This window comes from Mycoplasma sp. 6243, assembly GCF_051200785.1.
Classification (GTDB): domain Bacteria; phylum Bacillota_I; class Bacilli_A; order Mycoplasmatales; family Metamycoplasmataceae; genus Mycoplasmopsis.
Genome location: NZ_CP195154.1, coordinates 230687 through 461372 on the forward strand (window position 1 = coordinate 230687; position 230686 = coordinate 461372).

191 protein-coding genes, 4 tRNA genes, 1 rRNA gene, 2 pseudogenes and 1 riboswitch (2 of these 199 cut by a window edge) are annotated in these 230686 nt (G+C 28.4%); of the genes and pseudogenes, 110 read left to right on the plus strand and 88 right to left on the minus strand.

Going from position 1 to position 230686, the window contains the following annotated elements; translation table 4 throughout:
* Positions 1-124, plus strand: partial view of a hypothetical protein gene (locus tag ACR82Z_RS01015; RefSeq protein ID WP_435130005.1) — the 3' portion only. The gene continues 476 nt to the left of window position 1, outside the view; 124 of the gene's 600 nt are visible here — the last part of the coding sequence; its start codon lies beyond the left edge, outside the window; the stop codon is at positions 122-124.
* Between the two features lie 4 nt (positions 125-128).
* Here ACR82Z_RS01015 and ACR82Z_RS01020 read toward each other — a convergent pair whose 3' ends face one another.
* Together ACR82Z_RS01020 and ACR82Z_RS01025 are read right to left on the minus strand one after the other, a co-directional pair.
* Positions 129-857: a class I SAM-dependent methyltransferase gene (locus ACR82Z_RS01020; protein ID WP_435130008.1), complete on the minus strand. Its 729-nt coding sequence runs from the start codon at positions 855-857 to the stop codon at positions 129-131.
* Entirely contained in the window at positions 844-2577 is a 1734-nt protein-coding gene (locus tag ACR82Z_RS01025) for an LppA-related lipoprotein (protein ID WP_435130010.1), read from the minus strand. The genes ACR82Z_RS01020 and ACR82Z_RS01025 overlap by 14 nt, the downstream gene beginning before the upstream one ends.
* Positions 2578-2723: 146 nt before the next feature.
* Here ACR82Z_RS01025 and ACR82Z_RS01030 point away from each other — a divergent pair, with 146 nt between their 5' ends.
* Positions 2724-2939 carry an MAG6790 family protein gene (locus tag ACR82Z_RS01030; protein WP_435130013.1) on the plus strand — a complete coding sequence of 72 codons (216 nt, stop codon included), beginning with the start codon at positions 2724-2726 and terminating at the stop codon, positions 2937-2939.
* Positions 2940-2970: 31 nt separating this feature from the next.
* Here the strand turns inward: ACR82Z_RS01030 and ACR82Z_RS01035 are convergent, their stop codons facing one another.
* Both ACR82Z_RS01035 and ftsY read right to left on the minus strand, forming a co-directional pair.
* The gene (locus ACR82Z_RS01035) at positions 2971-3195 is read right to left on the minus strand and encodes a sigma factor-like helix-turn-helix DNA-binding protein (protein ID WP_435130016.1); all 225 of its coding nucleotides are present in this window, start codon (positions 3193-3195) and stop codon (positions 2971-2973) included.
* Positions 3188-4231: a signal recognition particle-docking protein FtsY gene (gene ftsY / locus ACR82Z_RS01040; RefSeq protein ID WP_435130018.1), complete on the minus strand. Its 1044-nt coding sequence runs from the start codon at positions 4229-4231 to the stop codon at positions 3188-3190. Before ftsY ends, ACR82Z_RS01035 begins: the two co-directional genes overlap by 8 nt.
* Before the next feature lie 127 nt (positions 4232-4358).
* Here ftsY and ACR82Z_RS01045 point away from each other — a divergent pair.
* A tRNA-Gly gene (locus ACR82Z_RS01045) sits at positions 4359-4432 on the plus strand.
* Positions 4433-4700: 268 nt separating this feature from the next.
* On the opposite strand, the gene ACR82Z_RS01050 is transcribed toward ACR82Z_RS01045, so the two are convergent.
* The 7 genes from ACR82Z_RS01050 to ACR82Z_RS01080 form a co-directional block, all read right to left on the minus strand.
* Complete coding sequence (locus tag ACR82Z_RS01050; RefSeq protein ID WP_435130021.1) at positions 4701-5798, minus strand: hypothetical protein; 1098 nt, start codon at positions 5796-5798, stop codon at positions 4701-4703.
* Positions 5799-5902: 104 nt separating this feature from the next.
* A complete protein-coding gene (locus tag ACR82Z_RS01055; protein WP_435130023.1) occupies positions 5903-6121 on the minus strand; it encodes an IS3 family transposase in 219 nt (72 codons plus the stop codon).
* A gap of 32 nt (positions 6122-6153) precedes the next feature.
* Positions 6154-6684, minus strand: a complete 531-nt coding sequence (locus ACR82Z_RS01060) for a transposase (protein WP_435130634.1) — start codon at positions 6682-6684, stop codon at positions 6154-6156.
* A complete protein-coding gene (locus ACR82Z_RS01065; protein WP_435130026.1) occupies positions 6638-6910 on the minus strand; it encodes a hypothetical protein in 273 nt (90 codons plus the stop codon). The genes ACR82Z_RS01060 and ACR82Z_RS01065 overlap by 47 nt, the downstream gene beginning before the upstream one ends.
* Before the next feature lie 266 nt (positions 6911-7176).
* The gene (locus ACR82Z_RS01070; protein ID WP_435130029.1) at positions 7177-7821 is read right to left on the minus strand and encodes a hypothetical protein; all 645 of its coding nucleotides are present in this window, start codon (positions 7819-7821) and stop codon (positions 7177-7179) included.
* A gap of 36 nt (positions 7822-7857) precedes the next feature.
* Positions 7858-8118, minus strand: a complete 261-nt coding sequence (locus tag ACR82Z_RS01075) for a hypothetical protein (protein WP_435130032.1) — start codon at positions 8116-8118, stop codon at positions 7858-7860.
* A 53-nt stretch (positions 8119-8171) separates the two neighbouring features.
* Positions 8172-8363 (minus strand): hypothetical protein, encoded by a 192-nt coding sequence (locus ACR82Z_RS01080; RefSeq protein ID WP_435130035.1) that lies wholly within the window; start codon positions 8361-8363, stop codon positions 8172-8174.
* A 343-nt stretch (positions 8364-8706) separates the two neighbouring features.
* Here ACR82Z_RS01080 and ACR82Z_RS01085 point away from each other — a divergent pair, with 343 nt between their 5' ends.
* The 3 genes from ACR82Z_RS01085 to ACR82Z_RS01095 all read left to right on the plus strand — a co-directional run bounded on the left by ACR82Z_RS01085 (position 8707) and on the right by ACR82Z_RS01095 (position 12519).
* Entirely contained in the window at positions 8707-10122 is a 1416-nt protein-coding gene (locus tag ACR82Z_RS01085; protein ID WP_435130038.1) for an MFS transporter, read from the plus strand.
* Between the two features lie 133 nt (positions 10123-10255).
* A complete protein-coding gene (locus tag ACR82Z_RS01090; protein WP_435130041.1) occupies positions 10256-11053 on the plus strand; it encodes an alpha/beta fold hydrolase in 798 nt (265 codons plus the stop codon).
* A 29-nt stretch (positions 11054-11082) separates the two neighbouring features.
* Positions 11083-12519 (plus strand): MFS transporter, encoded by a 1437-nt coding sequence (locus ACR82Z_RS01095; protein WP_435130044.1) that lies wholly within the window; start codon positions 11083-11085, stop codon positions 12517-12519.
* A gap of 27 nt (positions 12520-12546) precedes the next feature.
* Here ACR82Z_RS01095 and ACR82Z_RS01100 read toward each other — a convergent pair whose 3' ends face one another.
* Positions 12547-13194 (minus strand): hypothetical protein, encoded by a 648-nt coding sequence (locus ACR82Z_RS01100; RefSeq protein WP_435130047.1) that lies wholly within the window; start codon positions 13192-13194, stop codon positions 12547-12549.
* Positions 13195-13733: 539 nt separating this feature from the next.
* Here ACR82Z_RS01100 and ACR82Z_RS01105 point away from each other — a divergent pair.
* Genes ACR82Z_RS01105 through ACR82Z_RS01120 form a run of 4 tightly spaced genes read left to right on the plus strand, consistent with a single transcriptional unit; the run spans position 13734 to position 14911 of the window.
* Positions 13734-13997: a transposase gene (locus ACR82Z_RS01105; protein WP_435128564.1), complete on the plus strand. Its 264-nt coding sequence runs from the start codon at positions 13734-13736 to the stop codon at positions 13995-13997.
* Positions 13930-14295 (plus strand): transposase, encoded by a 366-nt coding sequence (locus ACR82Z_RS01110; protein ID WP_435129228.1) that lies wholly within the window; start codon positions 13930-13932, stop codon positions 14293-14295. The genes ACR82Z_RS01105 and ACR82Z_RS01110 overlap by 68 nt, the downstream gene beginning before the upstream one ends.
* On the plus strand, positions 14277-14702 hold the full coding sequence (locus ACR82Z_RS01115) for a transposase (RefSeq protein WP_435130050.1): 426 nt from the start codon (positions 14277-14279) through the stop codon (positions 14700-14702). The genes ACR82Z_RS01110 and ACR82Z_RS01115 overlap by 19 nt, the downstream gene beginning before the upstream one ends.
* Positions 14687-14911, plus strand: coding sequence for a transposase (locus tag ACR82Z_RS01120; RefSeq protein WP_435130053.1), 225 nt, complete (start codon positions 14687-14689; stop codon positions 14909-14911). Before ACR82Z_RS01115 ends, ACR82Z_RS01120 begins: the two co-directional genes overlap by 16 nt.
* Before the next feature lie 183 nt (positions 14912-15094).
* On the opposite strand, the gene ACR82Z_RS01125 is transcribed toward ACR82Z_RS01120, so the two are convergent.
* On the minus strand, positions 15095-15559 hold the full coding sequence (locus tag ACR82Z_RS01125; RefSeq protein WP_435130056.1) for a hypothetical protein: 465 nt from the start codon (positions 15557-15559) through the stop codon (positions 15095-15097).
* A gap of 116 nt (positions 15560-15675) precedes the next feature.
* Here ACR82Z_RS01125 and ACR82Z_RS01130 point away from each other — a divergent pair, with 116 nt between their 5' ends.
* On the plus strand, positions 15676-16551 hold the full coding sequence (locus ACR82Z_RS01130; RefSeq protein WP_435130059.1) for a MurR/RpiR family transcriptional regulator: 876 nt from the start codon (positions 15676-15678) through the stop codon (positions 16549-16551).
* A gap of 15 nt (positions 16552-16566) precedes the next feature.
* Here ACR82Z_RS01130 and ACR82Z_RS01135 read toward each other — a convergent pair whose 3' ends face one another.
* From ACR82Z_RS01135 to tapR, 4 genes are all read right to left on the minus strand, one after another.
* Positions 16567-17655 (minus strand): hypothetical protein, encoded by a 1089-nt coding sequence (locus tag ACR82Z_RS01135; protein WP_435130061.1) that lies wholly within the window; start codon positions 17653-17655, stop codon positions 16567-16569.
* Between the two features lie 9 nt (positions 17656-17664).
* Positions 17665-18321, minus strand: a complete 657-nt coding sequence (locus ACR82Z_RS01140; protein WP_435130064.1) for a LemA family protein — start codon at positions 18319-18321, stop codon at positions 17665-17667.
* Positions 18322-18459: 138 nt separating this feature from the next.
* Complete coding sequence (gene tyrS, locus ACR82Z_RS01145; protein WP_435130067.1) at positions 18460-19695, minus strand: tyrosine--tRNA ligase; 1236 nt, start codon at positions 19693-19695, stop codon at positions 18460-18462.
* The gene (gene tapR / locus ACR82Z_RS01150; RefSeq protein WP_435130070.1) at positions 19695-20273 is read right to left on the minus strand and encodes a TyrS-associated PheT N-terminal domain-related protein TapR; all 579 of its coding nucleotides are present in this window, start codon (positions 20271-20273) and stop codon (positions 19695-19697) included. Before tapR ends, tyrS begins: the two co-directional genes overlap by 1 nt.
* Before the next feature lie 38 nt (positions 20274-20311).
* On the opposite strand from tapR, the gene ACR82Z_RS01155 reads away from it, so the two are divergent.
* The 9 genes from ACR82Z_RS01155 (at position 20312) to ACR82Z_RS01195 (ending at position 27887) form a co-directional block, all read left to right on the plus strand.
* Positions 20312-21169: a DegV family protein gene (locus tag ACR82Z_RS01155; protein ID WP_435130073.1), complete on the plus strand. Its 858-nt coding sequence runs from the start codon at positions 20312-20314 to the stop codon at positions 21167-21169.
* Positions 21138-21545: a tRNA (adenosine(37)-N6)-threonylcarbamoyltransferase complex ATPase subunit type 1 TsaE gene (gene tsaE / locus ACR82Z_RS01160; protein WP_435130076.1), complete on the plus strand. Its 408-nt coding sequence runs from the start codon at positions 21138-21140 to the stop codon at positions 21543-21545. Before ACR82Z_RS01155 ends, tsaE begins: the two co-directional genes overlap by 32 nt.
* Positions 21538-22089 carry a tRNA (adenosine(37)-N6)-threonylcarbamoyltransferase complex dimerization subunit type 1 TsaB gene (gene tsaB / locus ACR82Z_RS01165; RefSeq protein WP_435130079.1) on the plus strand — a complete coding sequence of 184 codons (552 nt, stop codon included), beginning with the start codon at positions 21538-21540 and terminating at the stop codon, positions 22087-22089. The genes tsaE and tsaB overlap by 8 nt, the downstream gene beginning before the upstream one ends.
* On the plus strand, positions 22089-23024 hold the full coding sequence (gene tsaD / locus ACR82Z_RS01170) for a tRNA (adenosine(37)-N6)-threonylcarbamoyltransferase complex transferase subunit TsaD (protein WP_435130082.1): 936 nt from the start codon (positions 22089-22091) through the stop codon (positions 23022-23024). The genes tsaB and tsaD overlap by 1 nt, the downstream gene beginning before the upstream one ends.
* A gap of 30 nt (positions 23025-23054) precedes the next feature.
* Positions 23055-25601, plus strand: a complete 2547-nt coding sequence (gene secA / locus ACR82Z_RS01175) for a preprotein translocase subunit SecA (RefSeq protein WP_435130085.1) — start codon at positions 23055-23057, stop codon at positions 25599-25601.
* Between the two features lie 137 nt (positions 25602-25738).
* Positions 25739-26242 carry a hypothetical protein gene (locus ACR82Z_RS01180; RefSeq protein WP_435130088.1) on the plus strand — a complete coding sequence of 168 codons (504 nt, stop codon included), beginning with the start codon at positions 25739-25741 and terminating at the stop codon, positions 26240-26242.
* A 38-nt stretch (positions 26243-26280) separates the two neighbouring features.
* Positions 26281-26868: a chromate transporter gene (locus ACR82Z_RS01185; RefSeq protein WP_435130091.1), complete on the plus strand. Its 588-nt coding sequence runs from the start codon at positions 26281-26283 to the stop codon at positions 26866-26868.
* Positions 26868-27524 (plus strand): chromate transporter, encoded by a 657-nt coding sequence (locus ACR82Z_RS01190; protein ID WP_435130094.1) that lies wholly within the window; start codon positions 26868-26870, stop codon positions 27522-27524. Before ACR82Z_RS01185 ends, ACR82Z_RS01190 begins: the two co-directional genes overlap by 1 nt.
* An 81-nt stretch (positions 27525-27605) precedes the next feature.
* A complete protein-coding gene (locus ACR82Z_RS01195) occupies positions 27606-27887 on the plus strand; it encodes an HU family DNA-binding protein (RefSeq protein WP_435130097.1) in 282 nt (93 codons plus the stop codon).
* Here the strand turns inward: ACR82Z_RS01195 and recU are convergent.
* On the minus strand, positions 27884-28372 hold the full coding sequence (gene recU / locus ACR82Z_RS01200; RefSeq protein ID WP_435130100.1) for a Holliday junction resolvase RecU: 489 nt from the start codon (positions 28370-28372) through the stop codon (positions 27884-27886). The genes ACR82Z_RS01195 and recU overlap by 4 nt on opposite strands.
* Positions 28373-28477: 105 nt before the next feature.
* Between recU and tpiA the strand changes: the two genes are divergently transcribed.
* From tpiA to ACR82Z_RS01325, 25 genes and pseudogenes are all read left to right on the plus strand, one after another.
* Positions 28478-29212 (plus strand): triose-phosphate isomerase, encoded by a 735-nt coding sequence (gene tpiA, locus ACR82Z_RS01205; RefSeq protein WP_435130103.1) that lies wholly within the window; start codon positions 28478-28480, stop codon positions 29210-29212.
* Positions 29213-29340: 128 nt separating this feature from the next.
* Complete coding sequence (locus ACR82Z_RS01210) at positions 29341-31005, plus strand: ribonuclease J (RefSeq protein ID WP_435130107.1); 1665 nt, start codon at positions 29341-29343, stop codon at positions 31003-31005.
* 1 nt (position 31006) lies between these two features.
* A complete protein-coding gene (locus ACR82Z_RS01215; protein ID WP_435130110.1) occupies positions 31007-31978 on the plus strand; it encodes a hypothetical protein in 972 nt (323 codons plus the stop codon).
* A gap of 10 nt (positions 31979-31988) precedes the next feature.
* Positions 31989-32327, plus strand: coding sequence for a thioredoxin family protein (locus ACR82Z_RS01220; RefSeq protein ID WP_435130113.1), 339 nt, complete (start codon positions 31989-31991; stop codon positions 32325-32327).
* A 189-nt stretch (positions 32328-32516) separates the two neighbouring features.
* Positions 32517-32825 carry a 30S ribosomal protein S10 gene (rpsJ, locus tag ACR82Z_RS01225; protein WP_435130116.1) on the plus strand — a complete coding sequence of 103 codons (309 nt, stop codon included), beginning with the start codon at positions 32517-32519 and terminating at the stop codon, positions 32823-32825.
* An 18-nt stretch (positions 32826-32843) separates the two neighbouring features.
* Positions 32844-33503: pseudogene (gene rplC, locus ACR82Z_RS01230) on the plus strand (50S ribosomal protein L3); the annotation flags it as partial.
* 137 nt (positions 33504-33640) lie between these two features.
* The gene (gene rplD / locus ACR82Z_RS01235) at positions 33641-34477 is read left to right on the plus strand and encodes a 50S ribosomal protein L4 (RefSeq protein WP_435130119.1); all 837 of its coding nucleotides are present in this window, start codon (positions 33641-33643) and stop codon (positions 34475-34477) included.
* Positions 34477-34944, plus strand: coding sequence for a 50S ribosomal protein L23 (gene rplW / locus ACR82Z_RS01240; protein ID WP_435130122.1), 468 nt, complete (start codon positions 34477-34479; stop codon positions 34942-34944). Before rplD ends, rplW begins: the two co-directional genes overlap by 1 nt.
* A 116-nt stretch (positions 34945-35060) precedes the next feature.
* A complete protein-coding gene (rplB, locus tag ACR82Z_RS01245) occupies positions 35061-35906 on the plus strand; it encodes a 50S ribosomal protein L2 (RefSeq protein ID WP_435130125.1) in 846 nt (281 codons plus the stop codon).
* A complete protein-coding gene (rpsS, locus tag ACR82Z_RS01250; RefSeq protein ID WP_435130128.1) occupies positions 35906-36184 on the plus strand; it encodes a 30S ribosomal protein S19 in 279 nt (92 codons plus the stop codon). Before rplB ends, rpsS begins: the two co-directional genes overlap by 1 nt.
* Positions 36184-36525 carry a 50S ribosomal protein L22 gene (rplV, locus tag ACR82Z_RS01255; protein WP_435130131.1) on the plus strand — a complete coding sequence of 114 codons (342 nt, stop codon included), beginning with the start codon at positions 36184-36186 and terminating at the stop codon, positions 36523-36525. Before rpsS ends, rplV begins: the two co-directional genes overlap by 1 nt.
* Positions 36525-37199: a 30S ribosomal protein S3 gene (gene rpsC, locus ACR82Z_RS01260; protein ID WP_435130134.1), complete on the plus strand. Its 675-nt coding sequence runs from the start codon at positions 36525-36527 to the stop codon at positions 37197-37199. The genes rplV and rpsC overlap by 1 nt, the downstream gene beginning before the upstream one ends.
* The gene (gene rplP, locus ACR82Z_RS01265; protein ID WP_435130137.1) at positions 37177-37596 is read left to right on the plus strand and encodes a 50S ribosomal protein L16; all 420 of its coding nucleotides are present in this window, start codon (positions 37177-37179) and stop codon (positions 37594-37596) included. The genes rpsC and rplP overlap by 23 nt, the downstream gene beginning before the upstream one ends.
* Complete coding sequence (gene rpmC, locus ACR82Z_RS01270) at positions 37596-37790, plus strand: 50S ribosomal protein L29 (RefSeq protein ID WP_435130140.1); 195 nt, start codon at positions 37596-37598, stop codon at positions 37788-37790. The genes rplP and rpmC overlap by 1 nt, the downstream gene beginning before the upstream one ends.
* 1 nt (position 37791) lies before the next feature.
* On the plus strand, positions 37792-38061 hold the full coding sequence (gene rpsQ, locus ACR82Z_RS01275) for a 30S ribosomal protein S17 (RefSeq protein WP_435130142.1): 270 nt from the start codon (positions 37792-37794) through the stop codon (positions 38059-38061).
* The gene (rplN, locus tag ACR82Z_RS01280) at positions 38061-38426 is read left to right on the plus strand and encodes a 50S ribosomal protein L14 (RefSeq protein ID WP_435130145.1); all 366 of its coding nucleotides are present in this window, start codon (positions 38061-38063) and stop codon (positions 38424-38426) included. Before rpsQ ends, rplN begins: the two co-directional genes overlap by 1 nt.
* 11 nt (positions 38427-38437) lie before the next feature.
* On the plus strand, positions 38438-38773 hold the full coding sequence (gene rplX, locus ACR82Z_RS01285) for a 50S ribosomal protein L24 (RefSeq protein ID WP_435130147.1): 336 nt from the start codon (positions 38438-38440) through the stop codon (positions 38771-38773).
* 2 nt (positions 38774-38775) lie between these two features.
* Positions 38776-39321 (plus strand): 50S ribosomal protein L5, encoded by a 546-nt coding sequence (gene rplE / locus ACR82Z_RS01290; RefSeq protein WP_435130149.1) that lies wholly within the window; start codon positions 38776-38778, stop codon positions 39319-39321.
* A complete protein-coding gene (locus tag ACR82Z_RS01295) occupies positions 39321-39506 on the plus strand; it encodes a type Z 30S ribosomal protein S14 (RefSeq protein WP_435130152.1) in 186 nt (61 codons plus the stop codon). The genes rplE and ACR82Z_RS01295 overlap by 1 nt, the downstream gene beginning before the upstream one ends.
* Positions 39507-39508: 2 nt before the next feature.
* Positions 39509-39904, plus strand: coding sequence for a 30S ribosomal protein S8 (gene rpsH, locus ACR82Z_RS01300; protein ID WP_435130154.1), 396 nt, complete (start codon positions 39509-39511; stop codon positions 39902-39904).
* Positions 39905-39914: 10 nt separating this feature from the next.
* Complete coding sequence (gene rplF, locus ACR82Z_RS01305; RefSeq protein WP_435130157.1) at positions 39915-40457, plus strand: 50S ribosomal protein L6; 543 nt, start codon at positions 39915-39917, stop codon at positions 40455-40457.
* A gap of 12 nt (positions 40458-40469) precedes the next feature.
* Positions 40470-40820, plus strand: a complete 351-nt coding sequence (rplR, locus tag ACR82Z_RS01310) for a 50S ribosomal protein L18 (protein ID WP_435130160.1) — start codon at positions 40470-40472, stop codon at positions 40818-40820.
* 2 nt (positions 40821-40822) lie between these two features.
* Entirely contained in the window at positions 40823-41533 is a 711-nt protein-coding gene (rpsE, locus tag ACR82Z_RS01315) for a 30S ribosomal protein S5 (RefSeq protein ID WP_435130163.1), read from the plus strand.
* Positions 41533-41973 (plus strand): 50S ribosomal protein L15, encoded by a 441-nt coding sequence (rplO, locus tag ACR82Z_RS01320; protein WP_435130166.1) that lies wholly within the window; start codon positions 41533-41535, stop codon positions 41971-41973. The genes rpsE and rplO overlap by 1 nt, the downstream gene beginning before the upstream one ends.
* A gap of 159 nt (positions 41974-42132) precedes the next feature.
* The gene (locus ACR82Z_RS01325) at positions 42133-43071 is read left to right on the plus strand and encodes an L-lactate dehydrogenase (protein ID WP_435130169.1); all 939 of its coding nucleotides are present in this window, start codon (positions 42133-42135) and stop codon (positions 43069-43071) included.
* A gap of 95 nt (positions 43072-43166) precedes the next feature.
* Here the strand turns inward: ACR82Z_RS01325 and tig are convergent, their stop codons facing one another.
* Positions 43167-44486 carry a trigger factor gene (tig, locus tag ACR82Z_RS01330; protein ID WP_435130172.1) on the minus strand — a complete coding sequence of 440 codons (1320 nt, stop codon included), beginning with the start codon at positions 44484-44486 and terminating at the stop codon, positions 43167-43169.
* A 135-nt stretch (positions 44487-44621) separates the two neighbouring features.
* Between tig and rrf the strand changes: the two genes are divergently transcribed.
* Positions 44622-44727, plus strand: a 5S ribosomal RNA gene (rrf, locus tag ACR82Z_RS01335).
* Here the strand turns inward: rrf and ACR82Z_RS01340 are convergent.
* Positions 44727-45257 (minus strand): hypothetical protein, encoded by a 531-nt coding sequence (locus ACR82Z_RS01340; RefSeq protein ID WP_435130175.1) that lies wholly within the window; start codon positions 45255-45257, stop codon positions 44727-44729. The two genes, rrf and ACR82Z_RS01340, sit on opposite strands and share 1 nt — an antisense overlap.
* 251 nt (positions 45258-45508) lie before the next feature.
* Between ACR82Z_RS01340 and ACR82Z_RS01345 the strand changes: the two genes are divergently transcribed.
* The 16 genes from ACR82Z_RS01345 to ACR82Z_RS01420 all read left to right on the plus strand — a co-directional run bounded on the left by ACR82Z_RS01345 (position 45509) and on the right by ACR82Z_RS01420 (position 67757).
* Entirely contained in the window at positions 45509-46726 is a 1218-nt protein-coding gene (locus ACR82Z_RS01345; protein WP_435130177.1) for a hypothetical protein, read from the plus strand.
* 218 nt (positions 46727-46944) lie between these two features.
* On the plus strand, positions 46945-49119 hold the full coding sequence (locus ACR82Z_RS01350; RefSeq protein WP_435130180.1) for a HinT-interacting membrane complex protein P80: 2175 nt from the start codon (positions 46945-46947) through the stop codon (positions 49117-49119).
* On the plus strand, positions 49119-50417 hold the full coding sequence (locus ACR82Z_RS01355; protein ID WP_435130183.1) for a HinT-interacting membrane complex lipoprotein P60: 1299 nt from the start codon (positions 49119-49121) through the stop codon (positions 50415-50417). The genes ACR82Z_RS01350 and ACR82Z_RS01355 overlap by 1 nt, the downstream gene beginning before the upstream one ends.
* The gene (gene hinT, locus ACR82Z_RS01360) at positions 50410-50727 is read left to right on the plus strand and encodes a histidine triad protein HinT (protein ID WP_435130186.1); all 318 of its coding nucleotides are present in this window, start codon (positions 50410-50412) and stop codon (positions 50725-50727) included. The genes ACR82Z_RS01355 and hinT overlap by 8 nt, the downstream gene beginning before the upstream one ends.
* Positions 50728-50914: 187 nt before the next feature.
* Positions 50915-51081, plus strand: a riboswitch (Lysine riboswitch).
* Between the two features lie 95 nt (positions 51082-51176).
* Positions 51177-53018 carry an oligoendopeptidase F gene (pepF, locus tag ACR82Z_RS01365; protein WP_435130189.1) on the plus strand — a complete coding sequence of 614 codons (1842 nt, stop codon included), beginning with the start codon at positions 51177-51179 and terminating at the stop codon, positions 53016-53018.
* Position 53019: 1 nt separating this feature from the next.
* Positions 53020-56019 carry an OppA family ABC transporter substrate-binding lipoprotein gene (locus tag ACR82Z_RS01370; RefSeq protein WP_435130192.1) on the plus strand — a complete coding sequence of 1000 codons (3000 nt, stop codon included), beginning with the start codon at positions 53020-53022 and terminating at the stop codon, positions 56017-56019.
* 55 nt (positions 56020-56074) lie between these two features.
* A complete protein-coding gene (locus ACR82Z_RS01375) occupies positions 56075-57235 on the plus strand; it encodes an ABC transporter permease (RefSeq protein ID WP_435130195.1) in 1161 nt (386 codons plus the stop codon).
* Positions 57236-58591, plus strand: coding sequence for an ABC transporter permease (locus tag ACR82Z_RS01380; protein ID WP_435130198.1), 1356 nt, complete (start codon positions 57236-57238; stop codon positions 58589-58591).
* Between the two features lie 8 nt (positions 58592-58599).
* Positions 58600-59649 carry an ABC transporter ATP-binding protein gene (locus tag ACR82Z_RS01385; protein ID WP_435130201.1) on the plus strand — a complete coding sequence of 350 codons (1050 nt, stop codon included), beginning with the start codon at positions 58600-58602 and terminating at the stop codon, positions 59647-59649.
* Positions 59642-62050, plus strand: coding sequence for an ATP-binding cassette domain-containing protein (locus ACR82Z_RS01390; protein WP_435130203.1), 2409 nt, complete (start codon positions 59642-59644; stop codon positions 62048-62050). Before ACR82Z_RS01385 ends, ACR82Z_RS01390 begins: the two co-directional genes overlap by 8 nt.
* Positions 62038-62493 (plus strand): hypothetical protein, encoded by a 456-nt coding sequence (locus ACR82Z_RS01395; protein ID WP_435130206.1) that lies wholly within the window; start codon positions 62038-62040, stop codon positions 62491-62493. The genes ACR82Z_RS01390 and ACR82Z_RS01395 overlap by 13 nt, the downstream gene beginning before the upstream one ends.
* Positions 62494-62616: 123 nt before the next feature.
* Positions 62617-63990: a dihydrolipoyl dehydrogenase gene (locus ACR82Z_RS01400; RefSeq protein ID WP_435130209.1), complete on the plus strand. Its 1374-nt coding sequence runs from the start codon at positions 62617-62619 to the stop codon at positions 63988-63990.
* A complete protein-coding gene (locus ACR82Z_RS01405) occupies positions 63983-65152 on the plus strand; it encodes a nicotinamide mononucleotide transporter (RefSeq protein WP_435130212.1) in 1170 nt (389 codons plus the stop codon). The genes ACR82Z_RS01400 and ACR82Z_RS01405 overlap by 8 nt, the downstream gene beginning before the upstream one ends.
* 124 nt (positions 65153-65276) lie before the next feature.
* Complete coding sequence (locus ACR82Z_RS01410) at positions 65277-65399, plus strand: hypothetical protein (protein WP_435128362.1); 123 nt, start codon at positions 65277-65279, stop codon at positions 65397-65399.
* Between the two features lie 364 nt (positions 65400-65763).
* The gene (locus tag ACR82Z_RS01415) at positions 65764-66639 is read left to right on the plus strand and encodes a hypothetical protein (protein ID WP_435130215.1); all 876 of its coding nucleotides are present in this window, start codon (positions 65764-65766) and stop codon (positions 66637-66639) included.
* A gap of 608 nt (positions 66640-67247) precedes the next feature.
* Positions 67248-67757 carry an adenine phosphoribosyltransferase gene (locus tag ACR82Z_RS01420; protein ID WP_435130218.1) on the plus strand — a complete coding sequence of 170 codons (510 nt, stop codon included), beginning with the start codon at positions 67248-67250 and terminating at the stop codon, positions 67755-67757.
* Between the two features lie 37 nt (positions 67758-67794).
* Here the strand turns inward: ACR82Z_RS01420 and ACR82Z_RS01425 are convergent, their stop codons facing one another.
* Positions 67795-70635, minus strand: coding sequence for a hypothetical protein (locus ACR82Z_RS01425; RefSeq protein WP_435130221.1), 2841 nt, complete (start codon positions 70633-70635; stop codon positions 67795-67797).
* 326 nt (positions 70636-70961) lie between these two features.
* Here ACR82Z_RS01425 and ACR82Z_RS01430 point away from each other — a divergent pair.
* From ACR82Z_RS01430 to ACR82Z_RS01440, 3 genes are all read left to right on the plus strand, one after another.
* A tRNA-Cys gene (locus ACR82Z_RS01430) sits at positions 70962-71036 on the plus strand.
* Between the two features lie 9 nt (positions 71037-71045).
* Positions 71046-71122: transfer RNA gene (locus ACR82Z_RS01435), tRNA-Arg, on the plus strand.
* A 226-nt stretch (positions 71123-71348) separates the two neighbouring features.
* Entirely contained in the window at positions 71349-72407 is a 1059-nt protein-coding gene (locus tag ACR82Z_RS01440; protein WP_435130224.1) for a zinc-dependent alcohol dehydrogenase family protein, read from the plus strand.
* A gap of 85 nt (positions 72408-72492) precedes the next feature.
* Here the strand turns inward: ACR82Z_RS01440 and lpdA are convergent, their stop codons facing one another.
* The 6 genes from lpdA to ACR82Z_RS01470 all read right to left on the minus strand — a co-directional run bounded on the left by lpdA (position 72493) and on the right by ACR82Z_RS01470 (position 79891).
* Positions 72493-74358, minus strand: a complete 1866-nt coding sequence (gene lpdA / locus ACR82Z_RS01445; protein WP_435130227.1) for a dihydrolipoyl dehydrogenase — start codon at positions 74356-74358, stop codon at positions 72493-72495.
* Position 74359: 1 nt separating this feature from the next.
* Positions 74360-75295 carry a 2-oxo acid dehydrogenase subunit E2 gene (locus ACR82Z_RS01450; RefSeq protein ID WP_435130229.1) on the minus strand — a complete coding sequence of 312 codons (936 nt, stop codon included), beginning with the start codon at positions 75293-75295 and terminating at the stop codon, positions 74360-74362.
* A gap of 29 nt (positions 75296-75324) precedes the next feature.
* On the minus strand, positions 75325-76317 hold the full coding sequence (locus ACR82Z_RS01455; RefSeq protein ID WP_435130232.1) for an alpha-ketoacid dehydrogenase subunit beta: 993 nt from the start codon (positions 76315-76317) through the stop codon (positions 75325-75327).
* A complete protein-coding gene (gene pdhA, locus ACR82Z_RS01460) occupies positions 76317-77429 on the minus strand; it encodes a pyruvate dehydrogenase (acetyl-transferring) E1 component subunit alpha (RefSeq protein WP_435130234.1) in 1113 nt (370 codons plus the stop codon). Before pdhA ends, ACR82Z_RS01455 begins: the two co-directional genes overlap by 1 nt.
* 43 nt (positions 77430-77472) lie before the next feature.
* Positions 77473-78852, minus strand: a complete 1380-nt coding sequence (locus tag ACR82Z_RS01465) for an FAD-dependent oxidoreductase (RefSeq protein ID WP_435130237.1) — start codon at positions 78850-78852, stop codon at positions 77473-77475.
* Between the two features lie 79 nt (positions 78853-78931).
* Positions 78932-79891, minus strand: a complete 960-nt coding sequence (locus tag ACR82Z_RS01470) for a phosphate acetyltransferase (RefSeq protein ID WP_435130239.1) — start codon at positions 79889-79891, stop codon at positions 78932-78934.
* Positions 79892-80100: 209 nt separating this feature from the next.
* Here ACR82Z_RS01470 and ACR82Z_RS01475 point away from each other — a divergent pair, with 209 nt between their 5' ends.
* From ACR82Z_RS01475 to ACR82Z_RS01495, 5 genes are read left to right on the plus strand one after another with little or no spacing between them, the layout of a single operon-like run.
* Positions 80101-80418, plus strand: coding sequence for a hypothetical protein (locus tag ACR82Z_RS01475; protein ID WP_435130242.1), 318 nt, complete (start codon positions 80101-80103; stop codon positions 80416-80418).
* Between the two features lie 3 nt (positions 80419-80421).
* Positions 80422-81405 (plus strand): lipoate--protein ligase, encoded by a 984-nt coding sequence (locus ACR82Z_RS01480; RefSeq protein ID WP_435130245.1) that lies wholly within the window; start codon positions 80422-80424, stop codon positions 81403-81405.
* A complete protein-coding gene (locus tag ACR82Z_RS01485; RefSeq protein WP_435130248.1) occupies positions 81405-82235 on the plus strand; it encodes an alpha/beta fold hydrolase in 831 nt (276 codons plus the stop codon). Before ACR82Z_RS01480 ends, ACR82Z_RS01485 begins: the two co-directional genes overlap by 1 nt.
* 30 nt (positions 82236-82265) lie before the next feature.
* The gene (locus tag ACR82Z_RS01490; protein WP_435130250.1) at positions 82266-83000 is read left to right on the plus strand and encodes a type III pantothenate kinase; all 735 of its coding nucleotides are present in this window, start codon (positions 82266-82268) and stop codon (positions 82998-83000) included.
* Between the two features lie 11 nt (positions 83001-83011).
* The gene (locus ACR82Z_RS01495; RefSeq protein WP_435130254.1) at positions 83012-84970 is read left to right on the plus strand and encodes an MIP family Ig-specific serine endopeptidase; all 1959 of its coding nucleotides are present in this window, start codon (positions 83012-83014) and stop codon (positions 84968-84970) included.
* Positions 84971-84998: 28 nt separating this feature from the next.
* Here ACR82Z_RS01495 and rsmI read toward each other — a convergent pair whose 3' ends face one another.
* From rsmI to ACR82Z_RS01540, 9 genes are all read right to left on the minus strand, one after another.
* Positions 84999-85721, minus strand: coding sequence for a 16S rRNA (cytidine(1402)-2'-O)-methyltransferase (gene rsmI, locus ACR82Z_RS01500; protein ID WP_435130256.1), 723 nt, complete (start codon positions 85719-85721; stop codon positions 84999-85001).
* On the minus strand, positions 85714-86565 hold the full coding sequence (locus ACR82Z_RS01505) for a hypothetical protein (protein WP_435130259.1): 852 nt from the start codon (positions 86563-86565) through the stop codon (positions 85714-85716). The genes rsmI and ACR82Z_RS01505 overlap by 8 nt, the downstream gene beginning before the upstream one ends.
* Complete coding sequence (gene tmk / locus ACR82Z_RS01510; RefSeq protein ID WP_435130262.1) at positions 86546-87211, minus strand: dTMP kinase; 666 nt, start codon at positions 87209-87211, stop codon at positions 86546-86548. The genes ACR82Z_RS01505 and tmk overlap by 20 nt, the downstream gene beginning before the upstream one ends.
* Positions 87212-87220: 9 nt before the next feature.
* Entirely contained in the window at positions 87221-87811 is a 591-nt protein-coding gene (locus ACR82Z_RS01515) for a toprim domain-containing protein (protein WP_435130265.1), read from the minus strand.
* A 5-nt stretch (positions 87812-87816) separates the two neighbouring features.
* Positions 87817-88107, minus strand: a complete 291-nt coding sequence (locus tag ACR82Z_RS01520) for a YbaB/EbfC family nucleoid-associated protein (RefSeq protein ID WP_435130268.1) — start codon at positions 88105-88107, stop codon at positions 87817-87819.
* Between the two features lie 11 nt (positions 88108-88118).
* Positions 88119-90098 (minus strand): DNA polymerase III subunit gamma/tau, encoded by a 1980-nt coding sequence (gene dnaX, locus ACR82Z_RS01525; protein WP_435130271.1) that lies wholly within the window; start codon positions 90096-90098, stop codon positions 88119-88121.
* A 385-nt stretch (positions 90099-90483) separates the two neighbouring features.
* On the minus strand, positions 90484-92184 hold the full coding sequence (gene aspS, locus ACR82Z_RS01530) for an aspartate--tRNA ligase (RefSeq protein ID WP_435130273.1): 1701 nt from the start codon (positions 92182-92184) through the stop codon (positions 90484-90486).
* 1 nt (position 92185) lies between these two features.
* A complete protein-coding gene (gene hisS / locus ACR82Z_RS01535; protein WP_435130276.1) occupies positions 92186-93532 on the minus strand; it encodes a histidine--tRNA ligase in 1347 nt (448 codons plus the stop codon).
* Positions 93533-93556: 24 nt separating this feature from the next.
* The gene (locus tag ACR82Z_RS01540) at positions 93557-95167 is read right to left on the minus strand and encodes an MAG5620 family putative phospho-sugar mutase (protein WP_435130279.1); all 1611 of its coding nucleotides are present in this window, start codon (positions 95165-95167) and stop codon (positions 93557-93559) included.
* A gap of 103 nt (positions 95168-95270) precedes the next feature.
* Between ACR82Z_RS01540 and ACR82Z_RS01545 the strand changes: the two genes are divergently transcribed.
* Complete coding sequence (locus tag ACR82Z_RS01545) at positions 95271-96128, plus strand: DegV family protein (protein ID WP_435130282.1); 858 nt, start codon at positions 95271-95273, stop codon at positions 96126-96128.
* On the plus strand, positions 96121-96345 hold the full coding sequence (locus ACR82Z_RS01550) for a hypothetical protein (RefSeq protein WP_435130285.1): 225 nt from the start codon (positions 96121-96123) through the stop codon (positions 96343-96345). The genes ACR82Z_RS01545 and ACR82Z_RS01550 overlap by 8 nt, the downstream gene beginning before the upstream one ends.
* Before the next feature lie 30 nt (positions 96346-96375).
* Here the strand turns inward: ACR82Z_RS01550 and ACR82Z_RS01555 are convergent, their stop codons facing one another.
* Positions 96376-96501, minus strand: a complete 126-nt coding sequence (locus tag ACR82Z_RS01555) for a hypothetical protein (RefSeq protein WP_435130287.1) — start codon at positions 96499-96501, stop codon at positions 96376-96378.
* Between the two features lie 267 nt (positions 96502-96768).
* Between ACR82Z_RS01555 and ACR82Z_RS01560 the strand changes: the two genes are divergently transcribed.
* A tRNA-Arg gene (locus ACR82Z_RS01560) sits at positions 96769-96845 on the plus strand.
* A 58-nt stretch (positions 96846-96903) separates the two neighbouring features.
* Here the strand turns inward: ACR82Z_RS01560 and ACR82Z_RS01565 are convergent.
* The 4 genes from ACR82Z_RS01565 to ACR82Z_RS01580 form a co-directional block, all read right to left on the minus strand.
* Positions 96904-98277 (minus strand): M17 family metallopeptidase, encoded by a 1374-nt coding sequence (locus tag ACR82Z_RS01565; protein ID WP_435130290.1) that lies wholly within the window; start codon positions 98275-98277, stop codon positions 96904-96906.
* Positions 98278-99150: 873 nt separating this feature from the next.
* Positions 99151-99804 carry a transposase gene (locus ACR82Z_RS01570; protein WP_435130293.1) on the minus strand — a complete coding sequence of 218 codons (654 nt, stop codon included), beginning with the start codon at positions 99802-99804 and terminating at the stop codon, positions 99151-99153.
* A 604-nt stretch (positions 99805-100408) separates the two neighbouring features.
* The gene (locus ACR82Z_RS01575) at positions 100409-101125 is read right to left on the minus strand and encodes a hypothetical protein (protein WP_435130296.1); all 717 of its coding nucleotides are present in this window, start codon (positions 101123-101125) and stop codon (positions 100409-100411) included.
* Positions 101126-101650: 525 nt separating this feature from the next.
* Positions 101651-101773: a hypothetical protein gene (locus ACR82Z_RS01580; protein ID WP_435128362.1), complete on the minus strand. Its 123-nt coding sequence runs from the start codon at positions 101771-101773 to the stop codon at positions 101651-101653.
* 225 nt (positions 101774-101998) lie between these two features.
* Between ACR82Z_RS01580 and ACR82Z_RS01585 the strand changes: the two genes are divergently transcribed.
* The 9 genes from ACR82Z_RS01585 to ACR82Z_RS01625 all read left to right on the plus strand — a co-directional run bounded on the left by ACR82Z_RS01585 (position 101999) and on the right by ACR82Z_RS01625 (position 109263).
* A complete protein-coding gene (locus ACR82Z_RS01585) occupies positions 101999-103054 on the plus strand; it encodes a phospho-furanose lactonase (RefSeq protein WP_435130299.1) in 1056 nt (351 codons plus the stop codon).
* A gap of 18 nt (positions 103055-103072) precedes the next feature.
* Positions 103073-104863 carry a PTS ascorbate transporter subunit IIC gene (locus ACR82Z_RS01590; protein WP_435130302.1) on the plus strand — a complete coding sequence of 597 codons (1791 nt, stop codon included), beginning with the start codon at positions 103073-103075 and terminating at the stop codon, positions 104861-104863.
* Positions 104864-104964: 101 nt separating this feature from the next.
* On the plus strand, positions 104965-105252 hold the full coding sequence (locus tag ACR82Z_RS01595) for a PTS sugar transporter subunit IIB (protein WP_435130305.1): 288 nt from the start codon (positions 104965-104967) through the stop codon (positions 105250-105252).
* A gap of 2 nt (positions 105253-105254) precedes the next feature.
* A complete protein-coding gene (locus ACR82Z_RS01600) occupies positions 105255-105725 on the plus strand; it encodes a PTS sugar transporter subunit IIA (RefSeq protein WP_435130308.1) in 471 nt (156 codons plus the stop codon).
* Between the two features lie 8 nt (positions 105726-105733).
* Positions 105734-106390, plus strand: a complete 657-nt coding sequence (locus tag ACR82Z_RS01605) for a 3-keto-L-gulonate-6-phosphate decarboxylase UlaD (RefSeq protein WP_435130311.1) — start codon at positions 105734-105736, stop codon at positions 106388-106390.
* Positions 106365-107240, plus strand: a complete 876-nt coding sequence (locus ACR82Z_RS01610; RefSeq protein WP_435130313.1) for an L-ribulose-5-phosphate 3-epimerase — start codon at positions 106365-106367, stop codon at positions 107238-107240. The genes ACR82Z_RS01605 and ACR82Z_RS01610 overlap by 26 nt, the downstream gene beginning before the upstream one ends.
* Positions 107230-107949 (plus strand): L-ribulose-5-phosphate 4-epimerase, encoded by a 720-nt coding sequence (locus tag ACR82Z_RS01615; RefSeq protein WP_435130316.1) that lies wholly within the window; start codon positions 107230-107232, stop codon positions 107947-107949. Before ACR82Z_RS01610 ends, ACR82Z_RS01615 begins: the two co-directional genes overlap by 11 nt.
* On the plus strand, positions 107930-108790 hold the full coding sequence (locus ACR82Z_RS01620; protein ID WP_435130318.1) for an HAD family hydrolase: 861 nt from the start codon (positions 107930-107932) through the stop codon (positions 108788-108790). The genes ACR82Z_RS01615 and ACR82Z_RS01620 overlap by 20 nt, the downstream gene beginning before the upstream one ends.
* 2 nt (positions 108791-108792) lie before the next feature.
* Positions 108793-109263 (plus strand): MPN499 family protein, encoded by a 471-nt coding sequence (locus ACR82Z_RS01625; protein ID WP_435130321.1) that lies wholly within the window; start codon positions 108793-108795, stop codon positions 109261-109263.
* Between the two features lie 147 nt (positions 109264-109410).
* On the opposite strand, the gene ACR82Z_RS01630 is transcribed toward ACR82Z_RS01625, so the two are convergent.
* The 11 genes from ACR82Z_RS01630 to ACR82Z_RS01680 form a co-directional block, all read right to left on the minus strand.
* Positions 109411-112833 carry a DEAD/DEAH box helicase family protein gene (locus ACR82Z_RS01630; protein WP_435130324.1) on the minus strand — a complete coding sequence of 1141 codons (3423 nt, stop codon included), beginning with the start codon at positions 112831-112833 and terminating at the stop codon, positions 109411-109413.
* Entirely contained in the window at positions 112833-113981 is a 1149-nt protein-coding gene (locus tag ACR82Z_RS01635) for a restriction endonuclease subunit S (RefSeq protein ID WP_435130327.1), read from the minus strand. The genes ACR82Z_RS01630 and ACR82Z_RS01635 overlap by 1 nt, the downstream gene beginning before the upstream one ends.
* Positions 113981-116614, minus strand: a complete 2634-nt coding sequence (locus ACR82Z_RS01640; protein ID WP_435130330.1) for a type I restriction-modification system subunit M — start codon at positions 116612-116614, stop codon at positions 113981-113983. Before ACR82Z_RS01640 ends, ACR82Z_RS01635 begins: the two co-directional genes overlap by 1 nt.
* Before the next feature lie 233 nt (positions 116615-116847).
* Complete coding sequence (locus ACR82Z_RS01645; protein WP_435130333.1) at positions 116848-117006, minus strand: hypothetical protein; 159 nt, start codon at positions 117004-117006, stop codon at positions 116848-116850.
* A 62-nt stretch (positions 117007-117068) separates the two neighbouring features.
* Positions 117069-117839: a hypothetical protein gene (locus ACR82Z_RS01650; RefSeq protein ID WP_435130336.1), complete on the minus strand. Its 771-nt coding sequence runs from the start codon at positions 117837-117839 to the stop codon at positions 117069-117071.
* A 90-nt stretch (positions 117840-117929) separates the two neighbouring features.
* On the minus strand, positions 117930-123221 hold the full coding sequence (locus ACR82Z_RS01655; protein WP_435130339.1) for an MGA_1079 family surface serine endopeptidase: 5292 nt from the start codon (positions 123219-123221) through the stop codon (positions 117930-117932).
* Between the two features lie 174 nt (positions 123222-123395).
* Positions 123396-124331: an MAG1430 family protein gene (locus ACR82Z_RS01660; RefSeq protein ID WP_435130342.1), complete on the minus strand. Its 936-nt coding sequence runs from the start codon at positions 124329-124331 to the stop codon at positions 123396-123398.
* Entirely contained in the window at positions 124331-124906 is a 576-nt protein-coding gene (gene yihA, locus ACR82Z_RS01665; RefSeq protein ID WP_435130344.1) for a ribosome biogenesis GTP-binding protein YihA/YsxC, read from the minus strand. Before yihA ends, ACR82Z_RS01660 begins: the two co-directional genes overlap by 1 nt.
* Complete coding sequence (coaD, locus tag ACR82Z_RS01670; RefSeq protein WP_435130346.1) at positions 124899-125330, minus strand: pantetheine-phosphate adenylyltransferase; 432 nt, start codon at positions 125328-125330, stop codon at positions 124899-124901. The genes yihA and coaD overlap by 8 nt, the downstream gene beginning before the upstream one ends.
* A complete protein-coding gene (locus ACR82Z_RS01675) occupies positions 125305-126492 on the minus strand; it encodes an acetate/propionate family kinase (RefSeq protein WP_435130348.1) in 1188 nt (395 codons plus the stop codon). Before ACR82Z_RS01675 ends, coaD begins: the two co-directional genes overlap by 26 nt.
* Positions 126493-126554: 62 nt before the next feature.
* Positions 126555-127073 (minus strand): dUTP diphosphatase, encoded by a 519-nt coding sequence (locus ACR82Z_RS01680; RefSeq protein WP_435130350.1) that lies wholly within the window; start codon positions 127071-127073, stop codon positions 126555-126557.
* Between the two features lie 158 nt (positions 127074-127231).
* Between ACR82Z_RS01680 and ACR82Z_RS01685 the strand changes: the two genes are divergently transcribed.
* Positions 127232-128062 (plus strand): hypothetical protein, encoded by an 831-nt coding sequence (locus ACR82Z_RS01685; RefSeq protein WP_435130352.1) that lies wholly within the window; start codon positions 127232-127234, stop codon positions 128060-128062.
* The gene (locus tag ACR82Z_RS01690; protein ID WP_435130354.1) at positions 128047-129165 is read left to right on the plus strand and encodes a hypothetical protein; all 1119 of its coding nucleotides are present in this window, start codon (positions 128047-128049) and stop codon (positions 129163-129165) included. The genes ACR82Z_RS01685 and ACR82Z_RS01690 overlap by 16 nt, the downstream gene beginning before the upstream one ends.
* Positions 129166-129216: 51 nt before the next feature.
* Here the strand turns inward: ACR82Z_RS01690 and rpoC are convergent, their stop codons facing one another.
* The 9 genes from rpoC to ACR82Z_RS01735 all read right to left on the minus strand — a co-directional run bounded on the left by rpoC (position 129217) and on the right by ACR82Z_RS01735 (position 148290).
* Complete coding sequence (gene rpoC / locus ACR82Z_RS01695) at positions 129217-133638, minus strand: DNA-directed RNA polymerase subunit beta' (protein WP_435130356.1); 4422 nt, start codon at positions 133636-133638, stop codon at positions 129217-129219.
* On the minus strand, positions 133628-137275 hold the full coding sequence (gene rpoB / locus ACR82Z_RS01700) for a DNA-directed RNA polymerase subunit beta (RefSeq protein ID WP_435130358.1): 3648 nt from the start codon (positions 137273-137275) through the stop codon (positions 133628-133630). The genes rpoC and rpoB overlap by 11 nt, the downstream gene beginning before the upstream one ends.
* Before the next feature lie 306 nt (positions 137276-137581).
* Positions 137582-139252 (minus strand): ABC transporter permease subunit, encoded by a 1671-nt coding sequence (locus ACR82Z_RS01705; protein ID WP_435130360.1) that lies wholly within the window; start codon positions 139250-139252, stop codon positions 137582-137584.
* On the minus strand, positions 139245-139958 hold the full coding sequence (locus ACR82Z_RS01710; RefSeq protein ID WP_435130362.1) for an ATP-binding cassette domain-containing protein: 714 nt from the start codon (positions 139956-139958) through the stop codon (positions 139245-139247). Before ACR82Z_RS01710 ends, ACR82Z_RS01705 begins: the two co-directional genes overlap by 8 nt.
* A gap of 1 nt (position 139959) precedes the next feature.
* Complete coding sequence (cypl, locus tag ACR82Z_RS01715) at positions 139960-141162, minus strand: ABC transporter thiamine pyrophosphate-binding lipoprotein p37/Cypl (RefSeq protein WP_435130364.1); 1203 nt, start codon at positions 141160-141162, stop codon at positions 139960-139962.
* 142 nt (positions 141163-141304) lie between these two features.
* Positions 141305-143710, minus strand: a complete 2406-nt coding sequence (locus tag ACR82Z_RS01720) for an MAG1360 family OppF-related protein (RefSeq protein WP_435130366.1) — start codon at positions 143708-143710, stop codon at positions 141305-141307.
* An 8-nt stretch (positions 143711-143718) separates the two neighbouring features.
* Positions 143719-144732: an ECF transporter S component gene (locus tag ACR82Z_RS01725; protein WP_435130368.1), complete on the minus strand. Its 1014-nt coding sequence runs from the start codon at positions 144730-144732 to the stop codon at positions 143719-143721.
* Between the two features lie 145 nt (positions 144733-144877).
* Entirely contained in the window at positions 144878-147370 is a 2493-nt protein-coding gene (locus ACR82Z_RS01730; RefSeq protein ID WP_435130370.1) for an MSC_0775 family lipoprotein, read from the minus strand.
* A gap of 17 nt (positions 147371-147387) precedes the next feature.
* Positions 147388-148290: an MAG4940 family membrane protein gene (locus ACR82Z_RS01735; protein WP_435130372.1), complete on the minus strand. Its 903-nt coding sequence runs from the start codon at positions 148288-148290 to the stop codon at positions 147388-147390.
* A gap of 312 nt (positions 148291-148602) precedes the next feature.
* Between ACR82Z_RS01735 and ACR82Z_RS01740 the strand changes: the two genes are divergently transcribed.
* Positions 148603-150234, plus strand: coding sequence for an IS1634 family transposase (locus ACR82Z_RS01740; protein WP_435130374.1), 1632 nt, complete (start codon positions 148603-148605; stop codon positions 150232-150234).
* 262 nt (positions 150235-150496) lie between these two features.
* Here the strand turns inward: ACR82Z_RS01740 and ACR82Z_RS01745 are convergent, their stop codons facing one another.
* The 4 genes from ACR82Z_RS01745 to ACR82Z_RS01760 all read right to left on the minus strand — a co-directional run bounded on the left by ACR82Z_RS01745 (position 150497) and on the right by ACR82Z_RS01760 (position 161648).
* Positions 150497-151429 (minus strand): hypothetical protein, encoded by a 933-nt coding sequence (locus ACR82Z_RS01745; RefSeq protein ID WP_435130375.1) that lies wholly within the window; start codon positions 151427-151429, stop codon positions 150497-150499.
* 9 nt (positions 151430-151438) lie between these two features.
* The gene (locus tag ACR82Z_RS01750) at positions 151439-156106 is read right to left on the minus strand and encodes a hypothetical protein (RefSeq protein WP_435130377.1); all 4668 of its coding nucleotides are present in this window, start codon (positions 156104-156106) and stop codon (positions 151439-151441) included.
* 111 nt (positions 156107-156217) lie between these two features.
* A complete protein-coding gene (locus ACR82Z_RS01755; RefSeq protein WP_435130379.1) occupies positions 156218-160639 on the minus strand; it encodes a PolC-type DNA polymerase III in 4422 nt (1473 codons plus the stop codon).
* A gap of 1 nt (position 160640) precedes the next feature.
* Positions 160641-161648 (minus strand): phosphatidate cytidylyltransferase, encoded by a 1008-nt coding sequence (locus tag ACR82Z_RS01760; protein ID WP_435130381.1) that lies wholly within the window; start codon positions 161646-161648, stop codon positions 160641-160643.
* A 70-nt stretch (positions 161649-161718) separates the two neighbouring features.
* On the opposite strand from ACR82Z_RS01760, the gene ACR82Z_RS01765 reads away from it, so the two are divergent.
* From ACR82Z_RS01765 to ACR82Z_RS01790, 6 genes are read left to right on the plus strand one after another with little or no spacing between them, the layout of a single operon-like run.
* Entirely contained in the window at positions 161719-162462 is a 744-nt protein-coding gene (locus tag ACR82Z_RS01765; protein WP_435130382.1) for a phosphotransferase, read from the plus strand.
* Between the two features lie 19 nt (positions 162463-162481).
* Positions 162482-162835 (plus strand): hypothetical protein, encoded by a 354-nt coding sequence (locus tag ACR82Z_RS01770; protein WP_435130384.1) that lies wholly within the window; start codon positions 162482-162484, stop codon positions 162833-162835.
* A gap of 60 nt (positions 162836-162895) precedes the next feature.
* Entirely contained in the window at positions 162896-163450 is a 555-nt protein-coding gene (locus ACR82Z_RS01775; RefSeq protein ID WP_435130386.1) for a hypothetical protein, read from the plus strand.
* A gap of 45 nt (positions 163451-163495) precedes the next feature.
* Entirely contained in the window at positions 163496-166192 is a 2697-nt protein-coding gene (locus ACR82Z_RS01780; protein ID WP_435130388.1) for a cation-translocating P-type ATPase, read from the plus strand.
* 43 nt (positions 166193-166235) lie between these two features.
* Positions 166236-167864, plus strand: coding sequence for a hypothetical protein (locus ACR82Z_RS01785; protein ID WP_435130390.1), 1629 nt, complete (start codon positions 166236-166238; stop codon positions 167862-167864).
* Positions 167865-167884: 20 nt separating this feature from the next.
* The gene (locus ACR82Z_RS01790; protein WP_435130392.1) at positions 167885-173215 is read left to right on the plus strand and encodes a hypothetical protein; all 5331 of its coding nucleotides are present in this window, start codon (positions 167885-167887) and stop codon (positions 173213-173215) included.
* 1 nt (position 173216) lies between these two features.
* Here ACR82Z_RS01790 and ACR82Z_RS01795 read toward each other — a convergent pair whose 3' ends face one another.
* From ACR82Z_RS01795 to ACR82Z_RS01870, 16 genes and pseudogenes are all read right to left on the minus strand, one after another.
* Positions 173217-173882, minus strand: a complete 666-nt coding sequence (locus tag ACR82Z_RS01795; RefSeq protein ID WP_435130394.1) for a hypothetical protein — start codon at positions 173880-173882, stop codon at positions 173217-173219.
* Positions 173872-174885 (minus strand): hypothetical protein, encoded by a 1014-nt coding sequence (locus ACR82Z_RS01800; RefSeq protein ID WP_435130396.1) that lies wholly within the window; start codon positions 174883-174885, stop codon positions 173872-173874. The genes ACR82Z_RS01795 and ACR82Z_RS01800 overlap by 11 nt, the downstream gene beginning before the upstream one ends.
* Before the next feature lie 5 nt (positions 174886-174890).
* Positions 174891-176171 carry a glucose-6-phosphate isomerase gene (locus tag ACR82Z_RS01805; protein ID WP_435130397.1) on the minus strand — a complete coding sequence of 427 codons (1281 nt, stop codon included), beginning with the start codon at positions 176169-176171 and terminating at the stop codon, positions 174891-174893.
* An 8-nt stretch (positions 176172-176179) separates the two neighbouring features.
* Positions 176180-178618, minus strand: coding sequence for a putative immunoglobulin-blocking virulence protein (locus ACR82Z_RS01810; RefSeq protein WP_435130400.1), 2439 nt, complete (start codon positions 178616-178618; stop codon positions 176180-176182).
* A 203-nt stretch (positions 178619-178821) separates the two neighbouring features.
* On the minus strand, positions 178822-179289 hold the full coding sequence (locus tag ACR82Z_RS01815) for a transposase (protein WP_435130402.1): 468 nt from the start codon (positions 179287-179289) through the stop codon (positions 178822-178824).
* A gap of 103 nt (positions 179290-179392) precedes the next feature.
* A pseudogene (locus ACR82Z_RS01820) lies at positions 179393-179530 on the minus strand (IS3 family transposase); the annotation flags it as partial.
* Between the two features lie 24 nt (positions 179531-179554).
* Positions 179555-180037, minus strand: coding sequence for a hypothetical protein (locus ACR82Z_RS01825; protein WP_435130404.1), 483 nt, complete (start codon positions 180035-180037; stop codon positions 179555-179557).
* Between the two features lie 54 nt (positions 180038-180091).
* Positions 180092-182692 carry a hypothetical protein gene (locus ACR82Z_RS01830; protein ID WP_435130405.1) on the minus strand — a complete coding sequence of 867 codons (2601 nt, stop codon included), beginning with the start codon at positions 182690-182692 and terminating at the stop codon, positions 180092-180094.
* Between the two features lie 22 nt (positions 182693-182714).
* The gene (gene tsf, locus ACR82Z_RS01835) at positions 182715-183596 is read right to left on the minus strand and encodes a translation elongation factor Ts (protein WP_435130406.1); all 882 of its coding nucleotides are present in this window, start codon (positions 183594-183596) and stop codon (positions 182715-182717) included.
* A gap of 9 nt (positions 183597-183605) precedes the next feature.
* Positions 183606-184463, minus strand: a complete 858-nt coding sequence (rpsB, locus tag ACR82Z_RS01840) for a 30S ribosomal protein S2 (protein ID WP_435130408.1) — start codon at positions 184461-184463, stop codon at positions 183606-183608.
* Between the two features lie 286 nt (positions 184464-184749).
* On the minus strand, positions 184750-185763 hold the full coding sequence (locus ACR82Z_RS01845) for a hypothetical protein (protein ID WP_435130409.1): 1014 nt from the start codon (positions 185761-185763) through the stop codon (positions 184750-184752).
* Positions 185748-187598 carry a S8 family serine peptidase gene (locus ACR82Z_RS01850; protein WP_435130411.1) on the minus strand — a complete coding sequence of 617 codons (1851 nt, stop codon included), beginning with the start codon at positions 187596-187598 and terminating at the stop codon, positions 185748-185750. Before ACR82Z_RS01850 ends, ACR82Z_RS01845 begins: the two co-directional genes overlap by 16 nt.
* 73 nt (positions 187599-187671) lie before the next feature.
* Positions 187672-189882, minus strand: coding sequence for a hypothetical protein (locus ACR82Z_RS01855; RefSeq protein ID WP_435130413.1), 2211 nt, complete (start codon positions 189880-189882; stop codon positions 187672-187674).
* On the minus strand, positions 189883-190674 hold the full coding sequence (locus ACR82Z_RS01860; RefSeq protein WP_435130414.1) for an ABC transporter permease: 792 nt from the start codon (positions 190672-190674) through the stop codon (positions 189883-189885).
* Positions 190667-191509 carry an ABC transporter permease gene (locus tag ACR82Z_RS01865; RefSeq protein ID WP_435130416.1) on the minus strand — a complete coding sequence of 281 codons (843 nt, stop codon included), beginning with the start codon at positions 191507-191509 and terminating at the stop codon, positions 190667-190669. The genes ACR82Z_RS01860 and ACR82Z_RS01865 overlap by 8 nt, the downstream gene beginning before the upstream one ends.
* Positions 191493-192929: an ABC transporter ATP-binding protein gene (locus ACR82Z_RS01870; protein WP_435130417.1), complete on the minus strand. Its 1437-nt coding sequence runs from the start codon at positions 192927-192929 to the stop codon at positions 191493-191495. Before ACR82Z_RS01870 ends, ACR82Z_RS01865 begins: the two co-directional genes overlap by 17 nt.
* A 394-nt stretch (positions 192930-193323) precedes the next feature.
* Between ACR82Z_RS01870 and efp the strand changes: the two genes are divergently transcribed.
* The 8 genes from efp (at position 193324) to ACR82Z_RS01910 (ending at position 202087) form a co-directional block, all read left to right on the plus strand.
* On the plus strand, positions 193324-193887 hold the full coding sequence (gene efp / locus ACR82Z_RS01875; protein ID WP_435130419.1) for an elongation factor P: 564 nt from the start codon (positions 193324-193326) through the stop codon (positions 193885-193887).
* A 2-nt stretch (positions 193888-193889) separates the two neighbouring features.
* Positions 193890-194201 (plus strand): MMB_0454 family protein, encoded by a 312-nt coding sequence (locus ACR82Z_RS01880; RefSeq protein WP_435130421.1) that lies wholly within the window; start codon positions 193890-193892, stop codon positions 194199-194201.
* Between the two features lie 62 nt (positions 194202-194263).
* On the plus strand, positions 194264-195271 hold the full coding sequence (locus ACR82Z_RS01885) for an MAGa3780 family membrane protein (protein ID WP_435130423.1): 1008 nt from the start codon (positions 194264-194266) through the stop codon (positions 195269-195271).
* On the plus strand, positions 195261-196313 hold the full coding sequence (locus tag ACR82Z_RS01890; RefSeq protein ID WP_435130425.1) for a nicotinate phosphoribosyltransferase: 1053 nt from the start codon (positions 195261-195263) through the stop codon (positions 196311-196313). Before ACR82Z_RS01885 ends, ACR82Z_RS01890 begins: the two co-directional genes overlap by 11 nt.
* Positions 196314-196364: 51 nt before the next feature.
* The gene (gene uvrA, locus ACR82Z_RS01895) at positions 196365-199208 is read left to right on the plus strand and encodes an excinuclease ABC subunit UvrA (RefSeq protein WP_435130427.1); all 2844 of its coding nucleotides are present in this window, start codon (positions 196365-196367) and stop codon (positions 199206-199208) included.
* A gap of 20 nt (positions 199209-199228) precedes the next feature.
* Positions 199229-200161: an HPr(Ser) kinase/phosphatase gene (gene hprK, locus ACR82Z_RS01900; protein WP_435130429.1), complete on the plus strand. Its 933-nt coding sequence runs from the start codon at positions 199229-199231 to the stop codon at positions 200159-200161.
* The gene (lgt, locus tag ACR82Z_RS01905) at positions 200154-201137 is read left to right on the plus strand and encodes a prolipoprotein diacylglyceryl transferase (protein ID WP_435130431.1); all 984 of its coding nucleotides are present in this window, start codon (positions 200154-200156) and stop codon (positions 201135-201137) included. Before hprK ends, lgt begins: the two co-directional genes overlap by 8 nt.
* Before the next feature lie 23 nt (positions 201138-201160).
* The gene (locus tag ACR82Z_RS01910; RefSeq protein ID WP_435130433.1) at positions 201161-202087 is read left to right on the plus strand and encodes an NAD(P)/FAD-dependent oxidoreductase; all 927 of its coding nucleotides are present in this window, start codon (positions 201161-201163) and stop codon (positions 202085-202087) included.
* 42 nt (positions 202088-202129) lie between these two features.
* On the opposite strand, the gene nusG is transcribed toward ACR82Z_RS01910, so the two are convergent.
* Both nusG and rpmG read right to left on the minus strand, forming a co-directional pair.
* Complete coding sequence (gene nusG / locus ACR82Z_RS01915; protein ID WP_435130435.1) at positions 202130-202729, minus strand: transcription termination/antitermination protein NusG; 600 nt, start codon at positions 202727-202729, stop codon at positions 202130-202132.
* A gap of 223 nt (positions 202730-202952) precedes the next feature.
* Positions 202953-203105, minus strand: a complete 153-nt coding sequence (gene rpmG, locus ACR82Z_RS01920; RefSeq protein WP_435130437.1) for a 50S ribosomal protein L33 — start codon at positions 203103-203105, stop codon at positions 202953-202955.
* 155 nt (positions 203106-203260) lie between these two features.
* Between rpmG and ACR82Z_RS01925 the strand changes: the two genes are divergently transcribed.
* The 4 genes from ACR82Z_RS01925 to trmB are packed head-to-tail and all read left to right on the plus strand — an operon-like array spanning position 203261 to position 206105.
* Complete coding sequence (locus ACR82Z_RS01925) at positions 203261-203701, plus strand: RpiB/LacA/LacB family sugar-phosphate isomerase (RefSeq protein ID WP_435130439.1); 441 nt, start codon at positions 203261-203263, stop codon at positions 203699-203701.
* Positions 203701-203940 carry a DUF2188 domain-containing protein gene (locus ACR82Z_RS01930; RefSeq protein WP_435130441.1) on the plus strand — a complete coding sequence of 80 codons (240 nt, stop codon included), beginning with the start codon at positions 203701-203703 and terminating at the stop codon, positions 203938-203940. The genes ACR82Z_RS01925 and ACR82Z_RS01930 overlap by 1 nt, the downstream gene beginning before the upstream one ends.
* Positions 203941-203983: 43 nt before the next feature.
* Complete coding sequence (locus tag ACR82Z_RS01935; RefSeq protein ID WP_435130443.1) at positions 203984-205489, plus strand: phospholipase D-like domain-containing protein; 1506 nt, start codon at positions 203984-203986, stop codon at positions 205487-205489.
* A 7-nt stretch (positions 205490-205496) separates the two neighbouring features.
* Positions 205497-206105, plus strand: a complete 609-nt coding sequence (gene trmB, locus ACR82Z_RS01940) for a tRNA (guanosine(46)-N7)-methyltransferase TrmB (protein WP_435130445.1) — start codon at positions 205497-205499, stop codon at positions 206103-206105.
* Between the two features lie 18 nt (positions 206106-206123).
* On the opposite strand, the gene ACR82Z_RS01945 is transcribed toward trmB, so the two are convergent.
* Positions 206124-206663 (minus strand): hypothetical protein, encoded by a 540-nt coding sequence (locus tag ACR82Z_RS01945; RefSeq protein ID WP_435130446.1) that lies wholly within the window; start codon positions 206661-206663, stop codon positions 206124-206126.
* 121 nt (positions 206664-206784) lie between these two features.
* Between ACR82Z_RS01945 and ACR82Z_RS01950 the strand changes: the two genes are divergently transcribed.
* The 7 genes from ACR82Z_RS01950 to ACR82Z_RS01980 all read left to right on the plus strand — a co-directional run bounded on the left by ACR82Z_RS01950 (position 206785) and on the right by ACR82Z_RS01980 (position 224710).
* Positions 206785-208806 carry an Mbov_0121 family peptidase domain-containing ABC transporter gene (locus ACR82Z_RS01950; protein ID WP_435130448.1) on the plus strand — a complete coding sequence of 674 codons (2022 nt, stop codon included), beginning with the start codon at positions 206785-206787 and terminating at the stop codon, positions 208804-208806.
* Complete coding sequence (locus ACR82Z_RS01955; protein ID WP_435130449.1) at positions 208787-209185, plus strand: MAG1140 family protein; 399 nt, start codon at positions 208787-208789, stop codon at positions 209183-209185. Before ACR82Z_RS01950 ends, ACR82Z_RS01955 begins: the two co-directional genes overlap by 20 nt.
* Before the next feature lie 17 nt (positions 209186-209202).
* A complete protein-coding gene (gene ybeY / locus ACR82Z_RS01960; protein WP_435130451.1) occupies positions 209203-209673 on the plus strand; it encodes an rRNA maturation RNase YbeY in 471 nt (156 codons plus the stop codon).
* 1 nt (position 209674) lies between these two features.
* On the plus strand, positions 209675-210073 hold the full coding sequence (cdd, locus tag ACR82Z_RS01965) for a cytidine deaminase (protein WP_435130453.1): 399 nt from the start codon (positions 209675-209677) through the stop codon (positions 210071-210073).
* On the plus strand, positions 210073-210951 hold the full coding sequence (era, locus tag ACR82Z_RS01970; RefSeq protein WP_435130455.1) for a GTPase Era: 879 nt from the start codon (positions 210073-210075) through the stop codon (positions 210949-210951). Before cdd ends, era begins: the two co-directional genes overlap by 1 nt.
* Positions 210952-211310: 359 nt before the next feature.
* Positions 211311-218441: a beta-N-acetylglucosaminidase domain-containing protein gene (locus ACR82Z_RS01975; protein WP_435130457.1), complete on the plus strand. Its 7131-nt coding sequence runs from the start codon at positions 211311-211313 to the stop codon at positions 218439-218441.
* A gap of 11 nt (positions 218442-218452) precedes the next feature.
* Positions 218453-224710: a glycoside hydrolase family 20 zincin-like fold domain-containing protein gene (locus tag ACR82Z_RS01980; protein WP_435130459.1), complete on the plus strand. Its 6258-nt coding sequence runs from the start codon at positions 218453-218455 to the stop codon at positions 224708-224710.
* 59 nt (positions 224711-224769) lie between these two features.
* Here the strand turns inward: ACR82Z_RS01980 and ACR82Z_RS01985 are convergent, their stop codons facing one another.
* The 4 genes in view from ACR82Z_RS01985 to ACR82Z_RS02000 are tightly spaced (each overlapping or abutting the next) and all read right to left on the minus strand, a layout consistent with a single transcriptional unit that may run on beyond the window.
* Positions 224770-226707, minus strand: coding sequence for an ABC transporter ATP-binding protein (locus ACR82Z_RS01985; RefSeq protein ID WP_435130461.1), 1938 nt, complete (start codon positions 226705-226707; stop codon positions 224770-224772).
* Complete coding sequence (locus tag ACR82Z_RS01990) at positions 226697-228445, minus strand: ABC transporter ATP-binding protein (protein ID WP_435130463.1); 1749 nt, start codon at positions 228443-228445, stop codon at positions 226697-226699. Before ACR82Z_RS01990 ends, ACR82Z_RS01985 begins: the two co-directional genes overlap by 11 nt.
* Positions 228445-228765, minus strand: a complete 321-nt coding sequence (locus tag ACR82Z_RS01995) for a hypothetical protein (protein WP_435130465.1) — start codon at positions 228763-228765, stop codon at positions 228445-228447. The genes ACR82Z_RS01990 and ACR82Z_RS01995 overlap by 1 nt, the downstream gene beginning before the upstream one ends.
* Positions 228765-230686, minus strand: the 3' portion of a protein-coding gene (locus tag ACR82Z_RS02000; RefSeq protein ID WP_435130467.1) for a DEAD/DEAH box helicase. It continues 1843 nt past the right edge of the window; 1922 of the gene's 3765 nt are visible here — the last part of the coding sequence; the start codon falls outside the window, past its right edge — the gene reads right to left on this strand; its stop codon occupies positions 228765-228767. Before ACR82Z_RS02000 ends, ACR82Z_RS01995 begins: the two co-directional genes overlap by 1 nt.

A 230686-nucleotide genomic window follows, 5' to 3' on the forward strand; every position in this document is an offset into this window, starting at 1 on the left:
AAGTAAAAGGGCAACAGGATCAGGTTATAAAGTAGATTTTAAATTAGAGGATTTAAAAATTACAAGAACTCTTAAGGATATCGAAAATATCTATGAGCAAGCGATAAAAGAAAAACCACACTAGTGGTTTAAACTTTTTTACATATTCAAAAGTAAGTATTATCAGCAAATTCTATAACTTCTTTTGTTTCGTTATAACTTTCATCTCTATTTATTGTAGAAATGACTTCAAAACCATTTTCAGTTAGCAAATTAACCAGTTCATCTTTATTATAAAGGTGAAAGAAATCATAAAAACCATCTTCGTTTTTAAAAATTAAGTCTCCTTTGCTTTCAATTTTAAATTCCTGAGTTTGTTGAATGTTTTCTAGTTTTAATCTTTGTCTATATTTTTCTTCATCTCTTAGGTGTGCTGTAAAGATAAAGATTCCGTTTGGTTTTAATGTACGATAAATTTCTTTTAATGCCAGAATACGAGATTTTTCAGATGGTATTCCGATAAAACCGTTAAAAGAAAAGAAAGCATATTCAAAAAAGTTGTTTGGGAAAATTAAATCACAAGCATCCATATATTTAAATCGAATTGTATTATTAGGGAGCGATTTTGCTATTTGCAATGCTGTATCAACCATTTCTTTTGAAATATCAATAGCATAGATATTTTGATATCCTAATTCTTGTAGATTAAATGATGTTCTACCTGCTCCACAACCTAAATCCAGTAAATTTTCTTGCTTATTTCTAAATCACTTATTAACTAAATCTAATTCAGATGTTCATAAACCTACATTAGTAATAGCTAACGAATATTTTAAAATACTAGTATTTTTTGAAAAGACAGATTTAGCGTTTTTCAAGTGCATCCAATCTTACTGAACCAATTACGTGATGAACAATATTTTTTTCTTCATCATAGCCGTTATCAGAAAGATCACTATATGAATTTCTTACTCCTATAGGTGTGATAACATCAAAATTAAAAGTTACATTGTATCCATTTGTAGTTGATTTTTTAATTATAACTTTCATATTTTGAATTGTTTTATCAGATGTGGGACTATTTATATTTTGATTAAGTCTACTAATGTATGGATATAACACAAATCCTTGATGTAAACCGATGTAATTTTTAGTGTTTAATGAAGCATACGTCACTTTATATGCATCTAATGGATCAGCTACATCAACTAATAATTTATCAAATATCTTTTTAGTGATAAGAGCAAGTTGCATATCACCTATTTCACTTGTGATATCTATATCTGCACTAGGATTTTTATGTTTGTCAATTGTTTGTTTTAACTTATTATTTTGTGTAATAATTGATGTTAGGTCTGCTGCTGTAATAAAGTAAGAAACTATATCGTTTTGCATATTAACATCTTTTTGTAGTTTTCTTAAACCGTTAAATTCAAATTCTTGATTAATAATTGCTTCATTTGAATGATTATCATGTTGATTTTCGATTAATACTTGAATTCCTAAGGTTCCTGCTTCATCGTTGAATTTAACACCTGTAATTTTATATTCATATAAGTTTTCTAATGATTTATTTTTTTCTAAAAACTGTGTTTTTAATGAATCATTTAAGGAAGCCACACCATTTGTAAATAAGCTAGTATTTTTATTAAATAGTTGTTCAAAATTAATAATTGTTTCACCTTCTTTTGCCTGCATTTGTAATTCATTATATTTATTTGGATCTTCTGTATACATTAACATATATGCAAGCAACGATGGAAAGAGTCTAGTTACCTTATCAGTAAGTGTTTTTTTGCTTAAAAAACTTTCTTTTTGGTTTGTTTTTGATGTAGAATTATTTACTTTAAAACCATTTATATTGAATCTTAAAGTTTTTTCTTCAATATTTGGATTTTTAGTAGTAAATGTTAACGCAATATTATTTATTGTTCCATTATTTTGGTTTGTATAAAAATCATTATTTGTATCAGTAAATGCTACATTATATTTATTCTGTAGTTCATTATTAATATTTAGTATGCTAAGTAAATTGCTTTTTTCAGCTTTTAATCTTAATCATGCAGCAGCAGAATCGTGTTCTTTATAGAATTTGTTTGCATTAGTTATAGTGATATTTTTTTGTAAGTTTATAACATCAGAAAAATCATTTTTCATTATTGATTGCTGTGGGTTAGTTTTAGATGTATCAGGGTGCTTTTGGATTTCTCTTATTTCTTGTTCGCTTTGCTTACTTGAATCGGTATTAGTTTTGTTTTCTGAGTTATCTGGTGTTTTAACATCTTTTGAAGTCTCATCGTTCTCTGGTTTATCAATTGGTTGTTGTTGCTGCTGTTGACTATCTGAAACTGGGTTTTTTGGTTTAGGAGTTGATGATTCATCATTTTTTGGTTCATGAGTTTCTGGATTACCTTGTATTTTTGATGGATTGCTGTGTTGCTGATTAGGTGGTGTATCGACAGGTTTTTTTATTTCAATCGGAGTTTCTTTAATTTCTTTTCTTGGTTTTTCTTGTGTTTTATTAGCACAAGCAACTGCTAAAATAGGAGCAGTTGCTAATGATGATAGTAATCAAAATATTCGTTTATTCTTTTTCATAGATAAATTCTATATTATATTTACACAAACAAAAATTTTATTTTCATATTATTTTCGTAATCTTAGTTAAATTATCTTAATTATTTGTTGTTATAAATCCAATCTTTGCTAAGATATAATATAATATACATAGAAACGGAGATAAAATGTATAAATACAAAGCAAAATTATTATCTAGCAATGAAGTCATTGCAAAAGCTAATTCATTAGAAGAATTAGAAGGTTTAATTAAAGGTTTCCGTCGTGGACAAAAACATGGCTTGCATACACAAGGAAATGAAAAAATTGAAATTATTCATGTTGAAAGAGATAACCTTAAAGGCGAACATTATTCAAAAGAAGTAGTTATTAAAACAGTTTAAATATCATAAAAGCAAGGGAACTTCCTTGCTTTTAATGCATTTTTTCTTCCAGTTTATCAAGTTTTTGTATGGTATGTTTAATTGTATCATAAACTGATGTTCTGGTTGTAGCAACAATTTCAGCAACTTCTGCATACGAGAGATCTTGATAAAAATATAACTGAAACAGTTGTTGTTGATTTTGTGTTAAAAAATTACGATATTTTTCAAATAATTTACTGTATTTTGTTAAATTTTCTAAACTCTTCTTAGACATCAATTAAATCCTTAGTCATCTGATAGATAAATAACTCTAAATCAAATTCTTGTAAGTCAGTTAGTTTTTCACCTAAACCAACATATTTAACTGATAAACCAAATTCATCTTTTATAGATAAAACAATTCCACCCTTAGAAGTTCCGTCCATTTTAGTTAAAATAATACCAGTTAAATCAGCAATTTCTTTAAAACTTTTTGCTTGTGATAATCCGTTTTGTCCTGTAGTTGCATCTAAAACAAGCAATGATTCATGTGGAGCTGATGGTTCAAATCTCTTGATGATGCCAACCATTTTCTCTAATTCTTTCATTAAATTTACCTTGCTTTGTAAGCGTCCAGCAGTATCAATGATTAATAAATCGTATGATTCATTTTTTGATTTCTCTAATGCTTTATAAACAACAGAAGCAGGGTCCTCACCATTCTTAGTTGGTTTGATAATATCAGCACCAATGCGTTCAGCTCAAATTCCTAATTGATTTACAGCACCCGCTCTAAATGTATCAGCAGCAGCGATTAATACTTTTTTACCATCATTTATATATTTATAAGCAATCTTAGCGATTGAAGTAGTTTTTCCAGAACCATTTACTCCGACAAAAATAAACACATTTAGCCTGTTGTCTTGATAATCTAATTGTGTATTAGTTACTGAATCATTTGTATAAATTAAAAACATTTGATCAGCAACTATTTCACCAATAAGCTTTGGATCATCGATATTATTGGTTTTAACCTCCTTTTTAATTCTTTCAAGCATAACATCAACTAATGAAGAATTGATATCAGACATTATTAAAAGTTCCATTAATTCGTCAAAAAAATCTTCATCAATTTTTAAATGTCGATTTTGAATCTCGAGAAGTTGCTTACCAAAATTTGAACTACTTGAAAGGCCACTTTCGTATTTTCTAAATTTTTCACTATTAATAATTTCTTTTTGTTTTTGGATCTCTATTTCTTGCTGTTTTTCTTCAATTGTTTTTTTATCTCGTTTAAAAACCTTATTGATTAAATTCTTAAAAAAGCCCATTATTCTCCTAAAATTATGTATAATAGATAATATATAAATATTTTAACAAAAAGCAAGTTAAAAAAATAAATAATTTTTTTCTTTGAAAAAAAACCCTTAGTGCTATAATTAAATAGCAAATAAAGATGCGAGTATAGTTTAATGGCAGAACTTCAGCCTTCCAAGCTGACTATGAGGGTTCGATTCCCTTTACTCGCTCCATTTCAAATAATTGACCAATAACAAGTTTGCTTGTTATTTTTTTAAAAACTTCACATATGTGCAGCCTATATAACTTTACCAATAATTTGATATCAATTTATTGTCCAAATTCACTAAAGTAGGACACCGTTGTGGTACCAACCCAGCGTCTTACTTTATATTAATCTTTTCTTCTTAGTTATATAATAAACAACATAATAAGTTGATAAATTTTATAAAATCTCATTTTTTACAAAAATCCATAGTTATAACTATGGATTAAATTCATCTAACTTATTTTGTCTATATCTTTTGGATTCTGATTTTCATTAATAATTTTAACTATTTTGGAATAAATAGGATTTATTTTTTGTAAGAATAAAAATGCCTCTTGGTGTTTTTGAACTAGATTAACTAAAATAGCATTTTCTTTCTTTTTATAATCCGCATCTTTTGAATCGGCCACTTTTGAAATATTATTTGAAATTTCTTTCATAAGCAATATTGCTTGTTTTAAAACAACATCATTTGCATCAAGTTGTTTAATAATTTTGATAAATGTAATAAAAATTTGATTTTTATAATTTTTAAGTAATTCTAGATGGTTATAAGTTCTAAAGATTAAATACTCATTTATAAATTCTTTGATGTTTTCTTCGTGTAATTTTTTTGTTATTTTATTTATCTGTTTATTATCTTTTGGGTTTTTTTGTTTAGTATCACTAATAGGATTAACTGGAACGACAGGAAAACTGTGTAATTTTTGTTGCTCTTTATATTTTAAAGAAATAATAACATTATATTTGCTTATAATATTCTCAAATACTTCAAATTCTTGTTTATACAGATTATTGTATTCTTGCTTTAATTTGGTGATTTCATCATTTAGATTTTGTGGTGTCTTAACTTCTGTGCTGTTGATAAAAGTAATTAATTTGTTTCAAATTTTAACTAAGTTATCCACATTTTTTGGTTCTAAGTTTACTAAGTTGCTGTGAATTTCACTTAAAAAATCTTTTGATGATTCATTATTAATATTTGCTTGGTATGAGACAAGCTGTTGTTGTAAAGTCCTACTTATTTGAGCAAGTAGATTTTCCTTTCTGGTTGTAAATTTAACTTCTAGTCTTTTATTAATAGGTTCTAAATCAGGAAGTTTATGGTTTTCGGTATTTTTAGGATTTTTGATAATATCAGCCTTTGAATCTTTCATTTTTGATTCATCGTCTTTTTTAACACCAGTTCCTTTATCATTAAAAATATTTGTCTTTGTTGTAATAAAATTATTTTCGTTATTTGAATTTATACTAAAAATAACTGCTGCTGATGTTGTTGCAGCAGAAATAACTGATGTAGTAATTCAAAATAACTTCTTTTTAGTTGACATTACAACCTCTGAATACTTATATATAATACTACTTTTTATAAATAAAAAACAGTTTTTTACCTGTATAAACATGGACACTTTTGTGGTACTAAAAATGTGTTTTGTTAAAAATTGAATTCTCTCCAACATTGTTGTGGAGTTTTCCAATTTAAAACTGATTGGAATCTAATTTTATTATAAAAATTTATATATTCATCAATTAATTGATAAATTTCGTTAAATGTTAATTTATTTAAGTTGTATAAATTTAAGCATTCTGATTTTATAACAGAAAAGAAATATTCTGATTCTCTGTTGTCTAGTGAATTTCCTATTCGTGACATTGAAATTTGAGCATTTAATTTTTGTGTTAACTTTATATATTCTTTTGAAGAATATTGATATCCGTGATCGGAATGAAGTATTCATTTATCTTTAAAATGAATTTTTGAAATGTAGCTCAATAACAAGTTTTGTGTCATTTGTTTCTGAAAGGTTTCAAGACACAACAGGCTTTTGTTTTGTGATGTATTGCAACTGATAAATATAAATGATTTGATTCTGAATCTTTTGGAGCAGTAATATATGAAACATCTATAGAAACAATGTTATTCTTTTCACCGTTATAATCTCTTTGCACAAGATCGATAAATTTTACATTTATATCCTTTTTTTCTTTTTTTCTTTTCTTTTGTCTAACGAGACATTTTAAAGAAAATTTGTTCATTATTCTCCCTATTTTCCTGTAATTTAGGTTTATTTTATATTTTTTGTAGATGTAAATCGATAATCTTACACGACCATATAAACCTTTATTTTCTTTGAAAGATTTAATAACAAGTTCTTCATCAGAAGTATTTTTAGGCTTCTGGTTTTGGTAAATTAATTTGTTTCTTTCATCTGAAATAACTAGTTCTTGAAATACCTAAAAGGTAAAGAATTTTGTTTAACGAAACATAAGAATTTAACTTCTTAATTTTTGAAATTGCTTCATCTAAATCGATTTCATTATTTGTGGATTCAGTAAAAATTTTCAAAATTTCTATCACAAACTCTTTGCTGTAATTATTCAGTTCATCGTATTTAATGTTTAACTTAATTTTCTTTCTTCCGACACCTTTATTTTTCTTCAAAGACTTTCCTGTCTTGCTGCATAAATTCATATTTAAATTATACATTTTTATCTTATTTTTGAAATTTTTAATTACTTCTTTTGTTAATTTTGTATTTCTAATTTTGCAAAATTCAATTCAAAAAATATTTACTTCAATTTTAGATTTACAACTTTGATATTTTTCGATTCAAAATTTTCATTGTTCGTGAGTTAGGTGTTTTGCACATATTTTTACCCTTTTTTATCAAAAAAATCGCCGGGGTGGTACCACCCCGGCGTCCTACTTTAGTAATCTAAACCATAAATATTTGAACCATATGAACCATAATTATTTATATTAGAGTAAGTATTAGGGATTGAGTTTGATTTACTTCTTGCTCATTGAGACACCCTTGAATTCATTTTAGAGATAATGTTTAAATATAGTTCTAATGTTTTTTTATCTTCGGGTGTGTTATGTTTTTTCTCTAAAGCGTTTGCTTCATTTTGAATTTTATTAAGGTCAATATTACCTGTTAAAGCAGAAGAAGTAATTTTATGAGATAAACTTTTGGTATCTTCAATAAAAGATTCCAATCTTTTTAATTCATTAATATCGTTAACTTGCTGTAACCCCTCAAGAGCAGCCTGTTTCATTTCATTAGTTAAGTCAGCAGGAAAAGAAATATGAATACCTAATGAATTATTAATACTAGAACTTTGTGATGTTATTAATGTAGTAAATTTTTGAGCAAGGTTCTGCTTTATAACATTAATATTTTCATTATTTTTAGCGATCTGTCTAATATCTTCTTCGTTTGTAGTTCCTTGATGTGACTTTTTACTTGCTTCTTGACTATTGTATATCGGAGCACAGGCAACTGTTAAAGCAACAGGTATTATAACAGAAGCAGCAGTAAAAGAAGAAATAAATTTTCGTTTTAATGTCATATTTTCCTTATTTAAATAGTAATATTTATAATTTACTTACCCTAAATTCAAACTACCAGAAATATTTTTGGTTAGTGATTTAGTGATAATTGGAGTAATTTTTAGATATATATTAGATATTGTTGTCATAAGTTGAACAGCATCGCTCCCGTATTTTTGTTGAAGTTTACTTACTCCACTTGCTGCATTTGTTGTATTTCCTGATATATAAGCTGATGTAGCTTCTTTTGTATCTTTTAGATATTCAATAAGTTTTTGCACAAAAGCATCATCTTTGCCAGCTAAATCTTTTATCACTTCTGTTCTTACTTCTTCTTTAGTTTCAGCATCGATACTAAAAGAAACTCCACTTACACTAATGAAGATAATGTATTATTGTTCTTATAAATATTTTCATAGTTATTTAATATTTGATCTGCTACTTCTCTTTTTGCTTCATCACCAGTTTTATGATTTCCTGAATTGCAAGATACAACTAAAGCAATTGGTACTAATGTGGAAACACTTGAAGAAATAAAGAATAATTTGTTTTTAATTGTCATATTTCTCCTTAGTTTCTTTATTATATCATATAAGGTAGATTTATATTCAAAAATTTCTGAAATATTATTCAAAACTTTACATAGTTACAAACGTATAAGGTAGATTTATATTCAAAAATTATGTGTTTGTTTTGGTTTTAAAATTCGTTTTAAAAACAAGGTATCAAAAGAAATGAAACACCTTAAAATTATGCAAAAAAATACCACAAAGCAATGTTTTTGCATAATTTTAATTATAATCAACTCAAAAAATCTTACATATTCGAAAATACTATATAATTTTATTTGCATATATAGAAACATTTACATAAAATTATGTTATTTTCTTACAAGAAAGGAAAATATGTTTGCGAGATTTAAATCATTCACCCCTAAGCAATGAATAGCATTAACGATTTTAGCTGCTGCTGATGTATTTGTTATTGCAATTCCGTATTATCTTAGAAATATTATCCCAAACTTTAACCAAACCTTAGGTATCCGTGAGGATCAACTTGCTAATTTGATAACAATTATAGGTATAGTTAAGTTATTGACTCAACTACCAGGCGGTTTTTTAGCAAACAAATATAGTTCGAGATGACTGTTATTTGGAGCCTGTGTCACTACTGCTTTGATTTCATTTTGATTCGGGGCTGCATTAATGACTACTGGAAATTATACTTATGATAATAATGAAGGATTATATATACAATATGCAATTATTTGAGGATTATGAGGTATAAGTTCTACACTAATCTTTTGAGCACCACTTTGAAAACTTGTTTCACAACAAGCAACTAAGGAAAATCAAGGAATTGCATATGGAGTAGTTAATTCATTTAATGGTATTATTGGATTTATTTTTGTATGAGTGTTATTGTTTTTATTTATTAAATTATGATACCCAGTAGTTAAAGAAAATCCAGCAAGCAATCAAGGTGTACCGTTTTCAGTTTTTGTGTTTATTTTAGCAGTATTTTTATTAGCAATTGCTGTGCTTACCTTATTTTTTGTTCCTGAAAAACCAAGAGAAAAATCAAATAAACCCAAAACACCATTTACATATGCAAAATTTAAATCATCATTATTTTCATTTTGAAAATCAATTCGTAATTGAAAATTATGAGCATTAGCTTTCTTTATAATGGGAATGTACATCTTCCAATCGGTGGTTCCATTTTATGCTCTGCAAATGATGACAAATGAGTATCATGCACCCCAAACATTGGTATTGATACTAACTGGTTTGATAGCATATGTGTTAAGAATCTTCATTTCCTGAATAGTTGGAATCTGAGCAGATAAAAGCCGTTCATATACATTATTTTTAATTATCGCTACTACATTGGCACTTATTTCGCTTGCAGGAACCATTTTAATAGGATATATAAAAAGTTCTTTTGTGGTAATTGGAATTAGTAGTTTATTATTTGTTGTAATTGGGACCTGTGTGTGAGCGATGGCTACATTACGTTATGCACAAGTTAATGAAGTTCATATTGAAAAAGGAACCTATGCTTCATCGGTTGGTATTATGTCATTTATTGGTTCATCATCAGATGCTTGATTTTCACCTATTTTAGCCGGTATTGGAAAACATTTTACAACCGAAGGGGCACCAAATCCGAGTTTACAAGGATATCGTATCATTATCTTAGTTGCTTTATCAGTAGCATTCTTAGGATTTTTATCAGGTGTAATAGTATTTTTAAGCAATACCTTGGAACTTAAAAGACTTGGTAAAACAGATTACAAATGAAGAAAACTTGAAAATTAGTATTTTAATAGCTAGGTTATTAACCTAGTTTTCTTTTAGTTATAAACAACCTAATTATTAAAAAAATGTATAATAATTATGTTTATTATAAAAACATTTCCATAAATGTGTTATTTAAATTATAAAGGAGATTATGAAAACATTAAAATATGATTATCCATTAGTTGTTAAGGATAATAATCAACCAAAAAATCCAATTATATTCATTCATGGATTTAACTCAAATCCAGAACTACACGATGTATTTATGAAGCACTGAACACTTAGTGATTACTATGCATTAGCATTTCCAGGTAACAATATGGTTGAACCTAAAAATGATGATGAAGTAAGTGTTGATTCATTTGCAGAGTTATTAATTAAATTCATTAAAGATAACGATTTAAAAGATGTAGTTTTAATCGGACATTCAATGGGTGGAGGTACCATTTCACTTGCATACAAAAAAGCACCCGAATTATTTGCTAAAATGATTTATGTCTCACCAATGAATAAAACTTTATTAGAACGCAAAGAAGAATTCTTTAAATTGTTTGCTCCACAAACCTTTGATGAATATAAGACACTGTTAGGTGCTTTATCACCTGTGTATTTACAAGCATTACAAGACCCTAGTGTTGAGGCACAACAAAGAGCATATTTTGAATCTGGCGCAGCAAGCAACCCACATGTAATGAAACTAGGTTTTTCACTTGCTGAAGAAAGTTTACACAATGCTGTTGAAGCAGGAATCGAAAGTATTAAAGTTCCTACATTATTGGTTTTAGGATCAAATGATATGATTATTAATTGTGAAAAAACAAAAACATACTTTTTAGCACACGCTAAAAATGTTACAGTTAAAGTTATTGAAAATACAGGACATGTTTCATTTTTAGAAGACTTTGTTAAATACTTTAGCATTCTATCTGAATTTTATTTAACTAAATAAAATTCATTATAAAATTAGAAAGGAGTAAAATGCTAAATAGGTTAAAAGAATTTACCTGAAAGCAAATTGTTGCATTAATTATTCTTGCCGCAGCTGATGTTTTTGTGATAGCAGTACCTTACTATCTTAAAAATATTATTCCTAACTTTAACTTATATTTAGGTATTCGTGAAGATCAAGTTGCAATATTAATCGCAATCATCGGGATAGTTACTTTAGTTACCCAACTTCCAGGCGGATTCTTAGCAAACAAATTTAGTTCCAGATGATTGTTGTTTATTGCTATTATTTCGACAGCAATTATCGCAGTGTGGTTTGCGATCTTGTTGCTTAATCAAAGAAGTTATCAGCAAACAGCAACATTGCGAGCTTCATTGTTTGCACAATATGCAGTTATATGGGGACTTTGAGGAGTAACATCGACATTGGTGTTCTGAAGTCCGTTATGAAAGCTTGTGTCACAACAAGCTAAAAAAGAAAATCAAGGATATGCATACGGATTAGAAAGTTCATTTAACGGAATCATCGGATTTATTTTAATTTGAGCATTAGGATTCTTAATTGCAACATTCTGAATTGGAAAATTAAGCAAAAACCAAGTTCCATCATCAGGTGTTCCATTTGCTGTTTATATCTTTATTGTAGTAGCATTCTTGATTTTAGTTTCAATTTTAGTAATGGTTTTGGTTCCAGAACGACCAATAGAAAAAGTCGTAGCAGATCCAAACAAACCAAAAGAAAAGTTTTCTTGAGTAAAATTTAAAGCATCTTTAAAAGAAGGATTTAAGAAACTTAAGAATTGAAAACTATGAGCATTATCAGTGTTTTTAATGGGAATGTACACTTTCCAAACTGTTTTTCCTTATTATGTTTTACAAATGCTGGTTAATGAATATGGGGCACCAGGGTGAATTTCATTTATTTTAACTGGAATTATCTCATATGGATTTAGAATCTTTATTTCTTGAGTAATTGGTGGTTGAGCAGATAAGACACGTTCATATATTATGTTCTTGGTAATTTCGACAGGATTAGCAATCGCTTCTATAGTTGTTATTATCTTGATTGGATACATTCAAAATGCTAATACCTTAATTATTGTATTAAGTATTCTATTATTTATGTTTATTGGTTCACTAACATGAGCTATGGCAACACTAAGATATGCTCAACTTAATGAAATCCATATTGAAAAAGGTAGTTATACTTCATCAGTAGGAGTTATGTCATTTATTGGTTTCTCATTAGATGCATGATTTTATCCAATGTCATCAGCTATCGGAAAAGCATACACACCATATAACGGATTCCATACTAGTTTACAAGGATATAGAATTATTATCAGTATTGCATTAGCAATCGCATTAGTTGGTTTATTAGCAGGTATTGCAGTATTTATTTCTAATATCAAAGAACTTAAAAAACTTGGTAAAACTAATTTTAAATGAAGAGAATTAGTAAATTAGCAAAAAACTTCCTTAAATAGGAAGTTTTTATAATTTTTCATCTTCTGATGGACGCTTTCATTTCAAATATTCTTCATATCTTTTTCTTATTTGTTCTTGTTCTTCATCGTGCTTTTGTTTTATAAAGAAATCTTTATATTTATTTTGAATTCATTTTTCAAAAGTGTCATTTATATTGAATGCGACATCATTAATTATAAAAATGAAATATATAACGATAACAGATGCGACAAGAATACCAAATGTAAGTAAAAATATTCAAAGCTTAAAAATTGTTGGGTACATTAAAATACCTAGAATATTATAATATGGGTCATAAATAACTATAAGTGATATAGAGCAATATAATAAAATAATAAGTCAAATGGTTTTAAAAATAATGTTTCTTTTATATATAAATTTTCTTCTTTTAATATATAAATCGAATTTTGCTTTAACATAATTTAATCCAGTCATATTTTCTAAAATCTTATTTTTTATATAAGTGTTATCCAACCCATCTCAAAATGATTTATAACCTTTATGTGAATAAATAAAACTCCGATATAAAAATTTAAAATGTCCACCAACTAAACTAAATATATATTTTATAATTAGTAGAGAGAAGAATGTATAAATTAATGATCTAATAATATATTGATATTTTCATTTTGGAAATTTTATTAAATAAAACAAAAGTCATATTGATAAATTTATTAGGCAAGCAAAAAATAAAAGTCACAAAATAATATTTACAATTTTTAAGGATATATGTATCTTCCTAATTCTTAAATAATTATAATATTTATCGATATTACAGAAGAAAAAATATTCATCCAAAATTTCATCTACTTTGAGGGAATTTGTTTTTCTTTTATTTGACATTTATAGGTTACAATTTAATATATATTAATGTTTATGAGTAACACATGTATTATGCGTATGCACAATACGAATATTTTGTATTGCATATATAATATTATCAAGTTTTTCGATAAAAACTTGATTAAATCTATCTATTTCCCTGCTGATTTTTTCGATTATTTCTCACAATTTTATATCCTCTAAGTTTTTTCTAACACTTCTTATTTCTTCAAATGTATATTTTGCAGGGACCTTAAAAAAAGTTGTGTATTCATAACTGAGTTATCTTCACAAAAAAAGATTTTTAAAAAATATTAAAAAAGAGTGAAACTCCTTTAAAATTGTATGTGAAATAAAACAAAGGAGAACACATGACAGATATTATATCAAAAAATTTGTTAATTTCAGAAAAGATTAATGAAATAAAAGAAAATGGGTTTAAATTCGTAGCAGAATTTTCAAGAGATATCATTACTAATATAATGAATGCAATCTTAAAAGAAGAGTTTGATGAGAACTTAAAATTTGAATTTGAAAATTCTAAATATGAAAAGAAAAATACACGAAATGGTTATTATACAAGAAGCACTAGATACACCTATTGGAAAAGCATTGCTAAATGTTCCAAGAGATAGAGCAGGAAGAATTAAAAGTAAATTATTTACCAGATATAGTCGAAGAAGTGATGATCTTACTCAGATGATAATGTCCTTTTGCAAACTAGGTGGTTCTTATAAAGAAATCACTGATTTCATTGAGAATTCTACAGACATAAAAATGTCAAGACAAACAATTTCTAATATCTTTACTACTACAAAGGAAAAGGTAGATGAATTCCAAAATAGAAAGTCTACCAAAGAAATTTCAAGCAATTTTTCTTGATTCTACTTACTTTTCCATCAAACGAGGAAGTTATGCAAAGGAAGTCTATAAATATCGTTATGGGAATTGACGAAAATGGTTATAAGCAAGTGCTAAACTTTGAAATTTGTCCAAATGAAAACAAAGGAATTTTTAGAGAATTATTACTAAAAATCAAGGAACAAGGTGTAGAAGAAGTTGAAATTTTTGTCTTTGACGGTTTACCTGGTTTAGAAAATGTTGTAAATGAAATTTTTCCAAAATCTAAGACTCAAAGATGTCTTATACACATTCAAAGAAATATTGTGTCTAAAGTAAGGGTTTCTGATCGTAAAGAAATTTCTAATGATTTTATGTTGATTGCAAAACGAAGTAATATAATTGAAGCACAAAAAGAACTAGAAAACTTTGTATCAAAATGAACTATAAAAGGTTACAAAAAGAAGTCTCATATCTTTTGCAAATGCAAAATTTATTAACATTTTTTGATTTTCCACCTGAAAAGCGTAAATCTATTTATACAACAAATCCAATCAGATCCTTAAACTCGAATATGAAATTGATTTTAAAAAGAAAAGTTTCATTTCCTAGTATGGAAAGTTTATCACTGCTTTTAGCACATATTTTTGATAACTGAAATATTGACAGAAGTTTTAGAGCAACAAACGGATTTAGAAATATTGGTTAAACTTCGATTTGGTATTGAAAAACCTGCAAAATATAAAGCAAAAGAACAAAAGATTACTTTTGTTCGCTTTATTTTGCGGGTTTTTCAAAAAAATTTTTAAATTTTTCTGATAAGATGCTATTATATATACTACTTACCTTTTATAGGATATAACTTAGATTTTATTAAAATACACAAGAATTTTTATAATGTCATTTGTTTCTTTCATCTGAAATAACTAGTTCTTGAAATACCTAAAAGGTAAAGAATTTTGTTTAACGAAACATAAGAATTTAACTTCTTAATTTTTGAAATTGCTTCATCTAAATCGATTTCATTATTTGTGGATTCAGTAAAAATTTTCAAAATTTCTATCACAAACTCTTTGCTGTAATTATTCAGTTCATCGTATTTAATGTTTAACTTAATTTTCTTTCTTCCGACACCTTTATTTTTCTTCAAAGACTTTCCTGTCTTGCTGCATAAATTCATATTTAAATTATATATTTTTATCTTATTTTTGAAATTTTTAATTACTTCTTTTGTTAATTTTGTATTTCTAATTTTGCAAAATTCAATTCAAAAAATATTTACTTCAATTTTAGATTTACAACTTTGATATTTTTCGATTCAAAACTTTCATTGTTCGTGAGTTAGGTGTTTTGCCATATTTTTACTCCTTTTTTATCAAAAAAATCGCCGGGGTGGTACCACCCCGGCGTCCTACTTTAAAACACAAAAATAATTTGCATTTTTATAAGCAAAATTTATAATTATTTTTACCTATGAAAAAAGAAATTTTTGATAATAATCTAAAGCAAATAATTACATCAAATCAACATATAAAATCATTGATAAAATTAACCGATTTTATTAGTTTATATCCTAATGGTTTTTTAGAATTATCAACTTTGCAATTATCTGATAAGCTTGATGTGTCACAAGCAACTATTTCTCGTATTTCAAAAATATTAGGTTTTAGAAATATTCAAGATATAAGAATCTATATTTCAGCAAGATTGCAATATTTAGATGATCGTATTGATTGAAATAATAATGAATCAAGCGAAAATTTATCAGATGTAATTTCTAATATTAAATCACATTATATGTTTTCAATTGAAAAAAGTGTAAATAAGTTTTTAGATAATAAATATATTTATAAGTATATTAACACATTATTAGAATACAAAATTAATCTATTTTTTGGCATTGGTGATTCTGGTATGATATCAGCTTATTTTGCTAATAATTTAAGAAAAATAGGATTTAATGTTTTATATTGTAGTGATGTACATACCTTTTTAAGCTTTAATTCATTGCTGCAACTTAAAAAAGTGCATGTAACAGTGATATCTAAATCAGGAACAACTTTAGAAATAAAATTTGTTATAAACTTCTTAGAAACAAATAATATTCCATATTCTGTATGAACAAAGAATCAGAGTTTACAAAGCAATCATTCGTTGAATTTATTGTATGTTGATTCGCTTGAGCAAAAGTATCGTATTGGAGTGCTAGGCTCAAAGATTTCTTATTTTATGCTTTGTGATATTATTTATTCATTTTTATCAGTAAAAATAGATAAAAATAAGAAAATCTTTTCGCAGATTAATGATTATATTAGTAGTTGAAATAATTTATTGGATAATAAAAAATAAGGTGCAAACCTTATTTTATTGTAAGTAAATTGGAATGTTAATGAATGAAAGCATATAGTATAAAGTATAAGTGTCGATTAATAGATCGTTATAAATTTTATTAATTACTATTTCTTTGTTTTTTAAACGAAGTGGGACATTAAGATACATAAACCCAAAATCAACATTATAGTTTAAGTAGATAAAATCTCCAGTAGAAAAAACATTAAATCTTTTAATTTTTGAACCTTGGGTATCTTTAAGACGCTTAAGCATTAATTCTTGTGATAATGGTGTAAACATCATTGTGGCTTTAAATCTATCGTTTATCATTGGTGCAACATACTTGTTGAATTCTTTGTTTTCCATTTGAATTTTTTGTAAACCACTACCACTAGCAAGTTTTCCAACCATTAATGTAAATACCATTGCTTTATCTTCAAGATATCTTGTATCTATTTTAAGCATACCGGTATAGTAATGTTTTTCTTCAGTTAGATTACCTTTACTATCTCTTCTTTCATAAACTCAGTGGACATTTATAAGAGAAAGTGGATAGTGTTTCATTAATAAACAATGTTTTGGTTCTTTAACTTCTGATATATATGCCCCACCAGGAATACCAACTGTAAATCTATGTAAATCCTTTTTGCTAACTTGACAATGTCTAAATGCTTCTTTAAAGTCAGTGCTTTCTTCTGTTGGTATATAATCCATTTCGTCATCAAGGATATTAAATGATTCAACATATAGTGCTTCTTGGTTTAAGTTTTGTTTTAATACATGAGCTAAATTAACCCTAAAACGATAAAATTTTCTTCAATAGACAGCACCTAAAATAACACCAATTAGAATAGAAATAATGAATAAGATTAAAAAAACAAAAAAAGGAATAAAACCATTACTTACTACACTGATAATAATGGCACCGATTATTAAGAATACAACACCAGGTATAATAGTACTTAAAAGAGATACTCAGAATTTTTTAAATGCTTTTTTATATTCATTCATTACTTCGGGAGTTAGAATGTTATTTACTACTGTTGTAACAATTGGTAGAAGTTTTTCGTCTGCTTTATTTTTATAATCAGCAAACTTTTGATAATCGCGAACAACTCTCACTATTTATTATTAAAATAAACCTTTCATTGAAACATCTTGTTTTTGTTGTTCAGATGCTGCATATAAAGGAAGAGTTTCAAGCTTTAACATTGCCGCAATAATTGAAGCAGGATATGAGAAAATTTCTTTATTAAAGATGTTAGCATCTTTATTATATAGTCTTCTTGCAGCTTGTAGCTCTCTTTCTAAATATGTTGATTGATTCATTAATTCTTTATAAGCATCCATTGCTTTTAGTTCTGGATATGCTTCAGAAACTGCCATCAATCTTCCGAAAACACTTGTGTTAAGCTTTTCGATTTCATTTGCATTAGCAACTCCACCTTGACTTACTAATGATCTCATTTTTGCAATTTGTGTAAGTGTTTCATTTTCATACTTGCTGTAACTTTTTGTAATTTCAACAAGTTTGTTTAATGTGTCATAACGTTGTGTTAAGAACACATCAATGGTTGAAGCCGATTCATTTGTTTGTAATTGCATTCTATTAAAACTATTTCTTTTTACAAAATAATAAATTACACCACTAAATAGAAGAAGAATTCCAAGGATTCAGAAAATTACCTTTGATGCTGTTGATGTTGTTGCAGCAGTAGGTCTTGAATCTACATTTGGTTGAAATCCATCTGGATGATGTGCTTCTCTGTTATTAACTAAATTTGCCATATTGTCCTTTCTTTATTTGTCATAATAACTTGTTATATTATACAAAATTTGCATAAAAATTTAAAAAGTCAAAGCAAATATTTGCAGAGACTTTTGTAAGGCAATTCTCTTTTACTAGAAGAAAAAAATGTGTAAATTCTAATGAATTTCTATCAAAAATACCTTTTTCTTACCGATATGTAATAAAGCAAACTTCCCATCAAAAAGCTTGGATTGAAAAGTTGTTTGTAAATTCACTTCAACATTATTTAATTTAATTGCTTTTTTTTCAATAAATTCACGAGCTTCACGTTTTGAGTGAACTAATTTTTTTTCAATCAACGATTCTATGATATTGTTATTTTTTTTAACAGTTAAAGTAGGAATTTGATTTTTTAAAGAAGTGATTATATCTATTGATAAAGTTGTGATATCAAAGTTTTTATTAAATAAAATTTCACTTGTTGCTTGCGATATTTTAGCATCATTTTCACTGTGGATGTCTTTTATAACTTCGTATGCTAAAACCTTTTGAGCATATTGATTTGCTGGATCTTTAATATGTTTTTGCATAACATTATCGATTTCATCAAGTGATAAAAATGTGAGTCATTTTAAAAGTTTTTCAATTTGACTATCTGGTTGCTTATATAAAAATTGATACATATCATAAGGTTTAGTCATATTTTTATCAAGTCATAAACTTCCACCACCAGTTGATTTACCAAATTTATTTCCTTTTTCATCTGTTAATAAGTTAGTTGTAAAAATAAATGCTTGATGATCGTTTCCTATTTTTTTTGAAATCATTTCTAATCCAGTTGAAAGATTTCCCCATTGGTCAGAACCACCTACTTGAATTTTTACATTATAATCTTGATATAAACGAATAAAGTCTCATCCTTGAATTAATTGATAAGAAAATTCAGTAAAACTTAATCCATTTTCAATTCTATTAGCAACTGAATCCTTTGATAACATATATGCTACATTAACTAATTTTCCTACATCCCTTAAGAAACTAATTAAATTCATATCTTTGTAAAATTCATAATTATCTACTACATATAATCCAAAATGTTCAAGCTGCATTTTGATTTTATTTTTATTTTCTATTAATTCTTTTTCATCAAGTAGTTTTCTTTCACTGGTTTTAAACGAAGGATCACCAATCATCCCGGTAGCACCACCTAGGATTGCAATAGTATTTCATCCTGCTTTTTGCATACGAAGTAAGGTTAAAATTTGCAGATAATTACCTAAATGCAAACTAGTTGCAGTAGGGTCAAATCCAGCATATACAGCATCATTTGTAGTTAAATTATTAAATTTATCAATATTACTATGTTGTTTTAAGATACCACGATTATTTAATTCTTTTAATATATTTTTCATTAAAATTCAAAGTCCTTTCCGATATCGTTTTTAGTTCCAAAAATTAAACCATCACCATTTAATCCTAGGCTTTTATAACCCGATAACATCCCAAAACTTTCGACATCTAAAAGTTTGCTTAATAAAACAGCGCTACCATCATTAATAACTGTTCCAGGAAGTGCTAAAACTACTATTTTACCAACCTGTGAATCAGCTGTATTTGTTACAATTTGAATTAATTTATCTTTATTTATATTTATTTTAAGAATGTATAATTTATCACTATTAGGATGATTATTTCTTTCTATAATTTCTCCATAAATAAATTTTTGTTCATCTTTTATAACAAGACCTTCTGTTTTAGCAATTTGCATCAATATACTTTTTTGCTCTGTGTTTAAAGTAAAATAACTTTGATTTTCCTTAATATCAAGCAACTTATTATCAAGCAGATTAATTGAATTTACATTGTTTTGCGAATCTATAAAAAATATTGCATTCTGTGTTCTAATTTGTTTATTTATAACTACTTTTGCATCCACGAATATAATAGATGTATTAGAAAAAAACTTATTTAAATTATTACATATAATCATATTTAACATTATAACATTTTTTATTATAATAGATAAGTATGAAAAAACTAGCAATTATTATTGATTCCTCTAGTGGGCTGACAAAAGAACAAGCACAAAGACTAGGATTTTATTATTTACCACTTATTATCCAAATAGATGGAAAATCATATCAAGATGGTATTGAAATAACTAAAGACAATTTGTTTACAGTATTTAATAAGAATACTAAAAATGTTTTAACATCTGCAACACCAATTGGTTATGCAAGTGATTTATTTGCCCAATTATCTAATGAATATGAAAATTTAGTTGTATTCCCTATTTCAATGCATTTATCGGGCCAATATCAGATTTTAAAAAATCTTGAGCAGGAATTTCCTAAACTTAAGGTGGTTGCTTCTTTAAATCTTTCTTTTACAGTCTTAGATCAAGTTTCAAGATTTAAAAAAGAGTTTGCTCTGAGCAACGATGTAGACTTATCGATTAAAAATGTATCCGACTGAAATAAAAGTTTAGATATTACATTGATACCTAAATATAATGATTATTTAGTTCGTGGAGGTCGTTTAACACCAGCATTAGCAACCTTAGCAAAACTTTTAAAAATAGTTCCATTAATTCGTTTTCGTGAGGGTAAATTAGTTAAACAAGGAAAAGGTAGAATCTTTTTAAAAAGTGTTTTTGATGAAATTAACCGCAAATTAGAGTTAAAAGAAAACCGAGATTTAGTTCTTTTAACAGCAAATGGTGATTTTGATCAAGAAATTATTGATTATTATAAAAATTCTTATGATGGTAACATTCTAGTTTTTCCAATCCCTACTGTTGTTGCTATTCATACTGGGCCAGAAGCGATAGTAATTGGGACAGGTGAAAATATTGTTGATTCGTTGAAAGAATATGAAAGAATATAGTTTTTTTGCTAACGATTTAGAACAACTAAAAGAGAATATTCAAACTTTTTTACCTATAATAAAGCTAAAAAAGTATCTTTTGTTATCTGGTGAATTAGGTGCAGGAAAAACAACTTTTGTACAAGTTTTAGGTAAGTTATTAGGAATAAAAGAAAATATTACATCACCTAGTTTTAATTATATGAAAGTTTATAACGGATTAGTTCATATTGATTTATATACATATAAAGGTGATATTGATGAATTTGAAGATTACTTTGATGACAATATTGTAGCTATTGAATGACCGGAAAAAAAGAATTTACTTTTTGATGCATATGTAAAAGTTGACATAAGTTTTGATAATACAAGAAAGTATAAAATTGAAATTGTATAATTTATTTTTGGATACCACTGGAAAAGATTTTTGTATCGCTTTATTTGACCTTAATTTTAATTTAATAAAATCAGTGATTTTAGAAAATTATAAAAAAAAGATAGATTTAATAGTTAAATATTTCAATGATTTTAATATAAAAATTAATGAAATTAATGGTTTATATATAAATTTAGGTCCTGGTTTTTTTACAGGAGTTCGAGTTGGTTTTGTTTTCTTTAGAACACTAGCATTGGCTAATAATATTGATTTTTATACAACTACGACATTTGAACTTTTGATGATGCAGAATGATAAAGATACTTTTTACACCGATGCACAAGGAAAAAAAGTTTATTTTTTTGATAAACAGATGTTCTTAAAAACAGAAGATATCTTTGAAAGCACTAAAGTTATTGATGCAACAGATAATATAACCCTTGATAACATTAATTACCAGAAAGTTATTTCCAAATTCCTTGCTTATCAACACATTTTTACAAAAAAACATCCATTAGAAGTTGAACCTACATATATTAAAAAACCACAAATAGGAAGTAAATAATGCGTATTTTAGGTATCGAAACATCACATGACGATACATCATTAGCAATATTAGAAGATGGTAAGATTTTACAGTTATCCACAATTTCACAAATTGATATTTTCAAAGAATATGGTGGAACAATCCCAGAGTTAGCTTCCAGAGAACATGTTAAGAACATTGCTGTTTTACAAAAAATAATTTTTAATAAATATCCTATTGAGACAATAGATTACGTTGCCTATACAAAGGAACCCGGATTAATAGGAACCTTACAAATTGGTTTTTTATTCGCCTATGCCATCGCACTTTCTATTAATAAATTGCCTATACCAATTAATCATTTGCACGGACATTTGTTTTCAGCAACAATTGATCAAGATGTTGAATTCCCTGCTTTATGTTTACTTGTTTCGGGAGGTCACACACAACTTATTCTTGCTCATGATGTTTTTGATTTTGATATTATTGGAGAAACATTGGATGATGCAGTTGGAGAATGTTTTGATAAAGTTGCCGTTAAATCTGGGTTAGGTTTTCCTGGTGGTGTTTTAATTGATAAGATTTCACAAACTTATCAAGGTGAATATATAAAATTTAGCAAACCACATACTAAAAATCCATATGACTTTTCCTTCAGTGGTTTAAAAACACAGGTTTTGAATTATATAAATAATCAAAAAATGAAAAATATTGATATTGATATAAACCAAGTTGTTGCAAGTTTTCAAAAAACAGCGATAGAATATTTGTGTGAAAAAACAACTGCTGTATTGAACCAATATAAAGTTAAAACATTAATTTTAGGTGGTGGAGTTTCGGCAAATTCAGAACTGCGTAAAGAATTTGTTAAATTACACCCAAATACCATCATACCAAAATTAAAATATGCAACTGATAATGCAGCTATGATAGCACAAGCAGCATATATAAGACTTACAAATAAAATATATTAAAAAATAACAAATTAAGTATAATTAAATAATATGAATTTATCAAAGATGTTAGATTTTAAAACAACTGAAATGCGAATTGCAGAAAGTGCTTTAAAACAGATAAATAAACTTGAAAAATATGTTTCACAACTTAGTGATGAAGAACTAAAAAAACAAACAGAAATTTTTAAGAAATTTCTTGAAGAAGGACATACATTAGAAGAAATTCGTAATGATGTTTTTGCGGTTTCGCGGGAGGCTACCAAAAGGGTTTTAGGTAAGCGTCCTTTTGATGTTCAGATTTTAGGTGGACTTTTATTAGATTTAGGTTCTGTTGCTGAGATGAAAACAGGTGAAGGAAAAACGATAACTTCAATTGCACCTGTATATTTAAATGCCTTATTGGGTAAAGGCGCTATTGTTTCAACAGTTAATGAATATTTAACAGTGCGTGATGCTGAAGAAATGGGACAAGTTTTTAACTTTTTAGGTTTAACCGTAGGAATAAATAAAGCACAATTAGATCCCGATCACAAACGAGCCGCTTATGCGTGCGATATAACTTATTCAGTGCATTCAGAATTAGGTTTTGATTATTTACGTGATAATATGGTGCAAAATGTTGCTGAAAAAGTTCAGCGAGGGCTTCAGTTTTGCTTAATTGATGAGGTTGATTCAATTTTAATCGATGAGGCAAAAACACCTTTAATTATTTCAGGGGGTGAACAAGAAGATGTAGCAACTTATTTTTCTGCAGACCAATTTGTTCGTACCCTAGGCCCTGATGATTATATCATAGACGACGAATCAAAGGCTGTTGCTTTAACTCACCAAGGAATTGCTAAAGCAAATCGTTTTTATAAAACTAAAAATATTTATAACATCGAAAATTCTGAACATATACATTTGATTCAGAATGCTTTGCGTGCCCATAAAATTATGCGTGTTGATGTTGAATATATAGTACGTGAAGGGAAAATCGAACTAGTTGATAGTTTTACTGGCCGGATAATGGATGGTCGTAGTTATTCCGAAGGATTGCAACAGGCAATACAGGCAAAAGAAATGGTTGAAATTGAAGCGGAAACCAAGACTCTAGCGACAATAACATACCAAAACTTCTTTAGAATGTTTAAAAAACTATGTGGAATGACAGGAACAGGAAAAACTGAAGAACAAGAATTTATTGATATTTATAATATGCGAGTGAATGTAGTTCCCACAAATAAACCTATCGCCAGAATTGATGAACCTGATTCAATTTATGGAAGTTATGAAGATAAATGAAATGCAGTTGTTGAAAAAATAGCAGAACTTTATCATAAAGGACAACCAGTATTGGTAGGAACTGCACAGATTGAAGAATCTGAATTATTGCACCGAATGCTACTTCATAAAGGGATTCCACATACAGTTTTGAATGCAAAACAAAATGCTCAAGAAGCTGAAATTATTTCAAAGGCAGGTAGTGTTAAGTCAGTTACAATTGCTACTAATATGGCTGGTCGTGGAACCGATATCAAACCATCACCTGAGGCATTAAAATTAGGTGGATTGTATGTTTTAGGAACCGAAAAAGCTGAATCGCGAAGAATTGATAATCAGTTGCGTGGTCGTTCTGGTAGACAAGGTGATATCGGAACAAGTAAATTCTTTATTTCTATGCATGATCAACTAATGCGTCGTTTTTCAACCTTTGATGTTTTTAAAGATGCTTTCAAAAGCGAAGATGGAAGCGAAATAACTGATAAAAATACTAAATACGCATTTAATCATGCCCAAAAGAAAATCGAAGGATTGAATTATGATTCACGTAAATCAGTGTTGCATTATGATGATGTTATTCGTCAGCAAAGAGATTTGATTTACTCACAGCGTGATTTAATTTTGGGTTCACCTAATATTGATTTTATTGTTCGTAGAATGATTGCTTCATCAGCTCGTGCAATAGTGAAAAGTGGTGAATATCAACTTCATAATAAAATTTATAATTATGAAGGTTTAGTAAGTTTTTTAAATGCTAATATCGGTCAGTTAGTTAAGTTTGAATTTAATTTACAAGAAATTAGTGCGATTCATGAAAGCGATTTACCAGATTATGTTTCTAATATTGTTTTAAGTGTATATCAAGAATGACTTAAGAATGCAGCCGAAAAAACATCACACGAAGAATTAGTTGATTTAAAACGTGCTACAATCCTAAGGGTTTTAGATAATAAATGACAAACTCATATCAACCGTATGGATAAATTGCGTTCAAATGTGCATTTGGTTCAATACTCGCAAAAAAATCCTTATCAAATTTACACCGATGAAGGAACTAAACTTTTTGAAGCATTACTAGATGATATAGCATACAATGTTATGTTAAGTATTTTCTCAAATCATATTGGCAAAAAATCCCTTATTACCAAAGAAATGCTTTCAGACCCAGTATTTTTACAAGTTAAAAATAATTTTAGTTTAGATCCTTATAAAACATTGGAAGAACAAGAACAAGAGTTAGTTGATTTATATTATTCTGTTGTCAGAAGAATTGAAGAAATAAAACAACAAGAAATACTTGAAAATCAAAATAGTGATTTACCAGAAAACTAAAAACCTGTTTTATTAATAAAATAACGGCATTTTTTCGCTTTTTAATTATTTTATTATCTAAATATAGTAAAATTATAGAGCATTAAATATTGCAAATTAAATCTCAATATAACGAACTTTAATAAAGGAGAATAATTATGGAAAAGTGTTCATGTGGAAGAATAGGATGCAAAGGAGAATGTAAGACAAATAAAACACATTCTCATAATAGTGTTACTTGCAAGGATGTCAAATGTCATTTAAATAAGCAAACTACTGAAAAATCTATTGCTTGTCCAAATTGTGGTAAGGTAGGTTGCAAAGGTGAATGCAAACTTCAAAAAGCACATGTTTGTCCATTATGTGGTAAATTAGGTTGTCGTGGTGAATGTAAAATGAAAAAAGAAGAAGTTTGTAAACACTGTGGAAAAAAAGAGTGTAAGGGAGAATGTAAATTACAAAAATCACAAACCTGTCCACATTGTGGTAAAACAGATTGCAAAGGATTATGCAAACTTAAAAGACCTGAATCAACATGTCCAAAATGTAAAAAACCAGAATGTAAAGGAAATTGCTCAACATTAAAACCAGGTGAAACTGCAACTTTTAAAGATTTAGCTTCTGAATTTGAAAAATTCTCAGATAATTTAAAGAAAAAGTAAATTGCATACAAATAGTATGCTTTTTTACTTAAATAATTATGAGAAAAGTTAATATTACACAATTAATCTTATTTATTTTGAAAGTTACTTTTGTAGGTTTTGGTGGAGGCAATGCCTTAATGCCTATTATTAAAAGAGAGGTAGTTGAAAAAAGAAACTGAATTACACTTGAAGAGTTTGAAAACATTGTCATTGTTACCAATTTATTGCCAGGCGCTTCTGTTATTCAAACACTTTCATATATATCAATTCATTTATTAGGTAAATGAAAAGGAACATTAATTACACTAATAGCAATTTTACCCCATGTTTTACTTGCTTTTGCTTTTTTAATTTTAGTTAATAAAATACCAATTCAGTATGTAAGAATCCTATCAGTAGGTGTTTTAATAGCAATTATTGCATTTTTGTTGGAATTTGCAATTAGATTTATTAAACAAGCAAATAAAGCAATTTTTATGCCTTTATGACTTACTATTTTTATCTTTGCATTTTCATATAGTTTTTTTGTTCCGGCACCATATAACATTCCGGTAGTAGCAATTTTTTTAGTTTTATTAATATATTCAATAATTTTTTTGATTTTATGAAAAAAGAAAAAACAAATTAAATTAGGAAGAAAATAATGATTTTGGCTTTTTTAGTTGCTCTACCTTTTTTGATTTTAATTTCCTTATCAGTATTTGGTGGAGGACAAGTTTTTATGCCAATCTTTCGTTGATTATGAATGTTTTTGGCACAAAACTTTGGTGCAAATATTAATGATGACCATATTAATACAATATTCACTGTTGCAAATTCTACCCCTGGCGTAGTTTCGACAAAATTCGCTTTTTTTACAGGTTATATAATAGCAAACGGACAATGATGGGGTTATTTAGCAATGTTTTTAACATACCTTATTTTTTGCTTACCTGCAATTATTATTATGGTGTTAGCAATGAAATATATTAATAAGTTCAAAACTAATACATTTGTAAAAAATATGTTAATTATTATGCGTCCAATTGTTGCTGGAATTATTTTATCTCTCGCATTACAGTTATTTTTAGCTATCTTTGTCCCTGAAGTGTCATTTAATAAATCGCTGGCTAAATATGCGATAGAAAAAAAAGAAGTGTTTTTTGTTGGATATCGAAATATATTATTAAAAATATATGTCCCGATAGGAATTTTGTTTTCATATTATCTTGCTAAGAAAAAGTTTTCATTATTTTTAATTATTGTTATAAATATAGCTATTTCATTTTTTTTGTTTGCTATTCCTTTTTCAGGCAGTTAAAAAACTTTTATCCCTAAAATATAGGCATTTTTTTGAAAAAGTATTATAATATACCTATATTTTATTTAACAAGGAGAATAAATGACAAAAAAAGATTTCTTATTGGAAGTTGCTGATAGATTAGAGACATCACCAAAAGATGTTGAAAAAGTACTTGATGCAATGGTTTTTGTCCTTAAAGAACAATTAATTGCAGAAGACACAGTTAGATTATCACACTTAGGTATTTTCTCTACAGTGGTTAAAAAACAACGTACAATAGTAAACAGATTTACAAAAGAAGAGCAGGTTGTTCCACAAAAACGTGTGATTAAATATAAACCTTCTAAATATTTGAGAGATTTAGTCGATTTAAAAGCTTAGTCATCCAGTATATTTAAAATACATGGAAATTCTAAAGAAAGTTCTTTGGAATTTTTTATTACATCATCTAATTTAATTGAATGTATACCTTCTTTAAATAATTTACTTAAATACCTTGTGTAAATTTTAAAAAAACGATTTACATGTGAAAAAAATATAACAACAAAAGCTATCCCTCCATTTGAATTGATATTATTTAAATAATCTATTTGATGTTCTTTAAGGTTTGCTAAATCAAAGCGATCTTCGTTACAACTTTTTGCTTCAAAACACACAAAAATACCTTTATAGCAGCCGATGTAATCAACAGTACTTTTTTTGTAAATATTTGAATCTCTTACTACTAATTTCTTACCTTCCTTAGTTATTGTTTTTAATGTAACATCCAATCCTTTCTTTTCAATATAAGCAATTTTATGTCTTCAATAATAATCTATCGTTTTATTCAAAACTGATTCCAAAAACATTCCACGATTTTTATTCATATTTTATTTATAATTAAAATACATTAATGAACTAGAACAGAACATAAAATAAACTTATTTATAAAAATAATTTAAAAATACTGTAAAATACTTTAAAGGAGTTAAATGAAGAGAAAACTTATTATTGGTAATTGAAAAATGAATAAAACTTATTCAGAATCCAAGGAATTTTTTGAGAAATTTGGTGATTGATATTTTTCTAACAATGAATTATTACCAAAAAACATTGAATTTGGTATCTCTGTACCTGCTGCTAATTTATGTTCATTTGTTGTTAATACAGTTGAAAAATTTCGCTTAGCAGCACAGGATTGTTCACCATATGAATCAGGTGCTTATACAGGTGATACATCTGCGAGTATGCTTATTGATTTAGATGTATCGTATGTTATTTTAGGACATTCAGAAAGACGTAAATATCATTTTGAAACAGACGAGTTAGTAAATGTAAAAGCAAAACAAGTTATTTCATACCATTTAAAACCAATTATATGTGTTGGTGAAACATTTGAGCAATATCAGGCAGGACAAACCAAAGAAGTTATTAAAAAGCAACTTGAAGTTTCTTTAAAAGATTTAGATTTGAAAAAAGTAGTTATCGCATATGAACCAATTTGAGCTATCGGTACCGGAAAGGTTGCAACACCTGAAATAGCACAAGATATTTGTAAATATATCCACGAAATCACATCAAAAGATGTGGTAGTGCAATATGGCGGAAGTGTTACACCAAGTAATATAGCAGAATTATCAAAACAACCTGATATCAATGGATTTTTAGTTGGTGGTGCTTCATTAGAACTTAAAAGTTTTATTGATTTATTGAAAAATACTAAATAAGATTGGCATAATAAGTTATGCCTTTTTTATTGTAATATCATTAAAAAAATAAAAATTAACTTTGTTTTGTTATAATAGATATACTATTTTAAAATTAAGAATTTATATTGAATAAGCATAGGAGACAAATGGAAAAAGTAAATATTTTTGCTTTAGGTGGGCAAGATGAAAACGGTAAAAATTGTTATGTTTTAGACTACAACGATGATTTATATGTTGTAAATGCAGGTGTAAAAATACCAATTAACTCTAATAATGGTGTTGATACACTAATTCCTGATTTTACTTTTTTAGAAAAACATCGCAAAAAAATTCAAGGTATTTTTATTACAGATATTCGTAATGAAAGTTTTTCAGCACTTCCATGACTTTTAATGAAAATACCAGGATTAAAAATTTATACATCTTTTATAAATAAACAAATTATCCAAGAACGCCTTAATAAATACAATATTAAAAATGATTCGTATAAATTAATTGCTCTATCAGACCGTAAGAAAATTGGAAACATACTTGTGCAACCTATCGGACTACCAGGAAGCGCTCCAGGTAACTTAGGTTTTGATTTTATTACACCAAATGGTGATTATGTGTTTATGTTTAATTATATTGAAGGTGATTTAGGAATTTTTGGTAGAACTTGATTTTTACATTTACCAAAACTTTTTAATAAACGTAAAATTAATGCATTGGTTACTGATGCAGGTAAAGATAAGGGTGGTGGTAGAGCAATTGAAAAATTATATCTACCTGATAGTGTAGAAAAAACATTTAGATTTGCAAAACCAAATACTAAAATAATAGTAGGTGGTTATAGTGAAGATATGGTATCGATGCAGCAGATTATAGAACTTGCTAATAAATATAATCGTCCAGTAATACCTTATGGAAAAGCATACGCAGATTTGTTATTTTTAATGAAGCAAATTCAAGCAAAAATAAGTCCAGATTTTAAGTTCCCCGAAATAATTGATTACAAACAAATTAGTAAGCATCCAAATGCTGTTGTGCTTGTAACTGGTGCTATTGAACGTTTATATACCCGTTTTATAAGAATTCTTAATAACGAAGATGTATATTTAAAAATAGATTCAAATGATAGTGTAATTATGATTGCTCCTCCAGTTAACGGTCTTGAATCGCTTGCAGCTGTAACATTAGATGAAATTGCAAAAAGGACATCAAATTTAGTTGATATTTCTGAAAAAGAATATTTTTATTGTCGTCCGAGTAAAGAAGATGTATTTAATTTGGTTAAGAATCTTAAGCCCACTGTTTTACTACCTGCTCAAGGGTTGTATCGTTATTTAGTAGATTTAGTTACATACATAAAAGAAGATAAAAATTTAGCAAAAGAAGTTAATCCGATTGTTTTATTAAACGGAAAAGTTGCACATTTTGCATATGGAAAATTAATTTCACATAATGGTAAAATTAAAGATGTTGGAGATACCATTATAGATGGTTTTGGTGTCGGGGATATTTCATCAGAAGTTTTAGCAGAACGTGAAGTTTTAGGTCGCGAAGGTGTAATTATTATTAATTCGCTTTATTCAGCAAAAACCAAGAAAATTATTGGACAATTACATATCAATTATGTAGGTGTTATCGATGTGCAAGAGCAACCAAGAATAAATGATTTGATTAAAGATACAATTATTGAAATTATTAATACCAAAACTTTTACTACAATGCGTGAATTCAATGAAAAAATCAGAAAAACAGTAAGAAAAAGAATCTTTAAAATAACCGATAAAGATCCAATGATCGCTTTTTCACTAACAACTATATAATATGAAAAAAAGTAAATTATTTAATTCGCTAGGTTTAAAATTCATTGAATTTTTACCTAGCAACCATATTACTTTAGAAAAAAAACTCAAAATTTGAAAGTTAATTTTAATTTTGAGTTTTTACCTTATAAGTCTGCTTTTTTGTGCTTTATATGTATCAAAAATTTTACCTAATTGACTGCAATGAACATATTTATATACATATGGGCTTTTATTTGGAAATAGCATCTTTTTTGCATTATTGTTTGGATTTTTAGCGATATTAGTATGAATTTTTACTTTATTTACTAAAAAGAAAGCTATCAGTTGAACATCTCGTGTGAATAAAATAGATTTTGTTGCATTTAAAAATTGAATGTTGAAAATTTTACTATTTCTCTTTTTGTTTTTTGTTATCTTAACTCATTTAATCCTGCATTATATATACAATCATGATGTAGAATTTAACACAAAGCTTCCTGCACATATTTTTAAAAACGGTTGATATGCAAAATTTATGACATCGAAACAAAAAGTAACTATTGAAGATATTTCAATTTATAATAATGTTGGGGTTGTTTTTGATACACTTATTAATTTGTTTTATTTACCTACATTATCAAGTTTATTAGTAATTTTATTATTAATAGGTATAGTCGTTTTTTTGTGTTTATATATCCTTGATATCAAGTTAATTATCAAGAAAAATAAGTGAAATATTCAGCAATATAAGAAATTTATAAATTCGCATAAAAGTTTTTATTTATCAACTACTCATTTTGAAAAATATCTTGATTTTTTATTTAAAGCAGCAAAATTTTATGATATAGATTACAAAAAAACATCTTTTAAATTACTAGAAAAGAGTATAATATCCAGAGTTGATGAGCAAATAGCGAATCAACTGCTTAAAAATGCTGTTGAAACTTCAATAATTCAACAACAACAAAATGATGATTTCTTAGATGAACTAGATAAATTAGATTTTAATTAAAGGAGTTATTATGTTTGACAAATTATTATGAGATGATGCTAAAAAACTTATTGAAAGCAAGCAAAAAGATGATTTAACATTCTTGATTTTCACAACAGGTTGATGTGGAGACTGTAAAATGATGAAACCTACCTTAGATCGCATCGCAAAAAAATATGAAAAAACTAAGGTACAATTTATTCATGTGGATGCTGAAGAAGCAAAATTATTTAGAAACCCAGATACCGAATGAAAAGTGCTAAAGGTTCCTACAATGATTTTACTAAACGGTACTGAAATAGTTGAAAAAGCATTTGAATATGTCCCCGAAGAAGTGCTTTCAGAGTGAATAGAAAACAGAATTTCATAGTTGATACACCAACATCCGTTGTTAGAAAAAATACAGGATTTTTGATTTCTGTATTTTTATTTTTGCTTTATAATTGAAAAGCAACTATAACATTGATCTATAAGGTTGCTTAATCGTCATTGTTGTTGAGGACGGTTGAGGTTTTTATAGGGAGTTATGTTCAAAAATCGAACAAGGAGACAACATTTAATGAGTAAATTAAACATCAAAGTTAAAGGGTTTGACCATGCATTAGTTGATTTAGCAGCAAAGAAATTATTTTTGTTAGCTAAAGAAGAAAAAACTGATGTTAGTGGTCCAATTCCGCTTCCAACTAAAAGAGATGAAGTTACTATTTTAAGATCTGTTCACATCAACAAAACTAGTCGTGAACAATTTGAAAGTAGAACACACCAAAGATTAGTTGTAATCAAGAACCCTTCAGCACAACTAACTGATAAAATTAATCGTTTAGATTTGCCTGCTGGTGTGCTTTTACAAGTAAAAGTTCAAAAATAATTTAATTAAGGAGATCAAATGAAAGGAATCTTAGGACGTAAAGTTGGTATGACTCAAATCTTTACTGAAACAGGTGCTAGTGTACCAGTTACAGTAGTGGAAGTTCAACCAAATGTTGTGTCTAAGGTGCTTACTGTAGAAAAAGACGGTTATGTAGCGACTCAATTAGCAGTTTTTGATAAAAAGTCAAGTCGTAGCAACAAACCACTTACAGGACACTTTAAAAATGCAAACACAACACCTAAGCGCTTCGTAAAAGAAGTTCGTAATATGTCAGGTTATGAACTTGGACAAACAATCACAGTTGACATTTTTAAATCAGGTGAATTAGTAGATGTAACCGGTATCTCAAAAGGTAAAGGTTTTGCAGGAACTATTAAACGTCACAACCAAGCTATTGGACCTAAATCTCATGGTGGTGGTGGTGGTTCACAACCAGTAAGACAAACAGGTTCACTTGGAGATATTTCAGGTAACAGAGTTTTTAAAGGCATGACAATGCCAGGTCATTTAGGACATGCAAAAACAACAGTGCAAAACTTAGAAGTTATTAAAGTTGATACTGATAATAATATTTTATTAGTAAAAGGTTCAATTCCGGGACCTAAAAAATCATTTGTTATGATTCGTAAAGCAGTAAAAGGATTACCAGATCATAAAGAAGTTAAATTAGTTAATGTAGCAGAAGTTCAATTAATGAATGAATTAATCGAACATGCTAAAAAATATAATATTGAGGTTTCTGTGGGTATGACATCTGTGCAACTTAAGGCATTGATTGATGAAGCAGAGGCTAAGGAAGGAGAAAAATAGTTATGGCTGAAACTAAAAGCAAAAAAACTGAAAACACAAAACCTGTAACTAAAAAAACTCCAGATGCAAAAGTAGCAAATAAGCCTGCTTCTAAATCAACTTCAAAGAAAACAAATTCAGATGCTAAAAAAACAAATATAAATAAAGAAGTTAAATCTACCAATGAAACATCAAAGCAAACAAAAACAACTTCTAAATCTGCTCCTAAGTCAGCAAAGGTTTCTGTTGTAAAAGAAACTGTTGTTAAAAAAGACTTTTCTGCACAATTACCAAAATCACTTTTTGGTTCTGAAAAAATTTACACCCAAGCAGTTTTTGATACTATTTTATCTGAAAGAGCATCAAGAAGACAGGGCACACACCAAGTTAAAAACCGTTCTCAAGTAAGCGGAAGTGGTAAAAAACCATGAAGACAAAAAGGGACAGGAAGAGCTCGTCATAGTTCAACCAGATCACCAATTTGAGTAGGTGGTGGTAGAGCATTTGGACCACAAGCAAACAAAAACTATTCACTTAAAGTTAATAAGAAAGTTAAATTTGCAGCATTTGTTTCTGCACTAACCTTATTAGCAAATGATAAAGCAGTTATTATTAACGATTTATCATTAGATGCAATCAAAACTAAAGCATTAGTTGCAAAATTAAAGGAATTAGAAGTAGATCACTTAAAACGTATATTAATCGTTACTGAAAGTCCTATTGTATATAAATCTGCTGCGAACTTGCAAAATGTTTCAACATCAAAAGCAAACTCTTTATCAGTTGAACAATTAATTGGAGCAGATGTATTAATTGTTTCAAACGAAAGTCTTAAATTGCTAGAAAGTAGAGTTAAATAATGGAATTAACTAAAGTTATTAAAGCACCTATTCTTTCAGAAAAAACAGATATTTTAAGAACAAAAAACAATATATATGTTTTTAAGGTTGATTATGCTGCAAATAAATACCAAATAAAAGAAGCAATTGAAACAATTTTTCAAGTAGAAGTTGAAAGTGTAAATACAATAAAAGTTAATAAAAAAGCAAAGAATGTAGGACGTTATCATGGTTTCACTAATCGTTATAAGAAAGCAATGGTTACCTTAAAAGATGGACAAACCATGAACTACTTACCTAACGAAAGTGAATTAAAAGCAGATGATAATTCACAACAAAAAGTAGAAGAAAAAGCAGCAAAGGCTAAAAAATCAGCCGATGTTGAAGCAAAAGTAGCACAAAAATTAGCTGCTAAAAAAACAGTAGCAACTAAAACTGCTTCAGTTGCTAAGAAAACTACCACAAAACGCAAAATCGGTGGTGAATAATCTTCTTATAATTATTGAATGAAAAATGATATTCATTAATTTATTAAGTTTACAGAGCGGAAATTACTGCTTAAAAGAAAGATCCGCAACTATTTTTAAGCAAGGAGACAAAATAAATGGCATTAAAACATTATAAGCCAACTACCAATGGTCGTAGAAATATGTCTTCATTAGATTTTAAAACAAATCTTTCAGGTCACGAACCAGAAAAATCATTGTTGGTAAATTTAAAAAACCATGCTGGCCGTAACAATCAAGGGAAGATCACTGTTAGACATCGTGGAGGACGTGTTAAAAGATTCTACAGAATCATTGATTTTAAACGTAACAAAGATAATATCCCTGCTATCGTTAAAACAATTGAATACGATCCAAACAGATCAGCTAATATTTGTTTGTTAGCATATGCAGACGGAGAAAAAAGATATATTTTAGCACCTAAAGGGATTGTTTTAGGTCAAAAAGTTCTCTCAGGAGAAAATGTTGATATTGTAGTAGGGAATGCACTACCATTAGCATTTATCCCAGAGGGTACATTCGTGCATAACATTGAAATGCAACCAGGTGGTGGAGGTATTATTGCTCGTAGTGCAGGTACTTCTGCACAAATTCTTGGTAAGGATGATGATGGAAAATATGTAGTGTTAAAACTTAAATCAGGTGAAACACGTCGTATTTTAGCTCGTTGTCGTGCTACCGTTGGTGTAGTAGGTAACGAAGAACACTTACTTGTCAATGTTGGTAAAGCTGGAATCAATAGACATAAAGGAATTAGACCTACCGTACGTGGTTCAGTAATGAACCCAGTAGACCACCCACATGGGGGAGGGGAAGGAAAACAACCAGTTGGTCGTAAAGCTCCACTTACTCCTTGAGGTAAAAAAGCACTTGGTGTGAAAACCAGAAAAACAAAGAAATCTTCAAATAAACTTATTTTAAGAAGAAGAAAGGATGCTAAATAATGTCACGTAGTTTGAAAAAAGGACCTTTTGCAGACGATCACTTACTTAAAAAAGTTGATGCAATCGTTGAAGGAAAAGCACCTAAAAAACCAATCAAGACATGATCAAGAAGATCAACAATTTTCCCTAGTTTCGTTGGATTAACATTTGCAGTTCATAACGGAAAATCATTTATCGAAGTATATGTAACCGATGATATGGTAGGACACAAACTTGGAGAATTCTCTCCAACTCGTACTTTTTCAGGTCACGGCGCAGATAAAGGTAAGAAGAAATAATGGCACAACAAGCTATAGCAAGTGTTAAACTTCAAAAAGTAAGTAGTTCAAAAGCAAAATTAGTGGCTAATTTATTTAGAGGAAAAGATGTTTCAATTGCTTTAGGGCTTTTAAGAAACACATCAAAAAAATCAGCACCAATTTTTATGAAGCTACTTAACTCAGCAATTGCGAATGCAACTAACAACCACGGAATGAATGCATCGAAATTATTTGTTAAAGAAGTTTATGTCAATGAAGGACCAACTCTTAAAAGATTTCAACCAAGAAGCCAAGGTCGTGCTTATTCAATTTTTAAACGCACATCAAACCTTAAAATTGTTTTAGAGGAGAGAAACTAATGGGACAAAAAGTTAATCCAAATGGGTTCCGTTATGGAATTACTAAGGCACACAATACAGTATGATTTGCTGAAAAAGCAAATTATGGTGATTATTTAGTTGAGGATGCTAAAATCTATAAGTTTTTCGATAAATTAGTGCGTCAATATCAAATTGGTAGAGTTCAAATTAAAAGAAATAAAGATAATAAAGTTACTGTATTCTTGCACACTGCAAAACCAGCAGCAGTTTTAGGTCAAGAAGGTAAAAACATCCAAGAACTTACATTAAAGGTTCAAAAATTCGTAAAAAACAAACACTTGAACCTTAGAATTCAAGTTGTTGAACTTAAAAAACCAGATTTAAATGCAAGATTATTAGCAGAAATGATTGCTACTAAGCTTGAAAATCGTGACAGTTTCCGTCAAGCACAAAAAATAGCAATGCGTGCTGCTTTAAAATCTGGAGCCAAAGGTGTTAAGACAATGGTATCAGGACGTTTAAATGGTGTTGATATGGCTCGTACAGAAGGTTATTCTGATGGAGAAATGCGTCTTCATACTTTAAGACAAAATGTTGACTATGCAACAGCAACTGCTCGCACTACTTATGGAGCAATTGGGGTTAAGGTTTGAATTTCACTCGGTGAAATTTTGGAAGGAGATGATAAACATGCTTCAACCAAAAAGAACTAAATATCGTAAACCATTTGTGGTTCAACATGACAAACGTAAAGCAACCAAAGGAAACACAGTTAATTTTGGAGAATATGGTTTACAAGCAGTTACATCTGCATGAGTAACTGCACGTCAAATTGAGTCAGCTCGTATTGCTGCTACTCGTAGAATGGGTCGTGAAGGACAAGTTATTATTCGTATTTTCCCTCACTTTTCAAAAACTTCTAAACCAATAGGGGTTCGTATGGGTTCAGGAAAAGGAGCTCCTGAACTATGATATACAGCAGTTAAAATTAATACAATGATGTTTGAAGTAAGTGGAGTTTCTGAAGAAGTGGCTCGCGATGCCCTTCGTTTAGCTGGACATAAATTACCAGTTAAATGAAAAATTGTTAAAAAAGAAGGAGTACAATAATGCTTTTTAAAGATTTACAAAAGAAGTCAAAGCAAGAATTACAAGAATTAGTGCTTAAATTAAAAGCAGAATTATTCACTCTTAGATACCGTAATGTTTCTGGTGATTTGAAAGAAACACACAAAATTAAAGTTTTAAGAACTGATATTGCAAAAGCACTCACAGCATTAAACCAAAAAAAGGATACAAAATAATATGGAACGAAATACTAGAAAAACATTAACAGGAACAGTTGTTTCGGCGGGGAAAGCTGCTAAAACCATTATTGTTGCTGTTGATACTTTTAAAAAGCACCCACTTTATGCAAAACGTTTTAAATCTACTAAAAGATTTGCAGTACATGATGAAAATCATCAAGCAGCATTAAATGATGTGGTAGTTATTATGGAAACTAGACCGCTTTCTAAAACTAAACACTTCAGATTGGTTTCAATTAAAGAGAAAGCCTTAGAAGGAAATAAATAATGCTAATTGAATTATCAAAAGCAAATGTTGCTGATAACTCAGGTGCAAAAGAAATCGGTGTAATTCGTATTTTAGGTGGGGCAAAGAAAAAAGTTGCTAATATCGGTGATATAATCGTGTGTTCTGTAAAAAAAGCTATTCCTACTGGAATGGTAAAGGAAGGCCAAGTTGTGAAAGCGGTTGTAGTTCGTTCAAGATACGGAATACACCGTAATAATGGTTCATATATTCGTTTTGATGATAATGCTGTAGTACTTTTAAAAGAAGATTTAACACCAAGAGGAACACGGGTATTTGGACCAGTTGCTCGTGAATTGCGTGACAAGTTTCCAAAAATAGTTTCATTAGCACCGGAAGTTTTATAAGGAGTTAATTTATGTCAAAAATTAAGTTCAAAAGAAATGATCCAGTTATAGTTATTGCTGGAAGCGAAAAAGGTAAAACTGGAACTATTGAAAAAGTATTACATTCACAAAACCGTGTTATCATCAAAGATGTTAATATTGTAACTAAACACAACAAACCTAGCCAAAAAAATCAAGACGGTTCAATTAAAGAGATGGCTGCTCCAATTCATGTATCAAATGTTGCTTATTTAGCAAAAAAAGCCACAAAATCACAACCAAACATTGCTTCAAAACTTGGATATAGAATTAATAAAGATGGTAAAAAAGTAAGATTTGTTAAAAAAACCAATAAGGATATTAATTAATTATGCTAAAAGATGTTTATGTTAAAAAAGCAGTTCCTGCTTTAAAAGAAAAATACCAATACTCATCAATAATGCAAGTTCCAAGAATAGAAAAAATCGTATTGAATATGACTGCAGGTAAAGAGGTTTCTAACTCAAAAGCAATCGATGAAGTTTTAAACGAATTAACCATTATTTCAGGACAAAAACCATTCCAAACCAAAGCTAAAAAGTCAAATGCTTCATGAAAGCTTCGTGAAGGGATACCTATGGGTGGCAAAGTTACTTTACGCAGAGGTCGTATGTGAGACTTTTTAGAAAAATTAATTCATGTTGCGATGCCACGGATTCGCGATTTCCGTGGGGCAAATCCTAGAGCATTTGATGGAAGGGGAAACTTTGCTTTAGGGATTAAAGAGGAAATTATTTTCCCAGAAATTGAATTTGATAAAATTCGTCGCATTAAAGGACTTGATGTCCTAATCGTAACTACAGCAAACACCGATGCAGAAGCACGTAGTTTATTAGAATTACTAGGTGTACCATTTGAGAAAAAAGGAGCTAAATAATGGCGAGAAAAGCATTAATTGTTAAAGCAAAACGTCATCCTAAATTCTCATCACGTGCTTATACACGTTGTGAATTATGTGGACGTCCACATGCGGTTTTAAGAAAATATAAAGTATGTCGTATCTGCTTTAGAACCTTAGCACATGAAGGTAAAATTCCAGGTATGAAGAAAGCGAGCTGATAATTATGTTTATAACAGATCCTATTTCAGATTTAGTGGTTCGTATTAAAAATGCCAACGCGCGTAGACATAAAACCGTTTCAATTCCTTTTTCTAAGAAAAAAGAAGCAATTGTAAAACTTTTTGAATCACAAGGATACATTGCTTCTTATGCAGTTGAAGGTGAAGGTATAGATAAGCAAATTGTAGTTACATTAAAATACAAAAAAGGGCAATCAGCGATTGTCGGGATTAAAAGGGTTTCGAAACCTGGTTTACGTGTGTATGTTAAATCAGATGAAATTCCTTCTATTATTTCAGGTTATGGTACTGTAATTATTTCTACATCTAAAGGTTTAATGACTGGAAAAGAAGCAAGAAAGGAAAATGTAGGTGGTGAAATTATTGCCTACATTTGATAAGGTTTAGGATATGTCTCGTGTTGGAAATCGTGTTTTAACTATTCCTGCAGGGGTAACCTTTAAAATGGATGCTGATGTTGTTACTATCAGTGGTCCATTAGGAACTTTATCAAGAAAATTCAGTCCACTTATTTCAATTCATGTTGATGGGAATAAAGTATCAACCGTTCGTGCAAACGAAGAAAAAATTACTAAACAACTACACGGAACCACCAATGCACATATTGCAAATATGTTATTAGGAGTTTCAAAAGGATTTCAAAAAGATCTTGAAATTAAGGGTGTTGGATACAAAGCAGTTTTAACAGGAAATAAGCTAGATGTATCAGCTGGATACAGTCATATTGTTTCATTAACAGTTCCAGCAGATGTTAAAGTTGTAGTTAGTCCTAAACAAACCGAAGTTTCAGTTTTAGGTATTGACAAGCAAAGTGTTGGGCATTTTGCATCAGTAATTCGTGCAGTAAGAACCCCAAGTGTATATTCAGGTAAGGGGATTTCATATAAAGGTGAAAAAATTAGACGTAAGGAAGGGAAAACTGCTTCTAAATAGTAAGCAGCAAATATGGCGAAATTATCAAGAAATCAAGCACGTAAACTTAAGCATAATCGTGCCCGTCATTACATTGTTGGTAGTGCAAGCAAACCACGTTTAAATGTTTTTAAATCACACCAAAACTTATATGCGCAACTAATCGATGATTCAAAAAGAGTTACATTAGCATCAGCATCCACTTTATCTTTACCAGGATATGGTGGAAATATTACTGCTGCAAGTAAATTAGGTGATTTAATGGGTGAAAAAATCCTAAAACTTAATCTTTCAGAAGTTGTTTTTGATCGTGGTGGATATTTATATCACGGAAGAGTCAAAGCATTCGCAGATGCAGTTAGAGCAAAAGGAGTTAAATTCTAGTTATGGAAAACCAAAAAGAAAATAAAGAACCTAAAAAAGATTATAAGGTTGTCAGACCAACAACCGGAACTAAGGAAGTTAGACCTCGCAGAAATACTAACTACAAACCAGCAAACTCATCAGAACAAAAAACAGTTCATGCAAATGCAATTGACAGACCAAACCGTGGGTCAAAAACAGAAAACCGTTTTAAAAAACCAGCAAACCGTGACAATCGTCGCAATAAAGAAGTTTCTGAATACAGCGAAAAAGTAATCGATATTGCTCGTGTTACCAAAGTTGTTAAAGGTGGAAGAAGATTTAGTTTCTCTGCTTTTGTGGTAATAGGAAATAAAAAAGGTAGTGTAGGTTATGGACACGGAAAAGCTAATGAAGTTCCAGATGCCATTAAAAAAGCAATTAAAGATGCGAAAAACAACCTTGTTTCAGTTCCTTTTGATCCAAAATCATCTACTATCCCACATGAAGTCTATGCTAAATTCTTAGCATCAAAGGTTATGCTAAAACCTGCCTCTAAAGGGAAAGGATTGATTGCTTCAGGTACAGTGCGTGCTGTTGCAGAATTAGCAGGTTATTCAGATATTGTTACTAAAACATATGGTTCTCGTTCAAAGACTAACACTGTTAAAGCAACCGTTAAAGCACTTAGACAACTTAGAACACCAGAACAAATAGCTGAAATCAGAAATAAAGATGTAAAGGACTTAAGATAATGTCAATTAAATTACATACTCTTAAAGCAACAGAAGGTTCAAGACTAAGCAAGCACCGTAAAGGTCGCGGACATGCTGCTGGTAAAGGAAAACAAGCTGGTAAAGGTCAATCAGGACAAAACAAGCGCAAAGGACATAGATTAGGATTTGAAGGGGGACAAACTCCGTGATTCCGTCGTTTAGGAAAACGCGGATTTACTAATGTAAACCATATTGAATACCAAATCATTAACCTTGATCAACTGCAAACACATTATGAAAATAACTCAGAAGTTACTATTGAATCATTATTTGAAAAAGAATTAGTAAAAAGAAATCTACCTATTAAACTCTTAGCGAAAGGAACATTAAGCAAAAACTTAACTGTAACTGTTAATAAAGCTTCGCAAGCAGCAAAAGCAGCTGTAGAAGCTAATGGTGGAAAAGTTGTTGAATTATAATAACATAAAACTAATACATTAATGTATTAGATGCTATATAATTTTTATACATTGTAACTATGTAAAGTTTTGAATAATATTTCAGAAAAATAAAAAAATAAGTTATTAATACCATAAAAATAGTATAATAGGATAGCATACATTTTAAAGGAGTTTTATATGAAAGCAACAAAAGTTATTTTAGTTGGTGCCGGAGCAGTTGGTGCTTCATTCTTATATTCAGCAATTAATCAAGGATTAGCTGCTAAATATGGTATTATAGACAAATTCGATGGACCAAGAGACGGAAATGTTTTAGATTTAGAAGATGTTATCGTTCCATCAGTTCGTAAATTTGAAGTTTTTGCAGCAAGTTATGCTGATGCAAAAGATGCAGATGTAGTAGTTATTACAGCAGGAAGACCACAAGTGCCAGGTGAAACTAGATTACAAATGGTTCAAGATAATGCTCTTATTATGAGAGATATCGCTAAACAAATTAAGGAAAGTGGATTCCAAGGAATTACTCTTATTGCATCAAATCCAGTTGATGTAATGACATATGTATATATGAAAGAAACAGGATTTGATCCTAAAAAAGTTATTGGATCAGGAACAATCCTTGATACTTCAAGACTGAAACAATTACTTTCAAAGAAAACAGGTGTTTCAACTAACAATATTGAAGCATTTGTGCTTGGAGAACACGGGGATTCATCACTTGTAAACTTCTCAACATTTAAAATTGCCGGATTACCTTTCTCAGAATTTGAAGCAAAAACAGGAATTAATGCTTCAAACTACATCGAAGAACTTGAAAAACCTGTTTATACCAAAGCGTATAAAATTATTGAAAGAAAAAGAGCAACTTATTATGGAATAGGTGCTTGTTTAGCACAAATTCTTAGATACATCCAAGAAGATGCAAATGCTGTATTACCACTAGGAGTATTATTAAATGGAGAATACGAAACTAGTGATGTTGTAATTGGGGTTCCAGCAGTTGTTGGAAGTCAAGGAATTAAGCAAATTGTGCAAATTAAATTAAACGATAAAGAAAAAGAAAAATTTGCTAGATCAGTAGGAATTATTAAAGCTGCAATTAAGTCAGTAATGTAATAACACATATATACAGGTGAGTAAATCACCTGTTTTTTTATAATCTTAGGAATAAAAGGAAGAAAAAACGAAGTAAAAAACTTCGTTATATTATTTTATTTAGCTAAGAAATTAATAAACTTAATAAACTCTTTTGCTAATTTTGTAGAATCTTTATGTTTGTTTTCTTTAATGATTAAATAAAGAATTAGTAGTGAAGCATATTTATCTCTTTGATCAATTGGATAATCAACTAATAAATCCTTAAATTCATTTAGTTGTTTTTCTAATTCATCTTTATCTTTTGGTAAGATTTCAGCCATATGTCTACTTGCATATGCTTTCTTTTCTTGTTCTAATGCAGTCTTTTCAAATTCCTTTTGAATATCTTCTTCGGTTGATTTTACAAGATGGAAGTATTCTTTCTTTTTAATTCCATATTGCTTTAAATTCTTATCAAAATCTTCTTGTAGTTTTTTAATAGCATCTTCTAATAAATTTGGGTGGACAACAGGATTAGCAATTTCTAACATTTCATTTATGATATCTTTTTCAAAATTATGAATCGATGTTATAAAATGTTCTTTTAATTTTTTGTTGAATACTAAATCTAGATATTGATCTTTTGTTTGAACATTTTCACCCAAATTGTATCCTTTAACAATTTCATCTGTTATTTCTTTTTGCACTAAGCGAGTAATAGAATTAATTTTAACTTCAAAAATTGCTTCTTTGTTTTGGTATTCTTTTACGAAGTATGAACCAGGAAATGTTACTTTTATATCACCTTTTCATCCTGTTGTTTTACCAACTAATTGGTCTTCAAATCCAGGTATAAAAGTATTTGATCCTAATACTAAATCAACACCTTCTGCTTCACCACCTTCGAAAGGTTCATCATCAATAAATCCTTTAAAATCAATATTTACTGTATCAGTAAGTTTTGACTTTACTTTTGGATCACTAACTACTTCTTTAATAGCTGTTTCTTTATAAAACTCTTCAATAATTTGTTTCTTATCTTTTTCACCTGATTTAGGAAGTTTAATTTTTGCTTTTAAATTCTTTAAATCTACTTTTGAAAAATCAGGTCACATAGGAAAATGATAAGAAATCTCTAAACTACCATCTTTTTGAGGGTTAACATCTAGTGAATATTTTGAAAGTGCTTTAATTTTTTTGTCATCTAAGTATTTTACAACATCGTTGAAACTTGAGTGAAGAAATGAATCAACAGTTTTTCGTGAAATAGCATTTGTGTCTAAATATGCTTCTAATTTCTCACGCGGTGCTTTTCCAGGACGGTAACCAGGAACCTTTACCTTTTTTAAAGCTTCATTAAAATAAAAGTCATTTTTCTTTTTAACTTCATCTGCCGGAATTAAAACCTTAATTGTATATTCAGCTAATTCTTTATGCTCTTGGTGTTTAATCATTTGTTCTCCTTACATAATATATTATTATATTTTACCTTATTTTCTGTGATTTTGAAACTATATCTTTATTAATTATGAATTCAAACAAAAAAATAAAAAAATATTTGGTATTTTAAAAAAAATCTGTATTATATTACCAGTAGTCATAGCAAGTGGAATCACCTGATACCATTCCGAACTCAGTAGTTAAGCCACTTTACGCCGACGATAGCCTAACGGTCAAAATAGGAAGCTGCTTTTTTATATCGATTTTTCAATATTTATATAAGGCAGTTCCAGATTATCAATTTTAATTGTTTTATAATAATTAATATTTATATTTGAAATAGTGTATAGTTTCGTTTTTTTATCTAAAAAATCATAATAAACAAAAACTCATGTATCAGGATTTTTATCATATATATAATCAAATAACTTTGGCAATATAAAAAAATTACCATCGTTTATTTTTTTTAATAATTTCATAGAATTTTTTGAATTAGCTTTTATATTATTGCTTTGTATCAGGATATTTAGATAAATATATTCATTATTTATTTTAATTTGTGGGATAAAAATATTTTTTTCATTTAAATTTAAATTTAATGGTAATCCAGATTCTTTCAGTTTTATTAGTGTGTTATAAGTAATAATTGTTTCTATATCATCAAAAGGTAGATTTCCATTTTTAGCTTGCTTTAAGCTCTCACCAAATAAAGAATAAACAAATCTAAATTGATAAGCTAGCTCATTAAAAGCGATTATAGTTTTTTTGTCATTAAAAATATTCATAAATTAATTATACTAAATCATAATAATATTTTCATGAGATATGTTTTCATAGTGATTTTCTAGAAAAAGAAGAAATATGGAAATTTTGTGAAAATTTCAAATAACAAGGAAAGTAAAATATGTAAAATTCTCACATTTCTTTGCAAAAAAAAAAAAAAAACATAAAATAACTATTTATGTTATATTTCATTACTAATTTCGATATAACATACAATTTCACATTGATTATGAAATTGAGAAAGAAGGATAATATGAAATTTAAAAAGAAACTTTTAGCATACTTATCGGCATCAGGGGTTACTTTAACAACTGTCGCTGCTGTTGCTGTTTCATGTGGTGCAGGTAAAACTCAAGCACCTGCAAAAGAACAAAAAATAACAGATCAATCAATTAATGTTACTGAATATGGTGTAGCACCTGCTAAAGCAGATATAAAAGTTATTTATTTAAAGCACCCTGCTGCTAGAAGTGAAAACTATATGTCAAAGGATGGTTCATTTGTCTTTGTTCTCCACGACCAACCACTTGTCGGAATTAAAGGTGATTGAGTTGCTATTGCAGCAGAAGTTAAATCACTTGATGATAATAGTCTTGTAAAAGACGGAGACATTAAGGCAGCATATGCTAGTGTTGATGTAAATCAAGATCCACTTAAAGAAGGACAATATCCACTTTTATTTAAATGAGATAAAGATAATGATAATGCATTAATACCAAATAAATTTTATTCATTTGCTTTTTATAAAAAAGACGGAAGTGAAAAAATTCTTTTCTCTGTTGAAAATATGAATAAAAACCTTAATACATTTTCAACTACTCCAATAGATAAACCACAAAGACAAATAGACTATAGCAAAATAGCAGTTCCAACTGATTTATCAACCATCTCATCTGGACAACTTGAATGAATAAAAATGCATAATTTTTCACAATTTCAAGCGATTATGCAAGTATTAAAACCTTTGCCTGATAATTGAATTTTTGGACAACCAGGAAATGAATCGGATATCAAAGAAACCGAAAGTACATTACCACCAATAAAAAATCAACCAAAACCTATACCTGAAAAAGATTATAGTAGTGTTGCGATTCCTGCAAATGTTTCTGATATAACAACTGAACATTTAAATTGATTACAAAAACACGATGTTCAAAAATATTTAGCAATTAGAGATGCATTAGGATTAGGGGGGGGATTAAATAGTTGAATTTTCGGTTACCCACCAAGAGACCCAAGTAAAAAGCTGCCTGAAAATCTATCAACATTATCTCCTGAACAACTTGAACATATTAAGAAAACAAATTATAATTTATGAGTAACAATTATGAGAGGTAATGGTAAAGCAGATGCTGTTATAACATATAAAGGTGGAAAAAAAGACGAAAAGAAAGAAACAAAAGCAACTACTACTACAACTACCTCTGCATCAACATCATCAAGCACTACAACAACCCAAAAAACAAAGTAAAAAATATAAAATTATGCAACTATATACAAAATAAAGTTGCATAATTTTATTTACTAACAAGCTTATAATTATATTATTAATATTATACAATTTTAAGAACATATGATATATAGGTGGATAAATACAAATATAGCATTACCAAATCGCTGCAAAAAATACATTTTTTTGGTATAATATATTAAAAACTTTTATATATAAGAAACAAAATTGAGGTAAAAATGGCAAAGAGAAAAAAGACATTTTTTGAACGCTTAACCGAACTTAATGATTCGTATGAAGATAAGCAAAAACTTATCAAAACTAATCGCCGCAAAAGAAATTGAATTAATTTTGGGATTTTAGGTTCGCTAGGAGTGATTATTATTGCTGCTATTGCTATACCGTTAGGTATAAGCGTTAACCGAATTGATTATGTGCAAGCACAAGCAAAAAATGCAGCAGCATTCAAATTCTTTAATACTAATGATAAATCAAAGATTACTACTGAAATGAATGTAGGTGATTTAGAAAATGTATTAGAAAGTAATAAAGAAGCAAATGATAAACAAATTGATGATATTTACCGTCAAGCAGTATTTTATTTTTATGATCAAGAGCAAAAAGCAGCTGATGAATATCGCCAAATTTATAATGCATCATTATTACCTGGTGAAAATCCTAAGGTAGCGAGTGATTTAAAATCATTAGCAATAATCCGTTCAGAAAAACGCAAAGCAATTAATGCAGAATTCGAAAGTACCCGTCAATCATTTCAACCCAATACTTATTTAGATGCTTGAAATAAAAAGTTGCAAACAGAGTATGGTAATTCTAAAAACATTGATGAAGCAGTCGAATATGCAACATTTAAGGAAGTTGAAACTGAGGCAAAACGTCGTTTTACAATTGAAACTAAAATTATTTCTGCAAATGCATTAAACCGTAAGGCACAAAGAGATATCCCACATTTTGATGCAAACGGAAATAAATTGCAGGATTTGCTTTATAAACAAGGTGATAATGTAGTCCCATACTTAAAAGAAAATGTTACATACTTTCGTCCCGATGCTAATTCAAGTTCTATTATTTTATTTACAACCAAATCATTTATTCAAGACAAAATTGATCCAAGTGCTTTAGTGGCAAAATATTTTGCAAAAAATGATATTCATATTACAACCTCAATTTTACTTCCAGGTGTAGCAAACAAAGATTTATTGCTCCCGTTTTCTTTTGATAAAGATGGTGCAAAGGATAAACTTATTAATATCTTAAGATATACCAGTGTAAAAACAGCAGATGGTAGTCCAATTCTTAAAGCAAATATAGATTACCTTAATAATTTTGTAGATATTCCTACTTTATATGGAATCAGTAAGTCAAATTCAGATGTTCCAAGTAAGCAGCAATTTCAATTTGCCTTAGATAACTTAACATTAACTAAATCAAACACATTAGCAACAAATGGTATAACATCGTTTTCTGATTTAGTTAACTTGGATGTAAATCAAGCACTAGCAACACAAACCCAAGGAATTTTTGAACAACAAGCTAATGCTAACAAAACATCTGTTGTATTACCTCAAATTGATTTATCAACTATTTACCAATTACCAAAAGGATTTAATCCACAACTTGAATCATTGATTCAATCTGATTTAGATAAAGCAAAAACAATTTCAGAATCAAAAGATAAAAGCAAAATTCAAGAATTTTCTGAGTTAGTAAATAATGTAAATACTAATATAAAACGACTAATAGATTCGCTAACAAGTGATCAATTTAGCATTTATATCAAAGATACTTTTAACAAAGCATTCGCAGTAAATATCGATGACAGTAATAAACGTTTAGCGTTTGCATATAGCATCAAAAACAAACCTAATTTTTATCTTATCCCTACTGATAAAGGATTAATGTTATTTTCAGATTATAAAATTTCAAAAGATAACTATAACAATTTTATTAAAAGTGACTTATTAAACTTATTAGCAGGCAATAACACAAATTTACATATTACAGATAAATTAAGTGCAAGTATTTCAAAAGAAGATTTTTTATTTAATGCACTTTCTGATCCAAAATTTGTTGCAACAGTATTAAAAACAAAGAATCCAAATTCATTAACTAACACTGATTATACACAAAGTGATATCACAAATGTAGAATCAAGGATAAAGGTGATAGATAATGGAATTCATTTATCAAAAGATTTAGACGATATCTCAAAAATTAATCAATGAATCAATGATACATATAATAAAAATAATTCATTAAATATTGTTTATCAAGATGGTCAACTAAAAGTCGGTTACTTTGATTTAAATACCAAAAAATATACCTACAGCGACAAATCTGCTTTTGATGTCATCGGAGCAGTTGTAGCAAATGAACTTAATAAAGGAGATAAATAATGTTAAAACGCTTTAATTATTTTGCTTTATCTTCTTTAATTAGCATCTTACCAATTGCCACTGTAGCATGTGGAACCAAAGTTAATACTCCTGAAAAAACTAAACAAGAATTATCTTTTGAAAAAAAAGATGCAATCAAAAAAGAAATCGAAAAAACTTGATTGTTAGGAGTAGTAAGCAAATACTATAATCTCGATTTAAATAATAAAAATCAAACCCAAATTAATGAAACACTTTTGCAATCGCAAAGTTTTGCAACTGATGCATATAATGCATATTTAGCATATTTAGCATTTGAATCACAAAAGGATAATGATTTTTATAATAAAGAACTTGCTAAATTACAAAAATTAGGATTGTTTAATCAAAATGATTTAAACTTATTACAACCACAAAATATTACCAATAATCATCCGAATATGGATCAATTTAAATTATTATTTAAAATCGATGAATCAGATGTTAGATTTAATGTTTTAAAAAATTTATTGGTTGCTACTTATTTTAAAATCAATAAAAAAGAAGAATTAGAAAAGATTAATAAAAGTGACTATGATGCAAATAAAGATAATTTTGACTTAAATAACTTTTTATTAATAGATTATTTAGTCAAAAACCAGTTTGTGCAACTTTGACAATACAAAAGTTCTAATGCAGATGATATTTTTACCCTACAAACTCGTCAAATTTCAAGTATCAATGATTATAATAATTTAGCAAAAACAAGTTATACAACTAACAAAAATGCTTCTGACGACTTATTATTTTTTGATGCTAGTCAACAAAAGCAACTTGCTTCATATGTAGGTATTTTAAAAAATGATAATAAATTTAGATTCTTAGTCGGAAAAGATGGAGCTACATCAAATATTGAGATTTTAAAAAACATCGCAAATTATAGCGATTTAAGTGGATTTTATGATCCTGTAAACTCTCGTCTAGTTTCAGTCGATGCTAATGGTAATTTATCGCAAGCAATTAATATTTCTTCTGATGATAAAAATATTCAAGTATCATTTTTCAACTGAGTTTTACCGATTGGTAAAACAATTGAAATAGACAATCCAGATAAAGACAAGCAAGGACAACCGGCAAAAATTACTAAAAAAATTATTAGTTTCGATGCTACTCCTTTTAAAGACAAAATTATTAAATTATCCGTTTTATTAAACCTTTCTGATTCTGCTTTATATGATCAAGTTGTCAAAGCATTCTTAGATTTAGGTTACCGTGTTTCTGTAGGTATAGATGATGCAAAATTAAAAGATTCAGCAAAGGATTCTAAGTTCCTTGGCTAGTATCTTTACCCAAATTATTAATCGTCAAATACCAGCAGAAATTCTTTATGAAGATGAAAAAGTAATTGCAATATATGATATTAAACCGTTTCAACCTGGACACTTTTTAGTTATTCCGAAAACCCCAGAAGCAAACATTTTAGAAAACAACGATGCAGACTTTATTTATGCAATGTTAAAAGCTCGTGAGTTGGCTGCTAAATATATCAAAGAACACAATAAAAGTGGTTTTAAATTATTAGTTAATACTGGTGCTTCAGCAGGTCAGATGGTATTTCATACTCATATTCATATCATTCCTTTTGATTAAACACAAGCAATTGTGTTTTTTTATTTTGCTTTATTGATTTTTTTGGTATACTACTTTCTATGAAAAAAGGAACACAACAAATTATTATGACATATATTAATAGACGTTGCAATATTATTAACGTTTAATTTTGTCATAATCTGTTGTTGTTAGTTTAACAGATTACGACATAGTAGTAATCTGTGAGCTAAACTATAGAGGAGCTTTTAACAAGAGTAATTAACCTTGCAGGCATGCTAAAAAGTTAATGAAAGGGTATAAAAGCCGAAACCTAACTTATGGCAGTAAGTTAAGTTGGTAGAAAAGCATAAAAGATTTCTACTCTTTGGTTGAACCATTGGTGCTATAGATTTACATTTCTTATTTTAGATAGTATGATATTAAATACTGATTAAAAAGTCTTGTAAATTTATAAGTTACAAGACTTTTTTCATAACAATAGGAGCAATATGAAAGCAAAGCAATTTAAAAATCATAAGGATATTCCGAGTGAATATACCTGAGATTTAGATGATATTCTTAGTGGTAGCAGCATAGAAGAACTAATTTCAGAGTATAAAAAGGTATATAAAAGCAGAATTTTAAATAAAGATAGCAAATATGATAGCATCGAATCTTATTTAACTGATGTGATGTTATCGGAGCAACAAACCAAATTAGCATTTAAAATTGATAATTATATTTCAAATAATTTAAATACCGATTTAGTTAATGCGAAATTTAAACAATTAGAATCAGAATTTCAATTTTTATCACACACACTCAATACCGAGTTTGGTTCTGAATCGAATCGTTTTTATGCTAATATGGAAAAAATGAAGGTATGAAAAGACGATCCTCGCTTAGCATCGTATCGTCGCAGTATTTGTGATCAAATCCAAGAATATGAGCATAAATTAGATGATAAAGTTGAAGAATACTTAGTTAATTCAGCATTCGGGCAACCAAATCCACATAATATCTTTAGTATTCTTTCAAATAGTGAGTTATATTATGGAACAGTTAAAACTAAAAAAGGTAAGAAAATTAAACTTAATCCCACTATTTATCAAAAACTTCTTAAATCCGATGATGCTAATGTGCGTAAGCAAGCATATTTAAATTATTGAAAAGCATTTACTAACCACAAAGATACATTTGCCGAATTATTATTCCAACATTTCAAAGCATTGACTACTGAAGCAAAATTACGTAAATATGATTCTACTGTAGCAATGCTAACAGCTTCAGATAAGGTATCAAATCAAATCTTGATGAAACTTTTTGAAAAAGTTGCTTCAAGTAAAACAATATTAAAAAAATATAAGCAATGAAGTGATAAGTTCTATTATCTTAAATTTCATAGCAAACGTCAAAAATGAGATTACTCTCGCGATTTAGTTAATGTGAAAACTTCTTATACAGTTTCCGAAATGAATGAACTTGCTAAAGCAGCATTAAAACCTTTTGGAGATGAGTATTATCAGCAAGTTTGCAAAGCAATCGATGAGCGATGAGTTGATTATATGAGCACCGATACCAAACGAGGTGGTGCTTATAGCATCGGTGGAACCTATGGAATTGACAAAAAATACATTTTAATGAACTTCGAAGGGACACTGCGTAGTGTTGAAACACTTGTACATGAGTTAGGACATTCAATGCATTCGTATTTTTCAGATACTCGGCAAAACTTACCTAATTCAATGTATCCCATCTTCTTAGCTGAAATAGCCTCAATATACAATGAATTTATGTTAGCAGATTATATGTTAACTAATTCAAAAAACGACAAATTAAAATTTCAAATTCTCGATTCAATGATCGCAGGATTTGTCGGTACTGTTTTAAAGCAAACCAATTGAGCTAACTACGAATATGATCTTTACCAAGCGATTTCACAAGGGAAAGTATCTGGTAGTTATGATTCAATTAGTAAGCTCTATTATGTAAATAATTTAAAATACACTCTAACTAAGCAACCATATTCAGTTGCTAATACCATCCAATCTATTTATGTCCCACATTATTACTATGGATTTTATGTATATAAATATGCTATAGGACATCTAGTTGCTACCTACTTTTTTAGACAATATAAAAAGTCAGGTAAAGTTGCTTTAGATAACTACATAAACAACTTTTTATCAGCAGGTGGTAGTGATTATCCAATTGAGATTTTAAAAAAAGTGGGTGTAGATTTAATGAATGATAACTTTTATGATGATGGATTGCAATTTCTTTCAGAAATAGTGGACCAATGAATTAATTTAGGTAAGAAAATTTTTAAAGTAGACAAAAAAGGAAAATAATATGAAAAAAAAGAAATTTTTATGATTAGGATTGTCAGCAAGTTCTCTGGTATTACCAGTTGCTGTTGCTTGTGGTGGTGGTTCGACCACATCAGTAGGTAATCAAGAAATAACCCCAGGCAATGAAACCGGTTTACCAAAACCACCTGCAGATGATAAATATAACACAGCTTTTGCATATCCTAGCAAGCAAATTGATACACAAAAATATCAATCGACTGATACTTTATTAGGAATTATTAATCCACCTGCAAAAACAATTAATCTTGATGGAATAACCTCTTTTTCACAACAAGCATCAAGCGGATTATATACAGTTAAATACGATTCTACCCATTCTGATTCAAGAAATTTTTACGACCTTTCATTTACCACAGGTGGATTATCGGAATCTACATATGATTCAGAAATTCCAAGATTAGTTGAATTAAACTTTTATGGTCGTCCAGAAGTCACAGAATCTAGTGTGCAAGATACAAACACATTAGAAACAATTAAGACTCGCACAATTCATAAACCATCGGTTTCTAGATATTCATTAGAATTAGCAGATGCAGTTATTTTGACAGTAAAACAAGATGATGGAACAACAAAAGATATGGTTTTTGATCAAGATGATGCTCCATTACTACCAAAGCCCGATAAACCAGATGGTAGTTATTCATTAAGTTTAGTTGAATTGCAAAGTGATAATCCTAGATCGATTAACTCCGATACATTTAGACATGCTTTAAAGAAAGCAACTAAGATGTCATTTAGAATCCGAAAAAATCAAAAATGAATTAATTCTAAAGGTGAAGCAACAAAATATCCAATTAAAGCAGAAGATTTTTGAATGGGAGTATTACGTACCTATGCTGGACAGGATTCACTATTTCGTTTAAATAATGGTGGAACCGAAGAATTAGAAAAATTAGCACGTGAAAAATATGTTGTAAATGGAGATTTATACTTTAGAGCTCAAGGAAACAGTTGAACTAATAAATACTTATATGAACTTTATAACATTGATGTAAATAAAATTTTAGATAAAACACAATCAGTACATGTTGAAGGAACAGGTGATGACCAACGTGAATTCTTTGTTTTACAAGAATTAGATCCAAAAAAAGAATCTAAATTTGATTTAGCATATGATAAGTTTTTCTTTAACAGTTATGATTTAATTCCTGCTCCATCACAATATATCGAAGAAACTGTGGCAAGTAAACAACTACCAAACTTCTATAAAAGTGGTGATATAAGTGATTCAGATAAAACAGATATCAAAAACAAAATCAACAATTTACAAGATGGTTTAGCTAAAGAATCTGGGATATACTGATATGGAATGTCAATGGATTCGGCTTTATATGCTGGTAAATATTACTATGCTGGTTATGATGGAACCTCTTTGACTGATACCTTTAAGTTAAATACAAACTATTGAAATCAAAAGTTTGTTAATAATCCAAGACGTGTAAAACTTTTTCAAAATACCTACACTACAACTCCGTTAGGAGATGGTTTTGCAAAATTTAATTATGAGCAATTCAAAGCAGGTTTAACAGCAAGTGCAAATTATAGTAATTTAAAGGCATACCACGAAGAAATTTCAGCAAACCCTGTGCAATGAGGTTTAAGAGATGTTCAATCTAGAAATACAAGTCATTCAAATAATGGATTTACACCTACATGAATTCCGCAAAATCAACAAGAATCAACAACTGCTTCATTTATGAATGATGCATATACAAAATTAGTTTATGGAGCTTCATTGACTGATATCAAAGCCGGAACTGCAACTAATACATTAAAAGCAGCTACCACAGGTTTAGGAGCAGAATTTATGAATATTCTAACTGCTTCAATCAACTGAGCATATGTTGCACAAGAGTTATTAACACCTAATCTTACAATTCCATGAATTTCAGGATTTGCACAAGATGTAACCATCCGTAATAACGACTCAGATACATCATTGCAATATAATACATTACGTCCATATTGAGACCAATTATCAACTGTGTTTGTAGTAGATTCAAAAACTGGACAAAAAGTTAATCTTGGTGAAAAAATCGGAACCGAATTATTACCATCTGAAAATTCAATAGTTGGTAAAACTGCTGATGATCAATTTAGTTCAAGTGCATTAGATATATTAAAAACAAAGATGAAAGAAGTATTGGATGAATTTTATAAACAACATCCCGATCTTGATAAAGTAGAGGATACAAAGAAAGTAAGATTCACAGTTCGTGCTCGATTTACAAATATTAATTCAGTTCATGAAAATGTTTATAAAGGAATGCAAAAAGTTCTTAATAGTTTATATCCTGATCGTTTTGAAGTTAAATTTGAAAAAAATAATAATAGAAAAGACTTTGATGAATTTTTTAATTTTGGATCAACTCCATACACAGTAACTGGTTGAGGATATGATTATAATTTAGTCGGATCAGGTTTTGATGGATATATGTTTCAAGGTAACTTAATTCAATTATTTACTTGAATTAACACTGATGCAGATTATAAAGCTAAACTTCAAGTAAATTATCCAAACCTTGTTAAAGCAGCTGAATACTGAAAGAAATTTATCGAAGATCCTAAAAATAATGTTAAATTCTCAATTCCACTTGAAAAATTAATTAAGTTGGGAAATAAATACACAAGTGATATTTCTACTTATTTAAATCAATATCAACTTAAAACAGTTGATGGAAAAGAACAATTAGTTCCATTAAGCAAAGAAGACGTGGCAAAATACTTACCCCCACTTACAATTTCAGCAAACTTCTGATTATGATTAAATACATCAGATGAAACAAAAGATGTATTTAATAAAAAAGCATTATTAAATATGGTTGCTGAATTCCGTAATTTAACAGGAATGAATATGACTATAACAACTGGAACATTAAAAGATTCGTTTGTAAAAGGATTGAGCAATCCAAACTTTATTATACCTGCAACACTTGATAATGCTACTAACTATGGTTCATACGAAGTTGCAACCAAATAATATCCAGACAATTAACGCAAGTTAATTGTCTTTGCATTATTAAATAAGGAGATAAATGACTAAGTACATTTTACAACGGATAGGATTTGCATTATTAACATTGATTATCATTATCTTTGTTGTATATACACTTACAGCACAGTTTGCTGATAATCCATTTGTACAAACTGCAAATTCAAAGAACGGTGCTGAAGGTCAAAGTCAGGTAGCATTACAGAATATATCTAGACAAAGTTTTGAAAAAAGTATTGATTATCATTTTCTACCAAGTGATTGACGTGGAAAGTATGACCAATATCAAAATGTTTGAAAAACCTATAAACTTAATCCAATAATTCGTTTTGGTTATTGGGTAAATGATTTATTTACTAATAAAGCGAATCCATTTGGTTTACCATTTGATGATAAATTATTTGCAAGTTTAGGGGTAAATAGCATCCCACAATTATTCTTTTCGCGCTTAAAATACTCAATTATTATCACTTTACCAGCATTTGTTATTAGTGCATTTTTAGGGATATTGTTTGGAATTTTTGCTGGTTATAAACGTGGTACATTAGTTGATGCAGTGGTAAATTTCTTTTCATTAATTTTTATTGCATTACCTTCATTTATAGTAGCACCAATTTTAATTACTATTTTAGCCTCATCTGGTGTTTCACCAACTGTTGCGATACCTGGAACGGCAGAAGCGGCAGCACAGACTCAAAGTCAAGTTGTTATTTCGTGATTACCACCAATTGTGATTATTGTTTTAGGTTCATTATCAGGTTATATCAGTTACACTCGAAATCAAGTTATTACTGTGCTAACATCAAATTATGTTTTAATAGCAAAATCAAAAGGACTAAGTAGAGTTGAAATATTCTTTAAATATGTATTACGTAATATTTCAATTCCACTTGCTGCAATTATCATTCCATCATATATTGGATTGTTAACAGGTGGAATAGTAATCGAAAGATATTGAAAAGTTCCTGGGACATCACAAATTATTGCTAACGCATTTCCGAATGGTGAAATTAATATTATTATGTTTAATACCTTCTTTTTCACATTACTCGGGGTATTTACATCCGTTTTAGTTGATGTTTCATATACCATTTTAGATCCACGCATTAAATATGGAACAAAAGGTTCTAACTTATGAAAACTGTTCTTAGTTACCAGAAAAAGAAACAAAGAATTTGCTAGAATGAAAGCGAAAGGAATATAGATGACTGCAAAAGAATTTAATAAAAAATATAAATTATCTTTTAATGGTATACAAACTCCTTTTGCACTAGCAAATAACCAAAAAACATTTTCTAATATAGCTGGAAAACCAAAAAAATTACTTTTAGAAATTCTCAAAAGATTCTTTAAAAGTTGACCATCCGTATTATTTTTAATTGTCTTTATAATCGTGCTTTTAATTTCGATTATTGTAACTATTAGTTCTAAATATTCAGCAAATGAATCGATTTCAGACACAATTAGTTTAAATTTAATTGCAGATCAACAAGGTAAAACTATTTTTGGGCCTCCTTCGATAAAATCTTTACCAGCTTCGTATCAACCTTATATAACACTAAAAAGCGCTGGTTTTGAACAAGATATTCCGAAATACAAAGCAGCTTTTCACGAAAATTATGGAGGCTTTTTTGATAAGTTTTTAGATATTTCAAAAGATGCCACTGCTGCTTCAGTTTTAAAAACAAGAGAATATACAGTGCAAGGCATTAATGGATCAACAAAGCAATCTGAAATATTAATTGATATGTATCGTTGATACCGAGTATACAGTGCATATTTGATTTTTGATAAATCAAATATTGCACAAAATTTAAATCAAAACGAATATCAAAGTTTATATGATCAAGCACTTGCTTTAAATCCACAAACAAAATTAGATACTTTTTTAGGAACAACCGCAAAGGGTATCGATATTTGAACTCGATCATGAGTTGGAACTTGAAAAGCACTACGTTTAGCATTTATCGTAGCATCAATTCAAACTATTATTGGTGTTATTATAGGAGCATATTTAGGATTCCATGTTGGTTCTAAAATAGATACTATTATGATGCGACTTATTGATATTTTTTCAGCACCACCAACCCTTATTTGATTGTTAATTGCAGTTACCTTATTCGGTACATCTGATTTAGCCTTAGGAATTGCATTGGTTGTAGTAGGGTGAGTTGGATCAGTAGGGGGAACTCGTTTATTTATAATCACTGTTAAAGATTCTGAGTTTATAACTGCATCCAAATCAGTAGGTGCTTCAAAAATTCGTTTGATTTATAAACATGCATTACCAGGAATAATTGGTAAAATTGCTACTAATTATGTAACTCAAATTCCATCAATTATCCTTTCTGTTTCATCCCTTGCTTTCTTAGGATTTTTTAGTAGTGACACTGATGTAAACTTAGGTGAAATAATCTTTTCAGCATCATCTGAAGCAGCACAAAACTTTTGATCATTATTACTACCTGCCTTAATTTTACTTTCAATTTCAGTATCATTATACTTTATCGCATTAGGTGTTCATGATGCTCTTGATCCAAAAGTAATCAAAACTAAATAGGAGATTTTATGCAAGAAAAATTATTAGTTGTCAAAGATCTTAAAGTTAGTTTTAAAACCGGTTATAACAAATTCATCAGCATAGTGCGAGGAGTTGATATTACTATCAACCGTGGAGAAATAGTTGGTTTAGTCGGTGAATCAGGATCTGGTAAGTCAGTTACATCAAAAGCATTTTTAAATATTAATGATAATTCAGTTGTTTCTGCTGAAATTATGCAAATTGATGGAATTAGCTTAATTGATTCAAAAAAAGAAAGTTACTGACAAAAGATTCGTGGACACAAAATTGGTTACATCCCACAGGACCCACTTACATCATTAAATCCAACCCGTAAGGTAGGAAAACAACTTTTAGATGCTTTAAATAAAAATCCAGAATGAAAAAGTAAGCCATATAGTGAAAAAAGAAAATACTTAGTAGGTTTACTTGATAAATTTGGAATCCGTAATTGTGAAAGTGTCTTTGATATGTATCCACATACTTTGTCGGGTGGGATGAAGCAAAGAGTTGTAATTACGATGGTTGTGGCATTAAAGCCAAGCTTAATAATCGCAGATGAACCAACAACAGCACTTGATCCAACAGTGCAAGCATCGGTGTTAGCTTTATTTGATGAAATCCGTACTTCAATGAATATTGCTATTATCTTAATTAGTCATAATATTTCAGTTGTAGCTAAATTTTGTGATTATATTTATGTTATGTACGCTGGAAAAATAGTTGAAAAAGGAAGCAAAAAAGATATTTTTACTGATCCAAAACATCCATATACATGAGCGTTGATTTCTGCGATCCCAGAAAACAAAGAAGATCGCTTATATTCAATTAAAGGAACACCACCTGATATGAATAATTTACCACTTGGCGATGCTTTTGCTCCGAGAAATGATTATGCATTAGAAATTGATTTTATTAAAGAACCTCCATTATTTGAAGTTTCTTCCACCCATGCAGCTGCAACATGATTGCTGCATCCTGATGCACCCAAAGTTTCATTAAGTCCCGAATTAACATCACGATTAAAAAGCTTTAAAGAGGTATTTAAAGATGAGTAAAATACTTGAAGTTACAAATTTAAAAAAGTTCTTTATTAATAAAAATCATATTAATAAAGCAGTCGACGATGTTAGTTTTGATGTTTCTGAAGGTGAAATCCTTGGTTTAATTGGTGAATCTGGTTCTGGTAAAACAACCGTAGGACGTTCGTTGCTTCGTTTATATGATGATTATAACGGTTTTGTTCGAATTAATGGTAAATTAGTATCAGGGAAGCAAATTTCACGCAAAACAAATCGCTTTATGCGTAAAAATATTCAAATGATTTTCCAAGACCCTATGGCTTCATTAAATGGACAAAATAATATCTTTAGCATTCTAAAAGAACCCTTAGTGGTAAATCGTGTTATAAAAAATAAAATTTCTGATATTAAAAAGGATTGAGAATCGGTCCAATACAACTTTCATTATTCTTTTTTAGAAGAAGCGCTGAAATTAAAATTGGAGAATTTAAAAATAGCAAACTCATTAAACCAACCATTTTATAATAAATGAAATGAATATTTTAATAATTTCAACTTAGATGCAGTTGAAGGAAGTTTTGAAGATAAATTTAATGCATATTTTGCATACTTAGAAGAAAAAAGTAAAAATAACTCACTGATTATTGATAGTTTATACAAGAACACTGAAAAATTAATTAGTTTATATGATCAGAAGAAACAGCAATTTCGAAATGAACAAATTGATTTAGATGAGGTTGAACTAAAACAAGCAAGGGCTGAATATAAAAAACAAAAACAACTGCTTTGACACACATATGAGTATTTTGAATCTAAACAAAATACTTTTAATGCTGCTAGCGAACTAAAAAAATCTTTATTTTCTTGAAGAGAAAAGTATTTGGATTCAAAAAACTCATTAAATAACTTTATTTCAGAGTTAAAAAATGAATCAAAATTACTTTTTAATGAAGCATATGGAAGTCCATATATTGATTATTTTGCTTATAAGGTAAAAATATATCATCTAAATAATCATATTAAAAAGATATTTATAAAGCATAAATCTAAACTTAGATACTTAGATTTTGACGAGTTGCAACAGTTAATTAATCATTTGCAAGACAAATCAAGTGAGTTTTTTAAACATCAACTTAATGCCAATCCATTTGATTTTAATAAACTTTCTGAATTTTCAAAAACTATTAAAAATATTGTGGTTTCAAATTTCAACTTTGATTTATCGGATTATTTAAAGCAATCTAAATATATCCAGGATCAATATCGAAGCGATGCTAAAAGTAAGTGAAAAACCTTTGTAAAAAGCTTAAAAACAACCATTAAAGGATTTTTTGTTAAACCAAAAATAAATAAAGATGCTTTTAACCAAGCAAAACAAAGATTGCAACAAACACAAGAAAACTTCGATAAAGAACTTCAAACTTATATGGATTCATATAAATTAAGAGTTTTAGAACTTAAAAAGCAAGTTCAAGAGCAAGAAGATATTAGTAAATCATTTATTGCTATTGATAAAGGATTGATAGGTAAATTCAACCAAATCCATAAACAATTTTTAGCATACTTTAAAGCAAATTATATTGATAAAACTAAGCAGCAACTTATTAATAAAAAAGATGATGTGCATTTACATAACAAACTTAAAGCAACATTAAAGCAATATAAAGTTGATTATAAAGTTTTTATTTCAAATGTATATGATAAGTTAAATGGAATTAAATCTTTTGAAATTGAAAGTAGGTATTTAAATAAAGACTTGAAAGCTATTTATTTATTTTTAGGTATATCCAATTATGATATTTTCCTGCAAAATAAATTTTATAAAAAACCAATTAATTTCATCACTAAATTTTGACGGATTCATAAGATATCAAGTCTTTTAACACGTAATACCATATACAAAAGTTTAGAAGATGTTGGTTTGTTAAAACAATTTGCCTATCGTTATCCACATGAATTTTCAGGTGGTCAACGTCAAAGAATTGTGATAGCTCGTGCTTTAATCACAGAACCAAAAATCATTGTTGCTGATGAACCAATTGCTTCTTTGGATATCTCGATTCAAGCACAAATTGTTAACTTGCTTAAGGATTTATGTAAACAAAAGAACATTGGAATGATTTTTATTGCACACGATTTATCAATGATTGAATATATTGCAGATCGGGTATTAATAATGCATTTAGGTAAAATTGTTGAATCAGGGCATACTAATGCAATTTATCAAAACCCAATTCATCCATATACAATTAATTTATTTAAAGCTATCCCTAAAATTTCAAATGCAAATGAGAAATTTAAGGATGTAAAATTTGAACTTTCATATATGGATGAGCAAAAATATCCAAATCTACCTAAAAATCAAGATATTAGCGAAAATGAGCAAACTCATTATGTTTATGCAACAGATGAGCAAATCCTAAAATGAAGCAAATAATGTGAGCAAAATTTACTAATTTAATTAAATCACAGTTTAAAAGCAAACGATTTTATTACATTTTATTAGCATACTTTTTTATCTTCTGGCTTATTTTTGCTATTTCTGCTGGGATAAACTATAAAAAAGATGTAAATTGAATTATTAATGCTTTTACTGCTTCTGCCTTAATAACATTAGCATTTGTATTACTTATTTTAGTGTTTAAATGAGGATTTATGGAACGAACATTTGAAAGATTTCGTGAAAATAAGTCTATTTCATCGCGATATAAAGAAGAAAAAAAGATGTTAAGAATGACTCATGCTGAAAAAGTTGTATATTTAGAACAAAAAAAACACAAACAGCAACCAAAAATCAAAAAATCTAATTTTCCATTTTATTTTAACTTAATAATTTATTTTATTGCAAGTTTAATAGTTGTAATTATCGCTTATGCATAAAACACATTCAGTTGTGTTTTGTTTTTAAAAAATGCAAAAACATATTAAAAAAATGATTTTTTTACACTTTTTATTATTATTTTGTTTATAATATATGTATATATTTAAAAATAAAGGAGAAATATGAAACACTATGATGTCGTAGTATTAGGTGCTGGACCTGGTGGGTACACTTTGGCTGGTATTCTATCAAGCAACGGGCTTAAAGTAGCCTTAGTTGAAAAAGAAGATTTAGGTGGAACCTGTGTTAACAAAGGCTGCATCTCTACTAAAACTTTAATTAAGTCAGCAAAAGTTTTAGACACAATTCAACATTCTGAAAAATATGGAGTTTTCAACAAATACCTTGGATATAGCTTCCAAGTAATGCAAAACCGTCGTAAAGCAAACAAAGAACTTTTGAACGGTGCTATTAGCAACTTTTTAGCAGGTGCTCATGTTGATGTATTCAAAGGAATGGGTACTGTTGTAGATGAACACAGTTTAACAGTTAATGAAGAAACATTACACTTTGATAAATTAGTTGTAGCAACTGGTTCATCAAATCGTGCATTAAGCATCGAAGGTGCCAAGGAAGCATATGAATCAGGATACTTAATCGATTCTGAACAAGCAATGAAATTAGATGCTGCACCAAAAACACTAGTAATTATTGGAGCAGGACCTATTGCATTAGAATTTGCTTATTTTTATAGCACATTAGGAACTAAAGTTACTATTTTATGTAACACTAAATTCTTAGCACATCTTGATCCACACGCTGCTAAGGCGGTTCGTGCTACCTTAGAAGCAAAAGGTGTTGTAATTGTTGATGAAATGAACTTAGAATCAGTTTCTAATGGATTTGTAAGTTATCAATGAAAAGAGCAAAAACACTCATTGGCTTCACAAAAAGCATTAGTAGCAATTGGTAGAGTAGCAAACCTATCTGGTCTAGATGCACTTAAATTAAAACTAAATGCTCGTGGATTTGTTGAAGTAAATGAATCAATGAAAACCAGTTTAGACCATGTTTATGCTTTAGGTGATGCAACTGGATTATTTATGCTTTCTACCGTTGCTTACAAAACAGCAGATGTGATTGCTAAAGATATTTTAGGATTACAACCTGAAAAATTAAACTTAAACAATGTTCCATGAGCAATTTATTTAAACCCTGAATTAGCCGGTGTTGGTAAAACAGCCACTCAATTAGAAAAAGAAGGGGTTGAATTTAATGAAGTAATGGTTCCTGGTATGGCATTACCAAGAATGCATGCTGATGGTTTAGCAAATGAATTGGCTTTCGTTAAATTCTTTGTTTCTAAATCAACCGGAGAAATTCTAGGAAGTTTTATGTTCTTAGAAGGTGGACATATTTTAATCAACCAAGTCGCATTTGCAATGCAACAAAAAGTTACCTTTAAACAACTACAAGAATCTATTTACACACACCCAACTATTGCTGAAGCACTTTATTATTCATCACGTACTGTGGCTTTAAAGAAAAATGCTTAAGTTCAAGCAACAAGTTCTTAAACATCGTGACGTAATAGAGAAATGTTATATTGTAATTAACATAGTAGTGTTGGTATATGTTTCACTTTATAATTTTGATTATAAAGTGTGAGCATGACAAAACCCGAACCGTTCGGTTGCAATTATCAATGTTTTAGTTTCATTTTCTGGTATCTTTGGTATTTTAGCTAATTATTTCTTTTCAAAGCATTATAAAATCGCTTATTTGCTAAGCTTGATAAATATTATCTTCTTTATCTGCTTTGCTTTCTATAACTATTTAATTATCGATGGGTTAATTAATTTATTCATATATATACCAATTTTAATTTTTAACTTCCATAAAACATATATTCGTAAAAAGATTGTCTTTGAATACTTTGTTTCGGGTGTTCATACATGAACTTTTTTTGGAATGATTTTTATTATTTTATCAATTGCTTTTTACTTCTTAAATCCACAAGTTACTTATTTATACAACATCACTTTTGGATTCGATCCTGTGCAAAATGCTTTTGGGACCTTTTATAAATATAAACTTGATGGAAACATACTATTATCAATGATTAATTCACTTTCAGTTGTAGCATTGATGATGCTTTCATTAGGTTTTCGAGAAAACTGATATGTATGAATTGTTAAAAACATCATTTCCTTTGTCTTCTTTGGTGGAGTTGGTTTCTTTAGCATTGTTGTAATTTTATTAAATGCAGTGTATATGAATATGTCATTATTCTACTTTTATGTAACTTCAAGAAAACAAGAAGTTAGAGTTAAACTACAAACAGAAGCAAATTCAGTTCTCTCAGCACATATGGCTGCTTCGTTAAAAGAAAACGGATATGTAATCTATGATAAAATTGAAGTTGCTAATAAGCTCTCATATGCAGATGCTAAAAAGTTATTAAAAGAATCAATTTATCAATTTAAACCTACCTATGGAAATATGAAGAATATTATTTTATGAGATATGAAGTCCTTACTTCATACCATCGAATCGCGCATTGTGTTGGATAGTAAAATATCTAAGTTAAAATGAGCATTTAGAAAGAAAATTTATCAACTTTCAATTCTCCTTAGACCAAAAATGGATTATACAACTAACATTGAAAAATTACCACATTTATTAACTTCTTTTGATCACAGTTATACATATAACTAGGATTTTATAAAACACATAAAAATTTTATGTGTTTTATTTTTTTGATAAATATAGCAAAAAATCGTGAATTATTAAACAAAATTTTACTAATTACTATAGTATATAATTTTGTAAGGATTTAATAATGAACAATAACTTTGAATTATCTAATTTCGAAAAAACAAGACTGATAAATTTACAAACAGTAATGCAATTTAGTGATTTAACAATACAGAGTTTAGCAAAAAAATCGGAAAATCTCTCGTAACTGTTATTAAATATAAGAAAATTAGTACAAAAGGGAGAAGAAGTTTATTAAAAAATTTGTTCTTCATAAGAATAGAGATAACATTCATGCCTGAAAATACTCAAATGAAGAGATAAAGAAATTAGCAGAAGATTATAATAATAAAAAACTCCTCACTAAGCGACGGGAAGAGTTCAACAGATTCATATTTGAGTTTGTTTTTATATAATGAAAAAATAAACTCGAATATATCTTACTCTCAATTTCATAAAAGACTAATAAAATTAGGTGTTACATCTGCTTTTGCTTATAAAAGTAGCAAAAATTCTGCAAAAAATATGTAAAGTATGCAAAATTAACGAATAAGGAATATCTTTTTGATAATATGGTTTTTAAAAAACCTAAGAAAAAAGAAGTAATTAGAACCGAACAAAGACGAAATTTCTCATTTGGTCAAAGGGTAGAAATAGATGGATGCTCACACAAATTCTTAAATAATAAAGAAATAACATTAATTGGTTCCATTGATGTAGCAACAGGTTTAATTTTGTCATTACATTTTGAGAAAAAAGCAGAATCATTAAATGGACATCAATCAAATATTGAAAAAATGATAAATAATTATGGAATTCCACAAATGATTATTACAGATAACAGAAAGAATTTTTATAATTCTGCTGAATCAAATGCTTCTACATATAATGCCGTAAGAGATTTAGGAATAGAATTTATAACCACTTCTGAATCAAACGGAAAACCACATATTGAACGTTTTTGAGATTTTTTGCACAAAAGAGAATTCCAAGTTGAAATAAAAGACCACAATTATAAAACAATTGAAGAATTGAACCAAAATATAGGTGAATTAATGAATTATTTAAATATTACAAGAAAAAGTGTTATACAAAATCCACAAAGTAATTTCTTTAGACAACCACATAAAGAATACCTAGAAAATTACTTTGATTTAGAGATAAAAAGAAAAATTAATGCTGCTGCAGTAACTTATAATAATGTAAATTATGCACCCTATGAAAATGACAAAAGAATTAAAATTAATAGCAGCACAGATATAAAATTTGTCATAGGAACAGACGAAAAATTATATTTTAGAACCAAAAATAAAAGATATGAAGCAAAACCGATATCTACAAAAGATATGACTCATTATGAGAAAATAGCATCTGAAAAAACGCTCGCTATTAGGGGTAAAAGAAGTATAAATCATATCAAGACTTCTTTCGAGTGGTTTCTCCTTTAATAAATTACTTGATTTAAAAATTAGAAAAATTGCTTCATCTGATAAATATACAAATTGATGAAATAAAAATATTGCAACAAATACTAGATGAACTCAGAAGATGCTCGTAAAAAACTCGATAACATCACAAATTTATAAAATCAAACAAACAAAATTTATGAATATTTTACCACAAGAAGTCTTGGGATTTTTCCTTTACAGGAAAATCGTTTAAAACATACACATACAAATGTTTTAAGGGTTTCTCACTTTTACCACTCCTAACCCCCGCCTACATAGCAAAATAGTATGGGGAATTTTCTTTTTGAAAAAAAGAAACAAAAAAACTTTATATCTGTGGCAGATACGCAAATATTTTATTTGCTACAAGTCACTTTTTCAGATTTTGTTTTTTATATTTTTATATAAAGGTGTTTTATTATAAAAAGTAAACAGAAAAATCTTAAATTAGACTTTTTATGGTATTAAAAAAACTGGTAAAAAAGTGATTAATCCTGCTTTATGCTATATAATTTTTATACATTGTAACTATGTAAAGTTTTGAATAATATTTCAGAATTTTTTTGATAAATATAGCAAAAAATAAGCAAATAGTTTATAATTAAAATATGAATATAGCAAAATTAATCAGAAATGTTCCCGACTTTCCAAAACCAGGGATAATGTTTAAAGATATATCACCTTTATTAGCAGACGGAGAGGCTTTAAATTATACAATTTCAAAGATTGCTGATGAGTGCAAAGATGTTGATATCATAGTAGGCCCAGATGCGCGAGGATTCTTATTCGGTACACCCGCTGCTGCTTTTTTAAAAAAACCATTTATTATGGTTCGTAAGCCTAATAAACTACCAGGTGAAGTTATTTCTATGTCTTATGATTTGGAATATGGAAGCAATAGTTTAGAATTACAAAAAGGGTTTGTTAAACCAGGTCAAAAGGCTGCAATTGTGGATGATGTGCTTGCAACTGGTGGAACGACCAAAGCAATTATTAAGTTATTAGAATCGCAAGGAGTTGAAGTTAAAAAAGTAATTGTTTTATTAGAATTACAAGAATTGCATGGAAGAAAATTATTAGGTGAACATACCGAAGTAGTTTCATTAATTAAGGTATAAAAATCACAAATTAGGCATCTAATTTGTGATATTTTTTTTAACTTAACACAAAAGTTTGTGAGTATTCTTTATTGTCGTCATCAATATGGTATTTAAATGTTAATGTGTTTGTATTAGGATCTCAAGCGGAATCGGTGAATTTTTTAACATCTGATTTTTTTGATGTAATTCTATTTGCATATGATGCATCTGCAAAAGAAAATAATTTATTATCATTTTTATTTCCCATACCTAATATTCCAACATATTCTTTTCCTTTGGTTCCATATTTTTGTAAACCAGGAAATTTTTGATTTTGAATTTTATTTTTCTTTGGCTTTGTTTTCTTTTCGAGTGCTTTTTGAATTTGTTCTTTGACTTTTTCTTTTGTAACACCATCATATAATTTTAATGGAGCAGTTTTAATAGTGTCTTCACTTTGTTTTGGACTTTCTTCTTCATTTTCATTACCTACATTTTTTGATTCATAACCACCTGCAACTTTTGCATTATCGGAATCTTCTACATTATTTTTTGGTAAAGTTTCAGTTTTTAATTTTGGTTGTTCTTGCGGGTTTTCGGTTCCGTTAAGTGGAGTTCCTGTTTGTGCTGAATCACTTGGTTGGTTTTGTTCATATTGCTGTTCGTGATTTTCGTTTGGATTAGGTTGGTTATTTTGACTTGCTACAACTCTATGTTCTGATTCAGAAGATTTTAATGTAGGTTCTTCTGAAAGGGTATCTTTCTGATTATTTTCTTCAGTTGGTGTTTTTGCACTTTGATCATTTGTATTATCATTAGATGTTGGTTCTGAGTTTTCTAGTTGATTTTTAGAAGTTTCACTTGATGTTGTTTGTGCATTTGCATTAGGCTTTTCAGCCTTTAATGCTGCTGGAGCAGGGGGTATTTCATGGACTGTTTCACCTGAACCAGATTGTATATTTTGTTCATTGTTATTTTTTTGTACAGAAACAGAATTACCTGTGGGTTGAGTAGAGTTTTTTGGCGAATCACTTTCTGTTTTTGGATTTGTTGTATCTGATGAATCAGGTTTTCCTTGCGGAGTTTTTGTAGAATCTGTGGTTTTTGGTTCGTTGTCAGTTTTAGAATTTACATCTTTAGGTGATTCTTCTCTTGAAGAATCTTGATGTTCTGTATTTTGTTGCTTTGTCTCTGCAGAACTAACCTTTTCATTAGTTTTACCTGTTGAGTTTGTTTTTTGATTACCCTTATCAGATGGAGTATTATTTGTTTGTGATGTATTAGGATTTTTTGGATCTTGTTCTTGTGTTGTTATATTAAGTTTGATTTTTTGCTCGTATGTTTTATTTTCACCATCAACTATATATCTAAATGTTAATGTTTTGTCTTCTTCATTTCAAATTGAACTCTCAAATACATTATTGTTATGTTTATTACGTCCCTTCTTTCTAGTTTTCTTAGTTTCAGAGGTTTGTGTTTTTGGGATATCTTTTAATTTTAGTGGATCAAGTCCATCTTTTGTTTTAAAGAGTTTATTATCATCACTTGTACCACCAGTTGCTATTCCAAAAAAAGTAAGTGCTATTTTCTGCTTTTCCAGCTTTGTCTCTTTATATCTTTGTAACCCAGGGAATACATTTTTCTTTGTTGGCAATCTTTCTTTAATCTTATTATAAATTTTTTCATCTGTAACATTAGGTAATTTTTCTAATGCATTTTCATATGAAATTGGTTCAGTATTTTCAGATTTGTTTGTTTTTTCACCTTCATCTGTTTCGGATGTAATTGGAGTTTTTGGAGGGGTACTACTTCTTGCTCCAGATGTTTGTTTTTGTTCAGAACTTTGAGTTTCTTGTTTTGTTTTATCTACATCAGGTTTAGGAGCAGATGTTCCATTTTTATTAGTAGGTTGATCATTATCTTTTGTAGAAGGTTCGGTTATATTAGTTAATTTAATAATTTGTGTGTATTCTGTTTTGCTACCAATTACCATATATTTAAATGTAATAGTTTTAGTTTGAGGATCTCAGGTTGAATTTAGAAATTTGCGATTATCTTTGGTTTCAGGATTACCATCTGATGTAAGTTTAGTAATATCCAATCCATCTCTAACATCAAATAATTGATTATCAGTTCCGTTTCCTCCTCCTGATATTCCAATAAAGTTTGGATTATTATATCTTTGCAACCCTTTAAAAGGTTTTTCTAATATCTTATTATAAATCACTTGATCACTTATATTTGGTTTTTTAACTAAAGCATTTGAATAATCTATGTTTGTTTCTGTTTGGTTTTTTGGATTTTGCTCGGATGTTTTTTCAACTATATTTGTTAAAGTTATGGTTTGTGAATATTGCATTGCATCACCAATTACCATATATTTAAATGTAATAGTTTTAGTTTTAGGATCTCATATAGATTTATCGAATACTCTATTGTTTTTAGTTTCCTCTTTTCCATCTGATGTAAGCTTACTAATATCTAATCCATCTCTAACTGAAAATAATTGGTTATCAGTTCCATTACCTCCACCAGCTATCCCTATAAAATCAGGATCTTTATATCTTTGTAATCCTTTAAAAGGTTTTTCTAATATTTTATTATAAATTACTTGATCACTTATATTTGGTTTTTTAACTAAAGCATTTGAATAATCTACTTTATCAGGTTTATTTTTTTCATCACTTGGATTAGGATTGTTTTTGATAGGTAGATTTTGAGATTGTGGGTTATTAGGTTTAGGTTTTTCAATAGGATGTGTTGGTGTAGTTTTTGTAACCTGCATTTTTGGAGAATTTAAATCAACTGGTTTTGCTTCTTCTTTTATTTTTGGTGAGCAGCTTACAGCAATAACAATAGGAGTTATAGTTAAAGATGCAATTGATAAGAATAATTTTGATAACTTGTGCTTTTTCATAATTTCCCTTAAATTTCTTATAGAAATATTTTATAATTTTTATGTATATAATTAATTATATATATAAAAAGTATGTAATCTTATATAAAATAAATATTTTCATAATTTCCATAAAAAGATATCGTTATTTAACGATTATAGAGTAATAATATCTCATATTGCTTTCTTATATCATATGTTATAAATATAAGAATATATATATAAAAGTATTTCCACATTTTAAAAGATAGAAATTAATAAAAATATTTATGTATTAAAATTATAAAAAATCTATAAAAATATTTTGTTTTTTGTTGTTTTTCGCTATAATAATTTAGCAATTTATAGGCACTATAGCCAAATGGCCAAGGCATGGGTCTGCAAAACCTTGAGTGCGGGTTCGAATCCCGTTAGTGCCTCCATAATTAAATGCGCCCGTAGCTCAACTGGACAGAGTGTTAGGTTACGGCCCTAAAGGTTGCGGGTTCGACTCCTGCCGGGCGCGCCATATATTTAATACCATATAAGCCCCATTTTGGGGTATTTTAATACATTTTTACATAAATTTGGATGCTTTATTTGTATTAGTTTTGTAATATATTCAAAACAAAAAGTAAACCAGTTTTGATAAAAACATGAAATAAATTTCATATTTTTTCTAAAAAATTCTACAAGTTCTATCGGTAAGAGTATAATATTATCAGATAGTTATTTAAAATAAAGGAGAAATTATTATGAAAATGAAAGCAATTACATTTAATAAAGAAGGAAAAGTACAATTAGTTGACTTTGACAAACCTAGAGTTATTAAGCCTACCGATGCAGTTGTTCGAATTTTAAAAACTACTATTTGTGGAACAGATTTACACATTTTAGGAGGAGATGTTCCTGAAACACAACCTGGTAAAATCTTAGGACATGAAGGAATTGGTATAGTTGAGGAAGTAGGTTCAGCAGTATCTAACTTTAAAGTAGGTGATAAAGTTATTGTTTCATGTATTACATCATGTAATAAATGCTACTACTGTAAACGTGGTCTTCCCGCACACTGTGAAACAGGTGGATGAATTTTAGGACATAATATTAATGGAACACAAGCAGAATTTGTACACATTCCACATGCTGATGGTTCATTATATCATGCACCTAAAACAGTATCTGATGATGCTTTAGTAATGTTATCTGACATCTTCCCTACCTCATTTGAAATCGGGGTACAAAGTTCTCATATTAAACCAGGAGATACTGTTGCGATTATTGGAGCAGGACCAATTGGTTTAGCCGCTTTACTGACAGCACAATTTTACTCACCATCAAAGATTATTATGGTTGATTTATCAGAATCAAGACTAGAATTTGCAAAAAAATTCGGTGCAACACATACTATTAAATCAGGTAATTTAGAAGAAATTAAAGCAAAAGTTTCGGAAATTACTAATGGACGTGGAGTAAATGTGGCAATGGAATGTGTTGGTTATCCAGCAACATTTGATGTAGCACAAAATATAGTTGCTATCGGTGGACACATAGCTAATGTTGGAGTACATGGTAAACCAGTAAGTTTTGAATTGCAAAAACTATGAATTAAGAACATTACTTTTTCAACAGGTTTAGTAAATGCAACAACTACACAAATGCTTTTAGATGTCTTAGAATCTGGAAAAATTGATGCAAGCAAAATGGTAACACACCACTTTAAGCTTTCAGAAATGGAAACTGCATATAACATCTTTAAGCATGCCGGAGACAATAGAGCGCTCAAAGTTATTATTGAAAATGATTTAACTAAATAACAAAATCCAAGGATTATCCTTGGTTTTTAATTCTAGTCCTAAAAAGAAAAAAAAGTATAAGTGAGAACTTATACTTTTATTTTGTTTATTTTTTTAGTTTGTTTAATTGATGTACTGCATTACGTGCAGCTTCTCATAATACTTCTGAGAAAGTTGGATGTGGGTGTATAGCAGAAGCTATTTCATAGATAGTTGATTCTAAATCCATAGCTAAAACAACCTCTGAGATTAAGTCTGTTGCTGTTCCACCAATAATGTGACATCCAAGAATTTCACCAAATTCTTTTCCAATAATAAATTTAGCAAAACCTTTTTCTTCGTGTGCTGCTAATGCTTTACCAATGAATGTGAATTGGTGTTTAGCTACTATAAAATCTTTACCTTGCTCTTTTGCTTGTTCTTCAGTTAATCCGACAGTTGCAATTTCTGGATGGGTGTAAACGCAAGCAGGAACGGTTTTTGAAGAGTATTTAACTTCTTTTTTAAGAATGTTAGATACAGCAACAATTGCATGTCTGTAAGCAACATGTGCTAACATTGATTGACCTACAACATCACCGATACCATAAACACCATCAACATTGGTTTTACAGAATTCATCTACTAAAAGTTGCTTACGATCTCCAAGTTTGATTCCGACTTCTTCTAAACCAAGTGATTCTGGAACTCTACCAACAGAAACTAAAACTAATTCTGATTCAATTGATTCTTCCTTACCATTTACAGTATAGAAAATTTTGTTGTTTTCAAATTTTGTTGTATTTGCATTAGCAATAACTGTAACACCTGCTTCTTTTAAATCAGCAGTAACTTGTTTGATAATATCTTTATCAAGCATTGCTAAAACAGTTGGAAGGTTTTGTAAAATAGTTACTTTTGTTCCAGCAGCAGAAAATACTTGGGCAAATTCAACCCCGATTACACCTCCACCAACGATAGTTAATGATTGTGGTTTGTTTTTAAGGTTAATTGCTTCCTTTGAAGTAATTAACTTACCTGATTTATAACCTTCTTCAAATCCAGGAAGTGGTATTTTACGATCAGATGAACCGGTTGCAATGATAATATTTTTCCCACGGTAAACTTTTGAATCAACTTCAACTTCATGGGCTCCAACAAATTTTGCTGTTCCAAGGATAGTTTTAACCTTGTTCATACGCATTAGAGCTTGTACACCATTAGTAAGTTGTTTTACCACACCGGCTTTTCTGGCATGCATTTTTTCTCAGTTTACACTAACATCAATTATTCCATCAATTCCAAAATCGTGTGCATGTTTAATATTTGATAAAACTTCAGTAGTTTTTAATAATGCTTTTGTAGGGATACATCCAACATTTAAGCAGACTCCACCTCAAAATTCTTTTTCGATGATTAAAGTTTTTAATCCAGCACCACCTGCTTCTTCAGCGGCTAAATATCCACCAGGCCCAGAACCAATAACAATTAAGTCAAATTCTTCTTCAACTTTACCTGTATATGCTTTTCCTGTGTTCTTTGCCTCAACTGCAGGTGCAGCAGATGTTGAGGCAGGTGCAACTGGTGCAGGTTTGGTAGCGGTTGCTGGTCTTTTGAATGAAGAAAGGTCAAAAAGTTGATTTGAAACCTTAACTTCACCTACAACTGAAGCTCCCCCACCTTCTTCAGCAGGTTCTTCTTTAGTTGGTGCAGGTGGTGCAGGAGCAGCGACAGGGGCTGCTTCTTCAACATCTCCACTTCCATCATCGATATAATATATTTCTTGGCCAACATGGATAACATCCCCGACAGCCATTAAAACCTTCACAATTTTACCAGTTGCAGGTGAAGGGATATCTGAAGTAACTTTATCGGTTTCAACAGAAAAAAGCGAATCACCTTCTTTTACTTCATCACCTTCTTTTTTGTAAATTTCAGCAACTGTTCCCTCGTGTAATCCTTCTCCTATATCAGCAAATTTAAATTTATGCATACTATAAAACTCCTAAAATTTCTGGTTTTTCAAGTAATTCTTTAACTCTAGCAGCGAATCTACCGGCAGCAGCACCATCAATTCATCTGTGGTCTGCAGCGACGGTAAAGTTCATTACTTTACCAGGTACAATTTGTCCATTTTTAACAACCGGTTTATCAAGAATAGCTCCAACACCAGCGATTGATATTTCAGGCCAGTTAATAACAGGTGTTCCAAATAAAGCACCTACTGAACCATAGTTAGTAATGGTAAATGATCCACCAGACATTTCATTAGGTTTAATTTTTTTATCTCTAGCAGCAAGTGCTAAACGGATAATTTCTTTACCTAAATCCACGATTGTAAGGTTTTGGGCATCTTTTACTACAGGAACCATTAACCCAGCTGCTGTATCAACAGCAATTCCTAAATTAATAGTTGTAGGATAAACGATTTCGTTAGCTGCTTCATCATATTTAGCAGCAAAAATAGGGAATTCTTTTAAAGCAGTAATAATTGCTTTTGCAATGTAAGGTAAGAATGTTAATTTTACCCCAGTAGCTTTTTGCACATCCTCTACGATTGATTTTCTTAAATCTCAAAGACGAGTTACATCGATTTCATTTACTAACGAAAAGTATGCAACAGATGCTTGTGAAGTTTTCATTGCACGAGCAATAGCATTACGGATTGGAGTAATTTTTTCTCTTCTTCCGTCTAAGGTAACTGATGCAGGTTTGCTCACTACATCAACATGTGCTGCAGGAGCAGCAGAAGTAGCAGCAGGTGCAGCGGTAGCGGGAGCAGCAGGTTTTGCAGCAGGTGCTGCAGCAAATGCACGAACATCTGCTTCAGTAACTCTACCTTGTGGCCCTGTTCCAGTTACTAAATTAATATCAATTCCCAATTTGTTCGCTACAGCACGAGCAATAGGAGTTGCGATTTTTCTTTCCATAAATTTCCTTTCTAGTAGTTAATTATAACCTAAAAAGAAACAACCTCTTTAATTTTAGCAACAATTTTATCACTATCAATTGCGTGATATTTTTCTCCACGTGCTAAAGGAACTGTGATGTCGTATCCGGTTAAACGTGCTAAAGGAGCTTGTAAGTATTCAAATGCTCTTTCATTTACTCTAGCAATAATTTCTGCTGAAACTGAAAATGATCTAACGGCTTCATGAACCACAAGTAATCTTCCGGTTTTCTTAACTGAATTTACAATAGTTTCAGTGTCAATTGGTTTAATAGTTCTTAAGTCAATTAATTCTACACTGATTTCTGGATTAGATGCTTGAAGTTTTTTAAGTGCTTCAAGTGATTCGTGAACTTGTGCTCCGTATGTTACAAGAGTTAAGTCGTTTCCTTCAACTAAAACATTTGCTTTTCCAATTGGAACTTCATAAATTTCAGCTGGAATTTCTTGTTTAAATGAACGGTAAATTTTCTTTGGTTCTAAAAATACAACTGGATCTGGGTCATTGATAGCTGCTATCATTAGTCCTTTTGTATCATAAGGAGTTGATGGCATAACAACTTTTAATCCAGGAATGTGTGAATAAAGTGCTTCAATCGCTTCTGAGTGGTGTTCGAGAGCTCTAACTCCACCTGCCATAGGCATTCTTAATACCATTGGAACTGTTACTCTTCCACGAGTTCTGTTTCTATATCTAGCTGCATGCACAAAAAGTTGTTGAAATGCAGGGAAAGAGAATCCTTGGAATTGAATTTCAACAATAGGTTTTAGTCCATAAATAGCTGCTCCAACTCCAACACCACACATTGATGCTTCAGCAATAGGTGAATCTCAAGCTCTGGTAAGCCCGTATTTCTTTTGTAATCCTTCGGTTGCTCTGAAAACTCCACCTTCATACCCTGCATCTTGTCCTCAAAGAACAACTGTTGGATCTTTTTCCATCATTAAATCAATAGCATTAGTTAAAGCACCAATGTTATTTAATGTAACTGTTTTATCCATTATTTACTCTCCTTTAAGTTTGCATAGTAAGCTAAAGCCTCTTGTTTTTGTTCTTCTAATTCAGGTGTAAGTGTGTGATAGGTGTAGTCAAATACTTCGTTGATGTCTACATCTAATTCTTCTAATGATTCGTTGTATGCTTTCTTAACTTCTTCCATTGCAGATTCTCACATTTGATCTCTTTCTGCTTCGGTTAAGTATTTTTTATCGTATAGATATTTTTCAATACGGTGCATAGGTTCTCATTTTTCGTGTTCTTTTTCTTCTTCAACAGTACGATATACTCTAGGGTTATCTGATGTAGTATGCGGTCCTTGTCTTCAAGTAATGAATTCTACTAAAACAGGTCCATTTCCTTCACGAGCAAATTCAACTGCTTCTTTCATTACTACATAAGAAGCTAGTAAGTCATTTCCGTCAACACGAACTCCCGGCATTCCAGCAGCAGCAGCTTTAGCAGCAACTGTTTCTGAACCAGTTTCAAATTTTTCAGGTGTTGAAATACTTCATTGGTTATTGTTTACGCAGAAAACTGATGGTCATTTTCAAATTGAAGAAATATTAATTGCTTCATAGAATTCACCTTCAGCTGTTCCCCCGTTTCCAACGAAAGAAACTGATACAGTTTTTTTACCTAATTGTTTTGCTGCATAAGCAATTCCGGCAGCATGTGAACATTGTGTCGCGATAGGAACATTAACAGGAAGTAAATTAATTCCTTCTGGAACTACACTTCCACGTTCATTTCCGTTTCAGTATAATAATTGATTTTTAATAGGCATTCCCATATAAAGCATTGTTGCATTTGAACGGAATGCTGGAACAAATCAGTCGTCTTTAGTTAACACCATAGCAGATGCTACTTGTAATGCTTCTTCACCAAAGTTAGGTGCAAAAGTAAGCATTCTCCCTTGTCTTTGAAGTTGTGTCATATATTCATCTTGTCTTCTTGAAAGAACCATGAATCTATATGCTTTTAACAATTCTTCTTTTGATAATTTAGGGTCGTGTTTTTTACCTTCGGCTGTTAAATTTCCATCAATGTCTAAGAAACGAACAATTTCTTCTTTTTTAGACATTACTAATCCAGGTTTTACAAATTTAAAAGTCATAACATCCTTTCTGATTTAATGTTTGATTTAAAGGAAAATTTCCTTATTTTTTGTTGTAATTTAGATTTAAAGCATTTAAAATGGTTTGGATTACAAAGTTAAATGGTTTGTTAAAGTGTGGTAAGAAGTAAAAGTCCATTAATGCAATTTGTGGTAAGGTTAATCTTTCTTGAATTGCTAAAGATAACATATAAATTACTTCGGTGTGGTTTGCTTCTTTACCTACTGAACCAATTTGTGCTCCTAAAAGTCTAAGTGTGTTTTTATCATATGTAATTTTCATTCATACTTTATAGTGTTTACGCATAAATTCAGGACGATCATTGTCTTCAAAGTATTCCACAGCATAAGAATCTTTGAATTTTGGATGTCTAGATGCTGCTACTTCTGAAAGTCCTGTTGATGAATAGTTGAAATCGAACACACTAATAGCATTGGTTCCTGAGTATCCAGGGAATGGAATAGTTTCATTTCCTGCTAAGTGAAATGCAGCAACAATACCAGTTTTAACAGCATTTGTTGCTAAAGCGATGTTTACATATTCATCTGAAACATTGCTAATCATTGATGCTGCATCACCGATAGCATAAACATCTTGATCTGATAATGATCTTTGGAATTTGTCAACTTTAATCGCACCATTAGGTAGTTTGTCAACACCTTGAATTAATTCGGTTTTTGGTCTAAATCCGATAGCTAAGATTACTAAATCAGCATCGTATGTTCCTTTGTCTGTAACAACAGCAGAAACACATTTTCCGTCTTTAGTTGTAAATCTTTGAACTTTTTCATTAAGTTGTAATTGAATTCCGTTTTTTACCATAGATGCTTCAACTTTGTCAGTAAATTCTTTGTCAAAGTAGTTTGGTATAATGCGATCTTGCATATCAATTAAGGTAACATGTTTTCCATATTTATGGAATGCTTCGACAATTTCCACACCAATGTATCCAGCACCAATAACAACAACATTTCTCACATCTTTTGATTCTGCCTTAGCCTTAATTTCTTTTGCATGTGCAAAGATTTTAGAAACTAAAATGTTGTCTAAGTGAATGTTTTCAAAAGGTGGAATAATTGGTCAAGTTCCTCCAGCATATACAAGTTTGTCATAGTAGTCTTTAAAAACTTGTCCAGTTCTTAAGTCTTTAACTACAACATATTTTTCTTCACGATTTACTTCTATAACATCATGAGCATCTTTGATGTCTACTCCAAGTGATTTAAGTTGTTCAATACTTGAGTAGAATAATCCATCTGGATTAGAAAATTCCCCACCAACTCATAGAGCAATACCACATCCTAAAAAAGAAATGTCAGTATTTTTGTCATATGCCACTAAATGTGAGTCTGGAGCAATTTTCTTCATTGTTCTTAAAAATGAAGTCCCAGCATGGTTTGCTCCTATTGATATAATTTTCATTAAATAACCTCCGTTTTATTTAATATGAATAATTATAAACTTTTTTCATTCTTTATCAGAATAACAAAAAGCATTCATATTATTTATAAGATTGTAATGCAGAAATTAAAACTGTATTATAAACATCTTCTGTGGTTGATCCTCTTGATAGATCGTTTACAGGTTCAGCAATCCCTGTAATAACTGGTCCGATTGCACCGAATCCCCCAAAACGTTGTGCAATCTTATATCCGATGTTACCTGCATCTAAATTAGGGAACACAAAAACATTTGTAACTCCTGTATATGCAGGTTTTTTGTATTTTGATTGTCTTACTTTTTCATCAAATGCTGCATCAAATTGGATTTCTCCTATTGCTTTAGTATCTGAAAGTTTGTTAAATTTTGCTGTTGCTTCAGCAGATAATTTTGACTCATCGCTAACTGCTGAACCATCTGTTGAAAAAGACAAGAAAGCTACTTTTGGATCAAAACCAAGGCTTTTAGCAAATTCGGTGGCATTCAATCCGATTTCTGCTAATTGATCTGCATTAGGTTTGATGTTGACTGAAATATCTGAAAATAGGTATTTTTGATCATCTTTATGCATAATCATAGCAGATGAAATAGTTTTGATGTTTTTCTTAGGACCGATTACTTTAAAAGCAGCACGTAAAATATCAGCTGTTGTGTAATTTAATCCACCGACAACCCCATCAACTTCTTTGTTTTTAAGCATCATCATTGCATAAAAAGGTGCTTGTTCAAGGTTTTTAACTGATGCTTCTAAAGTTTCCTTTCCTTTTCTTAATTCAAAATATTGCTTTGCATATTCTGATTTTTTCTCATCTGAGATAACTTCCTGCTTGATATTAGGTGTAAGTGAGCAGTTGTGTTGTGAAACTAATAACACAATATTTACTAAATCACTTTCAGCAACTTTAGCTGCTGCCTGAATCGATCTTTGATCTTCACCATCAATAAGCAAAATAGTCTTCTTACTCTTTAATTGAGTATTTTTTTGATAAATTGTATTTTCTAATTGTTTTTGGAAATTCATCCTTCTCCTTAAATATTAAATACGATTATATTATAATATATTCTAAATAAAAATCCTTAATATAGTAGTATTTTTGCAAAATCTGCTTTAAATATGAAAATGTATGCAATAAATTTGCTCAATTTGTCATTAAAAGTTTATTTTATAATCAAAAATACTGCTTTTTATTAACTTTTTCATTTGTATTTATATAGTGATATAATTAAAAAATGAAGAAGCAATTTCAAACAGTAACAAGCAAAGAATTAAATTTATCTTTTGATTTCGAGATTCTAAATCATCAAAATCGAATTTTGGATATAAAAATTAATGGATTACTTCGTAATTTAAAGTATTCTGATGAATATTTTGACTGATTCATCGAAGATTTATTATTTTTGCTTGATAAAAATCGATACCAAAAACGCTGAGATTATGGACAAATCAATATTTTTGGTGTTACAAATTTAAATCTTAAGGAAAATGAAACAAAATTTGTTAAACTTTTTAAAAGTATAACAAATTTTGATTTAGTAAATAAGGAGTAAAAAATGAAAATATATGTATGTAAGGAAACTACACCATTTTACACACTTCCTCTTGAAGAAATAATGGCTAAAGATGAAGATAATCATGAAGATATTATTTATCTTTATCAACATGCTAATGATGTGATTATTGGACGTAATCAAAATGCATATAAGGAAGTTAAATTCGATGTTTTAGAGCGTGATAAAATAGGTTTATATCGTCGTTTATCAGGTGGTGGAGCTGTTTATCATGACCTTGGTAATTTAAATTTCTCATTTATTACTAATGATAAAACAGAGCATAGTTATCAAAAGTTTTTAGAACCGGTTCTTAATTTCTTAAAATCACTTGGTTTAGATGCACAATTTAAAGGAAGAAATGATTTAGTAGTAAATGGTGCAAAATTTTCAGGTAATGCACAATTTATTTATAAAAATAAAATTGTACATCACGGAACTATATTATTTAATGTTGATTTAACAAGACTTTCAACTGTTTTAAATCCAAGTAAATTGAAAATGGAATCAAAAGGAATAAATAGTGCAAGGCAAAGAGTGACAAACATTTTAGATGAATTACCAGTAAAAATGAGTATTGAAGAATTTAAAAATAAATTCATTGAATATTTGATGCATAAATATGATGCAAAATTGCTTGATATACCTGAAAAATATACTACCTTAGTTCCACAATTGCGCAAAATTAGATCATCAAATGAGTGAGTTTTAGGTAAGAATCCCGAATTTTCTTTTTATAGCGAAAAGAAAACAGATGGTGGAATTTTACAAATAAGTGCTAATGTAAAAGAAAACAAGATAGTTGAAATTAAATTTGAAGGTGATTTTCTTACCTTACTTGGAACCGAAAGCATCGAAAGTGCATTAGTTGGACTTGATTTTGAGAAAAATAAAATATTAGAATTTTTAAAATCAGTACCTAATTTAGATAACTATTTTGGAAGCATTAGTCCACAAGAAATAGTTGATATTATGTTTGGTGAATAATGGAAAGTAAATATATAGAGATTTTAAACGAAAGAATACATTATATAGAAGAAAACACCGGTAAACCAAAAGTTTTATTTTTACACGGATTTAATTCCTCTGCTGCTTTTGCAAACCAAGTTTACTTACAGAAAAATCGTAATTATGATGTAGTTGCTCTCGATTTTCCCGGTTGTGGTTTCAGTAGTGCTAAAGAAGCAATATCAATTGAGTTATATCAGCAGGTTGCATTGGAATTTGTAAAGCAATATAATTATGATTTTAAACTTGTTATTGGGCATTCACTTGGAGGAGCAAGTGCTTTGTATTTATTAAACAACAATTTAGTTAAAAAAGCACTACTAGCAGCACCGATAAATTATGAAATTTTGGATAATAAATTAGGTGAAAGTGTTGAAGCAGCAATCAAAAGAATGAAATGTTGACTCATACCTGAAAATTATGATTCAGCTTATGAAAGTTCAGATAATTTGATTTATAATGATAAACTGGATTATCGTAAAAACTTATCAAAAGTTGCTACGATGTTTTTGAAATTAATGGATAGAAAGCGACCTATGTTTTTAAATATGGTTACATCACAGATTTTAAATCCCAATTACCTAAAAACAAGCATTAAAAGTTTATATCAAGCAAATAATGACTATGAATTTATTACTGGTATTAATGATAAATTTGTTCCTTACTTTACTATAAAAAATATTGCAAATAAGATGCAAAAAAATGTAACACTTTTGCAAAATTGTGGGCATGCCTTATTTTTTGAGCAACCTGAAGCAATAAATGAAAAAATTAATCAACTTGTTGAGTATTTATATATAAAAGGTTAATAACCTTTTATTTTCTTATTCTGGAGTCTTATGTTATATATTGATTTTGGTAATACATTAATTAAAATTGGTTATTTTTTGAATTCAAACTTAATAATTGAAAAATTAGAGGTTAAATTATTAAATTTTGATTCATTGAAAGAAAAAATTGTTCAAATAAAAAACAAAATAAATATTAAAAGTATTATTATTTCTTCTGTTAAACCAGAAAAAAATATCATTTTATCGCAAGTATTTGATTTTTTAAAAATAAAATATAAATTTATTTCATATTTGGATTTCAATGAAAATGATTTAACATTCAATAAAAAAATAACTAAGGAAGAAGTAGGAAATGATATATTGCTGGCTGCATATTATATTGGACAAAAATATAAAAGTGGTTATGTTGTTTCATTAGGGACAGCATTAGTTTTAAGTAAAACTGAAAATAAAAAAATAATCGGTGTTAGCATAATGCCGGGGATAAAAAAAGGGTTAAATGCTCTTTTTGATAATACTTCATTAGTTAAACAAATCAAATTAAATAAAGATATAAAAAATATCGGTTATAATACTTCTGATGCAGTTTCATCAGGAGTTCAATTTAGAATTTTATCTTTGATTATGTATTTAAATTATATAAATAAGCAAAATTATAAAATAATTTTCACTGGAGGAGATTTAAGTTACTTTAATAAAGAAATTTTTAATAATATTGAAGAGGAAATTGTTGTAAAATCTTTAATTTTATTTACTAATAATAAACTCAAAGAAAGTATATAAGAAAGGAAAATATGAAGAGAAAATTATCTCTATTAACATTTGTTTCATTGCTAACATCTGCACTTGCAATTTCATGTGGGACAACTAACCAACAAAAGCAACCACAAAAATATAAAATACTTGTTTCTGGTGTTGAAAATAAAGCAAATAAGTATATTTTAACATTAAAAGCATATGAAATTCCAATTTCGGCAGATATAACAACTGATAAAATACAAATACAAATAAGTGGTTTAGCTGAAAAATTGACAGCAATAAGTTTTGATAAAAATTCAAGGGAAATTAAATTTAATGTAACTAATTTAGACTTTAATAAAGATTATAAGATTGAAAAATTAATTGTAGATACCAATCAAATAAGTACTAATTTGGTTTTTAAAAAACAAAGACCAAAACAAGAACCGAACCCAATTCCACAACCATCAAAACCAGATAAACCAAAAGAACCCGTGACCCCCCCACCTTTACCACCGGATTTTCATATTCCTACACAAGACTATAGTAAAAATAATCAATATCCAGATTTTGTTAAGCAATATAAGGTAGTAGATAGAAAACAGTTATATAATGAAATTTTTGATCGCAGTTTTGCTATAAAATTCGGTGTTGGTAATAAGACAGGTGATCACAGTAATGATTTTCGTTCAACAGATAGCGGGACAGCATGATTACTTGATTATCATAAACAAGACGATAATAAATATAAACTTTTCTTAGCAACTAATTTACATGTTGCAGCTGATTTATCAAATACATTAGATGAAAATGTTGCTAAAAAACTTAATTATATTGATCCAAGAAATATTAAAGCTCGTTCAATCTCAATAGGTAAAGCAGCAAAAAAAACTGATTTTACAATCAAAGAAAATAACTATAATTATCAAGCAGATAGCGCAAATACTGTTAAATGATTCGCATCAGCGGATGAATTTTTGGATGCAAATAAGTCTGATTCAGCCGCATCAGAAACTACAAAAGCAGTAGGTATATCATCTCCAAAGTTAATTTTTGCAGGTTTTGATTTTATTGATCACAAATATATTCAACCATTTCAAGATAATTTAAAGAAATTAGCACAAGAACGACTAAAAAAATATACTACTGATGCTGATCCCGATGATGAAAGCGATGAAGGTCATATTTTAAAGCAACAATTAAAAGATGAGAATTTTTATCCATTTTATACAGATTTTGCTGTTTTTGAAATAGATATTGATATGTCTAAGTTAAATACTCAAGCACAGCAAATGTTTAAATTGGCTATAGCAGGTGTTGATTCTTATTTAGCTAGACTAAATGCAACAAATCAATTACCTAATCAAGATAAAAAAACTTCTGTATATATGCAAACTGTTGATTATATGAGTGCATTTAATGAAAAATACCAAAACAGTTTAACTAATTCAAAAGAAGTATATATAGGTGGCTATCCACAAGCTGATGCATCAGGAACAGCAGCATGAAGTATTAATAATCCAACTGAAAGAAATTCAACTTCTTTAAAATGAAATTCACGAAGTAAATCAAATGAAAAAACTTTTGCATTACCTACAAATAGCGCAGAAGAAAAGATTAATAGTGGTAATTATACACCTTATACTTCAGCACAAGGAAGATTGCTAGGTAATTATTATGGTTATAATTATTCAATTTGATTTTCATCATTATATTATGGAGCATCTGGTTCGCTTGTGTATAATGAATTTGGACAAATGATAGGTATATATGATGCAGTTGCTTCAGATGTTCAAAAGAATGACTTTTCTAAGGTAGCTGGATTTGCACCGTTCTTTCTATCACATGATTTTGGTAAATTAAAAGCATATAATTTAATTGATGGGAGTGATAAGAAGAAATACCCGGCACAAACAGCTTCGTATCGTCAAAATTTATTATTAATTTATCCAAACGGTTTTGATAATTCACAAACACCGTTTAAGACAGCATTATTTCCAAATGGTTTTAAATAAATAAATTGTTTAGCACTATATAGCAGCGCTAAACGATATTTTTATTAATTTTAGGATATTTATTCACCTTAATATGTTTTGTTTTTGGGATGTTTATAACTAAGGTATATTCACCTTTTATTTTTTCAATATTTTGAAACTTGGTTATTAACACAGAAGGTTTATCAAAAAATCATTGTTCATAAATTTTTGTAAGTTCCTTAGCTAAACATATATTGACATTATCATTAAAAACATTATAAATATCTTTGATGGTTTGAAGTAGTTTATGTGGTGATATAAAGAAAATATATGTTCCTTCAGATAAATTAGTAAGTTGATTCTTTCGCTGCTGACTTTTATCTTTGATAAAACCTAAAAAAGTAAAATTATTAGAAAATCCGGAACCAACAAACGCTGTTGTTACTGCAGAAACACCAGGAATTATTTCAATATCATATCCGTTATTTCTTGCAAGATTAATAATACTAAAACCAGGGTCAGAAACAACAGGCATCCCAGCATCGGAAACCAATCCGACATTTTTTTGTGCTTGCAGATAGTTTAAAATAATTTTAGCAGTAGCATTTTCGTTAAAAGCATTATTAGTAATCAATGTTTTTTTGGTTATACTAAAATGTTCTAATAGTTTGGTAGTTACTCTGGTATCTTCACAAGCAATTATGTCTACTTTATTTAAAGTTTCAACAGCGCGAAATGTTATATCCTTAAGATTACCTATTGGAGTTCCTATTATATATAACTTACTCATATAACCTTCTAAGTTTAATTAATAAAGCAACTTTTTGCATCTCAAAATTACTGTTATAATCTGATAAATTTTTGTTAAATTCAAGCATTAATTTATTAGCAGAATTAACTTGTCGAATATTTTGTGTTTTTCTATTTATTAATCTATATATTTTGTCCAATTCTTTATATTTATAATTTAATAAATTACTGGTTTGAAATAGGTATTTTAATGCATTTAAGAAAAAAATATTTTCTTTTTTTAGATTTTGATTTAAAAAATCTAAAAATAAATTAAGTGTATATTTTGAATTATTTTGTAAGAGTTGTTCAAAATAAGTTATTAATTGTTTTAAAATTACTATATGCTGCTCATTTTCACTAAAATTTTGGTATCAATTTTCCTTATTTGGTTTTTTTAAAAAAGGGATAAGATTAATAATTTGAGATCGTGAAATAATTGTTGGTAAAACCTTATTTATCTTGCTGGTGGTAGCGAAAATAATTGTATTATCATTTGGTTCTTCAATAAATTTTAAAAAACTATTTATTGTAATATGTGTAGTATGATCGATATCTTTAATTATTATAATGGTTTTTTGATTATTATTTTGTTGAAATTGTGCTTGATAAACTACTGCTTGAACATCATCTTTTTTAATTATATCTTTGCTTCCATCGATTAAATAAATATTATTTGTAAGTTTGCTTAAAGATGTGTCTGGTGCAAATTTAGTATTATTAATTATGTTAATAAGTTGCAATAAAAAATTATCAACATTATCTGAATTAGTTTTAAAAAGGTATAAATGTGACAATTTATTTTCTTTATTTAACTCATCGAATTTAGTTAGTATCTGGTACATTTTTATTATTTATATAACTTAAAAATTTAGGATTTTGATGGAGTTTATCAACAACCTCCTTACATACTACATCAGCATTTTCAGAACCATCAACAATAATAAATCTTGAAGGATTTTCAGAAATAAGTTTTTGATAACCTAAATAAACATCTTGATGGAACTGCATTTTTTCATTATCGAGACGATCCTGAACTAAACGATTTTTATCACGGCGTTCCTTGCTTTTTTCAGGTGTAATATCAAAGAAAATAGTCAAATCAGGTATTGCATTATCAATAATTAAATTTGTTAGTTGTTTAACAAAATCATATCCTAACTTACGTGCGAACCCTTGATAAGCATAGAAACTATCAATATAGCGATCACAAAGCACTAACTCACCTTTTTCTAATGCAGGTCAAATAACTTTCTCAAGATGAATCCTGCGACTGGTCGAGTATAGCATCGCTTCCGCAACAGGTGATAAATCACTATTTTTATCAAGAATAATATCTCTAATCCGTTCTGCTTCAGGGATGTTATGTCCACCTGGTTCGCGTGTTGAAATAAAAGGTAAGTTTGGATATTTTTCTTTGAAATATTGAATAAGTAGGTTTAAAATAGTGGTCTTTCCACTTCCGTCTAATCCTTCGAATGTAATAAACATAAATGTCCTCTATTCATTTTGACGATTTTTTATTGAGAATTTTAAGGTAGTTTCGTCGATATAATCAACCGAAGCACCTAATGGTATTCCAATTGCTATTTGTGAAACATTTAAACCTTTTTCTTTTAATGATTGTTTAAGTATGTTAGTTACAATTTCACCTTTTAAAGTAGGAGAAAGTGCTAAAATAATTTCATCAAAGGTTTGCGCATAGTCTAAAAATTTTTTTATCTCTGGGATGCTTTGATTGTATTGTATTTCATTTTCGATTTTTTTATCAAAAACAAAGTATTTACCGAAGTATATACCTGATTTTTCTATCTTGTTTAAAATAGCGAGACTCTCAATAACTAAAAGAGTGTTTTTGCGATCGAAGTCTGTGCATATTTTGCATTCTTGATTTTCTGTTAATATACTAGTGCAATTTGGACAAAATTTAGTTTTTTCCTTAATTTTTTTAATTTCATTTGCGAGTAAATTAACACTACTTTGATCATTTTCAAAAATCCAGTAGATAAATTTTTCAACTGTTTTTTTACTAAAACCTGGTATTTTACTTAGTTTTTGAGAAAGATTTATTATATCATCTGAATCAAACATAGTAATTAAAAAGGAAGTCCACCAGGCATTTCTTTTGGTGCTATTTTATCTTGTTCTTCATTGATTTTATCAACCAATGCATTAATTGTAACGATTAATAAATCTTCAAGCAGTTCTTTGTCATCTGGATCTATTAAAACTGGATCGATATCAATACTTTTTATTTGAATATCACCGGTAGCCACAATTTTAATCCCTTGTTTTTCTACCTCAAATTCTTGTTTTGAAAATGCATCTTGTTTGATTTGCATCTCTTTTTGTAATTGTTTTACTCTTTTAATAAAATCTGCATTCATAATTTGCCTTTCTATGATTTTCAAGTTTTTTTATAGATATATTTCGAAGCTTCAATTTGATCTTCGCGATCGTTCGGAATAACATTAATAAGTTTTTCAGGTTGATGTATAGGATTTTTGAGTTTATAATTACCTCTACGATATTCAGTGACAAGCTTTTTAATATTTTCACGATCATTAGAATTTACAAAATATAATCATTTATATCCATCACCATAAACATAATCTATAAACTTCTGAAAATCTACTTTATATTTATTTTTATTTAATAATTCAATCATTTTATCATCATTACACTGAAAAATAATTGCGTTTTTTGTTGCTACTAAAATATCAATTACTCTAAATCATTCAAAAAAACGATTTAAATCTACTCGATTATTAGTAAATTCAGCATCTTGTTTTAGTTTGTTATAAACATCTTTTGTGCTGCGATTGTTACGATCTTGTTGGATTCATAAAACTAAATTCAGCATACTTTCCATTTCGTCTTCACCTTCTCACTGATATTTGATCGGTTGATGATTATGTGGGATATTAATCTCAATTGTATTGTTAAATAATTGTTCTGATGTATCAATATCAGTAAGTATATTACTTTCTAAATCTTCTTTGTTTCCGTTATGTTCGTTAGATGAAAGAATAAATTCATTAGTTTTCAGTAACAATTCTTTTGTATGCTGCATTGTTTCATCTACATCAGTGTAGTTGATATCTGCATTTGTCTTAGGTTCAACTTCAAGATTATTAAACTTTGATTTTAAAAAATCATCACCTGTAAATAATTCATTTAGTTTATTTTCTTCTAAAATAGGTGACTCAGTTACCTGTTCTTTATATGGTTGATTAATAAAATTTATTTCATCATTTTTTTCAGGTATTTTCTTTCCTTGATTTTGAGTGTGATTTGCTTTAATTTTAGGTGAATTATCCAAATCAACTATATTAATAAATCCTGTTTCAATTAGTTTAAAAGGTTCTTCACTTTTTGTTATTTTAGTTAAAATATCATAAATATTCTTTGATATTTTAACTGCTAAATCATTATTTAAAGGAAGTTTATAAAAATCATCCTGATTAATATGATGCAATATTTGCACATCGTAAGTTTTAGAAAAAATAATTCATTCCTTTAAAACTTCTAAAATTGATATTAGAAAATATTTTGGATCAATTCCATCTTCTTGCATATGCTGAATCAATTTTAAAATATTAATAATATCGTCATTTTTTAAATAAATAATTAAATCAATAATTTTTTGCGATGACATCAAACCAAAATTGTTTACCACATCTTCTAATAAGATTTTATTATCATTAAATGAACTAGCTTGTTCAGCAAGTGAAAGTGCATCACGCATCCCCCCAGAAGCAAGAGAAGCAAGTGCTTTAAGAGCATTTTCTTCGAATTTAATATCTTCTTTTATCAAAATACTTTTAAGTTGCTTGACGATTTGTTGTTCGCTAATTCGCTTAAAATTAAATCTTTGAACCCTTGATAAAATTGTTAAAGGAATTTTTTGTGGATCAGTAGTTGCAAGGATGAATATCACATGTTTTGGAGGTTCTTCAAGTGTCTTAAGCAAAGCATTAAAGGCACTTTTAGTTAGCATATGCACTTCATCGATAATGTATACCTTAAAGTGCCCATTGATAGGAACCTGTTCAACTTTTTCTTTTAAATCACGAATTTCTTCAACTCCATTGTTTGAAGCAGCATCCATTTCAATAATGTCAAAATTATCATTATAGTTTGCTAAACAACTTTCACAAGCCTGAGTCAAATCGTGTGTATGCATACAATTTAGTACATTAGCAAATATTTTAGCAACTGACGTTTTACCAGTTCCTTTTGGGCCACTAAATAAGTAAGCATGATGTATTTTGTGAGTCTTAAGTATGTTTTTTAATGTCTCAATAATATGTTCTTGACCTATAACATCAGCAAAAGTTTTAGGTCGATATTTTCGATAAAGTGCCTTATGTTCCATTATCCTCCTTTGCTTTTATTTTGTATTTTATAAATTATAAATTAAATTTATTAAGTTTATAAAAAACTATAAAAATAACAAGAAAAAATAATTTATATTGTTTTCATAAATTGCTATAAATCCTTGATAAGTAAGTAAAAAAGTTTAAAAAAACCCGTTTGGGTTAAATTATTGTGCTTGTGCTAATCTTTCTTTTCTTCTTAAATCTCTTGCATGTTCTTTAGAAAGTTTTTTAGCTCTTTTTTCTGCGATCATTTTGTTTTTAAGTCTAACTTCTTTACGCATAAATTTCCTTTTTATTATATATTAAGTTTATTTTAAAACAAGTTCTTTAATTTTACCAAAAAAAGAAGTAAAAACAAATCATTTTTAATTTATTAATTTACTATTTTGATTTCACTTGTAAAAACAAATCATCTAGTTGTTGAGTTTCAACTGATGAAGGCGCATTAGTGAAAACATCTTGATTCTTAGAATTCTTAGGAAATGCAATTGTATCGCGTATTGTGTTTAAATTAGCTAAAATCATAACGATTCGATCGATACCGAGTCCGATTCCACAATGTGGTGGAACTCCGTAATCTAAAGCCTTTAAAAAGAAACCAAATTTACTTTCTTGTGCCTGCTTATCCAAACTGATTAAATCAAACATTTTTTCTTGCACATCTTTATCATAAATGCGTGCAGAACCCGAACCTAATTCATAACCATTTAATACTAAATCATAACTTTTAGCTTTTATATCAGATTTATCCATTGCATCGATTTGCGATAAATCGTGATCAAATTGTGTGAAAGGATGGTGTGCAGCTGCTCATTTGTTGTTTTCTACATCATATTCAAACATTGGAAATTTAGTAATTCATTTAAAATTAAATTCATCTCTAGCTCAATTAAATCAGGTGTTTAGTTCTACCCGCAACGCACCAAGTGCTTGTGAAGCATTTTCAAAGGTATTAGCAACAATTAAATATGTTCCATCAGCATAATTAAACTCTTTTAAGAGTTGTTCAACTGAATCGCCTGCTTTTGAAGCAAAATTACTTGCTGTAACTATTTTTTGCTCTACCACCAAGAAAAATAAAGCATTTGCCTTATTTTTCTTTGCGATCTCTTCTAATGTTTTAAGTTGTTTTTTGTTTAGTGTTTCATTTATTTTCAAGAGTCTTTTTGCAGGAGCGTTTTTGATGATATCAAAATTAGAATTATTGCAAAAACTATTAATATCAACTATTTTTTGCTCATATCGAAAATCCGGCTTATCACTACCATAATTTCTGATGCAATCATCATAACTGACACGATCGAATGGTATTTTAATATCAACATTCATAACTTTCTTCATTAAATATCGAAACATTTCTTCAACCTTGCTTTGAAAAATTTCAACATCCAAAAAAGATGTTTCTATATCCAACTGGGTAAATTCTGGTTGTCGATCTTTTCTCGAATCTTCATCACGAAAACATCTAGCAATTTGAAAATATCTTTCAAAACCCGAAATCATTAACAGTTGTTTAAATAGTTGCGGCGATTGTGGTAGTGCATAAAAAGAATTTAAATCACGTGTGGGAACTAAAAAATCGCGTGCCCCTTCAGGTGTTGCTTTAGATAGAATAGGTGTTTCAATTTCTAAAAATTCGTTATTTTGCAAATATTCTCGCATCGCAAAAATCACTTTATTTCTTAAAGCGATTGTTTTTTGCATTATTGGTCTCCGTAAATCTAAAAACCTATGTTTGAGGCGAATTTCTTCTTTGACATCGATATCATCTCGGATTTGAAATGGTAATTCTTTTGCAGTTGATAAAACTTTATATTCTGAAACCACTACTTCTATTTGCCCTGTTGGTATTTGAACGTTTGGATCTTTACGTTTAACAACTTGTCCTGTAATTTCTAAAACACTTTCTTTTGTAAAATTAATTGCTTGATTAAAAACCAGTTGAGTAATACCGTATTTATCACGTAAATCAACAAAATTTAATTCACCAAAACGACGTTTATTTGCAACTCAACCATATAAAGTTACTTGCTGTCCTATATTTCGGATATTTAACTCATTATTTTTAATTGTCTTATTCATTCTATACTTCACTTTCATATTGAGCAATAAAATCACTCACTACTTCGGGTTCGAAAACATCTGCATCATTGATAAATTTAAGTAAATCAATAACACCATCACTATTTAAATAAAATTGCATTTTATCACCTGTTATAAGATTTTTGATATAAAAAGAGTTATGAGGTAGTAATTTATCATCTGTAATTAAAAAAACTGCATTTAATTTTTTTGCTTTTTCATATATTTTTTTGGATTTCATTAGATGAAAATCCATATGATAAAAATTAGTTAATCCATTTAAATCGTAGTGAGCTAAATGAAAAAGCTTTTCTAGATTTTCGTCGCTTACTGATGCAGCAAAATAAATATCGACTTTTTGATTTTGCATTTGTTGTAACGGTTCCGTATTTTCAATAATATTTTCTCGAATTAATTCAATGCAACGATCTATTCCAAATCCGAAACCAACACTTGATACATCTGGACCGCCTAATTCAGCGACTAAATTTGAATAACGACCACCACCGATTAATGTGTCTTGAGAACCTACTTTATCGGATTTTACTGTTATTTCAAAAACAAATTCATCATAGTAATCTAGTCCTCTCACAAGTTCTGGTGCAACATAATATTTAATATCATAAAAATCTAGCATACCTTTAATTTCTTCAAAATATAACTTCGATTCTTTACTTAAATAATCTTGAATATTTGGAGCTTTATGCATAAAAGGTAGTTTAGAATCAACTTTGTCATCTAAAATTCTAAGAACTTTTTTATCTTTAAGACGCTGCTGCGAAATCTCGCTTAATTGAGATTGGTATTTTGTTAAGAATTCAGTTAAGGCATTTTCATAATTTGCTCTAGTTTGTTTATCTCCAATTGAGTTAATTTTAAGCACATATTTTATATCTAATGCTTCTAAAATATCAATAGCAACTTGCACAACTAAGAAGTCTTTTAAATATGATTTAGGACCAACAAACTCAATTCCTGCTTGATAAAACTGTCGATAGCGTCCTTTTTGTGGTTGTTCGTAGCGAAACATTGGCATATTGTATGCGAATTTTTCGTTTACTAATGTATATCACTTATTTTCAATAAAAGCACGCACAAAAGATGCGGTTCCTTCAGGACGCAAACATAATGAACGATTCGATTTATCTAAAAATTCATACATTTCTTTTTTAGCAATTTCTGATTCATTAACAGAACGTTTGAATAATTCAGATGTTTCAAGTACTGGTGTTTCGATCATTTTAAAACCATAATTTGCACATATATCTGAAAATACCAAGTTTACTAAGTCTTTAATTTGATATTCTACAATATCATAATCCTTTGTTCCTTTTACTTTAGAAATCATATTTCTCCTTTATTATATTTTACTTTAATTTTGTTTATTAAGATATTTCTTTACATATTTAATGATTATGTTGTTTAGATGCAAACCTTTAAATTTATTTAAATAATATTTAATTTGTGTGTATTCAAAATTATGTTCTTGCTTAAATATCAAACTTTCTCGATTAAAATCATAATATATGCAGATATTGAAAACTTGTTGCTTTTTATTTTGGATTTCAAGGTTTAAAAATTCATAACTATAGGTGTTATATGCATTTAGTTGTTCTATTCTAGATATTCGATAATTTCTTGATATGGATTGATTTACTTGAAAGAATGTAGCAAGATTAGTTGCTTTAAAAAAAGGTATTTTGATTTTTTTAACTATATATATAGTATTTTTGAAATAATTACGCATCTTCAAATATTTATAATCAAGTAAATTATTGTTATTTTTATAAGAAAGCAACATCTGACAAATATCGATAATGAATTGTAAATTACTAAATTCTAATGCTTGATTATTATTTGCACAAAAATGTTCTAAAATATTAGCAAATAAAACATTTTTAGTATCAGATTTTTCAGCAAATTCATAAGGGATATTGAAGTTATTTAATAAATTAATGATATTTTTACTAACACTATGAGTTATTATAACCTTATTTTGCTGAAGTTTATTTTCATTCTTTCACTGTAAAAAGAAATAGTTAATATAAAAATAAATTAATTCTTCGTTATTTATTTTTATATATCTGTCATTAATATTGAAAAAAAAATTATAACGGTTTTTTTTATCAAAAGTAATTAAAAAATCAGTTTTAGATTTTTGATAGGTAAAAAGGTTTCATTTAAAGAAAATTCAAAATAAATTTTTACTTCGTTCTTGGATTCTTAGGTTTGAAGCTTCTTTTACATTAAAACCTAGCGAATTTAGCAAACTCTGTAAGATATTGTTATCAACAGGATTGTTTATAGCAATTTTAATATTTAAATTATTGCGATCAATTTGATTTTCAAGGAAAAGATGTTTTTGATTTTCAAGTTTTAATTTGTAAAAAGAAAAAAATTTATCTATTTTTAAGATAAACAAATTATAAAAATTATGCAATATAATTTGTTTATCAAATTCAAAAACATTGTTTAACAGTTGTTTTTGCTCGTTTACAGAAATCAAAAATAAATCATGATAAATTTTAATGTAGTAATTATTATTAAATGGATTTTTATATAAATAAATATAATAATCAACATCAATACCTAATGTTGTGTTTATAATAATAAATTCATTTATAACATTAGTATTATATTCGAGTAGCTTTATGCTTTTATGTGAAAAAGATCGCTTAAATAACTCATATATTTTTGCATCAATACCTTCAGAGTGTCCTAACAAAAGAGTTTTATTGCGCTTTTTAATATTTATCAACAAACTCTTGGTAATTGCTATTAGTGTATATATGTTAAAACAATGCATTGAAAAAGGATTATCACAGTTAAATTCGATACCTAAATTAGTTGCTTTTACTTTATATTCAGGATTAGAATTAGCAAGCCTTATATGATTGAAAAAATCAGGAAGTGAAATTATTTCAATTCCTTCGTTATAATAAAAAGAATGTCAATTTTTGATTTTCTGCTCACTAAATTTCATCTTTGATATTATATATTTTTATCATAAATTTATTCATATTTCATTTGCTCAAAATTTTTGAATTTGTTTTTATATCTTTATATTTTTTAAATATAATTATCATATGAAAACATTGGGAATAATAGTAGATTCTTTTTCTGGTTTATCAGTTGCACAAGCAGATGAACTAGGTTATAAATTTTTACCTTTACAAGTAGAAATCGATGGAGAAAGTTTTGAAGATGGATATGTATCAAATCTCGAAATACTAAAAAAGATATCGGTTACATCTAAAATTAAAACTTCATTACCAAAAATAGACAAGATGACTCGAATCATTCAAGATGCAGCAAAAAACTATGATGATGTGATTTATTTAGGTATCTCACAGCATTTATCTAACACTTTTATGCAAGCTCGTAGTATTTCAATGGAACTGTCAAATGTGCATATAATGGAAAATCACTTGTTTGGCAATCAAATTGTTCGAACAGTTGCACATCTTAAAAAAATGTATGAAAACGGTGCGAGCATTAACCAACTTTTTGAAACATTAAATAATATTAATGAAACATCAAGAACATTTATTGTTCCTTATCGTTTAGAATATTTAATTAATGGTGGTAGGTTGTCTGGTATTAAAAAATTTCTTTTATCTAAATTAAAAGTATACCCTGTATTAAGCTATAACGAAGAAGGTAAAGTTAAATCAGTGGCAACAAAATGAAACTTTAAAAATGCTACTGCTAAGGCATTTGATTTAGTTAATGAGTTTATAGATAGTTTAAAAAACATAGACAAAAATGCTAAATATTATGTAGATTTAATTTCAGGTGTTAATGATGAAGTTAATCAAGCAATTACATCTGATCAATTTATCAAGGCAAGCACACAAATAACAACTCCATTACCTATTGCAGCACATACTGGTCCAGAAGCATTTGCAGTATCTGTGATGGTAGAATTAGAAAAAAATGAGTAAAAAACAAACAAATATAAATACAGACACCAAAGATAAAATAGATCTTCAATATACTACATTAGTAAATTCAATTATTAAAGAAAATACATTACCTAAAGAAGCAATAAAAAAATATCGTAGAAATACTTGAATATATGTAATTTCAATAATTTCAATTTTGCTTTTAATCGTAATTGTAGGAATAATTATTTGACAAATTATTGTGCATGTAAAATAGCAGAAATTATGCTATTTTTATTATAGATGATTATGGTTTATTAGTGGTATTTAGATATAAATCTTTTAGATATTCATAAAACTCAATTGTATTATCGTTTGAGATATTTTGGTTAATACTTACATTTTCATTTTCATCAAGATATTTTATATTCATTCATAATTGACGCTAATTATATTGTGTATCAACAATAAGTTATCATAAATATTAGAAGTATGCTTTGATATATTAATTTTCAATTATAATTATGTTTATACACATAATTATTTTGTATTAAAAATGATATTCAATATAATAAGAATTATTGAAAAGAGAAGAAAAATAATAATTATGAAAATAGCTGAAAAAAACATGAACAAAAAATTATAAAATATAATCAAATAATTTAAATTACAATCAAATTATGATAAAATAAATACTAGTGGTCGCGTAGCTCAGATGGACAGAGCACGAGCCTTCTAAGCTTGTGGTCAGAGGTTCGAATCCTCTCGTGATCGCCATTTTTTTATACTTTTTATATAGAGCAAAATAAAACCATCATAATTGATGGTTTTTTAATTACTCAGTTGCATTAAGCGCTAGTTGAACTAATGTTTTAACCATTGCACCAGTTGGTTTTCCACCTTGTTCTGCTGTCCCAGCAACATCTAAATGAATATATTCAATCCCTTCGGTAAATTCTTTTAAAAACATTGCTGCTGAACAACTTCCACCACCTGCACCAGATAAGTCAGTGTTTTTAAGGTCAGCTACAACTGAATTTTTAATTTCCTTAGCAAATGCTTCATCAAGAGGCATTCTTCATACTAGTTCATGTTGAGATTCTGCCGCATCCTTTAAATCATCTCATGCTTTATCAGTTGTTGCTCAAACTCCGGTATAGGTACTTCCGAGCGAAACAAGGATTGCTCCAGTTAAAGTTGCAACATCCACAAGTCTTGTTGCTTTCAGATTTCTAACTGCATATGTTAACCCATCTGCCATTACTAATCTTCCCTCGGCATCGGTATTATTAATTTCAACAGTTTTTCCGTTCATACTGGTTCATACCGAATCAGGTAATGATGCATCACCATTTACTCGGTTATCTGTAATACACATTACAGCAGCAACATTGGTTTTAGGTTTTAATTGAGCGATTGCTTTCAATGCACTTGCTACAAATACAGAACCAGACATATCAAATTTCATTCCAAGCATTGAACGACTTGGCTTTAGTGAATATCCACCTGAATCAAAGGTAATTCCTTTTCCTACATAAACTGTTTTGGCTTTTGAATCTGGATTCCCGTTATATTCAATCACAACAACTCTAGGTTCATACATACTTCCACGATTAACAGAAAGAAGTAATCCCATTCCAAGTTCTTGGATTTGTGCTTTGTTTAATACTGTTACTTTTAAATTGTCATATTTAGTTAAATATTCAACAACAGTTTTAGCTAAATATTCAGAGTTACAAATGTTAGGTGGCATAATTTGTAAATTTCTTGCGTAATTAACTGCATCTGCTAAAACATTTGCACTATAAAGTTTGTGTTCATATCTTTGTGGGTCTGTTGTTGATAAAAAGCTTACTGCAAATTTTTCTGGTTTTTTAGAAGTTTTTGCATTGTAAATATCTGCATTTACATATTTATATGCATTTGTAAATGCATCTACAACACAAGGAATACAAACCTTTCCGCGAACAAATGAATCAAGATCGATTTGTAAATTGCGAACTTGTGATGCGAATAATCCCTTAGCGAATTTTGAGACTACATTATAGTCATATTTTTCTTCTGTTCCGAAGTAAACTAATGCTTCATTTCTGTCAAAGTATTCAGTTACAACCGATTCTTTTTCAACTAAGGTTTTTGGATAACTGTCACCTTTAAAAACAGCTTTTAAAAGCATTGATGAATTTCTTGTATTTTCTACTTTTACCATTTATTTCCTTTCTGGTTTTGATTATATCAAAATATTTATTTTACACTTATAAATTGTATTTGTTTGTTGATATAGTTGTTTTTTTGTGTATGTTTGTCTTCACTGTAAGGAAATAAAAAAAAGAAAAAATTAATAAATTATCTTTATTTATGAAATTAATTTCATAAATAAAGATAAAAACTTATATATTTTAGGAACATAATTTACAAATTTTATCTAACTTTTCTCCCTTATATACAGTTGAAAAAGAAATTTATTACTTTTACAGTACTACAAAATAAAAATTTATTTTTTTCATTTTGTAAATTTTTTAAATATGCTTTATCAAGAATTTAATAAGGCTATTTATGTTTTAAATGTGTGTTTTTAAATAATTTTAAATGTTTTTGTTAAAAAACTAAAAAACAACTTATTATTTAATTTAAATTCTTATTTTTTGTTATATTTTAAGAATCCAAAAAATCTTTTTGTCTTATTTTTACCTGCTTGTTAAAAATTTATTTAAAGTTATCATCATTGAATAATGATTTCCTTTGTTTATTCTTGTTCACTTTACCCAATTTATATACTTATCTAAATTTTTACTTGAAACTCCGTTATATACATTTTCAATTAATTCTTTAATCTTGCGATGAAAATTATTAACATTTTGTATATGTAATTTTTCCCTTACACTTTTTGTTTTATCTGAATTTTCTTTATAAACAAAAGATTTTTTCTTAGAAGCACCAACAATATAATGAGATGCACCTATCTTATTTATAAAAGGTTTATATGATGTTTCCCCATCAGTTATAAATTTTGCAGATTCAGGATTTTTAACTTTGTATTTAAAAGCAAAATATAGTTTTTCTGCAGAAGGTTTACCTTTTCCTAAATAAGAAATTGCGATTCCCCATTTCTATCAACCATAGTAGAAACACAATCTAAATCACTATTTATACCTCTTTTTGAGTTATAGTATAAAGATTTTCCACGTTTTCTTGCTGCTCTACCTATTCCGTTCTTTTGTGTCTCACCTTTTTTACATCAAGAAAATATATTTCGTCAAGTTCTGATTATTCCACTACTGACATCTGATTCTTTTTGCTTAGATTTAATAAAATCTAATAATTTTATGTCTTCAAACAAAAGCTTGTTTTTTAAATTAATTCCACAAATCGCTGCAGTTTCTTTAAGTGTTAATTTCTTTAAATGACACTCAAGAAACATTTTGATATTTAAATTTCGATGTGTTTTTCTTAGCCTTTCAAAAACTGTTCCAGTGCAATTACTAAAAGTTTTCTTACAATCTAAACATTCTATAACGAGACGATGTTGTTTGTTGAACCGTGCTTGTGTATCTTTACAGTATCCACATCTATGACAATATTTAGGTTTTTCTATTGTTATATCTTTACTATTATTTCATGAAGTAATATAAGATGCTAATACTTCTTTAACATCATTCGGAAGGTCAGTAAATGACTTTATTCATGAATTTGTAATTAATTTTAGTTGTTTGAGTTTTTCATCTTTTGTTGACATTACTAAATTATACATTATTTTCAAATAAAACACATTTAAAACATATATAGCCTCTGAAATATTATTCAAAACTTTACATAGTTACAATGTATAAAAATTATATAGCATAAAGCAGGATTAATCACTTTTTACCAGTTTTTTTAATACCATAAAAAGTTTAATTTAAGATTTTTCTGTTTACTTTTTATAATAAAACACCTTTATATAAAAATATAAAAACAAAATCTGAAAAAGTGACTTGTAGCAAATAAAATATTTGCGTAATGCCACAGATATAAAGTTTTTTTGTTTCTTTTTTCAAAAAGAAAATTCCCACCTATTTTCGTCATTAGTAGCTGGGGTTAGGGGTGGTAAAAGTGAGAAACCCTTAAAAACATTTGTAGTGTGTATGTTTTAAACGATTTTCCTGTAAGGAAAATCCTAGGCACTGCTTTGGTAAAATATTCATAAATTTTGTTTGTTTGATTTTATAAATTTGTGATGTTATCGAGTTTTTTACGAGCATCTTCTGAGTTCATCTAGTATTTGTTGCAATATTTTTATTTCATCGCCTGTATATTTATCAGATGAAGCAATTTTTCTAATTTTTAAATCAAGTAATTTATTAAAGGAGAAACCACTCGAAAGAAGTCTTGATATGATTTGTACTTCTTTTACCCCTACTTACAAGCGTTTTTTCGAATGCTATTTTCTCATAATGAGTCATATCTTTTGTAGATATCGGTTTTGCTTCATATCTTTTATTTTTGGTTCTAAAATATAATTTTTCGTCTGTTCCTATGACAAATTTTATATCTGTGCTGCTATTAATTTTAATTCTTTTGTCATTTTCATAGGGTGCATAATTTACATTATTATAAGTTACTGCAGCAGCATTAATTTTTCTTTTTATCTCTAAATCAAAGTAATTTTCTAGGTATTCTTTATGTGGTTGTCTAAAGAAATTACTTTGTGGATTTTGTATAACACTTTTTCTTGTAATATTTAAATAATTCATTAATTCACCTATATTATTGGTTCAATTCTTCAATTGTTTTATAATTGTGTGTCTTATTATTCAACTTGGAATTCTCTTTTGTGCAAAAAATCTCAAAAACGTTCAATATGTGGTTTTCCGTTTGATTCAGAAGTGGTTATAAATTCTATTCCTAAATCTCTTACTAGCATTATATGTAGAAGCATTTGATTCAGCAGAATTATAAAAATTCTTTCTGTTATCTGTAATAATCATTTGTGGAATTCCATAATTATTTATCATTTTTTCAATATTTGATTGATGTCCATTTAATGATTCTGCTTTTTTCTCAAAATGTAATGACAAAATTAAACCTGTTGCTACATCAATGGAACCAATTAATGTTATTTCTTTATTATTTAAGAATTTGTGTGAGCATCCATCTCATTTCTACCCTTTGACCAAATGAGAAATTTCGTCTTTGTTCGGTTCTAATTACTTCTTTTTCTTAGGTTTTTTAAAAACCATATTATCAAAAAGATATTCCTTATTCGTTAATTTTGCATACTTTACATATTTTTTGCAGAATTTTTGCCACTTTTATAAGCAAAAGCAGATGTAACACCTAATTTTATTAGTCTTTTATGAAATTGAGAGTAAGATATATCTCGAGTTTATTTTTTCATTATATAAAAACAAACTCAAATATGAATCTGTTGAACTCTTCCTGTCGCTTATGAGGAGTTTTTTATTATTATAATCTTCTGCTAATTTCTTTATCTCTTCATTTGAGTATTTTCAAGCATGAATGTTATCTCTATTCTTATGAAGAACAAATTTTTTAATAAACTTCTTCTCCCTTTTGTATAATTTTCTTATATTTAATAACAGTTACGAGAGATTTTCCGATTTTTTTGCTAAACTCTGTATTGTTAAATCACTAAATTGCATTACTGTTTGTAAATTTATCAGTCTTGTTTTTTCGAAATTAGATAATTCAAAGTTATTGTTCATTATTAAATCCTTACAAAATTATATACTATAGTAATTAGTAAAATTTTGTTTAATAATTCACGAAAACACATTTAAAACATATATAGCCTTTAATAATTTATGGAAAAAATACGCAATTTTTTCCGTATTTAGATATTTTTAAACTAAAATAAATATATTTTACAAGAATAAATGAAAAAATGTTTTATGATAAAAATACATTTCATAATATTAAAAGGAGAATAAATGAAAAAATTCGCAAGAACAGTTTTAGGTGATATTGATCCTAAAGAATTAGGTGTTGTGGATTGCCATGATCATTTAATTAAAAATTATGGTCCTGAAGCACACGAACATCCAGACTTTGTTATGCTCTCAGTCGATGCAGCATTAAACGAAATGGATGAATACATTGCAAAGGGTGGTAAAAGTATGGTTACTATGGACCCACCCAATGTAGGTAGAGATGTTCATAAGATGCTAGAAATTGCAAATGCTTTAAAAAACAAAGCTCATATTATTATGGCTACTGGTTTTCATAAAGCAGCATTTTATGATAAGGGAGCTTCATGATTAGCTTTAGCACCAATTGACGATATCGTTGAAATGGTTAAAGCAGAAATTGAAGTTGGTATGGATGAATACAACTACAGTGGACCAGTTGTAAAAAGATCTAATGCAAAGGCAGGAATTATTAAAGCAGGTACAGGATATGCTGCTATTGATAGACTTGAACTTAAATCATTAGAGGTTGCGGCTCGTTCAAGTATCGACACCGGAGCTCCAATTTTAGTACATACACAATTAGGAACTATGGCATATGAAGCCGCACAACATTTAATTGATTTTGGAGCAAATCCAAGAAAAATTCAATTATCACATTTAAATAAAAATCCTGACAGACTTTACTATGAGAAAATTATTTCAGAACTTGGGGTAACTTTATGTTTTGATGGACCTGATAGAGTTAAATATTACACAGATTTAACATTAGCAGAAAACATCAAATATTTAGTTGACAAGGGGTATCAAAAACACATTACACTTGCATTAGATGCTGGTAGAGTGTTATATCAAAGACACTATGGAGCCGAAAGAGGTAAAGAAACTTTTGGTCTGGGATACTTATTCGATAGATTTATTCCGCTTCTTAAACAAGTTGGAGTTAGCGAAGAAGCAATTCAAGATATGTTAGTAAACAACCCAGCAGAAATCTTGGCTTTTGATGAACCAAGAAAATACGATGTTACTAAAGTAAATCCTAGAGTCTTAGAATTAAAAAAACTATTAAAAGTAAAATAACCTTATTTAAGGACAAATATGATTAAAAAAATTGACTCTAAGAAAAGGAAAGGATTAATCATTGGGTGATCAATATTTGCTTTAATCAATGTTTTCATTATTTTAGTATCAATGTTGGTTAAATCAGCACAACCAAATGATCCAAAGGTGTTACCATGAACACCAAAAGCTGCTGGTGATGCTTTCCTTTTCATGTTTAACAAAGTTTATATGGATAACTTCTTTAAGCAACCTGCATTGTTATTAGGTTCGCTTACATTTGTAGGTTATCTAACCATCGGAAGAGGTTTTCGTGAATCAGTAATCGGATTTTTAAAAACCGTTATTGGATTTATCTTATTACAAATTGGTTCAGGAACCTTAGTTTCCTTAGCTAAACCCGTATTTGAAGGAGTTAAAAATATAGGTCAAGGTGCAGGAATCGTACCATTAGATCCGTATTTTGCATTAGCAAGTTCAAATACATTCTTTGAAAAAGCTTTCTTAGGAAATAATTATGTTTCATTAATCTCATTTGCATTCATCCTTGGATTTGCTGTAAATATTGTTATGGTAGCATTAAAAAGATGAACAAACACAAATAGTTTAATGATAACAGGACATGTTATGATTCAACAATCAGCTGTTGTTACAACCATTTTATATATTATCTTATTCCAAGATATGCGTATCTTTACAGGTGCTTTATCAGCAGGTGAACAAGCAGGAATTATAATTATGTCAGGTATTTTCTTAGGAATTTACTGAGCAGTTGGTTCTGCATCAACTGTAAAAGGAACAAATGCTGTAACACAAAATGCAGGTTTTGCAGTTGGACACCAACAAATGCTTGCAATCGCTACAACATATAAATTAGGTAGATTTTTTGGTAAAAAAGAAGATTCAGCTGAAAACAAAAAACTTCCTTCATACCTTAAAATCTTTGAAGATAACATTTTCACACAAACAATTATTATCTTGCTATTATTCTTAGTATTATTTATTGTATTGTTATCTGTTAATCCGTTTAGTGTTATCGCTCCAGATCACATTAAATTTACCTCAAATTATGCAATATGAAACAATTCATTTGGTGGTGCTAACTTTGGATTAAATATCCTTGGTGGAGCATTGAAAATAGTTGCATCATTAGTTGCAATTATTACTGGGGTTAGAATGTTCATTACAGAACTACAACAATCATTCCATGGAATTAGTGAAAAAATAATTCCTGGTGCAGTTGTAGCTGTCGATGTAGCTGCAGTTTATGGATTTTCAATCAACTCTGTTACATTTGGATTTATTTCAGGGGTAATTGGGCAATTTATCGCAGTAGCAATTATTGGTGGATTGTCAGCAATTCCAAACCAAAAATTCTTTAATATTGCAATACCATTATTTATCACCTTATTCTTTAATTCAGGATCATTAGGTGTATATGCAAATGCATCAGGTGGATGAAGAGCCGCATTACTTCTACCTGGAATCTTTGGTTTCTTGGAAATTGTAATTATTTCAATTGCGACAAGAGCAATTGATAATTCATACCAATTCATTATTACAAATCACTCACAATTTGCTGATGGTATAGATAAAAGCGCTTTTGTTTCACCTGTTGCAAACGGTTATATTGGTATGGCAGACTGAAACTTATTCTTTGGTTTATTAATGTGAATTTCTTCATACAATTTCATCCTTGCTTGAATCTTAGTTATATTAGCAATAATTGGATTATTGGCATTAGGACAAATTGTAGATAATGGGTCACAAACCAAAAAAACATTTTTACAAAAAATACTTAAGTTACAACCAAAATTAGTTAACAGCTAATTTACTAAGATTAGCCTTGTGCTAATCTTTTTTTCAAAAAAATACTTTTTTATCTATGATATAGATAATAAACATATTATTATATTATTTAGGAGATACATATGGAAACACTTAAAATTATCGCAGCATGTGGTAACGGAATGGGAACCAGCATGATAATTAAACTTAAAGTTCAAAAAATTATGAAAGAACTTGGAGTAAATGCAACTGTTGATGCTTTATCAATGGGTCAATCAACCGGAATGACAAATTCTGTAGATATTATTATTTCATCAAAACATCTTTCAGAAATGTTTAATCACAACCAACGTGCAAAAATTGTTGGTGTTACAAACTTAATGGATGAAAACGAAATTAGAGAAGCTCTTAAAAAAGCACTAGGTTTATAATTATGGAAAAAATTAATTTATTAGAAATACTTAAAAAATATCAAACAGTTAATGTAGGTTTACAAGCAAAAGACTGAAAAGAAGCAGTTTATTTATCAATTAAACCTTTAATTGATAAAAAGCTTGTTGAACCAAGATACTATGATGCTGTAATTGAAAGTACCTTGAAATATGGACCATATTATATTATTGCAAATCATCTTGCAATCCCTCATGCCCAAAGCGAAGCTGGAGTTTTACAAAATTCATTTTCATTAGTAACCTTAAAACAACCAGTTTACTTTGAAAATGATGAGCGTCCAGTTTCATTATTAGTTGCTTTAGCAGCAACTTCTGCTGATGTTCATACATCAGAAGCATTACCACAAATTGTTAGAATTTTTGAACAAGATTCAAATATTGAAGCAATTATAAATGCAAAAAGTAATCAAGAAGTCATCGATATTATTAGCAAAATAGATGCACAAGCATAAAGGAAAATATGGCATTACCACTACTACAAATCGCATTAGATAACTTAACAATTAAAGAAGCAATTGAGTCAGCTTCAAAAGCTGCAAAATATATAGATGTAATCGAAGTTGGAACTATTTTATTAGCTTCTGAAGGAAAAAAAGCTATTTCAGAAATCAAAAAAGCATTCCCAGACAAAATTATTGTTGCCGATGGAAAAATTGCTGATGCAGGAAGAGTATTTGCAAAAATGTTCTTCGAATCAGGTGCAGACTTTACAACTGCAATATGTGCTGCTGAAAATGCTACAATGGCTGATTTAGTAAAATATTCACAAACTTTCGATATTAAAAAAGAAATACAAGTTGAAATGACTACTAACTTCAGATGGGATCAAGTTGAAGCATGACATGCATCAGGTGTTCCACAAATCGTTTGACACCGTGCCCGTGATGCTCAAGTTGCTGGAGTTAAATGAGGTCAAAAAGACGTTGATACAGTCGCAAAACTTGCTAATATGGGGTTTAAAGTAACTGTTACAGGGGGGGTAACAGTTGAAGATATTAAACTCTTTAAAGATATTCCAGTATACATATTCATTGCTGGAAGATCAATCCGCGATGCTGAAGATCCACAGCAAGCAGCAAAGGAATTCAAAGATGAATTTAAAAAATACTGAAACTAAAACCCGTTTTTTAGGCATTTATGAAAAAGCAATCAATAATAAATTTGATTGAAGTCAAAAAATCGATATTGCCAAGGCAGCAGGATTTGATTTTATTGAATTCAGTGTTGATGAATCAGATTTTCGTCTTGAAAGATTAGATTGAAATAATGCACAAATCAATGAATTAAGAAAACTTTTGATTGAAAAGGATTTTTATTTTAATTCAATGTGTTTGTCAGCACACCGTAAATTTCCTTTCGGATCACATGATTTAAAAATTCGTGAACATGCCTTGCTGATAATGGAAAAAGCATTAATTTTGGCTAAAAAACTTGGTATTCGAACTATTCAATTAGCTGCCTACGATGTTTATTATGAAGATTCGGATGAACAAACCAAGCAATGATTTATCGAAGGGATGAAAAAGGTTGCTAAACTTGCATCAAAATATTCTGTAACAGTCGCTTTTGAAACAATGGATACACCATTTGCAGGAACTATTTCAAAATGTTTAGCATTCTTAAAACAAATCGATGCACCTAATTTTTATATCTATCCTGATTTAGGAAACTTAAATCAATTTACCAAAGATATAGAAAATGAAATCTTTTTAGGTGCTGATAAAATCGTAGGTTTTCATTTTAAAGACACTTTACCTAATAAATTCAAAGAAGTTCCATGAGAACAAGGAAGTGTTGATTTTGTACATTCATTGAAGCAGTTAACTAAAAACAATTTAAATGTTCCAATTTTAATTGAAATGTGATCAAAAAACCACCCAGATGAAACTGCTGCAGAAAACATTGAATTGCTAAAACAAGCAAAAGCATTTTATCAAAAAAAATGAAAGGAAGCAAATGGTGAATAAAGCCGAAATTCAAAAACTTAAACAAGAAGTTTATCAAGCTAATATGTTATTATATCAATATAAGCTCGCAATTCATACCTGAGGAAATGTTTCGGGAATAACAGAAGATCGCAAATATATGGTAATCAAGCCATCGGGTGTTTCATATGAAACTATGAGTGCCGATGATATGGTAGTAGTTGATATGGATAATAATGTAATAGATTCTAAACTTAATCCATCATCAGATACTCCTACTCATACTTTATTATATAAAGCAAATAAGAATATCAAAGGTATCGTTCACACCCACTCCCCTTATGCTGTTGGTTTTGCACAAGCAGGTAAGGAAATTAAGTGTTTTGGAACTACTCATGCTGATAATTTTTATGGTTCTGTTCCTTGTACCCGAGAACTAACAGATGATGAAATAAATTGTGCATATGAGCATAATACAGGGTTAGTTATCATCGAACATTTCACTAAAAACAACATAAGTTTTGAATCTACTAGTGCGACCTTGGTTAAAGAGCATGGTCCATTTGTTTGATCGATTAAAAATCCAAAAGATGCAGTTAATTTAGCACTTACCTTGGAAGAAGTTGCTAAAATGGCATTACACACTTTAATTTTAGTTCCTGATAAAGGTCCTGCAAATCAGACTTTACAAAACAAGCATCACTTTCGCAAACATGGACCAAATGCATATTATGGACAAATTAAAAAATAGTGATTTTGAGTATTTGTTTTTTGATTTAGATGGAACCTTACTTGATTCACACAAAAATATTACACCACAATCATATCAAGGCATCCAGAGAATGAGAAGTCTTGGTAAAAAATACTCAGTTATCACAGGAAGACCACATTATTTAGCTAAAGAAGAGTTTTTTAATTTAGATTGCGATTATCCTGCAATTTGCTGCAATGGTTCACTTATTTACGATTTTCAAAATGATCAAATTGTTTATAAAAATCCTATAAATAAAGCATCTGCTAAGGCAGTTTTTGAAGCATTGATAGCATCAGGTGTAGTATTTTTGGTGTATACATGTAACCAAATTTATGGTTTTCATAAAAATGTAGGCAAACCAAGTTGATTTGCTTGATTAGAAGAGACAATTGCTAAACGTAGAAAAGAAAATCAATTTGCATTTGATTATTATGATTTAAATCATCAAAATCCAAACTTTAACACAGATGAACATGATATTTTAAAGTTCTTAGTTATCAAGCGTGATAGTACAGCTGAAAAGACTGATATTTCAGCAATGAAAATTTCAAAGATAGACAATGTATATATTATCAACTCGCAAGTACATGTTTATGATATTATGCCAATCAATAATTCTAAAGGAAAAAGTTTGCAGATTTTAGCAGATAAATATAACATTGATTTAAATAAAACATTGGTATTTGGTGATGAAGATAATGATGTTTCGATGTTTGAAGTTGCTAAATATTCAGTTGCAATGGGTCAAGCACGAGATGAAGTTAAATCAAAAGCAACATTTATCACAAATTCACATGATGAACAAGGGATAGCAAACTTTTTAAATATGTTGGAATAAGAATGAAAGTTAAATATATAAAAATTAATCATATGGAAAACGGATACTGAGTTGTTCCTCCAATATGAAAAGTTTTGACACCAAAATCACGTAATTTTGTTATCAAACATGCTAAATCTTTAGAGGATATTATTAAATATAATCAATGAGAAAACACTAATATTATTTTTTCATTTAATTCTGATAAGGATTTTTATTTGTTTAATAAACTAATGCGAATTCGTGGTTTTGACTTTCAATTACATCGCAATAAAGTTGAAAAGATGGATGAACAAGATTATATAGACTTTCAAATCATTGAAAATCTTATCATTCGTTTTAACATAAAGACAATAAAAAATTTATATTATGGAAGAACTTTCTTTTTTACCAAAGAATATTTTGAAGACTTTTTTCAAAAGAATGCTAAAGGTTTAAAAATATTATATGTTCAATGAACCAGATGAGGTTTTGAGGTTCTTTCAAATGTATAAGATATGCTTAGTGTAATTAATTTGTGCTAAGCATATTTTATTGATGCTTGCAAGATAATACATCAGTTATAGGACTTTGTTCATAGAATCAAGTTGAATAATGAAACAACAAACAAGCAACATACAAAAAACACCTTATCTGGTGTTTTAATCAATTTTCTTGCTTTTTAAATCTTCACGGAACTGTGATTGTATATTGTGTACCTTAAAGTTACCTTTCTTACTTTTGATATATTTTTCAAATTCAGGTGACTCTATTTTTTTGATATGTTCGTAGATTTTATTCACTCTATCATTTTCCCTTCATCTAGATTCTTCTAGATCTCATAATTCATCAAAGGTAGTTTCAATTTTAGTATCTTTTGATATATGATAAGTATCTTTGAATGCTTGTTTTTTGTCTCTAATTTCTTTGCTTTTAATTGAATTAGCAAGACCTTCTGTTCCTTGTGATTTAATTATCTCTGTATTAAGAAGTCCGTTATCAAACAAGTTTTTAATTTTTAAGATTATTTCTTTTGTTTCTGATTCAAGATATGCCAGTGCTTCGTTAAATTTGGATTCTTCGTTTTTTAGATATTTATCATATTCATTTTGTTTTTTGTAATTATGATTGAGGAAGTATTTATCAAAATACTTTCAATCTATAATTTGCTCATATACGTTAGTATTTGATGCTCATTCTATATCGGATTCGTTTAATGTTAAATCTTCTGGTTCATTTTTGTTTATTGATGTGCTTTTTAGCACACTACGATCAATTTCTTTAAATCTTAATGATAATTTATCGATATTATTTTTGTTGATTATACCTTTGAGTTTATCATAAACATCAACTCTTAAAATTGATAATGCAGTAATGTTTTTTCGCAATTGTGCATAATGTTTGATAAAACTTCGCAATTGAGTTCTTAAAGTTTCATCAGGATTTTTTTGATCAAAAAATGGAACTTGTGCAAAGGTAGGTTCATTTCATTGTGAAAAAATACCAAAAATATGTGCATAATCTTTTTTAACTGCTTCTAATAAAACATCCTCTTTATCATAACTTACATCTTCTTCTTTTACACCTGAATATATTTTAAGAGCATTTTCTAAATTAATTTTCATTATTTCAGGTTGACGGTAGAAGTATATAGAACCAAAAGGTTTATCATTATTATTATCTAAGCGGTTTGTTCGTGACATAGATTGAATAAGTTGTTCGTTTTCTTGGATTTTATCAAAGAAAACAGTATTAATGTATTTTGAATCATAACCAGTAAGCATTTGGTTTACTACAATTAATAAATCCAAAATCACTTTTTTATTAGAATCTCTTTTTTTGAAAATATCAGAAATAACTATTTTAAAATTATCTTTTAAATTGCTAGTTTGAACAAGATTGTTATTTTTATAATCTTGTTCAAACTTTTGATAAATTTCATTCAATGCTTTTTCTTTGTCAGAATTAAAGTTGAGTTTGTTTTTAATATAGTCTGTAATATCTTTAAGATCATTTCAATTGATTTCTTGGTATTGTGAATTTAACTCATCATACATCTTTTCTAATTCTTTATCTGTATATTTTGTTTTAGCAACGGTATTGATAAGTTCTTTAAATTCATATATATAGTTTTTAGGTTCCTGGATAAATTTGATAGCAAACTTTTTAATTAGTTCGTTATTATTTTGTCCATATACTTGTTCAGATGAGTCAAGATTGGGATCAAAAAGCGCTGTTACCTTAAATTCCTTAACATAGTTATCATATTTTTTCTTGAGTTTTTGAAAAATATTAAAATACTCAATAGCATCCTTAATGCTTTTGGTAGCTAAAATAGCAGAGTATTTACGATTGCCACTAGTACTGTTTCAGTTTTTTAGTATATCATGAGCAACTAACATTTTAAAATATTTGTTATCATAGTAACCTTTATCTTTTAATCATTCTTCAATTGTTAGGGTATCTTCTTTATTTTGCAGATTACCTTTATGTTTGATTAAATTTCAAATCTTCACATCCTTTGCAGATATTTCTTTATTTTCAATTAATAATTCTATTTCATTAGCAGAGAATTTTTTATTTGGATTATTTTTATTAGCTACAACACAGTTATAGAAAAACATAGGTAAGTATTTTTGTTTAAAATCGATATAGTGATTGTAAAATCTTAATACATTTCCATCTTCTAATCCATCTTTGATGGTATATTGATGTAGTTGTTTACCAAAAACCTGTTCAGTTGTTAAATCATTTTTTTTATTTACATCTTGAATCGGTGTTCCAGTAAAACCGATAAAGATTCCATTGGTAAATACTTCTTGTATTTTTGCAATCATTTCTCCATAAACACTGCGATGTGCTTCATCGAAGATTAAAGCAATTTTATCTTTATCTGAAAAATAGTTTTTTGTAATTTTTGAGAGTTTTTGAATTGATGTAATAATAATAGTAGCGAACATATTACTTTTTTGTGAAATCTTCTTAAGTTTTGATCTTAAGTCTGAAATGCTAAGTGCCTTTTTTATGTCGATTTTATCTTCGTCGCTTTTTTTGAATTTTCAGAATTCATCGAAACTCTGTTTGTGTAAATCGATCCGATCAACTACAAAAATAGCAGTTGAAACAATTTTTCGCTTCAATAACACGCTTGCTGTTTGAAAACTGGTTAAAGTTTTTCCTGATCCGGTTGTGTGTCAAATAAATCCACATTTATTATCTTTTGTAGACTTAATTTTTTCAATTTGATCCAAAATAGAACGAATAGCATAAAATTGGTAATTACGAGTTATAAACAACTTGTTATCTTTAATAATTGTTCCATTTGAAATAAGATTATGTGCTTCTGGTATTTTAAAAAACAAACTAATTATTTCATCTAGTTGATGAACAATTTGGTTGTTATGATTTTTTCAATATCTAAATGAATTAATATCGAATTCATAAAAATCATCAACTCTTGCTGCATACTCCATATTATTTTCAGTCATTGCAACAATAACTTGTACAAAATTTAATACACCTGTATTAAATACTCCTGCTTTTCCGTAATTAATAAGTTGATGTTTAGCATCTTGAATTCCTGATGCAATTTGCTTCAATTCAAGACAAAATAAAGGTAATCCGTTTATTAATAATAAAACATCAATTCTTTTTCTAACACCTTCGATATTAATTTGTCTAGCAGTTTGATAGATAGTATCTCCACCTCTTATTTCTTTATTACTGAATATTTTAAGGTGAACTGATTCTTTTTTATCCTCTTCTGAAAGTTCTGGATTGGTTCTTTTTATTGATACTGTTTCACCTTGTAAAAAAGCAAAAAAGTCTTTGATTTTATAACTTGATTTAAAGATAATGTTTTTTAATTCATCGAATTCATCATTATCTAAGGGAACATTTTTAAGAGTGGCTTTATTTATTTCGAATAAAATATTTCTTCAGTTTTCTTCTAAGTCTTTAGTTGAAATATTTTCTAGGGTATCCTTAATATTTGAGTTTTGGATTTTTTCGTTATTTCATCCGTAGTTCTTAAGTTTTTGTATTAAAGATTTTTCAAATTCAAATTCATTATTAAATTTTTCCATTATATAAACATCCCTTCTAATAGTTTTTTCTTAATGTTTTTAATTATTTGTAACTGACGCTGATGAAGTGAAAGGATAGAGTCTAGGGAAGTGAAAAGATGGGAGATTTTTTGTTGTTCGAGGACACTTGAAGTTACCTTTATAGTAATATCAGCAACAGTGTTATTCATTAATTTTGGATTTCCTGCTCTCATTACAAATTTAAATGACTCGTTTTGTAATGAGTGAGCAAGAAATAAGTTAGGTTTATATTTTTTCTCTAATAAAACACCACAAACATTTATACTATAAAATTTTCCCTCTCTATAATTTACAGTTCCTGCGTTTTGCTCCATCGGTGGTTCATGTAATAGCATCTTCAAAAGAAATTTTTTATAATAACCGAGTAGTCCGTTATTAAGTGTTTGCGATGAATAAACTGGGTATATATTTTCTCCATTTTGACTTTGAAAAATATCCTTAGTTGCTAAAACATAACCACGTGTTATATTAAAGAGTTCTTTAATTTGATCCTGTTCTCAAGCGTGAGTAAATTCTGAGAAGCGAATATTGGGAAATTTTGAGTTTTGATCAGGGAACATTTTTGATAGCAAAGTTGACTTAATGTTCATTAAAAAATTATACTTACGCTGATGAAGTGAAAGGATAGAGTCTAGGGAAGTGAAAAGATGGGAGATTTTTTGTTGTTCGAGGACACTTGAAGTTACCTTTATAGTAATATCAGCAACAGTGTTATTCATTAATTTTGGATTTCCTGCTCTCATTACAAAATTTAAATGACTCGTTTTGTAATGAGTGAGCAAGAAATAAGTTAGGTTTATATTTTTTTCTCTAATAAAACACCACAAACTATTTATACTATAAAATTTTCCCTCTCTATAATTTACAGTTCCTGCGTTTGCTCCATCGGTGGTTCATGTAATAGCATCTTCAAAAGAAATTTTTTTATAATAACCGAGTAGTCCGTTATTAAGTGTTTGCGATGAATAAACTGGGTATATATTTTCTCCATTTTGACTTTGAAAAATATCCTTAGTTGCTAAAACATAACCACGTGTTATATTAAAGAGTTCTTTAATTTGATCCTGTTCTCAAGCGTGAGTAAATTCTTTGAATCGTAAAGAAGGAACAAGAATGTTCTTTGACATTATTTGTTCCCTAGAATTTTAATTAATTCTGAAATACCTTGCATATCTGATTCTTCACCTTTAAGATCAGAAAGAAGTTCAATAAGTTCATTTTCTTTTTGAGCAATTTGGTTATTAATATCACTTAAAGTATCAAAATATTTATCTGAAAGTGTTTCTAGTTTAGAAATTAAGTTATTAATAATAGTATTATGTTTTTCAAAGATGATATCTTCAAAACCATTATTTCATTGTATTTTAATAAGTTCTAAAAATTGTTCTTCACTAATATTTTGTAGGAAGTTAGCAACTGCAGAGAAAAGTTGTTGTTGTAGTTCTTTAAGTTGTTTATTTATTGAAACTTTTTGGTTATTTAAAGCATCTGCTTTAAATAATTTATATTCAAATGACTCTTCATCTTGATTTTTATCTGCTTTTTTAAGGTATTTAGAAATTTCTGGGAATTTAAAATCACCAGTTTTACCAAATAATGAATCGTTTTTATCTTCTTCATCGATAGTTTCTAAAATCGAAGAAATTTGTGAATCTAAATTAGAAATTTTTTCATTTAGATCTTTTATTTTGTTATTTAAGTTGACAAAATAATTTTCACTAATAACATCGATATTAATCAAATGACTTTCTAATTTTGAAATCTTTTCATTCTTAGTTGTTTCAATCTCAGTAGTTTCTTCAATTAAGACTTTAAAATCAGCATCAACATATTCATTGATTATATCAATAGTAGGTTTGATATTTTTATGTACATAATCTAGTAAGATTTGGAATAATTCATATTTGTCTAATAATGGAATATCATTAAGTTTTTCAAATACATAATTTGAAATAGCATTATCTAAATAAATATCTTTGATTTTTTTGATGTTATCTACTGATGTAGCAAATGAATTTGTAAGATCTTTAAAATCAGTAACAATTTGCTTAAAGTGTGCTTGGTAATTTTTAACATCTAAATTATCTTTGGTGGCTTCAGAAATCTTTTCTTTTGGTATTAAGTTATAATATGCATCATTTACTTTGGTAGTTAATTGATCAAAGAGAGAATCAAAAGTATTTCAATAATCATTTAGTTGTTTTAATTCTGTTAATGGAATTCCACCAAACATTGAAGCATATAAATCGTAGGTATCTTCTTTTTCAAAGTTATCTATATATCTTGATATATTTAAATTAAAGTCATTATCCTTGATTTCTTGTAAAGAAACAACCCTTGAAAAGTTAGCAATATCTGTTTTGGCTTTATATGCATCGGTAATCTTTTTAATATGTGAGCTTTCAAGTTTGTTATTTTTACCATCTTTGATAAATAATTTGGACGCATCGATGAATTGGATGCTGGAATCTGATTTGTTTTTCTTTAAAATCATTATGATGGTAGCAATACCGGTTCCGAAAAAGATGTTAGCAGGTAACCCTATAATAGTTTCAATTTTTTGATTTTCAATTAATTTTCTGCGGATTTCTTTTTCACTACCGCCTCTAAATAATACTCCATGAGGTAATACGATAGCCATAACCCCATTGGTAGCAAGGTGATAAAGTTCGTGTAATAAGAAAGCATAATCTGCTTTGGATTTAGGTGCTAAACCGTATTCATTATAACGAGGATCGTTTTCTTTTCCTTCTGGACGCCAGTGTTGTGAGTAAGGTGGATTTGATACAACTGCATCTACAGAAATAATATTTCCACCATTTTCAATAGTAGGTCAATCTTCTTCGAGTGTATCACCGTTACGAACATTAATATCAGCTGAATTAATGTTCTTCATTATTAAATTCATCCGAGTTAGGTTAAAAGTCGCTTTGGTAATTTCCTGAGCATAATATGTTACAGAATTTTCATCTTTACCATACTTTTTAAATGCTTCTCCGATGTTTAAAAGCAGCGAACCAGATCCAGATGTAGGATCATATATACTAATTCTGTCGCGATCTTTAAAGTTATATGAAATTATATCCGACATTAAAATTGAAACTTCATGTGGTGTATAAAACTCCCCCCCCTTCTTTCCGGCAGTTGAAGCGAATTTACCGATTAAAAACTCATATACATAACCTAAAACATCATAGTTTTGTTTTGTTACCGGGATTTCATTCATTTGTTCCATTAACTTTTTAGCATTTTTGGTTTGTTCTTGTTTGTTACTTCCAAGATTATTTAAATCCTCAGGTGTTGTAATGATAATATCTCTAAATAGATTTTGATATTTATAATCTTGATAAATATTTTTGTTAAATCTATTGAAAGCATCTTCCATATTATTGATGCTAAAGTCGATTTGTTGACCATATTTATTGGTGGTTCATACTTGATATAAGTCGTTATAAAAAATAAAGTAACCTAAATTTCATTTTATTTCATCGATTTGTGTTTCGATTTCATCGATTTCCTCATTAGATAATCCTAATAAGTTATAATTTGACTGTAATTTTGAGATTTCTTCAATAGATAAATCTAAATCATTTAACATATAATCAATTTGTTTTTGTGAAAGGAAACTGTAAAATAAAAATGATAAGATAAAGTCCTTGTATTTATATGCTTCAAGGTTTTTTCTTAACTCATTTGATGCATTTCATATTTTATTTGCTAGTTCTTGTTTGGTTAAAGTTTTAAAATATTTATTTGACATTTTGCTCCTTAATTTCTGATAAGTTAATAATATAATTATATAAAATAAAAACAAAAGACTTATTATTTCTTGGTTTTTATTTATCGTTATTAAGTTTCTAAAGAAAGCATATGACTATAATTAAATTGTGAAGTTCAACCCTTAGTTTTTTGTGTCATTTGATTTTGAATTAAAATGCTGTGAAACATTTTAGATTTTGTTTAAAAATAAACCTGTTCAATGCACAGAACAGGTTACATTTTAGCGAGCATTTTCATTATTCTATCCACTTCTTCTCATTGTCCTATGTCTTTAAGTCATTGATCTGTTGGATAATCTCTTAAGTATTTTGCTCTTTTTTTAATATCTTCTATAGTGAGTTTACCTTTATTGATAATCATAAATCTCTCCATTTAAAATTTATATATATTTTACATTAATTTACATTAATTTTCAGAATTATTCTTAATTTTATTTATTTTGTAATAATCTCAGTATTATTTGAAATTACAATGTTCTTCTTTATTCAATTACGTATTTCTGTTTTCGTCCTTTCTTGTCTTTCTTTTACTGGTAAATTTTCATATTTCAATCGTATTTCTTCAATGCACTTTTTCAAATAATCTGCATTAGTTAAATCTGTTATACTGTTATTTAGATTCTTATAATCATTTATAACATCTTCATAATTTCTGTTTTGAAGTTTATATACGAAGCAATAAACTACTCTTTCATTTTTTAATTTATAGATATTAATTTTCTTTGATGTGCTTAATTTGAAGTAAAAACCACAAAAACGGACTAAGTTTATCAAAAAGAAATATGCAAATCTTTTGTTACCGTTAATAAGTTTGTGACATTCTAATAAGGAAATAAATAATTTAGAAAAAAAGTCAAATATATCATTTATACCATATTCACAATGACGTAGTAAGTAATAAATATGTGTATCATCTGCATTAATATATTTAAAATCTTCTACTTCTTCAGATCAATTATTTTGAAGAAGTTCGAAAGTATTGATAACCGTCTCGGTTATTAATTGATGAAGTAACTCAAAATCATTCGTATCAGAGAAGTCAATTTTATTATAAGATATTGAGCATTTATTTACTTTTGCTTTATATTTTTGTTTAAAATAATATTCATCATTTAATTTAAACACAGATGAACTTAAGTATTTATCCAAAAATTTATTAAAATTTTCTTCTTCTTTTTTAGTTATATAAATTTCTAATTCATTCATAACTTTATTATATATTTTTTAACTAACTGTTTTTACTTATTTAGTTATTTTTTTGGTATTCTTCTAGGTTATAACAAACTATTATAACAATTATTTTATCTCCTTTAAAAATCAAGGTATTGCATACTTATCAGGATTAATAGCATTTAGTCTAAATATCTGTGAAGCAAATGAATGTGTATTAGGTAGAGTAAGTGGATTTTGTCCATCTCAGTTAATACCCATATAATTAAGATTATATGCATCCAAATATTGATGACGTGTAAAATCAAAACCACCTCCAGCATTTAACAATCCCATCATAATATCGCCTGCTAAGTAGTTTCCAGCACCGGAGTGTCCTGATTCGGAAAGTAAAGGCAAGAAATTAGTTTGCATTGCTACATCGAATTGGTTAGTATCTGTTGAACGTGTGATGCGATGCATTAGGTAACCAAATTCCTTTTGTCCAGGTCATCCCATCATCGCTGTATCAAATTGCATATCATATGGCGGAATGGTATATTGTCATTTAAAATCAAATTTTGCACTCGGTATTTTGAATCATTTTTCAAAGAAAATTACTTTATCAATTTGTCCTAATCTGCGAGCTTGCTGGATAATAGGATTGATATCTAAAATCATAATTGATTCATCGAAGAAATCACCAGGTTTTTGTTTTCCATCATTTTGGATCTGATTTACACCTGATCAAATAAAATCTATTGGTTGACTACCTACTGAGTAATTTGGAGTATTTCTTGAGTATCGATACCCAACAGTAACATTTGAGTAGTTATCAAATTGTCCAGAACGGTATCCGTTTTGTCAACCTGGAACAGGTTGTCATATTGGAATAATCAAATATGGTGAGTTAATTCGTCTTGGTAAGTTTTCACCACTGAATTCAGCAAAATTATTTACTCTTTCAACATGTCAGTTGGTGGCAAAGTAAAATCTACCATCATTAGGATCATCGTTAACTTTTGCTAACATTGATGCACTTCCGATATGTTTAGCACCGTTTGCTGTATATAAAAATGATCTAAAAATTGTATTATTAATAAGAGGATTATTAATATATTTTTTGGTTCTAATGTAATCAAAATTCATTTTGTATCCATCATGAAGCTTATATACTACATTGATGTTGGGATTGTATGTATCTGTATCAAATAGATATTGCGGTTTAGTATATATAACTAATGGGGTAGAGTATGAAGAAAGCTCGGTATTAGTATAATCAAATTCGTTTGTTATTTGTTCAAAGTCTTCCGATGCTGAATCAGATGTATATTTGATTTTAACTCTTGCTCCATAGTTATTTATAATAAATGGTTGTTTCGGATTAAAATTACTGTTCTCATCAAATTTTATATCTCTGTTTTGATCGACTACAATATCTGTATTATTATCAGTTCAAATTTGATAAATAACACCTTGTTTTGCATCTCAATGCACTTGAACATTAATTTTTACTGTATATTCAGAATGATTAAAATCATATCTAAAATTTAATCGTTTTGCATCGATTAATTTATTTAAATCAAAATTTATATCAAAACCACTTATAGAAGTATTTTTGGCCAAAATACCACCATATATATGAGTTAAAACTTGATTATTTTTATTCTGAGGGTTCAATAAGGTTTTTTCTAGATATTTACGTTTTAAGATTCAGCCTGCAATTTTGGAGTTAGCATCATAGTTTCAAATCGCATCCTGTCAATATGGCTCAATTACTCTTGTTCTTTCTATTTGGTTTGGTTGATGATAAATTTCTTGTAATTTATCAGAACCAAAAGTTAATTTATCAAGCGATTCAACATCCGATGTATTTTTAAATCCTGTTATTTTATATCATACATTTGCTGTAACTAGTTGATTATCGATATTGGTATAACCTAGTTTTATATATGCAGTATCATTTTTATATCCTCCGATAGCAACAATTTTATATTGATTTTCTGGGAAAAGATAATTATTATATAAAAAGTTATGATCATCTCTGTTTGATGTAACTTTTATATATTCATTTAGTTGATCAAGATGATTAGCAAAGTATTTTGCTGAATTTTTAGCTATTTCTTTCTGGTTTATTTGTAAGTTGCTATGTTGGATGTTGTTTAAAATAATATTTGGATAATGAACTTGTTTATAATCGTTAACAAGATTAATAAGATGATATTCTTTAAAATTAGAATATCTTTTATTTGAATCAAATTTATTGATGAATCCGAGCTTAAATTTCAAACCACGTTTTCCTTCTAATTTGAAATCGTAAAAGTAGATAAAGTAGTTTAATATTAATGTTTTTCGTTGCTCATTATCAAGTGGATTGACAGGATTATCAGTTGGATTTATATTAGTTTGATAAGGAACATAAAGTTGATCATCTAAGTTAGTTGCTTTGTTATCTACCCCATTTGAAATATTGATGAAATAATTAGACTTTTTGAAAACATTTGCAGCAATAAAATCCTTAGCATCAAAAAGATTAAATTTCGGACCATTGGTATGTTTTCCATCATTTTTACGAATGCTAAAATTAGTTTCATTTAACTTATCAATTATTGCTTGATGGTTAGCATCAATTGAAGTGTATCCTGTAAAATCTGAATCTGTCATATTATTACCTGATTTGGGTAGAATATCTTCAAAATCAAGCAATTTGAAATAAGGAAATTCTCTTTCTCAATTTTTTAGTTGCTCGTTTGATACATTTGCTTCAACACCATCGATACTATAAGAAAATTGTAATAATGCTTCACCTTTTCGTAGGTTTTTAACCTTTGAACTTTTTACTATCATTTGGTATCTACCGAATTTTGGTAAATCATATGATTCGTCAAATGCTTTTTTAGCTTCTGATGCTAAATACTGAGAGTGTCCTCAATTTCTTCCGTCTTTTATTTTAAGTAAGTTATAAAAAGTTACATTTCCATCTTTTTTGTTTAATAAATCCAGCATAGCCTGTAAATCTATTGCATCAGAATTACTTGGATTTTGAGAAAAAAGAATTGTAGAATCAGTTGATAATTCTGAAGTTTTGATAATTTGTCTATCAAAAAGCACATCGAATTTAAAATATAACTTAGAATTTTCGTATTTTATAAATTGACTAATATCAAATTTAAAGAATTTGCCAACACCACTTGTTTTCGGTTTAAAATACTTTTTTTTATCTTGCAATGATAAGTTTTGTCATTGTTGAAGTGTAAGTTTTTTAAGATTGAAATAATCAACTTGGTAGAATTGATCCAAATTATTTAAAGTAATTTCATTAATAATCGGGTTCACATCTTTGCTAAATGTTATTTCTTTATCAATGGTTGTAAAGAAACTTGGATCATTTTTTAAGAATGCCTTTAAATGAATAATCAAAGTATTCTTATCATTGTTTTTAAGTTCAAAACTTTCTGGTTGATAAGCTAAAAACTCTGTGTTAAAGTTATTTAAATAAAATTTTGCATTATTTTTATTTATAGATGCTGAATATAGATAATTATTTAATTCATATCTTTTTGCATCATCAGAAAGTTCTATGTGATTGTTTTCTTGCGCTTGTGTATTTAATTTAGAATCAAAGTCATTTTGATTAAAAACACCTGCTGTCCTTAAAGTTTGATCAATTAGTTGTTTAAATTTATTGAGGGTATTAATAGATTCTTGTATATTTGTATAGTCAAAATCCTGAAATTTATCTGTTATAAAATTATAAATTTTATTAGCATTTAAAGTAATATCTGAGTGTAAAAAATCCCATAAAGCATTGGTATCTATTTGTTTTTTATCTCGTTTATTCTTATATGCTTGATATGCATCTTTTGCACTATTAAATGATGTTATAAAATTTCATAAATTATTTTTATAATTATCATAAGAAGTTGCATCTGATAAAAAATATATTTTAGTAGCATTATAGTTATAAAAACTCTGTGGTGCTTGAATTTTTGATATTTGTGATAGTAATGCCTTTTTATCATTTTCTATGTTTTTGTCACTTTGTTTTATTTGATTTCATACTTTTGTGAATTGATTCAGTGTTATCACTTGTGATAACTCATTTAATAATTCATCTCTTTGAAAATCATCAATATACTTATCATTTGTAATTTTTTCTTTTAATTCTTTTATTCTGTCTTTTAATTCACTTGGAATCAAATCTTTATCTGTTATATATTTTTTTAATTTATCAGTTTGAGCATCTAAATCATTGTCTAATTTTTCAAATTCATTGTATCCAGGTATAGACGTTATGAACAAATCGATGTCATCGTTGATTTTTTGTAACAAAGTGATTTGTGAATTTTTAAAATATTGATCTTGCATGGTTTTTATAAAATTAATTTTATCATTAAGGGTTTTTGCTTCAGTTAAAAATTCATTATTTGGATCATTTCTAAATTTTATGTAGAATGTATATCTATTGTTATAAAAGAATTCAAAAACACTAGAATTAATTACTTCATCTGAATCATTCAATGCATTAACCTTATGAAGGTAGGATTTATATGAATTTTCTTGTAAACTGAAAAACTCCACTTTTCCTGTTTGTAATTTACGGATACTTTTGATTTTTTCCAATAAATTATCAGTTGTTTTTAGATCAAAAAAGTTCTCAAATTCACCTTGATTTAAATATTTATCTAGCGACTTTATTTCACTTTCAAGTTCGTTATCAAAAGAATATATAGCATTTGCAGTGTTTTCATATGTTTGTGTAATTATTTGATTGTATAATTGAGTTATATATCGTAGATTATCATAAAAATTATGGTTTATTGAATTTAAATGTGGTACATAATTATTTTTGTTTAACAAAAATAATTTAAGTTTATCGAAAATTGGATTAACTTGATTCAACATAGATGAATTATTTTCAAAAATATCCTTAATATTACTTCTATATTCAGGACCTTTATCATCTAAAACTATATTTTGGATGTTATTAATTTTTTGTTTTAACTGATTCAAAAATAAATCAATATCACTAAAACCATTATTTAAAAATGATTTGGTTTCTGTCAATAGCGATGCTCATTCTTCGTAATTTTGTTTATTAGAATCGAATTCATTTAATTGTAAGACAAGGTTATTTAATAATTTAGATTTTGACACAACTTCTTCATCACTAAGATCTTGATTGATTAGTCAATTCCTAACATTTGACATTAATTTATTATATGAATTGCTTTTAATGTTATTAAGATTTATGTTGATAAAATTTTGTATTTGTAAATCTTTGTTAGGTTGTTCAGGGGTTGTATCATCTGTTGTATTCGGGTCCTCAGGATCATTTGGGGTGTTAGTTTTTAAACTTTCTTTAAATTGTCCGCAAGAAACAGTGGTTAATGTTACAGTTGAAAGTAACATGGTAGTGAATCATTTTTTGAATTTCATATACTCCTTTTTTAAATTTTCAAATGTGTGTATTAATATTTTATAAAATTTAATCTAAAATCTATGTAAAAAGTAGATTTTTTTAAGATTTTCATGATTACATAAGCATCAATATAATGTCTTGATATGAAAAATGAAAAAGTTTTTATAATGAAAAATAAACCTCATAAAGGTTTATTTTTCAAGGGAAATTTGAACATCAATTTCTTTAGAAATTTGATCATAAACTTGTGAATCATCTAATTTATTAACTTTTGCTCAATTGATAATAGGATGTGTTATAAATTTAATATTTAACTTATCCTTATCAAAATCTAGAGTTGTCTTTTGATAATCAATTTCAAGTTTATTTTTATTTATATTAAGCAGCGAATTAATGAAATTAGTTTTCTTGGTTAAATCATCTTTATCTGCTTCGTATTTTTGCTTTATATCTTCTGGAGTTTTAGCGTTTTTATAGATATCAGAATCTTTGTTAAGGAATGGAGTTAAATACATCAGTTGATCAATATCAGTAAGTTGTATTTGTTTAAAACCTTTAATTTGATAAAGTGTTCTATATGTTTTTGGATCTTTATTTTTAGCATTTGGGATAAAGGTAATTTGTAAATATAAAATTCCATCCTTGTCATTTGCAAAGGAATAAAAATTTAAGTTATAACCTTCACTTTCACTGTTTGATTCTCTTTTGCCATCACTGGTATTTTTGATATCTAAAAAAACATTTAATGGAACATTTGAATGGTTTAATGCATAAAAATCTAATGTATTAAGTTGTTTTTGATCTAAAGTTGTTTTAGGTAGTAATTGATCTGATCAGTAATTGTTATCTATCACAGTTGTTCCTGTGCGATACAAAGGATTTGTAGCATATTTGCTTGCTAATTCAGATGACATTTTCTTTTCTAGTTCTTTACCTGGTTTAAATCCAAAATCTCAACTTGCATAATTTTTATATTTAACATTATTGCTAATTGTTGCATCTTTAATAACATCAGATGATGATGTATCCTTATTTTTATTTAAACTTGCAACTGTAATACCTGCTACAAAAGCAGTGGTCGAAACAACACCTAAACAAGAAAGAAGTAGAATCTTAACTTTTTTCATTAAACCTCCAATGTTTCATTAATACTTAATAATAAATTATCAATCCCATAATTATTTTCTGAAGAAACAATGTAATATTTATTAAAATTATATTGCTGCATTTGGCTTTTGATGTTCTTTAATAACTTACTTTTTCCCTTTTGATTCAGCTTATCTGCTTTGGTATATACAGGTATAAAAGGTAAGTTAATTGAATATAAAAATTCTACCACATTTTTATCATTTTGTGTCATAGAGTGACGACTGTCGATTAATAAATATACACATCTTAAATTTTTACGATTAATTAAATAATCTTCGATCATTTGCATCATTTGTGCTTGTTGAGTTTTTGAAACCTTTGCATAACCATAACCAGGTAAATCTACAAAAACAGCACCTTTATTGTTTTCAAAGAAGTTAAGTAATTGTGTTCGTCCTGGTGTTTTAGAGACCCTTGCTAATTTTTTATTATTAACTAGTGCATTAATTAAACTACTTTTACCAACATTAGACCGTCCTCAGAATGCGATTTCATAATTTGAATGCTCATATCAGTTGCTTTTATTAGTAGCCGATTTGATAAATTTAAACATTTTTTGCTCTTTCTAATGCAGATGAGTATTCTAAGTAGTCTTCATCAGGGATAATTAATATGGTTTCTAATTGAGAATTAAGTAGTTTGTTTCCAGAAGCTAAATCAATTTCGTATGCATAATCAGTTTGATTACGTGCTGAGCGAACCAGGTATTTAACATTAAGTTGTTTTGCAAATTCAGCAGTAAGCATATTTTGATTTTCTAAAACTTTAACATTATCAAGAAATTTAGTTTTTTCTTTCAAAATAGCAGTATTAGTTTTAAAATCGTTACTAGGTTTATCTGGGTTTTGACTCACTACAACATAAACATAGTCAAATAGATCTGCTGCTTTACGAATTATATCTAAATGTCCTTTGTGTATAGGGTTAAAAGATCCAGCATACAATGCTGAATTAATTTTTATAGATTGCTTTGGCATTACGTGCAATTACCAATTCTTCGTTTGTTCTAATTACATAAACTTTAACTTCTGAATCAGGTGTAGAAATTAATTGATAATCACCGATTGGACCTTCATTTAATGTTTTATCTAACTTAATCTTCTTAAAGAAAAGTCTATCAACTATATCTTGTCGAGTTGCTGCTGAGTTTTCACCAACTCCTGCTGTAAATACTAGTGCATCAAGGTGATAACCAATCTTATTTGCATAAATAGCAGTGTAATCCGCAATTTTTTGAGCATATAAATCAAGAGCAAATCTTGCTTGTGGATTTGAATCTGCTGCATTACGAACATCGCGCATATCAGATGAAACACCTGATACACCTAATAAACCACTTTTTTTGTTCAATAAATCAGTGAATGCATTAATATCCATTTGAGTTTGCTTAAGGACAAATTGGTGAATAGATGGATCGATATCACCACTACGAGTTCCCATCATAATTCCTGCTAATGGAGTAAGTCCCATTGAAGTATCAATTGATTTCGAATCTTTAACTGCAGCTAAACTTGCTCCATTTCCAAGGTGTAAATTAACAAAAGAAACAGTGTTTTGTCCTAGAATTTCAGCAAGTTTTTCAGTAATAAATTGATGGGAAATACCATGCATACCATATTTTTTGATATTAAATTTGCTTGCTAAATCATGTGGTATAGCATATGTATAATTAACTTTTTCAATGCTTTGGTGAAATGCTGTATCAAAATCTGCACTTAATTTAGCATCTGGAAAAACCTTCTTAAAACCTAGCATAGCTTGCACAGCGCCAGGATTATGTAATGGTGCATAAATTGCACATTCTGAAATTAAATCAATTTCTTTTTGTGTAATTTTGGTTGTAGAAGCAAAATAATCTCCACCATGTACTACTCTAAATCCGATAAATTCAATTTCTGCTTTATCTTCAATTAATTTGATTTGTTGCATTAATTTATATACTTCTTCAACTGCAACTTCATGATTTGGCATCACAACATCTATTTCGTGTTTTTGTCCATTAAATTTGATGGTTATATTACCTTTAGGTAAGGTGATTCGTTCAGCAAGCCCACTAGCGATTAACTTTAAAGTATCCTTATCAAAAAGGCTTAGTTTAATTGAACTACTACCTGCATTAATAACTAAAATCTTTTTCATTATATCTCCTAATTATTTTTATATTTTACCAAAAATATTGGTAATAATCATTATTATTTAAATTAATAATTGCTATATAAGCGTTTAAAATTCTTCTGATTTTTATAAAAATATGCCTGAATCATTTGTCCATATGTAAAACCAAGCATTACAAAACTCCCTAATGCAATTTCAAAAACCTTTGTGATTTGAGTCTTCAAACTCTGTATATCAGCATTATTGGCCATTTGCATAATTTTACCAATGCCTATAAAAAGTTGTTGAAACTGTTGATTGATATCATCTGAAATTTGTCTCGGTTTTATAAATGGATTTACATCATAAGCATAAGCAAGGTTGATTAAAAAGTGTAATAAGTCCGCAAATTCTTCAGTAACATTTCTTAAATTAACATTTTTGTTAATTTTCCAATATTTGAAACTTTGTACTTCGTTTACAAATTCACCTGCTTCAATCATTAAAGCTAAGGTTTTTTGGGTTAAAACATCAGATTTAGTGAGTTCAGGATGGTTAAGTTGTTGCTTTTGCTCTATTTTTTGATCCAGTTTCTTTTGTAATTGAAATAATAATGATAAATCCATAAATATATTTTAATACAATTTTTATTTTTGTTTATTAATCATTTTTTTGTTTCTCATATTATTTTCATAATTAAAATGATTTAATATTTGTTTTTAAATTTATTTTCAAAATATTAAAAGATTTTTTATATAATAAATATATATAAAAAGGAGAGAAAATGATTGTTTATCCATTACAAGAAAAAATTAATAATGCAAAGATGCAAACATCTGATGAAGAAAATATTAAATTAAGAATTACTGAAGCAATATTAAAAAATAAAGAAAAAGATTTTGGAAAGCAATATAATGATTCAGAAGTAGAAGACATCTTAGAAGGTCTTTTTAAGATAGCTAAACAAAAACAGACAAACCCGTTAAAAACTGTACGTGAAATTATAGAATCTAAAAGATATACAAATAATGAAAGATCAATTGATTGAGTAAATTTACAAGGGTTTTATAATAGAACTTATAATATTTCGAATGAATATAAAAATAAATTTATTATTAATAGTTATATAAGTGAATATCAATGAAAGAGTCTATATTCATCATTTCGTTCATATGTTTATAATGTTATTTCATATAGAAATTTTATGCAAAATATTATAAGCAAGGTTGCTGCATTTATTTCAGAAAATTTAAATAGAGCATCCGATTCATTTGATGCATTTATAGAAGCTTCCGATAGTTTGCCATCGCAATTAGCTGCGCCAGTAAAATTCACTTATGCATTATCGCAGGTGATAAAAGAAATTTCACAAATAAAAATACCTAGCGAAAGTGTAAAAGCATATGCAGAAGTCATTGATCAAATGTTTCAAAAAAGAGCACCAATGAATTTAATTTCTGATGCATTAATGAAATTGTATAATAAATCATCTGAGGTTCACTGAATTTATAAAATTTCAATTTCTTATTTAATATATCATAATGAAGCATATAGATTATCTGTGTTAGCAAATAGATATTGAAGTGAAGCAGAAACTAAATGAATAAATTCATAGCATCCTCTAATAAAAATACAATACTTTATAAATTTAAGATAAGGTATGATGTACACTCTTATATGTTTTATTATATAGTTTTGATAATCTTATCTCTTTTATATATAGCATCATTAGTTAATGTTGGATTATTTATATATTTAGATATTTTTTATGGTGTCGGTTGAGTTATGTTAGGAATCTCAATAATTTTTCTATATTTATTAGCAAGATTTTTATCTAAATTTTTATTTATTTATATGTATAGACATAATCTAAGGCTGTATGCTTCTTACGCATTGCAAGTTTATATGATTCTTAGATTAAAATTTGGGACTTTTAAAAAATTACTAATTGATGAAAAACAAAAAATAATTTTAAAAGTTGCAAGAATACTAAATAAATATGGTTTGGTTTCTGAAGAAGTTTCGGGATTACAAATATTAAATATACAAATAAATAAAAATAATTTAATTTTTTATAAAACAGATTCAAAAGTCAATGATATTAACATAAATGATGTATTAAGACCAAAAATAATTTATCAGCTTAATCAAAACAAAATTAAAATAACTATAAATAAAGAGATATTATTTAAAAACTATATTTACAAGAAAAATGTTTATAGAATATCATGTGAATTTTATTTAATGGATAGCATCTTTAATATGATAAAAAATATTAATAATAAAGATTTTAATTATTATCTTAATATAATGCAACAGATTGATAAAACTTGATTTATAACAACTAATGCAAAGTTAGTTTCTATTTATTTAGATGTAATACTAAAAAATTTAATAGAAAGCAATTTTGAGCATATTTTATATGATTATGGGCAATTGAATTTCTATAAAGAAGCATTTAAAGAAATAAAAATAAATTTATCTGATGAAGAAGTTGTTACATGGGATTTATGAAGTATTCTTTATTATTTGCATAATGATATAAATGTAAAGGCTATGTTAAAGATTGTAAGAGAAAATAGTTATTCGGATATAAAGGATACACAAGAAATAATCCTAAATAATTTTTTCTTACAGATCAAAGATGGAGAAATATTAAAGAAGGTAAAACAAATACAATTTAGACATAAGAAATATCTAGTTAAAATAGACACATAACTTATTTATCTATAAAAAGACACTATAACAAACATGCTATAGTGTCGAATTTTATTCAAAAGTTTCGTATTCAAATTCTCCAAAATCATTGTCATGCACTGATTCGAATTGATCTTCATAAGATGATTCGGTTAATTCATCGAAGTCTACATGAATGTTATCTAAAGTATCGTTATCAATAGGAGCATTCGGATCATATTTTGATTTAAAATAGGTTCTAGGATTTCGGATATCATATTTTCCTTTTAGTTCAAAATTACTGTTTGTTCCAGCAGGAATTTTATGTCCTAAAATGATGTTTTCCTTTAAACCTTCAAGTTTATCAACACGATTTCCAACAGCAGAGTTAACTAATATCTTAGCAGTTTCTTGGTAAGAAGCAGCTGACAATCACGAATCTGAAAGTAATGGCACTTGTTTTGCTCCACGGATTTTCACTTCACCATAGGCAGGTTTTAACCCTGCAGCAAGTAGTTTTCCGTTTTCTTTTTGATATACAAATGTATCAATTAATGCACCATTAAAGAATTTTGAATCCCCAGGATCAGTAATCATAATTTTTGATAATAATTGACGGATGATAATTTCAATATATTTATCAGCAATTGTAATTCCTTGAAGACGATAAAGTCTTTGAGTTTCTTTAAGTAAGTAGTTTTGCACCGCACGAGGTCCAGCAACTTCTAAAAGATCTTTTAAGATAATAGGGCCTTCGAAAATCTTTTGTCCAGGAACAACATTATCACCTTTTTTAACACGCAATTTTTGAGAAAGTTTTCCGTTATATTGTGTTTCAATAATTTCACCATTATGTGCAGTTGAACGAACTGTTACAATATAAATATCTGTTTTTTGTCCTGTATCACGGTTTTTAGCTTGTTCGATTTTAACAACCTTACCAAAAACTTGTGAAATCACAGCAGGTTTTCCTCACGGAAAATCATAAGCATCGATAAGTTCGATAAGACGACCAAATCCTCCGGTAATATCTTCAACCCCAGCAACCCCACCGGTATGGAATGTACGCATTGTAAGTTGTGTTCCGGGTTCCCCGATTGATTGAGCTGCAACAACCCCGACTGCTTCACCAGTACTTACGACACGATTGGTTGCTAAGTCTTTTCCATAACAGTGTTTACATACTCCATTACGTGTATGACATGATAATACAGAACGGATATCTACTTTCTCTAATTTTAATTCCTTGGTAATTTTATCTGCGATATCAGGAGTTATTAAGATGTTTGCCTCAACTGCAATATTTCCGTTTTTATCAAGAATCGCAGAGTTGGTATATCTACCTTCAATCCGATCCCATAATGATTCGATAACTGTATCAGTTTTGGTATCTTTAATAGCCTTAACCTCAAAACCAAAATCAGATCCACAATCTTCTTCACGAACAACTATTCCTTGCCCGACATCTACTAATCTACGTGTTAAATATCCAGATTTAGCAGTATTTAAAGCAGTATCGGTAAGTCCTTTACGCGCCCCGTGAGTTGATGAGTAAAATTCATATGCGCTAAGTCCATCAAGGAAAGAAGATTTAACAGGGATTTCAATTGTAGAACGAACCACACGATCATTTTCAGCATCAGCCTTTAAAATTTTGGTGTTGTTGCTCATTAAACCACGCATACCAGCAAGCTGAGTAAAGTTTGATGCATTACCACGGGCTCCTGATGTCATCATCATAAATAATGGGTTTTCAATATCTGATTGTGTAACTTTTTTAAGTTCTTTTTCAATTTCTTCCTTAACCTTTGATCAATGCTGAATTGTTAAATTGTAGCGTTCATCATCAGTTAAGTATCCATCTTCGTAGAATTGACGCAGTTTTGCAGTATGTTCATCTCCTTCTACTATTTTTTCCTTGGTTGATTCTAATGTCTTAACATCGTTCATCGAAATAGTTGTTCCAGAAATGGTAGAATATTGAAAACCTAAGTCCTTAATTTTATCTAAAATTGTAGCGACATAATTTGTATATTTGAATCAAACATTTTCTAAAACTTTTGTATATTCATCGATTGTTCAACTTACTAATGAGTTATCAATTCCTTTTAGATGATTGCTATAATTAATTTTTTCAAACTCTTCAACTAAAAATGTGTTAATTAATTTAGCATGTTCTAATGGAATATAATCACCATTATAATCACGCAATGCTTCACAATCATTTAATCTAAAAGTATAGTTTAAATAAGTTGTAGCATCAATTATGTTAGCGACATCTTCTTTGGTTACTACATACACATATTTTTCGTAAATTTTACGAATTATCTTTGCAATATCTTTTTTAGCTAATCCACGGGTAACTTCAAGATGTTTAATTATATCCCGAAAGTTTTCACCATAATTTAGTGTATAACGATCTAAAGCATTTTCAGAAGTATGAATTACTTCTTTTTCGATTACAATTTCTTTACCATCAGAATCTTGCTTATATGTTTTTTCGCTGTATTTACCAAAAACAAATTCAAATTCATCCGGGAAAGCTTGATTTAAAATAAATTTACCAACTGATGAAATAATATAAGATTTATTGGTCTGTTCTGATATGAATTTTTTATTTAATGCAGCAATAGGTAAAACAATTCGAGCATGTAAATCTAGATAATCTCTTTCATAAGCTAGCATCATTTCATCGAATGAACCATAATAATTTCCTTCACCTTTAACACCTGCTTTTTCAATAGTTAAATAGTAAAGTCCTAAAATCATATCTTGTGACGGGTTAATAATTGGTTCACCATCTTTAGGACCTAAAATATTTTTTGAAGCAAGCATTAATTCTTTTGCTTCAAGAACGGCTTGATCACTAACTGGGATGTGTACTGCCATTTGATCCCCGTCGAAGTCGGCATTAAATGCTGTTGTTACTAACGGATGCAATTTGATTGCTTTTCCACGAATTAATACAGGATAAAATGCTTGGATTGAAAGACGGTGTAAGGTAGGAGCACGGTTTAATAGTACCGGTCTATCTTCAATTGCGCGTTCTACATATGGTCAAATTCTTGGATCAAGACCTTCGATGAGTTTTTTAGCTGTTTTAACACTTGTAACCCCATCTTCATTAGAAATAAGTTCGCGAACAATTCAAGGTTCGAATAATTTAGCCGCCATATCACGAGGAATACCGACTTCATACATTTTAAGTTTAGGACCACCGACAATAACACTACGTCCTGAATAATCAACACGTTTTCCGAGTAAGTTTTGACGGAAGCGCCCTTTCTTACCTGTTAAAGCATCTGAAATAGATTTAAGTGGTTGTCCATCTTTTGAAGAAACCGGAGCTGGTTTTTTTCTACCATTGTCAATTAAAGCATCAACTGCTTCTTGAATCATCCGATATTCATTTTGCTTGATTAACATTGGAGCATCTTGTTCGATTCATTTCTTTAAACGGGTGTTACGAATAATGATGCGACGATAGAGTTCGTTAATATCACTTGTTGAGTGTCTTCCACCATCTAATTGTACCAATGGTCTAAGATCAGCAGGAATAACTGGTAAGTTATAAATTAACATATCGGTAGGTTTTTGTCCAGAGCGAATAAATGAAGTTATAATAGTAAGACGTTTGTATAATTTGGTTCGTTCTTGGATTTTTGAAGCAGAATTATTTACTCCGTTTTCTTCAATTTCTAAGTTTATTGCATCAATATCAGCTTGAACTGCTGCTCTTTCTGCTTCTAAATCAATATGTTTAAGTAGGTATTCAATAGCATTTGAACCTGTTCCGATTTTAGCATCGGTAAATTCTTCAATAACTTCATTGTAAGAATAAAAGTCAATTCCAAATGATTTTCCATCTTCAGATTGTGCATATTCAAGCAGTTCATCTAATGTTTGTTGAATTTCTTCGATAGCATCTGGATCATCGTATTCTAATGTTAACATTTCACGAAGAACTTCAAGATAAAATTCAGGTGCTTCGTTAATATTTACAATAGTATTCTTTTTAAGTGATTTTAAATTACCTGTTTCTAAAACAATATGAGATTTATAATAAATAAGTTTTTCTAAATCAGCCTTTGTTACCGGTTTATTACTATCGTGAACTCTAAGACCTAGAAGTTTTGAAATAATAGAGTGATCAATTTTGAAAAATCAAAAGTGTACAACAGGGTTTTCAAGTTTGATATGTCCCATTCTACTACGACGTGAAATTTTGGGTAAAATCACTGGTTTATATTTTTCACATTGTGGATTTTTAGTACAGATTTGATTTTCATCAGTTTTTTTATATTTAGTACCACACACAGGGCATTTATAATCAGTTACTGGACCAAATATTAATTCATCAAAAAGTCCATCTTTTTCTGGTTTATATGTTTTATAGTTAATGGTTTCAGGTTTAGTTACCTCACCATAAGATCATTTTTCAACATCTGCTTTTGTAGCAAGTGAAAGGGTAATTCTGTTGATGGGTGATTTTTTATCAAAAGTATTATTCATCATCACCTCCTGTTTCAAATTGAATCATATCAAATTCGGTTATTTGGTCACTTTCATCGATTGTGTCAGAAAGTTCTAATTTCATTCCTAAACCTTTAAGTTCGTGACTTAAAACATTAAATGATTCAGGTGTTCCTGGAGTTGGTAGTTGTTTTCCGGAAACTAATGCAGAATAAAGGGCATTACGTCCTAAAATATCATCGGATTTATAAGTTAATATCTCTTGTAAAACATTGGTTGCACCATATGATTCAAGTGCTCATGTTTCCATTTCACCAAATCTTTGACCACCATTTTGTGATTTTCCTCCAAGAGGTTGTTGAGTAATTAGTGAATATGGACCGACAGAACGAGCATGCATTTTATCATCCACCATATGGTTAAGTTTAAGCATATACATTACACCCACAGAAATAGGTTTATCGAACCTACGTCCTGTAATAGGATCAATTACAATTTGTTTACCTGTTTTATCTAATCCTGCTTCTTCTAATGCGGCCTCAATATCTTGTTTTTTTACTCCATCAAAAGACGGGGTAACAAATTTGGTGTTCAATTTACGAGCAGCCATTCCAAGATGAAGTTCTAAGATTTGTCCGATGTTCATCCGTGATGGTACCCCTTGTGGATTAAGCATAATATCAAGTGGTGTTCCATCTTCTAAATATGGCATATCTTCTTCTGGTAAAACAATTGAAATAACACCTTTGTTTCCATGGCGACCTGCCATTTTATCACCAACTTTAATCTTACGTTTTTGTGCAATTGAAACTTTAACAATTTTCTCTACACCTTCTTCTAAAACATCATTATTTTCTTTTGAAAGAACTTCAATATGGATAACAGTTCCTCCATGACCATTTTTTACTTTCAAGGATGTATCTTTAATTCCGGTTGAACGACTTCCTAAAATAGCTTGAAGTAACTTTTCTTCTTGTGAAGGGTTTTCTTCACCTTTTGGAGATGTGCGACCCACTAAAACATCACCGGGTAATACTTCGGAACCTACTTTTACAATACCTGTTTCATCAAGATGACGAATCGAATGCTTAGAAACTTGTGGGATATTAGCTGTTAATATATCGTTTCCAGCACGAGAACTACGGAATTGGATAATTTGTTCTTCAACATGAATAGATGTATAAACATCATCTTTAACCAGTCTTTCGTTAATAATAACGGCATCTTCAAAGTTGTATCCGTTTCAAGTGGTAAAACCGACTAAAACATTCTTACCTAGTGCTAATTCACCATCCTTAAATGAAGAACCATCAGTTAATAAATCTCCAGCTTTAACTTGTTGTCCTTTACGAACTAGTGGTTTTTGCTGAATAACTGTTCCTTGGTTACTTCTTTCAAAATTACGCAGTGAATATTTATCAGTTACACCGCTTTCGCTACGCTGTACAAAGATTTTTGAACTATCAACATATGTAACAGTTCCTGAGTTTTTTGCAATAAGGTTATAAGAAGAGTATTTAGCAATATCTGCTTCAATTCCAGTTGCAATTAAAGGTGCTTCAGCTTCTATTAATGGAACTGCTTGACGTTGCATATTCGATCCCATCAGTGCACGGTTAGCATCATCATTTTCTAAGAATGGTATACCTGCAGCAGCAACAGAAACCATTTGTTTTGATGACACTTCCAAAAAATCAACATCTTTTGGGGTTCCAACAATATAGTTGTAATCACGTCTTATAGTTAGTGTAGGAGTAATAATTTTGTTGTTATCATCAATTTGTACTGATGATTGGGCAAATGAATATCCGATTTCTTGGGCAGCTGTTAAATAACGAACATCGTTATAATCAACAACGCCATTATTAACTTTATAATAAGGGGTTTTTAAGAATCCGAGTTCATCAACTTGTGCAAATGTTGCATAGTTTAAAATCAAACCGATATTAAGTCCTTCAGGTGTTTCGATCGGACAAATTCTTCCATAGTGAGTTGAATGAACATCCCGAACTTCAAATTGAGCCGTATCACGACTAAGACCACCAGGTCCTAATGATGTAACACGGCGTTTGTTAGAAACTTCTGCTAATGGATTAATTTGATCCATAAATTGTGAAAGTTTCGAAGAGTTAAAAAAGGTTTTCATCTGGTTGGTTATGAGTTTGTTATTAGTTACATTTTTTGCAGTAACTTTTTCGGCTTCCTTTGAACCAATACGTTCGCGAGTAGTTTTTTCAAGTTTTGCTAAAGCAATCATCAATTGTGCTTCCAATAATTCACCAACAGAAACAATTCTTTTGTTAATCAATGAATCCGGATCATCATCTTGACCTACTCCAACAGTAAGATTGAAATAGTAACTAATAGCAGCAACAATATCGGAAATTAATAAGTGTGTTTCGATTGATTTAGGATCATTACCAATTACAATAATAGGTTGCTCCGGCTTAGTTTCCATTCATTTTTTAGACGGATATACTTTGACTTTAATAATTTTAGTTCGTTTTCTTAATTCTGGATTATTGTATCCGTGATGGTTTTCGTAATGATGTGAATTTGTTTCACTAGCAGGACGATAAACTTTATGATAAACATGTTCTGGATCGATGTCTTCTAACTTCTCTGATGGTAGAACACGTGTATTAAATCATCCTTGGATTTCTCGTGCTTTTTTATAATCAATAAATGAACCTTTGCTTAATAAGATTTCACCGTTTTTTGTTTTTAAATCTTCAGCAAGGTATGTTTTAGTAATACGGTCTACTAAAGAAAGTTTTTTATTAAGCATGTAACGACCCGTTACAGAAAGGTTGTATCTTTTTTTATCAAACAACATACTTGGAAGCAATGATTTTTTTGCTTCTGCTGTTTCGCGATCTCCTTTACGAATGGTTTTGAAGATTTCCTCTTGTGAAAAATCAATAATTTCTTGTTGATTATATTCTTGATTACCAAGAATTTTATCCTTTTTCAAGGTTTCAACTAGCAATTCATTCTTACCAAAAAGTTTATACAGCATTTTTGGAGTAAATCCAAAAGAACCAAGCAAGGTACCTAATGCAATACTTTTATTCTTATCGACTTTAACTTTTACAACATCCAGATTCGATGAAGTAACCTTGTGCGAAACTTCAAATCATGAACCGATTCTTGGCAAAATTTCAAGTTTGTTAAACAAGTCATCTGATTGCTTGTTACGTACACCTAATCCGAAATAAGCACCAGGTGATCGGATAAGTTGGCTCACAATAACTTTTTCAGAACCGTTAATAATAAAACTACCACCAGAAGTCATATATGGAATTTCTCCTAATAATACTCTTTCTTGTTTTACAACTCCGGTTTTTACATTTTCTACATTTAAATTAACATAAACTTTTGCACTAAAGTTCATACCTTTAGCTTTACATTTGTTGATTTCATCACCTTCACTAGTGATTTTTTTATATGGTAATTCAACATCAAAACTAGATTTTAAGCACTCAAGTCTAATTTGTCCAGTTGTAATAGGATAAATTTCCATTAATGCATTTTGAATACCATTCTTCATAAATTCTGCAAAAGATTCTTTGCTTGTTTGAAGAATATCAAAAAGAGGTAGAGATTGTTTGGTGATAGAATAATCTCTACGTTCAGTTTTTGGACCAAATTTACGAATCCGATATTTTTTTTGTTCCATTTTAACCCTTTCGAAAATTGCAATTTTCTTTTTTATGAATTTCATTTTTGTGGTATTATCATAAAAACATAAAAAGTGAAATAAATTATAACATAAAATAAAATAAAGAGTATGCAAATATTTTAGAAAAAAATCTCCAAAAAGTCTTAAAATAGTTGGACTTTTTGGAGAAAAAGTTGTTGATTTTTATTTTTTAGATGCTTTGTAATTATCTTAAAGTAGTTAAATTTTTTATTTATTTTAAAAGTAAAATCTTAATTTTTAAAATAAATTGTCTTTAGATTTAGTTTATTAATAAGATTTAACTTACTTTTTAAAAGTTTTACACAACTTTTTATAGATGTTTATAACAAGTTCGCATAATCATTTTCATAATTTATGCAGTAAAAATGTTTTATAAAGTAAAAATAATAATTCAAGTAGTATATAAATAAAGAAAGCCGGTAAAAAAGCAGGGATAATTTTTCCAAATTCTTGTTTTTCTTCATAACGACTTATATATGTGTAAATTATAATGTTAGAAAACACCCCATATGTTATGAAATTTCGATAAGTTCCTTCGCTCTCAAAGAGCAGTAAGGAAATAATAGCCTTTTTATACATAGGAAGCAAGATGTTTTTATAAATAAATCATCTGCTATAACCTAGTTTTCTTCAATGTTTAATTTTACTTTCATCGATTCGATTAATAACTTCTGAAAACTGCTTGCTCATAGCTCTAAATGCGATGATGATAACGGCTAAAATAATTGCGGTTTCAAAGTAAAAGATTGAATTAAATAATATAAAAAAGATTAAAACAGGGATTGATTTTAATAGCACTATAAATAATTTAAAAAAGTATGTTTGAATCGGTTTAAATAATTTTTCACTCATCAAGATTGCATATAAAATAGCCAGCAAGAATGCTAAATAAATCGCTATATAGGTTTGTTTGAAGATACTTCAGTAAGAATTATATATATTTGGATCTATAGCTACTTCTGAAAAATCAAAAATAAATAAGTTGTTAAATCATAATTTTAAAAACTCCATATTAACTTTTGTTTGTGATAAATCTACAAAACTTGTTATTATAATAGCGAAAAAAACTGCAAAAATAAGATATTTAAGGATTTTTTTATAATTATATGCTAATGAATATGGGGTTTTTTCTGATGGATTTTTAATTTTAGGTGACACAAATAAAAATTTATTAAATAAAATTAAAATCCCCTCAAAAAAACCAACTAAAATAACAACAAAAAGGATACTTATTCCTAAATATTCAATTTTTTCCTTGAAAAAATTGAATACAAATCCGATTCCATAAATCCCTACTGAACCTAAAATAGAATTTCAACGGATATTAGATTCGATTGCTAATAAGGAGTTCATTATAAATTTGTTTTTGTTTGATAAAACAATATTGATATAAAAGCTTTTATAACGTGGCATTCCTAAATTAATATCTTGTCAGAACTTTTTGGTATTACTTGATTCAAAGATATCACAAAAATATCGATGTAATCATAATCATGTTGTGTATCAAAAAATCATAAACGCAATCATATCTTTTTGATAAGATGATCCGAATATCATTATTGGCACCAAAATCGGCATTGAACGTAGTAAGATAATAGCAATTCGTACAATTCATGTTCATCAGTTTTTTCTTCATAAATTTAATGAACTAAAATAAGCAGTTATAAAAGCAAGAAAAAGTCCGACAAAGGTTCCACTAAAAACAGATTTAATGGTAATTCACATATATTTAAGATTTAAAATTCATAAATTTTCATTAATAAAATCAGGTGAATTAGAACGGAATTCAAAGAGATTTTTTAAATTAACCCAAAAAAGTTTTAAACCAATTTTTGATGGTTTGATGTTAAGCTGATATATAAATATAAATAAAATAATTAAGGAGGTTATTAATAGTGTTCATTTAGTTAAAGTTTTTTGTCAAACTTTAACTAAAAATTTCTTTTTAGTCAAAATATTTCCTTAGCTCATCAGGATCATATTCACCTTTATAATATATTTTTTGAATTTCTTGATCTTTAATTGCAATGATTTTGTCAATATATTTAACTGCATCAGAAAGGTTATGCAGTGCAATAATAATATATTTATTTTTTTTAATACTTTGCAGGTAGTCAAAAACTAGTTTGGCATTAGTGATGTCTAAATTACTAGTTAGCTCATCACATAGGAGGATTTTAGTGTCGTTAAGGAGATTTAAGATGATAGCAAAACGTTGTTTTTGCCCGGCAGAAAGTTGTTCTATTGGTTTAAAAATAAATTCTGACATTCCAAAATGATTGCAAAGTTGAAAAATTTCTTCTTTTTGCTGCTTGGTGAAAATTCTAAGTCATTTAAATAAAGGATTTTTGTATTTTTTGTAAAAATGTTGTAAATTTTTATAAAAATCTAAAGAAGTTATTAAATTATCATCAGGAGCAATATAGATTATGTTGTTTTTATACTTTTTTAACTTGTTTTTAGGTATTTTAGCACCATTGTATAAATAATTACCTGAAGAAATTAATTCAAAATCGAAAAAGGATTTTAAAATTGTACTCTTGCCAGTTCCGCTTTTTCCGATTAAACCAACAATGGAATTGGTTGTGATGTTTAAATTGACATTTTTTAAGATAATTTTATCGGTATATTTCAAATCAACATTTTCAAAGCGAATCATTTTAACCTAAGATGTTATCAACAATTGGTCAAAATTCAACATCAGGATTATCAATTTTACGGTATCCATTGAATCCAACGGTTGGGCCAAAAATATCTTTATCATTTTTGTATAAGTTTACAAATGCAGCTGTAACTTGATTAATTGCATCTGAACTTACATTAGGGCCAAAAACTCCTACATTATATGGTAAAACCTCTGTAACAATAAATTCTTCAAGTTTTTCATTTGGTCTAGTGCTTTGATTAATTTCATATGCATCATGTGGTTTATATTTGGTTCAAGCTCATGAAGTTTCATCATCAAAAAAGATGTGTTTTTTTGCTTCGTTAGGGTTGTTCATTTCTTTGATTTTACCCCCAATTAAGATGTTGTCTGGTGTTTCGGATGCAACTGTTGCTAGTGGTTTAAAACTTGCTCCAAAGTGTTTTTTAAGTAGTGCTTGTTGTAATAAGTATTTACCACCAGATGTGTTTTTACCGGTGACAATACCATATTTGATAAATTCATTTCAATTTTTGCTATTTCAAGCTTGCTTGATTCTAGAACGAATATCATCAGTTCCTATCAATACTATTGAACCTCTTTGGTAAGGGACTAAATCTGTTTTAGCATTATATAATGATTGATAAATTTGTCCATCTCAATTGTAACCATTATTTTTGTCATCTCATTGAGATCTTGGTTTAGCATGAAAAAGTGTATCTTCATTTTTTGCAATTTTTCTTAAATCATCATCATCGAGTCCATCGGTATAATGTCCGTGTGCCTTGGTAGTGAAATCATATGTAATATCACCATTAAATTGACGAGTTAGTGTCTGAATGCCTAGTTTAAAACCAAGTTCTCCGACTTTTCCTTTATTCGATTGTAGATAACCAGCTGAAATAAAAGCAAAATCAGATGTACCTTTGGTTAAATCATCGAAAGTAGCTTTGTAATCTTCTTGTCCTCGGAAGATTACTTCAACTTTAACATTTGATTTTAAAGCTTTGAGTTCATCGTTTAATGAATTTTCTAATTTACTTTTGTATTGGTCAAGTGTTAAATTTCCAAGTGCATATTGTTCAGGGGTTCCTAAACTTAATTTTACATTTTGGTTTTCTTGTTTATCTGCCTTAGTAGAAGTTCCACAAGAAACTGCAACTGATATTGATGCAGTTGATGTAAGAATTCCTAAACTAAATAATTTTTTGAATTTCATTTTTCTCCTATCATAATATAGGACAGAAAAATTTTTAAGAAAGACTCACCACGCTAGCATTACCTAGATCGGCTCTTAAGAGTGTTTCTCAACCTACAAAAACTTGCAAGTACCTCTGTCCTTGCAAATATTATACAAAATTTTAAAAATTATCTAAATCATTACTTGAAATAATATATATCTGATTATTTCATTCATCGTAATCTAAAAAAGCATTTTCTTTATCATTATTCTCGCTATTGCTTGATAAATCAAATTCTATTTCATTAAAAACAGAAGTTAAGGTATATTGCTCAGAATTTTGGGTTTTATCAATAATTATGGTATCAAAATTTTGATTTATCTCTTCTTTTCCATGTTGTTTGTATGTTTTTAAATTAGTATAGACTTGATGATTAATGCCTGAATGTAAGTTTATTATATATTCATTGGTAAAAAATGCATCAGTAGGCTCCTCGTCCATTATTTTGTGTTCATTAATAAGTTCGTTAGCAAATTTTGTAAAGGGCTTTGAAATAACTTGACTATAATCGCCTGATTCAACAAGTTTGCGATCATTGAAAAGAAAAATTTCATCAAATTCGTTTTTCAAGATATTAAAATCATCGGTTGTATAAATATATGGAATCTTATATTTTTGTGAAAAGACATTTAAAACACGAATGAACTCATTTTTATGATCATATGAAATATCATTTTTTAAATCTTTAATGATTAATAATTTACTGTCATCAACTCAATATTTGATAAGTTTAATTTTAATTTTATCAATGTTTTTTAAGTATTTAAAAGGGATTAAAAAGTTCTTTTGCGAAATTGATATATTTTCAAGTAATGAAACAAATTTTAACATCGCAATAATTTCGTTTAACAATGTTTTTGATAAAGGTTTTTTGTTACTGCAATACTCACTAATATGTTCTAAAAGATTAATCATCCATGGTTTTTTAATAAGTGAATTATAAAAGGAGCTAAGGTTTTCGAAAATATTAGTTGAATTTTCATCTTTATCTGTAATTGAATTAAATAAATAAGAAACCTTTTTAAATGATGTGTTAAATGACTTAATTACATTTTTTAAATTTATTGAAAACTGATTAATTTTGTTATTTTTGTGAGTTAATAAGTTATCAAAAATTTTGTTTTCAACATAATTACTTCAATCTAATTCGGCCGATGCTAACTGTAACTGTTGATTTAGATTTTTCATTTCAACTAAAAATTTGTGGTTGTGAATTTGTTTGTAATTGGTATTATCAAATTTACGAATTTTTGACTTGACATCGTTGATTTTATTGATAATCTTTTGATAATGCTGTTTTGAAAGCAAAGTGTAATGATCAACATTGATTTCTAATTCATATTCAATATAATTTTTTAGTTGTTCTTTTATTAATGAATGATCTTTTTCTTTGGTTTTATATCTATTATGAATAAAAAAATCTATTTTATTTGTTACATCGTTATAAAGAAGTTTTAATTCTTCATTATTTAAATAATATAGATTTTTCTTATTTTTTTTTCAAATAAATAATGACTTTCTTTTTGCACAGTAATCTTTATATAATTCAACAAAATCTGAGTGTTGTATATTTGCATATTTAAATTTATATTTTAAAAGTGATATTTCCTTATTTAAATTATAAATTTGCTGATTGATAAACGTTTTAGAAGTGGTTTTTGTTGTTTTTAAAAATTTATAATAATAATTTATTTCAGTTTTTAAATCTCGTTTTTTAATTTCACCTGAAACTTTTGTAATTGATGTATTATTTATTTTTTGTAAATATTCGTATCTTTTTTTTAGTTCACTAATTTTTTCTTTTTGTAAGATAAAATTAGAATTTTCAAAGGTTGAAAAAACACTTTCGATATCGGATTTTAGTTCTTTCAAAAAGTCCACAAAGTATTTAAAAAGCATATTTTGATACTCATACAGGTTGTAGCGAAATTTATAAATTATTTCTTCTAATTCTTTATTTAAAAGCAATTTACTACTTTGTAAAGCACTAATTTTTTTATCTAAGGTATCTTTCTCTCGCTTGTATTCTTGGTTAATGTTAATGATTAAAGGGATAAATTCTGTAATTCTTTTAAAGAAGAGATTTTTTAAAATAAAAGTATTTTGATTAGTGATGTTTGTGATTTTTTGTAAATATCAATCATATTTATATTCAGAATCTATGCAGGCTTTTCAGATCTCGTTGAATGGGATGCTTATGTCCTTGTTATTACTTATTTTTGATACATCAAAAAAAGATATTTTGTTTAATATTTTCTTTTTATTTGTGATTAAATTAAAATTTTGTTGATTTTGATCATGAAAACCTAAAACAACTGACTTGTTTGTTTTAATAACATCTCATAGGGTCTCAAATGTTAAATTAGTATTAACAGCAGGAATAAAAAAAAGAGATGTATAGGAGCTAATTGAAAGTTTTGGAATGCTGATACTGAGTTTGTTATTTTTTTTAGATGTAAAAAAACCTTTTTGAAAGTCTTCAAATAAATTTTTAAGCACGAACAAAAACTTTGCATCATTGCTCATATATTCTCCTAACGATATGATAAATTACTATTTTTATTAATTAATTTTGAAATAATCCCATATGTATAATAAATAACTAAGGTATTAAATCATATTTTTACAGGCCCTGTAAGAATGTGTTGAGTGATTCAAAAGAAAATATCTTTTTGTTCCCCATTACCTAATGAAATCAAGTCTGCATACGCTAAAACAGGAACATTTACAAGCTCCAGAAATGCACAAAAAACTACAATAGGAACCAAAGATAAAAATGTTTCAGTTTTAAAGAAAAATCTTCCGAATAACACAAAGAAAATCATTAATGATGTTCCTGTACTCATTAATCCTAATAAAACTCAACGGTTTTTAATTATACCTTTTTCAATTGCCTCAGGTGAAGCGGCTGAAATAAACCAAGCAACCGAAGCGATTACTACTAAAAGCAGGACAATTGCAGTGATTAAATAGATATTTTTTAGATAATTATCTGAAGCAAGTTGATCAATATATTTCTTTTTATTGTTCAATTTTATCATTTTCATTGCTGATTTTTCAGCTTTTTTTATTTCACCATTTGCTTTAAATTGTAAATACTCCATCGCAAGAATACTTAATTTTTGTCCTATTCTTTGTAGTCTAAACTCCTTGCTAAATGCAGTTTTAAGAATTTGATTAAAATATATCCCAAGTAGTCCGGAAACAAAACCATTTAATGCAGTAGCAACTGTATACATTGGATTATAACCAGCAGGTGGAATAAATAATAAAGATAACAAATCGCTTATGATTCCTACAAAGACCCCTACAACTGGTCCAAAGATAAAACCTGCTATTTTTACAGGTAATCCGATAAATGAAAATTTATATGTAGGTAAATTGACAACGGGTAAAATTTGAGCCACAACGATGGTAAAACTAACAGAAATTGCAATTAAAATAGCAACCATCACCATATTTTTAATGGTTCATTTTTTAAACAAACTAACTTCTCTTCAATTTTTACCTTTAACCGTATTTTTCACCGTATCAAAAAAGCGTTTCATATATTTATTTTATATTATTTTTATTGATGTTAAAATTATAAAAGTTTTTTACATCATATTTTTAATCATTTGATAATAAAACTGGATAATTATGCAAAAAAGTTTATTATTAAAATCTCCATTTGAAAAAGGAGATTTTATAAAATTATTTATTATCACTAATTCTAAAGAAGTCTTCGATATCAAATCTATAACTTTGTGGGCCTCTGATTTTAAATAAGATGTTAGGATCAAAAACCGATCTACGAATTTCAAAACCTTGGATTGGATTTGACACTCATCTTAATAATTCGCTTGGAACAGCATCTGTTGTTGGTGTCCCTGTGATAGGATTAACTTTAAAAATTGGTTTTTTACCCGCTTCTATGTCAGTGTTTCTTGCAATATATATCCCATCAACACGAGCAGTAAATGGATTAACTTTAGGATCTTGTGGGTTATATTTTTCAACACGTTCACCATAAAGGTTTGCGGATGTTAATGCTTTTTGAAAGTCGTTGTCGTTTGTCAATAATGTATTATTTGCATAAGTAGTTACATGCACATGTGGCATTCAACCTCCGTTAGTTGCTGATGTTCCTAAATAAGCAAGTGTATCCCCTTTTTTAAAAGGTTGTGGGTGTGCCGGAGAAACATTATCTAAAATATCATATACTCTAGCTGACTTGTCTTTTCCGATTGTTATTGTTTTAGGTGATCAATTAAAGGTTTTATTGTTCATTGTCAAGTTAGCATCTAAGTGGATAAATCCGATGTATGCTCAACGATCATCGTTTGTATCATAAGTTCCGAAGTATTCTTGTAGAATTTTAGGTGAAAGGTTAAGTTTTGTCAATTTAACTCTTGTGAGCATTACAGTTCCTACACCTTGTCCTGTTTTGATTTGCGCATTTGAAAGGTGTGCATTATATACTGCGACAACTTCACCATCATAAGGAGCGATAACTGGGGTGTGTTCTTTGGCTAAATAGTCTTCACCAACATGGATAGCGATCGGGGTTTTAACATCATCTAAATAAAATGCACGAGTTGAATCATAACCTCCTGAAAATAAGTTGCTTCCATAATCGTTATAAATTGACTGATTAACTCTTGATAAATCAGAATATGTAAGATGTCCAGCATGGAAGTTATATGCATGTGGATTTGCCTGCATAAAGTTGCTATCAAAGATTTCAGCAAATTTACCTACTCCAATATGTTTTTGTAGTTTTACGATTTTACCATCATATATAGCAGTAAAAGTTAAATATCCATTGCGATAATCAGTTGATTTAAATGAGTCTTTAAGGTATTTAAAATCATAGTTTATTGGTAAAATGGTAATATCTGAAACATTGTCTTTGAATCCTTGTTCTTCAAAGTTTTGGTTATAAATATTTCAGTTTGCGGGTTTTGCTAATAAGTTTGCCCGAATTTTTTCATCACGTAATACTGTGTTGTCTTTATCAAATGTAAGGTTAATTATTTTGTTAAATCCTACATTTGCAAAAGGAAATTTTTCATATCCTTTTTGGGTATTATCATAACCATTTGCAATTCTGATTTTAACAGTTAACTGATCTATTTTTGGTGAGTGAGTAAAATTAACATCATCAATAAAAATTTTAATAATTTGTTTATTTTTATATGGACTAAATAAATTAGAAAAATCTGGATATGTTAAATTAAACATCGATGCAAGTTGTTTACGATTTAAATCATCAAAACTATAAATAGCATTTGATTTATCATCGATTAATGCTTGAATTTTAGCAAAAGCAGGATCGGATTTATCTTTAATAGATATTTTAATTGCATCACCTTGTGTTAAATTTTGCAACTTTTTAGATAAATCATTTACATCTTTATAATTTTTTTCATCACTTGTTGATAATTTTATTCCTTTAAGAATAAAATTAACTTTGGTTTCAGCCTTTAAATTTAAATTCTTTCCTGTTGCTTCAACTGGGATAAGAATTTTCATTGGAATTATGATATCATTATTATTATTGATATCTTGGCGAATGTTGTGATAGTCATATTCATATGATAACTTAGCAGCCTGTTCATCAGTTACTAATTTTTTGTCTTTTAAGATTTGTGTAAATGCAGAATCGTTAAAATCGAGGTAATCAGTTATATAGTTGTTATTACTTAGGTTTTTAAAAGTTATATTTGATGCATTAGTATTAGCTTTAAATTGTAATACTTGTGAAGATACATCGTTATATTTAAAATAATCACTAATTCTTCTTAAAAATAATGTTTCATTAGTCAGTTTTGTTTTATTATCTGCATTCCCTTTGGCACGAAGTGCTTTAAGTTCAACTTGCTGTGGGTCTAGTGGTATACCTGGTTTTGGTTCAGGATTGGTTTTTGGTTGTGTATTTGCTGCTTTTTGAATTGCTGCATTAATATCAGAAAAAATTGCACTAAGATCTTCAAGGGTGTTTGCTTGTCCGATTCTGTTTTGGAAATCCTGTTTTTGTTCAGGTGTAAGTTTATCAGAAGCAAGTGCTTTTGTAATTTCATCCCTTTTTTGTTGTTTTGGATCAAGCTCCTTTTTAACAGTCGCTTGGTGTGAACAAGCGATTGCAACTGGAGCAATTACAATAGGGGATAAAGACAAAAATAATTTTTTAAATTTTTTAAACATAGAGCCTTTCTTATAGATTAGAAATTAAGTTTCATTGGAACACTTTTGCCTATTTCAACTGCAACAATTCCGTAAATGAGTGGGATAATAACAGTAAATAAAAGTGTTGTGGTGATTTTTATAGTCTCTAATAACATTAATTGTTTTATTTGTTTTGTTTTTTGATCATTTGATTTGATACTTTTTCGGTGATATAAAATTTCAATAACTATTAATAAATAAGCAATCACATTAAAAACTATATCAAAGGCAAAGAAACCAAAAAAACTTGAAATAAATAAAAAGATTCAAACAACTATTAATGTTATAAAAAGTTTGAAGTAAGGGTTTGTTCCATAATTTGTGTCGTTGATATAACCTACCATTGGAACGATAATAACAAAAGTTGTAATAAAAATAAATTCTTTGATAATATATTTTCATCAACTTTCATTATATGGATGTCTTACTTTTAATAAATCTCAAATTTGTAAAGTTTGAAAAATTTCTTTATATTCCTTACTTTTATATAATGAATTTTTTACTAAGAAAAATATTCCAGCAAAAACAATTAATCCACCAAAAGCACCTGAAAATTGCCCGCCTATTAAATAGTAAACACCTTTATCTAATGTCCCTGCCTCACCTGTAGAAATGCTAAATCCTTGCAATCTAGTTTGTAAAATCACACTTAATGGATTTAGCTGTGGAAATGCAGGAACATTTGCGGTGAAGTATGATAAAGCTCATGGTATGATAAATGCTAAAAAAGTAGCTAATGTGAATCCGATGGTATTAAAAAGCTTTTCGTTTTTGGGTTTATGCATATATTTTATTAAAAGTCATAACAAAATAAAAAATACAAGCGTAAAAGAAGCGAAAAACTCAAATAGAAAAGCACTTTTGTTTCAATAAGTTGATAATAACTGTTTTGCTGTCATAATTTCCTTAGTTATATGTTTTATTGGTAAAGCATATACTTTGTATGAAAAAGTAAGTTATGAAAATAATAGCACAAAATTATACAAGTAAACTAAAAAGATTAAAAAAATAGCAATAATTAAGGTAAAAATTGCTATTTTTTTCATTTTTTAATTTTCACAAAAATAAATCCTGTATTTCTGGAAATACAGGATTTTTTATTGCACTTTTTTTTGCATAGCAAACTTTTTTACCTTATTTATAGACAAAAAAAGAAAAAAATTCTCTATTTTTTTACTTGTATTTACTTGTAATTATGATATAATATATTGATGAAATTACAGAAATTAATATTAATTAATCAACACGGTAAGAATGGGACAATTTATAAATATGTTGCTTACTCTAATGGTTATAACAAAAATGTAACTAAACTATTTAGTCTCGGATCTACCGAAAAATTATTAAAAGAAAGACCTGATGCTATCGAATTAATAAAAAAAGCCATAGAAGGTTTTAATCAAAATTCAAATATCGAGGATGTTAAAAATAGAATAAATGAATTTTTAGGTAGAAAAGAAAATATTGAAAGTGACAATATTGTAATGGGTGAAAAAATAATTAAGTCCGTTATTAAATCTTTAAATATATCTGATTCATTTCCGAAAAATATCAAAAGTAAAAACCATTTGAAGATTTTCGAATATTTAATAACAAGAAGAATTGAAAGACAAACAAGTATTTTGAGTTCATTCAATGAAGTTAATAAATCAACTTTTAGCATTACCACAAAGAAAGATTCGTTTTATGATGTATTAACGAAGGTTTATCAAAATAAGGATGCTATATTTAAAAATTTAAATATAAATATAAAGAGAATCACTAACCATACCGATAATAGAATTTATTTTGATTCTACAACTATTTATTTTGAAAGTTTTGATAAAGACGGAATAAGACAGTCAGGTTTTTCAAAGGATGGTAAGTTTAAGGAGGATCAAATTGTACTCGCAATGGCATGTTATAATACCGGAATTCCATTTCATATGAAGGTTTTTCCAGGAAATACTGCAGATTGCAATACATTAATTGATTTTATAAAGGAAGTTAGGGATATATATGGAATCAAAACATTATATGTTATAGCCGATAGGGGAATGTGAACAAACAAAAACATAGAATTTTTAGTTCAAAATAACTATTATTACCTTATTTCAAACCGTGCAAAAGTGGGTTCAAAAAAATTCAAAACTTATATTGCAGAAAGAAGCGATTTTATAAAAATAAATGATGACTTTTTAATAAAAGAACAAATTGTTACCCCAGAAATACAGAGAAACAGAAGTCATGTTTTCAGAAGAGTTATTACATATAACAAAGAAAGAGCCGATAAAGACAAATATGATAGAGAAATTTTGATAAATAATTTTATTAAATTACAAAATAAAGATGGCTTTATAAATGAAAAAAGAATTATAGGATCAAAAGGTGGTAGATATTATGATGCAGTTAGTAAATCCCTATATAGATTGAACACCGAAAAAGTAAAAGAGGATGAATTATTAGATGGGATATATGTATACGAAACAAATATAATGGATTTAGATGCGCTAGAAATTTGTAGAGTTTATGCAGAACAATGAAAAATAGAAGAAAATTTTCGTAGTTTGAAGTCTGTTATCCAAATTAGACCTGTATATTTATCATTAGATGAACATATCATCGGACACAGTGTAATTTGTTTTATCTCTCTTGTTATAATGAAATTATTACATTATATGTTGATAAAAATAATCAAAATAACTTTTGCTGAAATGACAAAGGTTTTAACAGAATTAACATCTCTTGTTTATATAGATACAAAATCGAGAAAAATTATTTGAGAAAAAAGAAATAGAGAAGTTAGTGATTTCAATCTCTGAAAAACATATGATATGCTTGAAAAAATTACAAGTAATTTTTAATAATAAAAATTTTTCTTCCTAAAATATAGGGAGAAAAATTTTTTTCTTATTTATTTCCAGAAAAACAGGAATAATAGCACAAAATTATACAAGTAAACTAAAAAGATTAAAAAAATAGCAATAATTAAGGTAAAAATTGCTATTTTTTTCATTTTTTAATTTTCACAAAAATAAATTTTATTAACATTATTTTGTGTAATATTTATAAAATATTTATAAATACGACTTTTTTATCTATATTTAGTATTTAAACAAATTTAAATTATTTTTTAATTTTACTTTTTATGGTTAATGGTTTCATGATTCTTGATGAGAAAAAAATATTATCACCATCAGAAATTGATTCATCAGGTTTTTCCTCTATTTCATCTTTTGTTCTCAAGGATTTCATAATTCAACTCATCTCAGCAGGCTCTAAATTAGGGTCTAAATATTCCTTTACATTTAATCCATCAGATAAGCCTTCATAAATAAGATGTAATTGATTAAGACTATATGCATAGGGTTCAAAGTTATTTTCTTCTACAAACTTCTTAAACTTTCGTGTTATTTCGTATGATAATTCTTTATGTTCTTCAATATCACTAATTTCTCATGAAATATCTTTATAGATTATATTAATCTTTCTATTGATTGCTTCTCATTCTTTTTTTGCTGCATTATTGTTTGGATCATCAGATGATTTGGATATCTCTGCGATTTCATCATTATATTCTGATTCCATTTTAGTTATATTAGTTATGATGTAAAAGTAAAATTTTATTTCATTACCTAAATAAAGGATATTAAAGTTTGTTGAATTATTTTCTGATGTTATTTCAATTAAACCTCTATATTCGGTGTCATATTTTGTAAAATCTAATACCGAACTTAATAAATGTTCATGTGCAAAAACATCAATGGTGTTTTTATCTAAGATAATTTTTTTATTTTTAACAAACGATGTTTGAAAGAGTTTTTTATCAATTCTATATAATGTGGATACATTCATATAAACAGGAATAAAATCTAGTGAATTATTTAAGAAAATATCATATTCATTTTCAAAATCCCTAATACTTCTTCTAGTTTTATTACGTTCATAAGCTAGTAAAAAATATGTCATTCCTTTAAAATCAAATAATTTACAAAGAATTGCACTTTTAAATTTTGATAAAACAACTTTGTTTTCAAGTTCTTTTAGAGTTTTTTGCATTATACCTTCCTAGTTAGTCTTTTGATTATTTTTGATTGTTATGTCATCATCTCAATAAATATCTGTATATTTTTTAGGATATAAGAAACTATTGTGTTTGATATATTCATAAAATGAATCTTGATTAATTTTATTGTCTTTTGAACCGAAAACATTGCGTACTTGTCCGGCGAATAAGTGTGCCGAAATAGCTCCATCAAATGAATTTCATCCTTCGGTTATCAGACCTATTACATTACCTTTTTCATCGTATACACCACTACCTGATGCACCACCGGCTAAATCAATCCCTTCACGGTTGAATGATATCTTGGTTGATTTATATCTTGTTTGTTCATAATCTAAATCATTCATAAAGTATGGCATATACATTAATAAGTATTCTCGATAACGGATTGATTTAACTGTTTCAGGACCAATCGTTCTTTCACCAGGGAATGAAGCAACATATCAATTTAATGCATCGAAATCTTGTAAATATTTAACTTCATCACTTAGTTTTGTAGGTGCTAAGTTTTTTCAGTTTAAAATATATTTAATCGATTCTTTTGTTTGTGCATCCATTTGAATTTTTGATAAATCTACTCCTTGATATTGCTCAAAAATAGATCTTAAATCAATTGTTGCAATTACTAAGTCTTGATTTGCTGCAATATTATTTTCTTGATATCTTCCTTCATTATCAATGAAACTTCCGATATTATAGTAATCTTTAATAAGTTGATAGTTATATTTATAATTTTCAAACGCATAAATTTTAGTCAATTTTCCATCTTGTACACTAGGACCAGTTTGGTATGTTCCTGCAGCAGGACGATCTAATAAAGTTGGAATGTAAAAACTTGTAGGAGTATTTGGAATTGGAACATGCACAGCAACATGGTGGTTAGTCATTACATAGAAGCGATAATCATTATCATCATCTGGTTTAACCTTACCAATTAAGTTTCAAGTTCCTACACTGATTCTAAATGCACGTTGTCGCATTAAGTCAGCAGCATCTGATTTATCTTCTTTAAATAAACGTTTTGATTGTCAAGTTTTTATATCATCAACTGACATACCTGGAGAAAAGCTAAAATCATGGTTTTTATTTATATTTTCATTTAGGTATGATATTTTTGGATTAAAGTTTGATAATGCATCAACTTTATCTGAGTTGTATTCGATTTTAACATTTTCATTTGTATGAATTACAGCGATTCTAGCAGGTCCGACGAAAACATTTTTTTCTAAACCTATATTATGTGTGGCTATATCTTGGGTAAAATTATAATCTTTATCCTTAGAAATTACTTTTAAGGTAATAGTATTGTTAGAACTATCATAATATAAATTAAAACTAAATTTTGCATTTATTTTATTATAGTTGTGTTCTTGAACAGCTTGTGAAGTAAAAATTTGATAAAAATAAAAATTTAAATTCTCCAATTTACCAGTTTGCTTGAGTTTGGTTAAATTAAAAGGTAATCGGATGGTTGAATTTATTCTGTAAGCATTATATAGGTCATAATTTGTGCGATCATGTAATTCAAATTCAAAATCAAACATCATTAATGATTCATTTTCAGGAATTTGATCAAGGTTTTTGAAGTTAGATAATTTCTTAGTTAATGAAGCAGATTTGTTTGAATTATCAATGTTAAATAATTTTGCTTTAACTTGTTCTCTTGGACCAAAAAGTTGAATTTTCTTGGTTTCTGAGTTTTTGTTAAATTTATACACAACCTGGTTTGGATATGCTTGATTTAAAAATTCACGATCTTTGATGAATGTATAATCGGATAAATATTCTGAAACAGATCATAGATTATATAAACTAAAATCTACAGTATCATTTGCATCATTTGCTAGTCATTTTTTTCTTAAATCATAACGACTAAAATCATTTGTTGTTCTGCGTTCAATTCCGTTTGCACTGAAATTATTTTGATCAACACTTGCATAATTAAAATGATATGCCAGTGTTTTTTGTAGGTTTGCAGCAACATCAATAGTAGCTAATTGTTTATAGGTAACAGGTTTTACGATCCGGACTTTTTTTAGTGTATATTTAATATATTCATTAAAATTAGGTAGTTCAAATTTTCATAAATCATCAAATCTTACCATAATGTGTTTGGTAGGTTCAAATCCTAATACTAATTCATTATCATAGTTTTGTGTTTCCTTTTCAAACATAAAATCAAAGTACATATTTTTTAGGTATTTTAAGTTATGTGAATTAAAATTAAAGAAAGCAGAGGCATAAACTTTTTTAGTATTTTGATCCATATAATAATTAAAATCACTTAAATTATTATTTTCAATTGTTGTTATATTAAATTGGTATTTTTTATCTTCACTTAAATCAATAAATCCATCATTTAATAAAATATTAGTTATAACATATGAAATATTTACATTTGAAAGTTGATTTATATCAAAACTTGCAATATTATTATTAATTGTTGGGGTTATAGTTCGAATAAATGGAATATTGTGATCAATTCCTTTAACTATAAAACTTAGATTATTAGCATTTGTAACATTAGAATTTAATGTAACATTCACTTTTTGAGTATTTTGATCAACTGTAATTGAATTAATATCATATGTATTTTTACTTGAATCAAAATTAATTTCAGTTAATGGTAAATCATGCATTTGTGTGGCGGTGCTAGTATTATAAACAAATGATACAATTTGATCACCAGCTAAAATGGTAGCATGATAATCATCAATTCTCCGTGTAGCAGTTACTTCAACGATTTGATTGTTGCGTCATACCTTTAATTTTGTATTATTTAGATATGCTAAACGATCTGGATAAGTCTTCTTACGAACTTTAACAAACACATCGATGTTATTACCTGTTTTAGGTTGTATTGAAATACTTCTGATGTTTGCATCAACAGATGTATTGAAATTAAATGTATATGGATGGATTCCAAAACTACTATTGAATGTTTTAATACTTTGATTGTTGTCATCTATCAATCCAATTAAGTCAATTGTCGCAGAGTGATCATATGGTATTTCATATAGATAATGATCATATTTCATTGAGGCTGCTGATATACTTTCTTCGACATTATTCTTACGAATTTTTAGTGTGTATGCTTTTGCAAAAGAGTTAGGAACTAAATAATTTAATCTGTATTTTTGATGTGTAGAATCGTATATATAACTTTTTAATTGAGCAAATGTACTATTATTTTGCTTGTTTTCAGTAGTATTTTTCTGAGTAAAATAATCACTATGATTTGTGTTGTTTGATTTAATACTATCCAAAGTTAATTGATCACTTGTTTTGCTAGTTGCTGTATTTTGTAAATCATAAACAACAGGAATGTTATTTTGTTTAATTGCACTATATTTAGGTTCTAATAAAGCATTCGATTGTATTTTTTGATTTGGTGTTGTAAAAGTTTTATTATTTTGGAAAGTCATGTTTACATTTAATGGATTTGAACTACCTGCATCAGAATAAAGACTTACACCTTTAATAATATATGTTGTGTTCGGATCTAGATTCAAAAAACTGATTTGTTTATGTTTTAAACTCGATCTAAGTGATCTATATTCTTGATTTTGATCGCTTAATTTTAACACTTTTAACTCTATATAACCATTAAAATCAGAATTTGTATTAAAACCTAACACATAACTATCTTGATTTTGACTTAGATTATCATTAAAAGTTACATTTATATTTAATGAAGGTGTGTTAAATTCTGGATAATTATTAATTGAAATGTTATCAAGCTTAGAAAGTTGATTTTCGCTTCCTTGTTCAAAGAAATCTATTGATTTAATGCGATATTTACTATTAAAATCAAGATTATTAAAACTAAATGAAAGATTTTTATCATTTATAGTAACAATATTTGATGTAATATCTTGGTTAATAACTTGATTATTACTGTCTATTGGATTTACTGTAATTTGTGCAAATTTATTTGCTAAATCTTGATCTGAATCAAGTTTTAGCAAAACATTGAATTGATTTTGGTAGCTAACACTGCTAACTGTTGCATTAATATCAATTTTTTGGTGATTATTTGGATTTTGATTTTCAGAACCTGGATTTTGTTCTTTGCTTTCTTCGTGTTCTTTATCAGGCATATTGCCAGAATGTGGATTTTGTGGATTTTCTGATCCTTTTTTATCATCTCCATCACCATTTTTTCCTTGTTGGTTGTTACCATTTTCATCTTTGCTACCATTTGATTCTTGATTTAAAGTTGTAAATGATAAAGAGCGATTATCAACTGTATTTAAAAAACCAATCTTATTATTATTTTGCAACAAATTATCTATTTTATAAGTTGTATTAGGACTTAATCCATCGATACTTACTCTTACACGATTAGTATTTATATTCACATTTTGCACTATATTTCTTATTTTAGATGTTTTTAAATCCTTAAGAGCAATTTTTAATTGGTCATTTTTATGCAATGTCGCACTAAAATAAAGTTCTATAGCAGCAGAATTATCAGTTACATTATCAACCGTTATAGTATTCACTTTTAAAGCGTTTTTATTTTCATCGTTTTTAGGATTATTTATTGGTTTTTTTGAACCATAATTGCCATTATCATTTGATGTACAAGCTGATGCAATTGTATGAAGTAAAATAGCAGAAGAAATAAATAATTTGGAAATGATGCGTTTATATTTTTTATTTTTCATAATAACCTCTTTACCTGTTACTTTAAGTATACAAAAATATTAGCAAATTCTACAGATTTTATTATTCATTTTACAAAAACCAGCATAAACAAAAATACATGTTTTGTTAGATTAAAATAAAGTCATTTGATCATTTTCCTGCAAGTGATCTAGTATTTTAAGTTCTAATAACCTTTTATACAAAGTTTGATTGATTCCACTTCGTGTTTTAAAGTCTTCACGTGATTTAAATTTCATTTCAGAACGGGCAGCAACAAGTTTTTCGGCAGCAGCAATACCTAAACTCTTAATAGTAGTAAATGGAGGTATTAGACAGTTATTTTCATAATCAATAACTCATTCTTTAACTTTTGAAATTTCTAAATTTATATTACTGATGCTAAAACCACGAGCATAGCATTCACGTGCTATTTCTAAGGTAGTCAAAAGTTGTTTATCATTCACTTTTGGATTTACCAATGCATTTAATTCACGAATTTTTTCATTTATTTTATGCATCCCAATATCTTCTACTAAGGTATCCAAGTCAAATTCTTCAACACGGGTGCTAAAATAAGTTGCATAATACTCTAATGGTTTATATAATTTAAATCATGCAACACGTCATGCCATTAAAACATAAGCAGTAGCATGCGCTTTTGGAAACATATATTTAATTAATTTCATACTTTTTATTGCTCATTCAGGTACATTATGTGTTCGTAATTCATTTTCTTCTTCAGGTGTTAATCCTTTCCCTTTACGTACTTTCTCCATAATGTTAAATGAATAAAGTGGATCAACACCAAGAGAGATAAGAAAATTCATAATATCATCGCGACAGGAGATAACTTCGTTCAATGACATACCGTGTTCTTTAACTAAATCCTGTGCATTACCTTTTCATACATCGGTTCCGTGTGAAAGGCCAGAAAGCGAAATTAAATCAGCAAATGATTTAGGTTGTGCTTCAGCAAGCATTTTACGAACAAATTGTGTACCAAATTCTGGCAATCCTAATGCTCCAGTTGTTTCATTACCAATGTCATCTGGTTTGATGTTCATAGCTTTTGTTGAATAAAAAAGTGACATTACTTTTGCATCTTTTTTAGGAATGTCAGTTTTAACATTTAAACCTGTTAATGTCTCTAACATTTTAATTGCTGTTGGATCAACATGTCCTAAAATATCAAACTTAATAATATTATCGTGAATTGCACGATAATCCAAATGTGTAGTTTTTCAATCTAATTTAACATCATCAGCAGGGAAATTAATCGGGGTAAAGTCTTCGACACTAAATTGATTTGGTATGATAATGATTCCGCCCGGATGCTGTCCAGTTGTGCGCTTGACACCTTCTAATTTAGTTGATAAAAAGTCAATAAAATCGTTTGAGTATGGAATATTAAATTCTTCAGCCATATTTTTTATATAACCGAAACCTGTACGTCCTTGTATAGTTGAGATTGTCCCAGCACGAAAAGTTTTATCTTCACCAAAGATATGTTTGATTTCATCATGAATATTTTTTTGATAATCACCTGAGAAGTTTAAATCAATATCAGGAACTTTATCGGCATTAAAACCTAAAAAAGTTTCAAACGGAATTGAATTACCATCTTTATCCATAATAGTTACACATATAGGACAATTTTTATCATCTAAATCAAAACCAGATGTGGTAGGCGGATTTTCAACTAATTCAAAATGCTTGCATTTATCGCAGATATAATGTGGTGGAAGAGGATTTACTTCAGTAATACCTGCTAAAGTTGCAACTAAAGAAGAACCGACACTACCACGACTTCCTACTAAATATCCGTTATCAAGTGATTTTTTAACCAAAAGATGTGAAATTCAGTATATTACATCAAAGTCATATTTTAAAATTGGATCTAATTCACTTTTGATGCGTTCTGAAATAATTTGTGGCAAATTTTCTCCATATTTATCTTTTGCAGTCTGATAAACTAAATTCTTAAGTTTTTCTTTTGAGTTTTCAACTGTAGGAGTATACAATTTATCTTTAATAACGACGATGTCATCATCAATCATCTGTGAAATTTTATTAGTGTTATCAATCACAATTTGCTTAGCTAATTCAAGATTTAAATAACTAAAGCCTTCAAGCATTTGTTTGGTATTTAAATAATATAAATCAGGGATAACAGTAAAATCAATTCGTTTTATTGTGTCTTTTTGATTATCATCTTCATTATCATTGCTACGTTCTTCTTTGCTATTTTTGGTTCTAAGTAAAAAATGACGACTTCCACCTAGGCCTTTTGCATAAACAAGACTCTTATAAAAAATTTGATCATTAGGATTTTCATAACGACAATCCCCGATCGCTACAACAATTTTGTTTTTTGAAAGTGCTAATTTGATAACTTGTTTCAAAAGATTTTCAATCTGTTCTTTTGTATATTCAGTGTTTATATATAAATGTTTTAATGCATCAATATGCGGAATTTCGATATAGTCACAGCGATCTATAACTTCATTTATTTTCAAATCTGATGAATATATTAGTGCATTAATTAATTCACCTTTTAGTCCACCAGAACCTATTAGAATATTCTTTTTACCCTGTAAATCATTATAAAAAAGTTTTGGTTGTCCTCAAAATCTTTGTGTTAGAGTCATTGAAACCAGCTGAAAAAGTTCTTTTAATCCCAACTGATTTTTAGCTAGGATGCTGTATTGATAATTTGAACGAACTTTTTTATAAAATGCTTCAGGATTAGGTAAATAATGATATAAATCACCTAGTGTCAATACTTGTTGTTGTTGAAAACTAAAAAGCGACTGAATAAAAGCAAGAGAAAGTATTTCCGCATCATAGTCAGCACGGTGTGCTACAGATGAGTTGTATTCAACATTGAAATAACTGCAAAAATCTCCTAAAGAGTGCTTGTTTTTATCAGAAAATAAAAGTCTAGAAATCATCAATGAATCGATAAAAACTGTATTAGGAAGCTGCATATTATTATCAATAAATTTTTGTAAGATAAAATGCATATCGAAATTAGCATTGTGTGCTACAGCGATTTTGTTATTTAATAAATTATAGATTTTTTGCAATCCTACTTTCAAATCTAATCCATAATCATCCAGCATCGATTGAGTTATATTGGTAAGTTTTTGAGTAAATTCAGATAGTTTACTGTTGCATTTGATAAAAAATTGTTCACTACTTATTTTTTTACCATTTTGAACTACAGTAGCACCAAATTCAATTATTTCACCTAGTTTAGGTGAAAGTGAAGTTGTTTCAATATCGAAAATCACATATTCACTTTCAACCAATTTGATTTTTGCATCAAAGTCTTTTGTTAATATTATTTGATTATTTTCATTTATTAAATCTAAACTTGCTCCATAAATAGGTTTGATTCCTGCTTTTTTTGCTTCAGCAACAAATTTAGGGAAAGATTGCACACTATTTGAATCTAAAATAGCCACAGCTTTATGTCCCATTTGTTTAGCAATTCTAACTATATCAGCTGCATCAAAGACACTGTCCATTGCATTCATCTTGGATTTTGTATTTAATTCGATTCTTTTTTCTTCATTATCATCAACTCTTAATGAAATAGGATTATTAATTTTTGTAATTGAATAAATTCTTAATGTTCGTCGGTATTCAGCACCAACTTGTTTGAAAATTAATACCCCGTTGATTTTGACAAAATCATTTATTTTAAAGGTTTCAACTTGTTCTGCATCATTATTTAGATATTGAATACATTGCAACGCATCTGAAAAATCTGTTATAAAGTACTTATTAATTTTGTAATTTGCGTTATCAGATATATCGGTTTTATAAATCATTCCTTCAATACTAATATAATGCTGTTCTTTATTGTGGTCTAAATTATCAATATCCTTGATTGATGTTTTATAATACTCTTTTGATTTTCTTTTGATTAACGGTTTATTGCTATTTTGTGCAGCGATTTCAACTCTAACTTGTTCTTCTTTGAGTTTTTGATATACTAAATTTAAATCAACATCAGGGATCTCTTCTTCAATCACTTTTTCATAAAATTGAGATCCGATTTGAAATTTCAATAAACCAAATTCGTGCATTTTTTTAGTTAAAAATTCAATTGCTTCAACTACCTCGTACTTAATACTTGCATCATCGTATAAAATAAATCACTTTTGATTTTCGTGATTTACATAAAGATTTTTAGGTGTTTGATTTAGCATGTTATCCAAATTTACAAACATTTTACTTTTTGTTTTTGACTTAATAATAGTGGTAATATAATCACGAAACATCGGAGCATCGATAACATAGTCATTAATGCTATAAATAACACGGTATTTGCTTCCTCGTTCGCTTTTTAATGCTTTTAGAAGTTTTACTAAATCAGTTATTTTTGGTGCATATGGTAGCTTTAAATCTACTTCAATAATTCTTTTTGAATTTCGTGTTTGCAGTTCTGAAATTGCGGCAATGTATGCTTCAGAAAATGCTTCAATATTTCCTAAACCAATTTCTGAAGCAAAGTTTGCAAAGGTGCGATCTTTGTAAAAACTCATTTTATCCCCTAAATAATGCTAAAAATGTTCAAATAAAGAAGATTAGTGAAATACTATCGATTCGATCAACAATTCCACCATGACCTGCTAAAATTCTTGAAAAATCTTTTATTGCTAATTTCCGTTTTATAAAAGAAAAATATAAATCACCTGTAATTGCAGCGATTGGTGCTAAAGTAAGTAAAATAACTATTGCAGCAGTGGTATTTTTAGATGAATTTAGAACAGATGCAACATCGGTATTAATATCATACCCCTTTGCAACTCCAAAATAAGCATAAATAAACACAAAACTAATTATTAATGCAGCAACATACCCTACAAAAGCACCTTCTCAAGTCTTTTTAGGTGAAATTAATGGTGCCATTTTATTTTTAAACATCTTATGTCCTAGGTATTTTCCACCAAAATATCCACCTATATCCGAACTAACTGCGATTAAAATAAATAAGATGATATATTCTAAACCCGATGAAACAGTGTTTAAAAATAAAAATGTTTTTATAAAAAAACTTAATATCAAACTAGTTAGTAAAAACAACAATGCCTTTAAAAATAATTCTGTAAAATAAACATTTTTGATAATGATAATTCTAAAGATAATAAAAATAAGAACACTAACCAATAACATCAAGTGTGCTTGTCAATCAGTTCATAATCTTAATTCAAAAGCATCCAAACTGCTTATATTACTTGATGTGATAACTAAGTTTAAAAAATTAGTTCCTAAAAATATTAAAGAACTTAGCAACAGTGCTTGAATAGCAGCATAAATTTTATGCTGTAAAAATGCTAAAGAAACTTCAAAAAAAATTCAATATGCAAAAATAAAAACAAAAATCAATGCTATTGCTCGCACAGCTCAAAAACCACCTAATGAGCTTTGATATAATGGATATGATCAATAAAAACTATATCGTGTTAGCACCAACAAAGCAACTAATGCAATTAACATTATTAATGCAGGGATTAATCTAGTTTTTAAAAAACTCTCTTTATTTATAGACATAATTAATATTATACATTTTATGCTTTGAATTTTTATTTAAATATATAATATTTCAAAATAAAGGAGCAAAATGGAAAAAATTAATATCGGTTATACAAATGAATCATATCACGATGGTGATTACTTTTTGCAATATAAAAAGTTTGATAAATTTAATCATAAACTTGATTATAGCATTCTTTCAGTGTTTGATTTTGTACCAAAATTACTTGAAAATGATCAAAATCATTCAAAATGGGAGTTTATTAAAAATGTAAAGGTAGATTTTAGCACATCTGATTTACATCAAATTGCTGATAACTTTCGTAAATTACATGATTCAGGTTTAAAGTTTCCAAAAACTAATCATGCGGCACGTGTTAAAGAATACCGTCGCATTATAAGAGACAAAGGCTTGAAAGTACCTGTTATCGATGAATATTATAAACGCATCAATAATATCCTTTCTCATAGCGAAAATAATCGTCCATTGCATAATGACTTATGATCTGGCAATATAGTTAAAGATGAACAAGGAAAAATTTATTTTGTAGATTGAGAATATGCATCTATGGGTGATAAGCATTTTGATTTAGCATACTTTATTTGTGGTTCATTTTTAAATCCAGAACAAGAACAAATTTTCTTAGATCGTTATGAAAATTATTGAGAAGAATATTTAATTCAACAAAAAATCTTTGTTTATTACCTTGTAATTTTGTGAATTAATGAAAAAGATAATAAACCTTATGATGATAGTGCATCAGTTGCGAAACTTAAAGAGATGGTGCAATTATACGAGTACAAAAAAGCTAATAATTTATTCAAAAAATAAATTTTGCTAAAATAAAAATATGATATTTAATTTGAATGATTTGTTTATGTATTTTGATGTAGACATTCCAGGAAGAGCAGCAGAAAAAATACCTAAAAACACCTTAATTCCCTTGGGAGTATTATTTGTTGTTTTAGCATTAATTTGTTTTGTAATTTATGCTAAATATTCCATAGCAAAAATTCGTAATTATAAGCAGTTACAAATGGATGAATATAATCGTGATAACCCTAGAAACAAAAAAACTACTTATGAAGCAACCGGAATGTATTTACCTGCTTGGCAGCGAGCAAAGTATAATATTCCATTATTTTTAGGTGTAGTTTTTATCGCATCTGCATTTATTATGTTTATGTTGTTGTTAAAAAGTTAATAATATCCTTATTATAAAATAAAAAATAGTTATAATTTTTATATAAAGGATTAGCAAATTATGGATAAAAAACAAAAAAGAATATATTTTTTGACTTGAGGTTTTTTTGGGTTATTTATTTTACAACAATTAATTGCAACTGTTTATATAATTATTTTATTTGTAGGAATAATAAAGAGTATAAGTGATGATGAAAAATTAAATGAAACAGAAACAGGATATAAAATTTTGAATTTTTTAGCTGATTCTTCATCCCCTGTAGCAATTGTTTCTTATGTTATTTTTGCAATTATGTTTATTATTGGTATAGTTACCTTGGTTTTCCTTTATCACGATGATTTTCAAAGTATTCAAATGCAGAAAATTAAGAAATTATGACCTTTTATGTATGCTTTGCTTGCACTTAGTATTGCAGCACATAATATTCCATACCTTAATTATGTCAGCACATTAGGATTATTAGGTATTTTTGCATTAGGTGGAATAATAATACATAACTTTAGAATGATAAATAAAATTAAAATAGTTAATGATTTAAATATAAATGGTTCTTATCCAAATATTAATTTAGATATAGAAGACATTGATATAGAAACAAAAGATAAAATAGAATAATAAAAACACATTAATTTGTGTTTTTATATCTAAGAAAGGAGAGTTTTGAATCAAGATATTATTTATAGTGGTTTAACATCACAACAAGCAAAACAAAAACAACAAGAAAATGGATTTAATAAAATTACTAGTGAAAAAAAATTAAATATTTTTAAAGTTTTTATATCACAATTTAAAGACTTTATGATTATTTTGCTTTTAATTGCTGCAGCTTTTTCATTTGCAGTTGCAATATATGAAACAGTAAGTAAAAATTCTAAAAGTCAAACGGATATTATTGTTGGATTTATTGAACCTTTAATTATTTTAATAGTGATAGTTTTAAATTCAATTTTAGGTACATATCAAGAAATAAAAAGTGATCAAGCAGTTAAAGCATTAGAAAAAAACAATCAATTGATTTCTAAAGTGTATCGTGATGGACAACTGATGCATTTACCGGCTGAAGAATTGGTTGTAGGTGATATTATTGTTTTAGATGCAGGAGATTATGCCGGAGCCGATGCAAAAATATTGCAAGCTTACTGTGTTAATGTTGTTGAAGCGGCCTTGACTGGTGAATCATTACCTGTTGAAAAAAACGCATTAGAAGATAATCAACATCAAAATATTATTGAAAATACCAATCGCATTTTTGCGGGAACTTATTTAACTAACGGACACTGTGTTGCAGAAGTAGTCGCAATTGGAAAAGACACTCAAATAGGTAATATTAATAAACTGATTCAAGAACAAAAACCGCAATTTACTCCTTTACAAATTAAACTTAATAAATTAAGTAAACTTTTTGGAATATCAGGTGTTGTTTTATTAGTTATAACAACAGTTATTCAATTTATTATTTCAAATGTTTTCACAAACATTTGAAATAACCCAGAAGTTTATTCTAATGCTGTAATAATAGGGATTTCACTGGCTGTTGCTGCTATTCCAGAAGGATTGATTACTTTTACAACTGTGTTATTAGCTATTGGTGTAGCAACAATGACTAAAAAACATGTCATTATTAAAGCATTTCCTGCAGTTGAGACCTTAGGAGCTACTAGTGTAATCTGTTCAGATAAAACCGGAACACTTACTGAAAATAAAATGACTGTAATGCATTTATATGATGCAATTGATCCAGATGTTCCATATGAAAAATCTTCGGCATTAGGTGCTTTTGTTGCTTGTTGTGATGCTAGTGTGCAAATAGGAGAAAATGGAGAATACATCGAAGTAGGAGACCCAACCGAAACTGGAATACTTAGGTTTGGACTAGATAACCAAAACTCTGCTCAGATGTTTTATCAAGCTTTTCAAAAATTAGATTCACTTCCTTTTGATTCAGATCGAAAAACAATGTCAGTTTTAGTAAAGAATCCGAAAGGGGAAAAAATTCTGATAACTAAAGGTGCCCCAGATGTAATTTTTGCTAAGAGCAAGGATGCTAGTGAATATCAATACCAATTAAATGAAAGTTGGGCACAAAAATCTTACCGTGTAATCGCAGTTGGTTATAAAAAAATGGATGCAAGTGCTGAAAAAATTACATTTGATGATGAAAATAATTTAGTCTTTTTAGGGCTTATTGCAATGCAAGATCCACCACGGGCAGGTGTTAAAGAAAGTATTGAAATGGTAAAACAAGCTGCAATCCATCCTGTTATGATTACAGGTGACCATCTTACTACTGCTACAGCAATAGCTACTGATTTAGGAATTTATAGATATGGTGATAAAGCTATCACAGGAGCTCAATTAGCAACGATGACTGATGATGAGTTATGTAAAAATGTTCGTAATATTAGTGTCTATGCTCGTGTATCACCAGCTGATAAATTAAGAATAGTGAAAGCTTGACAAGGTTATCATGAAGTAGTAGCAATGACTGGTGATGGAGTAAATGATGCTCCAGCCTTAAAAGCATCCGATGTTGGTGTTGCAATGGGGATTACAGGAACCGATGTATCAAAACAAGCAGCAGATGTGATTTTGACTGATGATAACTTTACTACAATTGTTAATGGAATTAAAAGTGGTCGCGAAACATATAATCGCATCAAGACTGTTATTTTGAACCTTTTAGTTTCTTCATTAAGTGAAATTATTGTAATGATTATCGGATTGTTTGTTTTATCAATTATCTTTAAAAAACACATAGCGGATGCTGAAGTAATAGTGCTATCGGCTTCACAACTTTTATGAATTAACTTATTAACTCACGGACTACCAGCGATTGCACTAGGTATGACACCAAGCAATTTAGATGTGATGCAGCAAAAACCGATTAATAAGAACCAGAGTATTTTTGCAAATGGGTTATGAAAGCAATTACTTATTCAAAGTGTAATTATCTCAATTGGTGCTCTATTAGCATATTTGACAGTTGCTTTAGTGGCCATTTCTAATAACATCAAAGGTGATGATTTTATCAAACTGACATCTACTGCAACATTCATTGCCTTAGGAGTTGGTGCAAGTATTAATTCAATTAATTTGATGTCTGTAAAATCTATCTTTAGATGTAATATTAAAGAATATAAATTAGTTTATGCAGCATCACTATTTTCATTGATTTGTGTAATCTTTGTAGCATTTGTACCTGGAATAAGAGTAGCATTTAAAATGGCTGATATCTCTAAGATAACTAATTATAATGTTGCATATTGGTTAGCACCGATATTATTTGGATTATTACTTACTATATATTTTGAAGCAAGCAAACTAATAAAATGATACAAAAAACCTAAAACTGCATAGTTTTCTATGTAGTTTTTTAATTTCATAGTGATATAATTTTACTATGAAATTAGTTGTAAATTTAGATAATGATGCAGATAAAAATCTTCATGTTTATATAGCAAAACAAGAAAATTATGATGGTATGGATAAAATGACTAATGTTGTGGATTTAGGATTATATACTAAATTAAGTAAAAAATATCCATGACATATACCATTGATTGAATCTGCTATTAGTGATTATGATTTAAAAAATATAGTTAATGAAGATTACACAGATTTAAAAGCATATATTGAAAACGCTTTATCGGAAGCAAAATTAACTTATCCAACTAGAAATCCTAATGAATTATGATTAACAAAACTAATTAATAACATCGGTTTGTTTGATCATTTTAAATATGATAAAGATGATTTAAAAAACACTGTGACTATGACATTACTTAATTTGTTTTTAACAGATGTAAGGGGAGCATCGGATAAATTAATTGAACTTGATAAAATATATAAAAAATCAGACTACAAAGATAATATATACATAAAAGCACTTAATAATATTTGAAAGAATCATAAAATATTATATAAAAATGTTCAAAGAATTAGTGAGCAAATGACAGATAGCAAAATTTTATATGTTGCAGTTAAACCTATGACATATGCAGAATTCGATAATTCTAAAAAAGCAGGAACAAAATACTCCTATAATGATTTTTGACGAACCCAAAAGAATGTTGTTGCGGCTTTTAACAAGTTAGGTGCTCCTGTGTTTGTGCAAACTTATAATGTAACTTTTGGTGATGAATCCCAGTATCTTACCGACTTTTTAGATGCTTATTTGAAAATGTTTCCTAATTCAAATCCAACATTTTCAATAGAAAAAGAAATGATAACTGAAGAAAATATTCATTATATGCTTGAAAACAATATAAATTTCATTACATCAATTTCTGCATTTTATGGTGATCGTTCAGATTTTGATTACATTATGGATCAAGGTGATTATAAACATTTTAAAGACGGAAGTAAAGAAAAACAAAGAGACAAAAAACTACAAATTGATTCAAAAACGTATGATATTAAACAGGTTATAATTTGAAATAAAAAACTTGAACATGAAGATCGGATGTTAAGAAATGAATTTTTAGAAGATTATGAAAATACTGCTGAAGATGAGAGAACTTTAGGTAATTTATCAGGATATGATTTAGGACGCTTTTTAGATGAAGACCCGATAATGGATCTCGATTTAGAATCAATTGAGAAATCAAAGGAACTCGATGGTTATTTGGTTTATAAAACTAATTTAACAGATATTACTGCATCGATGATTAAAAAGGTTGATTCAGAAGCGAAGCAAGTTCTAAAAAATGTTGACTTATTTGAAGATGATATTCGAAATGAATTTTGGTATATATATCAAAAAAACCACTATGATGCATATAATTTATTGATTTGTTTAGCAAGTTTTTTAAAAGAATATATTATGTATCTGCTTGATAAAAATTATCCGAATAAGAAATCAAAATATACAAGAGCAAAACTTCAAGTGATGCTAAAGGCACTGCAAGCAAAATCTGTATTTAATCAGACTACAAATAAAGTTATATCTTACCAACTACCAAAAGAAAATGAGACAAAGCCTGAATGAGAACTTTATAATGATATTTTCAACATTATAAATAAGGATTAAACAACTGAATAAGGACTGTTATGAAAAAGAAATTATGAACTATAAGCCCGCTTGTTTTAGCGACACCAATTATAACTATTGCGTGTGCGAATAATTCGGATAAACAACCACATTTAAAAGATATTGTAGTTGTTTCAACAAGTTCAAATAATGCACTTATATCAATACAAATCGATAATTTATTACCAAATAAAACTTATAATCTAGAAGTAAAATTAAGTAATGGAATTTCTAAGCATATTAGTGTTAATTCTAATAAAGCTATCAAAGTTACAATTGATAATTTAACAGCTAATACAACATATCATATCAATTCAATTTTGCTTGATTCGCAAAATATTATTAACAATAATAATCAAAAAATTACTTTTACAACTAAAAAATCTGATGATCAAAGTATGTTTGATTTTAATGTTGCAACATTTAATGTTTTAAAAACTGATGCAAATTCTGCATCGGTTGTTTTGGATTTTATAGCAAAGAATTTTCGAAATAATAATGTGCAATTTAAAGTAGTTTTAAATAATGACAAAAACTATGATGCAACTTATGTTTTAGATGGCAATAAGATTCGTTTAAGCATTAATGCCAGTGGTTTGAGTGCTAACACAAGTTATTATGTTAAATCTATTTTATTAGTTAATCAAGAACAAAGCAAAGAAATTTATAAAAATAGCGATGCTAATAAGTTTGCTTTTCAAACAACATCTATTGATACAATAAATCCTGCCTTAAAATCTGTAAATATATCAGATATAACAAAAAATAGTGCAAATTTAAATGTTGCTTTTAACAATTTGCAAGCAAATACACAATATAATCTTAAAATTAAATTCACCAATGGAATGCAAAAAGATTTCTTGTTAACATCTCAAAATGCTACATTCTTGATTGATAATCTTCAAACCAATACAACATATCAAATTGCTCAAATTCTACTTAATAACCAAGAAGTTATTACATCAGATAATCAAAAAATATCTTTTAAAACATTAGATGATATGCAAACTAACCAGCCACAACAAAAAGAGCATAAATTTAATTTTGACAATGCAGTTTTTAAAACAAGTGAAATAACAACAAATTCAGCTAATGCATCGATAACTTTTAATAGTGAAAATTTTGATAATTCAGATGAGAATTCAACATTTAAAGTGATATTAAATAATGATCAAATCTATAATGCTAGTTATAATGTTATCGATTTAAATCAAATTAAATTAACTGTAAATGCAACTAATTTGAAAGCTAATACAAATTATTTTGTCAAAAGCATTTTATTTTCTAATGGTAGTAGTAAAGTTATATATACCAATAACTATTCTAATAAATTTAGCTTCAAAACTAAAGCGAATCCTATTTTAAGAAGTATTAAAACAACTGATATAAAATCACATAGTGTAAATTTATCGTTAGATTTACAAAATTTGGAACCTAACAAAGAATATAATCTTAAAATTCGATTCAAAAGTGGATTTGATAAGGATTTTGTTGTAAATAACAACACATCTTCTTACCAAATTAGTGATCTTGCTGCTAGTTCTACATATCATATTTCACAAATTTTATTAAATAACATCGATATAATCACTTCAGAATCCCAAAAAATATCTTTTACAACTTTAACAGATAGCTCTAACAATCCTGAGTCAAAACCAAATGAATATCATTTTGACTTTAATAATGCACAATTTTCGTCATCTGAAATAACTACAAATTCTGCTAATTTATCTTTGAATATCCAAACAAAAAATTTTAATACTATTAAGCCGAATTTAACTTTCAAACTTATATTGAGTAATGATTACCGATACAATGCTACTTACCAAATTCTAAGTCCTAATCAACTAAAACTAAATATTAATGCAGATAACTTAAGTGAAAATACAAGTTATTTTATTAAATCTATTTCATATAATGAAGATAATCAAGATCATTTAATTTATAGCGATTCAAATAACAAATTTAATTTTAAAACCTTGTCATTACCAGATCAAGTAACTAATGTTAATATTTATCATAGTTCGCTATTGGTAGAACCAAATTCAAATGCTAACAACCAAGTTGATGTAACTATAAATAACATAAAAGATATTTATCAAAATAAATCTGCAAGAATAGTATTAACAAAAAATGGGAGTGATATTTATAGCAGTGAAATAACATTAAATAATGCAACAAATTATACTTTTACAATAAACAATCTTTCGAATGGAACATATACATTTAAAAACTTTCAAGTAAATATAAATGGAAATTGAAAAACATTTGAAAATAGTTTCTCAGGCACATATTCATTTACTGTCACAGAAAAACAACCACAAAAAGAAAATACTGCACCAGTTTCAAATAATGATATCAAAAACTATGGTAACATTTTTACCTTGCAAAATGCTAATCTTATTTCAGGCAATGATTTAAATATTAATACATCTAATGATTTTCATGAATTGAATAAAGATACATTAAAAACAAAAGATTCTTATTATCCTATATATTTTAATTATTTAGATGCTCCTACTACTAAAACAAGTTCAAATGACACTGAAAACAAATATACTCAAACATCTAATGTAGATGTTTCTAGCATAAATGTTACAAATGATACAATAACTATAAATATTACTAACACATCGGAAGGCATAACATCTGCAAAAGCATTGGTAAAAAGTTTTGACCAATATAATCCTTGAGTAAAATACATTGATTTAAGTGTTAATAGTAATCAACTTTCATTTAATGCAAACAATCTAAGTAACTATCAAAATGACTATATTATTACCCAACTTGTTATTAATAATAATAAAGTAGCAACCTTTAATTTGCAGTCAAAATATAAGTTTTCTAAGAAAAATAATTCATTTGATAATTTAATGTTGCAAAACTTTGATATTTATAAAAATCAGAACACAAAAGAGATTTTTGCAACAGCTTCATTTAATTGAACAACTGAACAAGTAAAAATTTTATCAGATAAAGTTTTTGTTTTCTACTTTGAAGTAGAGAAAAAAGTTTATAAAGAAGAAAAGAAAACAGATTTTCCGTTTGGTCCTACTGTTATTGTAAACAAAGATCAAGCCTTTGATGTTGAAAATGCTGTACCAGCAAGTAAGAAAATTTATATCCCTTTTAAAGATTTATCTAAATTTTCACTTGCAGCCTTTCAAGAACAAATTAAGTATAAACTTAAATATATTGATGTAGTAAATAATAAAAGTTATCTAAATTTTATTCCCAGAAAAGAAGTTACTAATAAGAACATTGAGTTTTCATATAATTTTGACTGAACATCAGAAAATAAACTTAAAAACCAACTTGATGATGGTTCATCTGTAAGCAAGGTGAAAAAGTATGATTTATTATCTACAACACATCAAAGCAACATTACTTTTTCACCTGAAAATTTCAATGCAGTTTTAGACTATAATTTTGATTATTTTAACTGAAAAACCAGATATAAAAATTCAAAAGAAAACCATCCAGACCGTAATTACACAATTACAAAAAATAATATAGCTCAAAAAATTCATTGATTTAAAACTCGAGAATATCTTAATGATTCAATTTTTAAATTAAGTGAAAATGATGCTACAGCAATTATTTCTGAAGATTTAAATTCAATTATTATCCCGAGTGATTTTGATAAAGAGAACATAATTTTCTGATTTGTTTTTGAACTTGATTTAAATCCAAGAGAGTTTAAGGATGCAAATGAATTTGATAATATTCATTCGCGCGTTAGAGTTCCTGTTTCTTTGAAAACCTTGCAAGAAAATCAATATATTGATGATGTTGATTTTATGTATGATTATGTTTCTGAAACACCTGCATTTCAACAAAGTTTGTATTCAAAAATTAAGAGCAATATTAAATTTAGTTTATCATTAACAAATAATCAACTTACATTAAAACTACATACAAGAAATAATAATATCCATTTTAATAACATCCTTGCTACACATAATCATTCAACTAGTCGCTCAGCATTTATTTCGAGAAATGAATTTTTTGTAAATTGAATTCAAAATGAAACTGATACAGATGAAAAAATTAAATTTAAACAAGCTAAGAAACTTGATAAAAACTCAATTCAAGGTTCATCAATTGGTTATAAAAATACATATGAATTAAAAACACATAATCAAACAGTTCAAAATATAGAAGCGAGAAATAATATTTTAGATGATGCACCTGCCAAGGATGACCGTTCAAAACGTTTATATAAAGAAGATTCAGTTAAACCAATCGAAGAGGGTAGATCCAGAGTGTTTAGTTTAAATGCTGATGCTGATGGAACTTGAAATATCTTTGCCAAAGTTAATGATAATCCTAATGATTTTCGTTATTATGCCTTTGTTAATTTTCATGTTTGAAACACCAATCGTCATTCAGGGATTGGAACTTGAACGCAAAATCATAACGGATATGAAAGAATTGTAGTTCAACATCCTAAATTGATTTCTTCGACTAATATTAACAGACCGACCCAAGATCAACAAAACAATAAATATTTACCAATTTATACTGATAAACAAGCAAATAATGCTTCGGATGATACAAATGATAAAAAATTTACATATCCAAAACTAACACCTGATGGTGATATGTTCGATTTTGAAATATCAAGTAGTGAACAAGGAATAACTTTTGATTTATTTTTAGATTTTAGCGGACAAGTTCAAAATTCATATGGAAATTTTAAAAATACTGATGGAGAAATTATCAGCAGAAGCACAAATAATAACCTCGATGCAATTGTTGCTATTGTAGATTTCAAACCAATTTTTACAACCTTTGATGGTAAAGATTTGGATACATATAAATACAAAGAAAGATTGTTAACTCAGCATGAAAAAAATGCAATTAAGCACTTTCTTAATTTCAAAAACCTTAAACCATTAAACATTTCGGATTTATCTTTATATCTTAGTTCCTTTAATAATTTAAACTTCTATATCGCAACTTTACCTAAGGTTGTTACCTTAGGTAATCAAGAAAGTTATCCTGGGTTACGCTACCGCGAATATTTAATCGGTAATAACCCGATTAAATATTATGGTAATGATAAAAGCACCATTGATGCAGTTCGTCCTGCACTATGAGGAGAAGTTCCAGATTTTGACTGGGGAAGTGGTTCATCAGGTAGTGGAGTTTATGATAGTGACGGTAATGTAGTTGGTTTAGATAAGCAAGCTGGAAACTGAGGATCAAATAATTTTTTAGTTTTTGATACACAAAAATATGCATATTTAAAAAATCGTGGATTACCTTATAATCCAACTACTTTTGAGCAGGTTGTAAAGAAAATGGCATATTTATACCCTGATCAATTTAAGGATATCTTCAAATAGTTTATTTTACTTTTTGATAAGTCTTAAATTCAAAGAAATCATAGATTTGTGATGAATTTAAGACAAATGTCTTTTCAGAATTAATACATTCTTTAATCTTATTAATTTGATCAATATAGTAATTTCCATCCAAGATGACTAAGAATTTCACTTTGTCATCTTGATTTTTATTAGCATTTTCGATAAATATCATCACATCGTTTCTTTGATTATCTTGAGCCCCACCTTTTTCGTTGGTGTATTTGAAAGTGCAATAAAAAATTATATCGTCTTTGATGAATTCAAAGTCGATACTTTTGTTTGTAATTTCATTATATTCACGATTGGATAAATCAAGGATGTTACCAAACTTGTTGATAAATTTAGCATTCTTACCAGTTTTGGGTAATTTGTGGATGGTAACATTATAAAGTTGATTGTGAAAGTATTCGAGTAAAATATCTTCGTGGATGTTTTGTTTATTTGGATCTTTTGCATATCTTATGAGAGCAAAAATATCCTCATTTATGATTTTATCCTTAATAAAATCAAAATCTAAATCATATCTATTTGCATCCTTATAAATTTTTTCTAGCAATGATTTATCATTTTGTGTCAGTAAACTTTTAACATCCTTGATATTATGCATTCTTCTTTTTCTTAATTCCAATTCTCAGTTAATCATCATAACCACCTAGTTCATAAACAACACTCATTATTCGTTTTGCTTCAGTCCAACTAAGTCTGCGACGATATTTAAAATCCTTTCTTAAACCTTTAAATGAAGATAAAAACACATCTTTAGTTTCGTGCCGATATTTAGCTAAATAATCGTTTAATGCATTGATATAGGCTGTTAATTGACTATCATCAAGATTTCAGTCATTAGGCAATTTAATTCTTGTATAACTTCGTGATGAATTATTGACATTTTTGCATTTTGAATCTGCTAATGAAAATCTAATACTATCATTTTTTGTATTATCGATGGCATTTAATCATATTTGTCCGTTATTATCGTTAAAAACAAATTTATACTGATTTTGTGGTTGCTTTTGAAGTTGTTTTAACTCTTTATATCAACCGATAAAAACATCATTTTTATATACCAAAAAATCCTCAGTAGGATTTTTGTTAAACAAAGCAAGACAAACTGGACATTCAGTATCATCAAACATTTTCATTTGCAACGAAATTACTGCATATAAGCGACTTTTAAGATTTAAATTAGTTGATGTGATAAAAGTTTCAGGAATAATTGCGGCAACAAAATCAGTATGTTTAAGCATAATATCCAAAGCATATTTATATAAATCATCATAACCACCAAAATCATTATTTATCTTAGAACGTGTTGCACTATTTTTTGCTAAATACGGTGGATTAGTAATAGCTAATTTATATCCTTTAGGATAGTTTTTTAATGAATCATTGATGTTAATTTGATATTTATCAAAATGATTAATTTGATTGTTGTTTTGATCATAAAAATGTTGAATATCAAAACATTTTCATGGGTTATTTAAATTAAGTTGTGATAACAAGAAAGGTATATTATTAGAACCCGCAAAAGGCTCTAAATATGTGATATTATGGGATAATAAATTATTTTCTTTAAGTCACTTAAAGAAAATAATATTATCAAATGGATTACAAATAGTAAAGAATTGTCCTAATCGTTTTTTGTTCATTATTTCTATTCTAGCATACTGAACATATTCTTTTTATATACTTCGACACCAGGTTGGTTGAACGGATTAACTCCTAATAAATATGCACTCATTGCTAATGCTCGTTCAAAGAAGATAAATAAGGTTCCTAAGGTTGCTTCATTAAATGTGTCAAATAACATATGAATTACAGGGATTTTACCACTGATATGATGTGCATTTGCAGTAGCATTAAAAGCAATGTTATTAACTTGGTGTAAATTATTTGAAGCCAGGTAATTTAGTTTGTCGTAATCAATTGCTTCTTTTGAAAATTCAATGTTAGCAGAAGGATTTTCTAAGGTTAAAACAGTTTCAAAAAGAATTTTATTACCATCTTGAATCATTTGCCCTAGCGAGTGTAAGTCGGTAGAAAATAAGCAACTGGTAGGTCATAACCCTTTTCCATCCTTTCCTTCAGATTCACCAAACAGTTGTTTTCATCATTCTAAGAAGTATTGTAGTTTTGGTTCATATGAAACCATCATTTCAATAGCATAATTGTTATTATATAAATGATAACGAGCAGCAGCATATCAGTAAGCAGGATTTGATTCAAGTTTTGATTCAGAAAGTTCCTTATTAGTTTGGTTTGCTGCATCTAAAATTCCTTTTGCATCGATTCCAGCACATAAAAACGGGAATAAACCAACTGCTGTTAATACCGAAAAGCGTCCACCGACATCATCAGGAACAACAAACTTTTGGTAACCTTTTAAGGTTGCTAATTCAAATAAAACACCTTTTTGTTTATCTGTTGTTGCAACTATATAATCACTTGCTTGATCACCGATTTTACTTTCAAGCAATTTTCTAAATTCACGAAAAGCAATTGATGGTTCTAATGTGGTTCCGGATTTGGAAATTACATTAATAGCAAATTTTTTATCATCAACATATTTTAGTTTTGCAACTAATGTTTCTGCTGAAATATCATTTCCGGCAAATAAAAGTTCCATTTTAGGTTTTTTGCTTGAATAAGGTCCGTATATAAAATCATAACCACTTTTAGCTCCTAAATATGAACCTCCAATTCCGATTACAACAACAACTTCGATTCCACTTTTAAATCAAAAATCAGCTTTCTCTTGCATTGTTTTAAATTCATCTTTATCATAATCAGCAGGTAGATTATATCAACCTAACCAATCTTTTTCAGCAACATTTTTGTTAACTATATCATTATGGATTTGGGTTATTTTAGGTTGTAAGTATTTTAATTCTTCTAATGATGGGGCTTTTGAAAAATCTAATTTTAAGTGTTTCATATTTTCCTTTATGTGATTTCTAATGTATCTTGATCACTATATACTTGCACATTGTATCCGTTTTGTTGTAATTGTGCTGCTAAATTAGTAGCAATTTTATCAACTAAAATAGGTTTACTTGCAAATTCTTGGTATAAGGTTTTTGTTAATGTTCTTAATTCGGATAAACCGATTGATGTAAGTGTTCCGTTACCACTGATATATAATTGATTAGTTTCTCCGTTGCTAAAGGTAATTTTTGAATCTAGTTGAGGGGAATTAAGTACAAAGTTTTCATTAAATCCCGCATTATTAATATCGTCTGCAGTCATTGTAAAAATTTGCGAATTATTATATAACTTTAAACGACGGATTTTACGTGGTTTATTATTTGATGCTTTTTGATTATCAGAAAATATTAATCCTTTTAATGATTTAATTTCTGGTACCCTAGAAAAATCAAGTCCTTGAGGATATGAGTTATCTTTTTCTTTGGTATCTGGATCTAATCCAGATCCGTAACTACCTTGAAAGAATGGTTCATTGTTGCGAGTTCAATATACCATTCTTAAACCTAAATTAATTTCTTTATATGGATCAGAAGTATTTTTTAAATAATTTGATTCATCAAAAGCAATGGTATCAAAGATGATTCGTGTTGCTATCGGGATGTTCTTTTTATAGTTTTGGTTAGGATTATAATCATTAGTATTAATTCAAGCAACTTTGTTTAATGCTCAAGGGTTATAACTTCAAGCATCTAAAACAGGATTTCCATAGGTATATAAACCTAGTTCATCAATGTTTTTGTCTTTTAAAGCAATTAATGCAGATGTATTAGTTGCTGAAGCATCAAAGAATAATTGTAGTTGTGGAATATGATTTGGAAGCAATTTAAAGATATCAATATATTTTTGTGCAGCACTTGCTTTACCTAAGTTATTAAAGCGATATGAAGTAATTTGTATTTTATTTTCTTCAAGTTCTTTAATTAATGAAGCTGTTTTTTGGTAAGCATTTGTATCATTCATATCAATATAGAGCGCATACCCTTGATTGCGTAAGGTTGGGCTTTTGTCATCACGGGTATAATCATAAACTTTAATTCCAGGTGTGTTATTAACATATTTGCTAAAAATTGGTTCATTAGTTACATCGGTTTTAGTTCAACCTGGATAATTTCCTTCTTCTAAATTTCCTGGTGTGATAGCTTGTCAGTCATCATAACCAAAAGCTCTTTTGTATTTGTTATCTCTGGTAACTCTTGCAGTTACACGATTAAATCCAGGAGGTAGTTCTTGTCCATAACTATCTAGTTCTCCATTTTCATTAATAAATACATTATCAGGATCAAGTGTGTAACCTTTTTTTAGAAAATCGATTGCTCTTTGTGAAAGATTAGTAAATTTGCTGCGATCGAGATGGAAAGCGACATAAACTTTTTCTTCTATGAAGCTATTAAATTTACGTTTTAAATAGATATCACGATAGTTTTGTTTAATATATTGCAGATATCTTGGATCATTTTTATGTCTAATAATTTCTTCGGCAATTCTACCAAAACGATCATTTATTCCAGTTCAAAAACCTTTAGATAGTATATATGGAGCATTTTCAGATTCTGAATCATCGGTAGCATCTGCAATTTTACCTGCATTAGCATTAATTCCGTCGATAGCAACTTTAGCATCTGCTGCAATAAGTTGTGGTGTTACTTCAACAGAGATAATTTTTCCGGTTGTAACATTTTGGTATCCTTTCGGATTGGCAATTCCATCTTCGATATCTTGTTTAGAATATTCATGTGGTATAACCTTAAAATCTACCTTAGCCCTTGCTGTTGTGTTTGCAATATTTATTTCTGTATAACCATCTCCGATGCCGTCAGTGTTATACTGTGTATTTGTAATAGGTTGAGTAGGTTTTGGTGTTGTTGGTTGTTTTATAGGTTTAGGTTGCTCGACTATAACAGGTGTAGAAGGTTGTGGTTTGCTCTCTACCTTTTGCACGGGTGGTTTTTGTTTTATCGGCTCTTGTTTTAAAGGTTGTGTAGCAATAACAATCGGTTTTTGTAAATCAATAGGTTTTTGTTGTGTTTGTGGTGGTTTAATATCTGGTGCATTTATTATAATTGGTTCTTTTGGTTGTTTCGGTTGATTTTCAGGTTTTATGATGGGTTCTTTTGGTTGTTCTTTTTGTGGTTGACTTGGAGCGATATTAATAACAACCGGATTAGTAGGCTGCTCTTTAATTTTTTGCAAGTTATTATCTATATTTGATGAGTTTGCTAGATTGGTGTTTAATTTGTTTTCAGGAATTAATCTAGCATCTTGATTTGATAAATCAGTTTTGCTTCCACTTAGAATTTGAGCTGATGTTTGATAAACTACTGAAGCAATGCTGCTAGATAAAATTAAGCTAACAGAAATAGCTGCTAAGAGAATGAAATTCTTACGTTTATATGACATTTTAACCTCCATATAACTTATATATATGTTATAACAAAAAAACAGAATATCAAAAATTATTTTTTAAATATTTTTTGATTTTTTTATGCTACGATAAAGCAAAAAAACTAATTTACAATTATGTATATTTTAATGACAATAAAAATACAAACTCTATGAGTTTGTAAACATGGACACTTTTGTGGTACTAAAAATGTGTTTTGTTAAAAATTGAATTCTCTCCAACATTGTTGTGGAGTTTTCCAATTTAAAACTGATTGGAATCTAATTTTATTATAAAAATTTATATATTCATCAATTAATTGATAAATTTCGTTAAATGTTAATTTATTTAAGTTGTATAAATTTAAGCATTCTGATTTTATAACAGAAAAGAAATATTCTGATTCTCTGTTGTCCAGTGAATTTCCTATTCGTGACATTGAAATTTGAGCATTTAATTTTTGTGTTAACTTTATATATTCTTTTGAAGAATATTGATATCCGTGATCGGAATGAAGTATTCATTTATCTTTAAAATGAATTTTTGAAATATGCTCAATAACAAGTTTTGTGTCATTTGTTTCTGAAAGGTTTCAAGACACAACAGACTTTTGTTTTGTGATGTATTGCAACTGATAAATATAAATGATTTGATTCTGAATCTTTTGGAGCAGTAATATATGAAACATCTATAGAAACAATGTTATTCTTTTCACCGTTATAATCTCTTTGCACAAGATCGATAAATTTTACATTTATATCCTTTTTTTCTTTTTTTCTTTTCTTTTGTCTAACGAGACATTTTAAAGAAAATTTGTTCATTATTCTCCCTATTTTCCTGTAATTTAGGTTTATTTTATATTTTTTGTAGATGTAAATCGATAATCTTACACGACCATATAAACCTTTATTTTCTTTGAAAGATTTAATAACAAGTTCTTCATCAGAGTATTTTTAGGCTTCTGGTTTTGGTAAATTAATTTGTTTCTTTCATCTGAAATAACTAGTTCTTGAAATACCTAAAAGGTAAAGAATTTTGTTTAACGAAACATAAGAATTTAACTTCTTAATTTTTGAAATTGCTTCATCTAAATCGATTTCATTATTTGTGGATTCAGTAAAAATTTTCAAAATTTCTATCACAAACTCTTTGCTGTAATTATTCAGTTCATCGTATTTAATGTTTAACTTAATTTTTCTTTCTTCCGACACCTTTATTTTTTTCTTCAAAGACTTTCCTGTCTTGCTGCATAAATTCATATTTAAATTATACATTTTTATCTTATTTTTGAAATTTTTAATTACTTCTTTTGTTAATTTTGTATTTCTAATTTTGCAAAATTCAATTCAAAAAATATTTACTTCAATTTTAGATTTACAACTTTGATATTTTTCGATTCAAAACTTTCATTGTTCGTGAGTTAGGTGTTTTGCCATATTTTTACTCCTTTTTTATCAAAAAAATCGCCGGGGTGGTACCACCCCGGCGTCCTACTTTATTGTATTTGTTTTTGTTGATTTGTTTTCTACAGGTTGATTATTTGTAGTTTTGTTATTAGATTCGGTATTAACCTGTTCTTTTGCTCCTTGATTTTCATTAGCACTTGCTTGTGATTGAAGATTATTTGAAGTTACTTTTGTTGTTTCTGTGGTGTTTCAAAGTGTATTTAAATGTTCTAAAACAACTAATGAAGCTTTGAAAGTTGCAAATGCATTTGCAAGTGTGTATGGGGTGAATGCAGCCTTGATTTGTGTTGCAGGAGCATACACAGACGTATCAAATTTAGTAAAAGCATTCGATCTAAAACTGATGTTTGGATCATTTAATTTAGTATAGTAAGCATTACGAGCATCTGTTAGTTCTTGTTTAAGTTGTTCAAGGTTGGCATCTTTACTTTGTATTGCTTTAAATACTTTTTCTGATGCTAAAAAGTAATTTTTCTCTAGAGCATCAAATTCTTTATAAAAAGTTTTTACATCGAAAGATTGTGAAGTTGATGCAAATGAATTTGCACCTGTACTATTGATATAAGCAATATCATCGTTTTGCGATATATCTAATAAAGATTTAGTAGTTGTATTATAAGCATCGGTATCGACTACTGTTGATTCTAATGATAAATCATTTCATTGATCAGAATATAAATTAGTTCATTGACGAATTCAAGCAATAGTTTCTTGACCAGGAATATAGTAATTATATTTATTATTTTCAGAAGTATCTTTTTGATATCCTAATTGATCTTTTAGCTCCTGTGAGTCAGGATTTAAGCCTAAATCTTCTCAATATAAGTATAAATTAGATAAAACTAATAATTTTTCATATAAAAATCTAAGTTTAAGTTTCTTATCGAAAGTTTTTAGCATATCATCTTCAGTTTTAGATTTAATTGGTGTATACTCAGTATTAAAATCTTTTAAAAGTTGATCGATTTTTTCATTATGAAATTTTTGATTACCATCGTTTTGCGATTTTTTAGCAGTTATTTCGGTAATTTTGTCATCAATTTTTTTAATGTATTCAGTATTTTCTTTTTTGAATTTTTCTAAATCAGATTTAAGATTATCTGCAGTTAGTTTATATTTACTAAAATCTGAATTTGCTTGTGTAAGATATCCTAAAATTCCTAATTTAGTTTGTTCTCCATTAAAATAATCAATATATTTTAAATTACCTAGAGCGGAATAAAAAGGTTTGTTCAATTTATAGTAGTATATACTTCTAAAACCATCTCCAAGCGTTTTTAAATAATCAGAGTATTTTTTATGAAGCTCTTGAGCTTGATTTTTAAGGTTTAAAATATCATCGGTTTTTAATAAAGCATTTGAAAGTGGAAAGTCACTTATGACAAAGTCGATAAATCATTTGCTCTTGTCAATTATTGGATTACCATCAGAAGAAGTTGCTTTTGATGCATAATTAGGAGTTCAAATTTGTGATAAAAAAGTTGCATAATTAATTAATTGTTCTTGAAATGGTTTTGCTTCTGCAATAAGGTTTACACCTTGTTTTTTATCATTTGACATTAATGTCTGCAGATTTAATCCGCCTAATCTTGCTGTAGTGAATGCAAAAACTTTTGATTGTTGGATTTTTTCATCCTTAACTTTTTGCCCATCTGTTTGGTTTGTAGATACAAATTTTGATTTATCAGTTGCACTAACTTGTTGTTCGATTGCAACAATGTTATCATATCTTCATCTAAATAAATCGTTCATAAATGATTTATTGGATTCTAATAATTTTGGTAACTTAATTTTTGCATCTTGTAATGCAGTTGAAATTCGAGAAAAATATGAAATTCTAGATTCGATGATTGAAGCGATATTTCATAATGATGCACGGTTTTCTACAGTTTGCTGATATATTTCACGATTATTTTTAAGTGGTTCAATTAAACGATTAATTTGATTTATAAATGATCTTTTATTTGCTGCACTTATGTCTTTTGCTTCTCTAATTTCTTCTATAGTTTTTTCTAAAAATAAGATAGTAAAATCATTTATTTCAATCAAAGCTTTTTTGCCTGAATAATGTCGCTTTAAAAAACTACTTTTAATTTCTTGGTTTTCATTCTCTAATTTTTCTTTATCTGATTGTAGTTGTTCGATAGTTTCTTTGTTATGCTGAGCATTTTGTTCGTTTTGTTTTTTTAATAACTCCTCATGTTGTTTTTGCTGTTTAGTACTTTCTTCTTGAATTTTAGTATTTTCTTTTTTAAGTGAATCAACTTCAACTTTTAAATCAGAATTTTCAGTAAACAGATTTGGAATAACTGATAAAGCAGCAGTGTTATAATCAGATAATATTTTATTATATAAAGCATTTAATTGCTCTATGGTAGTAGTTTTTGAATTAGTTAATTCATCGAATTTATTTTTATTCTCAAGATATTTTTCAGAGTTAAGATTGTATAAATTTACTCTTTTTAACATCTCGTCTATTTGTTTTGATTTTAAAACAATTTCCATTGATTGTTGTGGTTGTTGTGTTGTTTTTTCTGGTGTACATGCAACAACTAAAGCAACGGACAAAGTTAATAAAGATGTACTAGAAAGTAATTTTCATTTTTTTAATTTTTGAATTTTCATAATCTCCTTTTTTTAATATAAATTATTTCCTTACCATTTCAGCAACATCGGCAGCGAAGTTTGATTGAGTTTTTTCAATTCCTTCACCTACTTCAAATCTTATTGCTGATACAAGTTGGCTACCATGATCGTTTAAGTATTTACCTACTGAAATAGAATCTTGCATTACAAATGCCTGTTTTTCTAAAACAAATTCTGAAAGTTGTTTAGTTAATCAACCATGAAAGATTTTTTCTTGAATTTTAGCAGGTTTTGATTCGAAAGCCACTGGTTTTTCAAAACGTTCTTTTATTTCTGATAATTGTTTTTCACTTAAATCAGAAACTAATGTAACTTCAGGGTTCATTGCTGAAACATGCATTGCAACATTTTTTGCAGCATAAATATCTGTACCTTTTATTTTAACAACAGCAGCAATTTGATTATTGGTATGAACATATGTTCCTAGTATTTCACCTTCTTTTGCTTTTACCATAAACATACGACGGAATGAAATTTTTTCTCCAATAACTGATGTAGCTTCGATTAATGCTTTTTCTACTGTTAAACCATTTGGTAGAATAACTTCTAATGCTTTTTCCTTAGTTCATACATTGGCATCAAAAATAGCATGAGAGATTTGTTGAACAAGTTCTAAGAATTTATCATTTTTTGCAACAAAATCGGTTTCACTGTTTATTTCTATTAATAATGAACGATATTTGTTGGTAATTGCAGTAACAGCACCTTCAGCAGCAATTCTGCCAGCTTTTTTTGCAGCTTTAACAATTCCGTTTTCCTTTAGTCATTTAACAGCTGCTTCGATATCATAATTAGTTGCTTCAAGGGCTTTTTTAACATCAATTAATGCTGAATTAGTTCTTTGTCTTAATTCTTTTATAAGTTCTATTTTATTTACTGACATAATTTACTCCTAATTATTTGTTTCTGTATTTTTTGATTGAAATTCTGGTAAGATAACTTTTTCATCATCTTGATATGCAAATAATTGTTGCCCACCTCTTGCTTTAGCAATTGCATCAGCTAAAATTGTCATAATTAAATTAATTGATTTTGATGAATCATCATTGGCAGGAATACCGAAATCTACTGCATCAGGGTTTGCATTCGAATCAAGAATAGCGATTACTTTTAATCCTTTTCTACGAGCTTCTTTGACGGCGATTTCATCTTGCAATGGATCTGCTACAATCATAACATTTGGTAATCTTCTCATATTACGAATACCATTTAGATTTTTATGTAACTTGTCTAATTCTTTTTTGAAATTTAAAGCCTCTTTTTTGGTATAACCTTTAAAATTATTAGCTGCCTTTTCTTCTAATTCTTCCATCTTTTTAACACGAGACATAATTGTTTCATTGTTTGTTAATGTTCCACCAAGTCATCTTTCAGTAACAAAAAATGAATTTGTTCTTTCAGCTGCATTTTTAACAGAATCACGAGCTTGTTTTTTAGTTCCTACAAAAATAAATTGTGCATTTTTAGCAGCTAATGAATTTACAAGTGAGTAAGCAAATTCTAAATATTTTTGTGTTTTAAAGATATCAATAATGTGAGCACCTTTATTCATTTTATTTGGAACAAGGTATTCCTTCATTTTTGGATTTCATGAATGTGATTTATGTCCAAAATATGCTCCGGCTTCTAAAAGTTTTGTTCTTGAAACAATAGGATTTTTTTCTTTGTTTTCTTTAACTTCCTTTGTTTCTTTATTAGTTTTTTCTACCTTAATTTCAGGTTTAATTTCAGTTTTACTTTGATTTGTCATTTTTTTCCTTTAGTTTGTTTTGTCTAAATAAACTATTCTAACACCTAGCACTTATAATTATTCAAGCACACCCAAGCGAATCCTAGTTTATTGTGATTTATAAAAATAAGTATTAAAATACTTATGATTATTTTATCATTTTTTCTTTGCTATAAAAATATGGTAACTTAATTTATTTGTCTGTATACTAGATAAAAAAGAAAATATACTTCTAAAAACTTAGTTTTTTATTTTAAAGTTGGTATAAAACACAAAAATAACACAACCAAAAATAGTTTTGTTATTTTTACGAAAGAGTAATTTTTATATTATTTGGTTTACCATCTTTATCATAAGATAATTTAGTATTTTTTAAATTTATTATATATGACTTAGCAAGTAATTTTAATACAGATGTTTGCGTATTTGATGTTAATTTAGCATATTTATCATAATTTGAAACAAATTCTACATTATTTCGAGTTCAAATGCGTCCTTCAAAGTGATTATAATATATTGCATATCATATATCATCAAATTCTCTTTGTTGAATTTTAATAATTTTATTAGGAACAACAGTTTTATCTGGAACATAGTTTTTACTATAGAATAAATACGATTTATATGAAGGAAGTTTAATGTTATCTTTAAACTTTGTATATATTTGATTTGTTTCAGTTACTGGACTAATATTATCATTCTTTAATTTTATAGATATATTAATTTGATTATTTTCATTTTTTACAGTATTGATAGAACTGTTATTTAGTTTCTGAATTTTGTCAGGATAATAATAAAAGTAACTTGGATATCCTATTGGTTCTGCACCGTATTGTGTAATCAAATTGTAAACACGAATTGGAAAAAAATCTCCTTCGATATCTCTTACAAATAATAAATTTATAAGAACTTTATTTTCATTTTTAATTGGTAACATCTCGATTACCATATTATTATTTTTTTTGTAAAATAAATTATTTTTATCTTTTGAAAAGATGTTCTTGATATTATCATAGTTTCATTTAAAATTATAAGAACTACTTATTTTTTTAAAAGTTAGAGTTTGTTCATTGTTTTGTTCTACTAATGCAAAAAAAGAGTGCTCCTTATCGATAATATTGTTTAATTTTGAATATTTAGTATCAAGAATTAAATTTTGAGATTTCAAATCTTCTTTTAGTTTTCTTACTTGATTATTATTTTGTGATTCGTTTTTTGCTTCCCAAGGAGTTTTATTTTCGTAATGACTACATGCTATTGAAACCGCTAATAAAGGACTAGATAAACTTAGACTTAATAATTTTATTAGGTTTCTGGTCATGATTTTTCTGCTGTTAATTTTGAACGAGTTTCATAAATAGCATATTTATCATTTAAAATGTAATAGACATTTTTGTTTGTAAGGTTTGTGTTTTCAAAGTCATTTCTTAGTTTAATAGTTAAGGTAAATTCATATAGTCATGAATGATAATTTCTCCCCGCTACAAACATATTGCGATTTGTTGCATCGCTATTATCGTTGTTAAGATTTGGATAATTAACTTTTAATGTTGAAAGGTGGTATTGTCTGTAAATCCATCATGAATTTGCATAAATAACACCTACCATACCTACATTAAATATATTAGAGTGATTATGTATTTCAGATACACTTAGTTTTCTTCTCTCAGAATTTGATAATCTTCATAAATCAGAATATGTAGAATAAGCAGCAAGTGGTTTTTCACCACCAGAGATTAGATTTTTATATGTCAATTGTTTTGACTTACTGTAATATAAATCATATATACTGTATTTTCTAACATTGTCTGCATAAAATTTCATTCTGTCTCAATTTATATATCCTGCACCAAGGTTTAATGGTAATATATTGATTTTATCATTATATTGTTTTAAATCAAAACTTGCTATTAAAATAGCTTTTAATTCTGGAACTTGATAACTTGAATTAGGTTTTTTTATTGCCGATAGTAAAGCAGAAGCAGCTAATAAAACAGGTGTAGAAAAACTTGTTCCTGATCATCGTCAATAATCTGGATCATCAACTAATGTGTCTGTTTTTCATCATTGATCATTTAAAAAAAGTGATTGATTACTAAATTTATCTGGACCTATTCCTAAAGGAGAATCCTCAAAACCTTTAATTTTACCATTTGAAAAATCTTCAATTTGATCATTATTAAAATTATATGCACCGATTATAAAAGTGTTTTTAGTTCTTTGGATAGAAGAAGCTTTTTTTCAAAAGGTGGGGTTCTGGTTAATTGTATCTCTTAACTTTTCTAATATTATTTTTTGATAGGTAGTAGGTTTAGAATTAAGTTTTTCATTTATCCATTTATTAACCTCCATTATATGATTTGGTGTTTTAAGATTTTCATTATCAGCAGAAATAAAAAATTTCATATTATATTTATATGCATATTCATCTATTAATGCAGCTTCATCTGGATAATCTGTGTTCATTTTTACATTTAAAATATCTATAATATTGTTTATATATGAAAGATTACTATTTTTATAATATTCATTCATTTTATTTAAATCTAGTAGTTTGCGATATGCTGTTGAATAACTCATATTAATATATTCAACATTATTTTTTCTAAAGAATTCTAAATTTTCTTTTAATATGTCATAATTACTTGCATTATATGTTCTATTATAACTTGTTGAATAAATTTCAGCATTTTTTAGTAATCCAGAATCGCTACCAATGATTGAAGCAATTTCTGTTGCATGATAATTTTTATTTCAATAATCTAAAAATGAGTGATTCATCTTGGAAAAATCATATATTTTATCATCAGTAAGGTTAGGGTCATATTTGACTCTACTGCTATTAACAACATTTGGATTATTAATTGAGCCTAGAATATTATAATTATCTTCATTGATTTCTTTATCAATATTCAAAGTTGTTTTTCCATCAAATTTCAAAATACGATAATCAACTAAACCACCATCGATGATACCTATTTTAATCTTTTTATCAGTTCTTTTATGGATTCCTAATTTATCTCATAAGTTATCAAATAAATGATTATATTTTTTAATGTCTCTAGGTTGATTTGCAAAAATTGCTGACATTGTTAAAGGAAGGCTTGAAATGCTAGATAAACCAATAATATATTTTCAAAATTTCTTTAATTTCATAATAACCTCCTAATTTAATTATACTCTTTTGTATGAAATTATTTTCAGTAAAAAAAATCAGGTTCCCCTGATTTTAAGATTTTACTTTTGAAAAATAGTAAGTTGTAATTTGACTTAAGGTTTTATCATCAACAGGTTGGATTGCTTCGTGAATCATCCCATCAGTGTTTTTAATTTCATAAATATTTATTAAATTAAAGTCCTGACCTTCGTATTTATCATTAAAATAATTTCTAAGCACTACCTCATAGTCTGTGATAGCCACCGGATCATAATTAACATAATCAAAATTTTCTAAATTAAGATGTTTTGCCAAATATTCTTTATCTGATATATTAACATATGCCAGCATTTTAGCAATAAAACTTGTTATAAATTCGGTTCATATTTCTTGTTTTTCATTATCACTTTTTTCATTTGTTTCTTTTAAAGCATCATCAAATAATCCTTTAATTGTTTCAGATGTATCTTCATCTGAAATATCATTGTTTACAACTAAATAAACATAAGTAGCAAGAATTTTATCACTTATTGTTTTTGAAACTTTATTAATAAATTCTTCTTTTGAAATAGTAAACAAATCAGTTTGTAATTTTTGTGCTAATTGCGAAAATTTATTTATAAATTCTGAATAATTTTTACTAAGATAATTTTCTAAAAGATGTGGGACATATGAGATTCTTTGCTCTTGATCTACATCGTTACCTTGATCGTAGTCATCTCTTAGTTTATAAAATTCATTGAATTTTTCATCGTTTTGTTTTGATGCTAAGTTAATTTCATTGTATAAAGAATTTATAAATGTATTAATATCACTAGTTTTTATATCCGAAGAATCAATTTTGCTTAACTCTAGGGTTTTTAAATCCTTTCATACATTAGCTACATATTCTTCAGTCACTAAATTTTGTGCTTTAGCAATCTCTGTATCAGATGTGTTTTCATTAAAAGTAGATATCATTTTTTGGTTAACGAGTTTATCATACCTACTACCGATATCGTTAAGATATGAATAATAACCTTGAGAAATAGCTTTTTGATATTCATTACTTAATTCTTTTGGAATATGTGATGAAATAACTATACCATCAACTAAAAGAATGTTTTGGTGTGGTTTAACAGCACGAATTGATCCATCAGGAACATCTGGAAAGTTATCTTCACTATAATATGCATCAATTGCATCCCCGTTATACATAATTGCAGATGTTACATCGGGACGTTTTTTATTGATTAAATCATTTGCTATTTCTAATCCATCACCTTTTAAACTGATATGTTTTGCATTACGAACATCAAAACCAGTTCCATCTTTGATTAAGTCTGCAAATGAATCGATAAGAATTTTATATGGTTGTGTATTAGTCGAAGAATCATCTTTTACTACTGCACCAGTAAATTTGTCTAAAGTGCGACCACCATCAGGTAGTGGTCAGTAAGCAGAACCATACAGCATATTATCACGAATTGCATCGGTGATTTCTCAGTCTTGATAACCATTAACTTTTAATGTCTTTAAAATATTAATTAATGCATATGGGTCTTTTATACTGCTTTTGTTAGGTGTGATAAATTTATCAGTATATTTGCTAAAATCAATTCCTGAATCTTCATCAAAGGCATTCTTATTTAGCTTTTCTTTATTAATTTTATGAATATTATATGCAACTACCATATCTTGTGAATAATATGGATAAAAGTATTCTCATAATGATTCATCGCTGTTGTTATCACCTTTTTTGCTTAAATCGTAACGATTTAAATGTTCTCATATCTCTGGACGCATCGATAAGCGAACATAATTTTTAATTTGAATGTATGATTTTTGTGCATCTTGATATTTAATTAAAATATCATTATATGCATCTTTTAATTTTTGGTTATTCGGATTGTCAATGAGTTGCTTTTTAAGATCATCCAATTGATGTTTTAAAGTTTGATATTCTAAGTAATTAGAATATTGTGGTAAGTTGAAGAAAATCGAGTAATTGAGTTTACCGATAAGTTGTTTTTTAGCAAGCTCTACCGCTAAAAATTCTGAACCAATTCCAGCAACTGCTTTGTTATTAATTAATGCATTACTAAATTGATTAATTTCATCAAATTCTTTATAATCAAATGTCTGTGCAAGTTGAGCAATATTAGCATCAGACATATATGATTTATAGTTATAAAAACTTGGTTTAAATTGATTTTCGACTTTTGATGCTAAAACTGCTGAGAAACCTGAAATTGCACCTAATGCAATAGTTGATGCTAATAAAAGCTTCTTATTTAGTTTCATTTATCCCTTTTTCTTGGTTTTGTAAATTGCATAACCAATGTTTCCTAAAATAGTAATAAATAAAACGATTGAACCAATAACCAATCCTCATGGCTCAAATGCACCCTCATATAATTTTGTACCTAAAGTACTTGCATTTGATACAGTGCGGGTTATGATAAAGTCATCAAAACTAAGAACACTTGATACTAAAATAACTGTAATAATTGATGGAATCATATAAACAAGGTAGGTTTTAAATCATGCACGAGTTTTTGAGTAACCTAAATCCTGCGATGCTTCGAAGAGGTTATTGTTAAATTTTTCACTACGTGGTAGCATTAAAGAAATTCCATAAGGTAATGCCATAATTGTATGTGCAACTATCAATCTACCAAAACCTTCTGAATCAACTGCAACAATACCAAAAAACAATGAAAACACTAATACAAGACCTAAAGCAGTAATGTTATCAGGATTGATAAGTGGGATATTTGATGTTGCTGTCAAAGTAGAACGCATTAAACGATTTTTTTGTCGATAGAGAGCATAAACGGTAATTAAACTTATAATAACAACTAATGTTGAAACAATAATTGCTAATAAAATTGTGTTTAATAAAGCAAGCCCACGTCCGTTATCAAATAAAGTTACTCAGTTTTCAAAAACACCTTTAGTTCAAGTTGGATTAAACTCACCTTTTGGTGTTTTTTGATTAAAACTAAATACCACACCTGTTATTAAAGGAACATAAATAATTGCTAAAATAATATAAATATAACTACGTCTTAATAATTCAGTAAATTTATTCATAGTGTGCTCCTTTTTTAAATTTAAAAATGAGTTTTGGTATGAATATAAATAACGAATATACACCGATGAAGATAGCAGAAACCACTATAACAAGTGCAGAACCACTACTTAGATCATATTTATTACCAGGATTTAGTTTTGAGTTGATTAAATCTCCGATAAGTTGGTGTTGTGAACCATCTGGAAGTAATTTTGCACTAATTACAAAGGTTGTTGCACTAGCCAAGAAAATAATTGCTAAACCACTTAATATAGCTTTAGTTCCATATGGAACGATAACTTTAAACATTGTTTGAATATTATTGTATCCTAAATCATTACTTGCTTCAATAATATTTTTTGGCATATCTTTAAATACTGTATATAAAGGTAAAACCATTAGAGGTAGGTTTAAATAGGTAAGACCAAAGATTATAAAAAGTTCACTATTGAGTGTTTTAGGATTTGTATGAAAAATAGCTAATGCTAAACCTTTAATTGAGTAAATTCGAGCAATGGTAAAAATTGCCATCGGACTAATCATTAAACTTAATGCAAAAAGTTTAAAGATTTTTGATTTAGATGTTGAAATAAAATAAGCATATGGAAAACCGATGATTAAGCATAAGAAGGCAGAAACAATTCCTATTCATAATGAACGACCAATAATGTTTCAAGTGTTAAGATCTTTAAGCAACACTGCTGCATCAAAAGATTCATTATTGGTTGCTGAAAAAGCACTGATAACAATCATTAATACAGGTAATACAATTAAGAAAATTGCAATTAATAAGTAAGGTAAGAATAACCAGGCTTTTTTGTCAAAAGTGAATGTTTGTTTAATTTTTGAAAACATTAGTTGTATAATCTCACTTTGGATCTTTTTTCATCAAATGAATGGTATCAATTGTTCAACTTAAATATACTTTTTCATCAATGTCGAATTTTTTGGCTGTTTCAACATATAAAATATCTTCATCTTCTGTTTCAACTGTTAAATAATAATAACTTCCTCGGTAGGAAATATCTTTTACATAACTTGGTATTTTTCCGCTCATCGATGTTGGATTGCTTGTTATATCTATGTCTTCAGGTCTAATTAATGCATCGAGGGTGTTTTCACTTCCGAATTCTTCGATATCATGGATAGTTTTGAATTCTCTACCTAACAATTTTACATTCCCGTTAGGTAAAAATTTAGCATCAAAAATATTTGAATCTCCAACAAATCTAGCAACTCATATATTTACAGGGTAGTCATATATGTTTTTAGGTGTATCATATTGTTCGATTATTCCATCGCGCATTACAGCAATGCGATCAGAAAGTTCAAGTGCTTCAGATTGGTCATGGGTTACAAAGATGAAAGTGAGTCCTAATTCTTGTTGTACACTTCTTAGTAACTCCTGCATCTTTTTACGGATTTTAGCATCCAGAGCAGATAAAGGTTCATCAAGCAGCAAAATTTCAGGTTCAATAACTAAACTACGAGCTAGAGCAACACGTTGCTTCATTCCACCCGATAACTCAGAAATTGCTTTAGTTTCATTACCTTTTAAACCAACTAATTCGATGATTTTTTCAATTTTTTCATCCATTTCACTAGCAGTCATCTTACGTTTGAAATATCTATTTTCAAATGCTTCCTTCTTTTGAGCAACATAATTCTCTCAATAAGAATATTTAAAATCTAAATCATCCAACCAATTTTGGATGCGATTATATTGCGATGTATCTGCTGGTATCTTTTTTAAAGCTTCGATATATTTATCTTGCTGTGTATCAATTTTATCCATTTTTGCATCGGCTTTTTTGGTTCATTCTTCAATTTTATGTTTAAGTAAATCGATGTGTTTTTGATTGATTTCTTCTTTTTTAATACGTTTTAATTTCAAACCATATGCAATGTTTCCTTGCACATTTAAATGTGGAAACAATGCATAATCTTGAAAAATGGTTGAAACGTTGCGTTTATGTGGAGAAAGGTCTTTAATATCATAACCGTTAAATAAAATTTCACCACGAGTTGCTCATTCAAAACCACCTATAAGCCTTAGGATGGTAGTTTTTCCTGAACCAGATGGACCAAGCATAGTAACAAATTCACCACGCTTGATTTGTAAATCTATCTTATGTAAGACAGTTTTGTCACCGAACTCTTTAACAACTTCTTTAAGTTCGATAATTGGCATATTTGCTTTTTTAGTTTTTTTCAAACTAATTTCACGAGTTGTTTCAATTTGTTTAGATTGATTATTATCTGAATTAATATACATGTATCTCCTTTCTTATTGATTTAAATAAGCAGCAGGGAGACGGTATCGAAAAGATTCTCGCAGTATTCTTCGATACTGTAAGATAAAGACGGATATTCTAAATCACAAAAATTGCTTAAGATGTTTTTAATAGCTAATTTTTGAATTAAAATATTTTTGCTTTTCATATTTTTATATTTTATATAAGAGCAAAAAAAATCATAATAAATTCTTAATTTTTTTGTAATGTTATTTATAGAAGTAAATGATTAATATGTTGTCGTATGATAAAACCATATATAAATTCTTCAAAATAACAAATATGATTTTATTTGTTATGAGATAAAAAGGATGCATATTTAAATTTTTTCAGTTATAATTTATAAAACATAAAAAAAGTCAGAAACGAGGAAATATGATAAATGTAAATGAATTTAAGCCTGGAATAACATTTCGAGATGATGGAGAAATTTTTGTTGTTTTAGAAGCTCAACATTCTAAACAAGGACGTGGACAAGCAAATGTTAAAGCAAAAGTAAAAAATCTAAGAACAGGTTCAACCACCGTAAAATCTTATACAGGTGGAGACAAGGTAAAACCGGCTCACATCGATAAAAGAAAAATGGATTATCTTTATTCAGATGGTGAAAATATTATTTTAATGGACAAAGAAACATATGAGCAAATTGAAATTTCACTTGATAAAGTTACTTGAGAAATGAACTTTTTAAAAGAAGGACGGGAAGTTCAGATTCGTATGTTTGAAAACGAAGTTTTGGATATCGAGCTACCTGTTAATGTAACTTTACAAGTTACATCAGCACCAGATGCTGTAAAAGGTAATACCACTACAAATCCACAAAAAAAAGTGATTGTTGAAACAGGTTATGAACTAGAAACACCGATGTTTATTAAAGAAGGTGATATTATTATCATTTCAACTGAAACAGGTAAGTATTCTGGTAAATCAAAAGAGTAATTATGTCAAATTATATTAATGTTCCCTTTAATTCAGATCAAATTTATGTTGTTAAAGAGGGTGCTTTTTTAGATATTATAAAACTTACAATGTCTGATTTTAGAGAAATTAAAGTTGTTGGTAAACCTAATTTAGTATTTGAAGAAAATCATACAAATCTAATGATATACCTTGAAGTAAAGGTAAAGGAAACATCGCGAAAATCATTAAATACATTATTTAAAAATATCAGTAACCAGTTAAAAAGTGCTATAAAATCTTTAATTGATATTAAACCCAAAAATATTCAATTAATTTTAAGGGGATTTTATTAGTTTTACATAAAATAATATTAAAAGTTTATCTTATATATCATCAGTTACATAAAAGGAAATATATGGAAAAAGGTTTTAGAAAGTTTTATTATACTTATAAACATTTTGATTCCAAAGATTGAGCAACCTTTATTATAGGAGTCAATCTTATTCTTTTATATATTTCAATTATTTTATGAAACTGAGCAGATAAAAGTTATGAAACTTGAAAAGTATATAATGAAAATCAAGATTTACTTAGGAAAATCAAAGAAATAGCAGATTCAAAACCAAATATGCAACGTGAAGTATATCGCAGTTTGCTTCCTAATGCAGTGCTATTATTGTGAGGAGGAACAACTTATTGATTTACTTTTATGTCAAATGTTTTAATGGCAATTACGATTTTAATCTTTCCATTTTTTAAAAAATCCCGTAAAATGCAAAAATTTTATTTTTCTGGAATAGTTTATATTATCATAGTTGTATCAGCTTTTTGGTTTGGTTATATAGTCGATTCTAGCATCGGTGGAAATGATACAGATAATGATTTTTATCGAACTTTAGTATGACATGCGATCGCCCCGTTCTTTGGTATAATTACTCTTTTTTGAGAAAGAAAAAGAATTCGTGTAAGTACCCGTGTTATATGAAGTTTTTCGATTTATCCAGTTACATATTTGATTTTTATTATTTTTATATATACATTTGGTTATAAATTTAAAAATCTTATTCAACATGACTTTTTACCGAGTATAGTAGCACAAACTAATGAAGAAAATTATATTATTCCAAAGATATATAATACCGAATTAGATCGCGGGATAGCAATTTATTCAGCTATCAGTTTCTGACATCCACTAGGTTATAGTGGAGATAATTTATATTTAAAATCTATTTTAATTTTAATAATGATTTCTCTATCTTTCTTTTCAGCGCCTGCTGTTGGTTTTATCCTTAGAAAAGTATTGAGAATCTTACAACCAGGACAAAAAGCCTTGCCTCCAGTTTACTTTATTAAGACTAAAGAAAGAATTGAAGCAATAGAGCAACGTAAAGCAGTTATGCAGGAAGCAAAAAATGAAAAATAAAAAGGATGATAAAGCAACCGATTATGTTGCAAGTTATTTTAATAAAACTCAAGAGGTTATTAAACAGCATAATCCAAAAAATATTATTACACTACAGTTTTTTCAGCGTCGAGATGATAGTATTTTAGCAGGAATGCAAGAAGTTTTAAGATTACTCGAAGAAAAAACCGACACTTCTAAGTATAAAATTAAATATTTACCTGATGGTAGCAAAATTAATAACTTAGAGATTGTATTAGAACTTACAGGACATTATCAAGATTTTGGAATTTGAGAAGGTATGATAGACGGGATTTTAGCTCGCTATACTTCGATTGCCACCAATGCATATGATATTAAGAAAGTTGCTAATAACAAAGAAATAATTTTTATGGGTGATCGTGCTGATCATTTTATCAATCAAACAATCGATGGATATGCAGTTGGTATTGCAGGTATTCACATTGTATCGACACCGATGCAGAAATTTGCTCAAAAAAACAATCAAGAAAGTGTTTTCGGAAGTATGCCTCATGCTTTAATACAAAATTTTGATGGTGATGTAGTTGCGGCCACACTTGCATTTCAACATAGTTTTCCAAACGATAAAATTATCGCTTTAGTAGATTACAATAATGATGTTGTTAAAGATTCGTTAGCAGTATGGAATGCATTAGGTGATAAGGTTTGAGGTGTTCGGATTGATACATCTAAGAATATGAAGGATCATATGTTTGATAATGAACCTGATAATCCAGATTTTTATGGTGTTAATGTTGAACAAGTAAAAAGATTGCGTGTGGCATTGGATGATGTAGGTGCTAACAATTATAAAATTGTTGTTTCATCTGGATTTAATGCATCTAAAATAGCATATTTTGAAGCTTCAAATGCACCTGTAGATTTTTATGGAGTTGGACAAAGTATATTTAAATTAAATAATTCATTTTCTGCTGATGCAACCTTATTAAATGGTAAAAAACAAGCTAAAGAAGGCCGCGGATATCGCTATAATCCAAACCTAATTGATTATATACCTAAATCAAATAATAATAAAGCATAAAATGTTTATTACTGGTATATAGCATTAAACATTTATATTTAAAGAGGTGATATGAAAGATGATGTATTAGTGATTAAAGGTGCCCGCGAAAATAATTTAAAAAATATTGATTTAACAATCCCAAAAAACAAGTTAATAGTTTTTACAGGTCTCAGTGGAAGTGGAAAAAGTTCGCTTGCTTTTAATACTATCTACGAAGAAGGTCGCAGACGATATGTTGATTCGCTAAGTTCATATTCTAGAATGTTTTTAGGTGGAACAAAAAAACCTGATGTGGATAAAATCGAAGGACTTAGTCCTGCTATTTCAATTGAACAAAAAACTGTTCATAATAATCCACGTTCAACTGTTGGGACTGTAACTGAGTTATATGATTACTTTAGATTACTTTTTGCAAGGATTGGTAGGGTTTTTTGTCCAAATCATAACATTGAAATAAGTTCACAAACTTCAAAAGATATTCTTGATCAAATTTTTTTAAATAATCAAGATCAAAAAATTGCAATATATGCTCCATTGGTTGAAAGTGAAAAAGGAAGTCATCAAAACCTACTTGAAAAACTTAAAAATGATGGTTACACACGGGTAAAAATTGATGGAGATATGTATTTACTTGAAGATGAAATTAAACTAAATAAGAACAATAAACATAATATTGATTTAGTTATTACCAGAGCAATTGAAGTAAGTGAGCAAAAGTATAATGAAATTTCAGAAGCAATTAATATTGCTACTGAAAAATCAGGTGGGATAGTTAGAGTAGAGAATTTAACTACTAAACAAGTAAATATTTATTCAAAGTTATATGCATGTATTTATAAGGATTTTTCAGTTCCAAAAATAGAACCAAGAATGTTTTCGTTCAATGCTCCATATGGGATGTGTGAAAATTGTAAGGGATTAGGTTTAGAATTTAAAGCAGATATCGATGTGTTAATCCCTGAGCAATGAAGAACAATCGAACAAGGGGCAATTAAATATTTTGCTAATACTGTAAATACTCAAAATCTTGAATGACAAGAATATGATGCAATGTTAGAATATTATCATATTCCTAAAAATTTACCAATTGATGAGATGAACGATGAGCAAATAAAGCGAATTTTATACGGTTCGCAAAATGATGAAATAGATTATGTATTGATTTCATCATCAGGGAATAAATATCGCCGTCGCGATAAAATTGCAGGAATTATAACCTTAATTGAAAATCATTATTACAATACAACTTCTGAAAATCGTCGTGATTATTTAAAAAAATATATGGGAACCTTTACTTGTTCATTATGTAAAGGAGCTCGCTTAAATCAACATGCTTTAGCAGTGAAAATAGATAAGTTGAATATTTTTGATTATATAAAAATGTCAATTGAAAAATTGCTTGAAAAAATCGAAGAAGTACAATTAAAACTTAGTGAGCATCAACTTTCAATTTCGAATTTAATTTTTAAAGAAATTATCGATCGATTATCATTTTTAAAGAATGTAGGTTTAGAATATTTAACCCTTGACCGTAGCGCAGAAACTTTGTCAGGAGGTGAAGCACAACGGATTCGTTTAGCTACCCAAATCGGATCAAATTTATCAGGAGTTTTATATGTTTTAGATGAACCTTCAATTGGATTGCACCAAAAAGATAATCAAAAACTAATTCAAACATTGAAAAATATGGTTGATTTAGGTAACACTTTAATAGTTGTTGAACACGATGAAGAAACCATCTTTGCTGCTGATTATATAGTTGATATTGGCCCGCAAGCCGGTGAACATGGTGGAAAAATAGTAGCTTTTGGTGATTTAGAAAATATTATTAATTCTCCTGAATCAATTACTGGTAAATATTTATCAGGTGAATATCAAATCAAAATACCCAAAAAGCGTCGACCTGGTAATCAAAATTTTATTGAAATCAAAGGTGCTCGTGAGAACAATCTAAAAAATATTGATGTTAAAATTCCTCTTGGGATGCTAGTAGGAATAACAGGTGTATCAGGCAGCGGGAAAAGTACATTAGTTAATGATATTTTAGTTGCAGGAATTCAACATATGCGAGGTTTAACCGAAGGAAGTGCGCAACGAAAAGCGAAGTTTGATACTATTAAAGGACTTATTAATATTGATAAAGTTGTACCTATTTCACAAAGCCCGATTGGACGAACTCCTAGATCTAATCCTGCTACATACACAGGTGTTTTTGATGACATCCGAGATGTATTTGCTAATGTTGCAGAAGCTCGTGCTAGAGGTTATAATAAAGGAACTTTTAGTTTCAATACCAATGGGGGTCGCTGCGAAAAATGTTCTGGTGATGGTTATTTGAAAATAGAAATGCATTTTTTACCAGATGTTTACATCCCTTGTGACCAATGTGATGCCAAACGCTACAACCGTGAAACACTTGAAATCAAATACCGTGATAAAAATATAAATGATATTTTAGAAATGAGTGTGGAAGCAGCTTTTGAATTTTTCAAAAATCATAAAAAAATTAGTGAAAAACTTCAATTTTTATTAGATGTTGGATTAGGTTATATCAAACTTGGGCAAATGTCTACAACTTTATCAGGTGGAGAAGCACAAAGAGTTAAATTAGCAACCTATTTACAGCGCAAACCTACAGGTAAAACATTATATGTTTTAGATGAACCCACAACTGGATTACACATTCATGATGTTAAGAAATTAATTGAAATTTTAGATCGCATTGTTGATAAAGGTGATTCAGTAATTGTAATTGAGCATAATTTAGATGTGATTAAAAACTGTGATTATTTAATTGATTTAGGTCCTGACGGTGGTATTAAAGGTGGTAGAATAGTTGCATCTGGAAGTCCTGAAGAAGTTGCTAAATGACATGTTGGATACACAGCCGAATTTTTATCTAAAATTTTATAATTTCTTTATAATTAATTAATATGAATCGTAAAAATATCAGTGTTAGACATATTGTGAACTTATTTAATTTAAAACTTTTAAATAATGATTTAAATAAAGTTAATTGAGGATGTGTGTATCGGCCTGCAATAAAACAAGTTGGTCTGGAATTAACCGAACATATCGGAAATAGTGATTTATCAGGAAATATAATTTCATGAGGAACTACCGAATCTATATGATTTCAAAGCATCGGGCGAGTAGCAGCATTGCGAGCAATTGAACATGTGTTTTTAGGTAATCCACCATTGGTGCTGCTTTCAAGACGTATTTCTAAACCTGCTTTAAGTTGGATTCAATTAATGGCTGATAAATATGGTGTACCAGTTTGCTTGACTCCGATGTCTTCATCTTATATAGCAACCAATATCGGGTCTTATTTAAACAACCATTTTGCAGATGAAAAATTAGTACATGGTTGTTTAGTTTTAGTAGGTGGTACTGGTGTTTTGATAACAGGTGTATCAGGGATAGGAAAATCTGAAGCAGCCTTAGAGTTAGTGCAAAAAGGTCATGTTTTAATTAGTGATGATTCAGTTTTAATCAAAGATAATGGAAATTTATTTATCGGTAAATCACCAAAAATAACTCAAAATATGTTAGAAGTACGTGGAATTGGTATAATTGATGTAAAATATACATACGGAATTCGAGCTGTAGCACCATCATCGATTATCAATTTAGTTGTTGAATTGGTTCGTACTGAAAAACAAAATGAGTTAGATCGCATTGGAGTCGATTTTCTTAAATACCCAATTTTAGGTCGTAGCATTAAGAAAATACAAGTTCCGATCAAAGAAGGGGGTTCAGCTGCTTCATTAATTGAAGCTGCTGTCAGTGCCTATTTATCGCGTCACGATGGACTTGATATCTTGAAAGAAATAGAAAAAAGGAGGTTAGAACTAGATGACTAGTATTCCGATATGAGTACCTGAAACAGCAAAGCACGAAGGGATACCAGATGCACCTTTATTTAGTATTGGTTCATTTAGTGTGCAGGTATATTCATTAATGATTATGCTCGGTTATTTAGCATCCATTTTAACAATCATTTATTTTTGAAAACGAGAGAAGTTAAATATGGATAAACTCTTTGTGTTAATCATTATTACCATCCCACTTGGGATTTTAGGTTCACGTCTTGGATATATAATCGAGCAACTTATTTATCAAGATGAACCATTTAAAGGTTCGGCTTGGTATAAAATCTGAGAGGGTGGATTAAGTATTCAAGGTGGACTTGTAGTAACGATTTTAGTAGATTTATTTTATGTTTATACACAACGCAAACACTTAGATATTCGAAAAGCTGCATCAATAATTATTCCTACCATCTTAATAGGTCAATTTATTGGTCGTTGGGGTAACTATGCAAACCATGAAGTTTATGGAAAAATCGATTGAAGCGGACAAAGTTCATTAATCTTTGGTAAAACCTTTGCACAAAATATGTATATCTCTGATGCTTTAACTAATTCAATGGGATTAAACGGAGCATATCGTTATCCATTATTCTTATATGAAGGATTAGCAAACTTAGTTGGATATATTTTAATTGTATGAGTGATAAACTTCTTTGGTATCTTTAAACCTGGAAGCAGCATTGGTTTATACTTAATTTGATACGGACTGCTACGTATGGCGATGGAACCACTGCGTGAAGAAGCATATGGATTATATCAATATGTTGCGATCGCATTTGTTGTTGTCGGTGTATTAGTATTTATTTACTATCAAATGTGAGCTAAAGTTAAATATAAAGTAGAATACAGACATAAAGTGTTTAAATTCTATCAATATCAAGATCAAAATGCTTACTTTCAATATATTGATGCTACATCAATAATCCATATGTTTAAAAAAGCATATTCTTATATATGATTTAAATAAGTTGAATTAAATAAGGAGTTATTATGGAAAAAGAAATTTATGATTTAGTTATTATTGGAGCAGGACCTGCTGGTTTAAATGCAGCATTATATGCTTCACGTGCAGAATTAAAAACAATTTTTATTGAAAAAGGAGCACCTGGTGGAAAATTAGTGGTAACAAATAAGGTGGAAAATTGACTTGGAACCGAAATGACTGAAGGGTGACAACTTGCAACACATTTTTTAGAACATGCTAAAAAATTTGGTGCAAAATATCAATATGGTGAAGTTGAAGAACTGATTAACCATTCGGATTATGAAAAAGAAGTTAAATTAACAAACGGGAAATCAGTATTTGGTCGCACTGTATTGATAGCAACCGGAATGAAAAACCGCGAACCAAACTTTATTAAAAACTTTCAAGAATTTTTAAACCGCGGAGTTAGTTATTGTGCAATTTGTGATGGTCCACTTTATAAAGGATTTCCATCATTGGTGCTTGGTGCAGGTAATTCAGCAGTTGAAGAAGGAACTTATTTAACCAATATTGCTTCACATGTACATATTGTAATCAAAGATGCAGATTTCACAGCAGAAAAAAGATTAGTTGATGAATTACTTGCTAAGCCAAATGTTACTGTTTATCGTGAATCACAAATTAAAGAATTACAAGGACATGATTCGTTAGAATCTGCTGTTATTGTAGATAAAAACGGAAATGAAACAACTATTTCAATTGGATCATTTTTCCCTTACATTGGAATGGTTCCTACCACAACCTTTGCTAAAAACCTCAATATTTTAGATAAAAACGGGTTTATAGAAACCGATGAATTTATGCAAACTAGAATTAAAGGAATTTTTGCTGCAGGTGACATCCGAACTAAAGATATTCGTCAAATTATCACAGCTGCCTCAGATGGAGCAATTGCTGCTAAAAAAATATCTGATTATATTAATTTTAAGTAAGAAAAATAAAGGATGCTAATTGCATCCTTTATTTTTGATCAATTATTTATCTGCTAAGCGAACCGAATCTAAATCAACTGTTACTTCTGATTTTTTACCATAACTTTCAATTAACAAAGTCACTTCTTTATTTTTATGATCGATTGCTATTACTTCTGCAACATAACCAGTATATGGACCTTCAATAACTTCAACAAAATTATGTTCTTCTAAACCGAAATTGTATTCACCTGAATCAAAACGCTGTTGTGCTTCTTTTTCTTTTTTATGCATTTTAGTAATTTCAAGATTAGATACTGGAGTAGGTTTTGCTCCCTTACCAGAAGAACCAACCAATCCAGTAACATATTGAGTGTTACGCACCAAGAATCAAGCTTTATCAGACATATGCATATGAGCAAAAATATAACCTGGATATAAATTTACATATTTAACCTTAAATTCATTACCTTCTAATTTCTTTTGATGTTCTTTAGAAGTTAGTGTTGGACGTTGAAAGATTTTAAATGCTCCTTGTGGTGTTGCGGTTAAATCAAAATCATGTAATAAATCTTCAGCAACTATTCGGTTATTTAATGATTCGATAACTTGTTGTTCTTTACCTCTAACGGTAGAAATCATATATCATTTCAAATTACTCATAAGCCTCCTAAATGTTTCATAATTTGAATAAATGTGTAAAGCCAAATGATAAGGCTGTTACAAAAATAGTGAATATTACAGTAAAAATTAAAATTTTTACAAAGTTAATTGAATTTGTTTTTGCATCGGGTCATCTAACACGTCTAACCTCTTTAACTAGCTTGCGCATCCAAAAACGTTTTTTTCGCTTCGATTTAACGATATGTTCGTTTTCTTGTGACATTTAAACCTCTTCTTTATGTATTGTATGTTTGTGACAATGGATACAATGTTTTTTAACAGTTAAGCGTTCAGTTTTACCTAAACTCTTATTAGTTGTGTAATTTTTACGACGACATTCACTACAAGACATTGCTACTTTATGATTAGTCTTCATATTTATTAATTCTACCATATTATTTAAAATTTGCTATAAATCAAGCAAACAAAACAATTTAAGATTTTTATAATTCTTATGTAAAATTTCATTTTTTCTTTATAATACTATAAGAATTTAGTATAATACAGAAAAATACACAAAAAAGGAATAAAATGGATAAAAAAATTGTTGCTTTTGCAAGCGATCATGCCGGTTATAAACTTAAAGAAGAACTTAAAAATTATGTTGAATCTTTAGGTTATCAAGTAGTTGATTTAGGACCAAACACTGATGCAGTTCCAAGTTCATATGCGACTCAAGGACATAAATTAGCTGAATATATGGATAATGAAGATCCTACATTTGGTATCGGGGTATGTGGTACAGGTTTAGGAATTTCATATGCACTAAATCGTCATAAACACATTCGAGCTGCTAGAGTTACTTCGTTAGAGGATGCTCATTTAGCAAAATTACACAATAATGCCAATGTTTTAGCATTCGGAGGACGTCAAATTGCTCCAGAAAATGCTAAAAAAATGGTTGATGAGTATTTAAAAACAAATTATGAAGGTGGTAGACACCAATCAAGAATAGAGGAGTTAGATAAATAATGGCTGACAAGTTAGTTGAGAAAAAAGACTTAAAACCTACCTGACATATCACATTAGATAAACAGAAAGGTAAATGAAGAGTATCACGTGAAGGTTCAGAACGTGCTACTATTATATTTGATACTCAAAAAGAAGCAATTCCATATGCTCGTGATTTAGCTAAAAAACATAACGGAACATACTATGTACACGGAGAAAATGGAAAAATCCGTGCTGGAAAAGGTTATAAACCAGAATAAAAATATACGCAATATTGATTGATATTGCGTATTTCATTAAATTATGAAAACAGGGATTTTTAGTAAAAGATTTTTTATCTTTATAGCTCAATTTATTTTTCTTTTTGCTTTATTAGCAGGGATAGCAAGTCTGTTATTTTTGATTAATGCTAACTATATTTACTTATTTTTGACAATAGCTTATTTTGTTAATACTCTTTTTGTGTTTTTTATCGGTTTACAACGTCGCAATTTTGAAGCAAAATTAGGTTGATTATATATCTTAATTTTATTCCCGGTTGTAGGACATGCTCTTTTCTTTGGTTTTGGTTGAATTTCACGAAACAGAAGTGAAATCAAACTAAAAAATGATCCTAGATATAAAATTAATACATACGAATCGTTCGGATTAACTAGCACACATGAATGTTATGATGCAAATTTAAAGGCTGTTGCTCGCATTAATGATACCAAGACCAAAAGTTCCCAATACCATTTTTATAACGAAGGTTATCGGTTTTATAAAACATTATTTGAAGCAATAAAAAAAGCTCAAAAATCAGTATTTATTATTTCATATATAATCAAAAAAAGCGAAATTTCAAAAGAGTTTTTAGATCTTATTAAACAAAAACACTCACAAGGTATCGAAATAAGATGATTAATTGATTTTTTTGGTGCATATCATTCTCAAAAAAAACAAATAAAGAAATTAATTAAGTTAGGTATTAAAATTATTTATATTGGTAAAATTTATTATCCATTTATTAATGCTGCAAGTTTTAACCGCAACCATCAAAAATTTATTATTATAGATTCACAAATAGTGTTTTCTGGTGGAAATAATATTTCTGATGAATATGCTTCATTATCAAAAAAATATGGGCACTGAATTGATGTTAATTATAAAATAACAGGTGAATATGTTAATGTTTATATCTTACTTTTTTTAAAACTTTGACATATTTTTGCTAAAGAAGAACTAAAACCTTCTCAATATTTGTCATCAATTTGTGATGATGACCATCGCAATCATTCTGTTTTAGTTGCTGAATCACCAAGTTTTCCACATTCTGTTTCTGAATTTACTTGATTAAAGTTATTTGCTAATGCTAAAAAAAGTATTAAAATTGCATCACCATATTTTTCTGCATCCGATGCTCTGTATCGACAATTTTTATTATGTTTAAAAAGCGGGGTAGAAATAACTGTGTACTTTCCAGGCTTACCAGATAAGAAAATAGTGCATCAAATTGGATTATGACAACTTAAAAAACTTATTAAACACGGGTTAAAGGTAAAAATATATAATGACCATTTTATGCATTCTAAAATCGGTATCATTGATTCACAAATTGCTTGAGCAGGTAGTGCTAATTTAGATAGTCGTAGTATGAATTCGCAGTATGAAACAATGGATATTATTTATGGAGATGCAGTCGCACAAGTCAATGATATTTTTAATGAATATGATAAATATTGCAGTGATTTAACAGATAATCCAAAGTTAAATAAAGATTACAACATCTTTGAAAAATTCTTTTTTTCTTGAATGAAATTATTAATATAAGGAGTATATGAGGTTAAGATTTGATAAAAATGCACAAGGTAAATTAGATGAATCTAGTTATTATCTAAAAGAATTTCCGATACAATTAAATCACACTGATGTTATTGAAATAGGTGCAGGTAAGGGTGAGATGATAACATCCCTTGCAAAGCAAAATCCTGATATCAAATATTATGCTCTTGAAAAATATGCAACTGTTGCAGTTAAAATTCTCAAAAAAATTGAAGAACTTAATTTGACTAACTTATTTATTATAACTGCTGATGCGATTAAAATAAATGAAATATTCAAGGGAACTTGTGATAAAATTTGACTTACCTTCAGTGATCCATGACCTAAGAATGCACATTTTAAAAGACGACTAACATACAAAACATTTTTGGATACATATAAGCAATTATTAGGACAAGGTGGAAACTTATGATTTAAGACAGATAATGACAAACTTTTTGAATTTTCACTTGATTCGTTAATACAAAATAACTGAAAAATAATTTATCAAACTAATGATTTACATAAATCAGAATATAATAATCAAAATATTAAAACAGGTTATGAAATTAAATGAAGTCAAAAAGGCAAGAATATAAATTTTTTAATAGCAAAACCAAAATAAAATCGTCAAAAGACGATTTTATTTTTGTATTTCCATTTGTGCTTTTGCTAAAACAGCCGATGTATTATCTGGTGTAATGCTTGCTCTAAATTCTGTTTCTAATTGGTTTTGTTTATTAACATCCTTAATTTTAGGTAAAATCTGATAAAATTCTTCAATATTATCAATACTATTTCATGCATCCACTAATTGCTTAGTGTTTTGTGTTTGTAAGATTAGTGAAATATTATAATTAGTAAATTTATCTAATCGAGGCTTTAATGCTTGTTTTAAAATTTCGCGAAATTGTTGATATAAAAAATCTAAATCATCAAATTGATTAGGATTATGATAATTAACATCTGCTTTTTGTAATAAATTTTTCACTTGCTGATCTGCTAAACCGGGTAATTTAACAGAATTTATATATGAATCAAGTGTTGAATATTTATATTCATAATACTTTCTATCACTTGCTCCTGTGTTTAAAACTGCAATTGATAAACCAAAAGCACCGGCAGTTACAGTTGTTGCAAGAGCAGAAAATCAAAATAATTTTCTTTTAGTTTTTGCTTCCATTTTACCCCTTTGTTTATTTTATAATTATACTAATTTTTATCATATTTTTAAATTATTTACATAATATTCACATTTTTTGTTCCTTATTAGTCACTTTTTTTTGAAAAATAATATAAAAATTATGTATAAACAAATTGATTCAAGAGATTGTTCATTATATGTATTTATACATCTAGCAAATAAATACTATAACGAACAATATGATATAAACCAATTAAAGTTGAATGTTAGTTACGATGAAGAAGGCATTAGTCTATTTCATTTTCAACAAACTTTGTCGCAATACCAATATCAGTTACAAAGTTTTAAATGTGGTGCAAAAGATTTTGAAAAACTTGATGTTGATGAATATCCACTTGCTGCAATTATCTTAAATCAAAATATGCAGCATATGGTGCTAATTGAAGAAGTGCAAGGAAATAAATTGTTAATCTATGATCCAAAACAAGGAAGAATAAAACAAGATAAAAATATTTTTTTAAACTTATATCAAGGAATATTAGTCAAAATAAGCAAAGATAAAGTAGCACAAAAACAAATAACAAAAAAGCATAAAAATAATTATTTCGGTGGTTTAAGTATTTCCATAAAGTTGATCTTTATGTATTTGCTGCAAATAATTATTTCACTTATTACACCATTAACAACAAAATATATTTTTGAAAATATAATTCCATTTCATCTTAAAAAGGAATTATGATTAATGAGTGGATTTTTTATTATTTTATTTGTAATTATTAGTTTAATTCAAATAATGATCACTAGAATCTTTGAAAATAAAGTATTGACTAGTTATTCAAAAGAATTCAATAATTTATTGAAATCTTGAAGTCATCAAAATATTAAAATTATTAATCAATTAAGTGAAATAGAGATAAAAAATCGCATCAGTTCTTTAATGAATTACTTAATTCATAAAAAGACTTTTTTGTCTAAGGTTTTTGTAAACATTATCAGTTTTATCATTTCATTGATTATTATTTTTGCTATAAATAAAAAATTGTTATTTGTTGTAGGTGCTTTTGGAATAATTACAAGTGTTTTTGCAAGCATTTATATGTTTTGGTATTTTAAAAACAAAAATCAAATTGTTGCTCAAAGTATTCTAACTGATAAACAAATCAATAATTATATTAATATTTTGAAAGATAATTTTGATTATACATTTGCAAATTTATATCAAAAGAATTTATTGAATGATTATGCAGCATATATACAAGAAAATTCTAATTTTAATTTACAGATGCAAAATTTTAATGATTTTGAATTGTTTTTAGATGTTTTTTATCCATTTTGTATCCTTATTTATGGAACTTTTCAAATATGATCTCAGAATTTGAAAGTATATGAGTTATTATTTTTTATCACAGCATCAAATTTGTTTATCAAGCCACTTAAATTTATCCCGCAAGCACTTCAGATGTCAAAAGATTATAAGATTAGCAAAACTATGCTTAATATTTTTAGAACTGGTAAACCTGTAAATTCGAATCTTTTAGAGAATATCAATTCGATTGATAAAATACATCTATCATATGTATCTTTTTCATATAATAGCAATCCTAATTACAAAGTTGTTAATATTCCGAGGCTCATAATTGATCAAAAACATATCATCAAAGGTGATAATGGTAGTGGTAAAACTACATTATGCAACATCATTAGTGGTAAATATCAAATTGATTATGGGGAAATCTTGATAAATGATCAAAAAATAAATTTACACAATAACCAAATACGTGAAAAAATTTATTATGTAGGGGATAAAAATCAAAAATTAGATATGTCTATATCTGAATATTTAATGATATCTGATTCTTTTGGTTTCAATGATACCATTAATAGATTTAAGTTATATCCTATTTTAAAAAAAGCAAATTTGGATGATATAGAAAATATAAATATCAATTCCTTATCAAGTGGACAAATGCAAATAATTAAGTTGTTAAGAATTTTTATATTAGATTATGATGTGATTTTATTCGATGAAGCATTTGAATCGATTTCACAAGAGATTTTCTTGATGGTTCAAAAACCACTTCGATATATTTTGAAAAACAAAAAAGTAGTAGAAATTTCACATAATAATAAATATCTTTTTCCTGATTCGCAAGTAATTAATCTTGAAAAAGTACAAAATTAGTTTTTTAGAATATTTACTACTTTTTTCATTATTAGCATTGCTTGCGATGTTTATTTATTTGATTATGTATCAGTCGATTAATAAATATCAGCAGGTGATAATTAGACAAAATAATAATGAACTAATTTTAAAAAATATAACTTATGATAAATTAGCATTAAAAAACTATCAAATTGACTTTAATTTTGAAGATAAATTGCATCAATATCAAATTAATATTGATGCAATAAATGAAAATGAAGAAATTATTATCAAAAATTCAGATTTATCAATGTTTTTAAAACAAAAGAACCTTGAATTTATCCCAGTTCGCTTAATTGAATCAAAAGAATTAATTTATAAATATATTTATAACTGATTTATACATTTATTTAACTAATTTTATATAATTATGCTATGTTTAAATATAACCTGCAAATCAACCTTTCTAATCAACCTAGAAATACAGAAATTTTTATTAATCAAATGTATGAGATTTTAAATAATTTTGCTAATTATTTTAAAATAGATAAAAATAAGCAAATTATTTTAGATGTAAGCTTTGTTTCAAAAAATAAAATTAAACAACTTAATTTTGAATATCGTAATAAAGATTATGTAACTGATATTCTTTCATTTAGTTTTCAAGAAAATAATTTATATGACAAACTACCGATTTATTTTTTAGGTGAGCTAGTAATATGTTGACATAAAATGAAGATGCAAGCAAAAGAGTTCAATCATTCACTTAAACGTGAATTTTGTTATTTATTCACACATGGGTTGGTACATTTGCAAGGTTATGATCATTTAAATGAAAGTCAAAAACAACAAATGGATAGTATTGTAGATATAATTTTTAATCCATTAAGAATTACAAGGGGATAAAATGAAAATAAATGTTGAAGAATTAAAAGAATTATTAAAATATTCATATTGTCCATATTCAAAATTTGCTGTTGCAGCAATTGCAATCGATGAAAATGGAAATCAATATAAAGGTGTTAATGTAGAAAACGCAGCATATCCGTCCGGTTTATGTGCTGAAAGAAGTGCATTGTTTGGTTCGGTAGCTTATGGTGGAAAGGTTGGAAAATTCAAAGAAATACATATTATTTCTTCAGGAACATCAGAAGTAAGTCCGTGTGCAGGATGTAGGCAAGTAATGACAGAATTTATGCCTAATGATGCATTGATTTATCAATATAGCAATGATGCTAGCAAAGTTCGTATTAATAAATTAATCGAACTTTGCCCATATCCCATTCATTCGGAGAATATTAAATAATGAAAATTTGTTTTGCAAGCATTCTTGGTAGACCTAATGTTGGAAAAAGCAGTTTATTAAATGCTATTATCGGTTACAATGTTGCAATTGTTACAGATACTGCTCAAACTACTCGAGATCAAATTACAGGTATTTATAACGATGATAATTACCAAATTATTTTTACTGATACACCCGGAATCCATAGACCTGAAAATAAGTTAGGTCAAACATTGAATAAAAATGCTTATGAATCAACAAAAGATATTGATGTATTGTTGTTTTTAAGTCCATCTGATGAGAATCTTGGTAATGGTGATAAAATGATTTTAGAAAAAATAAAGAATGTAAAACACAAAATTGCTGTAATTTCTAAAATTGATAAAATTCAAGGTAAACCCGAACTTTTACAACAAAAAATGCAGCAATTACTTGCATATAATTTTGAACATATTATTTCAACAAACATCAATAATGATAAATCTATTAGTGCATTAATAGATTTAATTAAAACATATACTTATGATGGACAACCACAATATGATAGCGAATATATCACAGATAAATCGATGCGATTTATTGCTAAAGAAATTATTCGTGAATCAGCAATTAATTTATTGTATGAAGAATTACCACATTCTATTGCTGTTGAAATTTTGGAATTCGATGAATCTGATCCTCAAAAAATAGTAATTGATGCAGTTATTTATGTTAAAAAAGATTCACAAAAAGGAATGTTAATAGGAAAAAATGCCGAAAAAATTAAAGCAATAGGAAAATCGGCACGTATAAAAATCGCACGTCAATTCGGATTACCCACAACCTTATCATTGAAAGTTAAGGTTGCTAAAAAGTGAAATGATGATTTAAATTTATTGGGTAAATTTGGTTATAAATAGTTGTTTAACACTTTGATAAAGTGTTAAACATTTTTTGTTCAAAATTTTAATAATTTTAGTTTTTTATTGGTTTTTATTTTATAACATACAAAAAAATTTAATAATAATGTGTATATTTAAAACTTAAATAAGTAAAAATATAAATAGTATTAAACTTTTTTATCTTATTTATAGGCATAAAATATTTAACTTACATATTTCAATGATTTTAAAAGTAGTAACGAATTAATAGCATTATGTAAAAAAAAAAAAAAAAACCTTTATAATTTCATTGTATATCTTTAAAAAGATAAAACACATACATTTGTGTTAATAAAAATTTAAAGTTTATACTTAAATTATTACTTTATTGAGGTGAAATGAAAATCAAAAGAAAATTAAAATTATTTCTTGGTGCTAGTGGTAGTTTAGGACTACTTGCTGGTGTTGCTGCTGCTTCAGCAGGAACACCTACACAAGGACAAAGTCAGACTACTTCAACAACATCAAGTGTTTCTGACCAACAAGGACAGACAACCACATATAAAATTACTCCATATGTGCATTCTATTTCATATTCAACAGATACAACTAACAGTGCAAAACGAACTTTTTTAGTTACTAGAGAAGTCAATTTAGTATTTGAAAACGGAATTGATTCTGTTACTAGAGCAAAATATGAAGCAATTTTTAAAGATAAAGGATTAAAATATTCTGTTTCTAGAAGGTTTGTTAAAGGTAAAACAAATATTTTAGTAGGAATTCATGGAGATTCAGATGTTTTAGTTGATAATAAATTATCAGATTTATCAAATAATCTACCTTATGGAGATAATTTATGACTTCAAACTGATGCATATTGAATTTCAACTTTAAAAGATGGATATGTTTCTGTTTTAGCAAAAAATACTAATGCGGCATTTTATGCTGCAACTACTTTAGCTGAAGTCTTCAAACAACTTAATGGTTATGAGATTGAAAAATTTACCATTAAAGACTATGCAGATATAAAAATGCGTGGAACATTAGATGATTTCAAAGAATCACAGTGATCACAACAAGATCGTCTTGATTATTTTGCATGAGCATCTAAATATAAATTAAATACATATTTATATGCTGCTAGTGATGATTTAAAACGTGGTAGTCAATGAAAATTATTATATACACCAGGTGAGCTTGCTAATATCAAAGAATTAGCAACAACTGGAGAATCTACTAAAGTTAGATTTGTATATACAATTAATCCATTTAACCAAGGTGACTTTACAGCAGATACATATAATTCCGATTTAGCAAGTTTAGAAAGTAAAATTTGACAACTTGCAACAGCTGGTGTTAAACGTATTGCGCTATATGCAAGCAATGATATGAATTTAAATACTAGAATCTTAAATGATTTAACATCTTGAATTAAAGAAAAAGTCGTTACTGCTTTTTCAGATTTTGATGCATCAACTTTATTTTTAGTATCTAATACTGATTACCAAGATTATTACAATTTATTACCAAAAGAAATTGAGATTGTAAAATTACCTAAATCTAAGGCAGCAGAAGTTGCATCGAATGTAAGTGACTTTGTAAATAAAGCAAATCGTGGAGTTAGTTTATTATTAAATTGACCGACAACACAAAAATATGAAGATCAAGGAAATATGGTTTTAGGTGGTTTATCAACATATCTACCATCTATTACAAATAATCAATCTTTAACCAAAGGATTAGATGGAATTATAGTAAAACCAATGCAAGCTAAACTTGCTTCTCGCATCGCATTATTTGAAACAGCAAATTATGGCTGAAAAGTATGACAATCATCTAACGATGCTTGAGTACAATCGTTTAATTACCTTTTAAATGATTCAGATTTAGAAAGTAAAGATGCACAAGCATTACGTACCATTGCATTGAGATTATTTGATAATCCTTATTCAGCAACAAATACTGTTGCTAATACCGATTCAGTTGCTTTAGAAAGTCATGCTAATAAGTTTAAACAAACATATAATACTAAAGCATTTAATTTATATGATGTATATACATTACAAGATGAGTTAACTAATTTAACTGATGCTGTGGATTTATTAAAAATCTCAACAGCAACAAAAACCAAAGCATTCTTTTCAGAAATTAAACCTTGAGCAAATATGCTTAAAGATTTATCAACAGCAGCAAATCATCTAATTGATGCAGCTGTTGATATTAAAGCAAATAAATATGATGATGCACTTAATGCATTCACATTAGGGGTAAATTTATATAAGAGTGCCATTGAATCACATCAGTATAACTACGATGGTGTAGCAGTCGAAGTAAATGCTGGAAACAAGGTTCTTAAACCCTTTATTCAATGACTTATCCCAGTTGTAAATCATGAATTACACAAGAGTCTTGGAGATGTTCCGAGAAATCAAGAAGTGATCACAAACTTACAAAACAAAGATTCTAAATCTGATGTAAAATGAGTTTTACAAAAAAATAACCAAAGAGTTTTAATTTATGGAAATCAAACAGGTTCAGTACCACCCGATAATAAAAATAAATACTTTGGAACATTATTTGATAAACCAATTCAATTCAGAGAACTTTGATTGAGATATGCAGGATATCAAAATGGTAATATCAAAGATCATTTTGATAATGCTAAAATTCAAGTACTCTATGCAGATGATGTAGATTATGCATCAGATTTGGATGTTACTACATATACTGCAATGAAAAGACAAAATACACAAGAACGAAATACACATATAATTGATTTAACAAAAAAAACAATCAAAGAATCTTCGTGACATGATATTGATGGTCAAAATGCATCCGTTGCCACTGTAACTGGTATCCAATCATCAGTTCGTAAGGTAATTAAGCTTACTAAACCAATCGATGATGTAATTGGGGTAAGAATTAAGAATGTTAGCAACACTACTAATAGTGATGAATTTAGACTTTTAGAATTCTTAGTAAATCCTCAAACAGATATAAATGATTTACAAAAACTAAATTATAATTTTTATAATAATTTAACCGATTATCTTAGTGGGGTAGATACTTCGAAGTTGATAAATCCTGCTAATACAACTAAAAATGATTTAGAAAAATTAACTGATGACAATTTTTCTACCACAGAAACTTTTGGAACTATAAATGCAGCAGATTTAGATCAAATTATCTTTAAATTAGATAAATTATCAGAAGTTTCTGCTGTTGCTTTCCAACAAGATATAGACACAACTAACAAAGGTTTCCCGCTAATCCAAGTTAAATATTATGATTCTGCCACATCTACTTGAAAGAATTTTGGTAAAGGTTATGATAATAGTTATATTAAAGCACAAAGTAATGAAGATGCAAAAGCAGAATACTATGAAACATATGGATATGCAAAAACTCAATATATCTCACTTGTTTCTAGAGCAACAAACAGGGAAAGTGGAAATAATCCGTTAAAACTCGCAGGTTTACAAATATATGGACCTAATGAAGCTGTTGAAGGAGTCCATTTTTATCCTTTTACAGTAATGAAATATACTTCCGATCAATCAATCAATGATATTGTTAACCCAGATTCAGATACTGTTACTAAACTTACTACATCTGTTACATCATCTGGTAGTTCAGGAACAAATAATGTTTCTAATAATAATAATAGTAATAATGTAGATTATTCTGGAGACTATGTTGATGTAAACTTTGATCGTCACAGTGCGATTAGTTCAATCCACTTTGTGCAAGGGGAAAACTTTTTAGATAAATATATTGTGCAAGGGTATGTTAATGATACTTTTACCACTTTATCAACTATAAATAATTCGACAGGTGATGATGTAATTAAAATTACTAATACTAATAAATATAATGGTATCCGTATTAAACCTACAACTGGATTTACAGCAAAACCATCATGAGATATTAAACATTTATTTATCACTCCACTTGAAAATCCAGTAACAACTGCTTATATATATCATTCTTATAATGTTAACACTGATAAATTATTATCATCATATAATAATGATACCTTTAAATTATTTGCCAAAGAAGGAAACACAGTATCAGTTAAAGTAAAAGATAAAAGTGGTTTCGGATTAGATTTACAAAAGATTTATACTTTAAAAGATGTCAAATTTGAAAGTGCGCTTCCAGAATACCTTATTAGTCAAGCATCAACTGATGGTGTAACTTGATTTAATTTATATAATAGCACACAACTAACTGATAAGCTGGTTAGATACATTCGATTACAATACTCAAAAGACTTATATGATAATAGTGATTTTGGTTTAGGCGAAACTAAAACTGATACAACATCAAAAGATATTTACTTTAGTGGATTGACAGTAACAGTTAAAGACTTTGATCGTTTTGGTCGCATTGTAGATAGTGATTTAGAAGCTTCTAACATTGAAAATAACTATGGTGGTTTTGATAGTGACCTAGATACATCAACTAAATTTATCTCAACTCCAAAAGCAAATAACGAAGTTGTTTATGATTTAGGTTCTGATATTGATTTAACATCATTAAAAATCTATGCAAATAACAACTCATATAATTATCCAAGAGACTTAGAAGTATTAGTAGCCGAAACTAATGATAAAAATACCGTATGAAAATCATTATTTGAAATCGGAAACGATCCAAATAACTTAGAAGATATTTTAGCTCGCACCAATAGTGGAACTATTGATACCGAACATCCAAGATTTAAGTGATGAGGTGTTGACAATTTAACAGATACTAAAGCTAGATATGTAAAATTATTAATTAAAAAAGATTATCCAGCTGATCGCTTATTAGAAATCAACGAAATCCAAGTTAATGGTGGAAAATATTATTCAAAAACTGATCCTAGATTCTCTGGAACTAATTATCAAGCTGCGTCGGTAGAACATGAACCTGCTGCAATGCTGGATGCTGATTATACCACCTATTGAGAGCCAAAAGAAGAAACTGGTGAGTTATATTATAATGTTGCTGATACCAACTGAAAAGATAAAAACTTAATGGTAGTTTCGACTGGACAACCATCAGATGCTGTTGTCTATCAAATTACATTTAATTTATTAAAAGGTGGCTATGAATACAAACGACTTGGAACCTTATTTAACAACATCGTAACATTTTCTTTATATAAGCCTGAAGCCTATTTACAGGGTATAAACAGTGCAAACTTAGTTGGATTTAAAATTAAATGAAGTGGTAAAAAACCAAAAATTGTGCAATTTAACCCTTATGTAATTACTGGGGAAGTTGCAGATAAAACAGCAATTAATAAATTAAAATCATCTTATGAAAATCAAAATGATACTAATAATCGAACCGAAGAATCAAAGGATGCATATGTAAACGCTGAACATGCTCTTAAGCAATTAATTGATTCTAAGGATAAAGCTACTGAACCAGCAAAAAATACAAGAGCTAAACGTGCAGCAGCCACAACTGATACGACAGATACTCAAAAAGATGCAAAAGCAGAGGAAAACATCCAAAGAGTTACAAGACAAGCTCTTCAGCGTTATGTTGATAAATATGTAGACGCTTTATACTTTCCAACCATTAAAGCAACTGCTAATGTGGATGCAGAAAAATATACTATAAAAATACCTGTTCCTTTTCCGACATATGCTAAAGTTTCTTCAGCTACTTATCTGCAATATTTATTAAATGGTTACGTAAATCCTGCTTTATATACAAAAACTTCATATCAGCCATATCAAGATGCTGTTAATGAAGCTAAATTAGCACTAGCAGATCCAAATAATTTAACTACATCAGTTACAAATGCGATGATCAATCAACTTACGAAAACTAAAGCAGCATTAGTTAAACTACCAACATTTAACAAACAAATTGCTCAGTTAAATGTTGCAAAATTTGATTTATTAAATCCAATCGAATATCAATATCCAAGTTTCAATGATCTTAAAACTCATGTGGGATCAATTCGTTCAAAAGTTAATACTTCTAGTGATTCTACAACTGAAGATAGTTACAAACAACTAAATGAACAATTTGATACTAAATATGCTGCATTAGAAAAATCTACTGTCGGTGCAAAAATTAAAGAATACGAAGCATATCGTGATGCTCATTCATATCCATTTAATGATAAATACCAATTAAAGTTCCCTGCTTTATCAAATCAGTTGTTAACTGAGGTTCAAAATGATGATAATATAGTATATTCACAATATATTACAGCTGATAAAGTGCAAGAAGCCTTAGATTCGTTAAAAGTTGTTACCGAATCAGTTATTAATGAACGTAATTTAGCAATTGCAAAATACAAGTTATTATTATTAGATCCGATTTCTAATGATAATAATGTTTGAACCAATGCATCATATCGTGAATATCAAGCCGTTTTAGATCGCATTGCTTCTAATGTTTCTGAATCTAAAATTGATTTATTATCACAAGCACAAATTAACCAAGATGAAGCTGATCTTAAAGAGACTGCTAAAGCATTAGTTGTAAATTCTACCAACTTAGATGATGCTAAAGCATTAGCAAAAGCATTGATTGCTAAATTAGATGATAAATCTAACTACTTAGCTCGTGTTGATGCAACAAATAACTCATCCGAACTTACTCGAATCATCGAACATCTACAAGAAGAATATTCATTCCAAGAATGAAGTAAATACACCGATGCTGTAAATGCAGTAAACAAAGATTTACCAAAATTATTGCAAGAGTCTAAAAAAGCTGCTCTTGAAAATCTTTTAGCAAAAGCATTTACCAAAACAGATGTTGATAAAGTTGCAAAGCAGGTTACAGCATTATTAGACAAACAAAATCAAGTGACCGCATTAAACCAAGACATCGATACTTTAATTGCTGGATTAGCTTCACAAGCCTTGAAAAACACTTATTCAAACTCACTGACAGCACTAAATGCACAATACGATGCAATGGTAAATGGTTTACAAAGCACAGATAAGCTTGATAGCTTAGCACAACCTACCTTAGATGCTTTAGCTGCGCTAAAAGTTAAGGTAAATGATGCAAACCAAACTTCTAAAGCAATTTCTGAGGAAATTAAAGATTTAACACCAGATATTAAACAAAGTATTTTAGATGATGTTAATAATGCAACTAATAATGATTTATTAGCTAAAGAATTAACAATTGCACAAAAACTAAGTTTCAATTATCTTTTAAATTTAGTTTCACAGCAAGCTGATCAAATCAAAGATGCTGCATCAAAAGAAAGTTTTAAAAACGAGTTAAAAGATGCAACCACAAAAGAACAGTTGTTGCAAATACGTAAAAAAATTGCTGACGCCCAAGAACAAGCTGATAAAGAAGCTCAAAAACCTGCTCCTGAAAGTAAACCAGAGCAACCTACAACTCCACAAAAACCTAAAGAAGAAAATCCAAAAGTTGTTACAACTTCAAATAACAAAGGTGCTATTGCAGCAATCATTGTGTTATTAGTCTTAGCAGCAGCATTAGTTGCAGCATCAGTATTTGTATTTAAGAAAAAATCTAAGAAAAAGGATAATTAAGGAAGTATATAATGAAGAAAACTAAACTTAAAGCATTATTTTTTGGCGCTTCTGCATTAGCAACTGCTTGTGTAGCTGCTGCTACCAGCAACCAAAGTGAACAAGTTGCTTCACACCAAGAATATGCTATTTTTCCAATGGTTCATAATATTTTGTATCAAAACAAAACTTCTTTGATTAGTCAAGATGTTAACTTAGTATATGAAAACGGAATCGATTCAGCAACTAAAAACCGTATCCAAGAAGCACTTGCTTTTAGACATATTACTTCTAGCGAATCTAGAAGTGTTGTGAGCGGAAAAACCAACATCCTAGTTGGTATCTCGGGTGATAGTGATAATTTAGTTGATAACAATATTACAAAAATAGATTCAAGCGATGATTTTGCAGCAAGTAATTTTGCTAAAAACGATGCATATGTAATTAAAACACAAGATAATTACATTTCATTATTAGCTAAGGATTCAGATGCAGCTTTCTTTGGTGCAACTACTTTATGACATATCTTCCAACAACTTGATGGATATAAAATAGAAGATTTTACCATTAAAGATTATGCTGATGTTAAAATCCGTGGATTTATGGACTCACACCGTGTTTTTGATGGTGCTGAGCATAATCAAACTAAGGATGAAATGATTGATATTATGCGCTTTTCAAGCTATTATAAAATCAATACTTATATCTTTGAACCTGATAAAAAATTAGCTGGCGCTTATGCTAATAATCAAAATCAAATAACTACTAATGAAGGTGATTCAGATACAGATAAACAAACACAAAAAGCTTGAATGGTTCCACTCAATCAAGCACAACTGGATGAACTTACAGAATTAGCCAAAGTTTCAAAAGAAACCCATGTTAAATTTGTTTTTGCCTTAGATGCTTTATCAGATTTTACTAATGAAAATTATGATGCTAATTTGACACTTTTAAAAGCTAAATACTTACAAGCAATTAAGGCTGGTGTACGTAAAATCGGATTAATGTCTATGGGTGAGCAATCGCCTAAAACGGTGCAATTATTCACTGATTTAGTTGCTTGAATCAAGAGTTTAAAAAGCACCTATCCTGATTTAATAGATACTAATATTATCTTCCAAGGATATTTTGGTCGCTCATCTGCGATTACTCCACGCTTACAAAAAAGTGCTTCTACTAAAACACCAGGATTTATTTCATATTATGCATCGCTTCCATCAGAAGTGCAACCGTTGATTTTAGATGATGAATTTAATGATCACCAATACATTAATGAATACGATGTAGACAAATATACCCAAGATGGACAACAAATTAAACCGATCTTCTTTAAAGAATATCCAGATGATTTTGCTCGTGATGCAAATAAATTATATTTAAGAACTGCTGAGGAATTGATTCGGCCAAATGCTCAAAATGGATATAACGGAGACTATACATCCGTTAATGTTGATCCAAGTAAATTTACCGGATTTATTTTATCAACTGGAAATAAAAAAGCAGAGTTTTCAAAATTTGGTTTCTTTGATTTAGCTAACATAACTTGAAAAATATTACCAGCAGGTGATGGTAGACAAATTGAAAAGGATCTGATATATCAAGCTTCGTTTCGTGCTATTGCTAATAACACTGCAATTGAAACACCAGAATCAATTGCTTTAAGAAGACTAGGAGCATACCTTGCTCAAGATACTTATTCAGAAGCACTTTTTGCCGGTGATGCTATCACTCCTGCAGCAGAAAATTTTTATAATGTTTTAAATAGTGATAACAGCAAAGGAACTAGCACTTATCATAAAACAGAAGCACAAACTTATTTAACTGAAATAAATAATCTGTTTCCACAAATACAGATTTTATTAGAAAACAAATCACATTCTAAATTTATCGATACCATTCATGAATTTGTTTTAGCTGCTTCGGATTATTTTCAGGCACAAAAGTACTTTGTGTTAACTTATATTGAAGCAAATAAATCCAATCCAGATGATGAAGAAATTGTTGATTATTATATAAAAGCACAAAATTATTTCCAATCATATCAAAGTCGTAACTATTATTCAACTTCATTTAGGGATATTGGTATCGGATCACACTTTACCCGTAATCTTACTTCGTTATTAACACCACAGTTATTGGCAAAGGTTGAAAAACTACTTCCAACTGCAGCAGATCCGCAAAATAATGGGATGAGCATTATTACCGATTTAACTAGTCCAAATACTCAACAAAATATTCCTGGTTCAATATTTACTTTAAATAACCAAAGACAATTTGTTTACACATTAGATGCAAATCGGCAAAATAATAATCGTATCTTACCTAACAACTACTTTGGGGTTAAATTTGATAAACCAATCGATGTTAAAGACTTACAAATTAAATTTGGAACCAATACTTCTAATAGTGAAGAATATTTCACTAAATTTAAAATTCAATATCATCTAGATACAGATAACAAAGATGTATGAAATGATTTACCTAAGGATGCTAATGCTCAATCAAGTAGTTCGAGCTCTGGTTCGACTACAACAGATAACTCTTATACTTTAAGCACATCTAGTTTTTCAAATTCAAATACTTTTAAAATTTCAGTAAACCAAAAAAATGTTCGTGCCATTCGTATGATTGATACTGAAACTGGAACCGGTAGAAATAAATGATTCCGTATTTATGAATTTGTTGTTAACACTGATACAGCTCCAAGGATTGGAACAACTGCATTAGTCATACAAAATGATGACCAAACCCACGGAAGTGATTCTGTTAATAAACTAACTCTTACATCCGATAATGTTACTAACCTAAATAAATCAATTTTTGATAACAGTGTTTCAATCAACAATTTTACCAATAATAAATTTATTCAATTTAAATTAGCTAATGCAGCAGAGGTTTCATCAGTAGTTATTGACCAAGGAAAAAATGACTCATCAGTTAGTTATTTAAATAATGGTGTAATTGAATATTGAGATGCTAATGCTAAAGCATCTGGTTCTGAATCTGCTACTGGTGCTTGAGTTAAATTTGGTAACTTAGTTCCATCACAAAGATACCAAATCATTCGTGGTAAAGCATTTGCACAATTTTTCAGATTACGTTCTACTGATACTTCATTTTCTGGACCATTATCATTAGTTTCGATCCATTTATTTGGACCTGGAAATCAATATTTATACACTGATAAAGACTCAAATCAAACAACTAATTTATTTACTCAAGTTGTTGATAAGGATGAATTTGGATTGTTTGTTGGTAAAACAACTGGTTCCGATGGTGCTTCATCAACTACACCGGTAAACTTAACAACAGATAAATATGTTGGCTTAGACTTAAAGCAAATGTATCAACTTAATACTATTAAGTTAAACGGACAAGATAGCATTCCTAATAATGTATCATTAGAAACATCAAGAAACGGAATCGTATGATATCCATATACAGGAACTTTTGATGATAACAACAAGTTTGCAAGATACATTAGAATTAAAAAGGCTACAACTACAACAGCTGAAAATAATCAGGAGCCAACTCTTTCTAGTTTGGATGTAAAAGTTGTAGATAGCAAAACATACGGAAGAATGATTGGTTCAAATGTGCAAACAATTAATGGTTGAGGTGAAGATACTCGTTATTCAGGTAATGCTATCGATGGTAATGTATCAACATATGATATTTATAATGGATATCCACTTCAAAATGATTACATTATTTATGATTTAGGAAATACAGTAACCTTAAATTCATTAAAGATGTATGTAGATAAAGATACTTATAACTATCCAAGATTCTTTAAAATCTTAGTTTCTGATAAAAATACTACAACTGATTCGGAATGATATGAAATCTATAACAGTACACCAGCAGAAAGTAGCACTAATCCTACTTCGTTATCAGAAGTTAAAGATCCACAATATATTCAAACTACCAACTTATCATATCCACAATTTAAAAATATTGTAAAAGTAGATCCACAGCGACCAAATTATAGATATTTTGATGCTGATAAAATTTCTGAACTAACTAACAAAAATGTTAGATATGTAAAAATAGTATTTACCAAAACTCTTAATATCCTGTTAGATAATAATAATCATAATTTATCTCGTGGAGTACAAATTAATGAAATTATCGTAAATGATAATTGAGATAATGTTCCAAAAGACCCAAGATTTGATGGAACTAATTATTTACCTGCTAACAAAAATAACTACCCAGTTAAATTCTTAGATGGAAATTACAACACTTACTGAAGTCCAGATACACAAAATGGAAGCTTAAAATTCTATGTTGATCCTAATACATATGATGGTAAGGATTTATTAGTATATTCTGATGGATCAGCAACCAATGCAACCATTTCAGTGATGCTTTATGATGAAAATACTAAAAAACAAGAAACACAAAAACTTGGATTATTAGCATTTTCAAATATGACCTTTGATTTAACTCAATCAGATAGCAATAAGAAAATCATCGGCTTTCAAATAGATTGAAGTGATAAAAAACCAGTTATTTATGAACTTGCTCCATCAATTCGTCCTACTACTTCTAGTGGTGATAATAGCCACGATCAAACAACCTTAGCAGCATTAAAAACACAAGTTGATAAGACACCAGAAAATTTTGATGCTTGAACTAAGGAAGCTCAAGATCGTTGAAATAAATTAAAAGAACAAGTTAGTGCATTAGTTGCAGATAATGCAAAATTACCAATTAATACATTAAATAACATCAAAGAAAGTATTGAAAATGCACAAAAAGGTGACCTTAAAATAACAGCAGATAATGTTGAAACATTAAGTGATATTATTAATGCTACACTTCCTAATACCTCGTATGTGCAAGATGCTAATTATGCGTTATATCAGTTATTATTAACCAGTGCAAAACAAATGATTGATCCAAAGAATCAAAATCTTTATTCTCAAGCTGATTATCAAGCTCTAAAGGATAGATTACATCAAGTGCAACCTACTTTAAAATACACCAGTTTCGATCAACAAGTTTCTGATTATAATTTAGCTAAAATAGATTCATTAGATGCAAGCCACTATGATCCACAAACCTTTGCAAAATTACAGCAAGCAAAGAAACAACTTGATTCAAAAATTAAATCTGGAACAGCAACCCCTGCTGATTACTATCAAGTTAACCAATTAGTAAAACAATCAATTGATAGTTTAAAAGCAAATGATTTAGGAACTACATATACAAACCTAGTAGATGCAATTACTAAAGCAAAAGCATTTATTGCTGAAAATGCTCTAAAATTCCCACAACAATCACAACAGTTACAAAAACAAATCGATCAATGGCAGGCAACTTTAAACAACAAAGATGCTAAGTTAGAAGATTTACAAAAAGCTTTAGATCGGATGAATCGTGCTAACGAAGATGCACAAACTCAAAAAGATGAATTAGTTGCTTCATTGGATAATTTATTAACACCGCTTGCTAATACTGATGAAATCTATACCGATGCATCATACCAAACATATCTTGATACAATCAATCAAATTAAAACAATCAATCACGATCCATCGATGTTAACTGCATCAGATATCCAAAAATATGTAAAACAAATTCAAGATGCACAAAGTATGTTAGCAATTTCACCAACTAAACTTGAAACTGCTAAAAAACAAGCTATCGCATTAACTGAAGGTCTAGATTCAGATGTTCAACAAGAATTTAAAGATCAACTTGCAAAAGCAAAAGATACTGCTGCATTAGCTAAAATCATTAATGCAATTAATGATAAAGTGCAACAAAGCAAGAAAAATAAAGAAGTTTTATCTAATAGCATCAAACGTTTATTAGATAAACTAACAAACGAAAAACTCAAAGCAGACTTAGAGCAAGAAGTTAAAGAAGCTAAAACCGAAAATGAATTAGCAAACTTTAAATCAAAAGTGTTACAACTATTAAGTCCAAAACCAACCTTACCTGCTCAGCCAAGTACACCAGAAAATGGTGATAAAGATACTCAAAAACCAGAGCAAGGCGGAAGCACTAATAACCCATCAAATACCGAAGGTTCAAAACCACAAGAAGGAGGCAATAGTGGATCAACAACCACTCCACCTACTTCCGAAAACAAATCAAAAGACCAAAATCCACAAGATAATAAAAATGCACAAACATCAAAAACTGTTGAAAAATCTACTGGACCAACTGGCGGAGCAATCGCTGGTATTGTAATCGCTGTATTAGCATTTGTTCTCGGTATAGCAACCTTTGGATATACTTGATTTAAAAACAAGAAGAAAAAATCAAATCAATAATTTTTAAAAACATCGCATCTGCGATGTTTTTTTTGATTCAAAAACACTGCAATGCAGTGTTAGATATTTTGCTTTTGTGAATTATTTCACAACTGAAAGTATTTACCTTGTTTTTGTAGCAGTTGCTGGTGGCTGCCTTGCTCGATAATTTGTCCAGCATTAATTACTAATATCAAATCAGCATTTTTGATGGTGCTCAACCGATGTGCGATAATAAATGTAGTTCGATTTTGCATTAATTTATCCATCGATGTTTGTATTTGATATTCAGTTAAGGTATCTATATTCGATGTTGCTTCATCAAAGATTAAAATAGGTGGATTTTTATAAGTAACCCTTGCAATTGTAATAAGTTGTTTTTGTCCTTGTGAGAGTTTGCTGCCACGATCTTTGAGGTAGGTGTGTTCTTTAGCATCCAATTTATCTATATGCTCTGTTAAATTTGAGACAAGAATGGATTTATGTAACTGTTGCTGGTCAATTGTATCGAATCCGTAAGTTATGTTGTTGGTTACTGTGTCAGAAAATAACGATGCATCCTGTAAAATCATACCTATCACCTTGCGCAGCGAGTTTTTATCAATCTCTTTGATATTAATCCCATCGATATAAATATCCCCAAGATTTTGCTCGTAGAAGCGTATTAATAAGGAAGTGATGGTGGTTTTACCGGCACCAGTTGGACCAACTAGTGCAATTTTGCTTCCTGCTTTTGCTTTAAATGAGATGTTTTTTATAGCATCATTTTGATCATATCCAAAAGACACATTATCAAAAACAACCTCTCCTTGAACTTTTTGATAACCAATTAAATATCCACTTGCATCAGTAAATTTATATGCTCAAAATGCTGCATCTGATTCAGATTCAATGTATTGATTGTTTTTTAAAACAACTTTAACAGTTTGGATGTTCCCATGATTGATTTCAGGGGATTGCTTAAGAATATCAAACACACGTTTACCACCTGCTAATGCGATGATTATCGAATTGACTACTTCTAAAATTGATGAAACAGGGCCAGAAAAACTTTTAGCAAACTGTGTAAATGCAATTAATACCCCGACGCTTAATCCGAAACCCTCGCTTTGTCCGTTGATCAATAAAATTGCTCCAAAAACAGCTACAATAATATATCCTATGTTACCTGCCCACATTGCAAACGGAAACAACAAATCAGCATAACCACGGGCTTTTAGTTCGTCTTGGTATAAAGAATTTGAATATTTTTGATAATCATTTAACACATTTTGCTCTTGACCAAAGATTTTTAATGTCTTTAAATTTGATACTACTTCTTCAGTAAATCCTGATAAAGCACCATTGCTTCTTTGACGCTTGATAAATCCTTTCTTTGATTGCATCCCGATAAAATATGAAAACATTAAAATCAGTAACATCACAGCAAGCATAATTAAGGCAAGTTTTCAATTCAGCGAAAACATAACTACTACTGAAACACTTAAAGTGATAAATGTATCAATAACTTTCGGAAGCGAGTTAGATAAAAAATCCCTTAATGTATCAATATCGGATGTAAAGCGAGCCATTAAGTCGCCTTTAGAATTAGCATCAAAGAATGCAATGGGTAGACTTTGAATATGCTTATATAAGTTGCTACGTAACTTAGTCAATGTATGATTTGATACTTTGATTAATAATCTTTTTCAGATAAAACCAGCGAAAACTGTTATAAAAAATCATACAGCTGATAAAGTGATAACAATATAAAACCATTTATAGTTAAATGTTTTTGCATAATTTAGTGCATTAGCAGAAAAATTATTTAAAAATCCATCAATAATAATTTTTCCGATAAAAACTTGATTATATAACAGACCACCTGAGCCGATAATGATTAAAAATAAAGAAATAATTAAAATTATTTTATTATCTTTTCATAGCAGTTTTAAAATATTTTTAAAGGTAGAAATTTTTTGTTTATTTGTTAGTTTTGGAACTTGCTTAGCAAAAGAGGGATGAAAATTATTTCGCATCAAAACCTCCCAAAGCGCCTTGCAACATATTTAGTTTCTGATAATATGAATTAGTTTTTATAAGTTCATTGTGAGTACCTACATTTGTTATCATTCCATTTTCAATCACAACAATTTGATCACAAATAACAAGTGAAGTAATTTTTTGTGAAACAATGATTTTGGTAGTTTTAATGTTATTTAAAACTGATAAAATACTTTTTTCAGTTTTAGCATCTAATGCTGATGTTGCATCATCTAAAAGTAGTATTTTAGGATTTTTAATTAATGCCCTTGCTAAATATAACCTTTGCTTTTGTCCACCTGATAAATTTTTACCACCCTGTAAAATTTGATAATCCAATTGTTCTTTTTGACTTGCTACAAAATCTCAGATGCAAACTTGTTTTAGCACATCGATAATTTGCTCATCGCTGGCATCAGGATTGCCTCATTTGATGTTATCACGAATGCTTCCTGAAAAAAGCGATGTATCTTGAAAAACTGCTGAAATACCAGAACGAAGCGAAGCAAAAGAATAATCTTTTACATCAATTCCATCTATTAAAACATTTCCATCGGTTGCATCATAAAATCTTGGTATCAACGAAAGCATGCTACTTTTTCCTGATGATGTAGCACCAATTATCCCGATGCTTTGACCTACCTTGATTTTTAAATTAATGTCTTTCAATGAGTAAAATGAGTTACTATGATATTTTAAGCACACATTTTTAAATTCAATTTCACCTAAAATTTCTTTATTAATGAAAGTTTCTTTTTCAATAATCGAAACTTGATGCTTAATTAGCTCATTATATCTTTTAGCACTTGGTATAGAGCGAAACAGTTCACCTGAGATGTTTAAAATCCCTAGAAATGAACCAGTTATCATTCATATGTAAGTTGAAAAAGCTGTAATAGTACCGATTTTTATTTTTTGTGCAAGCACTTGATTTACTCCAATAACAACTAAAGCAATCACTGACATAAAAATGGTATTCATAATCACAATATGATATCAAGTAAAAACCTTTTCACCTTTGATGTTAATATCTCGCATTTGATTGTTTACAGCATCGTGGTTTTGTGCTTCTTGGTTTTCAGTTACATATGATTTAATCAGTCTCATTGAATTAAGGTTTTCTTGCAACTTTGTATTATATTGATCAGATTTTTTAAATGTTTTATAAAAAATCGGGATACCGTATTTTCACATAATTAAAAAGAATCCAAATAATAATGGTAAACTGACTGCAAAAATAATTGATAGCACACCTGATTGTGTAATAGCAAAAACCAAAGAACTGATAAACATAATTGGTAGTCTAAATAACGGTCGGCCCATAATACCATACAACTTTACAATGTTATCAATATCGGTATTAAGTCGGTTTACAATTACTCCTGTTGAAAATTTATCCATATCTTCAAATGAAAAAGTTTGTATTTTGGAAAAAAGTTTTAAACGTAAATTCTTTGCAAAACGATACCGAGCAATAACATTTAAATAAGCGCTAAGCATCGTGAAACCACCGATTAAGATACCAAAAGAGACTAATAATGCAGCATTTTTAAGCACAATGTGATATTTTTCATCATAGTTTTTAAATGCATCAGAAACTGTATCAGTGATGTCTTTAACGAATAAAGGCATATAAGTTTCTAAAATGATGCTAGAAACACCTAGCAAAATAGTAACCAGAAATAAAATTCTGGTTCCATAGGTAATTGAAAATAAAGAAATTTTATGATTCATTATTTAATGTGTCCATCGTTAATGCATTTGCAATCCACATTTTCAGTATTTAATGTATGTGTAATGTTAAGAAGATCAAAATATTTCTTTTTAAATTTTTTATTTAAAAAGTAATAAGTGAATAAACCTTTTTTGTTAGCATCAATGATGTTTTTTTTCTTTAGATCGCTAAGGTGTTTTGAAATATTGGCTTGTTTGCTTTTTAAGGTTTGAGCAAGTGTTAAAACATCGCATTCTTGTTCGTGACAGGTAAATAAGTGCAAAATAATTTTTCGTTTAATATTTTTTGAAAGTATTGATAAAACATCAGAAAGGTTCATTATTTATCCTTTCGTTCTATTTTCATTTCAACAGTTTTGGTAAATTCATCAACATCTTTTAAAAAGTCATCATTTACCACGGTTTTAGTTTGCTCATCAGATATTTCATCGGTATTACTCATAATTCAATCTTTTGGATCTTCGTATAAATAATCTGTTGTCAAATTATCAAAAGTTGATTTATTATCAACTTTTATCCCAATTGAATCTCAATAACCAATTTCATTTTCGGTAAATTCTACTTCTTTGCTGACGTTTAAATATACCGGTGCTGCAACTTCTTCATCTTTACCAATCACAGCAACTGATGCATCTGAATCATCTGGGATTGAAATATCTTCGGTTTTGACATCAAGGGTTTGATTTCCTGTTTCTTCCTTAATATCTTCATTAGTTTGGATACTCTGACTAAAAATTTTATGTAATTCTGCATCTAAATGATCATCATTTTGGATAAGTGATGTAAGAATCATCGCATCATTTTTATCTTCTTCAATTGAATGATAATTAATTGGTTGGGTAGCCTTTTCGACTTCTGTATCTTGGTCTTGCTGCAAGGTATTTTGCGAACTTGTAAGTTTAATATCAGCATCAGTAGCAACAAAAATATTAGTTTTATTTAAAATGTAGGTATTGGTTGGTTGGTTTTCTGAAACTACTTCATCAAAATCAAATCATAAACTAATTTGATTTTGCATAGTAATTCAATTGATTGGATTAATTACAATAACATCGTATTTTTTAGCCTTTAAGAAGCGATATTTATCGCGGATGGCTAAATATCCATTTATAGCATTTTCTCCGTATTCAAAAGTGTCAAAAAGCACACATTTATAAGGTTTTTCATTCTTAGTAATAACTAAATCGATGTCTAATGATCCGATGTTATATTTGGTAAATAATTCATAATTGTGTTTACCTTTAATAATATCTTCAAATTCAGTCTTCACAAGTTCTTTAAATCAAGTTACTTTACTTTGGTTTTCTACCGATGAATCAAGTTTTTTAGATGCAAATGTTTCTTTTAGAAGCTCCCTTTTTGAATCAGCATCCCTTTCTAAAAACTGTAATCATTTTTTAAAAATAATTAAATCATCCGATGAATTTGGCAGAATTTGTATATCATCTGCTTTAATAGTTTTGATCACTATCATTTTCTCTTTAGCACGCGATATAGCAACATTCAAAGCATTTGAACCACCACTTCGTGAAACATATGTAGAATTTAACTTAGTGTATTTATCATATGAAATAGTAGCAATTACTAAGTCTGCTTCATCTCCTTGGATATTTTCGATGTTGCGGATTAATAGTTTTTTTTGATTAATTGCTGCTTCTAAATTTGGATGGTAAGAATAAATTAGGTTAGTTAAATAATCACTTTGTCGTGAGTTGAATGCTAATAAAATGATTTTATTATATTTATCTAAGTTTAAATTAAGTAACTGTAATGCCTTTTGTGCTTCAACTTTGTTGTGATTATCTTCTCAGTTTCCATCAACTTGATATACTTCAACTGAATTTTCATCACTAGCAGATGCATTATCAACTACATCAAGTGATGATTGGTAAAAGTGTTTAGATGAAAAAGTCATTAATGCAGCATTTTTAGCACGATAATTTTTATCTAAAATAATTTGATATACTCCTAATGATAAAGCATAATCAAGTAGTGAATCCACTTTACCAAAAATGGTATCATCAGTGTTTCGTGAACCAAATCAGTTGCTTGGACGCATTTGTTGTTTATCTCCTGCTAATATCTTAGTTTTAGCTAAATATAAAATCGGTAAACCTTTTTCAATGAAAATTTGACTAGATTCATCTAAGATTGCATAATCAAATTCTTCTTTATTTCAAGCAGATAAATCTGTATCTGGTGTTGCTACAATTACAGGGAAGATTAATTTAATCATTTCAG